General features: G+C 57.9%; 221 protein-coding genes, 3 tRNA genes, 1 pseudogene and 1 riboswitch (2 of these 226 only partly in view). Of the genes and pseudogenes, 124 read left to right on the top strand and 101 right to left on the bottom strand.

Features of this window, described 5'->3' with window-relative positions; translation table 11 throughout:
• Positions 1 to 194 carry the 3' portion of an arsenate reductase family protein gene (locus BCF46_RS02145; protein WP_121021259.1) on the top strand. It extends 115 nt beyond the left edge of the window, so only the last 194 of its 309 coding nucleotides appear in the window; its start codon lies beyond the left edge, outside the window; it ends in the stop codon at positions 192 to 194.
• Here BCF46_RS02145 and thrS read toward each other — a convergent pair.
• The 4 genes from thrS to BCF46_RS02125 form a co-directional block, all read right to left on the bottom strand.
• On the bottom strand, positions 187 to 2133 hold the full coding sequence (thrS, locus tag BCF46_RS02140; RefSeq protein WP_121021257.1) for a threonine--tRNA ligase: 1947 nt from the start codon (positions 2131 to 2133) through the stop codon (positions 187 to 189). The genes BCF46_RS02145 and thrS overlap by 8 nt on opposite strands.
• Before the next feature lie 88 nt (positions 2134 to 2221).
• Positions 2222 to 3310 (bottom strand): ABC transporter ATP-binding protein, encoded by a 1089-nt coding sequence (locus tag BCF46_RS02135; protein ID WP_121021255.1) that lies wholly within the window; start codon positions 3308 to 3310, stop codon positions 2222 to 2224.
• Positions 3307 to 4107 carry an ABC transporter permease gene (locus BCF46_RS02130; protein ID WP_121021253.1) on the bottom strand — a complete coding sequence of 267 codons (801 nt, stop codon included), beginning with the start codon at positions 4105 to 4107 and terminating at the stop codon, positions 3307 to 3309. Before BCF46_RS02130 ends, BCF46_RS02135 begins: the two co-directional genes overlap by 4 nt.
• On the bottom strand, positions 4104 to 5036 hold the full coding sequence (locus BCF46_RS02125; RefSeq protein WP_121021251.1) for an ABC transporter permease: 933 nt from the start codon (positions 5034 to 5036) through the stop codon (positions 4104 to 4106). The genes BCF46_RS02130 and BCF46_RS02125 overlap by 4 nt, the downstream gene beginning before the upstream one ends.
• A 72-nt stretch (positions 5037 to 5108) precedes the next feature.
• Here BCF46_RS02125 and BCF46_RS02120 point away from each other — a divergent pair, with 72 nt between their 5' ends.
• From BCF46_RS02120 to BCF46_RS02100, 6 genes are all read left to right on the top strand, one after another.
• Positions 5109 to 5849: an alpha/beta fold hydrolase gene (locus tag BCF46_RS02120; protein WP_121021249.1), complete on the top strand. Its 741-nt coding sequence runs from the start codon at positions 5109 to 5111 to the stop codon at positions 5847 to 5849.
• 89 nt (positions 5850 to 5938) lie between these two features.
• A complete protein-coding gene (locus BCF46_RS02115) occupies positions 5939 to 6829 on the top strand; it encodes an alpha/beta hydrolase (RefSeq protein WP_245989709.1) in 891 nt (296 codons plus the stop codon).
• 1 nt (position 6830) lies between these two features.
• A complete protein-coding gene (locus BCF46_RS02110; RefSeq protein WP_121021245.1) occupies positions 6831 to 7271 on the top strand; it encodes a VOC family protein in 441 nt (146 codons plus the stop codon).
• A 10-nt stretch (positions 7272 to 7281) separates the two neighbouring features.
• Positions 7282 to 7908, top strand: a complete 627-nt coding sequence (locus BCF46_RS02105; RefSeq protein ID WP_121021243.1) for a hypothetical protein — start codon at positions 7282 to 7284, stop codon at positions 7906 to 7908.
• Positions 7905 to 8261, top strand: a complete 357-nt coding sequence (locus BCF46_RS19855; RefSeq protein WP_211332761.1) for a hypothetical protein — start codon at positions 7905 to 7907, stop codon at positions 8259 to 8261. The genes BCF46_RS02105 and BCF46_RS19855 overlap by 4 nt, the downstream gene beginning before the upstream one ends.
• Positions 8254 to 8949, top strand: coding sequence for an alpha/beta fold hydrolase (locus BCF46_RS02100; RefSeq protein ID WP_121021241.1), 696 nt, complete (start codon positions 8254 to 8256; stop codon positions 8947 to 8949). The genes BCF46_RS19855 and BCF46_RS02100 overlap by 8 nt, the downstream gene beginning before the upstream one ends.
• Here the strand turns inward: BCF46_RS02100 and phaZ are convergent.
• Positions 8946 to 10229 carry a polyhydroxyalkanoate depolymerase gene (gene phaZ / locus BCF46_RS02095; protein WP_121021239.1) on the bottom strand — a complete coding sequence of 428 codons (1284 nt, stop codon included), beginning with the start codon at positions 10227 to 10229 and terminating at the stop codon, positions 8946 to 8948. The two genes, BCF46_RS02100 and phaZ, sit on opposite strands and share 4 nt — an antisense overlap.
• A gap of 114 nt (positions 10230 to 10343) precedes the next feature.
• Between phaZ and BCF46_RS02090 the strand changes: the two genes are divergently transcribed.
• Both BCF46_RS02090 and BCF46_RS02085 read left to right on the top strand, forming a co-directional pair.
• Positions 10344 to 12155, top strand: a complete 1812-nt coding sequence (locus tag BCF46_RS02090) for a PHA/PHB synthase family protein (RefSeq protein WP_121021237.1) — start codon at positions 10344 to 10346, stop codon at positions 12153 to 12155.
• A 205-nt stretch (positions 12156 to 12360) separates the two neighbouring features.
• Positions 12361 to 12810 (top strand): phasin, PhaP, encoded by a 450-nt coding sequence (locus BCF46_RS02085; RefSeq protein WP_121021235.1) that lies wholly within the window; start codon positions 12361 to 12363, stop codon positions 12808 to 12810.
• A gap of 98 nt (positions 12811 to 12908) precedes the next feature.
• On the opposite strand, the gene BCF46_RS02080 is transcribed toward BCF46_RS02085, so the two are convergent.
• Positions 12909 to 13508 (bottom strand): hypothetical protein, encoded by a 600-nt coding sequence (locus BCF46_RS02080; RefSeq protein WP_121021233.1) that lies wholly within the window; start codon positions 13506 to 13508, stop codon positions 12909 to 12911.
• 174 nt (positions 13509 to 13682) lie between these two features.
• Between BCF46_RS02080 and phaR the strand changes: the two genes are divergently transcribed.
• Both phaR and trhA read left to right on the top strand, forming a co-directional pair.
• On the top strand, positions 13683 to 14249 hold the full coding sequence (gene phaR / locus BCF46_RS02075; protein ID WP_245989708.1) for a polyhydroxyalkanoate synthesis repressor PhaR: 567 nt from the start codon (positions 13683 to 13685) through the stop codon (positions 14247 to 14249).
• A gap of 72 nt (positions 14250 to 14321) precedes the next feature.
• Positions 14322 to 14969: a PAQR family membrane homeostasis protein TrhA gene (trhA, locus tag BCF46_RS02070; protein ID WP_121021231.1), complete on the top strand. Its 648-nt coding sequence runs from the start codon at positions 14322 to 14324 to the stop codon at positions 14967 to 14969.
• On the opposite strand, the gene BCF46_RS02065 is transcribed toward trhA, so the two are convergent.
• Positions 14966 to 16348 carry an aminotransferase gene (locus tag BCF46_RS02065; protein WP_121021229.1) on the bottom strand — a complete coding sequence of 461 codons (1383 nt, stop codon included), beginning with the start codon at positions 16346 to 16348 and terminating at the stop codon, positions 14966 to 14968. The two genes, trhA and BCF46_RS02065, sit on opposite strands and share 4 nt — an antisense overlap.
• 91 nt (positions 16349 to 16439) lie before the next feature.
• Here BCF46_RS02065 and BCF46_RS02060 point away from each other — a divergent pair, with 91 nt between their 5' ends.
• Complete coding sequence (locus BCF46_RS02060) at positions 16440 to 17408, top strand: LysR family transcriptional regulator (protein ID WP_121021227.1); 969 nt, start codon at positions 16440 to 16442, stop codon at positions 17406 to 17408.
• Here the strand turns inward: BCF46_RS02060 and BCF46_RS02055 are convergent.
• The 15 genes from BCF46_RS02055 to secG form a co-directional block, all read right to left on the bottom strand.
• Positions 17405 to 18589, bottom strand: a complete 1185-nt coding sequence (locus tag BCF46_RS02055) for a DegT/DnrJ/EryC1/StrS family aminotransferase (RefSeq protein ID WP_245989701.1) — start codon at positions 18587 to 18589, stop codon at positions 17405 to 17407. The genes BCF46_RS02060 and BCF46_RS02055 overlap by 4 nt on opposite strands.
• A gap of 73 nt (positions 18590 to 18662) precedes the next feature.
• Complete coding sequence (locus BCF46_RS02050) at positions 18663 to 19958, bottom strand: NAD(P)/FAD-dependent oxidoreductase (protein WP_121021225.1); 1296 nt, start codon at positions 19956 to 19958, stop codon at positions 18663 to 18665.
• A complete protein-coding gene (locus tag BCF46_RS02045; protein WP_121021223.1) occupies positions 19955 to 21337 on the bottom strand; it encodes a glutamine synthetase family protein in 1383 nt (460 codons plus the stop codon). Before BCF46_RS02045 ends, BCF46_RS02050 begins: the two co-directional genes overlap by 4 nt.
• Entirely contained in the window at positions 21327 to 22028 is a 702-nt protein-coding gene (locus tag BCF46_RS02040; RefSeq protein ID WP_121021221.1) for a type 1 glutamine amidotransferase, read from the bottom strand. Before BCF46_RS02040 ends, BCF46_RS02045 begins: the two co-directional genes overlap by 11 nt.
• A 115-nt stretch (positions 22029 to 22143) precedes the next feature.
• On the bottom strand, positions 22144 to 23478 hold the full coding sequence (locus tag BCF46_RS02035; RefSeq protein ID WP_121021219.1) for a glutamine synthetase family protein: 1335 nt from the start codon (positions 23476 to 23478) through the stop codon (positions 22144 to 22146).
• Positions 23479 to 23481: 3 nt separating this feature from the next.
• A complete protein-coding gene (locus BCF46_RS02030; RefSeq protein ID WP_121021218.1) occupies positions 23482 to 24288 on the bottom strand; it encodes an ABC transporter permease in 807 nt (268 codons plus the stop codon).
• Complete coding sequence (locus tag BCF46_RS02025; RefSeq protein WP_121021216.1) at positions 24285 to 25151, bottom strand: ABC transporter permease; 867 nt, start codon at positions 25149 to 25151, stop codon at positions 24285 to 24287. The genes BCF46_RS02030 and BCF46_RS02025 overlap by 4 nt, the downstream gene beginning before the upstream one ends.
• Positions 25152 to 25232: 81 nt before the next feature.
• On the bottom strand, positions 25233 to 25964 hold the full coding sequence (locus BCF46_RS02020; protein WP_121021214.1) for a transporter substrate-binding domain-containing protein: 732 nt from the start codon (positions 25962 to 25964) through the stop codon (positions 25233 to 25235).
• Positions 25965 to 26003: 39 nt separating this feature from the next.
• Complete coding sequence (locus tag BCF46_RS02015) at positions 26004 to 26783, bottom strand: ABC transporter ATP-binding protein (RefSeq protein ID WP_121021212.1); 780 nt, start codon at positions 26781 to 26783, stop codon at positions 26004 to 26006.
• Between the two features lie 74 nt (positions 26784 to 26857).
• A complete protein-coding gene (locus BCF46_RS02010; protein WP_121021210.1) occupies positions 26858 to 27610 on the bottom strand; it encodes a phosphate/phosphite/phosphonate ABC transporter substrate-binding protein in 753 nt (250 codons plus the stop codon).
• A complete protein-coding gene (locus BCF46_RS02005; RefSeq protein WP_121021208.1) occupies positions 27607 to 28053 on the bottom strand; it encodes a tellurite resistance TerB family protein in 447 nt (148 codons plus the stop codon). Before BCF46_RS02005 ends, BCF46_RS02010 begins: the two co-directional genes overlap by 4 nt.
• A gap of 39 nt (positions 28054 to 28092) precedes the next feature.
• Positions 28093 to 28386: a DUF1330 domain-containing protein gene (locus BCF46_RS02000; RefSeq protein WP_121021206.1), complete on the bottom strand. Its 294-nt coding sequence runs from the start codon at positions 28384 to 28386 to the stop codon at positions 28093 to 28095.
• 19 nt (positions 28387 to 28405) lie between these two features.
• Positions 28406 to 28804, bottom strand: a complete 399-nt coding sequence (locus BCF46_RS01995; protein WP_121021204.1) for a tellurite resistance TerB family protein — start codon at positions 28802 to 28804, stop codon at positions 28406 to 28408.
• 3 nt (positions 28805 to 28807) lie between these two features.
• Complete coding sequence (locus BCF46_RS01990; protein ID WP_121021202.1) at positions 28808 to 30451, bottom strand: CTP synthase; 1644 nt, start codon at positions 30449 to 30451, stop codon at positions 28808 to 28810.
• A gap of 180 nt (positions 30452 to 30631) precedes the next feature.
• The gene (gene secG / locus BCF46_RS01985) at positions 30632 to 31003 is read right to left on the bottom strand and encodes a preprotein translocase subunit SecG (RefSeq protein ID WP_121021200.1); all 372 of its coding nucleotides are present in this window, start codon (positions 31001 to 31003) and stop codon (positions 30632 to 30634) included.
• 141 nt (positions 31004 to 31144) lie between these two features.
• Here secG and BCF46_RS01980 point away from each other — a divergent pair, with 141 nt between their 5' ends.
• Positions 31145 to 32440: an adenylosuccinate synthase gene (locus BCF46_RS01980; protein WP_073139640.1), complete on the top strand. Its 1296-nt coding sequence runs from the start codon at positions 31145 to 31147 to the stop codon at positions 32438 to 32440.
• Positions 32441 to 32452: 12 nt separating this feature from the next.
• Positions 32453 to 32677, top strand: a complete 225-nt coding sequence (locus BCF46_RS01975) for a DUF2842 domain-containing protein (RefSeq protein WP_121021198.1) — start codon at positions 32453 to 32455, stop codon at positions 32675 to 32677.
• A 98-nt stretch (positions 32678 to 32775) separates the two neighbouring features.
• On the opposite strand, the gene BCF46_RS01970 is transcribed toward BCF46_RS01975, so the two are convergent.
• Positions 32776 to 33219: a GFA family protein gene (locus BCF46_RS01970; RefSeq protein WP_121021196.1), complete on the bottom strand. Its 444-nt coding sequence runs from the start codon at positions 33217 to 33219 to the stop codon at positions 32776 to 32778.
• A 227-nt stretch (positions 33220 to 33446) separates the two neighbouring features.
• The gene (locus BCF46_RS01965; protein WP_121021194.1) at positions 33447 to 35633 is read right to left on the bottom strand and encodes a hypothetical protein; all 2187 of its coding nucleotides are present in this window, start codon (positions 35631 to 35633) and stop codon (positions 33447 to 33449) included.
• A gap of 182 nt (positions 35634 to 35815) precedes the next feature.
• Here BCF46_RS01965 and BCF46_RS01960 point away from each other — a divergent pair, with 182 nt between their 5' ends.
• From BCF46_RS01960 to BCF46_RS01905, 12 genes are all read left to right on the top strand, one after another.
• Positions 35816 to 36520 (top strand): thiamine diphosphokinase, encoded by a 705-nt coding sequence (locus tag BCF46_RS01960; RefSeq protein ID WP_342768404.1) that lies wholly within the window; start codon positions 35816 to 35818, stop codon positions 36518 to 36520.
• A gap of 96 nt (positions 36521 to 36616) precedes the next feature.
• Complete coding sequence (locus BCF46_RS01955) at positions 36617 to 37681, top strand: Hint domain-containing protein (RefSeq protein ID WP_121021193.1); 1065 nt, start codon at positions 36617 to 36619, stop codon at positions 37679 to 37681.
• Between the two features lie 61 nt (positions 37682 to 37742).
• Entirely contained in the window at positions 37743 to 38531 is a 789-nt protein-coding gene (gene rpiA, locus BCF46_RS01950) for a ribose-5-phosphate isomerase RpiA (protein WP_121021191.1), read from the top strand.
• 16 nt (positions 38532 to 38547) lie between these two features.
• Complete coding sequence (gene gorA / locus BCF46_RS01945) at positions 38548 to 39909, top strand: glutathione-disulfide reductase (RefSeq protein WP_121021189.1); 1362 nt, start codon at positions 38548 to 38550, stop codon at positions 39907 to 39909.
• A gap of 78 nt (positions 39910 to 39987) precedes the next feature.
• Entirely contained in the window at positions 39988 to 41172 is a 1185-nt protein-coding gene (gene hflK / locus BCF46_RS01940; protein WP_121021187.1) for an FtsH protease activity modulator HflK, read from the top strand.
• Complete coding sequence (hflC, locus tag BCF46_RS01935; RefSeq protein WP_121021185.1) at positions 41172 to 42056, top strand: protease modulator HflC; 885 nt, start codon at positions 41172 to 41174, stop codon at positions 42054 to 42056. The genes hflK and hflC overlap by 1 nt, the downstream gene beginning before the upstream one ends.
• Positions 42056 to 42253, top strand: a complete 198-nt coding sequence (locus BCF46_RS01930) for a DUF2065 family protein (protein WP_121021183.1) — start codon at positions 42056 to 42058, stop codon at positions 42251 to 42253. Before hflC ends, BCF46_RS01930 begins: the two co-directional genes overlap by 1 nt.
• Positions 42254 to 42352: 99 nt before the next feature.
• Positions 42353 to 42703, top strand: a complete 351-nt coding sequence (locus BCF46_RS01925; RefSeq protein ID WP_121021181.1) for an ArsR/SmtB family transcription factor — start codon at positions 42353 to 42355, stop codon at positions 42701 to 42703.
• A gap of 1 nt (position 42704) precedes the next feature.
• Positions 42705 to 43232 carry an SRPBCC domain-containing protein gene (locus tag BCF46_RS01920; RefSeq protein WP_170157838.1) on the top strand — a complete coding sequence of 176 codons (528 nt, stop codon included), beginning with the start codon at positions 42705 to 42707 and terminating at the stop codon, positions 43230 to 43232.
• Between the two features lie 347 nt (positions 43233 to 43579).
• Positions 43580 to 44581: a sterol desaturase family protein gene (locus tag BCF46_RS01915; protein WP_121021177.1), complete on the top strand. Its 1002-nt coding sequence runs from the start codon at positions 43580 to 43582 to the stop codon at positions 44579 to 44581.
• 286 nt (positions 44582 to 44867) lie between these two features.
• Positions 44868 to 46277: a Do family serine endopeptidase gene (locus BCF46_RS01910; RefSeq protein WP_425454406.1), complete on the top strand. Its 1410-nt coding sequence runs from the start codon at positions 44868 to 44870 to the stop codon at positions 46275 to 46277.
• 117 nt (positions 46278 to 46394) lie between these two features.
• Positions 46395 to 47465: a fatty acid desaturase family protein gene (locus tag BCF46_RS01905; protein WP_121021173.1), complete on the top strand. Its 1071-nt coding sequence runs from the start codon at positions 46395 to 46397 to the stop codon at positions 47463 to 47465.
• Between the two features lie 49 nt (positions 47466 to 47514).
• Here BCF46_RS01905 and BCF46_RS01900 read toward each other — a convergent pair whose 3' ends face one another.
• Positions 47515 to 48066 (bottom strand): peptidoglycan-binding domain-containing protein, encoded by a 552-nt coding sequence (locus BCF46_RS01900; protein WP_170157837.1) that lies wholly within the window; start codon positions 48064 to 48066, stop codon positions 47515 to 47517.
• A 212-nt stretch (positions 48067 to 48278) separates the two neighbouring features.
• Between BCF46_RS01900 and BCF46_RS01895 the strand changes: the two genes are divergently transcribed.
• A complete protein-coding gene (locus BCF46_RS01895) occupies positions 48279 to 48602 on the top strand; it encodes a 2Fe-2S iron-sulfur cluster-binding protein (protein ID WP_121021169.1) in 324 nt (107 codons plus the stop codon).
• A gap of 2 nt (positions 48603 to 48604) precedes the next feature.
• Complete coding sequence (locus BCF46_RS01890; protein ID WP_121021167.1) at positions 48605 to 49348, top strand: FG-GAP repeat domain-containing protein; 744 nt, start codon at positions 48605 to 48607, stop codon at positions 49346 to 49348.
• Positions 49349 to 49419: 71 nt separating this feature from the next.
• On the opposite strand, the gene purD is transcribed toward BCF46_RS01890, so the two are convergent.
• Positions 49420 to 50682: a phosphoribosylamine--glycine ligase gene (gene purD, locus BCF46_RS01885; RefSeq protein WP_121021165.1), complete on the bottom strand. Its 1263-nt coding sequence runs from the start codon at positions 50680 to 50682 to the stop codon at positions 49420 to 49422.
• A gap of 64 nt (positions 50683 to 50746) precedes the next feature.
• Between purD and xseA the strand changes: the two genes are divergently transcribed.
• Entirely contained in the window at positions 50747 to 52297 is a 1551-nt protein-coding gene (xseA, locus tag BCF46_RS01880; RefSeq protein WP_121021163.1) for an exodeoxyribonuclease VII large subunit, read from the top strand.
• Positions 52298 to 52408: 111 nt separating this feature from the next.
• Here the strand turns inward: xseA and BCF46_RS01875 are convergent, their stop codons facing one another.
• Both BCF46_RS01875 and BCF46_RS01870 read right to left on the bottom strand, forming a co-directional pair.
• Entirely contained in the window at positions 52409 to 52810 is a 402-nt protein-coding gene (locus BCF46_RS01875) for a hypothetical protein (protein ID WP_147435919.1), read from the bottom strand.
• 31 nt (positions 52811 to 52841) lie between these two features.
• Positions 52842 to 53885, bottom strand: coding sequence for an alkane 1-monooxygenase (locus BCF46_RS01870; RefSeq protein WP_121021159.1), 1044 nt, complete (start codon positions 53883 to 53885; stop codon positions 52842 to 52844).
• Between the two features lie 184 nt (positions 53886 to 54069).
• Here BCF46_RS01870 and BCF46_RS01865 point away from each other — a divergent pair, with 184 nt between their 5' ends.
• The 4 genes from BCF46_RS01865 (at position 54070) to BCF46_RS01850 (ending at position 59216) form a co-directional block, all read left to right on the top strand.
• The gene (locus tag BCF46_RS01865) at positions 54070 to 55755 is read left to right on the top strand and encodes an NAD(P)H-dependent oxidoreductase subunit E (RefSeq protein ID WP_211332760.1); all 1686 of its coding nucleotides are present in this window, start codon (positions 54070 to 54072) and stop codon (positions 55753 to 55755) included.
• Positions 55756 to 56257: 502 nt separating this feature from the next.
• Positions 56258 to 57628, top strand: coding sequence for a signal recognition particle-docking protein FtsY (gene ftsY, locus BCF46_RS01860; protein ID WP_121022237.1), 1371 nt, complete (start codon positions 56258 to 56260; stop codon positions 57626 to 57628).
• A 73-nt stretch (positions 57629 to 57701) separates the two neighbouring features.
• Positions 57702 to 58607 (top strand): DMT family transporter, encoded by a 906-nt coding sequence (locus BCF46_RS01855; RefSeq protein ID WP_121021155.1) that lies wholly within the window; start codon positions 57702 to 57704, stop codon positions 58605 to 58607.
• Between the two features lie 3 nt (positions 58608 to 58610).
• Positions 58611 to 59216, top strand: coding sequence for an inner membrane-spanning protein YciB (locus tag BCF46_RS01850; RefSeq protein WP_121021153.1), 606 nt, complete (start codon positions 58611 to 58613; stop codon positions 59214 to 59216).
• On the opposite strand, the gene arsH is transcribed toward BCF46_RS01850, so the two are convergent.
• Complete coding sequence (arsH, locus tag BCF46_RS01845; protein ID WP_121021151.1) at positions 59213 to 59914, bottom strand: arsenical resistance protein ArsH; 702 nt, start codon at positions 59912 to 59914, stop codon at positions 59213 to 59215. The two genes, BCF46_RS01850 and arsH, sit on opposite strands and share 4 nt — an antisense overlap.
• Before the next feature lie 170 nt (positions 59915 to 60084).
• Here arsH and BCF46_RS01840 point away from each other — a divergent pair, with 170 nt between their 5' ends.
• Entirely contained in the window at positions 60085 to 60813 is a 729-nt protein-coding gene (locus tag BCF46_RS01840) for a hypothetical protein (RefSeq protein ID WP_170157836.1), read from the top strand.
• A gap of 36 nt (positions 60814 to 60849) precedes the next feature.
• Here BCF46_RS01840 and folE2 read toward each other — a convergent pair whose 3' ends face one another.
• The 3 genes from folE2 to BCF46_RS01825 form a co-directional block, all read right to left on the bottom strand.
• A complete protein-coding gene (gene folE2 / locus BCF46_RS01835; RefSeq protein WP_121021147.1) occupies positions 60850 to 61941 on the bottom strand; it encodes a GTP cyclohydrolase FolE2 in 1092 nt (363 codons plus the stop codon).
• Positions 61942 to 62029: 88 nt separating this feature from the next.
• Complete coding sequence (gene metZ / locus BCF46_RS01830) at positions 62030 to 63211, bottom strand: O-succinylhomoserine sulfhydrylase (RefSeq protein ID WP_121021145.1); 1182 nt, start codon at positions 63209 to 63211, stop codon at positions 62030 to 62032.
• A gap of 56 nt (positions 63212 to 63267) precedes the next feature.
• Positions 63268 to 63345: riboswitch (SAM riboswitch) on the bottom strand.
• Between the two features lie 87 nt (positions 63346 to 63432).
• Positions 63433 to 63864: an Lrp/AsnC family transcriptional regulator gene (locus tag BCF46_RS01825; RefSeq protein WP_121021143.1), complete on the bottom strand. Its 432-nt coding sequence runs from the start codon at positions 63862 to 63864 to the stop codon at positions 63433 to 63435.
• Between the two features lie 126 nt (positions 63865 to 63990).
• On the opposite strand from BCF46_RS01825, the gene BCF46_RS01820 reads away from it, so the two are divergent.
• From BCF46_RS01820 to BCF46_RS01810, 3 genes are all read left to right on the top strand, one after another.
• A complete protein-coding gene (locus BCF46_RS01820; protein WP_121021141.1) occupies positions 63991 to 65049 on the top strand; it encodes a saccharopine dehydrogenase family protein in 1059 nt (352 codons plus the stop codon).
• Positions 65050 to 65176: 127 nt separating this feature from the next.
• The gene (locus BCF46_RS01815) at positions 65177 to 66625 is read left to right on the top strand and encodes a TrkH family potassium uptake protein (protein WP_121021139.1); all 1449 of its coding nucleotides are present in this window, start codon (positions 65177 to 65179) and stop codon (positions 66623 to 66625) included.
• 1 nt (position 66626) lies between these two features.
• On the top strand, positions 66627 to 68210 hold the full coding sequence (locus BCF46_RS01810; protein WP_121021137.1) for a thiamine pyrophosphate-binding protein: 1584 nt from the start codon (positions 66627 to 66629) through the stop codon (positions 68208 to 68210).
• A 222-nt stretch (positions 68211 to 68432) separates the two neighbouring features.
• Here the strand turns inward: BCF46_RS01810 and BCF46_RS01805 are convergent, their stop codons facing one another.
• Positions 68433 to 71831: an ExeM/NucH family extracellular endonuclease gene (locus tag BCF46_RS01805; RefSeq protein WP_121021135.1), complete on the bottom strand. Its 3399-nt coding sequence runs from the start codon at positions 71829 to 71831 to the stop codon at positions 68433 to 68435.
• A gap of 445 nt (positions 71832 to 72276) precedes the next feature.
• A complete protein-coding gene (locus BCF46_RS01800; protein ID WP_121021133.1) occupies positions 72277 to 73992 on the bottom strand; it encodes a trypsin-like peptidase domain-containing protein in 1716 nt (571 codons plus the stop codon).
• A gap of 189 nt (positions 73993 to 74181) precedes the next feature.
• Between BCF46_RS01800 and BCF46_RS01795 the strand changes: the two genes are divergently transcribed.
• The 8 genes from BCF46_RS01795 (at position 74182) to glmM (ending at position 84705) form a co-directional block, all read left to right on the top strand.
• Positions 74182 to 75123 (top strand): glycine--tRNA ligase subunit alpha, encoded by a 942-nt coding sequence (locus tag BCF46_RS01795; RefSeq protein ID WP_121021131.1) that lies wholly within the window; start codon positions 74182 to 74184, stop codon positions 75121 to 75123.
• Positions 75120 to 75644 (top strand): DUF6446 family protein, encoded by a 525-nt coding sequence (locus tag BCF46_RS01790; protein ID WP_121021129.1) that lies wholly within the window; start codon positions 75120 to 75122, stop codon positions 75642 to 75644. The genes BCF46_RS01795 and BCF46_RS01790 overlap by 4 nt, the downstream gene beginning before the upstream one ends.
• A 1-nt stretch (position 75645) precedes the next feature.
• A complete protein-coding gene (glyS, locus tag BCF46_RS01785) occupies positions 75646 to 77778 on the top strand; it encodes a glycine--tRNA ligase subunit beta (protein ID WP_121021128.1) in 2133 nt (710 codons plus the stop codon).
• A gap of 61 nt (positions 77779 to 77839) precedes the next feature.
• Entirely contained in the window at positions 77840 to 80431 is a 2592-nt protein-coding gene (locus tag BCF46_RS01780; RefSeq protein WP_245989693.1) for a putative PEP-binding protein, read from the top strand.
• A 204-nt stretch (positions 80432 to 80635) separates the two neighbouring features.
• Positions 80636 to 81262, top strand: coding sequence for a cell wall hydrolase (locus tag BCF46_RS01775; protein ID WP_425454401.1), 627 nt, complete (start codon positions 80636 to 80638; stop codon positions 81260 to 81262).
• A gap of 103 nt (positions 81263 to 81365) precedes the next feature.
• Positions 81366 to 82304 carry a dihydroneopterin aldolase gene (locus tag BCF46_RS01770; RefSeq protein ID WP_121021124.1) on the top strand — a complete coding sequence of 313 codons (939 nt, stop codon included), beginning with the start codon at positions 81366 to 81368 and terminating at the stop codon, positions 82302 to 82304.
• A 9-nt stretch (positions 82305 to 82313) separates the two neighbouring features.
• Complete coding sequence (gene folP / locus BCF46_RS01765; protein ID WP_121021122.1) at positions 82314 to 83315, top strand: dihydropteroate synthase; 1002 nt, start codon at positions 82314 to 82316, stop codon at positions 83313 to 83315.
• A 49-nt stretch (positions 83316 to 83364) separates the two neighbouring features.
• Positions 83365 to 84705, top strand: a complete 1341-nt coding sequence (gene glmM / locus BCF46_RS01760) for a phosphoglucosamine mutase (RefSeq protein WP_121021120.1) — start codon at positions 83365 to 83367, stop codon at positions 84703 to 84705.
• Here the strand turns inward: glmM and BCF46_RS01755 are convergent.
• The 3 genes from BCF46_RS01755 to ilvC form a co-directional block, all read right to left on the bottom strand.
• Positions 84702 to 85289 (bottom strand): hypothetical protein, encoded by a 588-nt coding sequence (locus BCF46_RS01755; protein WP_121021118.1) that lies wholly within the window; start codon positions 85287 to 85289, stop codon positions 84702 to 84704. The two genes, glmM and BCF46_RS01755, sit on opposite strands and share 4 nt — an antisense overlap.
• Positions 85290 to 85322: 33 nt before the next feature.
• Positions 85323 to 86273 (bottom strand): DMT family transporter, encoded by a 951-nt coding sequence (locus BCF46_RS01750; protein WP_121021116.1) that lies wholly within the window; start codon positions 86271 to 86273, stop codon positions 85323 to 85325.
• A gap of 90 nt (positions 86274 to 86363) precedes the next feature.
• A complete protein-coding gene (gene ilvC, locus BCF46_RS01745) occupies positions 86364 to 87386 on the bottom strand; it encodes a ketol-acid reductoisomerase (RefSeq protein ID WP_121021114.1) in 1023 nt (340 codons plus the stop codon).
• A 136-nt stretch (positions 87387 to 87522) separates the two neighbouring features.
• On the opposite strand from ilvC, the gene BCF46_RS01740 reads away from it, so the two are divergent.
• Both BCF46_RS01740 and BCF46_RS01735 read left to right on the top strand, forming a co-directional pair.
• A complete protein-coding gene (locus BCF46_RS01740; protein ID WP_121021112.1) occupies positions 87523 to 87978 on the top strand; it encodes an Lrp/AsnC family transcriptional regulator in 456 nt (151 codons plus the stop codon).
• Positions 87979 to 87988: 10 nt separating this feature from the next.
• Positions 87989 to 88441 carry an Lrp/AsnC family transcriptional regulator gene (locus BCF46_RS01735; protein ID WP_121021110.1) on the top strand — a complete coding sequence of 151 codons (453 nt, stop codon included), beginning with the start codon at positions 87989 to 87991 and terminating at the stop codon, positions 88439 to 88441.
• A gap of 19 nt (positions 88442 to 88460) precedes the next feature.
• On the opposite strand, the gene BCF46_RS01730 is transcribed toward BCF46_RS01735, so the two are convergent.
• The gene (locus BCF46_RS01730) at positions 88461 to 88787 is read right to left on the bottom strand and encodes a hypothetical protein (RefSeq protein ID WP_147435917.1); all 327 of its coding nucleotides are present in this window, start codon (positions 88785 to 88787) and stop codon (positions 88461 to 88463) included.
• A 200-nt stretch (positions 88788 to 88987) separates the two neighbouring features.
• On the opposite strand from BCF46_RS01730, the gene BCF46_RS01725 reads away from it, so the two are divergent.
• A complete protein-coding gene (locus BCF46_RS01725) occupies positions 88988 to 90115 on the top strand; it encodes an aminotransferase class V-fold PLP-dependent enzyme (RefSeq protein ID WP_121021106.1) in 1128 nt (375 codons plus the stop codon).
• Here the strand turns inward: BCF46_RS01725 and BCF46_RS01720 are convergent.
• Complete coding sequence (locus tag BCF46_RS01720; protein WP_121021104.1) at positions 90112 to 91296, bottom strand: UbiH/UbiF family hydroxylase; 1185 nt, start codon at positions 91294 to 91296, stop codon at positions 90112 to 90114. The genes BCF46_RS01725 and BCF46_RS01720 overlap by 4 nt on opposite strands.
• 39 nt (positions 91297 to 91335) lie before the next feature.
• Positions 91336 to 91983, bottom strand: a complete 648-nt coding sequence (locus BCF46_RS01715; RefSeq protein ID WP_121022235.1) for a pyrimidine 5'-nucleotidase — start codon at positions 91981 to 91983, stop codon at positions 91336 to 91338.
• 102 nt (positions 91984 to 92085) lie between these two features.
• Here BCF46_RS01715 and BCF46_RS01710 point away from each other — a divergent pair, with 102 nt between their 5' ends.
• Positions 92086 to 92736 carry a GntR family transcriptional regulator gene (locus BCF46_RS01710; protein ID WP_170157835.1) on the top strand — a complete coding sequence of 217 codons (651 nt, stop codon included), beginning with the start codon at positions 92086 to 92088 and terminating at the stop codon, positions 92734 to 92736.
• On the opposite strand, the gene BCF46_RS01705 is transcribed toward BCF46_RS01710, so the two are convergent.
• Complete coding sequence (locus BCF46_RS01705; RefSeq protein ID WP_121021102.1) at positions 92656 to 94644, bottom strand: glycosyltransferase family 2 protein; 1989 nt, start codon at positions 94642 to 94644, stop codon at positions 92656 to 92658. The genes BCF46_RS01710 and BCF46_RS01705 overlap by 81 nt on opposite strands.
• Positions 94645 to 94704: 60 nt before the next feature.
• The gene (gene carA / locus BCF46_RS01700; protein ID WP_121021100.1) at positions 94705 to 95859 is read right to left on the bottom strand and encodes a glutamine-hydrolyzing carbamoyl-phosphate synthase small subunit; all 1155 of its coding nucleotides are present in this window, start codon (positions 95857 to 95859) and stop codon (positions 94705 to 94707) included.
• A gap of 168 nt (positions 95860 to 96027) precedes the next feature.
• Between carA and BCF46_RS01695 the strand changes: the two genes are divergently transcribed.
• Positions 96028 to 96486: a GatB/YqeY domain-containing protein gene (locus BCF46_RS01695; protein ID WP_121021097.1), complete on the top strand. Its 459-nt coding sequence runs from the start codon at positions 96028 to 96030 to the stop codon at positions 96484 to 96486.
• Between the two features lie 62 nt (positions 96487 to 96548).
• Here BCF46_RS01695 and BCF46_RS01690 read toward each other — a convergent pair whose 3' ends face one another.
• The 4 genes and pseudogenes from BCF46_RS01690 to lipB all read right to left on the bottom strand — a co-directional run.
• Complete coding sequence (locus tag BCF46_RS01690; protein WP_121021095.1) at positions 96549 to 97544, bottom strand: GNAT family N-acetyltransferase; 996 nt, start codon at positions 97542 to 97544, stop codon at positions 96549 to 96551.
• A gap of 117 nt (positions 97545 to 97661) precedes the next feature.
• Positions 97662 to 98201: a DUF2244 domain-containing protein gene (locus tag BCF46_RS01685; protein WP_121021093.1), complete on the bottom strand. Its 540-nt coding sequence runs from the start codon at positions 98199 to 98201 to the stop codon at positions 97662 to 97664.
• A 6-nt stretch (positions 98202 to 98207) separates the two neighbouring features.
• Positions 98208 to 99878 (bottom strand): cytochrome c oxidase subunit I, encoded by a 1671-nt coding sequence (gene ctaD, locus BCF46_RS01680; RefSeq protein WP_121021091.1) that lies wholly within the window; start codon positions 99876 to 99878, stop codon positions 98208 to 98210.
• A gap of 167 nt (positions 99879 to 100045) precedes the next feature.
• Positions 100046 to 100714: pseudogene (lipB, locus tag BCF46_RS01675) on the bottom strand (lipoyl(octanoyl) transferase LipB); the annotation flags it as partial.
• Between the two features lie 107 nt (positions 100715 to 100821).
• Between lipB and BCF46_RS01670 the strand changes: the two are divergent.
• Positions 100822 to 102180 (top strand): peptidoglycan-binding domain-containing protein, encoded by a 1359-nt coding sequence (locus tag BCF46_RS01670; RefSeq protein ID WP_121021088.1) that lies wholly within the window; start codon positions 100822 to 100824, stop codon positions 102178 to 102180.
• A 129-nt stretch (positions 102181 to 102309) separates the two neighbouring features.
• Positions 102310 to 102396 (top strand) — tRNA-Leu (locus BCF46_RS01665).
• A 947-nt stretch (positions 102397 to 103343) separates the two neighbouring features.
• Here the strand turns inward: BCF46_RS01665 and BCF46_RS01660 are convergent.
• The 8 genes from BCF46_RS01660 to BCF46_RS01625 form a co-directional block, all read right to left on the bottom strand.
• On the bottom strand, positions 103344 to 104324 hold the full coding sequence (locus BCF46_RS01660; protein WP_170157834.1) for an autotransporter outer membrane beta-barrel domain-containing protein: 981 nt from the start codon (positions 104322 to 104324) through the stop codon (positions 103344 to 103346).
• 262 nt (positions 104325 to 104586) lie between these two features.
• Positions 104587 to 105516 (bottom strand): AEC family transporter, encoded by a 930-nt coding sequence (locus tag BCF46_RS01655; protein ID WP_121021083.1) that lies wholly within the window; start codon positions 105514 to 105516, stop codon positions 104587 to 104589.
• Positions 105517 to 106311, bottom strand: coding sequence for an MBL fold metallo-hydrolase (locus BCF46_RS01650; protein WP_121021081.1), 795 nt, complete (start codon positions 106309 to 106311; stop codon positions 105517 to 105519).
• Complete coding sequence (locus BCF46_RS01645) at positions 106308 to 107093, bottom strand: TatD family hydrolase (protein WP_121021079.1); 786 nt, start codon at positions 107091 to 107093, stop codon at positions 106308 to 106310. Before BCF46_RS01645 ends, BCF46_RS01650 begins: the two co-directional genes overlap by 4 nt.
• 11 nt (positions 107094 to 107104) lie before the next feature.
• Entirely contained in the window at positions 107105 to 108229 is a 1125-nt protein-coding gene (locus tag BCF46_RS01640) for a DNA polymerase III subunit delta' (protein WP_121021077.1), read from the bottom strand.
• Complete coding sequence (tmk, locus tag BCF46_RS01635) at positions 108226 to 108855, bottom strand: dTMP kinase (protein ID WP_121021075.1); 630 nt, start codon at positions 108853 to 108855, stop codon at positions 108226 to 108228. Before tmk ends, BCF46_RS01640 begins: the two co-directional genes overlap by 4 nt.
• The gene (locus tag BCF46_RS01630) at positions 108852 to 110021 is read right to left on the bottom strand and encodes a D-alanyl-D-alanine carboxypeptidase family protein (protein ID WP_121021074.1); all 1170 of its coding nucleotides are present in this window, start codon (positions 110019 to 110021) and stop codon (positions 108852 to 108854) included. The genes tmk and BCF46_RS01630 overlap by 4 nt, the downstream gene beginning before the upstream one ends.
• Positions 110022 to 110044: 23 nt before the next feature.
• The gene (locus tag BCF46_RS01625; protein WP_170157833.1) at positions 110045 to 110959 is read right to left on the bottom strand and encodes an SPOR domain-containing protein; all 915 of its coding nucleotides are present in this window, start codon (positions 110957 to 110959) and stop codon (positions 110045 to 110047) included.
• A 221-nt stretch (positions 110960 to 111180) separates the two neighbouring features.
• Here BCF46_RS01625 and BCF46_RS01620 point away from each other — a divergent pair.
• Positions 111181 to 111270, top strand: a tRNA-Ser gene (locus BCF46_RS01620).
• A 410-nt stretch (positions 111271 to 111680) separates the two neighbouring features.
• Here the strand turns inward: BCF46_RS01620 and BCF46_RS01615 are convergent.
• Both BCF46_RS01615 and BCF46_RS19670 read right to left on the bottom strand, forming a co-directional pair.
• Positions 111681 to 112319: a LysE family translocator gene (locus BCF46_RS01615; protein WP_121021072.1), complete on the bottom strand. Its 639-nt coding sequence runs from the start codon at positions 112317 to 112319 to the stop codon at positions 111681 to 111683.
• 188 nt (positions 112320 to 112507) lie between these two features.
• Positions 112508 to 112648: a hypothetical protein gene (locus BCF46_RS19670; protein WP_170157832.1), complete on the bottom strand. Its 141-nt coding sequence runs from the start codon at positions 112646 to 112648 to the stop codon at positions 112508 to 112510.
• A gap of 105 nt (positions 112649 to 112753) precedes the next feature.
• On the opposite strand from BCF46_RS19670, the gene BCF46_RS01610 reads away from it, so the two are divergent.
• On the top strand, positions 112754 to 113620 hold the full coding sequence (locus BCF46_RS01610; protein WP_121021070.1) for an ornithine carbamoyltransferase: 867 nt from the start codon (positions 112754 to 112756) through the stop codon (positions 113618 to 113620).
• 230 nt (positions 113621 to 113850) lie between these two features.
• Positions 113851 to 114267: a VOC family protein gene (locus BCF46_RS01605; protein ID WP_121021068.1), complete on the top strand. Its 417-nt coding sequence runs from the start codon at positions 113851 to 113853 to the stop codon at positions 114265 to 114267.
• Positions 114268 to 114693: 426 nt separating this feature from the next.
• Here BCF46_RS01605 and BCF46_RS01600 read toward each other — a convergent pair whose 3' ends face one another.
• Positions 114694 to 115452, bottom strand: a complete 759-nt coding sequence (locus tag BCF46_RS01600) for a DeoR/GlpR family DNA-binding transcription regulator (protein WP_121021066.1) — start codon at positions 115450 to 115452, stop codon at positions 114694 to 114696.
• Positions 115453 to 115710: 258 nt separating this feature from the next.
• Between BCF46_RS01600 and glpD the strand changes: the two genes are divergently transcribed.
• The 9 genes from glpD to BCF46_RS01555 all read left to right on the top strand — a co-directional run bounded on the left by glpD (position 115711) and on the right by BCF46_RS01555 (position 125391).
• Positions 115711 to 117297: a glycerol-3-phosphate dehydrogenase gene (glpD, locus tag BCF46_RS01595; RefSeq protein ID WP_121022231.1), complete on the top strand. Its 1587-nt coding sequence runs from the start codon at positions 115711 to 115713 to the stop codon at positions 117295 to 117297.
• An 8-nt stretch (positions 117298 to 117305) separates the two neighbouring features.
• Entirely contained in the window at positions 117306 to 118394 is a 1089-nt protein-coding gene (locus BCF46_RS01590; RefSeq protein WP_121021064.1) for an ABC transporter ATP-binding protein, read from the top strand.
• Positions 118395 to 118406: 12 nt separating this feature from the next.
• Entirely contained in the window at positions 118407 to 119483 is a 1077-nt protein-coding gene (locus tag BCF46_RS01585) for an ABC transporter ATP-binding protein (RefSeq protein ID WP_121021062.1), read from the top strand.
• A complete protein-coding gene (locus tag BCF46_RS01580; RefSeq protein WP_121021060.1) occupies positions 119483 to 120352 on the top strand; it encodes a carbohydrate ABC transporter permease in 870 nt (289 codons plus the stop codon). Before BCF46_RS01585 ends, BCF46_RS01580 begins: the two co-directional genes overlap by 1 nt.
• A 27-nt stretch (positions 120353 to 120379) precedes the next feature.
• Positions 120380 to 121222: a carbohydrate ABC transporter permease gene (locus BCF46_RS01575; protein WP_425454405.1), complete on the top strand. Its 843-nt coding sequence runs from the start codon at positions 120380 to 120382 to the stop codon at positions 121220 to 121222.
• Positions 121223 to 121247: 25 nt separating this feature from the next.
• Positions 121248 to 121520: a DUF2160 domain-containing protein gene (locus BCF46_RS01570; protein ID WP_121021056.1), complete on the top strand. Its 273-nt coding sequence runs from the start codon at positions 121248 to 121250 to the stop codon at positions 121518 to 121520.
• Positions 121521 to 121599: 79 nt separating this feature from the next.
• Positions 121600 to 123321, top strand: a complete 1722-nt coding sequence (locus tag BCF46_RS01565) for an ABC transporter substrate-binding protein (protein ID WP_121021054.1) — start codon at positions 121600 to 121602, stop codon at positions 123319 to 123321.
• 379 nt (positions 123322 to 123700) lie between these two features.
• On the top strand, positions 123701 to 124573 hold the full coding sequence (locus BCF46_RS01560; protein ID WP_121021052.1) for a carbohydrate ABC transporter permease: 873 nt from the start codon (positions 123701 to 123703) through the stop codon (positions 124571 to 124573).
• Positions 124570 to 125391: a carbohydrate ABC transporter permease gene (locus BCF46_RS01555; RefSeq protein WP_121021050.1), complete on the top strand. Its 822-nt coding sequence runs from the start codon at positions 124570 to 124572 to the stop codon at positions 125389 to 125391. The genes BCF46_RS01560 and BCF46_RS01555 overlap by 4 nt, the downstream gene beginning before the upstream one ends.
• 32 nt (positions 125392 to 125423) lie before the next feature.
• On the opposite strand, the gene BCF46_RS01550 is transcribed toward BCF46_RS01555, so the two are convergent.
• Positions 125424 to 126410: an MBL fold metallo-hydrolase gene (locus tag BCF46_RS01550; RefSeq protein WP_121021048.1), complete on the bottom strand. Its 987-nt coding sequence runs from the start codon at positions 126408 to 126410 to the stop codon at positions 125424 to 125426.
• A gap of 180 nt (positions 126411 to 126590) precedes the next feature.
• On the opposite strand from BCF46_RS01550, the gene BCF46_RS01545 reads away from it, so the two are divergent.
• The 5 genes from BCF46_RS01545 to BCF46_RS01525 all read left to right on the top strand — a co-directional run bounded on the left by BCF46_RS01545 (position 126591) and on the right by BCF46_RS01525 (position 131594).
• The gene (locus BCF46_RS01545; protein WP_121021046.1) at positions 126591 to 127832 is read left to right on the top strand and encodes an NAD(P)/FAD-dependent oxidoreductase; all 1242 of its coding nucleotides are present in this window, start codon (positions 126591 to 126593) and stop codon (positions 127830 to 127832) included.
• 69 nt (positions 127833 to 127901) lie between these two features.
• Positions 127902 to 128843 carry a TRAP transporter substrate-binding protein gene (locus tag BCF46_RS01540; RefSeq protein ID WP_121022229.1) on the top strand — a complete coding sequence of 314 codons (942 nt, stop codon included), beginning with the start codon at positions 127902 to 127904 and terminating at the stop codon, positions 128841 to 128843.
• Positions 128844 to 128902: 59 nt separating this feature from the next.
• Positions 128903 to 129616, top strand: coding sequence for a TRAP transporter small permease (locus tag BCF46_RS01535; RefSeq protein ID WP_121021044.1), 714 nt, complete (start codon positions 128903 to 128905; stop codon positions 129614 to 129616).
• Positions 129613 to 130914, top strand: a complete 1302-nt coding sequence (locus BCF46_RS01530) for a TRAP transporter large permease (protein WP_121021042.1) — start codon at positions 129613 to 129615, stop codon at positions 130912 to 130914. Before BCF46_RS01535 ends, BCF46_RS01530 begins: the two co-directional genes overlap by 4 nt.
• A gap of 5 nt (positions 130915 to 130919) precedes the next feature.
• Complete coding sequence (locus BCF46_RS01525) at positions 130920 to 131594, top strand: aspartate/glutamate racemase family protein (protein WP_121021040.1); 675 nt, start codon at positions 130920 to 130922, stop codon at positions 131592 to 131594.
• A 42-nt stretch (positions 131595 to 131636) separates the two neighbouring features.
• Here BCF46_RS01525 and BCF46_RS01520 read toward each other — a convergent pair whose 3' ends face one another.
• The 4 genes from BCF46_RS01520 to BCF46_RS20050 all read right to left on the bottom strand — a co-directional run bounded on the left by BCF46_RS01520 (position 131637) and on the right by BCF46_RS20050 (position 133968).
• The gene (locus tag BCF46_RS01520; protein ID WP_121021038.1) at positions 131637 to 132599 is read right to left on the bottom strand and encodes an alpha/beta fold hydrolase; all 963 of its coding nucleotides are present in this window, start codon (positions 132597 to 132599) and stop codon (positions 131637 to 131639) included.
• Positions 132600 to 132656: 57 nt separating this feature from the next.
• Positions 132657 to 133262 carry a pyridoxamine 5'-phosphate oxidase family protein gene (locus BCF46_RS01515; RefSeq protein ID WP_121021036.1) on the bottom strand — a complete coding sequence of 202 codons (606 nt, stop codon included), beginning with the start codon at positions 133260 to 133262 and terminating at the stop codon, positions 132657 to 132659.
• Between the two features lie 9 nt (positions 133263 to 133271).
• Positions 133272 to 133745, bottom strand: coding sequence for a nuclear transport factor 2 family protein (locus BCF46_RS01510; protein WP_121021034.1), 474 nt, complete (start codon positions 133743 to 133745; stop codon positions 133272 to 133274).
• 91 nt (positions 133746 to 133836) lie between these two features.
• On the bottom strand, positions 133837 to 133968 hold the full coding sequence (locus BCF46_RS20050; protein ID WP_281272077.1) for a hypothetical protein: 132 nt from the start codon (positions 133966 to 133968) through the stop codon (positions 133837 to 133839).
• A gap of 203 nt (positions 133969 to 134171) precedes the next feature.
• On the opposite strand from BCF46_RS20050, the gene BCF46_RS01505 reads away from it, so the two are divergent.
• Positions 134172 to 134726, top strand: a complete 555-nt coding sequence (locus BCF46_RS01505) for a TetR/AcrR family transcriptional regulator (protein ID WP_121021032.1) — start codon at positions 134172 to 134174, stop codon at positions 134724 to 134726.
• 123 nt (positions 134727 to 134849) lie between these two features.
• Positions 134850 to 136013, top strand: coding sequence for a phytanoyl-CoA dioxygenase family protein (locus BCF46_RS01500; protein ID WP_121021030.1), 1164 nt, complete (start codon positions 134850 to 134852; stop codon positions 136011 to 136013).
• On the opposite strand, the gene BCF46_RS01495 is transcribed toward BCF46_RS01500, so the two are convergent.
• The gene (locus BCF46_RS01495; RefSeq protein ID WP_121021028.1) at positions 136010 to 136906 is read right to left on the bottom strand and encodes a hydrogen peroxide-inducible genes activator; all 897 of its coding nucleotides are present in this window, start codon (positions 136904 to 136906) and stop codon (positions 136010 to 136012) included. The two genes, BCF46_RS01500 and BCF46_RS01495, sit on opposite strands and share 4 nt — an antisense overlap.
• Positions 136907 to 137074: 168 nt before the next feature.
• Here BCF46_RS01495 and katG point away from each other — a divergent pair, with 168 nt between their 5' ends.
• On the top strand, positions 137075 to 139249 hold the full coding sequence (gene katG / locus BCF46_RS01490) for a catalase/peroxidase HPI (RefSeq protein WP_121021025.1): 2175 nt from the start codon (positions 137075 to 137077) through the stop codon (positions 139247 to 139249).
• Positions 139250 to 139310: 61 nt separating this feature from the next.
• On the opposite strand, the gene BCF46_RS01485 is transcribed toward katG, so the two are convergent.
• Positions 139311 to 140165 (bottom strand): universal stress protein, encoded by an 855-nt coding sequence (locus BCF46_RS01485; RefSeq protein ID WP_170157831.1) that lies wholly within the window; start codon positions 140163 to 140165, stop codon positions 139311 to 139313.
• 137 nt (positions 140166 to 140302) lie between these two features.
• Here BCF46_RS01485 and BCF46_RS01480 point away from each other — a divergent pair, with 137 nt between their 5' ends.
• Both BCF46_RS01480 and BCF46_RS01475 read left to right on the top strand, forming a co-directional pair.
• Complete coding sequence (locus tag BCF46_RS01480) at positions 140303 to 141253, top strand: DnaJ C-terminal domain-containing protein (protein ID WP_121021021.1); 951 nt, start codon at positions 140303 to 140305, stop codon at positions 141251 to 141253.
• Positions 141254 to 141256: 3 nt separating this feature from the next.
• The gene (locus BCF46_RS01475) at positions 141257 to 141568 is read left to right on the top strand and encodes a chaperone modulator CbpM (RefSeq protein WP_121021019.1); all 312 of its coding nucleotides are present in this window, start codon (positions 141257 to 141259) and stop codon (positions 141566 to 141568) included.
• Positions 141569 to 141576: 8 nt separating this feature from the next.
• Here the strand turns inward: BCF46_RS01475 and BCF46_RS01470 are convergent, their stop codons facing one another.
• The gene (locus tag BCF46_RS01470) at positions 141577 to 142221 is read right to left on the bottom strand and encodes a DUF2238 domain-containing protein (protein ID WP_245989691.1); all 645 of its coding nucleotides are present in this window, start codon (positions 142219 to 142221) and stop codon (positions 141577 to 141579) included.
• Positions 142222 to 142285: 64 nt separating this feature from the next.
• Here BCF46_RS01470 and BCF46_RS01465 point away from each other — a divergent pair, with 64 nt between their 5' ends.
• A complete protein-coding gene (locus BCF46_RS01465) occupies positions 142286 to 142990 on the top strand; it encodes an endonuclease/exonuclease/phosphatase family protein (protein WP_121021017.1) in 705 nt (234 codons plus the stop codon).
• Here BCF46_RS01465 and BCF46_RS01460 read toward each other — a convergent pair.
• Positions 142987 to 143697 carry a VIT1/CCC1 transporter family protein gene (locus BCF46_RS01460; protein WP_121021015.1) on the bottom strand — a complete coding sequence of 237 codons (711 nt, stop codon included), beginning with the start codon at positions 143695 to 143697 and terminating at the stop codon, positions 142987 to 142989. The two genes, BCF46_RS01465 and BCF46_RS01460, sit on opposite strands and share 4 nt — an antisense overlap.
• Before the next feature lie 124 nt (positions 143698 to 143821).
• On the opposite strand from BCF46_RS01460, the gene BCF46_RS01455 reads away from it, so the two are divergent.
• The 3 genes from BCF46_RS01455 to BCF46_RS01445 all read left to right on the top strand — a co-directional run bounded on the left by BCF46_RS01455 (position 143822) and on the right by BCF46_RS01445 (position 145144).
• Positions 143822 to 144178, top strand: a complete 357-nt coding sequence (locus tag BCF46_RS01455) for a phasin family protein (RefSeq protein ID WP_121021013.1) — start codon at positions 143822 to 143824, stop codon at positions 144176 to 144178.
• 126 nt (positions 144179 to 144304) lie between these two features.
• A complete protein-coding gene (locus tag BCF46_RS01450; protein WP_121021011.1) occupies positions 144305 to 144646 on the top strand; it encodes a protein tyrosine phosphatase family protein in 342 nt (113 codons plus the stop codon).
• Positions 144647 to 144721: 75 nt separating this feature from the next.
• Complete coding sequence (locus BCF46_RS01445; protein ID WP_245989684.1) at positions 144722 to 145144, top strand: potassium channel family protein; 423 nt, start codon at positions 144722 to 144724, stop codon at positions 145142 to 145144.
• A 70-nt stretch (positions 145145 to 145214) separates the two neighbouring features.
• Here BCF46_RS01445 and BCF46_RS01440 read toward each other — a convergent pair whose 3' ends face one another.
• From BCF46_RS01440 to BCF46_RS01420, 5 genes are all read right to left on the bottom strand, one after another.
• Positions 145215 to 146543, bottom strand: coding sequence for a TRAP transporter large permease (locus tag BCF46_RS01440; protein ID WP_121021009.1), 1329 nt, complete (start codon positions 146541 to 146543; stop codon positions 145215 to 145217).
• Entirely contained in the window at positions 146543 to 147172 is a 630-nt protein-coding gene (locus tag BCF46_RS19895) for a TRAP transporter small permease subunit (RefSeq protein ID WP_121021007.1), read from the bottom strand. Before BCF46_RS19895 ends, BCF46_RS01440 begins: the two co-directional genes overlap by 1 nt.
• A 109-nt stretch (positions 147173 to 147281) precedes the next feature.
• Positions 147282 to 148385, bottom strand: a complete 1104-nt coding sequence (locus tag BCF46_RS01430; protein ID WP_121021005.1) for a TRAP transporter substrate-binding protein — start codon at positions 148383 to 148385, stop codon at positions 147282 to 147284.
• Positions 148386 to 148519: 134 nt separating this feature from the next.
• A complete protein-coding gene (locus BCF46_RS01425; protein WP_121021003.1) occupies positions 148520 to 149188 on the bottom strand; it encodes a TerC family protein in 669 nt (222 codons plus the stop codon).
• Positions 149185 to 150786 (bottom strand): GMC family oxidoreductase, encoded by a 1602-nt coding sequence (locus BCF46_RS01420; RefSeq protein ID WP_121021001.1) that lies wholly within the window; start codon positions 150784 to 150786, stop codon positions 149185 to 149187. The genes BCF46_RS01425 and BCF46_RS01420 overlap by 4 nt, the downstream gene beginning before the upstream one ends.
• A gap of 155 nt (positions 150787 to 150941) precedes the next feature.
• Here BCF46_RS01420 and BCF46_RS01415 point away from each other — a divergent pair, with 155 nt between their 5' ends.
• From BCF46_RS01415 to BCF46_RS01395, 5 genes are all read left to right on the top strand, one after another.
• Complete coding sequence (locus BCF46_RS01415) at positions 150942 to 151733, top strand: IclR family transcriptional regulator (RefSeq protein WP_121020999.1); 792 nt, start codon at positions 150942 to 150944, stop codon at positions 151731 to 151733.
• Positions 151734 to 151987: 254 nt separating this feature from the next.
• Complete coding sequence (locus BCF46_RS01410) at positions 151988 to 155245, top strand: Ig-like domain-containing protein (protein ID WP_121020997.1); 3258 nt, start codon at positions 151988 to 151990, stop codon at positions 155243 to 155245.
• 71 nt (positions 155246 to 155316) lie between these two features.
• Positions 155317 to 156810, top strand: coding sequence for a TolC family protein (locus BCF46_RS01405; RefSeq protein ID WP_170157830.1), 1494 nt, complete (start codon positions 155317 to 155319; stop codon positions 156808 to 156810).
• A complete protein-coding gene (locus BCF46_RS01400) occupies positions 156807 to 159107 on the top strand; it encodes an ATP-binding cassette domain-containing protein (protein WP_121020993.1) in 2301 nt (766 codons plus the stop codon). The genes BCF46_RS01405 and BCF46_RS01400 overlap by 4 nt, the downstream gene beginning before the upstream one ends.
• Complete coding sequence (locus tag BCF46_RS01395) at positions 159107 to 160276, top strand: HlyD family type I secretion periplasmic adaptor subunit (protein ID WP_121020991.1); 1170 nt, start codon at positions 159107 to 159109, stop codon at positions 160274 to 160276. Before BCF46_RS01400 ends, BCF46_RS01395 begins: the two co-directional genes overlap by 1 nt.
• A 3-nt stretch (positions 160277 to 160279) precedes the next feature.
• Here the strand turns inward: BCF46_RS01395 and BCF46_RS01390 are convergent, their stop codons facing one another.
• Positions 160280 to 161536 (bottom strand): glycerate kinase type-2 family protein, encoded by a 1257-nt coding sequence (locus tag BCF46_RS01390; RefSeq protein ID WP_121022223.1) that lies wholly within the window; start codon positions 161534 to 161536, stop codon positions 160280 to 160282.
• 342 nt (positions 161537 to 161878) lie between these two features.
• Between BCF46_RS01390 and BCF46_RS01385 the strand changes: the two genes are divergently transcribed.
• The 6 genes from BCF46_RS01385 to BCF46_RS01360 all read left to right on the top strand — a co-directional run bounded on the left by BCF46_RS01385 (position 161879) and on the right by BCF46_RS01360 (position 165731).
• Positions 161879 to 162505, top strand: coding sequence for an ATP-dependent Clp protease proteolytic subunit (locus BCF46_RS01385; protein WP_121020988.1), 627 nt, complete (start codon positions 161879 to 161881; stop codon positions 162503 to 162505).
• Positions 162506 to 162662: 157 nt separating this feature from the next.
• On the top strand, positions 162663 to 163928 hold the full coding sequence (gene clpX / locus BCF46_RS01380; RefSeq protein WP_121020986.1) for an ATP-dependent Clp protease ATP-binding subunit ClpX: 1266 nt from the start codon (positions 162663 to 162665) through the stop codon (positions 163926 to 163928).
• Complete coding sequence (locus BCF46_RS01375) at positions 163928 to 164311, top strand: RidA family protein (RefSeq protein WP_121020984.1); 384 nt, start codon at positions 163928 to 163930, stop codon at positions 164309 to 164311. The genes clpX and BCF46_RS01375 overlap by 1 nt, the downstream gene beginning before the upstream one ends.
• A gap of 65 nt (positions 164312 to 164376) precedes the next feature.
• A complete protein-coding gene (locus tag BCF46_RS01370; protein ID WP_121020982.1) occupies positions 164377 to 164760 on the top strand; it encodes an NADH:ubiquinone oxidoreductase subunit NDUFA12 in 384 nt (127 codons plus the stop codon).
• Between the two features lie 24 nt (positions 164761 to 164784).
• On the top strand, positions 164785 to 165234 hold the full coding sequence (mlaD, locus tag BCF46_RS01365; RefSeq protein WP_121020980.1) for an outer membrane lipid asymmetry maintenance protein MlaD: 450 nt from the start codon (positions 164785 to 164787) through the stop codon (positions 165232 to 165234).
• Entirely contained in the window at positions 165231 to 165731 is a 501-nt protein-coding gene (locus tag BCF46_RS01360; protein WP_245989681.1) for a DUF2155 domain-containing protein, read from the top strand. The genes mlaD and BCF46_RS01360 overlap by 4 nt, the downstream gene beginning before the upstream one ends.
• Here BCF46_RS01360 and aat read toward each other — a convergent pair.
• The 9 genes from aat to BCF46_RS01320 form a co-directional block, all read right to left on the bottom strand.
• A complete protein-coding gene (gene aat / locus BCF46_RS01355; RefSeq protein ID WP_121020978.1) occupies positions 165637 to 166275 on the bottom strand; it encodes a leucyl/phenylalanyl-tRNA--protein transferase in 639 nt (212 codons plus the stop codon). The two genes, BCF46_RS01360 and aat, sit on opposite strands and share 95 nt — an antisense overlap.
• A gap of 40 nt (positions 166276 to 166315) precedes the next feature.
• Positions 166316 to 167659 (bottom strand): acetyl-CoA carboxylase biotin carboxylase subunit, encoded by a 1344-nt coding sequence (gene accC / locus BCF46_RS01350; protein ID WP_121020976.1) that lies wholly within the window; start codon positions 167657 to 167659, stop codon positions 166316 to 166318.
• A gap of 6 nt (positions 167660 to 167665) precedes the next feature.
• Positions 167666 to 168169: an acetyl-CoA carboxylase biotin carboxyl carrier protein gene (gene accB, locus BCF46_RS01345; RefSeq protein ID WP_121020974.1), complete on the bottom strand. Its 504-nt coding sequence runs from the start codon at positions 168167 to 168169 to the stop codon at positions 167666 to 167668.
• A gap of 134 nt (positions 168170 to 168303) precedes the next feature.
• Positions 168304 to 168618 (bottom strand): hypothetical protein, encoded by a 315-nt coding sequence (locus BCF46_RS19605; RefSeq protein WP_147435914.1) that lies wholly within the window; start codon positions 168616 to 168618, stop codon positions 168304 to 168306.
• A 136-nt stretch (positions 168619 to 168754) separates the two neighbouring features.
• Complete coding sequence (locus tag BCF46_RS01340) at positions 168755 to 169510, bottom strand: ABC transporter ATP-binding protein (protein WP_121020972.1); 756 nt, start codon at positions 169508 to 169510, stop codon at positions 168755 to 168757.
• A gap of 9 nt (positions 169511 to 169519) precedes the next feature.
• Complete coding sequence (locus BCF46_RS01335) at positions 169520 to 170278, bottom strand: ABC transporter ATP-binding protein (RefSeq protein ID WP_121020970.1); 759 nt, start codon at positions 170276 to 170278, stop codon at positions 169520 to 169522.
• A 12-nt stretch (positions 170279 to 170290) separates the two neighbouring features.
• Positions 170291 to 171481 carry a branched-chain amino acid ABC transporter permease gene (locus BCF46_RS01330; protein ID WP_121020968.1) on the bottom strand — a complete coding sequence of 397 codons (1191 nt, stop codon included), beginning with the start codon at positions 171479 to 171481 and terminating at the stop codon, positions 170291 to 170293.
• 4 nt (positions 171482 to 171485) lie between these two features.
• A complete protein-coding gene (locus BCF46_RS01325) occupies positions 171486 to 172517 on the bottom strand; it encodes a branched-chain amino acid ABC transporter permease (RefSeq protein ID WP_121020966.1) in 1032 nt (343 codons plus the stop codon).
• A gap of 133 nt (positions 172518 to 172650) precedes the next feature.
• Positions 172651 to 174009, bottom strand: coding sequence for a substrate-binding protein (locus BCF46_RS01320; RefSeq protein WP_121020964.1), 1359 nt, complete (start codon positions 174007 to 174009; stop codon positions 172651 to 172653).
• 253 nt (positions 174010 to 174262) lie between these two features.
• Here BCF46_RS01320 and BCF46_RS01315 point away from each other — a divergent pair, with 253 nt between their 5' ends.
• The 5 genes from BCF46_RS01315 to BCF46_RS01295 all read left to right on the top strand — a co-directional run bounded on the left by BCF46_RS01315 (position 174263) and on the right by BCF46_RS01295 (position 180181).
• On the top strand, positions 174263 to 175552 hold the full coding sequence (locus BCF46_RS01315; protein ID WP_121020962.1) for a short-chain fatty acyl-CoA regulator family protein: 1290 nt from the start codon (positions 174263 to 174265) through the stop codon (positions 175550 to 175552).
• 77 nt (positions 175553 to 175629) lie between these two features.
• Entirely contained in the window at positions 175630 to 176013 is a 384-nt protein-coding gene (locus BCF46_RS01310) for a response regulator transcription factor (RefSeq protein WP_121020960.1), read from the top strand.
• An 8-nt stretch (positions 176014 to 176021) separates the two neighbouring features.
• Positions 176022 to 176366 (top strand): hypothetical protein, encoded by a 345-nt coding sequence (locus BCF46_RS01305; RefSeq protein WP_245989679.1) that lies wholly within the window; start codon positions 176022 to 176024, stop codon positions 176364 to 176366.
• Positions 176366 to 179047, top strand: coding sequence for an ATP-binding protein (locus BCF46_RS01300; protein WP_121020958.1), 2682 nt, complete (start codon positions 176366 to 176368; stop codon positions 179045 to 179047). The genes BCF46_RS01305 and BCF46_RS01300 overlap by 1 nt, the downstream gene beginning before the upstream one ends.
• Positions 179048 to 179143: 96 nt before the next feature.
• Positions 179144 to 180181: a FliM/FliN family flagellar motor switch protein gene (locus BCF46_RS01295; protein ID WP_121020956.1), complete on the top strand. Its 1038-nt coding sequence runs from the start codon at positions 179144 to 179146 to the stop codon at positions 180179 to 180181.
• 62 nt (positions 180182 to 180243) lie between these two features.
• Here the strand turns inward: BCF46_RS01295 and glnA are convergent, their stop codons facing one another.
• Both glnA and BCF46_RS01285 read right to left on the bottom strand, forming a co-directional pair.
• Complete coding sequence (gene glnA, locus BCF46_RS01290; RefSeq protein WP_121020955.1) at positions 180244 to 181650, bottom strand: type I glutamate--ammonia ligase; 1407 nt, start codon at positions 181648 to 181650, stop codon at positions 180244 to 180246.
• Positions 181651 to 181687: 37 nt separating this feature from the next.
• The gene (locus tag BCF46_RS01285; RefSeq protein ID WP_089944888.1) at positions 181688 to 182026 is read right to left on the bottom strand and encodes a P-II family nitrogen regulator; all 339 of its coding nucleotides are present in this window, start codon (positions 182024 to 182026) and stop codon (positions 181688 to 181690) included.
• A gap of 149 nt (positions 182027 to 182175) precedes the next feature.
• Here BCF46_RS01285 and BCF46_RS20150 point away from each other — a divergent pair, with 149 nt between their 5' ends.
• Together BCF46_RS20150 and BCF46_RS20145 are read left to right on the top strand one after the other, a co-directional pair.
• A complete protein-coding gene (locus tag BCF46_RS20150; RefSeq protein ID WP_170157829.1) occupies positions 182176 to 182871 on the top strand; it encodes an NAD(P)H-hydrate epimerase in 696 nt (231 codons plus the stop codon).
• Complete coding sequence (locus tag BCF46_RS20145; RefSeq protein WP_170157828.1) at positions 182868 to 183725, top strand: NAD(P)H-hydrate dehydratase; 858 nt, start codon at positions 182868 to 182870, stop codon at positions 183723 to 183725. The genes BCF46_RS20150 and BCF46_RS20145 overlap by 4 nt, the downstream gene beginning before the upstream one ends.
• Positions 183726 to 183802: 77 nt before the next feature.
• Here the strand turns inward: BCF46_RS20145 and BCF46_RS01275 are convergent, their stop codons facing one another.
• The gene (locus BCF46_RS01275) at positions 183803 to 184312 is read right to left on the bottom strand and encodes a Hint domain-containing protein (protein WP_121020953.1); all 510 of its coding nucleotides are present in this window, start codon (positions 184310 to 184312) and stop codon (positions 183803 to 183805) included.
• A 251-nt stretch (positions 184313 to 184563) separates the two neighbouring features.
• Between BCF46_RS01275 and BCF46_RS01270 the strand changes: the two genes are divergently transcribed.
• The 3 genes from BCF46_RS01270 (at position 184564) to BCF46_RS01260 (ending at position 186754) form a co-directional block, all read left to right on the top strand.
• Positions 184564 to 184647: transfer RNA gene (locus tag BCF46_RS01270), tRNA-Leu, on the top strand.
• 20 nt (positions 184648 to 184667) lie between these two features.
• Complete coding sequence (gene tig, locus BCF46_RS01265; protein WP_121020951.1) at positions 184668 to 186005, top strand: trigger factor; 1338 nt, start codon at positions 184668 to 184670, stop codon at positions 186003 to 186005.
• A 167-nt stretch (positions 186006 to 186172) separates the two neighbouring features.
• Positions 186173 to 186754, top strand: coding sequence for a hypothetical protein (locus BCF46_RS01260; protein ID WP_121020949.1), 582 nt, complete (start codon positions 186173 to 186175; stop codon positions 186752 to 186754).
• A gap of 143 nt (positions 186755 to 186897) precedes the next feature.
• On the opposite strand, the gene rplI is transcribed toward BCF46_RS01260, so the two are convergent.
• The 4 genes from rplI to BCF46_RS01240 form a co-directional block, all read right to left on the bottom strand.
• A complete protein-coding gene (gene rplI / locus BCF46_RS01255; RefSeq protein WP_121020947.1) occupies positions 186898 to 187524 on the bottom strand; it encodes a 50S ribosomal protein L9 in 627 nt (208 codons plus the stop codon).
• A 12-nt stretch (positions 187525 to 187536) separates the two neighbouring features.
• Positions 187537 to 187764, bottom strand: coding sequence for a 30S ribosomal protein S18 (gene rpsR, locus BCF46_RS01250; protein WP_073139131.1), 228 nt, complete (start codon positions 187762 to 187764; stop codon positions 187537 to 187539).
• Between the two features lie 31 nt (positions 187765 to 187795).
• Positions 187796 to 188146 (bottom strand): 30S ribosomal protein S6, encoded by a 351-nt coding sequence (gene rpsF / locus BCF46_RS01245; protein WP_121020945.1) that lies wholly within the window; start codon positions 188144 to 188146, stop codon positions 187796 to 187798.
• 151 nt (positions 188147 to 188297) lie between these two features.
• Positions 188298 to 189020: a hypothetical protein gene (locus BCF46_RS01240; protein WP_121020943.1), complete on the bottom strand. Its 723-nt coding sequence runs from the start codon at positions 189018 to 189020 to the stop codon at positions 188298 to 188300.
• A 189-nt stretch (positions 189021 to 189209) separates the two neighbouring features.
• Here BCF46_RS01240 and BCF46_RS01235 point away from each other — a divergent pair, with 189 nt between their 5' ends.
• The 3 genes from BCF46_RS01235 (at position 189210) to otnK (ending at position 192097) form a co-directional block, all read left to right on the top strand.
• A complete protein-coding gene (locus BCF46_RS01235; protein WP_121020941.1) occupies positions 189210 to 189779 on the top strand; it encodes a YceI family protein in 570 nt (189 codons plus the stop codon).
• A 165-nt stretch (positions 189780 to 189944) separates the two neighbouring features.
• Positions 189945 to 190844 (top strand): L-threonate dehydrogenase, encoded by a 900-nt coding sequence (ltnD, locus tag BCF46_RS01230; protein WP_211332757.1) that lies wholly within the window; start codon positions 189945 to 189947, stop codon positions 190842 to 190844.
• Complete coding sequence (otnK, locus tag BCF46_RS01225) at positions 190841 to 192097, top strand: 3-oxo-tetronate kinase (RefSeq protein ID WP_121020937.1); 1257 nt, start codon at positions 190841 to 190843, stop codon at positions 192095 to 192097. Before ltnD ends, otnK begins: the two co-directional genes overlap by 4 nt.
• On the opposite strand, the gene BCF46_RS01220 is transcribed toward otnK, so the two are convergent.
• Positions 192094 to 193302 (bottom strand): cytochrome b/b6 domain-containing protein, encoded by a 1209-nt coding sequence (locus BCF46_RS01220; protein WP_121020935.1) that lies wholly within the window; start codon positions 193300 to 193302, stop codon positions 192094 to 192096. The two genes, otnK and BCF46_RS01220, sit on opposite strands and share 4 nt — an antisense overlap.
• Before the next feature lie 93 nt (positions 193303 to 193395).
• Entirely contained in the window at positions 193396 to 193770 is a 375-nt protein-coding gene (locus tag BCF46_RS01215) for a cupin domain-containing protein (RefSeq protein WP_121020933.1), read from the bottom strand.
• 228 nt (positions 193771 to 193998) lie between these two features.
• Between BCF46_RS01215 and fabD the strand changes: the two genes are divergently transcribed.
• From fabD to BCF46_RS01195, 4 genes are all read left to right on the top strand, one after another.
• The gene (gene fabD, locus BCF46_RS01210; protein WP_121020931.1) at positions 193999 to 194937 is read left to right on the top strand and encodes an ACP S-malonyltransferase; all 939 of its coding nucleotides are present in this window, start codon (positions 193999 to 194001) and stop codon (positions 194935 to 194937) included.
• The gene (locus tag BCF46_RS01205) at positions 194930 to 195490 is read left to right on the top strand and encodes a COG3904 family protein (protein WP_121020929.1); all 561 of its coding nucleotides are present in this window, start codon (positions 194930 to 194932) and stop codon (positions 195488 to 195490) included. Before fabD ends, BCF46_RS01205 begins: the two co-directional genes overlap by 8 nt.
• Before the next feature lie 24 nt (positions 195491 to 195514).
• Positions 195515 to 196252 (top strand): 3-oxoacyl-[acyl-carrier-protein] reductase, encoded by a 738-nt coding sequence (fabG, locus tag BCF46_RS01200; protein WP_121020927.1) that lies wholly within the window; start codon positions 195515 to 195517, stop codon positions 196250 to 196252.
• Between the two features lie 217 nt (positions 196253 to 196469).
• Positions 196470 to 196703 carry an acyl carrier protein gene (locus BCF46_RS01195; RefSeq protein ID WP_090217826.1) on the top strand — a complete coding sequence of 78 codons (234 nt, stop codon included), beginning with the start codon at positions 196470 to 196472 and terminating at the stop codon, positions 196701 to 196703.
• A 386-nt stretch (positions 196704 to 197089) separates the two neighbouring features.
• Here the strand turns inward: BCF46_RS01195 and BCF46_RS01185 are convergent, their stop codons facing one another.
• The 7 genes from BCF46_RS01185 to BCF46_RS01155 all read right to left on the bottom strand — a co-directional run bounded on the left by BCF46_RS01185 (position 197090) and on the right by BCF46_RS01155 (position 205002).
• Complete coding sequence (locus tag BCF46_RS01185) at positions 197090 to 197995, bottom strand: bestrophin family protein (RefSeq protein WP_121020923.1); 906 nt, start codon at positions 197993 to 197995, stop codon at positions 197090 to 197092.
• A 110-nt stretch (positions 197996 to 198105) separates the two neighbouring features.
• Entirely contained in the window at positions 198106 to 198471 is a 366-nt protein-coding gene (locus BCF46_RS01180) for a RidA family protein (protein WP_121022217.1), read from the bottom strand.
• Positions 198472 to 198484: 13 nt separating this feature from the next.
• Positions 198485 to 199210, bottom strand: a complete 726-nt coding sequence (locus tag BCF46_RS01175) for a DUF3726 domain-containing protein (RefSeq protein ID WP_121020921.1) — start codon at positions 199208 to 199210, stop codon at positions 198485 to 198487.
• Positions 199207 to 200883 carry a hypothetical protein gene (locus BCF46_RS01170; RefSeq protein WP_245989675.1) on the bottom strand — a complete coding sequence of 559 codons (1677 nt, stop codon included), beginning with the start codon at positions 200881 to 200883 and terminating at the stop codon, positions 199207 to 199209. The genes BCF46_RS01175 and BCF46_RS01170 overlap by 4 nt, the downstream gene beginning before the upstream one ends.
• Positions 200884 to 200951: 68 nt before the next feature.
• On the bottom strand, positions 200952 to 202511 hold the full coding sequence (locus BCF46_RS01165; protein ID WP_121020917.1) for a BCCT family transporter: 1560 nt from the start codon (positions 202509 to 202511) through the stop codon (positions 200952 to 200954).
• A 32-nt stretch (positions 202512 to 202543) separates the two neighbouring features.
• Positions 202544 to 203554, bottom strand: coding sequence for a membrane dipeptidase (locus BCF46_RS01160; RefSeq protein ID WP_121020915.1), 1011 nt, complete (start codon positions 203552 to 203554; stop codon positions 202544 to 202546).
• Entirely contained in the window at positions 203551 to 205002 is a 1452-nt protein-coding gene (locus tag BCF46_RS01155; RefSeq protein WP_121020913.1) for an aldehyde dehydrogenase family protein, read from the bottom strand. Before BCF46_RS01155 ends, BCF46_RS01160 begins: the two co-directional genes overlap by 4 nt.
• A gap of 90 nt (positions 205003 to 205092) precedes the next feature.
• Here BCF46_RS01155 and BCF46_RS01150 point away from each other — a divergent pair, with 90 nt between their 5' ends.
• Positions 205093 to 205962, top strand: a complete 870-nt coding sequence (locus tag BCF46_RS01150) for a LysR family transcriptional regulator (protein WP_121020911.1) — start codon at positions 205093 to 205095, stop codon at positions 205960 to 205962.
• Between the two features lie 788 nt (positions 205963 to 206750).
• Here BCF46_RS01150 and BCF46_RS01145 read toward each other — a convergent pair.
• Together BCF46_RS01145 and BCF46_RS01140 are read right to left on the bottom strand one after the other, a co-directional pair.
• On the bottom strand, positions 206751 to 208088 hold the full coding sequence (locus tag BCF46_RS01145) for an FAD/NAD(P)-dependent oxidoreductase (RefSeq protein ID WP_121020909.1): 1338 nt from the start codon (positions 208086 to 208088) through the stop codon (positions 206751 to 206753).
• On the bottom strand, positions 208081 to 208332 hold the full coding sequence (locus BCF46_RS01140) for a (2Fe-2S)-binding protein (protein ID WP_121020907.1): 252 nt from the start codon (positions 208330 to 208332) through the stop codon (positions 208081 to 208083). Before BCF46_RS01140 ends, BCF46_RS01145 begins: the two co-directional genes overlap by 8 nt.
• Before the next feature lie 194 nt (positions 208333 to 208526).
• Between BCF46_RS01140 and BCF46_RS01135 the strand changes: the two genes are divergently transcribed.
• Genes BCF46_RS01135 through BCF46_RS01110 form a run of 6 tightly spaced genes read left to right on the top strand, consistent with a single transcriptional unit; the run spans position 208527 to position 215201 of the window.
• Positions 208527 to 210074, top strand: a complete 1548-nt coding sequence (locus tag BCF46_RS01135; protein WP_121020905.1) for an ABC transporter substrate-binding protein — start codon at positions 208527 to 208529, stop codon at positions 210072 to 210074.
• Between the two features lie 54 nt (positions 210075 to 210128).
• Positions 210129 to 211067 carry an ABC transporter permease gene (locus BCF46_RS01130; protein WP_121020903.1) on the top strand — a complete coding sequence of 313 codons (939 nt, stop codon included), beginning with the start codon at positions 210129 to 210131 and terminating at the stop codon, positions 211065 to 211067.
• Positions 211028 to 211933: an ABC transporter permease gene (locus BCF46_RS01125; protein WP_245989673.1), complete on the top strand. Its 906-nt coding sequence runs from the start codon at positions 211028 to 211030 to the stop codon at positions 211931 to 211933. The genes BCF46_RS01130 and BCF46_RS01125 overlap by 40 nt, the downstream gene beginning before the upstream one ends.
• A 3-nt stretch (positions 211934 to 211936) precedes the next feature.
• Positions 211937 to 212896, top strand: a complete 960-nt coding sequence (locus tag BCF46_RS01120) for an ABC transporter ATP-binding protein (protein ID WP_121020899.1) — start codon at positions 211937 to 211939, stop codon at positions 212894 to 212896.
• The gene (locus BCF46_RS01115; protein ID WP_121020897.1) at positions 212893 to 213861 is read left to right on the top strand and encodes an ABC transporter ATP-binding protein; all 969 of its coding nucleotides are present in this window, start codon (positions 212893 to 212895) and stop codon (positions 213859 to 213861) included. The genes BCF46_RS01120 and BCF46_RS01115 overlap by 4 nt, the downstream gene beginning before the upstream one ends.
• Positions 213840 to 215201, top strand: a complete 1362-nt coding sequence (locus tag BCF46_RS01110; RefSeq protein ID WP_121020895.1) for an MmgE/PrpD family protein — start codon at positions 213840 to 213842, stop codon at positions 215199 to 215201. Before BCF46_RS01115 ends, BCF46_RS01110 begins: the two co-directional genes overlap by 22 nt.
• Here BCF46_RS01110 and BCF46_RS01105 read toward each other — a convergent pair.
• Positions 215146 to 216057 carry a LysR family transcriptional regulator gene (locus BCF46_RS01105; RefSeq protein ID WP_121020893.1) on the bottom strand — a complete coding sequence of 304 codons (912 nt, stop codon included), beginning with the start codon at positions 216055 to 216057 and terminating at the stop codon, positions 215146 to 215148. The two genes, BCF46_RS01110 and BCF46_RS01105, sit on opposite strands and share 56 nt — an antisense overlap.
• A 93-nt stretch (positions 216058 to 216150) precedes the next feature.
• Between BCF46_RS01105 and BCF46_RS01100 the strand changes: the two genes are divergently transcribed.
• Positions 216151 to 217272: an NAD(P)/FAD-dependent oxidoreductase gene (locus BCF46_RS01100; RefSeq protein ID WP_170157827.1), complete on the top strand. Its 1122-nt coding sequence runs from the start codon at positions 216151 to 216153 to the stop codon at positions 217270 to 217272.
• 128 nt (positions 217273 to 217400) lie between these two features.
• Positions 217401 to 217751 (top strand): RidA family protein, encoded by a 351-nt coding sequence (locus BCF46_RS01095; RefSeq protein ID WP_121020888.1) that lies wholly within the window; start codon positions 217401 to 217403, stop codon positions 217749 to 217751.
• Between the two features lie 521 nt (positions 217752 to 218272).
• Here the strand turns inward: BCF46_RS01095 and BCF46_RS01085 are convergent.
• Complete coding sequence (locus tag BCF46_RS01085) at positions 218273 to 218905, bottom strand: glutathione S-transferase family protein (RefSeq protein WP_121020884.1); 633 nt, start codon at positions 218903 to 218905, stop codon at positions 218273 to 218275.
• 154 nt (positions 218906 to 219059) lie between these two features.
• Between BCF46_RS01085 and fabF the strand changes: the two genes are divergently transcribed.
• From fabF to BCF46_RS01045, 9 genes are all read left to right on the top strand, one after another.
• Positions 219060 to 220313 (top strand): beta-ketoacyl-ACP synthase II, encoded by a 1254-nt coding sequence (fabF, locus tag BCF46_RS01080; RefSeq protein WP_121020882.1) that lies wholly within the window; start codon positions 219060 to 219062, stop codon positions 220311 to 220313.
• A gap of 7 nt (positions 220314 to 220320) precedes the next feature.
• The gene (mltG, locus tag BCF46_RS01075) at positions 220321 to 221478 is read left to right on the top strand and encodes an endolytic transglycosylase MltG (protein ID WP_121020880.1); all 1158 of its coding nucleotides are present in this window, start codon (positions 220321 to 220323) and stop codon (positions 221476 to 221478) included.
• Positions 221479 to 221683: 205 nt separating this feature from the next.
• Complete coding sequence (locus BCF46_RS19890; RefSeq protein ID WP_147435912.1) at positions 221684 to 222040, top strand: hypothetical protein; 357 nt, start codon at positions 221684 to 221686, stop codon at positions 222038 to 222040.
• Positions 221979 to 223307: a DNA-packaging protein gene (locus BCF46_RS01070; RefSeq protein WP_121022215.1), complete on the top strand. Its 1329-nt coding sequence runs from the start codon at positions 221979 to 221981 to the stop codon at positions 223305 to 223307. The genes BCF46_RS19890 and BCF46_RS01070 overlap by 62 nt, the downstream gene beginning before the upstream one ends.
• A 158-nt stretch (positions 223308 to 223465) precedes the next feature.
• On the top strand, positions 223466 to 224647 hold the full coding sequence (locus tag BCF46_RS01065) for a phage portal protein (RefSeq protein ID WP_121020878.1): 1182 nt from the start codon (positions 223466 to 223468) through the stop codon (positions 224645 to 224647).
• Positions 224647 to 224907, top strand: a complete 261-nt coding sequence (locus BCF46_RS01060; protein WP_121020876.1) for a GTA head formation protein, RCAP_rcc01685 family — start codon at positions 224647 to 224649, stop codon at positions 224905 to 224907. The genes BCF46_RS01065 and BCF46_RS01060 overlap by 1 nt, the downstream gene beginning before the upstream one ends.
• 20 nt (positions 224908 to 224927) lie before the next feature.
• On the top strand, positions 224928 to 225491 hold the full coding sequence (locus BCF46_RS01055; RefSeq protein ID WP_121022213.1) for an HK97 family phage prohead protease: 564 nt from the start codon (positions 224928 to 224930) through the stop codon (positions 225489 to 225491).
• A gap of 31 nt (positions 225492 to 225522) precedes the next feature.
• Positions 225523 to 226725 (top strand): phage major capsid protein, encoded by a 1203-nt coding sequence (locus BCF46_RS01050; protein WP_121020874.1) that lies wholly within the window; start codon positions 225523 to 225525, stop codon positions 226723 to 226725.
• A 78-nt stretch (positions 226726 to 226803) separates the two neighbouring features.
• Positions 226804 to 226889, top strand: partial view of a head-tail connector protein gene (locus BCF46_RS01045; RefSeq protein ID WP_121020872.1) — the 5' end (the start) only. 511 nt of this gene lie beyond the right edge of the window; 86 of the gene's 597 nt are visible here — the first part of the coding sequence; its start codon is at positions 226804 to 226806; the stop codon falls past the right edge of the window.

The raw sequence follows: 226889 nt of genomic DNA, 5'->3' as shown, positions 1-226889 counted from the left end.
GATTTCTGGACGCGTTCGGGGCCGATCTGGTCAACACCCGCTCCACCACGTGGCGCGGCATGACGGAAGCCGAGCGCGCCGCAGACCCGCTGGACCAACTCGCGGCACACCCAACCCTGATGAAGCGCCCCGTGATTGATAACGGGACGCTTTACTTGGGCTGGGGCAAGGACGTACAGGCCGCGCTTACTTAAGATCAGGCGGGCAGGCCTCGGCCTTCAGGTCGGCAATCAGCCCATCCGTCGCCACGACGGAGGTTTGCTTTTCGCCCAGACGCCGCAGCGTAACCGTGCCGTCCTCGACCTCTTTCTTGCCGACTGCGAGGATGACCGGAACCTTGCCAACCGAATGCTCGCGCACCTTGTAGTTGATCTTCTCGTTGCGAATATCCGCCTCGGCACGGATACCAGCAGCTTTCAGTTTCTCAACGGTTTCAAGAACATAGGCGTCCGCATCTGACACGATGGAGGCCACAACCACCTGACGCGGCGCCAACCAGAAGGGCAATTTCCCAGCGGAGTTCTCGATCAGGATTCCGATAAATCGCTCGAAAGACCCGAGCGTCGCACGGTGCAGCATGTAGGGCCGGTGCTTGGCCCCGTCCTCGCCAACATAGTTGGCATCAAGGCGTTCCGGCAAGTTCGGGTCCACTTGGAATGTGCCACATTGCCATTCTCGGCCAATGGCGTCGGTCAGTTTGAAGTCCAGCTTTGGGCCATAAAACGCGCCTTCGCCGGGGTCCAGCGTGTAGGCGTTACCGGTGGCTTTGATTGCGTTTTCCAAAGCATTTTCAACGTGATCCCAAGACTCTTCCGTGCCAACCCGTTTTTCGGGGCGGGTGGCGAACATGATCTCGAACTTCTCGAACCCAAGGTCTTTATAGACCGAGGCAAGGAATTCGATGAAGCGGGCGCATTCGGCTTCGATCTGCTCTTCCGTGCAGAAAATATGCGCGTCGTCTTGGGTGAAGCCGCGCACCCGCATGATCCCGTGGAGCGCGCCGGAGGGCTCATACCGGCTGCACGAGCCGAATTCGGCCATGCGCAAGGGCAGGTCGCGGTAGGATTTTAGCCCTTGGTTATAGACCTGCACATGGCAGGGGCAGTTCATCGGCTTCAGCGCGTTTACGGATTTTTCGCGGGCGTGATCCTCGTCTACTTCGACGATGAACATATGCTCCTGATACTTATCCCAGTGGCCTGAGGCTTCCCAAAGTTTACGGTCGACAACCTGAGGCGTGTTGATCTCAACATAGCCACCCGCGCGTTGCTTGCGGCGCATGTAGTCCTGCAATGTGGTGTAGATGGTCCAGCCGTTGGGGTGCCAGAACACCTGACCGGGGGCCTCTTCCTGCATGTGATAGAGGTCCATTTCGCGGCCCAGTTTGCGGTGGTCGCGCTTCTCGGCTTCCTCAAGGAAGTGCAGGTGTTCCTTCAGCTTTTCCTTGTTCTGGAACGCCACGCCATAGATGCGCTGCAACTGTGCGCGGTCGCTGTCGCCGCGCCAATATGCACCAGCGATGGACATGAGTTTCCACGCATCCCCAGGCACTTGGCCGGTGTTCTGCAAGTGCGGACCGCGGCACAGATCCTGCCAGTCGCCATGCCAATACATGCGCAGAGGCTCGTCGCCGGGGATGCTTTCGATCAGCTCGACTTTGTAGGGCTCGCCCTTGTCTTCGTAATGCTTGATCGCGCGGGCACGGTCCCAGACTTCGGTGCGCACGGCGTCGCGCTTGTTGATGATCTCGCGCATCTTCTTCTCGATGGCGGCAAGGTCTTCGGGCACGAAAGGCTCCGCGCGGTTGAAGTCGTAATACCAGCCGTCCTTGATCACGGGGCCGATGGTGACTTGCACGTCAGGCCACAGCTCTTGCACCGCGCGGGCCATAATATGCGCCAGATCGTGGCGGATCAGCTCCAGCGCAGGGGCCTCGTCTTTCATGGTGTTGATCGCGATGGAGGCGTCGGCATTGATCGGCCATTGCAGGTCGTAGTGCGCGCCGTCCACAGTCGCAGAAATGGCCTTCTTGGCCAGCGACGATGCGATGGAAGCGGCGACCTCGGCAGGCGTTACGCCCGCGTCATAGTCGCGCGAATTGCCGTCAGGAAATGTCAGGGAGATTGAGGCCATTGTATAGGCTCCTCGTCAGTTTGGCGCCCACGGAACGCCCGGTTGCGGGTTATGTGTAGGGGGTAAATGGCGGCCTAATGCGCGAAGGTCAAGCGGCGAAGATCACCAGCGACCGCTCGTCCCACTGAACCCGTGTTTTTGTGCCACGCTCCAGCACGGGGCGGGAGATCAGGTTCTTCATGGAAATGGTGACGGGCGTTGACGAGCCTTCCAGCGTCACCTCGTAATAGGTCATGTCGCCGTAATAGGCGAGGTCTTGAACGGTGGCGTCCGCCACACGGCCTGTGGATTTTTGCCCCTCGAACAGGATCGACAATGCCTCGGGGCGCAGCCCCACCACATCGGCAGAGGCGCGTGCACCTTCGGGGAATTGGTCGATCCTGATTTCAGCCGCACCAAGCCCTTCGACATCGAAACTGATGGTTTTTTCGGAGGCGGCGGTTTGCTTGGCCTCCAGGAAGTTCATGACCCCGATGAACTCGCCCACGCGGCGGGTCGCGGGGCGGCGGTATAACTCTTGCGGGGAAGCCATTTGTGCGATCTCGCCCTCGAACATCACGGCGATACGGTCCGACATAATCAGCGCTTCTTCTTGGTCGTGGGTGACCAGAATGAAGGTGATGCCCACTTGGCGTTGCAAGCGGCGCAGTTCGCCCTGCATCTGCTCGCGCATCTTTTTGTCGAGCGCAGAGAGCGGCTCGTCCAGCAGCAGCACTTTGGGTTTCAGCACCAACGCACGCGCCAGCGCCACCCGTTGCCGCTGCCCGCCCGACAGCGCATGCGCTGCCCGGTCGCCATAGCCCGCGAGGCCGACCATCTCCAACGCCTCCGCCGCGGCCTTGGCCATGTCGTCCTTGGACAGCCCCTTCTTGCGCAGACCGAAGGCCACGTTCTGGCCAACAGTCAAATGCGGGAAGATGGCGTAGCTTTGGAACACCATATTGGTCGGGCGTTTGTTCGCAGGCACGCGAGCCATGTCGGCACCGTCAAGGAGCAATACCCCCTCGGACACGTCCTCGAATCCGGCAATCACCCGCAGCAGCGTGGTCTTGCCGCAGCCGGAGGGGCCGAGCAGCGAGAAGAACTCGCCTTGCTTTATCTCTAGGTCGATGCCGCGCAAGGCGTGGTAGTCGCCATAGTATTTCTGAATGCCGGAAAGCGAGATGATGGAGCTCACAGGAACCCTCCACTGTCTTTAGCCCCGGTGCGGCGGATGCCCCGGCGGCGGAAATATTCGGCGATGCTGAGCAGCACCAGAGAGGCCACGATCAACAACGTCCCAAGGGCCATGACCGAGGGCAGGCGTTTGGGGAAGCGTAGTTGTGACCAGATGTAGACGGGCAGGGTCGGGTCCGCGCCGGTCAGGAAGAAGGCGATGATGAACTCGTCCATCGAGATGGTAAACGCGATCAGGAAGGACGCCACGATGCCGGGGGTGACCAGCGGAAGGATGATCTTGCTGAACGCGCCCCAACGGGTTTCGCCCAGATCGACGGCGGCTTCTTCCAGCGACTGATCCAGCCCTTGAAAGCTGGAGCTAAGGATCGCGATGGCGAAGGGCGTGCAGATCAGGGTGTGGCCCATGATGACGGTCCACGAGGTCAGCGAGAAGCCAAGCTGCATCAAAACCACCAGCAGGGAGACCGCCACGATGATCTCTGGCAGAACCAAGGGCAGCATGATCGCGCCCATGATCGGGGCCTTGAACGGAAAGCGGTAGCGGGTAGAGGCGCGGGCTGCGCAAATGCCAAGGATTGTGGACAGGGTTGCCGACACGATCCCGATGAACAGCGAGTTCTTTAACGCACCATGCAGCGCGTCAATTCCGGCCAGCTCTTTGAACCACTGGGTGGTGAACCCTTGCAGGGGGAAGGCGATAACCGTGGCGTCGTTGAACGAGAAAATAGGCAGGAGCAGCACCGGCAGGTACAAGAATACCAAGTAGACGATGGCATAGACGCGCAGCCAGTTCATTTCAGGAATCTCCTGTTCGCAAACAGGAAGATCAGCGAAATCAGCGTCACGGCCCCCATGGCCAGCACTGATAGTGCGGCGCCCATGGGCGCGTTATTCAGTTTCAGGAATTGCGTTTGGATCATGTTGGCGATCATCAACCCGTCTGGTCCGCCCACAAGGCGCGGGGTGACGTAGTCGCCGATGGTCGGGATGAATACGATCAAGGTTGCCGCGACAACGCCCGGCATAGCCAGCGGCAGGGTCACACGAAAGAAGGTGCGCGCGGTGCCTTCGCCCAAGTCCTGCGAGGCTTCCAGCAGCGAGCGGTCGATTTTCTCCAGCGCCACATAGATTGGCAGGATGGTAAACGGTGCGAAGGCATGGGCCAGCGTGATTACCACGGCGTTGGTGTTGTAGAGGATGAAGGTTAGCGGCTCGTCAATCAGGCCCAGACCCAGCAAGCCGGAGTTCAGCACGCCATTGAAGCCAAGGATCACCTTCCACAGGAACGCACGCAGCAGGTAGCTGGTCCAGAACGGGATGGTGATGAGGAATATCCAAAGCGCCTTGCGCTCGGGTGGGACGTGGAAGGACACGAAATAGGCGATGGGGAAGGCCAACACGACCGTGACCACAGTCACTACGCCGGAAATCCACAACGAGCGCAGCAGGAACACGCGGTAGATCGGGTCGGTGAACGCCTCGCGATAATTTTTGAGGGTCAAGGTGCGGTCGATGCTCAGAAAGTCTTGCGACCAGAAGCTGAAGGCAACGATGGTCGCCAAAGGCACGGCGAGCAGCAGCAACACGTAAATGGCCGTCGGGCTGATCAGAGTCAGCCCGCGTTTCGCGTCAGTGTCAAAACGTGTAGAGATTTGTTTCGCGCCCCCAAGTCCGGGGTTTAGTTTACGGCAACGACGGCGTGGAGCAAGAGGCTTTGCATACATGCGCCGTCGCGTTTGGGTTGCAACCGCGAGCGGAGCCGCTAGCGTGACCAAAACCGTATTTGAGGAGGGGGTATGCCCGACTATCTCGACACCGCGGCGGGCCGCCGCATTGCCTATCATCATAGTGCGGGAACAGGCCCGGGCATCGTGTTTCTGGGTGGCTTCAAATCCGACATGGACGGCACGAAGGCCATCCATCTGGAAGCATGGGCCAAGGCTCAAGGCCGCGCTTTTTTGCGGTTCGATTATTCCGGCCATGGAAGCTCGTCGGGGAGTTTCACGGATGGCGCAATTGGGGATTGGGCCGAGGACGCTCAAGCCGCGGTCGAGGCGCTGACGGACGGACCGCAAATCCTTGTCGGCTCGTCGATGGGGGGCTGGATTTCGCTGTTGATGACCAAACGCATTCCTGAACGCATCGCGGCACTGGTCACCATCGCCGCCGCGCCGGACTTTACCGAAGACAGCATGTGGGGCGGCTTTACACACGCGCAAAAAGCCGAGCTCGACGCAGGGCAGGTGGCCTTGCCGTCGGACTATGGCGAGCCCTACATCATCACCAAACGGTTGATCGAAGACGGGCGCGACAATCTGGTGCTGCGCGCGCCGTTGCCGCTGCCGTTTCCGGTGCGTTTCTTGCAAGGAACGGCGGACGCGGATGTGGACATGTCGGTGGCGTTGCGCTTGCTGGATCATGCGGACGGGCCTGATATGCGGCTGACGCTGTTGAAAGATGCCGATCACCGCTTCTCTGACGGGCCCGCGCTGGACTTGATTGAGGCTGCCGTCACCGATGTGCTTGGGGCAATCTGATGCAGGCGTTCGGGAAATGGCTAGGGCGAATTCTACTGGCTTTGTTCATCCTCGGCGGTGCCATTTGGTTTTTTGTGCCTAGAGAGCCAGTGGATACACAAATCTCTTTCAAGGATAGCGCATTAGGAGAGGATCTTGACGCTTATCTGGCACGCTCCGAGGCCCAGTTTGACGACATTACCGAAGGTGTCGAAAAGCGCATCGTATGGGCTGGCGACAAGGGCGTGCGGACTCCACTGTCTATCATCTATATCCACGGTTTCTCGGCCACGTCAGAGGAGATCAGGCCGGTCCCGGACAAGCTTGCTCAACAGCTTGGCGCGAACCTCTTCTATGCGCGCCTAAGTGGGCATGGACGCGGTGGTCTGGCTATGGCCGAACCAGTAGCGGGTGATTGGCTGGAGGACACAGCCGAGGCGTTGGCCATTGGTCGGCGCATCGGGGACGAAGTGATCGTAATTGCCACCTCGACCGGCGGCACGGCAACGGCGATTGCGGCAACCAACCCAGCCTTGATGGCGCAGGTCAAAGGCATTGCGATGATCTCGCCCAACTTCCGCGTCCGCTCTCCTGCCAACGTTATTTTGGAATGGCCCTTGGCGCGGAGTTGGGCGGCGATTGTTGCCGGGACCGAGCGCAGTTTTGCCCCAATAAACGACGCACACGGGAAATATTGGACGACGCTTTACCCAACGACGGCGCTGATCCCTATGGCCGCGCTGGTCAAATTTGCCCGCAACGCTGATTATTCCAAGGTCACCACGCCCGTATTGTTCGTATTCTCAGATCAAGACGGGGTGGTATCGGCCGAAACCACCCGTGCAATCTCCACTAAGTGGGGCGGGCCGGTGGAGTTGGCTCCACGTGTTATGGGAGAGGGAGACGATCCGTTTAACCATGTCATCGCAGGTGATATTCTAAGCCCCGGGCAGACTGATGGAACGGTCGAGCTACTGAAGATTTGGATCGAAGGGTTATAAGATGGAGCAACGGGTATCCCTAATCACGCTGGGCGTCGATGATATGGAGCGCTCCGCAGCGTTTTACGAAGCGCTAGGCTGGACACGTACTGAAAGCCCAGACGGGGTGATTGCGTTTGACATGATCGGCCAGACATTGGGGTTGTACTCAAAGGTTGCTTTGGCCGCAGAACTAGGGGTCGAGGAAAGCGGTATTGGCGGGTTCTCGGGCATAACGCTGGCACAAAACGTGCGCACCAAGGACGACGTGGCAAAGGTTTTGGCTGAGGTCGACGAGGCCGGCGGCAAGGTTTTGAAACCAGCCCAAGACGTGTTTTGGGGTGGGCATCATGGATATTTTGCAGACCCAGATGGCCATGTCTGGGAAGTTGCGCACAATCCGTTTTCGCCATTGCGCGAAGGCGATGGGGCATTTCGCTGGAATGGGTATGGTGAGGCGTAAACCCGCCTCCATGTGGTCCTTGGAGACTTTGGGCCGCGAGCGGCTGTCCAAGTATTTCTTTATGCGGGAGTTTTTGTATTCCGAGATCGGAAACTTTCACCAAGTTCAGAATATTCCCGAGGATATTGACCTGACATTGCAAGTCGGGCGGGCGTTTTGCACAGAATTACTTGACCCGCTGCATGAAACTTTTGGCTGCGTTACAGTGCGCTCTGGTTACCGCTCGCCTTTGCTCAACCGCTACGGCAACGAGAATAAGCTGAACTGCGCGCGCAATAACTATCCCGGTGAGTGCCACATCTGGGATCGCTCGCCGGATGCGCCGATTGGTGGGGCGACGATTGTGATCCCTTGGTTCGCCGATCAATACGCACAAGGCCGCGACTGGCGCGATCTGGCGTATTGGATCCACGATCATCTGCCCTATTCGGAGCAGTGGTATTTCCCCAAACTGGCCGCCTTTAACCTGACATGGGAGCCCACGCCGCGTCGCACCATTTCCAGTTATATCGCCCCGCGCGGCAAATTGGTGGCGGCGGGGGTGGAGCCACCGGAAGATCGCGAAACACGCGCCGAGAGATACACCGATTTTCCACGCTTTCGCGGGATCGCTCAACCCGCTATCCCTGAGACATGAACAAGCGGGTTTTAGATGGCGCGACCACGCACCCAACACTCGTTGTCCCTGAAAAACGCGCGTGGATTGTTGATGAGGTCAAACTGACTTGGACCATTGCCGTAGTCGCTTCGATTGTGAATTGCATCGCGCTTGGCTTTGTCCGACAAGACAGGACAGCTAGGGAAAGCCGTATGACACACCAAAGATATTACCCAGACGCCTGCAAGGCGGTGCCGCGGGTTTTTATATTCGAACGAAACTTTAAGTCGATCACTCGATATATGCGTTCTTCTTGTTGTTTCGCGATATTTTCTGCTGTTGGTCACGCAACCCCCTGCATCGGGGTCTTTGAAGGAGTTACCAATGCCTGAACCCCTTGTTTTGTTGCCTGGCATGATGTGTGATGCGCGGCTATACGGCCCTCAAATCAAGGCGCTTGGGCGTGATCGCGCAATCCATATTGCGCCGATCTCATCGCATGAAACCGTGGAGGCGTTGGCCACGGAAGTGCTCGCCTCCGCTCCACAATCATTCGCTTTGGCGGGGCTGTCCATGGGCGGAATCGTGGCGATGGAGGTGGTGCGTCGTGCACCAACCCGTGTCACGCGCCTGGCGCTGATGGATACCAACGCGCTGGCCGAAACGCCCGCCTACGCCGCCGCGCGCGAGCCACAGATCGCACGTGTTCTGGCGGGATCGTTGGTCGAGGTGATGCGTGATGAGATGAAGCCGGATTACCTTGCACCCGGATCGGGACGGCAGGCGGTGCTGGATCTGGTCATGGATATGGCACTGGAGATGGGCGAGGGGGTGTTCTTGCGCCAATCCCGCGCCCTACAGCGCAGGCCTGACCAGCAGAACGTCCTGCGAAAGCTGAAGATACCGACGCTGGTTTTGTGCGGGGAGCATGACAGGTTGTGTCCGGTGGCCCGCCATCAATTCATGGCGGACCTGATCTTTACCGCGACACTAAATGTGATTCCAGACGCCGGACATTTACCAACTCTGGAACAGCCCGAGGCGGTCAACGCCGCCTTGAAGCAGTGGCTAGAGACCTAGGCCTTCTTTTTCTTAAGCTCTGCGACGTTGCTTTTGGCAGGCTTTGGCGCGTCAGAGTTCTCGTCGATGAAGTCCAGAACCAGTGGGCGAATATTTCGGCGCCAGCTTTTACCGGCAAAAATACCATAGTGACCGGCACCTGGTTCGACGTGAGAGGCCTTCTTGCTGTCCGGCAAACCAGTACAAAGGTCTAATGCTGCGATGCACTGACCGGGGGCTGAAATGTCATCTTCAGTCCCCTCAACTGACTTCACAGCCACCGAAGTGATCTTGCCGATGTCGACTTTTTTGCCATTCACGACGAACTGATTCTCGGCGATTTCGCGCCCTTTGAAGATGCGCTCGACGGTCGAAAGATAAAACTCTGCGGTCATATCCATGACGGCCAGGTATTCGTCGTAGAATTTATTGTGCTTGGCCTGCGCGCCGATGTCTTCTTGGGACACGGCCATGATGTGGTTCTTAAACGCAGTGCCGTGGCGTTCTGCATTCATCGACATAAACGACGCCAACTGAAGCAGACCCGGATAGACCATACGACCCACGCCGTTATATTTGAAACCAACGCGCTGAATTGCGGTTTCTTCCAATTGGCCCATTGTGATGCGACGGCCAAAGTCGGTGACGTCGGTGGCGGCTGCATCAGGGTCAATTGGACCACCGATCAAGGTCAGTGACCGTGGCTGCGCTTTTGGATCTTCTTCCGCAAGGTAGGCAGTCGCGGCCAGAGCCAACGGGGCAGGCTGACAGACGGCAATCACATGCGTGTCTGGCCCCATTTCTTTCATGAAATCAACGAGGTAAAGGGTATAGTCTTCAATGTCGAACTTGCCTTCGCTGACAGGGATGTCGCGGGCATTGTGCCAGTCCGTGATGTAGACTTCGGCCTCTGGCAACAGGCTGACAACGGTGGAGCGCAGCAGCGTTGCGTAGTGGCCGGACATTGGAGCAACCAGAAGAATTTTTCGGTCTTTTTGTGGGCGGTCCGTGACGTTGAAGTGGATTAGATCGCCGAACGGTTTGGTCACGACACGCTCGATGTTGACAAGATGATCGCGACCATCTTCACCAACAACGGACGCGATGTTCCAGGCCGGTTTCGTCACTATGCGTGCGAAGGTGCGTTCGGTTACTTCACCCCAGGCCCCCAACATTTTGAAGAATGGATTTGGGGTCAGGGCGACGGCAGGATTGGCGCCGATGGCTTGCGCAGTTGCGCCCAACCATTGGTTGGTGACGCGCATCGTTTCCATCAGGTCATAAGTTGCCATATACTTCACAGGAGGCTCCTTTCGAGCGTAAACATTGTCCCTACGTCAATTCGTCGCTTTGCCTCCCGAGCTGGCGTACGATACTTCGCAGGTGCAGCATCAAGTTATTGTGGAACGCATCAAATGACAACCAATACTGACATACCAGACGACAATGACGCAGCTGAGAAGCTTGAGCGCCTCAATGCGAACCTTGCCAAGATGGACGAGTTGTCTAAGCGGTTGGTTGCTGCCATGGGCAAAAAAAAGTCCGCTGATCCGGGGCTTCAGGCGCCAAATCAGGATGTCTATGTTCAAGCTGCGGCGGCCTATATGGCCGAAATGATGAACAACCCATCCAAGATCCTTGAGCAACAGGTCAATTACTGGGGCAAATCGCTAAAACACTATGTGGATGCACAGCAGCAATTGGCGCATGGCAAATTGGCTCCGCCAGAGGACAAGGGGCCGACCGACCGCCGTTTCAAATCCGAGTTGTGGGACACTCACCCCTATTTCAATTTTATCAAGCAGCAATACATGCACTCCTCTGCGGCGATTACGGACGCGATGGAGAATCTTGACGGGCTAAGCGATCATGAAAAGGGGCGCGTCTCCTTCTTTACCCAACAGATCGTCGATATGTTTGCGCCGACCAATTTTCTGGCCACCAACCCTGATGCATTGTCCAAAGCGGTCGAGACCGACGGGGCGTCATTGGTACAGGGTTTGGAGAACCTCGTCCACGATATTGAGGCCAATGAGGGCGATCTGCTTGTCAGCCTAGCCGACGAAACCGCATTCAAGATCGGCGAGAATATCGCTGCGACTGAAGGCTCGGTCGTGTTCCGCAACCACATGTTCGAGCTGATTCAGTACAAGCCAACAACTGAAAAGGTCCATTCGACGCCGATCGTGATCTTCCCGCCTTGGATTAACAAGTTTTACGTCATGGATCTGAAACCGCAAAACTCGCTGATCAAGTGGCTCGTGGATCAAGGCCACACATTGTTCATCGTCTCATGGGTAAACCCAGACGAAACCTATGCCGATGTGGGCATCGACACATATGTGGACGACGGCTATCTGACCGCGTTCGAGCAAGTGAAGAAGATCACCGGCGAAAAGCAAATCAACGCTGTGGGCTACTGCATCGCGGGCACCATGCTGTCGCTGGTACTGGCGTTGATGAAAAAGCGCGGTGACAAAACAGTGAAGTCGGCCACCTTCTTCACCATGTTGTCTGACTTTGAGGACCCTGGCGAGATGGGCGTCTTTCTGGAGGATGATTTCGTCGACGGGATCGAGCGTCAGGTCGCGGACAAGGGCTTCCTGCACTCGTTCTTCATGTCGCGGACATTCTCGTACTTGCGGGCGAATGATCTGGTCTATGGGCCAGCCATTCGTAGCTACATGATGGGGGAGGCCCCTCCGGCCTTCGACCTTCTCTATTGGAACGGTGATAGCACAAACCTTCCCGGTCGCTTCGTGGTCGAGTATCTGCGTGACCTGTGTCAGGCCAACAAGCTGGCGAAAGGCACTTTCGAACTTCTGGGCGAAACCCTATCACTGGCCGATATCGAATTGCCGATCTGTGCTGTTGCCTGCGAGACCGATCATATCGCTGCTTGGCGCGGCTCCTATGCGGGAATCAAGCAATATGGATCCAAGGATAAAACCTTCATCGTCTCTGAGTCGGGCCATGTTGCAGGCATAATTAATCCACCGTCGAAGAAAAAATATGGTCACTACACCAATACCGATATGACTGGCACGCAGGATGAATGGTGGGCCGGGGCGACCTTCAGTGAGGGGTCTTGGTGGCCGCGTTGGGACGCCTGGCTATCAGGAAACTCGTCGAAAATGGTATCTGCGCGTGAGCCAGGAAGTAAGGAATTTCCTATACTTAGCCCAGCGCCGGGGACGTATGTTCAAGTGAAGTCGACCAAGAGTTAGAGTACTTATAAACCTTACCTGCAAGGCGCGGATGCGAGAAATCGTTCCGCGCCTTGTGCGTTTTAGAGGTGAATTTTGGCGGGAAATAAATTTTATGCTGCAGTGCAGAAAGTTCTTGCAATGCCGCAGTGCAGCACGTACATATGCTGCAGACGCAAACAAGACATCGGGCCGCAATTGGCCCACATAACTGGAGACCATGACAATGGCTAACAAAACACAAGACTTCACTAAAGTATTCTCCGACATGGCAGCTGCCTTCCCGGTAGACATGTCCGCTTACAACGAAGCAGTTAAAAACTCTGCTGCTCTGGGCGAAAAAATGTCCAAAGTTGCTCTGGACGCCGCAGCGACTTCCGCTGAGCTGTCCTCCAAATGGACTAAAGAAACCCTGACAAAAATGTCCGGCGTTACTAAAGCCCAAGCAGAGCCTGCAGACTATGCAAAAGCAGCAACTGACTTCGCTTCGGCACAAGCTGAAACTTCCGCAGAGCACATGGCTGCTTTCGCTGAAGTAGCGAAAAAAGTTCAAATGGAAACTGTTGAGCTGCTGATGGCTGCTGGCAAAGACATCCAAGAAGACACCTCGGCTGCTGTTAAGAAAGCAACTGACGAGCTGGCTGCTACTGCTAAAAAAGCTACTAAAGCCGCTTAAGCTTTAGGACTTAAAATACTGCCGCTTTATCCTCCCTTTAGCGTGCAGTTTATAGGGTGGGCCTAGTGCCCACCCTTTTTTTGCGCGCAGGGTAGGGGCTAGGCTTTGTTGGTGCGGCCCAACAGTTTCTTCGCTGTAACGAACATGACCAATGCCAATGTTAGCAACCCGACGGGTTGGTTCGGGTTGTAGCCGTCGATCGGTTCCATTGGTCCGCTTGCTTTGCTAATCTCGGTGGTTAGTTTTTGGGACTGCTGAGGTGTCAGGGCAATGTCGCCGCCACCTTCGGTGATCGCCTTCAATGCTGATTTCACGCCGTTCATTATAGCGACTTCGTCGCTTACCGGTGCGGTGGCTGCATTGATCAAGTCAGCGATTTTGTTCAACAAGACCAATAAATCCCTACGCAGACGGCTCATATTTCCCATTTGGCTGGTGTAGCTTTGCTTGGCCTCGTAGTTTCCGTGCTTTTTTAACGTGCTTGCGTGCGAGACATTCAGCAAACCTTCCTTCGAGCGGACGGCTTTTTCCATTGCCGCAGCATGTCCGCGCCACAGGTCGATCTTACGCGCAAGATCGGCGTGCGCGGCGGTTCCGGGCTTTATTGGTTCGGTACGGCCAAGAAGTTTGGTGAGCTCAAGATCGACTTCGGACGAGAGCCGGCGGATGGCAATCACTTGGCCTTCATAATTCAACATGAAGAAATTCCTTTTGAAATGCTGAGGTCTTAATATCGTAGACGTGACCAGATTTGCGCAAGTTGGGGTGGTTTGGCAAGCCTCGCGCGCCTGCCGAGGCGCGTTATCGCGCCCTTTCCTTTCTTATGCGCCTGCGCTAGCGTTTTTCTGCGCTGCAATATTGGGAGATATTTCGTGGGTAAAGCTGACAGTAAACCGTTGTTGATTAAACGCTACGCCTCACGGCGGCTCTACAACACAGAGACCAGCGATTATGTCACCCTCGACGATATCTCCGGATTTATCAAAGAGGGCCGTGACGTTCAGATCATAGATTTGAAATCGGGCGACGATTTAACCCGTCAGTATCTGCTCCAGATCATCGCAGATAATGAGAGTAAGGGCGAAAACGTTTTACCTATCAATGTGTTGACCGATCTTGTACGTAGCTACGCCACGAATGCGCAAAGCATGGTGCCTGACTTTCTGTCCGCCAGCTTCGAGATGCTGCGCGAAGGTCAAAGCAAGATGGTCGAGAGCATTTCCAGTCCGATGACAGCGGTCCCCGGTTTCGAGCAAATTAAAGCGCAGCAAGAGGCGTTTATGAAGTCAATGATGGGCGGTTGGACGGGCCCCGGATCTGACGATTATGCCAATACTGAGTCTGCGGCAAAAGCAGAAAAGGATGACAGCTCCGAGTTGGAGGCGATCAAAAAACAGCTCGCTGACATGCAGGCAGCGGTCGCAAAAATGGGCAAGTAGCTCCGGTAACGTTACGGAAACTTCCGTGGCGAAGGCATCGAAATCTTAGACTAAGCAGCTATGCTTTAAGGTATGGCACATTTGGACACCCCGTATCCGACCTATTCGCGCGCAGAGATTTTTGCCGACGGGCTTGTTCACGCGCTCGGACTGGGCGCATCGCTGATCGCTATCGCGCTGTTTCTTGCGTTTCGCTGGGACCACATCACAACAGGACAACTGGTGGCGCTTTGCGTCTATTGGGTGGGCCTTGTCGCGATGTTCACGGTCTCTGGAGCCTATCACATGACACCGTGGGAGCATCTGCGCGAACACTTGCGACGTGCTGATCACGCCACGATATTCCTAAAAATAGCAGGGACTTACACGCCGTTCGTCGTTACCATAGGGACCGCTTTCGGCTACCTGGTGCTAGCCGTGGTTTGGGCTTTGGCGCTGTTTGGTGCAATCACCAAATTGTTTCGCTGGTCTGCTCCCGGGCGCTGGAACGCAGCGCTGTATGTGGGGTTGGGCTGGATCAGCGTCGCGCTGATGTGGTCGATTTTCGAGACGTCGCTCGCCGCGGGCGGGTTTGCCGCAGCCGGCGGCATTCTCTACACCACCGGTATCGTGTTTTTCAAATGGGAAAGCCTGCGTTTCTCCAATGCCATCTGGCACGGCTTTGTCGTGGCGGCGTCCGGCTGCTTCTTTGCAGCCGTCAGCTTGGCCGTATCTGCCTAAACGATCTCTTCAAACACCTTGTTCAACGCGGCTTCCAGCTTCTGGAACATCTCGTCCATCTGCGGCTCGGTCATGACAAAGGCAGGGCACAACACCACGGCCTGACCCAGCGGACGACATATCAAACCGTGATCGGTGCAAGTATTTGCAATCCGTTCCGATACGCTCAAATCGCCATCGAATGGCGTTTTGGTGGCCTTATCCTTAACGGCCTCCAATGCCCCCATCAGACCTTTGCCACGGGCTTCCCCGATATGAGGGTGCTTCGCCAAACGGGCCATTTCGGCTTCGAATTTAGGGGTCAGCGTGCGGACATTGTCGATCAGCGGTGCGGCCCCGTCGGAGCCTTCCATAATCACCTCGATCGCCTTCAAGGCAACAGCGCAGCCGACGGGATGGCCGGAGGCGGTGAAGCCATGCGGGAATTCTTCAACCTCCTCGACTGCCGCTTGCAGTCGGTCGGACAACTCTGGGCCAAGGATCACTGCGCCCATCGGGAAGTAGCCTGCGGTCAGGTTCTTGGACGAGATAATCGCGTCCGGCATGAAGTCATACGCCTGACAGCCCCAATCCGATCCCGTGCGCCCGAAGCCGGTGATCACCTCGTCAGCTACCAATGGGATACCGTGTTTTTTCAGAATAGGGGCGACCGTTTTGAAATAGCCTTCGGAAGGCGGGATCACGCCACCAGCGCCCATCACAGGTTCTGCCACGAAGGCCGCGATTGTATCCGCACCTTCGCGCTCGATCACATCTTCCAATTCCTTGCCCATACGTGCGGTGAACTCGGCTTCGGTCTCGCCCTTGCGGCCTTCACGCCAATAATGTGGGCAGGTCAGGTGGATGAAGCCGTCTAACGGCAGTCCGAAGACCTCGTTATATGGCTTGCCCGTCATCGAGGCCGCGACCGCAGTCACCCCGTGATATCCGTTCTTGCGCGTCAGGATTTTGCGCCGCTCTGGCTTGCCCTCGGAGCGGCCCAGAAACCATAGCATCTTGACCATCGTGTCATTCGCCTCGGAGCCGGAGTTGGTGTAGAACACCTTGCCGCGCTTGAAGGGCGAGACTTCGATCAGCTTCTCGGACAGCATGACAGTTTGATCCGACATCCGCCCGAACAGAGAGTGGTAACCCGGGAAGCGATCATATTGCGCCTTCGCGGCCTCTGCCATGCCCTTGTGGTCAAACCCCGCGACCATGTTCCAAAGGCCGGAATTCGAGTCGAGATATTTGCGCCCATGCACGTCGACGACATAAGGGCCTTCGCCGTGTGTCAGCACCACCGTGCCGCGCTCTGCAATCGAGGGCAGGTCGGTAAAGCCGTAGAAGGAATGGGCGTCCGCGCGGGCCTCCCAAGAGTTGGGGCTATCGTCACGCATGTCTCTGGTCTCCGTGTTGAGTTGAGGGTAGCTTACGCTTGGCGCAAGACCTCGGCAATCGGGATTAGCGCCTGTGCGCTAGGGATTTCATATGGTCGACACACCGGGAAAAATTACGCTGTGGCAGATAGAAATCTTCGTCGCTGCCGCCGAAGAGCCGTCCATTACCGCCGCCGCGCGCAGATTGGGGTCCAGCCCGTCCGCCGTCAGCCAGCAGTTGTCCAATCTTGAAGCCGCCCTTGGCGCGCGGCTGCTGACACGGACGGAGCGCCCGATGCCGTTGACTCAAGCCGGAGAGTTGTTCCTGCGCCGCGCCCAGACGATTTTGCACGAAGCTGCGCTGGCAACGTCGGAGCTGACCCTCAAGGATCTCTCCGCCCGCATGCGCCTGCGGCTTGGCGTGATCGAGGATTTCGACGCCGACGTAACGCCCGCGCTGCTGACCCGGCTGGCCGAGCAAATGCCCAAGGCGCAATTCCTGCTGGAAACCGGCGCGTCGCACCGCCTGCTCGACCAGCTGGAAGCCCGCGCTTTGGATATGGCTGTAGCCGCAGAGCCGGGCGATTTGCCACCGTCCTACGAGGTCCACCCGCTGATGGAGGACCCGTTCGTCGTGGTCACCCCGCGCCGCATGGTGCGCGAGGGCGACGATTTGATGGCAACGCTCAGGGCCAACCCGCTGATCCTTTATACGTCGCGCCATGTGATGGGTCGCCAGATCGCGTCGCACCTCTCGCGGGTCAAGCTGCAAGCCTCACACCGGTTCGAGTTGGACAGCTATCACGCGATCATGGCCATGGTCGCCCGAGGCGAAGGCTGGACGATCCTGACCCCGCTCGGCGTTATGCGGGCCAAGCGGTTCATCGACCGCGTCGATGTGTTCGAGCCGCCCTTCGAGCCGCTGTCGCGCCGCATCTCGCTGATGGCGCGTGAAGGGGCCACGCAAGACATGCCCGCCCGCGTCGCGGCCGAGATGCGCCCGTTGTTCCAGCGCGATATCGTCGAGTACTGCACTCATAAGATGCCGTGGCTCAAAGATAAAATGCGGGTGTTGAGCTAGCCGCGCAGGTCTTGGGCCGCAGCTATCAGGGCGTCCGCGATATAGTCCAATTCCTCACGGGCCAGCCGCGCGGGCAGGCGGGTGTCGCAAGCTTTCGCCAGCATGGCGCGGGTTTTGGGCAGGTCCGGGACGTCGCCAGGGATGAACTGCCAGTTCCAGAATGCACGGGCATTGTCTTTCGACAGGCCAAACACCTGCGTGCTGACCCCGCGCGCTTGGGTTGCGTCCATGAACGCGCGGGCCTGTCCTTCCGAAAAGTCGTTCAGATTGAACTGGATCGAATCCGGCGCGCGCAGTTCCGGCTCAAGCGGGGCGGGAACGGTAAAGTAGCCGCTCGCCTCAAGACGCGCCGCCACATAGTCGTGATTGCTGCGCCCGTCCGCCACGCGCCGCGCCAGCTCCGGCAGTTGGGGCCTGATCACGCAAGCGCTGAGGTTCTGCATCCGCAAATTATACAGCGGCAGTTTGTTTTGCCACTTCGCCGCTTCCGCGCCGACGATCGCGTGTTTAGACCAGTTCTGCTCATACGCACCGGACATGATGACCGCGCGGGCCACCAGTTCCGCATCGTCGGTGATCATGATGCCACCTTCGCCCGCGTTGATCATCTTATAGCTTTGGAACGAGAAGCAGCCGATCTTACCCAGCGTGCCGATGTTTTGACCGTTCCATGTGGTGCCAAGCGAATGCGCGGCGTCCTCGATCACGGGCAAGCCGTGCAACTCGGCCAGTCGCAATATCGCATCCATGTCGGATGTATGCCCGCGCATGTGGCTGATCAAAACGGCGTCTGCATTGGCAATCTTGCGTTCCAGATCGTCCAGATCGACGCGGTAATTGTCGCCGACCTCGACCAGAACCGGCAGGCAGTCGGCATGAACCACCGCAGAGGGCACGGCAGCGAAGGTGAAGGCAGGAATCAACACTTTGGCGTCGCGGGGCAGGTCCAGCGCTTTCAGCGCAAGGAACAACGCGGCGGAACACGACGACACCGCCAGCGCGTATTTGGACCCCAGAAGCGCTGCGAACTCTTGCTCCAGCAGGGTGACGGGGGAATTTTTCGACGCAGTGTAGCGGAACAGATCGCCCGAACGCATCAGCGCGTCGATCGCCGCGCGCGCCGCTTCGGGGATCGGCTCTGCGTTATAGGTGTTCGGGGCTTCCATCGGGAGGTCACGCATTGCAGCTTCGCCTTTTCCAAAATTTACCTTCGGAAAATCTGTAACCTAGTTTTTGATGTTCGGAAAGGGTCTGCTAAATCCCCAGTTTGTCGCGGGTAGCATACCACGTCATCGCAAGCGCCAGCAGCGGAGAGCGCAGTGCCGCCCCACCGGGGAAGCGGCCGGTAGGAAGCCGTGCCAACCGCTCAAACCCGTCGGTGTCGCCGCGCACCGCATCCGCCAGAACCTTGCCGGTGAACCCGGCCAAGGCGACGCCATGGCCGGAATACCCTGCCGCCGCCAGCACGCCGGGTTGCGGGCGGGAGATATGGGGCAGGCGGGACATGGTGATCGCCAGCGTGCCACCCCAAGCATGGGTGATCTCTATACCTTTGAGCTGCGGAAACACCTGCTCCATCGGCTTGCGCACGACCGAGGCAATGTCCTTGGGGAAGCGATACCCATAGCTTTCCCCGCCGCCGAACAGCAGGCGGTTGTCCTCGCTCAGACGGTAGTAATTAACCACAAACTTGCTGTCAGACACGGCAATGTCGCGGCTTAGAACCTCGGCCACGCGGTCACCCAAGGGGGCCGTGGCGGCGATGAAATTGTTAATCGGCATGACGCGGGCCGCCGTCGGGCGGCTCAGGCCGGTGCCATAGCCGTTTGTGGCCTGAATGACGTGCGACGCGTTGACCTGTCCGTAATCGCAGCGCACGGAGGTGCCTTTGATCTCGTGCGCGCGGGTGGTTTCGAAGATGCGCACGCCCGCCGCCACGCAGGCCCGCGCCAACCCCAAAGCATAGCGCAACGGATGCAGATGCCCCGCGCCGTGATCCAGCGTGCCGCCCTGATACGCAGGCGCGCGGAGGATGTCGTAAAGCGCGTCCCGCGACAGGGTTTCGATCTGGTCGTAACCATACTGCTCGGCCAGATAGGCGGCCTCTGCGTGGTCATCGCGGGTCTCGCTGGCCTGCCAGTTGGCATGGGCAATGCCGGGTTTGAAACGGGCCTCCGGTGCATGGGTGGCGCAAAGATGCTTGGTCAGCGCCATGGCGTCCTGAGACATCTCCCACAACTTGCGCGCATCCTCACGACCTGCAATCTTTTCAAGAGCTTGCTGGGATTTGTTAAAGCCTGATTGCACCTGGCCGCCATTGCGCCCCGACGCCCCGAAGCCCACCCGTTGGGCGTCGATCAGCACCACGTCCAACCCCGCTTGCGCCGCATGTAGCGCGGCCGACAATCCGGTGTAGCCGCTACCAATCACGCATAGATCAGCGCGGGTTTCGCCGCGCAACGGGGCGAACGGTTCTAAAAGGTCGGCGGTCTCGGCGTACCAGCCGTCCGGATAGCTGCCCCGCCGGTCGTTGGCGTCCAGCAGGTTCATACGTTGGTAAGCAAATGCTCGCGCTCCCAAGGGGAGATCACTTGCAGGAATTCGTCATATTCCGCCGCTTTTACAATATTGTAGACACGCACGAAATCGGGATGAAGTATCTTTTGTATCTCTTTGGCGTCGCTCAATAATTCCAGCGCGGAAAACAGGTCTCGCGGGATTTCTCCCTCGCCTTCGTAAGCGTCGCCTTTGAATTCTTTGGTCGGGCGTTTGCGTTGCTTCAGCCCCAGATAGCCGCAGGCCAAAGACGCGGCGATGCCCAGATACGGGTTGCAATCCATGCCTGCCAAGCGGTTTTCCACCCGCCGCGAGTCGGCGTCGGAAATCGGCACGCGGATGCCAGTCGTGCGGTTATCACGGCCCCATTCCAGATTGATCGGGGCGGCGTGGTCTTTGACGTAGCGCCGGTAGCTGTTCACGTAGGGGGCCAGAAGGGCGATGACCGAGGGTAGGTGGTTTTGCAGTCCCGCGATGAAGTGGTGGAACGCATCCGTCTCCGCCCCGCGCGCACCGGTGAAAATGTTAGCGCCGGTTTTGCTGTCCACGACCGAGTGGTGGATATGCATCGCACTTCCCGGCTCGCCCTCGATCGGTTTAGCCATGAAAGTGGCAAAGCAGTCGTGGCGCAGGGCGGCTTCACGGATCAGGCGTTTGAAATAGAATATTTCATCCGCCAGTTTCACCGGATCGCCGTGGCGCAGGTTGATCTCCAACTGTCCCGCACCGCCTTCTTGGGTGATGCCGTCAATCTCGAAGCCCATATCTTCGGCGAAATCGTAAATGTCATCGATCACCGGGCCGAACTCGTCCACCGCGCTCATTGAATAAGCCTGACGGGCTGCGGCAGGGCGGCCGGAGCGGCCCATCATCGGCGCGATTTCTTCCGCCGGATTGATGTTGCGGGCCACAAGATAGAATTCCATCTCGGGGGCCACGACCGGCTCCCACCCTTCCTTGCGGTACAATTCCACCACGCGTTTCAACACGTTGCGCGGGGCAAAGGCGATCGGTTCGCCCGCTTGGTCAAAGGCGTCGTGGATCACCTGAAGCGTCCAGTCGCCGGTCCACGGGGCGGCGCTGGCGGTGCTCATGTCCGGCTTCAAGACCATATCCGGCTCGGTAAAGCCGCCTTCGCCTGCGGCCTCGCCCCAACCACCGGTGATGGTCTGGAAATAGATCGAGTTGGGAAGGAAGAACTGTGCCTGCCGCGCAAATTTGGAAGCCGGAACTGCCTTGCCCCGCGCGATGCCTGGCAGGTCGGATACAATGCATTCGACCTCATCCAAGCGGTGCCCTTGCAGATACGCGGCTGCCGCTTCGGGCAGGTGCGTCATCCAGTCGACATCTCTGACCTTGGGTTTAGCTGGCATGGGCGACCTCTCGGGGTTGCTTGAAGAACGCGGCGATCTTGGTGCCGAGGACGTGGTTGTCAGTGTCATGCGACACGCTTTTTGCTGCGCGGTCCATCACGTCGTCGGGATAGTCGGCACTGCCTTTGCGCAGGCGGACATATTCACCGATGATAGGACCACCAAACTCGGGGTGCGGCTGGACGGTATAGGCGCGGGTGTCGTAGACCAGAGCGGCGTTCTCGCAGAAGTCGTTTGAAGCGACTGCCTTGGCGCCTTCGGGCAGCCGCAGCACCTGATCCTGATGCCATGCGTTCAGCTTCACGGGGCCAAGGTCGTCGAAATTGTAATCGGTGAGGCCGATGGCCCAACCGCCGTTAAACTTCTCGACATGGCCGCCAAGGGCTTGCGCGATGATCTGGTGGCCAAAGCAGATGCCGACCATCGGCACATGCGCCGCGTAGGCTTGCCGGATGAATGTCTCTAATAGCGGGATGAAGGCGTGGTCTTCATAGGCCCCGTGGCGCGATCCGGTTAGCAGCCAGCCATCGCAATCGTGGATATTGGTGGGGAATTGCAGATGCTCCACATCGTAATCCTCGAAGGTGAAGTCATGGCCGTCGAGCAAGGCATGAAACATGCCGGGATAATCCCCGAACTTTTCTGCCACTTCGGGGGCTGCGTGACCGCAGGTTAGTATGCCGATTTTCATCTGTGCCTCTTTGAGCGTGTCTTTGGTGAGGCTATCCGAGCGTTTTGAAGCTGGATAGGGGGGCTATGCCTTCGGCGAGAATATTTTTGCCAAGATGAAACCCAAGGAATCAGCGCTAGACCGTGTCGAGATACAGGTCGATGCGCTCGGCCTCGGTCAGCTCCTCGTAATATTGGCATTCCTGCTTCTTGGTCATCAGGAAGTTGCGGATCAGCTGGCGCGGCAGGATGCGGTGCAACAACTCCGAGTTCTCAAAGGCGGCGATGGCGTCGGGCCAAGTGGTGGGCAACTGCGGCAGATCGGCTTCGTAGGCGGATCCGGTGATCGGCGCGGGGGCCTCCATCTCATCCTCCAGCCCGACCAGAGCCGCGCCCAAGACCGCGGCCAGCATCAGATAAGGGTTGATGTCGCCGCCCGCGACGCGGTGCTCGATCCGGCGGGCCTGATGGGCACCGGCGGGTACGCGAATGGCGGCGGTGCGGTTCTCATAGGCCCAAGCGATGCCCGTGGGGGCATGCGCGCCGGGCGTGAAGCGTTCGTAGCTGTTGCCGTGGGGGGCGAGGATCAACATCGAGGCGGGCATGGCCGCGATGCATCCGGCAATGGCATGGCGCAGGGCGGGGGTGCCTTCCTCGCCGCCATTGTCGAATATGTTTTTGCCAGCGTCATCAAGGATCGAGAAATGCGTGTGCATGCCCGTACCGGTGTGCTCCACATAGGGTTTCGCCATGAAGCTGGCGGCAAACCCGTGTCTGCGGGCCAACCCGTGGATCAGCAGTTTGAACAACCAAGCGTCGTCGGCGGCCTTCATCGCGTCATCGGTGTGCACGAGGTTGATCTCGTATTGCCCCATTCCGGCTTCCGAGATGGCGGTTTCGGCGGGGATGTCCATGGCCTCGCAGGCGTCATATAGCTCGGTGAAGAAGTCGTCGAACATGTCCAGCGCGCGCATCGACAAGACCTCGCCGCCCAAGCGGCGTTTGCCGGAGCGCGGCGAAGGGGGCGGTTGCAGATCCTCGCCGGAATCGTCGATCAGGTAGAATTCCAACTCGGTCGCCACAACGGGGCGCAGGCCTTTCTCGGAAAACCGGTCGATCACGGATTTAAGCGCGTGACGTGGGTCGCCCTGAAACGGCGTGCCGTCTTCAAGAAACATCCACATCGGCAGCAGTGCAGACGGGTTGGCAAGCCACGGCATTGGCACAAAGCCGCGTTCAGTCGGCATCAGCACGCCGTCACGGTCGCCGGACGCGAAGACCAGCGGGCTGTCTTCAATATCCTCGCCCCAGATGTCGACGTTTAGCACAGACATCGGCATGCGCGAGCCGTCGGTGGTCAGCTTATGGGCAAAGCGGGTGGGCATACGCTTGCCGCGGGCCTGACCGTTCAGATCTGCGACCGCAGCGCGAATATTGCGCACGGTGGGGTTGTCGCGAAGCCAGCTGTCCATATTTTACCTGATGATTTGGGGGCGATAACGGATCTTGCGCCGTTGGTCTTGTGGGAGGTGGCGGTTCAAATATCTGTTTACAAGCCCGAACGCGGTGATGACGACCAGCGTCAGCAAAATAAAGTACCCCGCCACAATCGGGTAGGGCACGAAGGGATTAAAGGTCTTGTCCGCAAAGTAGCTGGCGTAATAGAGCGCGTCGCCTTTTTGCTGGAATGCGGGGAAGCCGGAGAAGAACACCAGCGTGGTGGCGTGGAACAGGAAGATCGCCTCGTTGGTATAGGCGGGCCATGCGAGGCGTAGCATCGTCGGCCACACAACGCGGCGAAAGCGGGTCCAGCCGGCCATGCCGTAAGCGTCTGCAGCCTCGACCTCGCCTTTGGGGACCGAGCGCAGCGCGCCGTAGAGTATCTCGGCGGAATAGGCGGCGGTGTTGAGGAAGAGCACGATCAGCGCACCTGCCCAAGCAGAGGTCAGCCAAGAGAAGCCGCCGGTGGATTGCTTGAGGTTGAGGAACAGGAAATAGGCAAGGAAGAACTGGATGAACAGCGGCGAGCCACGGAAAATCAGGATGAACCAGTCGGCGGGCTTGCGGAACCACGGGTTTTGGGCGGCCTTGGCGACCGCCAGCAGGTTAGCGAGGAAAAACCCTGCGATCAGGGCCAGCAGCCCGAAATAAATGTTCCAGATCATGCCGGAGCCGATCAGTGTCACTTGCTGGCAAATGGTGAAGTCATCGCGCGGCAGCAGGCGTTCGCCATAGCCGAGACTGCGGAAGGCGTAAGCCTGAACGGTGTCCCAGCAGCTCACGACGCGCCGCCCAAAGTGGCTTGGCCGTGAGTGAGGCGTTTCATGATGCGCTCCAGCACAAATTCGGACAATTTGGTGAACCCGAGATAGAAGACCAGCAGGACAAGGAAGTACCACAGCCGCCAGTCGCCGTGCGGGTAGTCGGTGAAGCGCGGGGTTTTGGTTCCACCGAGTTCACGCGCCCAGTAGACGATGTCCTCGACACCCAACAGGAACAACAGCGGCGTGGCCTTGATAAGTACCATCCACAGGTTGCTGAGGCCGGGCAGGGCGTAGACCCACATTTGCGGCACGGTAACGCGGCGGAAGGTCTGCGCGGCGGTCATCCCGTAGGCCTGTGCGGTTTCGATCTGGGCCTTGGGCACGGCATTCATCGCGCCATACAGCACGTTGGCGGCGAAGGCCCCGAAGACGATGGCGAAGGTCAGCACGGCGGTGAAGAAGCCGTAGACCTCATGCACCCATTGCGGTGCGTTGCCCAATGGCAGCTTGGCGGCTTGGCAGACGACGAAATCGTTGCCTTGGCGGATTGGCTGGTCCCAGTCGGGGCACAGATATTGGTGGCGCATCCACTCGAAGCCCTGATCCAGCGCGATCACGAAGAACAGGAAAAACGCGATATCCGGCACGCCGCGCACGATCGAGATGTAGCTTTTGCCGAACAAGCGGATGGGCAGAACGCGGGATCGGGCGGCAACTGCGCCGCCAAAGCCGAACATCAGTGCGGCAGGCGCAGTGATCGCCAGCAAGATCAGCACGGTGCCAAACGCCCAATAGAAGCCCATATGCTTGCCCGTGGTCAGGTAGCAGCTGAGCCAGGACAGGCCCTCTAGGGTTGATGGATCGGCGCAATAGCTAAAGATGGGGGAGCCTGTCGAGAGGTCGGAATTAGGTATTTATAAAGCAGTGATGGGGTGAAGCCGTGTGCCTCACCCCAATAGTTTTTAGAATGTGGCGCCGTCTGGCAGGTGCTTGGTGATCAGCGCGTTCAGGGAGCCATCAGCCTTCATCGACTGGATGGCTTTGTTGAACTTCTCTTTCAACTCGCCGTCGCTTTCGCGCAGACCGATGCCGATACCGCCGCCGATCAGCTCTTCCTGGCTCAACAGAACCAGATTGCCATCTGCTTCGGCAATCGGAGCGAGAAACGACTTGTCGGCCAGAACGGCGTCAGCTTCGCCGTTTTTGACGGCTGCAACCGTTTCCTCGGGAGTCGCGAACTCGACCAGAGTAACGCCATCCAAAGAGGCCACATGGCTGGCCTGAATGGTGGAGGCTTGCGCTGCGATCACGCCCGATGACAGATCTACATCGGCGGACATCACAAGATAGGAGGATGGATCCGGCTGAGTGTAGGGATCGGTGAAGTCGATGACTTCGTCACGCTCGTCGGTGATCGACATGCCAGCGATGATCGTGTCGTAGTTGCCGGAGACGAGGTTCGGAATGATGCTGTCCCACTCGTTGGTGACCCACTCGCAGGTCAGCTCGGCGCGTTTGCACAGCTCGTCGCCCAGTTCGCGCTCGAACCCGTCGACTTCGCCAGCATCGTTGATGAAGTTGTAGGGAGGGTATGCGCCTTCTGTGCCCATACGGATGGTTTTGCCGTGGCCGTCAGCCAGAGCGAAGCCGGCGGACATTACCAGCGCGGTGGTGGCAAGGATCAGATTTTTCATGTTGGATTCTCCTAGTTTGTGGATCGTTCTTAAAGTTGATTATGCCGGAACGGTGGCGCTTAGAAATTGCTGCAATCGCTCCGTTTTGGGTGCACCGAACAACTCGGCTGGCGCGCCTTCTTCTTCGATCTTACCTTGATGCAGGAAGATCACGTGATCGCTGACATCTGCCGCAAGGCGCATGTCGTGGGTCACGATAATCATGGTGCGGCCCTCAGCGGCGAGGTCTTTGATCACCTTCACCACCTCTTGCTCCAGCTCGGGATCAAGCGCGGAGGTCGGCTCGTCAAACAGTAGCGCTTTGGGCTCCATGCACAGCGCGCGCGCGATAGCCGCGCGTTGCTGTTGCCCTCCGGACATCTGGGCGGGGTAGACATCGCATTTATCGCCGATGCCCACTTTATCCAGCAGGGCACGGGCGCGGGTTTCGACCACCGCGCGGTCCTCGCCCAAAACAGTCACCGGGGCTTCCATGACGTTTTGCAGGATCGTCATATGCGCCCACAGGTTGAACTGCTGGAAGACCATCGAGAGGTTTGTACGGATGCGCGTGACCTGGGCGTGGTCGGCGGGATGGCGGCTCATGGCGCTGCCTTTCCACGTGACCGGTTCCCCGCAAAACAGGATCTCGCCTTGCTGGCTATCCTCCAGCAGATTGGCGCAGCGCAGCAATGTGGATTTGCCGGAGCCAGAGGAGCCGATCAGCGACACCACGTCGCCTGCTTGCGCAGAGACAGAGACGCCCTTCAGAACCTCCAAGGTGCCATATGCCTTGTGCAGGTCACGGATTTCTAAAACGGGAGGTGTGTTGGCAGACACGAAAACTCGCAGATTGTATAACAGTCAGTTAATAGGGCCGATTTCTGAAGTTTTTGCAATGGGGTTTCGCCCGGTTACGCAGGGTCACCTGCTGGCGCAGGCGGGATCGGTAGGTCAAGATAGGTTTGCGGGGGCAAAGAGGTGACGCTCGAAAGACCCAGAGTTGCCTTATCTGTATCGCTGAGCATAGCGATCGCATGCTTCAAAGCGCGCCGCGTGGTTTCAGGTGGTAAGGGCAGGGCGCTGATGTAAGGCAAAGTAGGCGTAGGCTCCGTTTGATCTATGACGCATAGGGCGCTGGCAAAGCTGTCCCACTTGCAGATCATTTGCCATGTCAGCGCGTCGATGGCGGCGATTTCTGCCCTGCCTTCTGCCACGGCGATCGCAGATGCGCGATGCGCACCGGTCTCTAAGATTGGCCCCAAGGACAAGCCAGCAGCGTGCATGTGATGATAGAGCGCGGCCCAACCACTTTGGGACATCGGATCGTTATAGGCGGCTGTTGCGCCGTCGAACTCTGCCAAAATCGCACCTGCGCGCGAGCGGCGGGCGATGATGACCGAGTAATAATACCCCGGCGGGCAATCAAGGTGCAGCACCGGCGTTGCCACCAAGTTCACCTTGCCAGCCAGCCGCGCGCGATACGGGAAGCCGCAGGTTTGCGACAGGATCAGGTCGGGCGACAGCCAATGATCCATCAGGTCGGGGATGTCGCGGGTCAGCTGCTGGGGGCGGGTGCCGTCCAAACCATCTTGGATCAACTGCCAGAATCTGTCATTTGCGGCCGCGGTTTCCGGCCGGTCATACATTGGCAGGCTGGCGATCATGACAATCGGGCTTCAACCCTTTGGCGCGCATGGGCGCTGTCACGGTCGTTGATGCCCAGAAGTGGGGCGATCAAGCGCAGCGCGCCTTCCTCTTCGTGGTCGCGTTCACCGTCAGCAAGAACTAGCTCCCACAGGGCTTCGACGACTTCCATACGATCATCCAAATCCACCGCGTCCTTGACAGAACGGGTGAACTTTACGGTGTCATGGGCGGAAGCTTCGATTTCTTCGGCCTCCGCACGCAACGCTGCGGCTCCTGTGGCGTCCAGATCGGGGTAATGGCGCGCCAGAATCACGTCGATCTTGGCCACTTCGCTGGTGGTGTACTCGTCATTGGCGCGTGCCACGCGGACAAGCAGGGCAGCGAGGGCAAGACGGGCGTCACTGGCATCCAGCGGTTCGTCTTTGGCGGCGGTTAGCCGTCTGAAAAAATCTGCAATCATAGAGATAAAGGATAGGCCGGAGGGGACAGTGTCAACCAGCTAGCCGTCATATCCTTCGACGATCACGAGATCAGCGCTGGAGATCGGATTTCGGATCGCAAGGGCCGCTTGGTAGGCAGGGCTGTCATAGCAGGCGTGTGCAGCTTCCAGCGATGGAAACTCGATCACGACGGTACGGGACTTGGCTTCGCCTTCGCGAACGTCCTGCGTGCCGCCGCGCACCACAAACCGAGCGCCAAATTCTTTGAACGGGGCGGCGTTGGCGGCTTTGTATTGCTCGTAGACCTGCGGGTCCGAGATTTCAGCGTGGGCGATCCAATAGGCTTTGGGCATAGGGCGTCCTTACGTGTGCTTACTTAAATTGCGCGTCAAGGCCTACAGCGAGAACCTTGATCAGCGCTTCCTCCTCGGGGTGATCGACTCCGTCCGCAAGTGCCACATCGGCCAGCGCTTTGAGTAGCGCGCGGCGTTGCGGGGCAGGGATATTGGCGTTGATAAGTTCCACGAACTGGGCGGTGTCAGGGGCCGCTTTTTCCAAGCGCTCGCAATCCGCGCGCATTTTGGCCGAGTCCACGGGGGACAGGTCGAACTGCGCAGCTAGAACGCGGTCTACGACGCCGATTTCCGTCACGTGGTAATTGTTGTCAGCCTTGGCCATGCGCACCAGCAACGCGCCCAGCGATAGCTCCGCAGTGGCAACGGGCAGAGGCAGGGCCTCGGGGGTGGCGCGTTTGAACCATTTCTCAAACATGAGCTATACCAACCTCGAATTGTCCTTGGCAGCCCGCACGAAGTCGCGGAACAGCGGGTGAGGGGCGAAGGGTTTGGATTTCAACTCAGGGTGGAACTGCACGCCGATAAACCAAGGGTGATCTTTGACCTCGACGATCTCGGGCAGCTTGCCGTCTGGCGACATGCCAGAGAAAACCAAACCGTTCTTTTCAAGCTCTTCTTTGTATTTGATGTCCACCTCGTAGCGGTGGCGGTGACGTTCCTCAATGGCCGTTGTGCCATAGACCTCCGCCACTTTCGACCCTGCGGTGAGCGTTGCGTTATATGCGCCCAAACGCATAGTACCACCCTTGTCGTCGGTTTCCTTGCGTTTGACCTTGTGATTGCCCTGCACCCATTCCTTCAGGTGATAAACCACTGGTGTGAAACGTTTCTTACCCGCTTCATGGTCGAATTCTTCCGAGCCGGCATCCGTCAAGCCAGCCAGATTGCGCGCAGCTTCGACAACAGCCATTTGCATGCCCAGACAGATGCCCAGGTATGGAATTTTCTTTTCGCGGGCGAATTGCGCCGCCTTGATCTTGCCCTCAGTGCCGCGCTCGCCGAAGCCGCCGGGGACCAGAATGGCGTGGTAGCCTTCCAGATGGGGTGCAGCGTCCTCACGGTCGAACACCTCGGCGTCAACCCAGTCCACACGGACCTTGACGCGGTTGGCCATGCCGCCATGCATCAGGGCTTCCTTGATGGATTTATATGCGTCTTCCAGCTGGATATACTTGCCGACGATGGCAATGCGAACCTCGCCTTCATAGTTGTGTACGCGGTCGGACACATCTTCCCACACTTCCATCTTGGGTTTTGGGGCGGGCGAAATGCCGAACGCATTCAGAACGGCAGTGTCCATACCTTCTTTGTGGTAGGCCAGCGGCGCGTCGTAGATTGACGGCAGATCGTAGGCGGCAATCACACTGTCTGGGCGCACGTTGCAAAACAGGGCAAGCTTTTCACGCTCTTTTTCGGGGATCGGATGCTCGGAACGGCAGACCAGAATATCCGGCGCGATGCCGATAGATTGCAGTTCTTTGACCGAGTGTTGCGTTGGCTTGGTCTTCAACTCGCCCGAGGCCGCCAGATAGGGCAGCAGCGTCAGGTGCATGAACAGGCACTCGCCACGGGGGCGTTCATGTGCGAATTGGCGGATGGCCTCGAAGAACGGCAGGCCTTCGATGTCGCCGACTGTGCCGCCGATCTCGCAGAGCATGAAGTCAACTTCGTCATCGCCGATATCAAGGAAGTCTTTGATCTCGTTGGTGACGTGAGGGATCACTTGGATGGTTTTTCCAAGATAGTCCCCGCGACGTTCTTTTTCCAGAACAGTGGAATAAACGCGACCTGAAGAGATGGAATCAGTATTGCGCGCCGCCACGCCCGTAAACCGCTCGTAGTGGCCAAGGTCCAGATCGGTCTCGGCGCCATCATCGGTGACGAACACTTCGCCATGCTCAAACGGGCTCATCGTGCCGGGGTCGACGTTCAGGTAAGGGTCCAGCTTACGCAAGCGAACAGAATAGCCACGCGCTTGCAGCAAAGCGCCCAAAGCCGCCGAGGCCAATCCTTTACCTAAAGAAGAAACCACCCCGCCGGTGATGAATACGTATCTTGCCATGGCTGGATGTGCCCCGTGTTACCTGCATTTATTGGTGTTTCAGGGCATCGAAATGACCTTACTCACGGGATTTACGACATAGAGGATTCGCAGCACTCCCGCAACCGCGCGCCGCAACATTATGTGGGCGGTTTTTCCTAACCGCCCATAATTAGTAGTAATTTGGTTTGATCGACGGTTTTACTCGTCGACGCGTGGTGGCGCCAATGGTGCGTCACCTGTCGCGGGCAGGGTCGGTGGCAATAGCGCGTCACCTGCAGGTGCCTCGGTCGGCGCGGGGGCCGTGATCGCTGTTGTATCCAGCACCGAGCCGCCGCTTGAATTGCGCGCAGCAAATACCGTCAGACTGATCGACGTGATCAAGAACGCGATGCCAAAGACCCATGTGAGCTTGCCGAGCGCAGAAATCGCTGGGCGACCTGACATAGCGCCGCCACCGCCGCCACCACCACCGCCCATACCAAGGCCACCGCCCTCTGAGCGTTGGATCAGCACGATCACGATCAGGCACAAGGTGATGATCAGGTGGACTGTGAGAACGATGTTTTCCATGGGGCAGGGGCCTATGACGCAATTGTTTGGTGGTATGTAGTAGGGGCGGCGTCGTGGCGCAACCCGCCAATTGAGGCTTTCCCCCATGCGGCGGCGCTTGTATACGGGCGCGGGTTTAATCTCCGATACAAGGAATTCAGCATGGCCAATGTGGTAGTTGTCGGCGCGCAATGGGGCGACGAAGGCAAAGGCAAGATCGTAGACTGGCTGTCGGAGCGTGCAGACGTCATCGCGCGCTTCCAGGGTGGTCATAACGCAGGCCACACGCTGGTCATCGACGGCAAGGTTTACAAGCTGTCGCTGCTGCCATCCGGCATCGTGCGCGGCGGCAAGCTGTCGGTCATCGGCAACGGCGTCGTGCTGGACCCTTGGCATCTGGAAAAAGAGATCGCCCTGCTGCAAGGTCAAGGCGTCGAGATCAACCGCGACAACCTGATGATCGCGGAAAACACCCCGCTGATCCTGCCCGTGCATGGCGAGCTGGACCGCGCCCGCGAAGAGGCCGCGAATCCCGGCACCAAGATCGGCACCACCGGTCGCGGCATCGGTCCCGCCTATGAAGACAAGGTCGGCCGCCGTGCCATCCGCGTCGCCGATCTGGCCGACCGCGAAACACTGGAAACCCGCGTCGACCGTCTTTTGGTGCATCACGACGCCCTGCGTCGTGGCATGGGGCTGGAGCCTGTGGACCGCGACGCCTTGCTGGCCTCGCTCGAAGCTATCGCGCCATCGGTGCTGCAATTCGCGGCCCCCGTCTGGAAGGTGCTGGCCGAGAAACGTAAAGCAGGCAAGCGCATCCTGTTCGAGGGCGCGCAAGGCGCGTTGCTGGATATCGACTTCGGGACTTACCCTTTTGTGACTTCCTCCAACGTGATCGCAGGGCAGGCGGCGACCGGCTCCGGCATGGGGCCGGGGGCGATTGATTTTGTGCTGGGCATCGTCAAGGCCTACACCACCCGCGTCGGCGAAGGCCCGTTCCCGTGCGAGTTGAACGACGCAGACGGCCAACGTCTGGGCGAGCGGGGCCATGAGTTTGGCACCGTCACCGGACGCCAGCGCCGCTGCGGCTGGTTCGACGCGGTTCTGGTGCGTCAGACCTGTGCCACTTCCGGTGTGTCCGGCATCGCGTTTACCAAGTTGGACGTGCTGGACGGGTTCGAGGAGTTGAAAATCTGCGTCGGCTACGAGCTGGACGGCGAGCGCATCGACTATCTGCCCACGGCCTCCAGCCAGCAAGCGCGCTGCACGCCTATTTACGAGACCATGCCCGGCTGGTCACAATCCACCGAAGGCGCGCGCTCTTGGGCCGATCTGCCCGCAGAGGCAATCAAATACGTGCGCCGCGTGGAGGAGTTGATCGACTGCCCTGTCGCACTACTCTCTACTTCGCCCGAGCGGGAAGACACGATCCTCGTGACTGACCCGTTCTCGGACTAAGGAGGTTCTCGCGTGGCCCTAAGCTACAAAGCACGTCGCCGTTGGGCGCTGGTGATCTTGGTGATCGGCTTGCCGCTGTATATCGCGGTGGCGTGGTGGTTGGTCGGTACGCTCGAGCGGCCTAACGTTCTGGTGGAGATACTTATCTACGTGGTGCTCGGCATCGTCTGGGCGCTGCCGTTCAAGTTCATCTTCAAGGGAATTGGCCAAGCCGATCCTGATGCGGAAGACCGGTAGGCCGCGGAGTAGGGGACATCTTTGGTTAAAGGCCAAGTTCCACACAAGGACAGCCAAGCGCAAGAATGTTGCCGTTCGTGCTGCCCGCACAATGGTGGCTAGCTTTGATGTGAAACCACCTTTGCATTCCACGCTTCGTTGTCAGCAACGGTATCATGGTCCGGTTCGGGTAGCTCGCCAATGCCATCGACAAAGCTGCATCGGAAGCGATGGTTGATTTGAAGCGTTGGAGGGGCAATTTCAGGATCGTCTAGCGTACCAGTTGCAATCTCAAGCAGATCATCGTCGAAGTTCTCAAGGCTCAGCGGGGTTCCGCAATCGCCACAGAAACCACGTTGGCTGACGTTTGAACTCGCAAACAGGCGACGTTTGCCGGTCGTCCATTCTAGGCCGTTAGCTATGACAAGCGGCGCATAAAATGCGCCAAAAGCGCGCTGACACATGCGGCAGTGGCACACAGACGAACGCCCGAGAGATACAACTTGGTATCGCACCGCGCCACATTGGCACCCGCCAGTGATCAAATTCTTCTCTTCTTTCATGCTCACAAGATCACATCAAAGCCGCCCTACGTCCAGAGCAGCCATTCTTGCGAAGCGCAGACATTGGATAACCACTGGTTGGATATTTTATGTGGTGTCGTTAAGTTCGTGTTCCCCGATATTCTAACGCGCAGCGAACCTGTTCAACGCGAAACGGGGAGCGCATTGCTGCGCTCCCCGTCCCGTGGTTGGTGCCCAGCCGGGGCAGACCCGGCCAGCGGGCCTCATTAGGCAAATTGCGAGCTCTTGGAGAGCGTGAATTTGCCATTGTCGGTCTTGATGATCTTGCCGGTGCGCAGCAGCGTGCCGAAGGCGCGCAGGCCATCTTCACGTGACGGCACGTCAGGGGCAGAGATCAGCGTCAGCTTGCGCATCAACATCGGGCGGGTGAAGTGTTCGACCCCCTCGATTTCAACGAAATGCGCAGCGGCTGCTTCAAGTAGGTCGGGAAGTTCCAGAGCACCGGCATTTGCAGCGTATTCTTCGAAGGTGATGAGATTTCCTTCGCCGACAAGGTTCTCGTCGTCGAACTCTTCTTCCATTTCTTCCTGAAGCGCCAGATTGCCGTGGGTTACGCGGCGTGGGCGAATGTCGACGCCAGTAGCCGAGGCTGCGATAGCGTCAGCGGAGTCCGCCGGATGGTCGATACGCTGCTCACTGACCAACACAAGTGGTGACGGACGGTCAGAGCGGCTGCTTGAAGCGACAGGGCGCGAAGGACGAACCACGCGGGCCAGATCGTCGCGATACTGGTCCAGTTCGTCTTCCTCGCGCTTGTCGGCAGCCTCTGCGATGCTGCTATCAGCTTTTGTCGCCGCCACGGCGGCTTTCAAATGCGCGATTGAGGCGCGGCGGACCGAGCTTTCATCGTTTTCCAGACGCGAGCTGGTGGTGCTCATCAGACGTTCGATGGCATCGTCTTCGGCCATGGCGGCAAAAGACTTGCGCTTGGGTGCATCTTCGTCGGCGTGATCTTCCGCTTCCGCTTCCGCTTCCGCTTCCGCTTCCGCTTCCGCTTCCACGGTTTCGTCGGAAACCTCTTCTGCTTCTGCTTCTGCTTCTGCTTCTGTTTCAGATTCAGCAACCACCTCGGTTTCGACTTCGGTCTCAACGTCAGCTTCGGCTTCTGCCTCAACCTCAGGTTCTGCTTCGTCGACATCGGCCATCAGGGACTTCAGGACGTCCTCAGATCCATCGTCCTCGTCCATGATGGACGCGGTCTCAGTCTCTTCGTCCGCATCCAAGGCCGGAGCGTTAAAAGAGCTGTTCAGGCGGGAGAGGATGTCATCAGCGTCGTCGTCCTGTGGTTCGTCTTCTTCCACAGTGGCGTCTGCAACAGGCGCGTCGTTTTCTTCGATTTCGACATCCCCGGTGACAGGGTTGTCGAGCGTTGCGACTTCGGCTTCGACCTCGGCCAGTTCGGCCATCAGTTCGGCTTCCATCTCTGGCGGAAGCTCGGCTTCTTTGGCGGCCTGAGCGGCCTCCATGTCGGCGCGAGAGATTTTCTGGACGACGATCCGGCGGCGCGGCTTGTTGCGCAACGGGCTGACGTCTTCATCGACTTCATCCGTGCCGGCTTCGTCGGCCAACTGATTGTACTCGGTGGTTTCATCGGTATCTGCGTCGTCGTCAGAAACTTCGATCTCAGCGTCTTGTGCTGTCTCGCTGTCTGTTTCGACTTCGATCACAGGTTCAGCCTCATCCGTGGTTTCAACTTCGACCCCAGCTTCGACGTTGTCTGTCGCGGCCTCAACCTCAGTCTCGTCGGCGGCGGCTTCCTCGTTGGCCACTTCCTCGGCAACACCCTCGGCGTCAGAATCAGCATCGGTCAGACCGGACATGACCGCATCAAGCGTGTCATCGTCGTCGTCCTCGAAGCCTGTGTCGATTGGCGTGTCGAAGAGTGAGCTTGGAGCGTCGTTTTCAAGGTCTTCAAACCCAGTCGTACTAAACTCTTCGGCGTGCTGGTCTTCGCTATAGGGCGCGGGGGCGGTGTTTTCGCGGGCGACCACGGCGCGGATGCGCTGCAGTTTCTCGGCCACGGTGTCACCGCCGCCATGCTCTGGCGCTGCAATCGTCGGCGCCACATAGGCGCGCACGGGTGTTTGCTGAGGCGATGTTGGAACATCAGACACGGAGGACATGACGTCGGCCTTCGGTGCCGGGCTCTGCTCTTCCCGGCGGTCGGCGGTCGGCATCTCGACTGCCAAGGCGCGTGTCTCTGTCGCGACCTGCGATGTTGCCTCGGTCTGGCGCAGGATCACTCCGTTATCTGCCAATTCGGCGGCAACACGGCGCTGGATCGTGCTTTCTGCAATCTTGTGCAGCATTTCTGTATCCGGCGTCGGAGGCTCCGCGCCGAAGTAGCGGTCATCAGCCGCCAAATCGCGGAAATACTCCGCGATAGCTTTCATTGTCGAGAACGGCTCGTCGAACCCTTCTAGCGTGCATGAAAACGTCCCATATGAGACTGTTAGAATCTTACTATCACCAACCACGGTAAACTCACTTTCTCCCCAACCACGAGCAAAGCTACCATCCGGAAATTCACGAACCAAAACAAAATCGGCCGTTTTCCGATGAATTATACGTAGAAATGTTGTCGATTGTTTCCAGTGTGTCCATTAATACACGCACTATGGCAAGAATTGTACACACCCCCTTATTTGTGACACTTTTGGGTGGGGGTCCGACACATTTTAGCCATGTAATTCAATCGCTTACCAAGGCACCGATTCTCGTTTGCGCGGACGGTGGCGCTGAGTTGGCGGTGACTCATGGATTAGAGCCCGAAGCGGTGATCGGAGATATGGACAGTCTTAGCGCGAAAGCACGGGCCGGACTTGATCCAGCCTGCGTGCATCATATAGCCGAGCAAGACAGCACCGATTTTGAGAAATGCCTGCGATCTGTCAGTACGCCCGCCATTCTGGCGCATGGCTTCACCGGCGGACGGATGGATCATCAGCTGGCGGCATGCACGGCACTGGTGCGCCACCCCGAACAGAAGTGCATTCTCATGGGCGAGGAAGATTTGTGTTTTCTGGCACCACTGAACTTTCAGATTGATCTGCCCGTTGGCACCCTGTTTTCCCTCTATCCCATGGGGGAGGTGTCTGGGCGCAGCGCAGGGCTGAAGTATCCGATTGACGGTATATCCATGTCCCCTGCCACGCGGGGCGGCACATCCAACGAAGTGTCGGGGCCAGTGTCGCTGTCGTTTTCGGCACGGTTGATGTTGGTGCTTTTGCCGCTGGAGCATGTGGATGCGGTGTTGGACCGTCTTGTCTCGTCTTCATAAAGTTTGGCTAAAACTCTCGGTGTTCAGCCCCTCGCTGTAGCCCCGAGTTAACACTTTGCCGTCAGACAGACCTTCGGATGCACCGGAGCGAGGGACATGGCTGACTATAGTTTTCATACCTATGCACCAGACGTGCTGGTGTTTAGCGGCGGCACGTTTACGCTGTCGTCGTCCTATGACTTTCGAACTGATCGCAATCTTGTCGAATATCGCGATGATGATTCTCAGTTTGATGGCTCCAGCAATGGTGGCCCATCCGGTGCGGACGGGAACCAGACAGGCAGTGCGTATAATGATCAGGGGGATTTGATCGAGGCGGGCGACGTCTATGTTAGGGCATATGCCGAGCTTCAGGCACCAGACGGGACGGTCATTACCATCGACCGGATTGAAGTGGACGGTGTTCACGTGGGCTACGTCCCAAGCCAGCCGCTCGTGCCGGGGGCGGTGTATAATGTCACTTTCTCCCAAGCGGTCACCACCAGCAATTCGATGGGGCATTCCTATTACGCTGCAAATTCAGTGCCATGCTTTGACGCCAACACGCGGATCGAGACGGCAGATGGCTCCGTGCTTGTGTGCGATGTCATGCCGGGTCAACTGGTGATGACGCTGGATCACGGTTTGCAACCTGTCCGGTGGCGGTGCGACCGACGGGTGGATTTGAGGCGGGCCGAGGAGGCTGATTTGCCGGTCCTTATCCCCGCCGGCGCTTTGGGAGCAGCGCGACCCATGCGTGATCTTATTGTGTCGGCGCAGCACCGAATGCTGTTAGGCCATCGGTCGCAGGCGGCGGCGCTTGCGCCTAGACAAACACTTGTACCGGCGAAAGCGTTGATCGGGCAGGTGCGTGGTGTCAGGTATATGCGCGGACGCCGTGTTGCGCGCTGGGTGCATTTGGCGTTTGAACGCCACCAAATCGTCACCGTCAATGGCGCTTATTCCGAGAGCCTGCTTCTGGGGCGGGTTTGCCTGAATGGCCTTCTTCCAACGCAGCGAAACAGTTTGGAAAGATTGATTGCGAACGGAGAAATTCAGGCGGCGGCACCCGCGCGTCCGTGCCTTGGGGTCAGTGCGGCGCGCCGTATGATGGGGTCCTCTCGCCTTCGCCCAGACGCAACGCGGCTTTCCGAACGAGAGCGGCTTTTTTCGCTCCATTAAGCCTCGCCCCCCGTGCTCTTAGCGCGTATAAGCGCCTCGGACACCACACGAGGACACTTCTATGTCAGGCACGCTCTCTCCCATTGATAAGGCCAAGTTCGTCGCGGCCAAACGCGCGGTGGATTACGTGGAAGACGGCATGAAGGTCGGTCTAGGTACGGGCTCCACAGCTGCGTGGATGGTGAAATGCCTCGGCGAGATGGTCCGCGAAGATGGGTTGAAGATTACTGGCGTGGCCACGTCTACCCGAACGGCGGAGCTTGCCCTTCAGGTTGGCGTGCCGATCATAACGCTGGACGAGGCCAAATGGCTCGATCTGACCATCGACGGCACGGATGAATATGACCACAACCTGAACCTGATCAAAGGCGGCGGTGCGGCGCTGTTGATGGAAAAGATCGTGGCCACAGCATCAGATCAGGTGATCGTGATTGCTGACCTGTCCAAGCAAGTCGAAACCCTTGGCGCGTTTCCACTTCCTGTGGAAGTGATCCCGTTCGGCTGGCAGACCACTAAAGCGCTGATCGAGGAGTCGTTGGTGAACCTAGATGTGCTGGGCCGTGACTCCTCACTGCGGATGAACGGGGCGACGCCGTGCATCACCGACGAGGGCAATTACATTCTAGATCTGCATCTGCGCCGCATCGGCAACCCGCGCCAGCTGTCTTTGGTCATGAACCAAATTCCAGGCGTGGTCGAGAACGGACTGTTCATCGACATCTGTGACGTGGTTGTGATTGGTAATGGCGACGGGTCTGTGGAAGTTCGCGATATCAACAACGGGACCGTAGAGCATGAGCGGATCGACGTGCTAGAGACGGACAACCTGTTCGTAGACATTGCAGATTAAGTTAAGGACAGCACACATGGAATTCGACTTCGATCTATTCGTTATTGGTGGCGGCTCAGGCGGCGTGCGTGCCGCGCGCGTGGCGGCCGGCGGTGGGGCAAAGGTTGGCTTGGCCGAGGAAAGCCGTATGGGCGGCACCTGCGTGATCCGTGGCTGCGTGCCCAAGAAACTGATGGTCTTCGCGTCCGGCTACCGCGACGCGATGGGTGAGGCGGGTGACTACGGCTGGGAGGTCTCCACGGGGGACTTCGACTGGACCAAATTCGCCACCCGGCTGAACGGCGAGCTGGACCGCCTCGAAGGCGTCTACCAGAACCTGTTAAAAAATTCCGGCGTCGAAGCTTTCGCCATGCGGGCCACAATCGTCGATGCGCACACGGTGGCGCTGGCGGATGGTTCGCGTAAGTCGGCCAAGCATATTTTGATTGCCACCGGCGGGCGCCCTGTGCGGCCCTCTGAGAATTTTGATACCGGTCTGGCGATGGTTTCCGACGACATCTTCCAAATGGACAAGCTGCCGAAGTCGGTACTGATCGTCGGCGGTGGCTATATTGCGTGCGAGTTCGCCTGCATTCTGCATGGGTTGGGCGTTAGGGTAACGATGTTCTATAGAGGTGCACAAATCCTGCGCGGGTTTGATGACGAAGCACGGGGCCTGATTGCCGACATGATGGCCCACCGGGGCATCGAAATACACACTGGCACCAATATCCTCGACATGAAGAAAAGCGATGACGGCTTGTGGGTGAAGGGCACCAACGGCACCGAACATGCGTTCGAGCAAGTGCTATATGCCACCGGTCGAGCGCCCAACACAGACGGGCTGGGGCTGGAAAATGTGGACGTCGAAGTAGGCCGCAGCGGCGAGATCGTCGTGGACGAATATAGCCAGACAGGCCAGCCATCTATCTATGCAATTGGCGACGTGACCAACCGCGTGAACCTAACACCAGTGGCGATCCGCGAGGGCATGGCCTTTGTGGAAACCGTATTCAACGGTAACCCGACTCCAGTAGATCACGATCTGATCCCGTCAGCGGTGTTTACGCAGCCTGAAATGGGGACCGTCGGGCTGTCAGAGGAAGAGGCGGTGGAAAAGGGGCCAGTGGACATCTATTCCACATCGTTCAAACCGATGCAGCAAAGCTTCATCGGCCGCGAAGATCGCGTTTTGATGAAGCTGGTCGTCTGCAAGAACACAAGCGTCGTGCTAGGCTGCCATATCGTGGCCCCCGCAGCGGGTGAAATGATCCAGCTCGCGGGAATTGCCGTGAAGATGGGGGCGACCAAGGCGCAGTTCGATCAAGTCTGCGCCGTTCACCCGACGATGTCGGAAGAGCTGGTAACTATGAAGATACCTGTTCGTTCCATAGCTTAAACGCTTGATATTCGGGGCAAGACGCCCACTTAACACGTAACAACGGATACAAACTAATTCATAAGGGGAAAATGCTGCATGGCCGGTAACAATGGCGGACCTTGGGGCGGCGGTGGAAACCGCGGCGGAGGAGGCGATCAGGGCGGATCTAACGGCTCTGGCAATGGAGGCGGCGGTGGCCGTCCACCAGGCGGAGACGGACCGCAGATCCCAGAGATCGATGAGTTGATGAAGAAGGGCCAAGAGCAGCTTCGCGTTCTGATGGGCGGTCGCGGTGGCGGCTCGAACAACGGATCAGGCGGCGGAGGCACTGGCGCCGGTGGCGGCTTCTCAAAAGGCACGTTTGTGCTGATCGGTCTTGGTGCCGTCGCGCTGTGGCTGTTCCAGTCGTTCTATACCGTGAAGCCTGAAGAACAATCGGTCGAACTGTTCCTTGGCGAGTACTCCGCCACGGGCGGCCCCGGTCTGAACTTCGCGCCATGGCCCGTAGTCACGGCCGAGGTTCTTCCTGTGACGCGAGAGCAAACCGAAGACATCGGTGTAGGCGGTCGTGGTGAAAGCGGGTTGATGCTGACCACGGATGAAAACATCGTCGATGTGGACTTTCAGGTGGTGTGGAACATCAACGACCCCGCCAAGTACCTGTTCAATCTAGCCGCACCGCGCGAAACCATCCGCGCCGTGTCCGAGTCAGCCATGCGTGAGGTCATCGCGCGGTCCGAGCTAGCGCCGATCCTGAACCGGGATCGTCAGGTGATCGCAGATACAACTCAACAGTTGATCCAGAATACCATGGACCAATACGATTCCGGCGTGAACATCGTCCGTCTCAACCTCGACAAGGCGGACCCGCCGCGCGAGGTGATCGACAGCTTCCGCGAGGTGCAAGCCGCCGAGCAGAAGCGTGACACGCTGCAACGTCAAGCGGATACCTATGCGAACCGTCAGTTGGCTGGTGCGCGTGGTGAAGCGGCCCAGCTTCTGGAGCAGGCCGAAGCCTACCGCGCTCAGCAGGTTAACCAAGCCGAAGGTGAAGCATCGCGCTTTACAGCCATCTTGGAAGAATACAACAAAGCCCCTGAAGTGACGCGCAAGCGTCTATGGCTGGAAACGGTCGAGCGGGTCTATGGCGGTGCCAACAAGATTATCCTCGACAGCGCAACTGAAGGCGGTGGCGGCGGAGGAGGGCAGGGCGTTGTTCAATACCTGCCGCTCAACGAGCTGATCCGCTCTGGCACGACTAACTCTGGAGGGTCCAACTGATGACCAAAGGAACAATTTCACTGGTTGCCCTCGCAGGCATCATCTTCGTGATCCTGTCTTCGGTGTTTATCGTGGACGAGCGCGAAAAAGCACTGGTCCTGCAATTCGGGCAGATCAAATCTGTCAAGGAAGAGCCGGGCCTCGCCTTCAAAGTCCCGTTCATTCAGGACGTGGTCAAATATGACGACCGTATCCTCGCGCTGGACACGGTGCCAACGGAAGTTACCCCGTCCGATGACCGTCGTCTGGTGGTGGACGCGTTCGCACGCTACCGCGTGTCGGATGTGGTCCAGTTCCGCCAAGCGGTTGGTGTCGGTGGCCTTGCCGCCGCAGAGGACCGTTTGGAAGGCATCCTGAACCCGGTTATTCGGGAGGTTCTGGGCTCGGATGGCGTGACGTCGAACACCATCCTGTCCGCCGACCGTGCGGCCCTGATGCAGCGTATCACCACACAAGCCCGCGCCAAAGCGTTGCCGCTGGGTCTTGAGGTTGTGGATGTGCGTCTTAAACAGACCAACCTGCCGGAGCAGAACCTTGAATCGACCTTCAGCCGGATGCGCGCAGAGCGTGAACGCGAAGCCGCGGACGAGATTGCCCGTGGTGAAGAGGCGGCTCTCAGGGTTCGGGCGCAAGCAGACCGGACCGTTGTGGAGCTGGTCTCCGAGGCGCAGAAGTCTGCCGACATTACCCGTGGTGAAGCCGACGCCCGCCGCAACGCGATCTTTGCGGAAGCCTATGGCGCGAACGAGGAATTCTTTGAATTCCGTCGCTCGCTGGACGCGTATGAGACAGCTATCAAAGGCGACAACTCGACGTTGGTGATCAACCCTGACAACGCGTTCTTTGATTACCTGAAGTCCGATCAGGGCGCGGCGGCGAACTGATGCTAACCCATATCGCACTGGCCGTCGGTCTTGTGCTCGTGGTCGAGGGGCTGGTGCTTGCACTGGCCCCTTCGCGCATGGAGGATATCGTTAAGGCACTGGCCGAAATTCCGCCCGAGACACGCCGCATGTTGGGGCTGGTTACGGTGGCGCTTGGTGTGCTTTGTGTTTGGATATCCAAAGGTGCATTTGGCTGATTGACGCCGCGCGCAACTTCGATCCCCCGCATACTATCATCCCCCGCCTTTGATTCCATGGCCGCTTGACTCAACTCAATTATGTAATAATGTAATTACATGATTACTAATGATGAGATGGACGCCACTTTTCACGCCCTGGCACACACCACGCGTCGCGCGATCCTTGATTTGGTCAGGGCAGAGCCGGGCGTGACGGTTGGCAAAATGGCGAGCAATTTTGATGTCAGCCGTATTGCGGTGATGAACCATCTGGCCGTCCTTGAAAAAGCGGGTCTTGTCATCAGCGGGAAAGATGGCCGGTCGCGCAGGCTCTATATGAACGTGATGCCAATTCAAGACGTTTACGATCGCTGGACCGACACGTTCTCTGCCCATTGGGCCGACCGGCTCAGCACAATCAAACATGCAGCAGAAGCGGCGGCGCGCAAGCCGGAAGAGGGGAATTAGAATGACCGAACCAGTATACGCAAAGGCCAATATCAATCGCACCTTTATCAACGCTCCGATCGAGACGGTTTGGTCCACTTTGGTTGCCACAGACAAGGCGCTCCCGTTTTTCTTCGGCTCGATTTGTCAAACAACTGATGGCCTCAAAGTAGGCGCGCGCTACCGGATGGTTCATCCCAACAAAAAGGTGGCGATGGTCGTGGGCGAGGTATTGGCGTTCGAACCGCCCCATATTTATGCGCACAGCTTCCAGATGACCAATATCGACGAGCCTTCTTGCAAGGTGACCTACGAACTGGTCGAGAAAGACGGCGGCACGGAGTTCACCCTCACCATCGAGAACGCAATCGAAGGCGGCAAGCTGATCAAGGAAATGGTGTCGGCGCAGGGCTTTATAGGCACGAATTTGAAGGCGCTGTGCGAAACAGGACGGCCTGCCTTCACGGGCCGGATGGTCGGCATTTTGTCACCGATTTTCGGACTTTTGGCTAAGAGAAATCAACACATTGAGAACTGGCCACTCGACTGAGCAGGACATTCTAGAAGCGGAACTGAAGGCAAAATCCCTGACGTCACGGCCACTACAAGCATGAACACCATCCCCCGGTATGGGTGAAGATCGTCGCTGTCATTGGGGTCGTCTGGTGTAGCTTCGGGCTGATCCAATTTTGGTTTGGATACTCAATGGATACGGTCCACGTAGTGGGGAGTGGTGCAATCACCGCAGCACATGCCGACGCCGTCGACGGCACGCCGCTTCTAGTGACGCTCGCGTTTTTTCTGCTGAGACGCCGGACCTCCGGACGAATGCAAAGAGGATGCGCTTTGGCAAGTTGTTCTTGACCAATGGTGGGCCATTGTCGCTAGCTTGGTTGCATGAGCAACGAGAACGCCAATATCGACGAGCATGGACAGCGACGTGACCGCCGTGGCGAGTGGCGCCCGGAGCGCCCCGTTGGCTTTATGCCGCTCTTTGACTGGCCAACGACACCGAAGATCGTCGCGAAATGGTTCTTTGGAGTGCCCGGGTTTCTGGTGCCTTGGTACGGGGTCTATCTGCTGATCACCGTCATCGCCTATCTGTTCTTCACGCCCGAGATGGCGCGGATGCAGGTCTTGTCGCTGGGGTGGGCGTCGGAAATCCTGCTGCGCAATGTTGTGATGGTGGGGCTGTTCACCGGCGCGTTGCACCTTTGGTTGTACCGTTTGCGCGGGCAGGGGCGGAAGCGGAAATATAACGCCAACTGGATGGCGAAAAACGACAAGCGGTTCCTGTTTCGTGATCAAGTCTACGACAATGTGTTCTGGTCCATGGTCGGCGTTTTGGTGTGGTCGCTGTTTGAGGTTGGGCTGTGGTGGGGCTATGCCAACAACGCTTTGCCGTTTAGCGGACTGGCTGCGAACCCCGTCTGGTTCGTGCTGTGGATGCTGCTTATGCCGTTCTGGCGCAACTTCCATTTCTACTGGATACATCGCCTGATCCATTGGCCGCCGCTGTACCGCACGGTGCATTATCTGCACCACAAGAACGTCAATGTCGGGCCGTGGTCCGGCATGGCCATGCATCCGGTGGAACATGTCATCTACTTTAGCTGCATGTTTATCCACCTCATCGTACCGTCGCATCCGCTGCATATGATGTTCAACGGGGTGACCACGGCCCTTGGCCCTGCCGTCAGCCATTCCGGCTTTGACGAACTGGTCTTTGGTGACGCCGCTGCGATCCGCAAGGAAAAGTTGATGCATTACCTTCATCACCGCTACCACACAGTGAATTTCGGCGAGAGCGCGGTGCCGTTGGATAAGTGGTTCGGCAGTTTCCATGATGGCACGCCAGAGGCAGATGCGCGGTTCCGCGAAGGCCGTGCAAAGCAGTGAAGTCACGCCCTTTGTGACAGGAAGCAGCGTGAATTTGCCGATCTTTCCGGGGGTGATGTGCTATGCTGCCTTGTGCTGGGCTGTCACAACTCTCACAGTGAGTTGAAGCAATGCGACACAGCGGGAGCTTGATAACCCCTGCACAGACGCACAGGTTATGTGCATAGCGCGTCTTGCCCGTACCGGGTGGGGGACGGCGCTGCACAGGCAGAGTTCGCAAAGGAGCGAAGACGTGAAAGCAGATATTCTCACTCAAACAAATAGGCAGACAGGTCCGATGCGCGCTATGGGCGCACTGATGTTAGGACTGGTATTGGTACTGGCGCAGGCCATTTCCGCCAATGCCAAGATGCCTGAAAGCTTTGCGGATCTGGCCGATCAGGTCAGCCCCGCCGTTGTTAACATCACCACTTCCACCACCGTTGCAGGTGTCGATCAAGGTCCGCGCCCGATTGTGCCGGAAGGCTCGCCATTGGAAGATTTCTTCAAGGACTTCCTTGACCGCCAGCAAGATGGACAGCGCCCGCGCCGCTCCTCCGCGCTTGGCTCGGGCTTTGTGATTTCCGAGGACGGCTACATCGTCACCAATAACCACGTGATCGACAAGGCCGACGAAATCGAAATCGAGTTCTTCTCTGGCGAGAAACTGGATGCCAAACTGATCGGCACCGACCCGAAAACCGACATCGCGCTGCTGAAAGTCGAAAGTGACAAGCCATTGCCATTCGTCTCGTTTGGCGACAGCGACGCGGCACGCGTAGGCGACTGGGTTGTGGCCGTTGGTAACCCGCTGGGCCAAGGTTTCTCGGTTTCCGCAGGGATCGTGTCACAACGTGGCCGCGCCTTGTCCGGCACCTATGATGACTTCATCCAGACCGATGCGGCGATAAACCGGGGCAACTCTGGCGGACCGCTGTTCAATGTGGATGCCGAAGTGATCGGCGTGAACACCGCGATCCTGTCGCCGTCGGGCGGCTCCATCGGGATCGGTTTTTCGATGGCATCTAACGTGGTCACCAAAGTAGTGGATCAGCTCAAAGAGTTCGGCGAAACCCGTCGTGGCTGGTTGGGGGTTCGCATCCAGGATGTGACCGATGATGTGGCCGAGGCGCTTGAACTTGCTGATGCCAAGGGGGCGCTGGTGACGGACGTACCTGACGGCCCCGGCAAAGACTCAGGCATCAAGGCCGGTGACGTGATCACCACTTTTGATGGCAACGATGTCAAAGACACCCGCGAGCTGGTTCGACTGGTAGGGAACACGACCGTGGGCAAAGCGGTCCGTGTTGTCGTGATCCGTGACGGTAAGTCCGAGACGTTGAAGGTTACTCTTGGCCGCCGCGAAGAGGCCGAAGCCACCGCCGTACCAGTGGCTATGGACAAAAGCGACGTTGAAGAGACGACGATCCTTGGCATGACTGTCGCCGTTTTGAACGGTGACTTGCGCGAGCAACTGGGTCTGGACGACGGGCTTGAGGGTCTGGTGGTCAAGGATGTGGCCGAGGACAGCGACGCTTACGAAAAGGGCCTGCGCGCGGGCGACTTGATCGTGGAAGCTGGTCAACAAAAGATTGCATCCGTGGATGATCTGGAGGCCCGCATCGACGAGGCGAAAGAGGCGGGGCGCAAGTCGTTCTTGATGCTGATCCGCCGCGAAGGGGATCCACGCTTTGTCGCGCTGAGCCTCGAAGAGTAAGCACCACCTTATAGGCAATCGACAAGGGCGCTCCGGTCGGGGCGCCCTTTTTCGTCAAAGGATGTATACAGCCGGCAGGGAATTGACCGCTGTTCACGCCGTCGCTAGCGTGCCTCTATGGTCAGGGATTATTCACTTGCGGGCGAGACGGGGCGTTCGGCTGATGATTGTGCGCTGACAAATCCCAACTGGTATCGCCCGCAGGTTGATCCGACAGCTATTCGCGCGTTGATGAAAAAGTCAGATGCAATCGCCCTGCGTGATACGCTTCTTTGGATTGGCGGCATGATCGTTTCTGCGGGTATAGCGATTGCGCTGTGGCCGTCATGGTGGTCGGCTCCGTTCTGGTTCATCTACGGTGTTCTCTACGGCTCGGCGTCGGATTCCCGTTGGCACGAATGCGGGCATAAAACTGCGTTTGAAACTGCTTGGATGAACAATGTGGTCTACCATATCGCCAGCTTCATGCTCATGCGCAACCCGGTGGTTTGGCGGGCCAGCCATGTCAGGCACCACACGGATACGGTCATCGTCGGGCGAGACCCGGAAATCGTAGCGATGCGTCCACCTGATTTGGCGCGGCTTGTGCTCAATTTTTTCGGACTGGTTGACGTATATCACCTTGTGGCCCGCATGATATTGCACGCGCGCGGTCGTCTCCATCCAGACGAGGCAACCTATGTGCGCGCGGCGGATCACAATAGGGTTTTTCTCGTCGCCCGCATCTGGTTGCTGATCTACGCTTGCATAGCCGCTCTGGCGCTTTGGATGGGGTCGATACTGCCCTTCATGGTTGTAGGACTTCCGCGTCTCTACGGCGCTTGGCACCATGTAATGACCGGGGTGCTGCAACATCTAGGGCTTGCGGAAAATGTGACCGACCACAGGTTGAACACCCGTACAGTTTTGATGAACCCGATCAGCCGTTTTATCTATCTGAACATGAATTACCACGTCGAACATCACATGTTCACTATGGTCCCGTATTACCGCCTGCCTCAGCTCCATGAATTGATAAAGCACGATGTACCCCGGCCAGAACCGTCGATCTGGGCGGCGTTCAAAAGGCTGGTTCCGGTTCTTGTGAAACAGCTGAGATACGAAGACGCGGTCATTATTCCGGTTTTGCCGGAAGGGGCCAATCCTTACCGCGAAGAGGTGGAGCGCCTGCGTCCGTTTGCCGTGTGATCAATCAGTACGCTATGGCCGCAATATACAGAAGCTGGCCGCAAAGATTTTAGCCGTCAGACGTGTCCATCTCCAACTCCACCGCTATCAGCCCAAGCTGACGGGCCGCACTTTGGCTCAGGATCGCGCTGTCGAGGCCTTGGGGCGTCTGGTATGCCTGCACCGCTCGTAGGGTGCGGTGGTCCATCACGCCCGTGGCGTCGCCACGATATAGGCCACGCACCGACAGTGCGCGCTGCAAGGTCATCACGAAATCGGGGGTCATGTCAGCGTCGCAGGTGCGGGTGAACCAACGACCATCACCCTCGTTGAAGGTTTGAGGGCGGGTGACTTCACGGTAAATCGCAGGGGACAGTTCTTCGCCATTGGGGCCGATCTCGGCAGGTGTGGCGACGACGATATCCGACACGATCTCGGTGATTTGAGGGCCGGGTATATGCGCCCAGCACACGCCGGGCATATCGGCAGGGGGCTTCATGTCTGTTGCAGTGATATGTGTGGGCGAGATCAGTTTCGTCACATCGGGGACGATAGGCACAGGCGCACAGCCCGCGACAATCGCGAGCGAGAGAACAGCGCCAAGGCTGCGATTGGGGATCATGTGGGGCATAACTGCTCGGCCCTATGTTTTGCGGTCTAACGCCGCGTTCTGTTCACATTAGCGCAACATCCTCGGTCGCGCCATCCGCGTGGAGAAGGGCAAGTGGAACACTGCGGCTTTCGGGTCGCAGGGCGGTGCCACTCAGGGACTGGCAAAACCCCGCCGCTTGCACTACATGGCTGGTGACAAACGCTAAGACAGGGGCCGGACAGATGGCAAAAATCACCTATATCGAGCATAATGGCACAGAGCATGTCGTGGATGTGGCCAACGGGCTGACCGTCATGGAAGGCGCGCGCGACAATAACATTCCAGGCATCGAGGCCGATTGCGGCGGTGCCTGCGCCTGCTCGACCTGCCACGTCTATGTGGATGAGGCCTGGGTGCCGAAACTTCCGGCCAAAGAGGCGATGGAAGAAGATATGTTGGATTTCGCGTACGAACCGGACGTGGAGAAGTCCCGCCTGACCTGCCAGTTGAAAGTCTCCGACGCGCTGGACGGCCTTGTCGTGCGCATGCCAGAAAAACAAATCTAAGCATGGCGCGGCGTCTCTCGTCGCGCTTACTGCCCCGTGTCGCGCGCCGCGCGTGGCTGGCCGCGTGCCTGATTGCGGGCGGGGCTGCCGCGGCTGACACAATTGTCGAGGCGCGATACGCCGAGCCCACCAGCCGCTACGCCCACGGCATTCTCGGCGATGCCATCGAATGGGGCGCACTGGAACTGGTGGTCGAAGACTGGGCGCATAAGACCAAACGCATAATTCGGCTACCAAAGGATCGCGTGTTTGAAGACGTGGCGCCGCGTTTGGCCGATGTCGACGGCGACGGCAAGCCCGAGGTGGTGGTGGTCGAGACTCAGGTGAATACTGGCGCGCAACTGGCCATCTATGACGAGACCGGCAAGATCGCAGCCACCCCGCATATCGGGCGCGCCAACCGCTGGCTCGCGCCTGTGGGCGTCGCTGATCTGGATGGTGACGGACATATCGAGCTGGCCTATATCGACCGCCCGCATCTGGCAAAAACCTTGCGCATCTGGCGCTACCGCGATGGGGCGCTAGAGCACGTGGCCGACCAGCCGGGCCTGACCAACCACCGCATCGATGAGCGCGATATCGGCGGCGGATTGCGCCATTGCGACGGCACCCCCGAAATGATCACCGCCTCCGCCGATTGGCGCCGCGTCATCGCCACGCGCTTTGACGGCACATCCTTCACAATGCGCGATGTTGGGCCACATAGGAATCGCCAGTCACTGGATGCCGCACTATCATGCAATTAGAACCTGCGTTTCATCTTGGCAAAAATATTCCGGGGGGCCGCAGGCGGGGGCAGCGCCCCCTCCAGCCCTGCCTACAATGCGCGCCAGCCGATATCTGTCCGGTTAAAGCCTTCCGGCCAGTCGATCCGCTCGACCATCGCATAGGCACGCTTACGCGCCTCCGCCAATGATGCACCACGCGCAGTAACGCTCAACACACGCCCCCCCACAGCAGTAATCTGCTCGCCCTTGGCCTTGGTGCCTGCATGGAACACCATATTAGAGCTGTCCTCGGGCAATTCATCCAGCCCGCCAATGACCGAGCCTTTCTCATACGCTCCGGGATAGCCGTTGGATGCCATCACCACGGTGATTGCATGATCGTCCGCCCAATTGACCTTTGCTTCCGCCAGCCGCTCCTCGGCGCAGGCTAGCATCAAGTCCAGCGCCTGCGCGCCCAACCGCATCATCAGTACCTGACATTCAGGATCGCCGAAACGGCAGTTATATTCCACCAGACGCGGTTGCCCGTCCTTGATCATGAAGCCTGCGTAAAGCACGCCTTGGTAGGGGGTGCCGCGCCGCGCCATCTCGTCAATCGTGGGCTGCACGATCTTGGCAATTGCTTTGGCTGCGATCTCGTCGGATAAAACGGGGGCAGGGGAATAGGCCCCCATGCCGCCAGTGTTCGGCCCTTCGTCGCCGTCAAACGCGCGCTTGTGGTCCTGCGCGGTGCCGATGGGCAGCACGGTTTTGCCATCGGACAGCACGAAATAGGAGGCTTCCTCGCCCTCCATGAATTCTTCGATCACAACTTCCGCACCCGCGTCGCCAAACGCCCCGACCAGCATGTCATCCAGTGCGTCCAGAGCGGTGGCAATGTCCATCGCCACCACAACCCCTTTGCCAGCAGCTAGACCGTCGGCCTTGATCACGATCGGCGCGCCTTGCTCCTCGACATAGGCCTTCGCGGCGTCCAGATCGGTGAAATGTGCGTAGCCGGCAGTGGGGGCATTCGCCGCGTCACAAATCTCCTTGGTGAAGCTTTTGGACGCCTCCAGCCGCGCCGCCGCGGCTGACGGCCCGAAGCACAATATCCCCGCCGCACGCAACGCATCGGCCACCCCGGCGGCCAACGGGTCTTCAGGCCCGACGATGACAAAATCCACCGAATGGTTCTGCGCGAAATCCACCACCGCGTCGGGGTTCATGATGTCGAGCGCCGCACATTCCGCCACACTGGCAATCCCTGCGTTGCCCGGGGCCACGATCAGCCGGTCGCATTTGGGGTTCTGCATCACCGCCCATGCCAATGCATGCTCGCGCCCGCCGCTTCCAAGGATCAATATGTTCATCGCTGCTTCCCCTCCGGTTTCGGGCGTTCTAAGCTGCGCGCGCAGGCATCACAAGAGCGACGACATGGACCTTCTCGAAGACGACACGCCCGGGCGCAACGAGCCGGAATACACGGTCTCGGAAATCTCCGGCGCGGTGAAGCGCACCATCGAGGGCGAGTTTGGCCGCGTGCGCATCAAGGGCGAGGTCGGTCGGGTGATGATCGCGCGCTCCGGCCATGTCTATCTGGACCTGAAAGACGACCGTGCGGTGCTGGCGTCTATCATCTGGAAAGGGCAGGCGGCAAAGCTGGCGGTGCAGCCCGAAGAAGGCATGGAGGTCGTGGCCATCGGCAAGCTGACGACCTTCCCGGGCCAGTCCAAATACCAGATGGTGATCGAAGACATCCGCCCCGCCGGTGTCGGCGCACTGATGGCGATGCTGGAGAAGCGCAAGAAGGCGCTGGAGGCCGAGGGCCTGTTCGACCCCGCCCGCAAAAAGCCCATTCCCTACCTGCCGGAAATCATCGGCGTGATTACCTCGCCGCAGGGTGCAGTAATCCGCGATATCCTGCACCGCCTGCGGGACCGCTTCCCGCGCAAGGTGTTGATCTGGCCCGTCGCCGTGCAGGGCGAGGGTTGTGCGCCGCAAGTGACGGCGGCCATCGAAGGGTTCAATGCGATGACGCCGGGCGGGTCCTTGCCGCGCCCCGATTTGATCATCGTGGCCCGCGGCGGCGGCTCTATCGAGGACCTGTGGGGCTTCAACGACGAAAGCGTCGCGCGCGCGGCGGCGGCCTCGGACATACCGCTGATTTCTGCGGTCGGCCACGAGACGGATACGACCCTGATCGACTACGTCTCCGACATCCGCGCGCCCACCCCGACCGCCGCCGCCGAGATTGCCGTGCCGGTGCGGCTGGACCTTCTGGCCACCGTCGACAGCTACGGCGCGCGCATGGCGCAAGCGCTCAGCGGCATGGTTGGCGCACGCAAGCAACGGCTGGCCGATCTGTCCCGTGCCCTGCCACGCGCGAGCGAGCTCACCCAGACCGCGCGGCAGCGCTTTGATCTTGCGGGCGGACGGCTGGATGCATCGCTGAAGGCAGGGACCGCAACAAAGCGACTGTCTTTCGAAAAAGCGGCCTCGCCTTTGCGCCCGTCGATTCTTGCGCGCCAGACAGAGCGGATGACCGCGCGGCTCGATCAGGCGGGCGGGCGTCTGGCTGTGGCGCTTGAGCGGCGCGCCGAGCGGTCGCGCGCGCAATTTGACCGCGTGTCGGGCGGGCTGTCGCTCAAGGGCATTCAGCGCGACCTCGGATTGCAGCGCGACCGCCTTGCGCGCGCCACCCGCACGGCCTCTCAAGCGGGCAGCATCCAAGTCAAATCATGGCGCGACCAGATGGAAAAGCTCGACCGCCTGCGCGAAACGCTGGGCTATCAGGCGACGCTGGAGCGCGGCTATGCAGTCGTCTGGGACGGTGACAAGGTCGTCACCAACAGCACGCAGGCCAAAAAAGCCACCACATTGGAGGTGCAATTCAAAGACGCCCGCATCCCGGTCGGCGCTGCCGCCAAAGCCGCTCCCAAGCCAAAACCTTCGAAACCCGGCCAACCCGGTCTCTTCGACGACTGACCGTCCCCATCATTGCTTCAAAAATACCTCGGGGTGTGGGGCAGCGCCCCGCTAAAGTCGGGGGTGCGGGGGGTTGCCCCCGCTGTTGCGACTGCCGCAGGCAGGCGCAACTCAAGGCCGGTAGCTGACACCCACATCCGGCCCCGGGCAGACCAGCGGCTCGGAGCTTTTGCCAACCACGACCAGATCATCCGCCGGATCATCACCGACGATACGCGCGCTCTGGCGCGCGCCGTCATCAAAGAAATACCAACACAACGCGTCTGGTTGGTCATCATAGAGAAAACAAATCTCGTCGCGGTCGCCGAACCAGACCCCGCGCTGGCAGGTGCCGTCCAGAAAGCTCCAGACCACCCGCTTGCCGCTCAGATATTGCTCGGCCCCGTAGGGCGCGTCGTGACGGTTGAAAAACACAGTGGTGTCGCGGGTGAAAGCCTCGAACTGGGATGGGGTCATCTTCGTTTCAGCCTGTGCAGGGCAGGCGAGCAGGGCGAGAAGGAAAAGATGTTTCATCAGCGCAGGATGGGTGTTGCAATGACCAGCGTCAAGCGCTCCGCCAAGCCTCGGCATGGGGGCTCATCACACTTCTCCACCGCTTGGGCCACAGCGCGATACAGGCCATAACCGGCAGCGCGTAAGGCAGCATCGGGGCCTCCCCGCGGGCGGGGATTTCCAAGGCAGTGTAATGCTTTGCAGGGTGGGCGTGATGGTCGGAATGGCGCGGTGCGTTCAGCATCCACAGCGAGGACAACCAATGCGGCGCATTCCACGAATGAACCGCGCCGACAGGCTCGAAAGAGCCGTCTTCGCGCCGGGCGCGCTCCAGTCCGTAATGCTGGACATAGTCGGACAGCATCAGCTGTGTCTGGGCAAACGCCGCGAGCAGCAGATGCACCAACACACCGCGCCAACCCGCGATGATCAGCGAGATCAACAACATCAGCACCGCCCCCCCGATATACAGCAGATAGGGATTGCGCCGGTCCCATCGTCCGGCCCCGATCTGCGCAAGCCGCGCTTCCTCGGCTTTCAAGCCGGCTTTGAAGCTGCCAAGCCATGCGCGACGGGCAAAGCTGTAGAAGCTCTCGCCCATCCGCGAGGTGTTGGGATCGTTCGGGGTGCCCACATGGATGTGATGCACCAGTGGATGGGCAGAAGCATGATGCCCGAACAGCAACGAGATATAGACCCATTTTCCGGCCCGCCGCAGCCCGCGCGCGCCGCGGTGGATCAATTCATGCGCGTTGGAATTGCTGACCTGCCCCATGAACAGGCCCGTGGCCGCAAACAAGGCCAGGCCGCTGACCGAAAGCAGCCTCGTGCCGTGGCCGGACAGGGCCCAGACCATCAAAAACAGCAAGAAGAAATGCGCACCGACCAAGACCAGTGACAACAGATCGGCCTCGTCATCCTCGGCCGGTTCGCCGTCGCGGGTCAGGGCGGGAATGAACTCGTCGACGCCCGCGACAAACAGGGTGATGTAGAACAACCCGATCCACACGGCCCACCCGCCAAACAGCGCACCCGCCACCAGAAACGGCAGCGGAAAGAGCGTGGCGAGTGTGAAGGCCAGAAATGAGCGTGGCATAGATAATCGGTCCCTGAGTAAGCGCGTCAATGCTTCCTAAATAGTATGAATATGCCCAAATCATGGAAGCCTTTTGAAAATTTGCGGCAAAGGCTGCGCAGGAACGTCCATAGAGGTCGTTTTTGCGTATCCCGAGGGCGGTGTCACGGACTAGGTTCACTGCAAGCAAGATCGGGAGAGCATCATGGCGCTGGATGAACGCAAGGGCGTGTGGAAATCGGGCAAGGGACGGGGACGCAAGTTCACCAAGGGGCGTCAATATGATGATGCCGCTCTGGCCGAGGTGCAATCCTTGCTGGGCGAGCGCCCGCGCAACCGCGACTTGCTGATTGAATTCCTGCACCTGATTCAAGACAAGCACGGCCATCTGTCCGCCGCGCATCTGCGTGCGCTGGCCGAAGAGATGCGCCTGTCCATGGCCGAGATCTACGAGGTTGCCAGCTTCTATGCCCATTTCGACGTGGTCAAAGAAGACGAGGCCCCGCCGCCCGCGCTGACGATCCGTGTCTGCGACTCGCTGTCGTGCGAGTTGGCGGGCGCGCAGGCGTTGAAGGCGGCCTTGGAGGACGGGTTGGACGCCTCCGAAGTCCGGGTTCTGCGCGCGCCTTGTATGGGGCGCTGCGACACAGCACCCGTGCTGGAACTGGGGCATCATCACGTGGATAACGCCACGGTTGAAAAGGTCGAGGCCGCGATTTCTGCGGGGGATACCCATGCGCATATCCCTGACTACGAAACTTATGAAAAATACAAAAATTCAGATGGTTACGCCGCACTTCTAACTCTCCGTAACGACGGAAAGTGGGAAGATGTTCAGGCGCTGATCAAGGAAAGCGGTTTGCGCGGTCTTGGTGGCGCGGGCTTTCCGTCCGGCACCAAATGGGGCTTCGTGCGCGGCAATGCAGGGCCGCGCTATCTGGCCGTGAACGGCGACGAGGGCGAGCCCGGTACGTTCAAGGACCGCTACTATCTGGAACGCGCGCCGCATTTGTTCCTAGAGGGAATGTTGATCGCCGCATGGGCCGTCGAGGCCGACCGCTGCTACATCTATATGCGGGACGAATACCCCGCCGTCTTGGACATCCTGCGCCGCGAGATCACAGCACTGGAGGCCGCGGGCTTGGTGGCTGAAGGCTATATCGAGCTGCGCCGCGGTGCAGGGGCTTATATCTGCGGCGAAGAGAGCGCGATGATCGAGTCCATCGAAGGCAAACGTGGCTTGCCGCGCCACCGCCCGCCTTACGTGGCGCAGGTGGGGCTGTTCGGCCAACCCACATTGGTTCACAACGTCGAAACCCTGCACTGGATCGCGCGCATCTGCCGCGAGGGGCCGGAAGTGCTGAACACCACTGAGAAGAACGGCCGCAAAGGTCTGCGCAGCTATTCGGTTTCGGGGCGTGTGGCGAAGCCCGGCGTGCACTTGCTGCCTGCGGGTTCCACCATCACAGATGTTATCGAAGCCGCAGGCGGCATGGCGCAGGGCCACGTGTTCAAGGCCTATCAGCCGGGCGGGCCATCGTCCGGCCTGTTGCCCGCCAGCATCGACGACGTGCCGCTGGACTTCGACACGCTGCAACCTTTGGGCAGCTTCATCGGCTCGGCCGCTGTGGTGGTGTTGTCGGATCAGGACTCTGCCAAAGCGGCGGCGCTGAACATGCTGCGGTTCTTCGAGGACGAGTCCTGCGGGCAATGCACGCCCTGCCGTGTGGGCTGCGAAAAGGCGGTGAAGCTGATGCAAGCCGACACATGGGACCAACCGCTGCTGGAGGAGCTGTGCGTAGCCATGGGTGATGCGTCCATCTGCGGGCTGGGCCAAGCCGCGCCAAATCCGATCCGTATGGTGATAAAGCACTTTAGCAACGAAGTTTAATCGCCGGCTCATATGTTGCCCTAGAGGGTCAGGTTTTCGGGGCCGGGTGTCCCACTATCACCGCCGCTCTTGGCAGCGTTCCGGACAGGCATTTGAGCGCCGCATCTTCCATCTGACCGCGCGAGGGGTTAGGTGGGATAAAGTCGGAACATTCAAGGCCTCGCAGACCCCCATGTCCTTTTTCAAGAAGCTCAAAAACAAGCTGTTCAAATCGTCGTCCAAACTTGAGGAAGGTTTGGACGCCATTGTCGGAGATGGTGGCGTCGAAGAAGACGTAGACGTCACGCAGCCAGTGGCTGAGCCGCATAACGACATCGCCGAGGCCGAAGCCGACGCACTGGCTGCGAAGGAGGCTGAAGAAGCTGAAGCTAAGCTGGTCGAAGAGGCGCGCGCAGCTGAGGCTGAAGCAGAAAAACGTGCCGCAGATGCATTGGAAAAGGCCGAAGCTGCTCGCAATGCCGAGATAGAAGCCGCTGCACAGGCCGCAAGAGACGCCGAGGCTATGGCACTTGCAGTGCAAAAAGCCGAAGATGCCCGCGCCGCTCAAGCCGCTGCAGAAGCCCAATTAGAAGGTGATCGGGCCAAAGAGGCTGCTGAAATCGCCTTAGCCGAGGCGACAGCCGCCCGTGTAGCCCAAGAGGCACGCGACGCTGAGGAGGCCACGCGCGTAGCAGCACAGGCGGAAGCTGAGGAAAACGCTCGAAAGTTGAAAGAGGCCGAAGAAGCACTTGAAGTGCAAAAAGCTCTGGCCGCCGCAGAGGCACAACGTATAGCGGACGCGACAAAAGCCGCCGAGGAAGCAGAGCGGATCGCGAAAATCGCGACCGAGAAGGCCGCTGAAGAGGCCAAAGCCGCAGAAGATGCCGCCGCGTTTGCTGCACAAGAACCGGACGTCGCAAAAGCCAACGTGACATCCGCTTTGGATGTGCCCGAAGCCGCTGCGGTATTGAGTGCGCCCAACGAACCTGACGAGCCCGCAAAAAAGCCCGGCCTGTTCGGGCGCCTTTTGGGGCGTAAAGACCAAAAGACTGTCATTCGCCGCGAGCTGGATGACGACATGTTGGAAGCGCTCGAAGAGTTGCTGATCGCCTCCGATATGGGCGTCGATACGGCCCTGCGGGTGACGGCGAATATGGCCGAAGGCCGCTTTGGTAAAAAGCTGTCCACTCAGGAAATCAAGGAACTTCTGGCCGCCGAGATCACCAAGATCATGGAACCGGTCGCCAAACCTATGCCGATCTATCCCAAGCGCCCGCAGGTGGTGCTGGTGGTGGGGGTCAACGGCTCTGGCAAGACCACGACCATCGGCAAACTGGCGCTGCAGTTTTCCAATGCGGGCAAGAAGGTGGTGATCGCCGCGGGCGATACATTCCGCGCCGCCGCGGTCGAGCAATTGCAGGTCTGGGGGGACCGCGCCGGCGTTCCCGTGCTGACCGCACCGGAAGGCTCCGACCCCGCGTCGCTGGTCTATGATGCGATGACCAAAGCCGAGGCTGACGGCGCCGACCTGCTGATGATCGACACGGCGGGCCGCTTGCAAAACCGCGCCGATCTGATGGAGGAGCTTGCCAAAATCGTCCGAGTGATCCGCAAGAAGGACGACACCGCGCCACATAACACCCTGCTTGTGCTGGATGCGACGACGGGCCAGAACGCGCTCAATCAGGTCGACGTCTTCCGCCAGATCAGCGACGTCTCCGGCCTCGTGATGACCAAGCTCGACGGCACGGCCAAAGGCGGCGTGCTGGTGGCGTTGGCGGATAAGTTTGGCCTGCCGATCCATGCCATCGGGGTGGGGGAGCAGATCGACGACCTTGCCCCGTTCGACCCTGAGGAGTTCGCGCAAGCCCTCACCGGTGCCACCACCGAGTAACGCCGCATTAAGGTTAACGCGCCCCCATGGTTTCATCTTGGCATAAATATTCCCCCCGGAGGGTCCTTGCATCATGAGCGCATGGCTCGTCTCGCTGGAGGGCACCGAGGCTGGACACCAGCTGGCACTGATCCTCGCGCTAACCGCAGCATTCCTGCACGCCATCTTCGGGGCACTGCAAAAAGGCCGTCACGATCCGTGGCTGTCGCGCGGGGCTATCGACTTCAGCTACGGCGTGATCGCCGCCCCCTTTGCGCTGTTCGTCGCCCCGTGGCCGGAGCCGCATATGTGGCTGATCTTCGCCACCGCCTTTGTGATCCACTCCGTCTACAAGCTGTTGCAGGCCTTTACCTACAGCAAAGGCGCTTACACGGTCGTCTATCCCGTGGTCCGAGGCACAGGGCCGCTTTTCGCGGTCATCGGCGCGTATTTCATCTTTGGCGAGACCTTCAACTGGATCCAGTGGCTCGGGGTCGCCACGCTGCTGGCGGGTATCTACGGGCTGGCGGTGTATAACCTGCGCACGATCACGCTGAACCGTGACACGCTGGTACCAGCCTTGTGGCTGGCGGTGGCCACGGGGATGTTCGTGGCGCTCTACACCACCTATGACGCCTACGGCATCCGCGCGACTGCCGATCCGTTTACGTTCCTTGCGTGGTTTTTCTTTCTCGACGGGCTGTTCTTCATCCCGCCCATCGCCGCGCGCCGCTGGTGGCGCATGGCCGATCGCCCGACATTGGGTCCGCTGATGCAGCGCGGTGTGCTCGGCGCGTTCGTGGCGTTTTTCTCGTTCGGGGCCATCATGATGGCGACACGGCTCGACAATGTGGGGGAGGCTGCGGTATTGCGCGAGACCTCGACCGTGTTTGCCGCGCTGATCGGCTGGCTGGTCTTGGGGGAAAAGGTCGGACCGCGCCGGCTGACTTTGATGGCGCTTATCGCGCTTGGCGCGGTGATCGTGGAAGCAGGAGGCTAGAGCATGGCAGAGAAGAAAATCTCGCAAGGGCTGAAATCGGCGCTAGAACTGGGGCCGGTGCTGCTGTTCTTCGTGGCCTATCTGAAGATGAAGGAAGAGGTGTATCTGATTGGTGGCACTGAATATTCTGGCTTCATCGTGGTGACCGCGTTGTTCGTGCCGCTGCTTCTGCTCTCCATGGGAATATTGTGGAAACTGACGGGCAAACTCAGCCGGATGCAGGTGCTGACGGCGTTTATGGTGATCTTCTTTGGCGGGCTGACGGTCTATTTCAACGACGAGAAATTCTTCAAGATCAAAACCACCATCGTCTACGGCTTCTTCGCCTCGATGCTGGGGATCGGCCTGCTGCTGAAACGCTCTTGGCTGGAATATGTCATGGACGACTTTCTGCCGTTGAAACCGGAGGGCTGGATGATCCTGACCAAGCGCCTGACCGCCATGTTCGCAGCCCTCGCCATCGCGAACGAACTGGTCTGGCGCTTTATGTCGACCGATGCGTGGGTGAAAATCGAAACCTTCGGCTTTCCCGCTGCGTTATTCGTGTTCTTCATGCTTCAAGCCGGCATGCTACAACGCTATTCCGACGAGCCGGAAGACGCGGCCTAGTCCTTTTTATTCACCCGCTTCGACAGTTCTGCATGGCTTTCCTTGCGCTCTGAATAGCGGTCGACCAACTCATCCTTGATGTCACGGGTCAGCAAGGTGAAGCGCATCAGCTCCTCCATCACATCGACCATGCGGTCGTAAAACGGCGAGGGCTTCATGCGGTAGCGGCCATCGAATTCCTGAAATACCTTGGGCACCGAGGACTGGTTGGGAATGGTCAGCAACCGCATCCACCGGCCCAGAATACGCAGCTGGTTGACCGTGTTGAACGACTGCGACCCCGCGTTGACCTGCATCACCGCCAGCGTCTTGCCTTGGGTCGGGCGCACGCCGCCCATGCTGAGCGGTATCCAGTCGATCTGGGATTTCATGATGCCGGTCATGGCCCCGTGGCGCTCGGGGGAGCACCAGACCATGCCTTCGGACCACGTCACCAGTTCGCGCAGTTCGGCCACCTTGGGATGATCCGCGTCCTCGCTGTCGGGCAGGGGCAGGTCGCGCGGGTCGAAAACGCGCACCTCGGCCCCCATGCGGGTCAGCACGCGGGCGGCTTCCTCGGTCATGGATCGCGAAAAGCTGCCCTGACGCAGCGAGCCATAGAGCATGGCGATACGCGGCTTATGGGTGCCGGGGCTTTGTGCCTCTAGCGTCTTGGGGATTTGGAAATGAGCGTCGTCGAGCTGGGGCGTATCAGTCATGGGCTGCGGGCTTTTCAGTCAGTGCGGTTTGGCACGGGTGTAAGCTGGACGGGTCGGTTTTGCTAGATGTCTGCTTTGAGCCCAATGGAGACCGCTGGAAATCTTTCGATTTTCTGAGTAATGCAAGTGACAGCAACGTTTTTCGTGAGGTTTTACCATTGCTCATCCCTTTGTCTGACCCACTTTGGTCCCGCTTGTATGGCCCCTATGGCATAGAAGACGTTTCAGGCATCATCGCTAAATTGGAAAGGGGTTGGGACCTAGTCATTGCCAAGGATTTATTCTGGGAAAAGCTCCACCACCAAGATGATCTGTATCCGGTCACATTTGCAGCCTTACCCTGGCTGCGTAAGATAGCGAATGCAAAAGGCGATGCTGACTTGGACAGCTTGTTGTTCTTCTCACATGTCTTGTATTGCGCATCCACTTCGGGTGGAACTGGTTGCGACGGTCATGGCCCTCGCGGAAAGTACCGCGGACTTTCACTTCATTTTCAAGATCATGCGTTGGATTGGATACCTAAGGAAAACCACCTGAGAGTTGAGGACATGGTTGTTCTTGCCAGTTTGGAAGACTGGTTCGCAGCAAACACAAATGGCATTGCTAAAGCCTGTCTGGACGCGATAACGGAAGATGACGACTACGCAGCGGCGGCACTAACGACTGGGTTTTCTTGCCTTCACGGAAGCGAAAACGCCGTTACGCTGGTTACGCTGTGGGCAGATCAACATGACATTGATTTCATAAATGAAAATGTCTCTTTGAACTCAAGTGATCGTTCCCTGCTAATATCCCTGTCAACCATGCTGGATAATAAGAACAAAAATTTGGCTAATTTCATTCGTGAATTCATCGGCCCAGCCACACCTGACCCAAACCAACTTGATCTACCTTTGTAGAGACGTCAGCTTCGTCCGCACAGTGATCCTTAACCCTCACCCCACATGAAACAGCGTGTTGAACAGCTTGGGGTCCAAGCTGTCGGCTGCAAATGTCGGGCCTTCTGTCATCACGGAGACCGCGTCGTGGCTGTGCAGACTCTCCTGATGTGACGCGATTACGCGGAAATCCTTGATGCGCGGATCGGCCTGCAACTGCTCGCAAAAGGACCGCGCGGCGTCCTCGACGAAGATCGGGTTGGCGGCGTTAAGCTCGGCAAAGGCCTGCTCGTCCTCGCGCTTGACCATCACCTGCGTCTCGGTCGGCACGGCGGTGCGACACAGCTCGATCAGGTCTTCGAACCACAGGCAGTCTTGCTCGCAATCCACTTCCACTGACACCCGCGCGACGGAGCGCTGCGAATGGGGCGTGGCAAGCTGACCGCGATACTGACGGGCGTGTTCCGACAGCTCCAGCGAGCAGGGGCAGGTGGAGGAATAGACATAGTCCAGATGCAGGATTTTCTTGCGGGTGCCTTGGGTGTCGACCACCTCTAACGCGATGTCGTAATACTGGTATCCCTCAAGGCCGGAGCGCAGGGATTGCAGCTTCATCGGGAAGGAAAATCGCATCTGGATGCGGGCGTCGAAGCTTTCCAGATCGGTTTTATAGGCGTCGAGTGTTTGCTCAATCACCTCGAAGCTGAAGGTCTGCTCGGCTTGGGCGTAGAAGCTGCGCATGATGCGGGACATGTTAATGCCCTTCTTCTCGGCCTCCAGCGACACTGTGCCGGTGACCGAAGTCTCCAACGTCAGGTCGTCACCGTCGCGGGTATGGACCCGGATGGGCAGGCGGAAGTTGGAGATGCCGACGTGCTGGATGTGCTGCTTGGCCCCGCGGATCAGCGAGGACGGCCCGTTTTGCAGGTCGGGCATGGTGGCTTTGTAGGCCTCGTCCACGGCGAATTCTTCGGGGTAGGCGCGGGCCAGCGCGGGGTAGTTCGCCAGTTCCTGACCGGGGATCAGGCGGGAGACCAGCGGGTCCAGATCGGCCACCTCGACGGCTGAGACCTTGCCCGCCCACTGGCGCAGCAGGGCAAGGGCGGCTTCGGCCTCCTCGCGGGTCGGCTCGGGTGTGTGGACGTTCATGGCTTTCCCTCCTCGGGATGCGGCGTCGGCGTGCGCCACTATATGGGGCGGCACGCGGACGTTACAAAGGAAAACCGACCTTTTTGGCCTAGACCGCGTCTAGTGCTGTGCGGATATCCGCCAGCAAATCGGACTTGTCTTCCAGCCCGATGGAGATGCGCACCAGCCCGTCGGTGATACCCAACTCGGCGCGTTTCTCATCGCTTAGGCGTTGGTGCGTGGTGGTCGCGGGATGGGTCACGATGCTTTTGCTGTCGCCCAGATTGTTGGAGATCAGGATGATGCCCAGCGCATTGAGGAAGCGGAACGCCGCGTCCTTGCCGCCTTGAATGTCGAGCGAGATCACCGTCCCGCCTGCACCCATTTGTTCTTTGGCAACAGATTGTTGCGGGTGGGAGTTCAAGTAGGGATACAGCGTGCGGTCCAGTTTGTTGTGACCTTCCAGCGCCTCGGCAATGAACAACGCGCTCTCAGCCTGCGCGTTGCAGCGCAGGTGCAGGGTCTCCAGACCTTTCAGCATTACCCACGCGTTGAACGGCGACAGCGCGCCGCCCGTGTGCTTGAGGTAAGGCTCGGCGGTTTTGCGGATGAACTCTTTGGTGCCGCAGATCACGCCGCCAAGGCAGCGGCCCTGACCGTCGATATGCTTGGTGGCGGAATAGACGATGACGTCGGCGCCAAGCTCTGCCGCCTTGGAAAACGCAGGGGTGGCGAAGACATTGTCGACCACCACCAACGCGCCTTTGGCATGGGCAATTTCGGCCACGCCTTTGACGTCGATGACTTCCAGCGTGGGGTTTGAGACGGATTCAAGGAAGACGGCCTTGGTGTCGTCGCGAACGGCGGCTTTCCACGCCGCAAGGTCGGTGCCGTCGACAAAGGTGACCTCGACCCCGTAGCGCGTCAGCACGTCCTCAAGGATATACAGACACGACCCGAACAGCGCCTTGGCCGACACCACATGGTCGCCAGCCTTCAGCATGGAGGTCAACGCGCCACTGACAGCAGCCATGCCGGAGGCAGTGGCGAAAGCGTCTTCGGTGCCTTCGATGGCCGCGATGCGGTCCTCGAACATGCGCACGGTGGGGTTGCCGTAGCGGGCGTAGATGAATTCTTCGGGGCCGCTCTCGATGAAACGCGCCTCGGCCTGCTCGGGGCTGTCATAGACGAAGCCTTGGGTCAGGAAGATCGCTTCGGACATCTCACCATATTGGGAACGGCGGGTGCCGCTGTGGACGGATTTCGTGCGGGGGGACCAGTCTTTTGTCATGTCATCCTCTGTTGGGCGTCGCCCAAATAAAAAGCCTCCACCGGGAAAAGGGGGAGGCTCATATCAATCCATCCTCTTTAGCAGCATATTTAACGTGGCCCGCAATCCGGTAACAAATCGCCACGGGGACTTGGATACGCCCGCTGGGCGGGAGGGTCAAGACCATGGCGCGTTGTCTGCGCAAAGTAGGGCTGGAGCCTTTTGTGCAAAATACTGCGCGGTTAACGATTGTCCGCTTTGCTGGAGGATAGCCGGATATGGCTTTGCGTTTCCGCGACCTCAGGCAAGGCGCGTATACAGTCCAGAACGGTGTCCAGGTTTGACAGCGAAGACGCCCGCACCTCGGCGACAAGATCAAAGCTTCCGCTTAGGGTGTGGATATCCAAGATCGCAGAAATTCGTCGCAAGGATTGAATGGTGGTCTTCCCGTCGTCCGCTTTCAACCGGATCAGTGTAAAGGCGCTCACTTGCGTATCTGTCTTGCCTGCTGACAGCTCAACGGTAAACCGTTTGATCACGTTTTGATGCTGTAACCGGTCAATGCGGTTTTGAATTGTTCCGCGCGAGACGCCCAGATTTTGGGCAAGAACTGTCGCTGAGGCGCGCGCGTCCTTGGTCAGGAGCTGCAGAAGCTGGTGGTCTAAATCATCCATACTCCATGTTATCTTTAACCGCCGCCAAAAAGTCAAAACTTTAGCGATTTGCAACAATTTTTGCCATTTTGGGTAGCAGTGGAATAGGATTTGATTGTGTCTGATAGCACGCGAAGGATTTGTGGAATGAAGATGATTGCGGTTTTGGGTTTGGGCAAGGTTGGCTCTCTGGCGGCCGAGTTGTTGCATGGATCAGGCTTCGACGTGACGGGCATTGATCTGGCGACACGTGGTGATCTGCCGTTTCCGGTAGTGGCGTTGGATTTGTCCGATACAAGCGGCGTTGAGGCGGTTTTTGCCAAACAGGATGCTGTTCTGTCGTGTTTGCCATTCCATCTGAACATTTCTGTGGCCGAAATTGCGCATCGTGCGGGTATTCACTATTTCGACCTGACCGAAGATGTGCCGACCACAAACCGTGTCATAGAGCTGAGCAAGACTTCAAAGGGCCTTATGGCCCCGCAATGTGGCCTTGCACCCGGCTTTATCGGGATCGTCGGCGCGTCTTTGATTGCCCAGTTGGATGAATGCCGCTCGTGCAAGATGCGTGTTGGCGCATTGCCACAGAACCCGACCGGTTTGATGGGCTATTCCTTCAACTGGTCCCCCGAAGGCGTGGTGAATGAATATCTAAACGACTGCGAAGTGATCGAGGATGGTGCGCGCAAGCTCGTGTCGCCGATGGAATGGATGGAAGACATCTATATCGACGGCATGAAGCTTGAGGCATTCACCACCTCGGGCGGCTTGGGCACCATGTGCGAAACCTATCTGGGTAAAGTCAAAAATATCGACTACAAAACCATGCGATATCCGGGCCATGCGAAGTTGATGAATTTCTTCTTCCACGAGCTTTTGATGCGGGACCGCCGCAAAGAAGCGGGCGAGATATTGATCAATGCGAAGCCGCCCGTTGAAGACGATATTGTCTATGTACACGCGTCTGCCGAGGGCACGATCGACGCAAAGTTGCAGCGCCGCGAATTTGTCCGCGCCTATCGCCCCGTCGAAGTTGCGGGCAAACAGCGCACCGCGATTTCGTGGACGACCGCTGGCTCGGTTGTCTCGATCATCGAAATGGTGCGTGATGGTGCACTGCCGTCTACGGGGTTCTTGAAGCAAGAGGAGATCGGCCTCGAAGCGTTCCTTGCGACACCGACAGGCGGATTATACGCGGCAAATTGAGTGCAGCAGGGGCCGGCCGATGTCGGTAACTGCAAGCCCTGAGCGCCAACACCACAGAGCACCGAAGTTGGCCTTATGTTACGGCACTGCTTGACAGTTTGCCAGCACCGCTCCAAGCCTTGGCGCTATGTTTGACGCGCGCCCAGTGGCCTATGTGATCGGCCTGCTTACCGCCTGCCTCGGGGCTTCGATGCTGATTCCGATGGCGCTGGACCTGTGGGTTGGCAACGGGCATTGGCCCGCCTTTGCCGAAAGCGCGATCATTACCACGGGTATTGGCGTGTTGATGGCGCTGGCCTCTGCCAATGGTGTGGGCGACCGATTGTCCATCCAGCAAACCTTTTTGCTGACTACTGGCGTTTGGCTGGCCTTGCCGATTTTCGGCGCGTTGCCAATGTTTCTGGGGGCCACCGAGGCGCGCTATGTCGATGCGTTCTTCGAGGCCATGTCAGGGCTGACCACCACGGGAGCCACGGTCTTTACCCAGTTGGAGGCGCTACCGGACGGGTTGAAGTTATGGCGGTCGATGCTGCAGTGGTTCGGTGGCATTGGTATTATCGTGGTCGCCATGGTGTTCCTGCCCGAACTCAGGGTCGGGGGGATGCAGATTTTTCGGTCCGAAGCGTTTGACACGATGGGCAAGGTGCTGCCTCGGGCAGTGCAGATCGCCGCGCAGATTTCCTATTTCTACGTGGGCCTGACCATCGCGTGTGGTGTGTCCTATGTCGTTGTCGGGATGGCGCCTTTCGAGGCGATCAACCACGCGTTGACCACCATGTCGACCGGCGGATTTTCGACATCGGACGCCTCGTTCGGGGCGTTTCAGGGGACACCGGAATATGTGGCCTCGTTCTTCATGATTTTGGCGTCGCTGCCGTTTGTGCGCTATGTCCAGCTGCTTTCTGGCTCGGCCAAGCCGCTGCTGAGGGACAGTCAGTTGCGGGCCTATCTGGCAACCATTCTGGGCTTTACCCTGCTGTTTACCGTGTTCCGCCTGTTCGTTTTCGGCGATCATCCGGAGGAGGGGTTCCGTGAGGGCCTGTTCAACGTGGTGTCGATCATTTCCGGCACGGGCTATGCCAGCGTGGACTACCAGCTGTGGGGCAGCCTTGCGGTGGCGGTGTTCTTCTTTCTGGGACTGATCGGCGGCTGCGCCGGCTCGACCGCGTGCTCGGTCAAGATCTTCCGCTACCAGTTGTTATTCGCCTCGATCAAGGCGCAGGTGCGCCGTATTCACTCGCCGCACGGCCTGTTCCAGCCGCGCTATGACGGCAAGCCCGTGAGCGAGGATGTGTTGTCCTCGGTGATGTCGTTCTTTGTGATGTTCGTGGTGTCCTTGGGGATGTTGTCGGTGCTGCTGGGCTTGACCGGATTGGACTTCATTACCTCCGTCTCCGGTGCGGCGACCGCTTTGGCCAATATCGGGCCGGGGCTTGGCAGCCAGATTGGGCCTTCGGGCAATTTCTCGGGGTTGAACGACACCGCCAAATGGCTGCTGGCGGCTGGCATGCTTATCGGTCGGCTGGAGCTTTTGGCGGTCTACGCAATTTTCACTATTCGTTTCTGGAGAGCCTGACATGTCCACCAAACCCCTTGGCGCGCAACTTTCACATATGTTGAAATCCCGTGGCGTGGAGGTCATTTTCGGCATCCCCGGTGTGCACAACCAGGAGATGTATCGCGGGATTGAGGAGGCGGGGATCACCCATGTGCTGGCCCGCAACGAGCAGGGCGCAGGTTTCATGGCGGACGGCTATGCGCGAGCGACCGGCACGCCCGGCGTGGCCTACGTGATCACAGGGCCGGGGCTGTGCAACATCATGAACCCTGTGGGGCAGGCCTATTCGGATAGCGTTCCGCTGCTGGTGATTGCGTCCTGCCTTGACGAAACGGTGGCGACCCGTGGCCAGTTGCACCAGATGCTGGACCAAGAGGGCGCGGGTGCGACCGTTGCCGAGTGGTCGGAGACCCCGCGCACTGCGAACGCCGCGTACCATCTGATCGACCGTGCGCTGCTGGAGTTCCAGACCTCGCGTCCGCGCCCCAAGCTGATGAACGTCCCGATTGCATTGCTGGAGGCGGAGGCCGCGCCCGCAGCGGACCGATCTGTGCAGGTGGCGTTCGATGCCCCCAATTCCGACCAGATCGCCCGCATCGCGGGAATGCTAGCTAAGGCCAAACGTCCGGTGGTGATCCTTGGCGGCGGCGCGTGTCGCGCGGAGGGGCTTGCCGCGGAAGTTGCGACCCGTGCGGGCGCTGCCGTGTTCATGACCAATGCGGGGCGCGGCCTGTATGGTGACGACGCGCCGTTGAGCTTTGGCGCGTGTTTGAGCCGCCCGGGCAGCGCCGATATTATGGCGCAGGCTGATCTGGTATTGGTTCTTGGCAGCGAGCTGTCCGAATGCGACCTCTGGCGCGGCCCGCTGGGCCATGACTGTCCGATGGTCCGCGTCGATCTTGACCCCCAGATGCTGGTGGATCGTCATAACGTCACCGATCCTGTGCTGGCCGATTGCACGGTCTTCTGCGAGGCGCTTTTGGCGGCGATGGAGCCGTCCGGCAGCGATTGGGATGCGGCTGCGATCACCGCCTTGCGGGCGAAGTGGCGCGCCGAGACGGATGCGGACCGTCCGGGGATCGTCCCGCTGGTGGACGCGCTGCGCGCGGTGCTGCCATCTGAGACGATGATCTTCTCCGACATGACGCAATTCGCCTATGTCGCTAACGAGACCTTTCCCATGGACCGCCCCGGCCACTGGCACCACCCGTCGGGCTTCGGCACGTTGGGCTACGCGCTGCCAGCGGCCATCGGTGGCAAGGTGGGGGCTGGGGACAAGCCGGTGATCTCGATCAACGGCGACAGCGGGTTCCAATACAACATTCAGGAGCTGGCGACGGCGGTGGAGCTGGGTCTGAGCCTGCCGATCATCGTGTGGGACAATGGCAAGCTGAAAGAGATTGAGGACGGCATGATTAACGCCCAGATCGCTCCCAATGCGGTGGTCGCCCGCAACCCTGACTTCTGCAAGCTGGCCGAAGCCTACGGCGCCCACGCGGTTGCCCCACGTTCGCTGGAGGCGTTCAAACAGGCGGTGACCGACGCGCTGGCCGCGGATGGCCCGACGCTGATCCACGTGACGCCGGAGACGGCCGGGGGCTAAGGTCCGCTTTGCGGGACAAAGCCTCCGTTCGTTACTGCTACTTCTACGTCCGCTTGTGGTGACGAGAGTTAGTTTTGGCTCGATGGTCAGTTCTTGTGCGGAACGGGTCCAACGACCGCTGTACTCGTTGCTGGCGCATGGTTTGAGCACCTAGCTGCACCTCGCATTTTGTTTTCAAAACGCGAGGCTGATTTAGATGAGTTCGTTCGCCAACCGGTGCTTTTACCCAATCAATAGTTCATTGACGAAGGTGATGTCGTCAAAATCTGACACACCAAGCAAGTCGATCTTGTCGCGACCACCATCAAGATTAATTCGCACAAAGCTATGGAACTCGCGGACACTCGAAATTTCCGCACCGCCCAAGTCAATGACATCCTCTGTGACGTCAAAATCTGCAATGACCGTTTTGTCGCGGGCACCGTCTTCTGCCAATGCCGCAGAAAACACAAAGGTGTCGGCTCCGTCCCCACCAATGACAAAGTCACGCCGACCGTCACCCGCGTGGATGATATCGTCACCGGCACCGCCAAAGACGAAGTCGTTTCCGCGTCCGCCATCGATCTCATCGTTGCCATCACCCGCGACAATTGTATCTCTGCCACGTCCGCCAAAGATCAGGTCATCGCCGCCCCCGGCAAGGACGAAATCATTGCCATTCATCGCATCTATCTGATCGCGACCTTCGGTGCCGAACAAGAAATCACGGCGGTTTGTACCAGCAATCATATTGTAGACCGGAGCAAAATCGAAGCTGACGATAACCGGATCATGGTCGGAATTGCGGGCCGCCGTGTCGCCGTCAAACAGCGTGGGATCGCGACCAAAATCAAGGTTGTAATCCAAGGCGTCGGCCTCGTCGGAGTTGACGTGCCATTCGGTAACGCCGACGACGCTGTCCGCCAGCGCGTCATTGGCAAGCACATAGTCCAAAGTCCCAATTTGACCGTCAAACACATAGGAATAAGCGTCTTCACCAAGTTCGGCGGCTGCAAGATCGGTGAAGCCAGCGTCAGACAGGGTCGTCAATGGATCCTCCCGCGCGTAAGCGTTTAAGTCGCCCAGGATCAACGAATTGCTTGATCCTTGCCCCGTAGGATCGCTGTTCATCCAGTCCGCCAGAATGCTCGCCGCTTCGGTTCGCGTCGCGTTGTTGTTGCCCTGGCCGTCACCTTGGGCCTCGTCCGCGTCGATGCCCGACAGTGAGCCTTTGGACTTCAGGTGGTTGACCGAAACGGTAAGGGTCTGGCCCGTGTCCAGATCCTCAAATGTCTGTGCAATCGCCGGACGGTTAAGTCCACGTCCAGCTCCTAACGGGTCAATGAAGTCGCGCCCTTCAAAGGTCTCTAGGATGGCCATGTCGCCCTGCAGCCCGACCTCTTGCACCTTGTAAATCAGGCCGTTCGAAATCGCGTCACCGCCAACGAATTCCTGCCCCGGATCAACGAAACCGTAAACCTCGGACCCAAGCTCGGCGTTGACGCGGTCAACGATGTCCTTGATCGCGAAGGTATCGCCCGCAAAGTCGTTTTCCAACTCGACCAGCCCCAGCACATCGGCGTCAATTGCGACGATGGCATTCACCAGTTTGTCCGCTTGGCGCTCAAACTCCTCCGGCGTGTCGGCCCCGCGCGGGTCGGAGCCGTTATCCGTCGTTGCACCGGTCACATCAATCGTGGTGAAGTAGTTCAGCACGTTTAGGCTGGCGACCTTGAAGTTGCCGCCGATGTCCTCTGGTGTGTCGGGGCGCGGGTTGGACTGCTCGTAGACGCCTTCTGCGGCGTTGATGCGAAATTCCCCGAAGGAGTATCCAACCACGCCTTCAATCGAGGAAATGACGTCGCCCATCCGAAAGCTGTCCTCAGCGGTCAATATGCCGTCATTGCCGTCGATGATGTTCAACTGGTCCGGGTTCTGGCCCGAAAGGCCGTCATCCAGCACAAGGGTCCGCGCTGCGACGTCTTGCAAGTGCTGCTCGAATCCGGCGGTGTCGGGGTCATTTTCTTGGGTGAATTGCACAGGCCGCCCGTCGGCGCTGACGTTGTATTGGCCGAAGCGGTCCAGATTGAACAATTCCGACACCGTCATATCTTGGGCCACGTTCACCAACATGCCTTCATAGGCTTCCAGATTGGCAACATAGTTGCCGTTACTGTCTTGCATGACATTTGCGGTTGGGAATGCAACGTCCACTGCCGTTGGCGCCAATTGGTCGGTCTCAAGCACCGCAACCGCAGTGGCAGAGATCTGCGTCTGGCCGAAGTTTTCCCCGACCGTTCCGGTGATTTCGACAAGGTCGCCAATGTTGACATCAACCAGCGGAGCAGAGCCGTCGAAGATGAAAATGCCTTCTGAACTCAAATCATCAAAGTCGTAGTCGATTTCTTCTTCCTGAATGTAGAACCCGTTTAGATCGCCTTGGCTGCCGAGCAACCCGTCCTGAAAGTCCGCCGTGACGATGGCGCGGACCGTCACGATTTGCCCTTCCAGCGCGCTTCGGTCGTCGACGCCAATCTCAGCCAGATCTCCGGTGCCACCTGCGCCCTGAATTTCGCTAATCAAAGTGATTTCTGTGGGCGGAGCGATGAAGTTCGTAGCACCCGGCGTAGGCGCCTGAGCGGTAAACTCTCCGGTTCCATCGGGTTGGCGGGCCAAAGCGTCGCCGGTGACATTCCCATTGGCCCCTTCATCCGCCTGCACGCTTTGCCCAAGTGCCGCCAACAGCCCCACGTCGTCAGGATCGTTGGCCCCATAGACAATAGCGTCCAACAGGTTATCGGTTGTCGCAGCGTCCGGCGCTGGCCCATCATAAAGAGCAACCGCATCAGCGCCGTTTTGCAGACCATTGGTGGTGAATTCGATCAGGTCGACATTGGGGACATTTGCCGACCCGATGACGAAGAAGCCATCAGCGTTGGTCGAGAAACCGTCCAACGAGATGACGTCGTAATCCGCGTCGCCGTTGCCGTTATACAAAACGACCGTCAGCCCATCCAACGAGGCGTTGCCAACGCCGCCGTCATAAATCTCGATGAACTCCGCGCTGTCGGTGCTATTTTGGTCGGAGTCGATCTCATTAATCACAAAGGTCGGCTCAGGCGGGGTCGTCTCGAACGAGGCCGTCGGGAATGGGGTGGAGGCACTGGCGTTGGTCGCTTGGCCGTCAAAGGCGTTCGGGCCAGAGAAGCTCCATTGCGAAATGTCGAAGCTGGCGCTTGCCGTCGAGCCGGGGTTCCGCGCGGTCCAGCCATCAAGGTATTCCCAAGCCTGCCCGGTGCCGTCGACATTGATGTCACCAAACAGGTCGATCACCGTGCCGTTCTGAAATAGCTCGATTGCGTCATCGCCGTTCACGGACAGCGCGCTATCGGTGTAGTCTGGGGCAAAGCCCATGAATTCGGTAAACCCAGGTGTTTCGCTTGAGATGTAGATATACGTTCCGGCGGCGGCCGCTACCGAGGGAAAGGTGAATTCCTCGCCATCTGAGCCGTCTCCATTGTTGGCCGACCCGACCCCGTAGATCGAAAGATCGCTAATATCAGTTGTCACAAATAGCTCGACAGCCTTTGGTAAGCCGCCACTCAAAGGACCGTCCAAAACACCCGTAATAATCAATGACATACTTCTCTCCTAAATTTGGCAATCGCACCTTGGCAGCAGATCGCAAAGCCCCGTAGGGCCGAATGAAATGTGGAGCGTAATAAACAAATGGCTAAATGGGTCGACTGGGAACTCTACAACTGTCATCCAAATTGGATGGGTGCGTCTAATATTGATCGAGACGATCTGTAGCGCGTGCTCCGTAACACCTAACAGACAACCCTAGGTTCGGCAGAAAGACAATGATTTCCGAAACCAATATTTTTTTGACTAGTTTGAACTGAGCCACTGTTTAATCTTCATGATGAACTTCGACTTGCATGAGGCAATAGACTGCCGAACTCCGAGACTTCAGGACAACAACGGAATTTCGTCGAATTCATTCAAGCGAACATTGGTTGCTTTGCAGCATCCAGTAGCAAGGGCTCGAAGCAGCCCTCGGGCCGGGTAGAGCGCTTGACCAGCCTTACTCCCAGCAGCCCACGAGCACTGTCATATCGGTGCCCAGAACCACCAGATCCTCGGCATCCAACTGGATGCCGTTGTCGCTGGCAGCGGCGACGACACCGTTTTCGCTTAGGAATGTTGCAAGCACGCTGGATTTCAATGCGAAGCGCACACCGGTTGGCAGGGCTTTGCCGTTTACGTCGTGATCAACCAGCATGCCGGTGACAGCCCCCGTCATATCCATGACAGGGCCACCAACATCACCGGGCAGGGCTGCCAACTCCAGACGTTTCAGTTCTGCCTCGCCGCCGAGACCCTTGAGATCCTCCAGCGTGCCGTAGGTCAGGGTGGGGGCGTCCAGCGCGCCTTCATAGGAATAGCCTGCGACCGCGACAGGCGCGCGCAGGCGACCAACACTCGTTGCCAAACGCGCGTAGTTCAGCGGTACGAGGCTGGTGGACGGCTCCAGCAAGGCCAAGCCGTTGCCAGCGGCCTTCACCGTGGCCTCGTAGGTGTTGTCCAAAGTGATGCGCCCGCAGGAGGCGACGGCCTCGGCGGTGGTCAGCACATGGCCAAGCCCGTCTACATAGAAGCCCGAACGCGACAGGGACGGCTTGCGCACGTCTAGGCCCGACAGCAGATCCACGCCTTGCGCCGTAGCGTCGGACAAGTCGGGTGTCAGCGTGCCTTCTGTCACCACCATGCTTTTTTGCATGATTTCGATCACGCGGGCCATGTCGGCAGCCTTGGCGGGCGGGTAGACCAGCGTGAAGCCTTTGACATAGCCACCCTCGGCTCGGGCATAGGTGTAGGAATGGATGTCTTCGTTTTGTCCCGTCAGGGTAAACGAGCGACGGGCCTTGGAACGCTCGCCCTCCAGCGGGACAATTTCCAGTGTTTGCATGACGTCATAGAGGCCGAACAAGGTGTTCTCGTCACCGGGTTGCGAGATCAACAGCGCTTCGATGCCGGAGCCGTCTTTCTCGCGGTATTGAACGAAAGGGTATTCGTATTTGTCGAACTCGACGAGGCCGATGGGCATGGTAAGTTCCAGCCCCGCCTTGTTTTCGTTAACCTGACCCAGACCCAACGCGGCGAGTGCGCTGGTGTAACCATCCATCAGTACCTTGCGTTGCTTGGTGGTCAGGATACCGGTGGCCTTGTAGCCATTTGCGTCCTGCCACCTGGCCATGGAATTGCGGGTGCCTTTGCCGAACGAACCGTCGATGGAGGATTTGTAGTAGCCGAACCATTGCATTGCCACTTGCAGTTCTTTTTTCTGATCACGGCTCATCAAAGCCTCGGTTGTGCGGGCCTCGCGTGGCGTTTCGTCCAGCTCGACAGGTGCCGGGGCTGGTGTGGGCGTAGCGGTCGCAGGCTGTTGGGACACCTCTGGCGTGGTGACCGCAGCGGAACCGCCGACGGGCCAGAACTGCTGGCGATACGGGCGATTGTCGGAAATGTAGCTGTCGCCGGGGATGATGCCCGCGCCGCGCAATTGGCGCAGTTTGGCTTGGGCCTCGGCTTCGCTATACGGGCCAAGCGTCAGGGCGTACCAGCCTGTGCGCAGGCGGAAGCCGTTCACGTCTTTCAGGGCAGAGCTGTAGGCCCGTGCGCGCTCTTCGGCGGCGCGCAGGCTAGGAAGCGCCTCGACCTGCACCCAAGACTGGGCAGCTGCGGAAAACGCAACGCTTGATGTGGTCAAAAACAAAGCTGCAAAAATACTGCGCGACATACTCAAATCCCCATTGGTCCGACGGGCGATCTGCGTGCCGCCCCGAATCTTATTAGCGCAAGTTATCACTTAGGGCGGCAGGTGCATCTGAAAAGGTTGTGTTCACAAGGTTCTTTGGGCGGTTCTGTTGATTGACCCCTCCACACGGGTTGCCTATTGAGAGGCCAAACGAACATCAGGGCGAGCATCATGGCCGAAACGCTGCAAAAACCGCGCTCCTTTCAGGAGATCATCATGCGTCTGCAAAGCTACTGGGCGGCCAAAGGCTGCGCGGTGTTGCAGCCCTATGACATGGAAGTGGGGGCAGGGACATTCCACCCCGCCACGACACTGCGCGCGCTGGGCCCCACGCCGTGGTCTGCGGCCTATGTGCAGCCCTCCCGCCGCCCCACTGACGGGCGCTATGGCGACAGCCCGAACCGCTGGCAGCATTACTACCAGTATCAGGTCATCATCAAACCCTCGCCGCCTGACTTGCAGGCGCTCTACCTCGGCTCGCTGGAAGCCATCGGCATCGACATGAAGATGCACGATATCCGCTTTGTGGAGGACGACTGGGAAAGCCCGACGCTGGGCGCTTGGGGCCTTGGCTGGGAAGTCTGGTGCGATGGTATGGAAGTGTCGCAGTTCACCTATTTCCAACAGGTGGGCGGCCACGACTGCAAGCCGGTCTCGGGCGAGTTGACATATGGCTTGGAGCGCCTCGCCATGTATGTGCTGGGCTTCGATGACGGCAACGAGATGCCGTTCAACGACCCCGACGCGCCGATCCCGCTAACCTATGGCGACGTGTTCCGTGAGGCGGAGGCGCAGTACGCCCGCTGGAACTTCGACGTGGCCGACACCGACACGCTGCTGCAACACTTCAAGGACGCGGAGGCCGAATGCGCCCGCATCTTGGCGCAGCGCGCAGACGATCCCAAAACAGGCCGCCGCATCGTTATGGCGTTGCCTGCCTACGACCAGGCCATCAAGGCGTCGCATGTGTTCAACCTGCTGGATGCGCGCGGGGTGATCTCGGTCACCGAACGCCAAGCCTATATCGGGCGGGTGCGCACGCTGACGGTCGCTTGTGCGGATGCCTTCCTGCAGACGGCGGCGGGCGGCTACACGCCGGAAAATGCGGCATGAATGGCAAGTATATCGGGATTGGTATCATGGTGATTGCACTGATTGCGGGCGCGAGCCTCTACTACCTGCAAGTCTACCACTATTACGCAAAGGTGGAGACGCCGGAGGCGGTGCAGCTGGTTTCCGTCGTCACGGGCGAGCCGGAGGAGATCATCGCGGATGGTATCACCGCCATCGACGCCACCTCGTCGCCCATCCGCTACCGCGCGTGTTTCAGCACGCCCATGTCCCATTCCATGCTGACCGAAACCTATCAGCTGGCAGACGGCGCGATCCCTTTGACAGCGCCGGATTGGTTCGACTGCTTCGACGCGACCGAAATCGGCGCGGCGCTGGAAGACGGCACCGCGCTGGCCTTCTTGGGCAAAGAGAACATCGAATACGGGGTGGACCGCATCGTGGTCATCTTCGAAGACGGGCGCGGCTATGTGTGGCAGCAGCTCAATGATTGCGGACAGCGCGCCTATGACGGCACCGCCGTCGGCCCCGAATGCCCGGCACGACCGACAGAAAGCAACTGATATGCCTGATCTTCTGATCGAACTCTTCTCCGAGGAAATTCCCGCCCGTATGCAGGGCAAGGCCGCGGCTGATCTGAAAAAGCTGGTCACCGATGGCTTGGTCGAAGCGGGGCTGACCTATGCCTCCGCCGGTGCGTTCTCGACGCCGCGCCGTCTGGCGCTGTCGGTAGAGGGGGTGTTGGCCGCGTCGCCCGCTGTGAAGGAAGAACGCAAAGGCCCGAAAGTCGGCGCGCCGGAGCAGGCTTTGGCAGGCTTCTTGCGCTCGACCGGATTGAGTGAAGACCAGCTGGAGGCCCGCGACGACAAGAAGGGTCAGGTCTGGTTTGCGGTGATCGACAAGCCGGGCCGTTCTGCGGCGGAAATCGTGGCGGAGGTGTTGGAGCAGACCGTGCGCAATTTCCCGTGGCCCAAGTCGATGCGCTGGGGTGACGGCACGTTGCGCTGGGTGCGGCCGTTGCATTCGATCCTGTGCATTCTGTCGGATGAGGCAGGGGCAGAGGTTGTCCCGCTGGACATTGACGGCATCAAGGCTGGCGACACCACGCACGGCCACCGCTTCATGGCGTCGGATGCGTTTTCGGTAACGTCTTTCGATGATTACGCAACGAAGCTAAAGCGGGCCAAGGTGGTGTTGGATGCCTCCGAGCGGGCCGATCACATCTGGGCCGAGGCCACCAATCAGGCGTTCGCGCAGGGCATGGAAGTTGTCGAGGATCGCGGGCTTTTGACCGAGGTCGCAGGGCTGGTCGAATGGCCCGTGGTACTGCTGGGCAAGATCGAGGAGCAGTTTCTGGACCTGCCGCCGGAGGTACTGAAAACCTCGATGAAGGAACACCAAAAGTTCTTCTCGGTGAAGAACCCCAAGACGGGCCGGATCGAGCAATATGTGACCGTCGCCAATATCGAGACCGCCGATCAGGGCGCGACCATTCTGGCCGGCAACGGGCGGGTGCTGTCGGCGCGTCTGGCCGACGCGAAGTTCTTTTGGGAGAACGATTTGCGCATCGCCAAAGCGGGGATGCAGCCGTGGGTTGATGCGTTGGAGAATGTGACGTTCCACAACAAGCTGGGGTCGCAGAAAGAACGCATTGAGCGCATCGCGGCTCTGGCGCGTGAGATTGCTCCTTCAGTCGGGGCCGATCCTGATCTGGCAGAGCAGGCGGCGCGAGTGGCGAAGGCTGATCTGTCGTCCGAGATGGTCTATGAATTCCCTGAACTTCAAGGGCTTATGGGGCGTTATTACAGTGATGCCGCAGGTTTGCCTGTTGAAGTGGGCGCGGCCTGTGAGGAGCATTATTCGCCGTTGGGTCCGTCCGACGACGTGCCGACCGCGCCTGTGTCGGTGTCGGTGGCTTTGGCCGACAAGATCGACCTGCTGACGGGCTTCTGGGCGATTGACGAGAAGCCGACAGGGTCGAAAGACCCGTTTGCGCTGCGGAGGGCAGCGTTGGGGGTTATTCGGTTGGTGTTGGAAAACCAGATACGCATCCCGCTTGAAGGATTGATCGTTCGTAAATTTGATCAATTGGCTGCCTTCCCGATTGGCTTGATTGTTGGCGGAAAGGGAGAGGGACCGTCCGGCTTGGATGATATGGTCGGACAAGTTAGCAGTGACCTCCTCTCCTTCTTCCACGACCGCCTCAAAGTCTTCCTCAAGGACAAGGGCATCCGCCACGACATCATCGACGCTTGTATCGCCATGCCAAACAATGACGATCTGACCTTGTTGGTGAAGCGGGCAGAAGCGCTCTCGGAGGCGTTGAGAACCGACGACGGCGAAAACCTGATCCAAGGGTTCAAGCGGGCGAACAATATCCTCTCAGCGGAGGAAAAGAAGGACGGCGTATCCTACGAGTTGGACCCGAACATCAAATTCGCGGAAGGTGATGAGGAAAAGGTGCTGTTCGCAGCTCTGGATACAGCCGACGCCATAATCAAGCCCGCGATGGAGCAGGGCAAATTCGCTGAAGCCATGCACGCCATGGCACAGTTGCGCGGCCCGATCGATGCGTTCTTTGAGGCCGTTCAGGTGAATGATGAGAACCAAATCGTGCGCCGCAACCGTTTGTGCCTGCTGCACCGCATCCGCACCATTTGCGGCGGGGTGGCCGATCTGACCAAGATCGAAGGGTAACACCCGCCAAAAATCTGCGGCGTGCCGGTGCGTCGCCCTTGTTTGAACACTTAACTCCCCTATGCTGCGCCGCAGTATGTTGGACCATTTGAACTTTGAGCTGATTACGCCCACCGCTGCTATCCACCGGAAGCTGCATGGCGCGCGGGCGAAATGCCTGCAGCGCCTTATCAGGCTTGATATGCCGGTGCCGGACACCGTGGCGATCTCGACCCCCACGGTGCGGGCGATTGCGGGCGGGCAGCAGCCGGAAATGGTACGGCTTCTGGAACATTTCGGCAGCTGGCCGGTGATCTCCGTGCGCTCGTCTCCTGTGATGCCGGATTGGGGCGGGCCGGGGACGATCCTGAATATCGGCATGAACCGCACCAACGAGGCGTTTTTCGCCTCGCGTCTGGGCTCGGACGCGGCGGCGGCCCTGCATTTGAAATTCATCCGCTCCTATGCGGTCGATGTGGCACGGCTGGATGACGAGATGTTCGACATCCCTGACCTGACCGTCGACAAAGCGCTGACCGCCTATGAGGACGAAACCGACGAGGCTTTCCCGCAAGACGTGGAAACCCAGTTGTTCAACGTACTCAAATCCATGTCACGGGCGTGGGAAGGCACTTCGGCCCGCCTGCTGCGCATGTCCAAAGGTGCGCCGGAAAACGCAGGGCTGGGGCTGGTCGTTCAGCGCATGGCGTTTGGCATGGGCAAGGGCGAAAGCGGCTCTGGCGTGATCCAGTTCATCAACTCGGATAGCGGCGATGCGCAGGAAGTGGGCCGTTACAAGCGCCAAAGCCAAGGCCGCGACGCGCTGAGCGGCGCGCATGATGACACGATGTATCTAACCCGTGACGAGCGTGGACCATCCCTGGAGGAGAGCCAACCGGAGGTGTACTCTGAGCTGTGCCGTCTGGGCGACGTGGGGCGCACGGGGTTGCGCGAAGAAATGCAGATCGAGTTCACCGTCGAGGGGGGCAACCTGTTCATTCTCGATGCGGTGAACACCCCGCGGTCGGCGCGCGCGGAAGTTGTCGTTGCCACGGCCTTGGCCAATGACGAGATCATATCGCGCGAAGATGCGGTGTTGCGAATCGAGCCGCGCGCGATTTCGGAATTGCTGCACCAGCAGGTGGCCCCGAAAGCGAAACGTGATCTGATCACGCGCGGGATTGCCGCCAGTCCGGGGGCGGCGACCGGCAAGCTGGTGTTTGACTCGTTTGCTGCGCAAACCGCCGCGGCACAGGGCGAGGCGTGTATTCTGGTGCGCCGGGAAACCAGCCCCGAGGATGTGCGCGGCATGCACGCGGCCAAGGGTATCCTGACGGAGCGCGGCGGGGCCAACGGCCATGCCGCCGTGATTGCACGCGGGTTGGGGCTGCCTTGTGTGGCTGGGGCGACTGATATCGATATTGATACCAAGGCCCGCACGTTGACCGCGTCTGACGGGCGGGTGTTTTCCGAAGGCGACATGGTGACGTTGGACGGCACCAAGGGGCAGGTTCTGGCGGGCGCTATGCGTTTGATCGAGGCCGGCATTGGTGGCGCGTTCCGCGAGCTGCTGACCTGGGCCGACGAGATGCGCGATATTGGCGTACGCGCGAATGCGGACACGCCCGAGGATGCCGAGGTGGCGATGCTGTTCAATGCCGAGGGTATCGGCTTGTGCCGCACCGAGCATATGTTTTTTGACGAGGATCGGTTGACGGTCTTACGCGAAGCCATCTTTGCCGAAGATACCGATGACCGCGCGGCAGCCTTGTCGCGTTTGCTGCCGATGCAGCGCGCCGATTTCCGTGACATGTTCCGCATCATGGCCCCGCGCCCGGTGTGTTTGCGCTTGTTTGATCCGCCCTTGCACGAGTTCCTGCCGTCCACCCGCGCAGGGATTGTGGAGCTTGCAGATGCGTTGGATATGAGTGCGCGGGAAGTTCAGGTCCGCGTGGATGATCTGTCCGAGGTCAACCCGATGCTGGGGATGCGCGGCGTGCGCCTCGGGATCACGGTGCCGGAAATTTACGAAATGCAGGCCCGCGCGATATTCGAGGCGGCGATCGAGGCGTCCTCGGAAGGGGCCGTTGTGGTGCCGGAGGTGATGATCCCGCTGGTCTCGGCCAAACGCGAGGTCGAGATCGTGAAGTCCCGTATCGACGCGGTCGCGGCGGATGTGATGAGCGAGACAGGCAAAACGCTGGAATACCGCCTTGGGGTGATGGTGGAGACACCGCGCGCAGCACTTCGTGCGGGCGACATCGCGACTCATGCAAGCTTCCTGAGTTTCGGGACCAATGACATGACCCAGATGACCTATGGTCTGTCGCGTGATGATGCCGGCCGGTTCATGTCGGACTATGTCAATCAAGGTGTCTTTGCAGAGGACCCGTTTTTGGCGTTGGACCAAGACGGGGTGGGCGAATTGCTGGCGCTTGCGTCCGATCGGGGGCGCAAGGTGCGCTCCAAGCTGACTTTGTCGGTCTGCGGCGAGCATGGCGGGGACCCTGAAAGCATCGCATTTTGCCGGTCTTTGGGCATGGATTACGTCTCGTGCTCTCCATATCGAGTGCCAATCGCGCGCTTGGCAGCGGCCCAGCTGGCGATTCGCGAACCACTCAAGAAGGACGACGTCTTCGAGTTTCCCGAGGACAAAGGATTTGTTCCCCTTTAAGTCGCCGCTACCATATCTTGAGAGATTTAGGCGAAATTATGGCGAAATGACGCGGTACTCGGCCCATGGGTGGATTCTTTAACGATCTGGCACTAAGTCCCACGACTGACGGTCATCTGGCGATCGTTGTAATGGGGTATGGCCCCAAGGCAGAGAGTAATGGGTTTTTGTAGTGCAGCGATTAAAGCTGTTGGCGCATGTTGCGTGATTTTTTCCGTCGGCTCCGCGATCGCGGATGGCGTGGCGTCGACCTCGTCCGGAGCGTCGCTCGCTTTCAATTCAGCGCTTCTGAATGCCGAGCGTGTGCATCAGGAGGGACTGGCTTCCCTGCAACCGGAACGTCTGGTGAGAATTTCCACGCCCGTTGGCCGAAAAGGCGTGGGCGCAGGCAATCTGATCACTGACGCCAGCACGCTGCGGGCGTTGCCGTCCGCCACGGGTGGTCCACAATGGCGCTGTCTGACCGAAGCATTGTATTTCGAAGCACGTGGCGAAACCGTCCGAGGCCAGATCGCGGTGGCTGAAGTTATACTAAACCGCGTGTCGTCCTCGCGCTTCCCCGACACGGTGTGTGGTGTGATCAGACAAGGCACCGGTCGGAAATTTGCCTGCCAATTTACCTATACCTGCGATGGACGCCCCGAAAAGGTCAGCGAACCCGCTGCGTTTGATCGCGTGGGCAAGATTGCCCGCATGATGCTGAACGGCGCACCGCGTAAGCTGTCCGGCGGGGCCACGTTTTACCACACGACGGCGGTGAACCCGAGTTGGGCTCGCAAGTTCCGCCGTACGGCACGCCATGGCGTTCACTTGTTCTACGCCCGCTCCTGAGTCTCGTAGACGGTAGCAAAAAGGTCGCAATTGACCTGTTCTCGGTAGGCATTCGCCTGCTAGAAAACGCGCGACACTGCTTTGCGACCGGAAGGCCCGCCCTATGAGTTCCGATATCCGACTGGCCTTTGCGCACCCGTCCGAGCGTGCCGCCGCGACGTCCGGCGATGAACTGCGCGACCGTATTTCGCTGCGTGACCATATCCGTGAGGTCGAGATCGGTGCCTTTCAACAAGAACGCGGCACCCTGCAAAGGATTTGCTTCAACATCGTGGTCGAGGTCCGATTGCCCGAGCTGACTGGCGCGGGAGGGGTGGATGATGATGTGGACAAGATCCTGTCTTACGACACAATCACCGAGGCAATTGACCGCGAATTACAGGCCGAGCGGCTGAATCTGCTTGAAACACTGGCTGCTAAGGTGGCCGAAGATATTTTGGCGGACCCTCGTGCGGCGCGGGTCTTTGTGCGCATCGAGAAGCTGGACCGTGGCCCGGGCGCGCTTGGCGTCGAGATCGTGCGCGACCGCGAGATGATCTTGGGCGTGGCGGATCATACCACAGAGGTTTCGCCGCTTGTGGCGTTTTTGGGAAATGACGTGATCGGCTCGGATGCTTTGACATCGGCGCTGGATGCGTTGGAGAGCAATGCGGCACCGGTGATCTTATGTGTTCCGATGGGGGACGTCGCCGTTCCGCGGGCAGATCATCCGGCAGCGCAGCGTCGGATTGATCTTCTTGCATTGGAGCAAAACGCGTGGGTGTTGGCGGCGCGGGATCGTCGCTGTGTTGTGGTCTCGACCCGCACCGAATTGGACTGGGCCATCAAGCACGGCCAGATGAGCGTTTGGGCCCCGTCCAAATTAGTTCTCGACGCGACGGATGGGCCGGACACGGATACCCGTGATGCGGTTGCTTTGGCGGAATGGTTGGCAGGCGAATTCCATGCGGCACGGGTCGTGTCCGTTGGGGACATGACCGACGGCGCAGGCGAGGTTATCGCGTTGCAGGACCTGTTGGCCAAGGGGCCATTGCTGCGATAAACACGGGGCATGTCAGTCTATTTTCGCCCGATCATCCAAACCGACCCGAAACTCCCATCTGATGCGGTGCTTCTGCATGGCGGCCCATTGTGGTTCCACCGCGTAGAGCCGTTGGAGCGTGGGGTCGCTCATGCTCTGATGCCAGCCTCGGAATTGCCAACGGAATTTCTCGACCGATTGAGCGCGCCCCGCGTGGTGTCGGGGATGCCCAAAGATCGCGCCGCCCTGATGGGGGTTCTTAACGTCACTCCCGACAGCTTCTCTGATGGCGGTGAATTCATGGCGCCAGACAAGGCCATTGCCCATGCGAAGAAGATGATCGCGGCCGGTGCGGACATTCTGGATATCGGGGGCGAAAGCACCCGTCCGGGCGCGGCTTTTGTGCCAGAGGTCGAAGAGGTTGCGCGAACTGCCCCGATCATCACAGCGCTGCGCTCGGCTGGTGTGGAAACACCAATCTCCATCGACACGCGCAAGGCCGCGGTGGCGGAGGCCGCATTGTCGGCAGGGGCCAGCATGCTCAACGATGTGTCAGCGATGACATACGATACGGCGATGGCTGCTACTGCTGTGCGCTCTGGCGCGCCGATTTGCTTGATGCATGCGCAGGGTGATCCCGAAACAATGCAAAAGGACCCGTATTACGACCACGTATTGCTGGACGTGTTCGACTATCTGAAAGAGCGTATCGCAGTGGCCGAGGCGGCAGGAATAGCCAAAGATCGCATCTTCGTCGATCCGGGCGTAGGCTTCGGCAAAACGCAAGCTCACAATCTGTCATTGATCCGTGGACTAAGCCTATTCCACACATTGGGCTGCCCGATCTTGCTCGGAGTCTCACGAAAACGCTTTATCGGTAACATTGCGGGGGTGGAGCGGGCGGAAGACCGCGCATTCGGCTCGGTATCGTTGGCGCTTGAAGGAATTAGACAGGGTGTTCAGATCATCCGCGCGCATGATATAGAGGCGCATAGTCAAGCTTTCGCCTTGTGGCGGGCAATGCATACATAACCACAATCTTCGCGAGCCAATCGCGGGAACCAAGACGGGAACGCCTTACATGGCAAGAAAATTCTTCGGCACCGACGGGGTGCGCGGCCGCGCGAACACATATCCAATGACAGCCGAAATGGCACTGAAGCTAGGGGCTGCTGCGGGTCGGTATTTTCGCAAAGACCAAGGTCGCCACCGCGTTGTTATCGGCAAAGATACCCGCCTGTCTGGCTATATGTTCGAGAATGCTTTGACGGCGGGGTTTACCTCCACGGGCATGGACGTGCTGCTTTTGTCGCCTGTGCCAACGCCTGCGGTGGGGATGTTGACCACGTCGATGCGCGCGGATGTCGGGGTGATGATTTCGGCCTCGCATAACCCGCATTACGACAATGGTATCAAGTTTTTCGGCCCCGATGGATTCAAGCTGTCGGACGAGGATGAAATGGCCATCGAGGCGCTGCTGGAAAGTGAAATCCTGCCTGCGCAATCGCAGAATATCGGCCGCGCCAAGCACATCTATGATGGACGCTTTCGCTATAATGAGCGGGTCAAGTCGACGCTACCCTACGGGATGACTCTCAAAGGTCTGAAGGTCGTGATCGATTGCGCCAACGGCGCGGCATATCGGACTGCGCCGGAAGTGCTTTGGGAGCTAGGGGCGGAAGTGATCCCGGTGGGCGTGTCACCGAACGGATACAATATCAACGAGGGCTGCGGTTCAACCAATGTGACCACTGCCGCAGAAGCCGTCGTGGCGCATGGGGCGGATGTCGGCATTTGCCTTGATGGTGACGCCGACAGGGTGATGATGCTGGATGAAACCGGCGCTGTGGCTGACGGCGACCAGTTGATGGCGCTGATGGCGACCCGCTGGGCGGAAGAAGGCCGCTTGAAAGGCGGCGCTTTGGTTGCAACAGTGATGAGCAACCTGGGGCTGGAGCGGCACATGGAAAGCCACGGTCTGCGACTGGAGCGCACCAATGTCGGCGACCGCTACGTGGTCGAGAGGATGCGCCAGGGCGGCTACAATCTGGGCGGGGAGCAATCCGGCCATATCGTCATGACGGATTATGCCACGACCGGCGACGGGCTGGTGGCCGGTCTACAGTTCCTCACCGCTATGAAGCAGTTGGACAAGCCTGCCAGCGCCTTGGTGAAACAGTTCGAGCCATGCCCGCAATTGCTGGAAAACGTGCGTTACGGCGAGGGGAAAACCCCGCTGGAAGACCCAACTGTTAAGACAGCAATTGCAGATGCTGAGGCGTCCCTTCAAGGAACCGGAAGGCTTCTGATCCGTAAGTCAGGAACCGAGCCGCTGATCCGTGTCATGGCCGAGTGTGAGGACGAAGCCGTACTGGCACACGCCGTAGGCTCGGTCGTCAAAGCGGTCGAAGCGGCGGTCTAGCGCACCTTAATTCCGTTCATCCCGAAGATCAGCGATCCGTCTTTGGCCTGTAGAAGCGTGCCAACTGGCGTGCCCGCCGCTTGAAGCTTTGCTTTGGTTGGAATGTTCTTTGTCTTTGCGCGCTTGAAGGACTGATTGGGGCGGAACGACATGCTGAAGGTCGGGTAAGGAACAGGGATCGGACCTGCCGGTGGCGGCGGGGTGCTTAATACAACATCGGGAAACGCGAAAACTGCCTTTCCGTTGTGGTAGAGCTTGCCTACCGGCTTGGCTCCATCCATGTAGGATTTCATGGATTTTCGCCCCAGTTTGCCCAACAAGGGAACTTTGCTTAGGGTTGCTTTCTTTTCGCTCACAAGTTGGACTGGCTGGAGAAGATTTATAAGCCAGACTCCTGAAGAGAGTACAAGATAAAGATAGTTCAGCAGGATCACTCGCCCGGTTACAATCAGCGCGATCTGCGCTGGACCCAAAGCAAGAACATCGCCCTTGTCTTTGTCAGTCGTAGCGAAACCCGGTGTGGCAGGCAGGATTAAACCGGTTGCCGCGAGCGCGCTAACTTCACAAAAATCTCTACGTTTCATCTGACACTTCCCCTCGTTAATGCACGGGGTATATCAGATTTTTGGTGAAATGTCGCGTGGCGCGGTTTTGGCCCGTCCACGACGCAAATGGCTCCACTGGCTAAGGCCAATGCCGGACAGGATAATCGCGAGCGCGAAAAACAGTTGTGGGGGAAGGGTTTCGCCCATGAAGCTCACCCCGAGAATGACCGACCAAACTGGCACCTGATAGCTGGTCAGACTCATGAATAGAGAGCCTGCGGTGGTGATGACGCGCACACGTATCACTGCGGCAAGCGCGGTTGGGAACAAGGCGGCGTAGATCAGCGCGGTGGTTGGTTTGGCGGGGAAGCTGTCGGGCCAGCCTTCCGTGATTGCAGCGATAGGGATCAAGATGGCGGCGGCCACGAGTAGGGTTGCAGTCGCAAACGCGATTGGCGGCATCTTCGGCGCGCGGCGGGTAACGACCGATCCGGCCGCATAGCATCCGGCGGCGGCAAGGCAGGCGAGACGGCCCATCCATTCGTTTTCGTGACCCGTGGATGCCGCTGCACCGGGACCGACCAGTATGAACAACCCGACGAACCCCAGCAGCATGCCCAGCACGCGGCGGGGTCCGATACCTTCCTCCTTCGAGAACAGGTAGACCAGCGGCAGCACCAGCAATGGCACCGCCCCCATGGCCACCCCTGCGAAGGCGGAAGGGACGAATTGCTGTCCCCAACTAAGTAACGCGAACGGCAGCGCCACCGCGCCCGCGCCTATGATGATTGCGAAGACCCATGCGCGGCCAGTCGGGATTTTATGAACGCCCTGACCCAAAGCTGTGCCGATCATGGCCAGCGTGATTCCGCCCAGTCCTGTGCGCCACGCGGAGACCGTCCACGGCCCGAACCCGTCCAGCGACAGGCGTACCGACATGAACGCTCCGCCCCAGATGACGCCGAGGGCGATCACAAGGAGCCAGTTGAACAGGCCGGGGTTTTCGGGGGATGGGGTGCTCATGTGCCTAGCGATAAATGAAAAAGGCGCCCCTTGCGAGACGCCTTCGTCAATTGCAGCCCAAAGTTCGGTCTGAACCGAACTATGCGGCGCTTAGTTTTTCGCTTTGTCGACCATTTTGCCCGCGGAAATCCACGGCATCATGCCGCGCAGTTTCTCGCCGACCTGCTCGATCTGGTGCTCGTCATTGATGCGACGTGTTGCTTTGAACGACGGCTGGCCAACGGCGTTCTCGACCATGAAATCGCGCACGAATTTGCCGGTTTGAATGTCCGTCAGAACCGCTTTCATGCGGGCCTTGGTTTCCTCATAGGGCAGGATGCGCGGGCCGGAGACGTATTCACCATACTCGGCGGTGTTCGAGATCGAGTAGTTCATGTTGGCGATGCCGCCTTCATAGATCAGGTCCACGATCAGCTTGGTTTCGTGCAGGCACTCGAAGTAAGCCATTTCGGGCTCGTAGCCAGCTTCTACAAGGGTCTCGAAGCCCATGCGGATCAGCTCGACGATGCCGCCGCACAGAACGGCTTGCTCGCCGAACAGGTCGGTTTCGCACTCTTCGCGGAAGTCGGTTTCGATGATGCCGGAGCGACCGCCACCGATGGCGGAGCAGTAGGACAGGCCGATTTCCAGCGCTTTGCCGGAGGCGTCTTTGTCGACAGCAACCAAGCAAGGCACGCCGCCGCCTTTGGTGAATTCGCCGCGAACCGTGTGGCCGGGTCCTTTGGGGGCCATCATGATGACGTCGATGCCGGCTTTTGGCTCGATCAGACCGAAATGGACGTTCAAGCCGTGGGCGAATGCGATTGCAGCGCCTTCACGGATGTTGTCGTGGACGTATTTCTTGTAGGTTTCGGCCTGCAATTCGTCGGGCATGGTGAACATGATCACGTCGGCCCAAGCTGCGGCTTCGGCGATTTCCATGACTTTCAGGCCTTCGCCTTCGGCTTTCGCTTTGGAGGCAGAACCTTCGCGCAGGGCGACCACAAGGTTTTTCGCGCCGCTATCGCGCAGGTTCAGCGCGTGGGCGTGGCCTTGGGAGCCATAGCCGAGGATGGCGACTTTTTTGTCTTTGATCAGGTTCACATCGCAATCGCGATCGTAGTAAACGCGCATATCGGGCGTCCTTATGATTTGGTTTCGATTGCTGCCAACATACCGGTCTGGCGGACAGGGGCCAGAGATGAAGTGACGGTATTTTTGGAAAATATGTTATCTGGTATTCGTGTAATTAATCATTTAATAAAAAATCATGCTTGATGACGCTGACCGCCGCCTGTTGCGCTATTTGCAATCCGATCCGACCGCCCCTGTGTCGGAATTGGCGGAGCGTTGCGCGATGCAGCCCGCGACCGCCGCGCGCCGGTTGGAGAAGCTCAGCGCGAAGGGTATCCTAAAAGGGCAATACGCGGTGATCGACTGGGCCAAGTTGGGTTTTGCGGTGGAGGTCTCGTTGCGGTTCACCTTGGACAAGACAGCACCACGCGCCTTTGACGAGTTCCAAGACGCCGCGCGCAAAATCCCCGAAGTTATTGCCATCCAGACCTTCCTTGGCCGTGTTGACCTGCGCCTGTCGGTGATTGCCCGCGATATGGCGCATTACCAAAGCCTCTACCGCAACCAAATCCTGACCCTGCCGCATATCGCGGAGGTGGAGGCGTTGATGCATGTCGCCACTATCAAAACCACCGAGACGTTACCGATATGAGGGGGCCGATATGAGTTGGGACGCCACAGATTTCGCCATCCTGCGCGCGCTTAGCGCCGATGCCACGCTCAGCGCGGGGGCGTTGGGGCGTGATCTGGGCCTCAGCCAGCCCGCCACATGGCGGCGCATCAAACGGTTGCAGGACGAGGGCGTGCTGGCAGGCCGCCGCGTCGACCTGGATGCGGAGGCGTTGGGGTTCGGTGTCACGGTGTTCCTTGGCGTGAAGCTCGCCACGAAGGGGCGCGTCAGCCTTGAGGATTTCGAGCGCGCGGTGACAGCGATCCCCGAGGTGCAAACCGTGCAACATGTGCTGGGGCTGTATGATTACCGCCTGCGCGTGGTCGCCCGCGACCTGTCCGACTTCGAGCGGGTCTTGCGCCGCCGCGTTATGACCTTGCCGGGGGTAGGGGATGTGGAGGCCAATGTGCTGCTGAGCGAGGAGCGGTTGGCGGGGCTGCTTTAGACATTGCTCACTTGGAAGGTTACCATCGTGAGTGCAGCTTCCTGCAGGCATCTTCGCCAAATTCCTTAGCCCAAGTTTCTAATTCGGCCCAATACGGTGATTTCTTAGCAACGGCTTCTGCGCTCCACATCTTTAGAACTTGAGAAGTTGGAACAATGTCCGTTTCTGAAGCAATTCCGATAAAATCCATCAAGTAGGAATCGTGATCTTTAAGTCCTGCGTCTGTAGCGCGGCTTAGAATGAGACGCGTTCCTTCGATGTACCCGATTTCACCTTCAATCATCTGTCGGCAAAGTTCTTTGATTTCTAGTCGTGTTTGCTCTTGGAGCGGTGCATTCAATGACATGCACATTCTATAACAAAGAAAAATAGCATTCGGTAGTTTGTTGATATTGTCTGTTCCTCACTTCGTTATTGAGAGTTTTCACATATGCGAGTTTTGAAAGAGGAATCGGGCTTAGTGTTTTTAGGCAAAGATGCGGAAATAGACCGTGCATCCCCGCACAATCCCCCCTAATTTCCTCCTGAAACTCAGGAGGTTTACCCATGTCAGCATTGCTCGAAAACGTCGATCCCGAAGGTCTGCGTGAATTCTCGGTGGTGTTCACCGACCGCTCGCTCAACTCCATGTCCGAGAACTTTCAGAAGGTTATGACCGATATCTCGGAGATGCTGAAAGACGTCTACAACGCCCATAGCGTGGCCCTTGTCCCCGGTGGCGGCACCTACGGGATGGAGGCTGTGGCCCGTCAGTTTGCCCGCGACCAGCGCGCCTTGGTTGTCCGCAACGGCTGGTTCTCCTACCGCTGGAGCCAGATCATGGAAGCGGGCGGCCTGCCGTCCGAGGCGACCGTGATGAAGGCCCGCCAGACCGGCAATGACACCCGTGCACCGTTCGCACCTTGCCCGATTGACGACGTGGTGGAGCGTATTCTTGACGAGAAACCGGCGGTGGTCTTCGCGCCGCATGTGGAAACCTCCGCCGGGGTGATCCTGCCCGACGACTACATCAAGGCCATGGCCGACGCCGCCCACGAGGTTGGCGCGTTGATGGTGCTGGACTGCATCGCGTCGGGCTGTGCTTGGGTGGATATGAGGGCGACGGGCGTGGACGTTCTGATCTCTGCGCCGCAAAAGGGCTGGTCCTCCACGCCTTGCGCCGGGATCGTGTGCATGTCGGAGCGGGCGCGCAAGAAGATCGACGAGACCACCTCCGACAGCTTCTCCATCGACCTGAAAAAGTGGCTGACGATCATGGAAACCTACGAGGGCGGGGGCCATGCCTACCACGCGACCATGCCCACGGACGGCTTGCGCGCGTTCCGAGACACCATGCTGGAGACCCGCGAATACGGCTTTGAGGAGTTGCGCGAGGCGCAGTGGAAGCTGGGCAACGGCGTGCGCGATATGTTGAAGGCCAAGGGGATCACCTCGGTCGCTGCGGACGGGTTCGGCGCGCCTGGGGTTGTGGTCAGCTACACGGATGATCCCGATATCCAGAACGGCTCCAAGTTCCTCGCAATTGGCGTGCAGATTGCCGCTGGCGTGCCGCTGCAATGCGACGAGCCGGATGACTTCCGGACCTTCCGCATCGGGCTGTTCGGCCTCGACAAACTCTATGACGTCGACGGAACGCTGAAAGCGTTGCAGGAGATCATGGACACGGTGCTTTAACGGGCGCCAAGGCCCAGTTTCATAAGAGATTTGCGGATCGGGGCAGCGTCATGGATCGCCCCGATACCCGCAGAGCGCAAGTCCCTGATCCATGTCGTTTGCGACATGGAGGTGCGGTTCAGCAGGTCAATGCCCATCACCCGCGCCTTCACCGCCAGACGCCGCTTCTTGTCATAGGCGTCGAGCATGGACTTGCTGCCAAGCGGGTGCAGGCGGGCAAGCTCCAGCAACTCGCTGAGGTCGGTCAGTGACATGTTCAGACCCTGCGCCCCGATGGGCGGGGCCACGTGGGCGGCTTCGGCGATCAAGGCCACGCGCTCGGCGCTGAACCGCTCGGCGATTTGGCTGATGATCGGCCAGAGCGTGCGCTTCGAGGCCAAGGTGAGCGGGCCAAACAGGTGGCAGGACCGCTCCGACATTTCTTGGTTGAAGGCGTCCTCGGACAGCGCACAGAGACGGGCGGCCTCGGGGCCTTTTTCCATCCACACAACGGCGGAGCTTGGTTGGCCGTCATGATCGGGCAGCGGCACCAAGGTGAATGGCCCGCCGGTGCGGTGAATCTCGGTTGAGACATTGTTGTGTGGGATCGGATGCGTGACCGCGAAAGCCAGTGCCTTTTGCCCGTAGCGCGTTGTTTTGGCATCGATTCCCATGCTCTCACGGATGAGGGAATTGCGCCCGTCGGCAGCGATCACCAGCTGGGCGGTGCGTGTTGTCCCGTCACTAAGCCACAGCTTGGCAGAGGCGGAGCGGGTGAAAATTTTGGTGCAGGCGGTGCCGGGCAGGAATTCCACATTGGGCAATTCCGCCAGCCGCGCGACAAGTTTGCGGCGGATCAACCAGTTGGGCAGGTTCCATCCAAAGGGCAGATCGGAGATGTCGAAGGCGTTGAAATCACGGGTGGCGCGGGGTTCGGCGGCCTCGCCGCCTGCGTCCACGATCCGCATGGTTTGCAGCGGCATCGCATGGGGGCTGAGTTTGTGCCAGACGCCTGCCATTTCCAGCACCGGAATAGCGGGCTGCAAGAACGCGGTGGAGCGCAGGTCCGCGCCATCCGCGTCGCGTTCGGTGATCGGCGGGGCGGGATCGACGCAGGTGACGTTGAACCCTTGGCTGCCGAACAGGCAGGCCGCAGTCAGGCCCGCAACGCCGCCACCGGAGATGAAGATATCTGTGCTCATGGGGTGTAACCTATGCCTCGGGCGGGCACTCGCCAAGTGTCAGCGGGTCAGCTGGGTCAGAAAGCCGCGCAGGTCGTCGGTGTGGTGGTGGATGTGGTCATGCGCCAGAGGGTCGGGTGCCACATGCACGGTGCGCATCCCCAAAGCGTGCGGCACGGCGAGGTTGCGGGGGTCGTCCTCGAACATCGCGGATGTGCGCGGATCAAGCCCGTCTTGTGCGAAGACCTGCTCGAAGGCTGCATGGTCGGGCTTGGGATGGAAACCCGCATGCTCGACGCCATAAATCGCATCAAATATGTCTGATAAGCCGCGGGCTTTTATGACATTTTCCGCATATGGCGCTGTGCCATTGGTGTAGATGATTTTGCGACCGGGCAGGCTGGTGATGGCGTCCCGCAGATGCGGGTCGGGCGACAGAACGGTGAAGTCGATGTCGTGCACATCAATCAGGTAGCCTTCCGGTGCGACCCCGTGGATGCGCATGAGGCCCGCCAAAGTTGTCCCATGCTCGCGCCAGTATTTGGCGCGCAGATGGTTGGCCTCTTCACGGCCCACACCAAGCTCCCGCATCACCCAATCGATCATGCGAATCTCGATCTGGTCGAAAAGCTGCATATCGGGCGGGTAAAGCGTGTGGTCGAGGTCGAAGACCCATGTTTGGACATGTGTGAAGTGTTCTGCTGGCATGTTTGAGAACCTAGCGCAGATGTAGCGCGGTGCAACCGTGAAAGGTTGCACCATATGGGGGTGGCGGCTAGCTTGGCGTAACAAATGTGAGAGTTGCAAATAATGTCCATTGAAATGCCCGCCTCCAACGACGCGTACGGGTTGATCCTGCATGCGATTGATACCGGGATATACAAACCGGGCAGCCGCTTGGTGGAAAGCGAATTGGCGGACAGGTTCGGGGTGTCGCGCACGCCGATCCGTGAGGCATTGCAGCGGCTTGAGACCCAGTCAATGCTGACGCGCGACGGGCGGTCATTGATCGTGGCGTCGCTGGATCACAACCAGATGGCAGAGCTGTATACCGTGCGCACGGCGCTGGAAGGGCTGGCGGCGGAACTGGCGGCGCAACATGCCGCTGTGGAAGAGGTTAAGGTGCTGTACGCGATGGTCGAGGAAGACCACGCCTTCCTATCCGACCCGTCCAAGCTGTCGCAAGCAAACCGGCGGTTTCACCGGCAAATCCATCTGGCGTCGCATAACCAGTTTCTGGTTCAGCAGTTGGACCTTGTTTACCGCTCCATGGCGTTGCTTGCCACGACGTCGCTGGCGGCCGAAGGGCGCGGCGAGGTGGCCTTGGCTGAACATCTGGCGATTGTGCAAGCCATCGAGGCGCGGGACGGGGCTGCGGCGTCAAAAGCGCTGCGGGACCATTTGTCCATCGCCTTCCAGACGCGGTTGCGGATCGACGCAGGGGCGATCAATGCCGAGTGAGCTGTCGTTGGCCCCGCCGAACATGCCATGTTCGGTTTTGTCCCAGTAGAACGGGTTGAACAGCAGCTCCGCCAGTCCTTTGTAGGCGGCTACCGTGCCGAAGATGAAGTAAGCGGGAAGGGTGAGAATCCATCCGATATGAGGGCGTTTCCCGATATTTGCGGTGGCTGTGACAAAGACCGCCAAGGTCACAAGTTCTGCCAACAGGAAAAATCCCGACGCTCCGACGACCAAGGCTTTGGGCATCGGGTCGAATACGGGGTTTGGCCAGTCGAACAGGAATGTCAGCAGGCTCCACCACAGCACGGGGGCTAAAAAGAACGACATGAGCGTGCTCAGAAACAGGATTTGAAACCCGATGAATTTCCATGCCCCCAGTTCGCGCCATAACAGAACCGGCTTGCGCATGTGGACGCACCACGTCACCGCATAGCCTTTGAGCCAGCGGGAGCGTTGCTTGACCCATGGCCAGACATGGCTGTTGGCCTCTTCCTGAGTGACCGATTGCATCATTTCACACCGGTATCCGCGCCGTGCGAGGCGCATGCCCAGATCGGCGTCCTCGGTCACGTTATGGGCGTCCCATGCACCGAGTTTGACCAGCACATCGCGGCGGAAAAACAGCGTGGTGCCACCAAGCGGGATGGCGAAGCCAAGGCGTTGCAACCCCGGCAGCATGACCCTGAACCAACCCGCATATTCAAAGAAAAAACAACGCGATAGCCAGTTTGTTTTGGCGTTGTAGAAGCTGAGGATACCTTGCACGCAGGCCAGATCTGCGCCGCCTTCCGCAAATTTTCGGGCGACCTGATGAAGCTGGTCGGCATCCGGCGCATCTTCTGCGTCATACACCCCCACAAGCGAGCCGGAGGTGAAATCCAGCGCGTAGTTCAAGGCACGGGGCTTGGTTTGAACACCACCTTTTGGCACCCGCACGACCCGCATCCAGCGGGGCAAGCCGCCTTTGGTGAGGGCCTTATCGGTGACGGTGTCTGATGCCTCCACCACCAGACAAATTTCCAACAGCTCTTGCGGATATGACAGGCGGGCGAGGCGTTTGACCAAGGCACCGGCAATGTCGCGTTCGCGAAATAGCGGCACCAGAATGGATATTTTGGGAAGGCGTAGCGCGGGGCGCGGTCCCGTCACCGGAGCAGCGGGCGGGTGTTTGCGCAGAGCGATAACTGCACAGGCGGCTTTGAGCGCGCTGTTGAGGGCCAGTGCGAGACTTGCCGCCCCGAAGACCGACCAAATGAGCCATACCGGCGCGAAACACGCCCCCGCAACTGCGAGCGCCGCAACCGCCAACAGCACGAACCGCATCGCGCCTGTGGACCAGTTGCGGCAACTGTCTTGCGGTGCTGTGCGGTGCTCGGCCTGCACGGCGAGGGTGTCGCCGTATTGGACGTGGATTGCATTCTGGACGTCGCTTCGGGCGGCCAGAACGAATTTTGCATCGCTTAGCTCTGGCGGCAGTTTCACGCGAATGCTGGCGATCCGTTCGGGGTGGGCGGTGGCGATCACCACGCGGTTGCCGCGTTTTCGCCATGGCATGAAGCCCAGCCGCAAGCAGTCCTCCGCCGGAAGGAGCGCCGCAAGCCTTGGATCAGGTGGGGAAGCCTCGAGATTCACCAGATGGGTGCCGTGCTGTTTGGCTAGAATGCGCAGGATGTCTTCTTCTGCGACATGGCCTTGCGCGATCAGAATTTCACCCAAAGGTACGTTTTGGCGCGCTTGCAGGGCAAGGGCGGTAAGCAACTGCGGAGAAGTGATAAGCCCTTGATCTACCAGCAACTTGCCCAGCAGGGGATGGCTGCTACCACCGCCGTCTGGAAGAGTCGCGTCAAGATAGATCCGCTGATCAGAATGCGCGTCGATCCGAACAGGGGCTTTGAGTGGCGCATTCATCTCGCAATCTCCGGCGCAGCATATACGCCGGAACTTTGGATGATCTAGGTTAAGGGTCGGTTAAGCGGCGACGCTGGCCTTTTCCGCCATGGCCGCTGCGAACCGCTCGAACAGGTAGTAGCTGTCTTGCGGTCCGGGGGAGGCCTCGGGGTGGTATTGCACCGAGAACACCGGACGGTCCGCCAGTCGGATACCGCAGTTGGAGCCGTCAAACAGAGAGATGTGGGTCTCCAACACGCCATCGGGCAGCGTTTGGCTGTCGACAGTAAAGCCGTGGTTCATCGAGGTGATCTCGACCTTGCCGGTGTCCAAGTCCTTCACAGGGTGGTTGGCGCCGTGATGGCCGTGGTTCATCTTGATGGTTTTCGCGCCAAGGGCGAGCGCCAGCATTTGGTGGCCGAGGCAGATGCCGAAGACGGGAATATCCTTTTCCAGCACGCCCTTGATCATTGGCACGGCATATTCGCCCGTGGCCGCCGGATCGCCCGGGCCGTTGGACAGGAATACGCCGTCAGGGTTGTGGGCAAGCACCTCTTCCGCGGTGGCCGTGGCTGGCAGGACGGTGACGTCACAGCCGGCAGAGGCGAGGCAGCGCAGGATGTTGCGTTTTGCACCATAGTCGATGGCGACGACCTTATGGCCCGCTCCCTCACGCTTGGTGAAACCGTCGGGCCATGCCCAACGTTGCTCGTCCCATGTGTAGGACTGCGCACAGGTGACCTCCTTGGCGAGATCCAACCCTTCGAGCCCCGCAAAGCCGCGCGCGGCAAGGACCAAGGCTTCAAGGTCGAAATTGCCTTCGGGGTCATGGGCCATCGCCACATGCGGAGCCCCTTGCGAGCGGATCGCGCGGGTCAGGCGGCGGGTGTCGATGCCACCTAGGCCAATGCGGCCCGTCTTGGCCAGCCAGTCGGTCAGCTCTCCGGCGGCGCGCCAGTTGGACGGTTGGGTCGGGTCCCATTTGACGACCATGCCTTCGGCGACCGGATCAGTGGTCTCGTCGTCTTCGGGTGTCACGCCAGTGTTGCCGATATGGGGGAAGGTGAAGGTCACGACCTGGCCCGCATAGGACGGATCGGTCATGATTTCCTGATAGCCGGTCATGGCGGTGTTGAAGCACAGCTCGGCGGTGGTTTGGCCCGTGGCCCCGAAGCCGTGGCCGTAGAACACGGTGCCATCGGCCAGAACAAGACAGGCTGTCGGTTTGGCGGTCATGGCGGCTTCTCCCACAAAGCTGGTATAAAACTTGCCGATATCTACGGGTGGGCGTGAGGGGCGTCAACCACAGCGAAGGCCTTTTTTTCAACACGCAAAGCGGCTGTTGTGATGTCGAGGTGTTTTGGGTAAAAGACGCGCTTCACAAGGTTTCAGGGAAGGCACCTTATGTCCAACGACTTACGCACACGTATTACCGATGCTCTGAAAGAGGCCATGAAGGCCAAGGACGCCGCGCGTCTTGGAACTTTGCGGCTGATTAATGCGGCGATTAAGGATCAGGATATCGCTCTTCGGGTGGACGGCAAAAGCGTCGGCGACCCCGAAATTCTGGCGATTCTCGGCAAGATGGTGAAGCAACGCCAGGAAAGCGCGCGGGCCTATGAAGAGGGCGGGCGTCTGGAACTGGCAGAGCGCGAGCTGGCCGAGGTCAAGGTGATCGAGGACTTCCTGCCCGCGCAATTGTCCGAGAAACAAGCCAACGCTGCGGTAGACGCTGCGATCAAGGAAATCGGTGCCGAAAGCATTCGTGACATGGGCAAGGTCATGGGCGTACTGAAGGGCAAGTATACCGGCCAGATGGACTTTGGTGCGGTTGGACCGATGGTTAAGGCGCGGTTGGGGTAACAAGCCCCAGAAGCGGCTTGGCCGACAAGGCCACGCGCTATCGTGTGGCAGATCTGGTTATCTTACCGCTTGATGTACCAGACTATAGCCGGTTCATATCCTTCGTTTTGCAGAAGTGAAATCTTTGACGACCATGCCGCGGGGCAAACGATCAACGCCGCATTGTTGCCTCGGGATTTAAGAGCAGATTCGGCGGTTCTAAAGAGCGCAGAGGCGGCGGTGCCATTTTCGCGCAGAGCGTCATGACTCTCAAAGTCGGTATGGAAATAGTCATCCATGAAGCCGATTCCACTCACGTCGTGCGCAATTGGGAAATGCAGGGCTGTTGCTGGTTGAGACACCGCATAGCCCCGGAAAACGCCTTCGGTCTCAGACACAAACATGTCGCGGTCAGGGAGTGTTAGACTTCGGGACATCCAGTTGCCAAATCTGGTGTCAGCCTCGGGATGGGGTTTCCAAAAGCTGTGTAGATCATTGAGAATCTGCCGGTTGTCAGCGCTTGACGCCACGATGGCTGGAACGTCGCTTTCGGTGGCTTGTCGCACGCCCTTAAAGCCTGCGCTGGCGGTCAAACCGATCTTGGCAAAGTAGAGCGTTAAGGGCTCGTAGTTTTGTGCGGAGTATTCCGTAGCCCAAGCGCCTTCGGCGATTGATGATGCCAGCAAAACTTTTGCGCCGGCCTTGACCAAGTCGGCTTCGGCAGCTTCCAGCAATGATTGTGCCGTACCGTCGGGTGCAGCGTCTACGACGAAGCAATCCTCCATAATCAATCCCGGCGCGCCGAATTCTCCGGCATAGATCGGCGGAACGGGGAGCAGGATGCTATGGGTGAGTCCGACTATTTCTCCGCCGGATTCAGCAAGAAGCCATTGCTGGCGGAACGGCGGGTTTTCGTTCTCCATAGCGGTCTGAATGGACGAGGTAATTTTGTCCTGCGCGTCGGGTGCAAGTTTCCACAAGGTCGGGTTTTCGGCGGCGCGTTGCTTGGCATCAAGAACCAGAAGGTCAACCATAGGTTTCAGGTCGAGCAGTTCAGCGGGACGGATAGTGACTGACATATGCGCTCCTCTCGGTGAAGGTATTAGACTTGTTTTAACGCAGTGTTCGAGGTGACTAAAGTACGTTTGGTTGCAATGCGGCGAAGCGTGGAAACTGATACCATCAGTGATCTGTTACTAGCGCTTGTTGACTGCCAAGAACCGCAACTTCTCCTCCAGTTCTTCTTTCAATTCTGTCCGCTCTTCGGGCGTCAGGAATGCGCCTATCTCCACCTCGCGAGGGCCGCCGCGTAAGGTGAGGTAGGCCGCGACGGGTTTGTCGTGCGACACCACTTCCACCCAATACGGGTTGGTTGCCCAGTCCTGCCGCCTGCCATCCGGCTCGCGGCGTACAAGGGTGATGTGGTCGGGCCAGAGGCTCAACTCCTCCACCAGGTGACCGGAGCGATAACTGCGCATGATGAAGACCCAGAGCAGGGTGACCGTCAGCACCAGAAACGGCAGCAAGACCCAGATAGCGGCGGTGCCGATCAGGGGTAGCAGCGGGAAGGTGAGCATGACGCAGGTGATCGCGATGAAGAACACGAAGCCGCCACGGGGCAGGGAGCGGTGGGGCCATAGGACAACGCGGTAGACAGGCGCGCTGCCGTCGTAAGTAGAAAGGGCCTCGGGATAATCCGAGGCCCCTTTCGATAGGTTTATACGTTGGATTGGCATGGCCGCTTAATGGCTATGGCCTTTGTCCCAGTCCGACTGCTTGGGCAGGATCTCGAACGTGTGCTCTGGTGGTGGGCAGGGCAGGGTCCATTCCAACGTGTCCGCATATTCGTTCCACGGGTTGTTCTCGGTAACCTTGCGGCCCCATTTCAGGGTGTAGAACAGAACGCCGATGAAGAAGATGAACGACGCGAAGGACAGGAACGCGCCCCAGCTCGACACATAGTTCCAGTAGGCAAAAGCCTCTGGGTAGTCGATGTAGCGACGTGGCATGCCTTGACGACCCAGGAAATGCTGCGGGAAGAACGTCAGGTTGGCCCCGATAAACATTGCCCAGAAGTGCAGCTTGCCAGCCCATTCAGGATACATGCGGCCCGAGAACTTCGGCAGGTAGAAGTAGATCCCTGCGAAGATACAGAACACGGCGCCGAGGCTCATCACGTAGTGGAAGTGTGCCACGACGTAGTAGGTGTCGTGATAGGCGCGGTCGATGCCAGCCTGAGACAGCACGATGCCGGTCACGCCGCCAACGGTGAACAGGAACAGGAAGCCGAAGGCCCACAGCATTGGCGTTTTAAGCTCGATCGAGCCGCCCCACATGGTGGCGATCCATGAGAAGATCTTGATGCCTGTCGGCACCGCGATCACCATCGTGGCCATCATGAAGTAGGACTGCTGCGACAGGCTCATGCCGACTGTGTACATGTGGTGTGCCCACACGACGAAGCCAAGCGCGCCGATTGCAACCATCGCGTAGACCATTGGCAAGTAACCGAAGACCGGCTTCTTGGAGAAGGTCGCGATGATGTGGCTGATGATACCGAAGCCCGGAACGATGATGATATACACCTCTGGGTGGCCGAAGAACCACAGCAGGTGCTGGTACAGGATCGGGTCGCCGCCACCTTCAGGTTGGAAGAAGGTGGTGCCGAAGTTCCGGTCGGTCAGCAGCATGGTGATGGCACCGGCCAGAACGGGCAGGGACAGCAGGATCAGCCACGCGGTCACGAAGATAGCCCAAGAGAACAGCGGCACCTTGTGCAGCGTCATGCCGGGCGTCCGCATGTTCAGGAAAGTGGTGATCATGTTGATCGCGCCCAGAATGGACGACGCACCAGACATGTGAACCGCGAAGATGGCGAAGTCCATGGACATGCCAGCCTCGGAGGTGGAGAGCGGCGCATAGAGCACCCAGCCAACGCCGGAGCCAAGCTGGTCGTTGCCGCCGGGCGTCAACAAGGAGGCCACGGCCAATGAACAGCCAGCCACATACATCCAGTAAGACAGGTTGTTCATGCGCGGGAACGCCATGTCAGGCGCGCCGATTTGCAATGGCATCAGGTAGTTACCAAAGCCGCCGAACAGGGCAGGGATCACGACGAAGAACATCATCAAGATGCCGTGGCCGGTGATCAGTACGTTCCACAAGTGGCCGTTCGGGGTACAATCAGCAACAGCGGCAGCTGTCAAACGTGCGCCTTCGAGACACATGTATTGAACGCCGGGCTCCATCAGCTCCATCCGCATGTAAACGGTGAAGAGGACAGACACCAAGCCCATCAGGCCGGCGGTGAAGAGATACAAGATCCCGATATCTTTATGGTTTGTGGACATGAACCAGCGGATGAAGAACCCCCGCTCGTCGTGGTCATGTTCCTGGATGGCGGCGTCGGCCATGCGATTCTCCCGTTTCCACTCATTTTGCGTGGGGCTGTTGGTCCCCACACGAAGATCGGGGCAGAGTCGCCCCGTAATTATTCTTCCGTTTTAGAGACGATAGGCGGAAGGGGCAATGTTACAACCCATCGTAACACGCGCAAAATGTCGCATTTAGGGGCGGGTTTTTACGCCTTGTCCCCGAAAACCTGCTGGAAGTTGGATTTGAGAGCGACATCCAGGTCCGCCATGGTTACCGGAAGTCCCAAATCCACGAGTGAGGTGACGCCGTGCTCAGAAATTCCACATGGCACGATGCCGCTGAAATGCTCAAGATCGGGTTCCACGTTGATCGACAACCCGTGGAAGGTGACCCATTTGCGTAAGCGCACGCCAATGGCGGCGATTTTGTCTTCCGCCAAGGTGCCGTTGATGTGCAGCGGTTTGTCGGGCCGCTCCACCCAGACACCGACGCGCCCGTCGCGGATATGCCCGGCCACGTTGAACTCGGCGAGCGTGGCGATCACCCAAGCTTCAAGGTTTTGGACGTATCTACGGACGTCACGACCGCGCTTGTTCAGGTCTAACATGGCATAAGCCACCCGCTGGCCGGGGCCGTGGTAGGTGTACTGCCCGCCGCGCCGTGTTTGATGCACGGGAAAACGGTCGGGAGAGACCAGATCGGCTACGTCAGCAGAGGTTCCGGCGGTATAAAGCGGGGGGTGTTCAACAAGCCAAATGCACTCGGGTGCGGTGCCGCGATGGATGGCGTCAACGCGATCTTCCATGAAGGCGACTGCTTGCGCATATTCGGTCAATCCGTCGCTTGTGATCCATTCCAACATGGTGGTGACCTTTGCTTGAAAGGGTTCGTGCTTGTTTTTAAGCCTTTTTCTCTAGGCCCAACTTTGGTCTACATGTTACGATAACGCAGTTAGTATATTTACGTGTTCGGAGGAAATGCATGTTTTTTAAAAATATTACAATGGCTTGTGCCGCGGCAGCGATGATAACTGTACCGGCGACTCGTGTCTCGGCTGGTAGTGGAGACTTTGCTGCGGGTATCGTTGCAGGGGTTGTCGGCTCCGCAATTGTTCGCAATGCGGGTAAACAAAAACGGGTGGTTCGCCGGAAGACCTACACCAAAAAACGGGCGGTCGTGCCTTCCTATGTCCGCCAGGAGCGGCGCGAGATTCAAACTTCGCTGAACTATTTCGGTTTCCCTGCCGGCTCTCCCGATGGCGTGCTGGGGCGGAGGTCACGTGCCGCCATTTCCAACTATCAGGCGCATATGGGTTACCCTGCTACTGGTCAGTTGACGGATTACGAAAAGAACTTCCTGCTGCAAAGCTACAATCGTGCCATTACGGGCGGTGTCGCCACGTCGCAACTGATCGCGGCAAGCCCGTCCGGGCCGCGCGGTCTTCTGACCCGTTACCGCAACGAAGCAGCTGGTGTTGGAACGGCGGCTGTGGCTCCAGTTGCGCCCGCGACGACGATTGTCGTCGCACCGCAACCGCAAGTGTTGCAGCCTCAGACTTTGGGTGGAACGACGACGACAACCACGACTGTGACCGCACTCGCAGGCGCTGCAACTGTGGGCACGCCTCAGAGCGGATCGCTGCCTAGCTTTATGGGCAAAACTACCGCTGTGTCGCTGGCATCGCATTGCAATCAGGTCTCGCTACTGACCTCGACCAATGGCGGTTTTATGACCGCCGATACCATGGTCGACACCAATTTGGCCCTGAACGAACAGTTCTGCCTTGCGCGGACTTACGCAATCTCCGAGGGCGAGCAGCTATCGTCCAAGATCCAAGGCTTCACGCCTGCCCAGATCGCACAGCAATGCGAAGGCTTCGGCCCCGCATTGAAAGAGCATGTCGCGGCAATGTCTTTGAAGCCGCATACGGCTGTGTTGCAGGATGTGTCCAGTTTCGTGCTGAGCACGGGCATGTCGCCGGTCCAACTGGCGGGCACAGCCAAGATTTGCCTGTCGGTCGGTTATCGCACTGACAACATGGACGTCGCCATTGGCTCTGCCTTGTTGTTGGCTGTGTTGGGCGAGCAGGTCTATTCCGAGTTGATGGGCCACCACCTGGCGCAAGGGTTCGGCGTGTCGAAGCGCACTGATCTGGCGTTGCCTTGGTATGATATGGGGTTAACGGCTATCGAAAATGGCGCCACGCCGGTCTTCGCGCCGGGTCAGCCAGAGCGCAACGCGCTGTTGCGCAAAGCGTCCTTCTCGCTGGCAAGCAATACATCGGCAGTGCCTCAGGTGCAGCCTGCGTCGGCTTTGCCAATCTTCAAAGTCGACCAGTAAATAGCTTCAACCGTAGCAATTAGAAGGCCGGAGATGTTATGCATCTCCGGCCTTTTTCGTTCCATGCGTTTTTGCGCTTCACAAGGGCGGGGGGGCAGGCTAGAACGCCGCCCACATCCCTATGATTTTGCGGTCGTGGCGGAATTGGTAGACGCGCAGCGTTGAGGTCGCTGTTCTGTAACAAGAGTGAGGGTTCGAGTCCCTCCGACCGCACCATATGGATGACCTGGCATGTTATGAAACCAGAGGCATAAGCCTGTGTTGTCCATGCAAAGTCTGCCCTTTTGTTATACCGTGTGATTGGCGAGAAGGCTGAGCTGGTGCCATGAAATGGAAAACATGCAAAATTTGTTCAGCTAGCTGCGTCTTGCATGTAGCAAGCCTGTGGCAATTAATATTATTGCTCCACCAAGACTATATGCGCAAATCGCTAAAAGTAGGCCGCTCCCAAACATAAGACACAGACTCGCGGCGATAGCCCCGCCAATCGCGCTTAAGACCAGCATAAGAGGAAGAGGTGAGTAGTGTTCCAAAGTCAGCCTTCTCGACAAGCAAGGTTAAATTGAAGTCGCGTTTCACGTGCGGTGTCAGCTCGTTATGTGTGGAAACGCGCTAACATTGCGCCTACATAGATCGCCTACGCAGAGTTTGCAGGTCCGGTTTGCCTTACCGTTGTTCCATTAACAACTGGCCTTGAGCCTGCAACGAACAGGTTGCTTCGCCGTAGATAAGGAACCACATTTGATAGACTGCGCAGGATGTTAAATCGCGTGATCATGGTCATGGGAGGCCTGTGTTGCTGTTGCATGGATCATGACTTGATCACTGCCACATGCTCGAGATTTGGAACCTGTTTTCAGCCACTGAGTGGATGACGCGAATTTATGCCAACCCGCTTGGTTACGGACTAACTCCGCCGCAAGATAGATTCCGAATGCAAGATAGCTTCTGACTCGGTTGCCACGCACCAGTTAGCCGTTCTCGGTTCTGCAAGGCGTGGGAGAGCGTGCGAAAAGCCCGAACACATCAATTCACCGTAGCTTGACTGCTTGGAGTGCTTGGCATCGAGCGGGTATAGAACGAAACCAAACAATAGCTTGGATAGCTCTATTGCCGTAAATTCGGACGCAGCCTAGATGATCTGCGTTCTTCCAGACATCAGATCAGAACTGCCAGAAATACGCTGCACTGGCCCCCACGGTCGTCGTGCCTTCGGAGGTGCGCGATACGTTTGCACCAAGGTTCAACGCGCCAGTATCACTGATGATCGTCACGCCGCCGCTCAGGCGCGGGGTGGTGAAGCTATCGACATTGCCGAAGCCGTCATCATTGCGGACGTAGTCAATCTCGATGCCTGCATTCGGCAAGTAGGTTAAATTGCCCTTGTCGATCGGGTTGTAGTTCACGCCGGTACCAATAGTGGCAACAAAGCTTTTGATTTCGGTCGCGCCGTAGGCGACGACGGGGGCAACGCTGCTGAATGCAGGAAGCTTTTCGCGTACCGAGGCGATGCTGATGAATGGCGACAGCTCGGCGCGTTGCAACGGGATGCTACCGGTCAGGGTCAGGTTGCCGAAGGTCTTGTCTCCCGAGAACTGTCCTCCGTCGATATCGTAGTCGGGCTTGCCGAACCCGATGAATCCATCAAGGCTGAGCGAGTCAGACAGTCGCGCGGAGAAATAAGGCCCCACGGAGAAGCCATCGGCCTTGACCCGCTGTCCGCTCGGCAGATCAACCGAGGAGCGGTTGTAGCCTGCGATGAGACCCACAATAAGCGAGTCGCCAACAATCGTGTCGGCCCCGAAGATCAGGTTTGTCGAGTTTCCCGAATAGGTGCCGCTGAGGCGTTTGGTATCGACGGAGGTCCATGCCGACGAAATCCCCCCCCATGAAGGTGCGGTGCCGCCGGTCAGACTGGTGTCATCTTGGCGAACGGACGGCCGCGCCGTTCCACTGCGCCTTTTGGCGATGGCGTTGCGGAAATCGGAGATGTCAGATCCGACGACGGCCCCCAATGCTTCGGAGCGCGGGCTATCAATCGTATTGGATGTTGATTGGGCGTTGGCGACGAGCGGAGCGCCCAAAAGCGCGACGAGGATTGGAAGCGCGATCCAAGTGCGGCGGGCGAATTCTGGAGTAATCATGGAATAACCTTGGCTTGATGAATGCCCGATCATACCGCACTGAGCGTGCATTACCTATAGTCAACGCTTTGGAGTGTTTGTTGTGTCGATTTATTGGCAACAGACCGCTCACAGATGTTTGAGTTGCCCGAGTGAGTGTGAAAGCACCTCGCTTCCGCAAGGGGGCGAGGTGTCGTGTTGCTGACAGATCAGTCAATTGGCAGACAGAGTCTGACGGAACGGTAAGGCGGCGGCGAAGCTCGTGTGCTTTTGCAGACTTACATTAAGGCAAAACAGCCAGCCACACCCATAGCGTGAGCACCGACAATGCGGTCGAGATCAGCACTGCCGAGGCTGCAACCCGTTTGCCGACCCCGTACATGTTGGCGAAGACATAGGCGTTCACGCCCGGTGCCATGGCCGATGTCAGCACGACCGACCGGAACGCACCCGTTCCCACGCCGGTTGCCCCTGCGACGAGCCATGTCAAGCTCGGTTGAACCACCAGCATCAGGGCGCAGACCATGATCACGGGGCCGGTGTCGCCTTCCAGCTTATAACGGGCGAGGACGCCGCCCAGCCCGAAGATCGCCGCGGGTAGCGCCGCGCGGATCATCAGGTCGATGGCATCGGTCAACACACCGGGCAGGGGCAGGGAGGTGATGTTGACCACAAAGCCCAATGCGATGCCGATGATCAGCGCGTTATGGGTGATCGCCCGCCAAACGGCTTTCGCGGTGTGCCACAGCCCGCCACCCTTGTTGCGCACGACCTCCATCGCGGTGATGCCGATGCCGTAGCAGATCGGCGCGTTGACGGCGATGATGGCATAGTTCGGTGACAAGGCGCCCTCGCCATAGGCGCGCTCGGTGATCGGCAGGCCCAGCAGCACGGCGTTGGAGAACAGGCAGCAAAAGCCGATGGCGATGCTGTCCTCCCAAGGCCGCCCGAAGATCAGGCGTGCGCCGAGCGTACCAAGGGTGAAACCGGCGATGGCGGGCAGGTAGTAGGACGCCAGCAGGCGCGGCTCGAAATAGGCACCCAGCTCCAACTCCGCGATGCCGCGAAACAGCAAGCAGGGGATGGCGAAGCTTTGGGTGAACTTCATCAGCGCATCCGCGCCCTCGTTCGAGAAGAGGTCGCGCTTCACCGCGATGTAGCCCGCGCCGATGACCAGAAAAACCGGCAGAATGACTTCCAGCAACGCCCCCATCTAGACGTCGTATTCGATTGTCATGCCGTCATAGGCGGGGGTGACGTTGTCGGCGGTTTCGGCCTCGACCGTCGCATAGTCGAGGTCGATATGCATGTTGGTGATCACTGCGCGCTTGGGGGCCAGCTTCTCGATCCACTTTAGGGTGTTTTCCAAATGCGAGTGGCTGGGATGTGGCGCGCGACGCAGCGCGTCGATGATGAAACAGTCGAGGCCCTGAAGGGCCGCCCATGTCTCGTCGTAGAACTCTGCCACGTCCGGCAGGTACGCCAGCCCGCCGATACGGAAGCCCAACGCGTCAATGGTGCCGTGGTTTGCCCTGAACGGGGCCAGCGGGATGGTGCCGCCGGGGCCTTTCACCTCGATCAGCCCCTTGATCGACTTCAAGGTCAGGATCGGCGGATAGGGGGAGCCTTCGGGCTGAACGAACGCGTAGCCGAACCGCGCGATCAGGCTGTTGGTCGTGTCACCGTCCGCCCAGACCTTCAGCCGTTCTTTCATGTTGAAGACGATCATCCGCAGGTCGTCGATGCCATGAACGTGGTCAGCATGGGAATGGGTGTAGACCACCCCGTCCAAACGCCCGACATTTGCATCCAGAAGCTGCGAGCGCAGGTCCGGTGACGTGTCTATCAGCACGGAGGTGGTGCCTTCGGCGCCGATCTGTTCGACCAGCAAGGAGCAGCGGCGGCGGCGGTTCTTCGGATTATTGGGGTCGCAATCGCCCCAATGCCCGCCAAGCCTTGGCACGCCGCCCGACGAGCCGCAGCCCAATATAGTAAACCGGCGCTTCATTTGGCTTTCCAGAACAGGCGTTCGAAATTGGCCTGCGTCTGCGCGGCGAAGTCGGCGTAGTCTAGGCCGAACACCTCCGCGCCGACCTTGGCGGTGTGGGCGGTATAGCCCGGCTCGTTGCGCTTGCCGCGATAGGGGGGCGGGGCGAGGTAGGGAGCGTCGGTCTCGACAAGGATGCGGTCCACGGGGGCGGCGGCGAAGATGTCGCGCAGATCTTGAGACTTGGGGAAGGCGGCGATGCCGGACATGGACAGGTAGAAGCCCAGATCAAGCGCCGCCTGCGCCAGATCTTTGGAGGATGAAAAGCAGTGCATGACGCAGGTATACGCGCCTTTGGCGTGTTCCTCGCTCAGGATGCGGGCCATGTCGTCATCCGCCGCGCGGGCGTGGATGATCAGCGGCAGCTTGGTCTGCCGCGCGGCCTCGATATGGACCCGCAGGCTTTGCTGTTGAATGTCCTTGCTCTCGGCGGTGTAGTGGTAGTCCAGCCCCGTCTCGCCGATGCCGACGAATTTGGGGTGCTCTGCCAGCTTCACCAATTCCTCCACCGTGGCAAGCGGCTCGTCCGCCGCACTCATCGGGTGGGTGCCGGCGGCATAGTAAACGGACGGGTGTGCCTCCGCGATGGCGCGGACTTGGGGTTCCAGCCGCAGTTTTGTGCAGATCGTCACCATGCGCGTCACGCCAGCGTCATGGGCGCGGGCGATGATGTCGGGTAGCTCGCCATCGAAATCGGGGAAATCCAGATGGCAGTGACTGTCGGTGATCTGGGGGGTGCTCATTCTCGGCCTCGTCAGGCCGCGGTTTTCGCAGCCACTTCGTTCATTGCCAGAACCATATCAATGACCAGCGCCGAAGGGTCAAGGTTCACCGCACGCCCGTGTTGCGCACGGGCGGAGATATTTGCGGAAACCGAGGCCCACGCCCGCGCTGCGTTCGCATCCGGTGACAGGCGGGCGAGCATCTCCAACTCACCGCGCGCAGCCTCGGTCTGGGGCTGGCCCAGACCTGCGCGCGCAAGGCGGGCGAGCAGCACATCGGCAAGGCGCAGCATCAACTCGTAGCGGGCTTCCTGACCGCGTGCGGCGGCTTTTTCGCCAAGCGCGATCATCAGCGTGCGGTCGAGCTTCGGGAAGCTGGCGGCAAGTGCCACGAGGTCGGCATAGACTTCCAAACCACCAAGGTTGAGCATCCGAAGCGCTTCACCCACCGAACCACCGGACAGTTCGGCCAGCGCCGAACCATGCGTGCCGATATCGGCCCCAGTAGCGGTCAGGGCGGCGGACATTTGGTCGGCATCCAGCGTCACACAGCGCAACTCGCGGCAGCGCGACCGGATGGTGGGCAGTAAGCGGGAGGGCTGGTGGCTGATCAGGAACAACAGCGCGTCGGCAGGGGGCTCCTCCAACACCTTCAGCAACGCATTGGCGGCGGAGACGTTCATGTCGTCGGCGGCATCCACGATCACGATGCGGCGACCGCCCTCGGTGGCGGAGAGGGAGAAAAACCCTTTCAGCTTGCGCACCTCGTCGACGGTGATCTGCTGTTTGAACTTCTTTTTGTCCTCGTCATACGGGCGTTTGAGGACGAACAACCCCGCCTCGCTGCCCGCGCTCATACGGGCGATGACGGGATGGTGCGGGTCTACGTCCAGCGTTGTGGGGGCAGGCGGCGCGCCGAACATGTCGTTTGCATCGGCCGGCGGGTTCGCCAGCAAGAACTTCGCCAGCTTCCACGCCAAGGTGGCTTTGCCCACTCCGCGTGGGCCGGTGATCATCCATGCGTGATGCAAACGGTCGCCGTTGAAAGCCTCAAGAAAGTTCTCCTCGGCCACGTGCTGGCCCACCAGCGTCGCGGTTTCGCGCGGGTGGGGCGCGCCGTCGATCTGGTCGGAGCTGGGGAGGGCGTCGTCGCTCATGCGCGCGCGGCGATATAGGTGTCGACCAAACTTGCGATCTCGCGGCCAACGTCCTGCGCGCCTTGGGTGCCGTCAATCAGGCAGGTGCGGTCGGGGAAATCTTCGAGCAGGCCAAGAAAGCCCGCCCGCAACTTGTGCTGGAACTGAGCACCGAATTCCTCGAACCGATCCTCACCGGAGCCGCGGGCCAGACCGCGCTCAAGGGCGATGTCAGGGTCCATGTCGATGATCAGGGTCAGGTCCGGTTCACGGCCGATCATCTGCACATGAAGCGCGTCGACGGTGGCACGCAGGTCGCCGCGGGTGGCCCCCTGATAGACGCGGGTACTGTCGGCGAAGCGGTCGCAGATGACGATCTTTCCCGCCTCAAGAGCAGGGGTGATCAGGCGTTCCAGATGATCGCGGCGGGCGGCGGTGAACAGCAGGATTTCCGTTTCGGCAGACCAGCGGCCCGGCTCGCCTTCGACCAGCAGGCGGCGGATGTCTTCGGCACCGGGTGAGCCGCCGGGTTCGCGTGTCAGCACAACCTCGAAGCCCGCGGCTTCAAGATGACCAGCCAAAAGGCGTGACTGGGTAGATTTCCCTGAGCCGTCGATGCCTTCAAATGTTAGAAAAATTCCACTCAAAAGAAAGTTGCCGCCTGCCCGGTAAGTTGACGGAACAACACCGTTGCGGCGGTGCGTATGCGAACCATGAAGCCGCCGGAGTCGATCGTTTCGGTTGCGACAAGGTCGTGTGTCGCATCGCCGATACCGGGCACGTTAATGATCAACTCTGCAATCTTGTCACCTGCTTTGATGGGCGCTTCCAGCGGCCCCCTATATTTGATTTTTGCTGTCACGCTGTCCTTTTTCAACACGGGCACCAGCACTTTAATGTCTTCGGTGGCGGCAAGGCCAACCTTGGCGGCAGTGCCCATCCAGACCTCGGCTTCGGCCATGATAACACCTTGCTCTGCAAGCTGCTGCTCGGCGAATTGGCGGAAGGCCCAGTTGGCGATGCGCTCGCTCTCGGACGCGCGGTCCTGCTGGGTGCCAAGGCCCGACATCACGAAAACGATGCGCCGCGTGCCCTGTTTGGCGGACCCTACAAGGCCGTAGCCCGCCTCGGATGTGTGTCCGGTTTTTAGGCCGTCCGCGCCGATATTGAGCTTCAGCAGGGGGTTCCGGTTAAAGCGATTGTCCGGCGCGCGGTTGTCATAGGCGAATTCGGTTTCCGCGAAGTAGCCGTAATACTGGGGGAACACCTGAATGAGCCGCTTGGCAAGGATCGCCAGATCACGCATCGACATCCGTTGTGCAGGTGCGGGCCAACCGTTGGAATTTGCAAAGGTTGAGTTGGTCATGCCCAGATCCTGAGCCCGCTCGGTCATCATCTGAGCAAAGCCTCGCTCGGTTCCATCGGGGGAGATGGCTTCAGCCAAAACAGCAGACGCGTCATTGCCGGACAGAACGATCACGCCTCGGATCAGGTCTTCGACCGACACGCGGTCGCGGGTGTTGAGAAACATGGTCGAGCCGCCATAGGCTTGCGCCGCTTCAGACACGGGCAGGCGTTGGTCTAATGACAGGCGACCGTCTTCAAGGGCCTCGAAGGTCATGTTCAGGGTCATCAGCTTGGACATGGACGCCGGTGGAAGCGCCATGTCGGCGTTTTTTTCCATCAGTGTCAGGTCTGTTCCAAGGTCAAGAACAATTGCGGATTTTGCAGATGTTTCAAATGCCTGCGCCGTAAAGCTCATGCAGATTGCAGATGAGAGTGCGGCGATAAGCGTGGCAGCGCGGATGCCCATGATGGCTCCTTTGTTGATCTTTGCTAGTTGGTCACGAAATAGGCGTCGTTGAAGCCCAGTCCTTTGACTTTCTTAAGTAGGGTGGCGCGTTCGGATGACGAACCGGATGGCCCTACGACGACGCGCCAAAATTTCTTGCCTTGGCTGGAGCCTTGTTTCACCGCAGGCAAAATTCCGATTCCGCGGAGCGATGTGGCCGTGTTGTCGGCGTTTTCTTTGACCGAGAAAATGCCGATCTGGATGAAGGGTTTGGCTAGGCTGGACGATGATTTACGCGCTGGAGCTGCCGCAACTTCGGTGGCTTTAGGAACAGGTGCGGCCACCGGTTTTGGCGCAGGTGCCGCCGTCGACTTGTCAAGGGCGGCTTTGGCTTTGGCGATTGGGTCCAACGGTTGCGCCTCGATTGCGTCGGGCGCGGGTAAGCTTTCGCTGCCAGAGAGGGTGGATATCGCCGGTTTTTCCACTGGAACGGATTCGGTGCGCAAGGCCACGACGCTCATTTTTGTTGGTTGACCCGCAATGAGACCCAATGTTTGGGCGGCATCAGATGACAACTGCAATTTCGGGCCGGGATTGTCGCGCTCTCTACGGAACAGGGCACCGATAACTGTTTTGTTGTTTGCAAGGTTGCGGATCACTACGCGTTCAGGATCTTTTACGCCGGGGTAGGCGACCCAGACCCCGCCAAGCGACGGACGGCCATCCCATAGCCCGTCTTCACTGGCTTGGAACACGTCGGGGGCTTCGACTTCGCGTTCGATGGTTTCTGCTGAACCCTCAATGAGTTCGGCTTCGGTTTCCACGGCTGCGACCTCTCCGGCCTCTTTTTTCTTTAGAAAGTCAAAGCCTTGACCGTCTTCGCAGGCGGTCAACGTGGCAGTGGCCCCCAATAAAAACGCTATCCGCCATGCCCGTGTCATAGTCTGATAATGACCCATAATTTTACCCTCTGCCCGCAGCACCCTATCGGCGCATTTTTCGTCGCTTTTCGCGACATTTTCCAAGATCGCCTGCACATAAGGCGTCCCTTTGAGCGCACCCTATTAAATAAACTTGTTTTTGCAAAGCGGTCCGTTGCGCGGTCGGCAAATTTCGGCGTGCACTTAAGAGCAGGGAGGGGCTTCCAGAATCGAACTTGCACGGTTAAGTCGAGTGCGTCGGAGGAGTGGCAGAGTGGTCGAATGCACCGGTCTTGAAAACCGACGAGGGTGAAAGTCCTCCCAGGGTTCGAATCCCTGTTCCTCCGCCACCATAGCTTTTGTTCAGTTTGAACAGTTACCTTTGGGCGATTTTATTCTTACTTTACAAATGTTTATATGCAAATCTCGCTTTAGTTTGGTGTTTTTTGACTGAGCCAGAATTGGCTTCTTGAGTGGTGTGAATAGCGATACTTTAAGATGGCGCTATCCGGAAAGTTGACGAAGACTCTAGTCAGAAACCTTGGGGTATGTCGTCAAGGCGCGGATTTCGTAACGATCAGCTAAATACGGGACCGCGCCTTAGACTCCTGACGCATAGTCAAACCAGGCCCGAGCTAGAATTTACTGCCCATCGCGCCGTCGCTTGCAAGCGACTGTCTGGCATTCAGGCATCACGCAGCAAATCTAGAGCCCGAATTCACAGACTGCGGGGTTGGTATGCTGTCGGTAAACAACTGGATCAAAGGTTGGGTTTGTAGCTCGCTAGTTTGAGTCCGAAGCCGACAAAGACGACACCCGTCACGCCTTTCAACCAGCGCTGAAAATTGCCGCTGCTTGCCACTTTTGTAAGTCGTGAGAAGAGGAAGACCATCGCTCCAAACCAAACTGCGTTGATCATCGAATGAACAAAGACGAGGAGAAAAGATGCGGTGGCGGTTGTTTCACCGAGGGTGATAAATTGCGGAAACGCCGCAAGGTAGAACATAGAGACTTTTGGGTTAAGCGCATTGGTCAACAGACCTTCGACATAGGCGTTCACGAGCGTTCTTTTCCGTTTAGCGGGTGTGATCTTCTCTGCTGTCTCAATGCCTTTATAGGCCGCATACAGTGCTTTGACGCCGATCCAGCAGAGGTATGCAGCGCCTAAATACTTTACCAACGCAAACGCGGTCGCTGACTGTACAAGAATGATCGAGATGCCGAGAACTGACAGCGCACCATGCAGATAAAATGCCGTCACAAAGCCTGCAACATTTGCGAAGCCCGCGCTACGTCCAGACGTCGGTACGGTCTTGGCAATCAGCACTCCATTCGGGCCGGGGGACATCACCAACAAAGACGCGACAAAAACAAACGTCATAACCTCGGACCAAGCCATGCGAACTATCCTCTATTCTTGGACTATTCCGTTAAGTTGCACCCAAGTCTCTGATTGGGCAACAGGTAACCTTGGGTTTTGACCGACCCGGTCAGGTAGCGAGCGGTTCAGTCCGCATTATTTTCAGTGTGTTCGTGTTAGCCGATGGTAGGCTCACAGCTTATGCGCAGTTCATACTGCTCAACTGTCTACGTCGCTCCAGTATGTATCGTCAGATCAAACGCCTCGGCGTCCAACTCGAGCTGAATTGCATCGTCTGAGACTGCATCGTGCACGGTCGTTCTCAGTTGTTCGCCGCAACGTCGCGCGGCGTCGCGAATTTCAAACATATGCGCTCCATTGGATTAACGTGGTGAATTTTTCTCCTTGGACAAAGGTGCTGCGGATAGCAATAAGAGGGCCTAAACAAACAATTAGTCTCGACGAGGGCAACCGTGAAAAAGTGTGACCTGCTTTCGATTTCCGACATTGACCTGCCAACTCTGGAACGGCTTGCTGTGCGTGCCATTGAATTGGGAACGTGCTGGCAAAATCGCGACATGCCCCGAACTCTTGCGGGCGCTCGCATAGGCTTGATAGAAGAATTGCCCGGATGGCGTAACCCAACAGCCCTTGCCCTTGGAGCCGCGGCGATGGGTGGCATAACTGTTCCAGTCGCGGCCAGGTTAGAGGGCGCAGAAGCCGTCGAGGATTTGGCTGGATACATGGACAACTGGTTTGATCTTCTTGCTGTGCGTACGCCAAGTTTGTCACGCCTACGTCAGTTTGCCGACGCACTTGATGCTCCGGTGCTGAATTTGCGTACAAACGATAACCACCCGTGCGAAATACTTGGCGATCTCGCCTTTGTTCTCTCAAAACGCGGGTCTTGGGATGGATTGCAGGTGGCAATGGTCGGTCCGGCAGGCAATATCGCGCGGTCATGGTTCGAGGCGGCCGAAACCTTGCCGATAGACGTCGTACAGGTGGCGCCAAAGCACTTACAGTTTCCCGCAGCTGACTGCGGTACACGTCGGAGCGTTACAGACAATCCGCTCGTTATCGAAAACGCGGATCTTATTATTACCGATTGCTGGCCTTCCAACCTAACTTGTCAGGATAAAACAGAACTTTCTGCGCTCCGCATCGACGCCGATCTCCTTGAGCGTTGCAAACCCGATCTTTTCTTTGTGCCCTGTCCACCAGTAACGCGCGGGGAAGAAGTATCTTCAGATGCGATGTCTCACCCAAGCTGCTTCGCTAAATCTGCAAAGGCATTTCTTATGCATGCGCAAAACGCTGTTATGGAAGCTGCCCTTTAGGTCGCGTTTTTGAACCATTCTCACGCAGCGGTCTTCCAGCATTGCGGAAGTTCAGTAATGTTGACGCGAACTGGTCAACCTTCGCGCAGTCCGGCACTTGCTCGGGCAGGGTAACGCGGACAACGCTGTATCGTATACTGGCCACCACGGTTTGCATCGACAATAGCAGCGCTACCACCACGCTAAGATGGCGACTTGCGTGCACTTTGACTCTGGGTCACGCTGTCGCCATGAAGCTAAAATTGCACCATATCAATCTATGCTCGACCAATGTACCCGAAATGGATCGCTTCTATCGTGATGTGCTTACGCTTGGAGATGAAGACCCGTCGGCACTCCCCCCTCTGAACCAGGAGAAAGGGTTGGTGGGCGACGTCTCTTTCGTGACCGATGGCGATATTCAGATGCACCTGACTCCTCGCGACGTCTTAAATTCGTTCCGTTCGGGGCAGGTGGTGAATCCGCTGGACCGCGGGCATATCGCATATCGCACAGATGATATCGAGGCGTTCATGGCGCATTTGGACGCCCAAGGCGTGCCTTATTCGGACTGGGGCAGCAATGCTGTGAAAGGATGGCATCAGGTGTTTTTCTATGATCCGGACGGAAATGTGATTGAGGTCCATCAAATTGTGGATGTGGATTGAAGCTGCGACTAGTCGGCGCCCTACTGCTAGTCTTCCGGCGTGAAGAGTGGGTTATCTTTGATCAAGCTGATAAGGCGGCAGTGCCCATGCGTCGCGGTTCTAATGCTTCCAGCGGAACACCCCATTTTCCGCAGTAACGCGGCCTAAAGAGGGCAACGCAAAATGGCTACCCAACGTGGTGCTATTTTTTTCAGATGCGGTTTCCAACAGACTTCTGCGCGAGGTTACAGCCATTTCAGCGCCGGCATCGTATTTGAAATGCCATTCAGGGTGCTGGCATTGCGCCGTTGAATGTAGCGCGTCGCCCGTAATCAAGGCAACACGCTTTTCAGGTAGACGTCACCATTGCGTAGTCGTTGAACTTCGTCATCTGCGGCAGGCACTAAGGCGCATCTGCCCTTCCGCTTTTGATGATTGAATTGGTCTTTAAGCAAATAGTACTTCTGTATTTACCGTGCGGCAGAACTCAGCACAGATATCGGGCAGCCCGCGATCAGTGATAAACACGTCTACGTCAGCCATCGATGCAATTCGAGCAGGGGCTTTGCGCTCGAATTTCGAGCTATCTGACGCTAGCAACACCTTCTCGCTTTGGTGGATAATTGTCTTGCTGACGCCAACCTCTTGAACATCAAAGTCTAGAATGTCGCCATCTTCACGCAGAGCGGAGCAGCCGATTACCGCATAGTCGAACCGTAATTGCTGGATCGTAGCCTTTGCAAAGTCGCCCACTAGACCGCCGTCAGATCGGCGAAGGTTACCTCCGGTCACAATGACTTCGACTTCTGTATTTGCAGAAAGAATATTGGCAATGTTCATGTTGTTCGTGACAACCAGCAACCCTTGGTGTCGAAGCAGCTCTATGGCGACAGCCTCCGTTGTGGTCCCGATATTCAGAAAAACTGAACAATCATTTGGAATCTGCTTTGCGCAAAGTCGCGCTATATCGACTTTTTTGGCTTGGTTCAGTTCGCGACGCTCACTGTACCCGATGTTTACAGTTGTTGAGGGTAGAATGGCGCCGCCATGGACCCGTTCGAGTTGTCCGGCGTCAGCAAGCTCTGTAAGATCTCTTCTGATGGTCTGAGGTGACACGCCAAAATGGTCTACAAGGCTGTCGACGGTAACCACCCCTTCGCGTCGGGCCATATTGATAATCTCTGGCTTACGCAGCGTTTGAACCATACCGAAGTCTCTCCCTAATCCGTTTTGGTTCTTTAAGCGCGAATCCAAAAAGAGTCACGAAATCGGTCACAAAATGCCCGCGATGCCTCAGGTCACGGGATCGAAACATGTAAATAGCGCTGGAGTGGTGATTTAAAATCTGAATAGATTCAGGTGTTTAAATTAAAGCGAGCGTAAACGAACATTTATTACTTTCCTTTGCGCTCGTTTGTTGTCAGCTTCATCAGGCGCAGGATGGAGCCTGTGTGGGAGGATTTCATGGAACCGGATTACGATCTGCTGGTCATCGGTGGAGGAATCAATGGCTGCGGCATAGCGCGTGACGCAAGTGGTCGCGGACTGTCAGTTTGCTTGGCCGAAATGAATGATATTGGCTCGGCGACATCTGCGTCCTCTACGAAACTCTTTCACGGTGGATTGCGGTATCTGGAGTACTTTGAATTTCGCTTGGTTCGTGAAGCGTTGATCGAGCGAGAGACCTTACTAAAGGCAATGCCGCATATCGCTTGGCCGATGCGATTTGTGTTGCCCTACCACGCGGATATGCGCTTTGACCTCTCCACGCCCGCTTCGAAAATCCTCAACATCACTATGCCTTGGATGAAGGGGCGGCGGCCTGCATGGCTCATTCGCTTGGGGCTTTTCCTTTACGACAACCTTGGCGGACGAGACATCTTGCCAGGTACCAGTCGTTTGGATTTGCGGAGTGCTCCAGAAGGTAGGCCGCTTGTCGACAAATTTGAGAAAGCCTACGAGTATTCTGATTGTTGGGTTGAAGACTCGCGGCTTGTTGTGCTGAACGCACGTGATGCTGAGGCCAGAGGTGCCACGATTTTGCCGCGTCATAAGGTCGTGATTGCGGATTGCGCAGACGGGATTTGGACAGTTCAGCTGCATGGTCGCCAAACCGGCCAAACGTCGACCGTCACGGCAAAGGTGATTGTGAATGCGGCAGGGCCTTGGGTCGGCGACGTGCTTCGGGGCACGTTGAAAAGTAACTATCAGGGCGGGGTACGCCTTGTACGTGGAAGTCACATCGTGACCAAGCGTCTATTCGAGCATGACAAGTGCTATGTCTTTCAAGGGACGGACGGCCGCATTGCGTTCGCAATCCCTTACGAAAACGATTTTACGCTTATCGGGACGACTGATGTCGAGCATAGTGGCGCGAGCACAAAGCCCGAGTGTACACCGGAAGAGCAAGCTTATCTTCTGGATTTTATCAACCGCTATTTATCAGAACCAATCACAGATGGGGATATCGTTTGGACATATTCAGGGGTACGCCCGCTCTATGACGATGGTGCAAGTAGTGCGTCGTCGGCCACGCGTGATTATGTACTCAAGGTTGACCAAAGCCGCGGAGCCCCGGCGTTGAACATCTTTGGCGGTAAAATTACAACCTATCGCTGTCTTGCTGAAAGTGCGATGAAGGACATCTCAGAATTTTTCCCAGAAGTGTCGGGCCCTTGGACCGCTGGGGTGGCACTGCCAGGTGGCGATTTTCCTGTTGATGGTGTCGCTGAATTGATTGCACAACTGTCAGAAGAGTTTCCATTTTTGGATCAAGCTTGGGCGAAACGTCTTGTTCGAGCCTACGGAAAAGAAGCACGCGAGGTCATGTCCAGAGCAAAGTCTTTACAGGACCTGGGCCAACATTTTGGATCAAACCTGACCGAGCGGGAAGTCTTGTGGTTGATCGAAAAAGAATACGCAGTAGAGGCTGATGACGTCGTCTGGAGACGATCGAAGCTAGGTCTCCGGATGACAAAAAATGAGATTAGCGTTCTAGACGCTTGGATGAAAAATAATACGGCAACTGCAGCAACTGCCGCAGCTGAGTAGGGGGCACGATGACGCTTGAATTTAAGAATGTTTCCAAGTCGGTGGACGGTAAGGTCCATATTCATCCGACGAATTTAACGCTTGAGGGGGGGACGATGAACGTCCTGCTTGGACCAACACAATCAGGTAAGACGTCGCTTATGCGCCTCATGGCCGGGCTTGATGTACCGACGGACGGCCGCGTTTTCTGGGAGGGCAAAGACGTCACCGGTCAACGCGTTCAAGACCGCAAGGTAGCGATGGTTTATCAGCAATTCATCAACTACCCATCAATGACAGTATACGACAACATCGCGTCTCCCTTGCGCCTGATGAAGAAGTCAGCAGCTGAGATCGACAAGGCCGTCAAGCAAGCCGCGGATCTTATGCAACTATCCCCGATGCTGGATCGCAAACCGTTGGAATTGTCGGGCGGGCAACAGCAACGCTGTGCGCTTGCGCGCGCTTTGGTGAAGAATGCGGGACTTGTGCTGCTTGATGAGCCGCTTGCAAATCTCGACTATAAACTGCGCGAGGAAATGCGGGTTGAGATCCCCAAGATTTTCGAAGAGTCCGGTGCCGTGTTTGTTTACGCGACAACCGAGCCGGAGGAAGCGCTCTTGTTGGGCGGCAACACCGCAGCTTTGTGGGAAGGTCGTATCACACAGTTTGACCTGACTCCGAAAGTGTACCGACAACCTGTTGATGCGACAACTGCGCGGGTCTTTAGCGACCCGCCCATGAACTTTTTGCAGGTGACAAAAAGTGGCTCCAAACTAACCTTTGGAGGCGGCCAAAGCGCTGACGCGAAGGGAAAACTAGCGTCGCTTGCAGATGGCCGTTATCTGGCTGGATTCCGTCCAAACCATGTTGAAATAACCAAAGGGGGCGATGACGATTTGATGTTTGATACGCGTCTCGTGGTGACAGAGCTTACTGGATCGGAAACATTTGTTCACTTGGACCACCACGGCGACAAATGGGTCGGACTTATTCACGGTGTCCATTCCATTGAGTTAGGCTCGGCGCTGCCCGTCCATATCAATCCTGCGCACATCTATATTTTCAGTGAAACAGGCGAACTGGTGGCTCCGGCCTCCTACGCCGTAGCGGCATAAAGGAGAGGGGGCATGGCAAAAATTACACTTGATAACCTTGCGCACTCGTATCTCGCGAAGCCTGAATCCGAAGACGATTTCGCTTTAAAAGAGCTGAACCACGTCTGGACCGATGGTGAGGCTTATGCGCTGTTGGGGTCGTCCGGCTGCGGTAAGTCTACCCTTTTGAATATCATTTCAGGACTTGTGCATCCAAGCCAAGGTCGGATTTTGTTTGGAGACGTCGACGTAACACACGCTTCAACCGCTGACCGCAATATCGCTCAAGTTTTCCAGTTCCCTGTCGTCTACGATACAATGACAGTCCGCGATAATCTTGCTTTTCCATTGAAAAACCGAGGGGCGAGTCCTGAGTACATCGCCAAGCGCGTGCAGGAAATTGGTGCCATGATCGGTATGGAGGCCGAACTGGATAACCGCGCACGCGGCCTCACGGCGGATGCGAAACAAAAAATCAGCCTTGGCCGCGGGATGGTGCGTGAAGACGTCAATGCATTGCTATTTGATGAGCCGCTGACCGTGATTGACCCTCATATGAAGTGGGAGCTGCGCACTCAGTTGAAATCGCTGCATCATGAATTTGGGCATACCATGATTTATGTGACACATGACCAAACCGAAGCGCTGACCTTCGCGGATAAGGTGGTTGTGATGTATGATGGTCGGGTCGTGCAAATCGGAACTCCACAAGAGCTATTTGAGCGTCCTGAACACACCTTCGTTGGATATTTTATCGGATCCCCGGGCATGAATGTCATCCCTGCGAAGGTGAATGGCACAACTGCGGAGGTACACGGCACGTCTGTCCAATTGGCCAAGCACTTTGGCAAATTGGATGGCAAAGTCGAGCTTGGTATCCGGCCCGAATTTGTTTCTTTGACCAAGGGCGAAGGACTGCCGGTGAACATTCGCCGTGTTGAGGATGTTGGGCGTCACAAGATCGTCCGCGCAGAGCTTTTTGGCGAGGAGATAAATATTCTCGCGCCGGAAGGGCAGGGTATTTCTCCTGATATGAACCGCATCAGCTTCGACCAAGATCACGTGAACGTCTACGTTAATGATTGGCGTACCGAAGGAAAGGCTGCCTAATGGATAAAACACTTAATCATAAGGCATGGTTTTTGGTTCTACCGGTTATTGTGCTCGTTGCGTTCTCGGCGGTCATCCCGTTGATGACGGTGGTCAACTATTCGGTTCAGGACACGTTCGGGAACAACCAATTCTTTTGGGTTGGCCTCGAATGGTTTGAAGAGATGCTGCATTCCGAGAGAATGTGGGATGCTCTGGGCCGTCAGTTGTTATTTTCTGCGATCATCCTGACCATACAGATACCGCTTGGTATCTTCGTCGCGCTCAACATGCCAAAAAGCGGCTTCTGGTCGAGTTTTTGTTTGGTCATGATGTCGTTGCCGTTGCTTATCCCGTGGAACGTCGTGGGCACTATTTGGCAGATATTTGGTCGCGTCGATATTGGCCTGCTGGGTTATACGCTTGATGCATTGGGTATTTCTTACAACTACACGCAAGACATCTTCGCGGCTTGGGTTACGATCATTGTGATGGATGTTTGGCACTGGACCTCTCTCGTGGCGCTGCTTGCGTTCGCGGGGCTCAAGTCAATCCCTGATGCCTACTACCAAGCGGCCAAAATCGACCAAGCGTCCCGATGGGCCATCTTTCGATATATTGAACTGCCCAAAATGATGGGGGTTCTGATGATCGCTATTCTGCTCCGCTTTATGGACAGCTTTATGATCTACACAGAGCCGTTCGTCGTGACAGGTGGCGGCCCCGGCAATGCCACAACATTGCTGTCGATCGACCTTGTCAAAATGGCGCTGGGTCAATTCGACCTCGGACCCGCAGCGGCATTCTCGATTATGTACTACCTCGTAATTTTGATCATCTCTTGGGTGTTCTACACTGTGATGACAAATCTCGAAAAGAAGGAGGGTTAAGCCATGAGCGACGCAACCACTAACGCTATGCCCGGTAGCTTGACCGCCTCTTCGCCCAAAAAGCGTCTCAAGGTCAAAGGGTCGGTGATCGTTATGACCTTGTATCTGCTGTTCTTGCTGCTGCCTATCTACTGGCTGCTCACCATGAGCTTGAAGACCAACACCGAAATTCTCAATGAGTTCACGCTGTGGCCGCATGATTTTACGCTTGCGAATTACGCCACGATCCTGACGGATCCATCTTGGTACACGGGGTATATCAATTCGATCATTTACGTGACCATGAACACGGCAATTAGCTTGGCTGTGGCTTTGCCAGCGGCGTATGCCTTTAGTCGATATCGGTTTATGGGGGATAACCATCTATTTTTCTGGTTGCTGACAAACCGTATGGCACCGCCTGCTGTGTTCGCGTTGCCGTTTTTCCAGCTCTATTCGTCGGTTGGCCTGTTCGACACGCATATCGCTGTCGCATTGGCACACTGCTTGTTCAACGTCCCGCTGGCCGTCTGGATTTTGGAAGGTTTCATGCGAGGTGTGCCGAAGGAAATTGACGAAACAGCCTATATCGACGGCTATAGCTTTGGGCGGTTCTTCGTGAAGATTTTCACGCCCTTGATCGCCTCGGGCATCGGCGTCGCAGCATTCTTCTGCTTCATGTTCTCATGGGTTGAGCTTCTGCTCAGCCGTACGCTGACGACTGTTGACGCGAAGCCGATTTCGGCAATCATGACTCGAACGCAGGGTGCTGCTGGGATCGACTGGGGTGTGCTGGCTGCGGCCGGTGTGCTGACGATCGTTCCGGGTGCTTTGGTAATCTATTTTGTCCGCAACTACATCGCCAAGGGCTTCGCCCTAGGCCGTGTGTAAGCGCGCATTTAGGAGGGAATTTAACATGGAATGGATGGCTTGGACGTGGCCCACCGCCATATTCTTTATAATCATTGCCAGTACTCTGACGGTGTTCACTGTTCTGGCAATCAAGTTTCCCGAGGCTCCGCGCATGGGGGTCTTGAGAATTGAGACGACGCGAGGAGATCGTCTTTTTATCACACTTCTGGGTTCGGCTTTTATCAATTTGGCCTGGCTTGGAGTGATAGGTGCGAACCAACCGTTCGCGCTCATAGTCTGCCTGCTCTATGCCGCTGCGGTTTTCCGTTGGGTATAACGCGGGGAGGGTGGCCAGTTCAGGACCAAGCGAGTTCTTGGCCGCTAGATCGAAAAATTTCCAATAAAGGGAGGAAATTATGAGTTATTCGCTGAAATCAAGCACCGCTGTGGTGCTGGCACTTGGGTTGATCGGGGGGCCGGCATTTGCCGACATGAACGCCGCCAAGTCATTCCTCGACAGTGAGATCGGAGACGTCTCAACTTTGTCGCGCGCTGATCAAGAAGCCGAGATGCAGTTCTTTGTCGATGCAGCCGCTCCGTACCAAGGGATGGAAATCAAAGTTGTCTCTGAGACAATCGCGACGCATGAGTACGAAAGCACAGTTTTGGCCCCGGCCTTTGAGGCCATCACCGGTATCAAAGTTACACACGATCTGATCGGTGAAGGCGACGTTGTCGAAAAGCTGCAAACACAAATGCAGTCTGGCGAAAACATCTATGATGCTTACGTCAACGACAGTGACCTGATCGGGACCCATTGGCGCTATAAGCAGGTTCGGAACCTGACGGATTGGATGACGGGTGAAGGTGCGGCTGTGACGCTACCGACACTGGATGTCGAAGATTTCATCGGTACCGAATTCACGACTGGCCCCGATGGCAAGCTCTATCAATTGCCAACGCAGCAGTTCGCGAACTTGTACTGGTTCCGGTATGATTGGTTCAACGACGAGCAAAACAAAGCCGACTTCCTAGAGAAATACGGTTATGAGCTTGGTGTTCCGGTCAATTGGTCAGCGTACGAAGACATTGCTGAATTCTTCACCGGTCGTGATCTTTCACGCATGGGCGTGGAAGGCGAAGTCTTTGGTAACATGGACTACGGTAAGAAAGACCCGAGCCTTGGCTGGCGTTATACCGACGCGTGGATGTCCATGGCTGGCATGGGAGACGTCGGCGAGCCAAACGGCCTGCCTGTTGACGAATGGGGTATTCGCGTTAACGAAAACTCCCAGCCAACTGGCTCTTGTGTCGCTCGTGGGGGTGCTACAAACGCGCCGGCAGCAGTTTATGCTGTGACCAAAGCGATCGAGTGGCTTGAAAAGTACTCGCCACCAGCAGCTGCCGGTATGACGTTCGGTGAAGCAGGGCCTATTCCTGCTCAGGGTAACGTTGCACAGCAGATGTTCTGGTACACCGCCTTCACAGCGGCGACGGTTGAGCCGGGCCTGCCTGTGATGAACGAAGATGGCACGCCGAAGTGGCGTATGGCACCTTCGCCTCACGGGGTTTACTGGAAAGAAGGCCAGAAAGTTGGTTATCAGGATGCCGGTTCTTGGACACTGATGGAGTCCACTCCGGTGGATCGTGCTCAGGCAGCTTGGCTTTATGCGCAATTCGTTGTGTCTAAGACTGTTGATCTCAAGAAGTCCGATGTTGGTCTGACCTTCATTCGCGAGTCTACGATCGACTCTGAGCACTTCACCGAGCGTGCACCTCGTTTGGGCGGTCTGGTAGAATTCTACCGTTCGCCTGCGCGTGTGCAGTGGTCACCAACAGGTACCAACGTACCAGACTATCCTAAGTTGGCCCAACTGTGGTGGCAGAATATCGGCGACGCTATGTCCGGTTCTAAAACACCACAGGAAGCACTTGATGCGCTTTGCGCGGATCAGGAAAAAGTGCTCTCCCGCCTAGAACGCGCAGGCGTTCAAGGTGCTTTGGGTCCAGTGCTCAACGAGGAAATGAGCGCCGAGCATTGGTTCTCCCAACCGGGTGCACCCTTTGCGAAGCTCGCGGACGAAGATGAGGCCCCTAAGACCATCGCATATGATGAGTTGATCAAGTCCTGGAACTAATCCGGGTCACCTCTAAGGTGCGGGATGCCGTTGGGCACCCGCACCACCTTACAAATTCTTCCTGACGCCCTAAGACGGAGCGTACTTCAGGGCGGTAGCAATACCGCCCTTTTTTCGTGCGGCTGTCCGCAAATTGGGCATCATTGGTAAGTGTATCGCCTGTCGACCAAACCGCTTTCACGGTCCATTCAAAATCGCCGTATTTAGGTTCATACTGGGATACCGACTGCGGTGGGGATCTAACGCGGTGCGCTGTTGAACTTGGCATAGTTGCCAAGATCGCCTGCTGTGCTGCCGATCTAAATCAGGCTAGGGTGCTGAACCAGTCGTCCGTGAATAACAGATCGGCCGATTTGCGAGCAGGAAAGAACGGACACACATGCGAAATCACTATAACGGTGCATGGCTCCTGGTGTTACCGGCGGGTTTGTTGCTTGCCGTTCTGGGTGTTGTCCCGCTGATCGCGGTGCTCAATTACTCGTTTTTTGATATTTTCACCTTACAAGACCGGTTTTGGGTTGGGGCCGAATGGTATCAGGATCTGGTGGGTTCGCCTGACTTATATCGCGCTTTGGCTCGGAGCGTCTTGTTCACTACGCTCGTCGTGCTGATCCAGTTCCCACTTGGCATTGGTATCGCTCTTCTTTTGCCAAAGGGCACAAACACAAGCAGTTTCTTTTTGATGGTAATGGCCGTGCCCCTCGTCGTGCCATGGAACATGATTCCGATAATCTGGCTCAACTTGCTCAGTCAGGATCTCGGCTTTCTTGGGCAGTTTCTTACGTGGATGGATTGGTCTTTCGATTATAAATTCAACGCGATCCACACTTGGGCTTTTCTACTGATAATTGATACGTGGCACTGGATCGGGCTCGTCGCCATTCTTGCCTATTCAGGATTATCGAGCATTCCGGCCCCATACATGCAAGCAGCAGCTATTGATGGTGCCACGCGCTGGAGCACTTTTCGATACATCCAACTACCAAAGCTACGCGGGGTTATGATGATGGCGCTATTGTTGCGCGTCATGGATAGTCTGATGATCTACACCGAGGCATTCGCCATCAATGCCGGCGGACCAAATAACGCAACATCCTTCTTGTCACTTGAACTAGGTGAGCAGATCAGTGCCTTTGATTACGGTCCAGCAGCGGCGCGTTCAGCGCTGTATTTCCTGCTTGTTCTGTTCATTGCTTGGCTTTTTCAGCTCTCCTTACGGCGCAATGACACAGCCAAGGAAAATGGGCTATGAGCATTACGGCGCGTCATAAAACCAGCATCGGCCGGACTCTATTTCGATGTGTCGGCCTGGCTTTGCTCGTTGTGTTTATTCTGGGGCCTTTGGTGCAAACGATCATGGTCAGTTTTGTTTCGACGCTGCCGCATGATGATCTGGCGAGAGGCCAACTAACTCTCGTGAACTATCGCAACATCTTTGCCGATCCTGATTTGGTGGCGTCGCTAGGTAACTCGCTGATCTACGTGTCGCTGAACGTGGTGTTGACGCTGTCTGTTGCACTCCCCGCGGCTTATGCGCTTTCAAGGCATTCGTTCGTGGGCGACCGGCATCTTATGCTCTTGCTGCTTACGTTCCGGATTACGCCGCCTGTAGTCCTCTCGCTTCTAGTTTTTCTGCTCTTCGCGCGGCTAAACTTGCTCAATTCTCCGGTTGGGATCGCGTTGATACATTGCTTGTTCAATGTTCCAATCGCGATCTGGATATTGACCAGTTTCATTTCGGCAATCCCGCGAGAATTCGATGAATCTGCCTTCTTGGATGGGCATTCACGTGCTGGGTTTTTTGTGAGATTTTTGATGCCGGCCATCGCCCCCGGGATTGGTGTCGCCTGCTTCTTTTGTTTCGTTTTCTCTTGGGTCGAAGTCGTGTTCGCGCGGATATTGACGTCCACCGGAGGCAAGCCAATCACGATGGCCATTCAGGCTCTCTTCGGGTTCACGACGGATATAGGGTTGGTCATGGCGATGACCGTGATTTCGTTGGTACCGGGGGTCGCTCTTATATTTTTTGTGCGCAAGCATATCTCGAAGGGTTTTCAAGTGAGAGCCTGACGCCGTGGTATCGGCGTGGATGTCGTTCTGGACTACTCCTCAGCGTGTACGTCGCCCGGGCCGAAAGCTGTAAACCGGTCCGGCGCGATTCCGGCTGCGGCGACGGACGTGCGCAGGAGGTCTTTCGGAGCCTCGCGCGCCTCATCTGTCAACTGGAAGGTACCCCAGTGAAACCCGAGTGCTTGCTGCGCGCCAACATCGTTAAAGATGCGTACCGACTCCTCTGGCGCGACGTGCTGGTCGGACATGAACCAGCGGGGTTCATAGGCCCCGATAGGGATCAATGCGATTTCCGGCGCACCATGGCGACGGCGGATGTCGTGGAATATCCTGCCATCTCCGTAACCCGTGTCGCCAGCAAACCAGATTTGCGCGGGCGGGCTGTGGATCCAAAAACCGCTCCAAAGCGCCATCCGCCGATCTTGGAAGCCACGAGACGACCAGTGGTTCGCTGGGGTCAAACTGACTGACACGTCAGGCGATAGCGCAACTCGGTCATTCCAGTCGGCGCACGCGATCCGCGCGGTCTTTACGCCTTTGCGGACCGTCGCATCGGTGCCAAGCGGCATCACCATTAACGGGTTATGTTTGGCCTCTAGGCGGCGAAGTGTTGCGACATCGAGGTGGTCATAGTGGTTGTGGCTGAGCAGAACCGCGTCGATTTGCGGCAGCTTGTCAAAGTCAATTCCGGGTGCGGTCACGCGCTTGGGGCCCAAGAAACTCAGCGGGCTTGCGCGATCGGACCACACAGGGTCGGTCAACAAATTCAGCCCTGCAACTTGGATCAACACCGATGCATGCCCGACCATCGTCAGGCGGGGCAATTTGCTGTGCGGGGGTGGTGTTGTCGGTGTTATAGGAACATTTTTAGGCCAGCGTGCTTTCGCCCGAACCCCTTCGCGTTGCCATCGCAGAAGGTCGCGCAGCGAACGGTCGGGTGACCGTTGGCCGGGGGAGTGGAACCGCGCGCCGTCGAAGTGATCACTCACGGGGCCGGAGTAGTAGCCGTTTCTTGGCATGCTTGTAGACCTATCGTTGAACTTTCGACCACATGGTCTTTTTCTTTAGTATCAGGAGGCGCACTCAAAGCGTATCCTTCAGTCCTGATATTCTTTTCTGAATATGATTGGCCTACCTCCGGCAAGCCTCTTGCAGAAGTGTGACAACAACTGTTCACCTGAAATGAAAAGGGGACCAACATGCGGATCATAGTGGCAGGCGCGGGGATCGTCGGTGTTTCCTGCGCGATCTGGCTGCAACGGGCGGGGCATGATGTCACGATCGTTGATCGCGCAGGGCCAGCCAGCGGTACAAGTCATGGCAACGCGGGTGTGCTGGCCGCTGGGGCGGTTGTTCCGGTCACAACTCCGGGATTGCTTGGTCGTGCACCCGGTATGTTGCTCAGCCGCGATGCACCGTTGTTTTTGAAATGGTCGTATCTGCCGAAACTCGTACCCTTTTTGTTGCGATATCTGGGTCATGCCACTGATGCCCATGTCGATCGTTACTCCAGGGCGATGTCGCAGCTTTTGCACGACACGGTTGATCAACATCGCGCACTGGCTCGCGGGACGTCGGCCGAAAAGTATATCGGGGCCGAGGATTATTGTTTTGGCTACGCAACCAAGGCCACGTTTGAAGCGGACGCTTATAGTTGGCAAAAACGCAAAGCCGCCGGGTGCGCGTTTGATGTCGTCGATGGGCTTACATATAGCAAAGAAGATCCTGCATTTGGCACGGTATTCGAAACGGTAGTGCGATGTCGAAATCATGGGCGTATTTCTGACCCCGGAAAATATGTGCAGGCGCTTGCAGATCATTTTGTCGACCAAGGTGGCAAGCTACAGATCGCCGAGATCACGGATATCGAGATGGAAAGGGCCGCCATCACAGCGCTGAAAACCACCGATGGGGATATGCACGCCGATCACATTGTCTTTGCGATGGGGCCTTGGTCGAAAGCGATCGCGCACAAGCTGGGCGTCACAGTCCCCTTCGAGAGCGAACGCGGCTATCACATCGAACTGATCAACGCATCGCCTATGCCGAAGAACCCGATGATGGTTGCAAGTGGTAAGTTTGTTCTGACGCCGATGGATGGTCGCCTACGGGCTGCCGGCGTTATCGAATTTGGCGGGCTTGAGAAGGGGCCAAGTCGCGGACCGTTTGAGTTGCTGCGTCGGCAGATCGAGCATTTACTGCCGGACTTGCGATATGACGACATCGTAGAATGGATGGGGCACCGGCCCGCACCTGCCGATAGTTTGCCCCTGATAGGGGCCAATGATCCCGACGGGCGCAGCTACAGCGCGTTTGGGCATCAGCACGTTGGCTTGACAGGTGGACCAAAAACAGGTCGGATCATCGCGGATTTGATCGACGGAAAAAAACCGAACATTGATTTGGCGCCATTTGATCCAAAAAAATACGTTGACCACTGAATGTGGCAGTCTGGGAGGACACTTATGACGACTTTTCTAAACACAACCTGCACGGCAATTGGTGTTGCGATGATCGCGACCGCCGCCGCTGCTGATGGACATGCACAAGCGTGGGACATGCCTATGGCCTATGCCGCCACCAACTTCCATTCGGAGCAAGGCGTGATCTTTGCGGACAAGGTGCGCGAATATACCGATGGCGCAATTGATATCACCGTCCACGCGGGCGGTTCGCTGTTTAATGGTGGCGACATCAAACGTGCGGTCCAAACAGGGCAAGTCCCGATTGGCGAGCGTTTTATGTCCGCGCATGCGAACGAGGCCCCACTTCTGGGCTGGGACAACCTGCCGTTTATTGCCACAACCTATGAGGACAACGAGCGACTTTGGCAGGCCGCGCGCGATACAGTGAACGCGCAGTTGGCGGATCTGAACCTCGTTGCGCTCTATACATGTCCATGGCCGGGGCAGGGCTTCTACTTCAACAAAGAAGTTAAGTCCTCGGCTGATACGCAGGGCATCAAGTTCCGGTCCTACAACTCGGCAACGGCGACCTTCGCGGAAGAGCTTGGGATGATCCCTGTCCAGATTGAAGCGGCCGAACTCAGCCAAGCTTTGGCGACAGGCGTTGCGTCGGCATTCATTTCGTCCGGCTCGACCGGCTACGACCGTAAGGTTTGGGAGCATCTCAGCCACTACTACAAAGTGAACGCATGGCTGCCGCGCAACTATGTTATGGTGAATACGCAAGTTTGGGACGGCCTTGATGTCGACACACAAACAGCAATTCAACGTGCCGCGGATGAAACTGGCGCAAGCTGTGCTGCGAAGTCGGCGGACCTTGCCAACTTCTACTTTGAAGAACTCGCCAAGAACGGCATGAAAGTCGAAGATGCTGGACCAGAGTTTCTGGCTGAGCTCGAAGCAATTGGCGCAAAGATGACTGCTGAATGGCTGGCAACGGCTGGTTCCGACGGTCAAGCGATCCTAGACGCTTACAACGCAAATTAAGCGTTGTTTAAGGGCCAGCCTGCCCAACAATGGCTGGCCCAATTCCAAAGGAACGATTTATGCGTGAATGGTCGCCTGTCTTGGGCTTGCCGCTGTGGGTCTGGCTGTTCGTCGTCCCCAGCGTAATTGCCGCTTTGTGCCTGATTTACGGCCCGCGATTGGAACGAGTGCTGCGTCCTGTGTGGCGTGTGCTTGATCGCGTGTATTTTGCTAGCGGAGCTATTGCGGCGGTGTTCATGGTCACAATCCTCGTCCTGATCGTGGCGCAAATGATTGCTCGGTGGACAGGTTTCGCTTTGCCGGGCACAACCGAATTTGCAGGCTATGCCATGGCTGCAACGTCGTTCTTCGCACTTAGCCACGCATTAACACGCGGCGCGCATATCCGCGTCTCGATTGTTCTCAATTCCACACGTTTCCTGAAGCGGTGGCTCGATGTTTTCGCCGTCTTTGGTGCGGCAGTCATAGCCACTTATTTCGCGCGCTATGCAATCAAGGCAAACATCTTTTCCGAGATGCTGAATGACCGCACACAAGGACAAGATCAGATTCCAGAATGGGTCGTAACGCTCTTTAGCCTTCCGGGCCGCGCATTTGGTGACTGGGGACAAGCTCTGTCTGAAAGCGGTGACGCTCTGGTCTATACGCCCGTTTGGATACCTCAATTGTCGATGTCCATCGGTACGGTTCTGTTGGCGGTCGCACTGTGGGATACGCTTTTCCGAATGCTGGTGACCGGCGTGAATCCCATCGTGTCGGAGGCTGTCGAATGACTGAAGCATACGCCACAATCGTTTTCCTGTTTGTTCTGTTTACGTTGCTGGGCTCGTCCATCTGGATTGGTCTTGCCCTGATGGGCGTCGCATGGGTGGGGATGGAATTGTTCACCACGCGTCCAGCCGGTGACGCGATGATCACGACGATCTGGACGGGTGCCAGCAGTTGGACCCTTACGGCACTTCCGCTGTTTATCTGGATGGGGGAAATCCTGTATCGAACGCGTCTATCGCAAGACATGTTCCGTGGCCTTGCGCCGTGGATGCGTTGGTTGCCGGGCGGTTTGCTGCATACCAACATTGCGGGCTGCACCATCTTTGCGGCGGTATCCGGCTCGTCTGCCGCGACGCTCACAACTGTTGGCAAGATGTCGATCCCAGAGCTGCGAAAGCGCGGCTACCCCGAGTATATGATCGTCGGCACGCTCGCAGGTGCTGCGACCTTGGGGTTGATGATCCCGCCTTCGCTCACCCTTATCGTTTATGGCGTTTCGATCAATGAAAGCATCATCAAGCTGTTCATGGCAGGAATATTTCCGGGCCTTGTCCTTGCTGCGTTGTTCATGTCGTACATCGTCTGCTGGCACTATCTGCGCCCCAATGAGCGCCCGCCACCAGAGCCTTCAATGAGTTTTGGTGAGATGATCGCCGAAAGCCGGTTCCTGATCCCGGTGCTGTTACTGGTGTTTGCGGTCATCGGGTCGATGTATTTCGGTTGGGCCACTGCAACCGAGGCCGCCGCCGTTGGCGTCCTTGGGTCGCTCACCCTAGCCGCGTTCCAAAAGTCTCTCACGACCGAGGCGTTTTTCGAAAGCCTTATGGGGGCAACCCGCACGTCGGCGATGATCGCGTTGATCTTGATGGGGGCCGCGTTCTTGTCCCTGTCCATGGGTTTCACGGGGCTGCCTCGGGCGCTCGCTGGCTGGATCGACGGTATGAAGCTGTCACCAATCGTGTTGATCGCAGCACTGACGCTGTTCTACATCGTGCTTGGCATGTTCCTTGACGGCATTTCGTCTGTGGTTCTGACCATGGCAATCGTTGAGCCGATGATCCGCCAAGCGGGCATCGACGTGATCTGGTTCGGTATCTTCATCGTCGTTGTGGTCGAGATGGCACAAGTGACCCCACCCATCGGGTTCAACCTGTTTGTGTTGCAAGGCATGACGCGGCACGAGATCGGATATATCTCCAAAACAGCTATCCCGATGGTTGGGCTGATGCTGTTGATGGTTGTTATTCTGGTCGCCTTCCCCGGGCTGGCGACATGGCTGCCTGAAAACATTCGCCAGTAGACGCTATGAACCCCGCAGTTACTGTTCTGCAACTCGACACCGCCTTTCCAAGAGTGCCGGGCGATGTGGCCTGTCCGGACACCTATCTTGAGGAGCTTCAGATTCTGTCGGTCAAAAATGCGACTGTTGAAAGGATCGTCAGCGACCGCCCGAACCAAGTTGATATAGCGCCGTTTGAGGCGGCACTAAAACAAGCAAACGGGCAGGTGGTCGTGACCTCGTGCGGCTTCCTGTCGTACTGGCAGGCCCATCTAGACAAGCAAACTGACAAGCCGTTTATCAGCTCAGCACTAACTTCATTGAGTCACCTCAGCGAGACCTACAAACCGGACGAAATTCTGATTCTGACTTTTGATGCGGCGCGACTGAACAAACTCCACTTCGGGCAATACGCGGACTATGCCACCGGTGTCGTTGGGCTACCCGCAGAGATGCATTTGCGAAAGGTCATCACCGAAAACCTGAGCCAACTTGATACCAACCGCGTGATCCAAGAACTCTCGGAGTTTATCGGCCTCAAGCAGCGGCCCCATCATAAACACCTGTTGCTAGAGTGTACGAACCTGCCACCCTACAAGGCGGCGCTCCAGACTGTCACTCAGCTTCCGGTCAGCGATATCCTCACCCAGATCGAAGCGGTCCGTGCAGGGACCATTCAACCGGCCTATCTGGTTTCTTAGCGTCGGCGTGGCGTGTCCAGACGCTCCCGGACACGCCTAGGGTCATTTGGTCGTACGTCCAAGGAAGTCGCGCATTTCAGCCGCAATAACCTCGCCATATTCTTCCAAGGCGAAATGGCCAGTGTCCAATAGGTGAAACTCAACGTCATCCAAGTCCCTTAGGTAGGGATGTGCACCGTCAGCAGGGAATATGTGGTCGTTCTTGCCCCAGACAATCAATGCTGGTGGTTGATGCTCGCGGAACAGGCTCTGCCATCTGGCGTATTCATCCACGTTGGTACCGTAATCAAGAAACATCTCTAGCTGGACTTCCTGATTGCCCGGACGGTCCAGCAGGTATTGCACATGCCAGTAGTTGTCGGGACTTACTTTGGAGACATCGCCAACGCCGTGGGTAAATTGCCAGACGGTAGCGTCCATTGTTAGAAACGCGCGCAACGCGTCGCCGTTTTCTGGTGATGCGTCGGCCCAGTAGGCTTTGATCGGATCCCAGAATTCACGCAGACCTTCATCATAGGCGTTGCCGTTTTGGATGATGAAACCTGTGACCCGCTCGGGTTGTTCGGCAAACATGCGGTAGCCAACGGGTGCGCCATAGTCCATCACGTAGACCGAGTAGTCATCGACGCCTTTGCCGTCGATCAGCTTGGTGACGATGTCTGCTGCGTTGGCAAAGCTGTAATCGTAGCTTGCGGCGTCCGGCATGTCCGAGGCTCCGAAACCTGGGTAGTCGGGTGCGATGACGTGATAGTCTTGCGCCAGTTCAGGGATCAGTTCCCGGAACATATGCGACGAGGTCGGAAAACCGTGCAGCAACAACACAGTCGGGTTGTCGGGGTTGCCTGCCTCTCGGTAGGCAATGTTCAATCCGTCGATTTCCATCTTGTCCAGTTTCACGGAAAAGGGGCTTTCGGCGGCGGATGCCTTCTGCGGTAGGGTTAAGGGGAGCAACGCAGTTCCGGTTAGAAGTGCCGCAGAGATCGTGCTGATTACTTCATTTCTCATAGTCAATTTCTTTCATTTAGACGGGTTGGGAAAACGCTGCCTTACGGCGGCTTGGGTTCAAGACGACTTGGGTGGCCGCGCCTGACTTTCGGTGAGGCCGGCGCGGAGGCGTAGGTTCTCCGCGCGCAGCGTGATGAGCTCTTCGCCGACTTGTTCGACTGTCAAACGGCGCGGGATGTGGCTAGGGCAATTCCAGTCGATTGCCTCGACAGTGATCTGGATCAGGTGTTCGGTGCCTTTCGGTAAAGTCGACCATGCAGCTGACGAAGGTTCGATCACGTCCACGCGCCCCCAAATTTTCAAACGCTCCGCCCGTGCGTAATCCATGATGATGAGCGATATTCGGTTGTCTTCAGTCAGGTTCCCAAGGCTGATATACTGACGGTTTCCGCGTAGATCCGCGTAAGTAATCGTATTGGTTCCAAGGACTTGCAAGAAGCCCGCAGGGCCGCCGCGGAATTGAACATAAGGCCAGCCGGTCTCAGAGACTGTCGCCTGATAGAAGCCGTCGCTTTTCTCAATGAAATTGCGCTCGCGTTCGCCCAGTTCACCTCCACCGACGCGTTCATCAGACAAGAATCTGGCATAGTTGCCCGCGCCGTGTTTGTCCTGCTGATCACGGACAGACGGCGTGAATGCGATGTCGGCAAATGCGTAAGCCATAGTGGCCTCCTAAAATCCTAGGGTTTCTAGTTCGGGATGGTCAGCGGGGCGGGGGCCAAGCGGCCAATGGAACAACCGATCCTGCGTTTTGATTTGTAGATCGTTGATCGAAGCGATCCGGCGGCACATTCGACCGTCTTCGCCGAACTGCCAGTTCTCGTTGCCCAGCGACCGGAACCAATGGCCGGTATCGTCATGCCATTCATAAGCAAAGCGCACGGCGATGCGGTTATCGGCGAATGTCCAAAGCGATTTGATCAGCCGGTAGTCGTGTTCCCGCTGCCATTTGCGTGACAGGAAGGCATTGATCTGAGCGTGGCCTTGGATGAATTCGGCGCGGTTTCTCCATTCGCTTTGCTCAGAATAGGCGGGTGTCACAACGTCAGGGTCGCGGGTGTTCCACGCATTTTCGGCGGCGCGCACCTTTAGAGTTGCGCTTTGCAACGTGAAGGGCGGAACAGGAGGGCGCGACAGGGCGGTCATCTCGTAGTCCTTTCGGGGTAGGGGCCTCCAACCGGCAAGCATGGGGAACCGGGCCGGTTGGAGGCAGTAGCGAAACGCGAGATTGGGGGGATCAGTCAGCGCTCCGCGACGCGGCGACAACGGGATCGGTGTCGGCCACATGGCTTGTGATTATTCGGACGTTGGTCAGGGCAGCGGCGCAGCCTTCCAAGCGCGGCGGTTGTGCGGAGGTCAGCGTTTTCATGGTGATCTCCAGGGTTAACAGTTCAGTAAATGTGTCTTTAAGGTGTACAGATCGGTAACTGTTTGCAAGCCCAAAATTTGATGCACATGATCACGACATGGACATTTTTCCTGCTGCCACGAGTTAACATGATATTATAATTGATTTTCTTGACTGATCGGGCGAGTTAAAATATTAACAGATCAGTTAATGTAGAGGGCGATATGAGCCAGAGTAAACGCGCAGAGTTGATTCGAAAATCATTGCTGCTGTTCTATCGAAACGGATTTCACGCCACTGGAATGGATTTGGTCGCCAAGGAAACCGGAGTCTCGAAAACCTCGATCTACAAACACTTCCGGACCAAGGAGGAGCTTATCCTCGCGGTGTTGCGTCTAAGGGACGAAAACTTTCGGAACTGGCTATATCGGCGCATGGAAGAGCTGGCGGACACGCCTAAAGGGCAATTGCTGTCGATGTTCGATGCCTTGGAGGAATGGTTCCTCGAAGACAATTTTCAGGGATGCATGTTCATCAAGGCAAGTGCAGAATTTCAAGACCGTGATCATGCCATCAACGCTCAAGCATATGCCCATAAGCTTTTGCTTGCCGATCACCTCGAAGAGCTGGTCCTACAGGCGCAGCTACCCGACGCCCGGAATTTGGCGCGACAATTGCTTATCCTGAAAGAAGGGGCAATCGTCGTTGCGGCGATGTCTCATACGGCGGCCTCCGCGAAGGAGGCCAAGTCCATCGCTGGCATGTTGTTGGCCGCCTAGGGGCCTTGATATCGCACTCACGCTCATAGGCCAGCATTGCGAAAACCACTCGACATTCAACGTCCGGCATTTAACTTTGAACGCGCGGGGACAGGCCTCGGAGATACGTTCGAAGGGGATAGAATGAAAGACCGCGCTTATTTCGAAGCAGGGGATTGCGATCTTGCGACGTTTGCAGAGATTACGACCCGAAAGCTCAAGCCGATGGACGTGCCTTTGGCGGCAGATATTAGCCTGAACGTGCCAATATACGACATGCAAACCCTACGCCCGTCCTTGGCGGACCCGGCACGGCGGCAGGCGCTGATGGGGGAATGGGCGCATGTGTTGGGGCAAAGTGCCGGGGCGCTGGTGTTGCGCGGGGCTTATAGTGTCACAACCCCTATCGACGCTGCCACCAAAGCCTATGAAACGATCATTGAACAGGAACGCGGACGCGCAGGTGGTGCAGATCACTTTGCCACTGCCGGTGCGAATGATCGGATTTGGAACTCTCTTCAAAAACTATGTGAAACGTCGCCGGAGACCTTTGCGCTTTATTTTGGAAATGACGCGATTGCTGCGGTATGCGAGGCGTGGCTGGGCGCCGGGTATCAGATGACTGCGCAGGTGAATCTTGTGCGACCCGGCGGGAAGGCGCAGACAGCGCATCGCGACTATCATCTTGGATTTCAAACCGAAGAGGTCGCCAAACGCTTTCCGGCCCATATTCATGACCTCTCGGCGGCGATGACCTTGCAGGGGGCGATTGCCCATTGCGACATGCCACTGGAAAGCGGGCCGACGAAGTTGTTGCCGTTTTCGCAGCTGTTCCGTCCGGGCTATCTGGCCTATCGCCACCCAGAGTTTGCGGAGTATTTTGAGGCGAATTACATCCAACTGCCGCTGGCGAAGGGGGATGCCCTATTTTTTAACCCCGCGTTGTTCCATGGCGCAGGCGAGAACCGGAGCGCTGATATCCACCGCATGGCGAACCTGTTGCAGATATCTTCGCCTTTTGGCCGTGCCATGGAAGTCATCGACCGGGACGGAATGTGCCGCAAGCTTTACCCTGTGGTGCAGCGGTTGATGGCGGACGGAAGATTGGATGAGGCGCGCAAACGTGCGGCCATAGCAGCCAGCGCGGAGGGGTATTCCTTTCCCACCAACCTTGATACCGATCCACCAGTCGGTGGGCTTGCACCAGAAACGCAGGCGGCTCTATTTGAGCGGGCGTTGGCTGAGAGCATGACGCCGGAACAGTTCATGACGGCGTTGGATGCACATGGTGCGCGTCGGCACGCCTAAGCCTTGCCAATGCCAATTTCACGGAACAATCCTGCGATGCCGGTTAGATGCGTGGCCAACGGGTTGGTGTTGCGCCACACCATCCCGACTGTGCGCGACGGTTGCGGTTTGGGCAAACGCGCAACCGAAACCGCGGCGGAGCGCGTCTCAATCATGACCGCCATTTCAGGGATCAGTGTAACGCCAATCCCGGCCCCCACCATCTGCACCAATGTCGAAAGCGAGCTGGCTTCCATCAGGTCGCGGGGCAGGGACGACGACAGGTTGCAATAGGATATCGCCTGATCGCGGAAGCAATGGCCTTCTTCCAAGAGCAACAGTCGCATTTCGCGCAGCATGTCAGAGCTTGGGACTGGTTTTTTGGCATCTTCCAGCGGGCGGACGAGGACGAAATCCTCGTCGAATAATGCCACTTCGGTCAGCGATGGTTCCGAGACGGGCAGCGCCACGATGGCTGCATCAAGACGCCCATCCAGCAGGTCGTCGATCAGCGTTTGCGTCACTGCTTCGCGAGGATGTGGATCAAGGTCAGGGTGGTTTTGCGACAGGCTTTTGACAAAGGCGGGGAGCAAATACGGTGCTATGGTCGGAATGATGCCAATGCGAAACGGGCCGGACAGATCGTCTTGAGATGCGCGGGCAAGGTCGGTTAACTCGTCTACGGACCGTAAAACCTCGCGCGCGCGGGCGGCGAAGTCCTCGCCCAGACGGGTCAGGCGTATCTTGCGTGCACCACGTTCGACCAAGGGGGCACCCAGAATGCGCTCCAACTCCTTCATTTGCACCGATAAGGCTGGTTGTGAAATCGAGCACACATCCGCTGCCCGGCCAAAATGGCCGTGCTGGGCAAGCGCTTCGAAGTACCGGAGGTGTTTTAGGGTAATCTGATTCATAATTAGAAACTATAGATGTGATTAGAAAATACAAATTTTAACTATGGCATTTTGAGCTTATAATTGTCGCTGATGAATAGGGGTTCTTGGAGGATTCTGTGTCGGATCGCAGATCAGATATGGATCACTTCTACGCACCGGATTTTGATAAAGTTAGCGGAGAGTATTATGGACGGAAATAAGGTTAGCGGCGCGGGCGGATGCCCTGTGATGCATGGCTCGCATACCGATATGGAAGCGTCGGTGATGGATTGGTGGCCGAAGGCGCTAAATCTGGACATTCTGCATCAGCACGATGCCAAGACCAACCCGATGGGTGACGGCTTCAACTATCGTGAGGTGGTGAAAACCCTCGATTTCGATGCGCTCAAGAAAGATGTCCACGCGTTGATGACCGATAGTCAGGACTGGTGGCCGGCTGACTGGGGCCATTATGGCGGCTTGATGATCCGTATGGCATGGCACTCCGCTGGTACTTACCGGCTGGCCGATGGTCGCGGCGGTGGTAATACCGGAAACCTGCGGTTCGCGCCGCTGAACTCTTGGCCTGATAACGTCAACCTTGATAAGGCGCGACGTTTACTTTGGCCTATCAAAAAGAAGTACGGCAACAAAATCAGCTGGGCTGACCTGATCATTCTGGCGGGTACTGTGGCTTATGAATCGATGGGGTTAAAAACCTATGGTTTCGCCTATGGCCGCGAAGATATCTGGGCACCAGAGAAAGACGTGTACTGGGGCGCAGAGAAAGAATGGCTGGCACCTAGCGATGCGCGCTATGACAATGTCGACGATCCCTCGACCATGGAAAACCCGCTGGCCGCTGTCCAGATGGGATTGATCTATGTGAACCCCGAGGGCGTGAACGGCCAGTCCGATCCGCTGAAGACCGCGTTGCAAGTGCGCGAGACCTTTGCGCGTATGGCAATGGATGATGAAGAAACTGTCGCACTGGCAGCGGGTGGTCACACTGTCGGCAAATGTCACGGGAACGGCGACGCCGGCCTGGTAGGCGAAGCGCCCGAGGGTGCTGGACCAGAAGAACAAGGGCTTGGTTGGAGCAACCCGACCGGGACAGGCGTTGGTGGCGACACCGTGTCGAGCGGCCTTGAAGGCGCTTGGACGACTAACCCGACACAGTGGGACAATGGCTATTTCTACCTGCTGTTCACCTACGACTGGGCACTGACGAAAAGCCCGGCTGGTGCGAACCAGTGGGAGCCGATCAACATCAAAGAAGAAGACAAACCTGTCGACTCTGCCGATCCGTCCGTGCGCCGCAACCCGCTCATGACCGACGCCGACATGGCGATGAAAATGGACCCGATCTACCGCGAGATTTCCGAGCGGTTTTATAAAGATCCCGCTTACTTCTCAGAGGTATTCGCGCGGGCTTGGTTTAAACTGACTCACCGCGATATGGGGCCGAACGTCCGTTATCTTGGGCCAGATGCGCCGAAGGAAGAGTTGATCTGGCAGGACCCTATCCCTGCGGGCAACACAGGCTATGACGTTGACGCGGTGAAAGCGAAAATCGCCCAAAGCGGCCTGTCGGTGAGTGACATGGTCTCTACCGCTTGGGACAGCGCGCGGACCTATCGCGGGTCCGACCTGCGCGGCGGTGCGAACGGTGCCCGTATCCGTCTAGCGCCGCAAAAAGATTGGGAAGGCAACGAACCTGATCGTCAGGCCCGTGTGTTGGGTGTGCTGGACGGCATTGCGTCCGACTCCGGGGCAAGCGTCGCCGATGTGATCGTGTTGGCGGGTAATCTGGGCGTGGAACAAGCAGCCAAGGCTGCAGGCTTCGACGTCTCGGTACCTTTCGCTGCGGGCCGTGGTGATGCGACCGACGAGATGACCGACGCCGCATCCTTTGATGTGTTGGAGCCGATCCACGATGCCTACCGTAACTGGCTGAAGAAAGACTACGCTGTCGGCGCTGAGGAACTGATGCTTGACCGTACACAGTTGATGGGGCTGACCGCGCATGAAATGACCGCGCTAATTGGCGGGATGCGTGTCATGGGCACCAACCACGGCGGCACTAAGCATGGTGTATTCACTGACCGCGAGGGGGCTTTGACGACTGATTTCTTCGTCAACCTGACCGACATGGGGAACACGTGGAAGCCGACAGCGAACAACCTGTATGAAATCCGTGACCGCAAGACTGACAAGGTCAAGTGGACAGCAACACGGGTTGATCTGGTCTTCGGGTCCAACTCGGTGCTGCGTGCCTACGCAGAGGTGTACGCGCAGGATGACAATGCGCAGAAGTTTGTAAACGACTTCGTCGCCGCATGGGCCAAGATGATGAACGCGGATCGGTTTGATCTAGCCTAACAGAAAACCCCGCGCGGCGTTTTGCTGCGCGGGGACACTTACGGCTACGCTGTATAGATGCTTAATGCGCCATGAAAACGGGCATGTCGGCTTGCTCTGACAGGCTGGCCGTTGTGCCGCCAAACAGGTCTTCACGCAATCTCGACCGACCGTAGGCACCAGCCACCACCAAGTCTGCGCCGATCTCCTCGGCACGCTGCAAAATGCAGGTCGCGATTTCCTTGCCGCCGCTTGGTTGCTGCTCAACTGTGACGTTGCAACCGTGACGGGTCAGCCATTTGCCAACATCCGAGCCCGGGTTTTCACCGTCGGCCATCTTGCTCATAACGGGGTCAAAACAGGCGACGGTGATGGCTTTAGATCGTTTCAACAATGGTAGCGCCTGTTTGACCGCACGCGCAGCGGGCAGGCTGGTATTCCAAGCAACCAAGACATTCTTCGCGGACAGTGCTTTTGTGCCTGCCACATCATTGATGACAACCGGGGCTGCGGCGTTAAACAATAGTCCGTGAAGGACATTCTTGAACGTGTGAGGATCGTCCCGCAAGCCGTTGCAGATGAAAGATAAGTCGCATATCTTGGCGCGCCACGCTACTAGGTCGGCCAAGCCCGTAGGTTCGGCATAAGCGGACGTTACGTCGCCTGACAATCCTTCCTTGGCCAGCATGTCCTCGATCTCGTCTAGCTTGGCCTTCAGGTTGGTATTTGTTTCCTGAACCGATTGTTGCCACGTATCAGGCACTACGGGGGCACCATATGGCAGCATGCCGACGCCGTAGTTGGGGAATTGGGGTATGGCACCCACGGCCAGATATGCCAGATGAATATCTAGCTTACGGGCCACTTCGGCGACGGGTGAAAGCGCGTCATTTGGGCAATTTGCACCGATGACAGTCAGAATAGTTGCGTTTTTCATGTCATGAACCTCATCACTGTTTTGACGATTATAACAAATGCTTCGAGAATGTGGCTTGAGGTACCTCAATACATACACGGTAAATTCATGGTATCTTTGCATGCAAAAGGACTATTCAGCCGGAGTATCCTGCAATCATGGACTACAAAGACTACTACAAAACGCTGGGCGTAGATCGAACCGCGACGCAAGACGAGATTAAGAAAGCCTACCGTAAACTAGCGCGAAAATACCACCCGGATGTGAACTCTGATGGTGGCGCGGACGCCAGGTTCAAAGAGGCAGGCGAGGCCTTTGCCGTCTTGGGCGACGCGGAGAAACGGGCCGCCTATGACGAACTTGGAGCAGAGCCGCAAAGGGGCGGGCAGGGCTTCCGACCGCCTCCGAATTGGGAGCAAAGCCACCAGTTCTCTGACCCACCGCAGGGTGCTGGTGGTCCAGATGATGCAGCCTTTAGTGATTTCTTTGAGAACCTGTTCCGGTCCGGATCGCGGGCCGAAGGGCAGTCATCGCGTATGCAGGCTGCGGGTCGCGATCAGCACGCCCGCGTGACCCTAGATATTGGCGACGCGTTCAATGGTGCAAGCCGCGTCTTGACGATGCGGGTGCCGGAAATGGACGACGCAGGGCGGCTGGTGCTGAAAGATCGCAGCGTTTCTGTTAAAATCCCCAAGGGTGTTCGCGAGGGCCAGCATATCCGCTTGAAGGGCAAGGGTTCCCCGGGAATGGGCGGCGGGCCTGCGGGCGATTTGTTCCTTGAAGTCGCATTCGCTCCGCATCCGACCTACCGCATCGACGGGCGCGATATCTATGTCGATCTGCCGGTGGCCCCGTGGGAGGCCGCGTTGGGTGGCAAAGTCGTGATGCCAACTCCGGGCGGCGAAGTGGGGATCACCATTCCCAAGAACGCCCGCGCCGGCCAAAAACTGCGCCTCAAAGGGCGAGGGCTGCCGGGCAAGTCGGCTGGCGATCTTTATGCGGTTCTGAAGATTGTTAATCCGCCTGCCACAACCGACGCGGGACGGACGCTCTATGAGCAAATGGCAAAAGAAATGAGTTTTGACCCGCGCAAGAACATGGAGACCTAGACCATGAAGAAAGCTAAAACACCTACCGATGAAGATCACCTGATGGAGGAGCTGACCCTGCACGAGCTGTGCCGCTTTTGCGATGCGGATAAGGCTTGGGTGGTAGAACTGATTGAGCACGGCGTTGTAGAGCCGCATGGCACGGGCGAGGCCGAATATAGCTTCGGCCAGATCAGCGTTTTGCGTGCCAGGAAAGCGCGCAGACTGGAACGTGACCTTGGTATCAACATGCCGGGGATTGCGTTGGCGTTGGACCTGCTCGAAGAACGCGACCATCTGCGCCGCCTGCTGGGACGCTTTGGCTTGGCGTCTTAATACGCGATCTATTTGCGCAGCTTGTCGCGTGATTTCAGGTACAGCCTGTGGTTAAGGGCGATAAACTGGCGGATGGGCTGGGCCAACAGCCCTCTATCGGATCCTGCCAGATAGAGGTATCCGGCCAAAGATCCGAGTGCGCCGCCAATGGCATCGACGATCAAGTCACCCATGGTGTCATCGAGGCCCGTTTTCTGCATGTTCAATCCGAACACGCTATCCATTCCGAACTCGAACACCTCCCAAAGCGCGCCTGTGGTCATGGCGATCGAGAATGCGATTAGTGCGAGCGCCCAATGGGGGGCTGCGAACCTGTCACCTTCGAACAGCATAAAGGCGAACAGGAAACCGGTGAGGCCAAACCCGACTGCCGAGCTGGCGTGGAGGGCGATATCCCACCACCAGAAACGCTCGTAAAAGTCGAACGCCTCACCAAGGAAGACGGTGGCAAAGAGGAACATCGTTATTGCCACAACAAAAGGGACAGGCAGGGCGATTTTGAACCTAGAGGCCAGCAGGTCGGGGGCAAGAGACAACCCGAATGTCGCCAATGCCACGAAAGCCGTGGAATAGCGCCCCAATAGCAAAGCAATTAGGGACACGGCCAGCAGTAACCCCCAAAGGGTCAGCATCAAGGGGCTTTGGTTTTTCAAGTTTAGCGGCAAGCTCGGACCCTCCTTCCTTCAAAGGTGGGGCTTGTGTCCCTATCTATCAACCATGAACCGTTCCAAATCAGTCGTGGCGCTCCGCGTTGCCAGCTACAACATCCGCAAAGCCCGTGGCCTTGATCAGCGACGTGATCCCATGCGGGTGCTTAACGTGATCAATGGGCTAGAGGCGGATGTCGTGGCCCTACAAGAAGCCGACCTGCGGCTTGGTGCGCGGCCTGCCGCGATTGCGCGTGACATGATCGCGCGCGAAACGGATTTTGAAGTTGCCCCGGTTGCCCGCAATGATGTGGCACTTGGTTGGCATGGCAATGCCGTGCTGGTGCGCAAGGGGATGTCGGTGGGCAATGTCGCACATCTTGATCTGCCCGGATTGGAACCGCGCGGCGCCGTGCGTCTGACCGTGGGCGGCCCGTTTGAGGTGGATCTTATCGCAGCACATCTTGGCCTGATCCGGCGGCATCGAGTGCAACAATTCGAGTCTATTCTACGCCAAGTGGAACATGACCGTCCCACGGTGCTGATCGGGGATTTCAACGAATGGTCGACCCGTCGCGGAATGGAGCCACTGGCTGGGCGCTTTGAAGTTCACATACCGGGCCAGTCCTTTCACGCGCGTCGCCAGATTGCTTCGCTGGACCGTATCGCTTTGAGCAAAGGGCTGGAGCTGCGTCATGCCGGCGTCGAGGAGGGGCCGCTGGCGCGCCGCGCGTCGGACCATCTTCCCATCTGGGGTGACATTGCACCAGCTTAGGCGTGGAACATCGTACCGACCACATAAGCAATCGCTGCCGCGGTCGAGCCAATGGCGAGTGTTTCCAACCCCGACCGCCACCATGGCGCCAGCGACCAGCGGCTTTTGCCTGTACCAATAGTGAAGAACACCAACGCGGTGGCGCAGGTGGCAATCAAAAATGGATCGGAGAGCCCTAACAAAAACGGCAGCAGTGGCACGATACCTGCAACCAGAAACGCAAGAAATGTCGCGATCGCCGCCGCCATCGGCGCAGGGGGCGTAGGCGACAGGCCGTACTCGTCAGTGAGCATGATATCGACCCATTTGTTTGAGTCGCTCGCGATAGCATCGGTTGCGTCTTCCAACAGTGTACCACTGAGACCTTTCAGCTCAAGAATCTGGCGCAATTCCTCGCGCTCACCTTCCGGGTAGTCCTTGATATGACGATGCTCGGTCGCGCTCAGACGGTTGCGGTCGTCAAGGTCTGCCTTGGTTCCAGAATAGTTTCCGGCTGCCATGGAGAACCCGTCTGCCAGAACATTGGCGATGCCCAAGGCGATGATAATTGTCGGTGACAGACCAGCGCCCTGAACTCCGGCCACAATGGCAAAGGTGGTCACCGCGCCATCAATCCCGCCATAGATCATGTCGCGCAGATGCGAGCCTTGTCCCTCGCCTGAAATCCGTTTGGCGATCTCCGCCTTGCTGTGTCCATGGTCCTGCATCGGCAAGTTTCCTCCTATAAACTTACCATGGCGGGCTGAGGGAACACGTACCTTGACCAGTATCAAGGAGGGGCGCGTATAGTTGTGAGATAGTGCTGATATTACCCAATCAGGAGAAACCACCATGGCTGCCAAAACTACAACGACGTCTAAATCCGCAACCAACAACCCCGCACTTGCCGCGATCCGCGATATGCAAGGCGCTGGCTTCGCTTCCGCGTCCACCATGGGTACCGCATGGCTTGAGGCGATGAGCGACCTTGGCTCAGAAGTGCTGAGCTTTGTGGCCGAGCGTGTAAAAGAAGACTTGAAGACCCAGCACCAGATCATGCACGCCAAATCCTTGACGGAGGTTCAACATATCCAAGCGGAGTTCGTGCAAAAAGCGGTGGATCAATACTCTGCCGAGACGGGCAAACTGGTCGAGCTTGGTAAGGTTGTCGTTGCAAAGATGCCTGCGGCCAAGATCATGCCGGACTAGGCGCCGAGGTCTAATCCCTCTTTTGGTTTTTGACATAGATTAAGGACCGTCCGGACGCATGCCGCTAGCAAAGAGCAGACGCAACGCCTTGCGGGACCCCCCGCACCCCAAGCGGAGGACTATTCGATGATCAAGACCAAAAAGGTAACACCAGAGATTAGCGTGAGCGCGCAACCATCGCCTAAAGATTTGGCGTTGATCCATACACTTGGCTTCAAGTCGATTGTCAGCAATCGCCCCGATGGCGAGGCAATCGACCAAAGCCTGTATGAAGAGATGCGCCAAGCCGCAATTTACGCAGGGCTGGAGGCTGCATATTTGCCAATTGAGGAAAGCGGTCCGACAGGGGAAGACGTCGAGAAAATGGCCGATTTACTCAAAGCGCTGCCGACTCCGATCCTTGCCTATTGCGAAACAGGCGCGCGCTGCGAGGCGTTGGTCATTGCCCTGATGGCGAAAGAGGCCTGATTTTGCGCGGTTGTAATTTCTTGGAAGAGTGGTGATTGACTTGATCCGTCTACCAAGCGCGGGGAGATCCCTACGGTGATAAAAGCACTGTTCGTGGGGTCGGTCGTCATCGTGATTACCATGCTTGCAGCTGCGTGGATGTTTGAGATCGCGGGGCGCGCGTTGCGCCGCGTCGACGTCTTGTTGCAGCGAAAAAGCCGTGCGGTGCAAACTCTTGCCGTACTGGTGATTGCGCTGTTCTGGATATTGCTGGTGCTGACGTTGTCTATTTGGGGATGGGCGGGTGTCTATCTTTATATCGGCTTGTTTGACCGGTTAGAAACGGCACTCTATTTCGCCATCGTATCCTTCACCACTGTAGGGTACGGCGACGTTGTAATTGACGAGAACTGGCGCTTGCTGGCGGGCATGACCGCAACCAACGGGCTTTTGGTTTTCGGATTATTCACCGCGTTTCTTGTCGAAATTTTGGATGTCGTCCGGTTTCGCCAACGCTAGAAATTTACCACCGGAACGAAAAAGGGGCGTGCCAGTTTTCGTGGCACGCCCCTTTCGAAAACTCTCAGACCTAGTTGCTGTACATATAGACCGGCAACCAAGTTGCGATTGCGGGGAAGGCGAAGACCATGGCCAGCCCAATCAACTGGATAACCATGAACTGCATCATGCCCAGATAGATGTCCTTGAGGTCCCATTCCGGCACCACACCCTTAAGGAAGTAGGCCGATAATGCCACCGGCGGACTGAGCCATGCGGTTTGCAGACAGACCGCCACGAGAATGGCGAACCATAGCATATCAACTTCCAGCTCCAGCAGCACGGGTGCAAGGATCGGCAGGATGATCAGCACGATCGGCACCCATTCCAACGGCCAGCCCAAGACGAAGACCAACGCGAGGATCAAGATGACCACCATGGAGGTTGAGACGTCGAGGTTCAGCAACAACTCGGTGATCATTGTCGGCGTGCCCAACCGCGAGAAAACCGCGCCAAAGAAGTTGGACGCCGCAACAAGGAACAGGATTAGCACAGAGATTTCCAAGGTCTTGATCAAGGCATCGTAGAAACCACCGATTGAGAACTTGCGGTAGCCGATTGCCAGCAGGATAGATCCAAAAGCCCCCATGCCGGCACCTTCGGTAGGTGTGGCCAAGCCGAACAAAATTGAGCCCAATGCGAAAGCGATCAAGATGGTGGGCGGAACAAAGCCCAGCAGAAGTTCCTTGAAGATTTTGCCCTTGTCCGGCTCGATCATCTCTTCGGGCAGTGGGGGGCCAAGCTTTGGATTAATCCAGCATCGACCGACCGCGTAGAGCACATAAAGTGCTGCCATCATGACACCGGGGATAATCGCGGCGGCGAATAAGTCGGTGACCGGGATTTCCAGTACCGGGCCCATAACAACAAGCATGATCGACGGCGGGATCAGAATTCCCAATGTGCCGCCTGCTGTGATTGTCCCTGCGGCCAGCCGCACGTCGTAGCCGGAGCGGTTCATCGTCTTGGCCGCCATGATGCCCAGAATGGTCACCGAGGCCCCTACGATACCGGTCGCGGCACCGAAGACCACCGACACGAACAGCACCGCGATGTAGAGCGAGCCTTTCATGCGAGCCAACATCATCTGGATGGCCGCGAATAGTCGCTCCATCAGGCCCGCTTTTTCCATCATGAATCCCATGAAGACGAATAGCGGGACAGCCGCGAGGGTCTGCTCCATCATCGAGTTGTAGAATTGTAGTGTCATCAGGAAGATGGTCAGCTTCACGCCAAAGCCCCACGCGCCGAAGACGACACCGAGGAAGATCAGGGTGAAGGAGATTGGGAAGCCAATGAAGATCGCGAACAGCATCGCCCCGATCATGAACAGGCCGATTATTTCGTTTGAGAATTCCATCAGACCGGCCACTTTCCGCGCGTCGCGGCGTACCACGATTTCAAAATTTCAGAGATGCCTTGGATACACAGGAAGAAGACCCCTGTGGTCAGCGCAATTTTTACCGGCCACACGATAGGGGCCCATGTGCTGTCGCCCGCACGCTCGCCCTGAATGAAGGATTTCAACGAGAAGTCGTATCCGGCTTTCAGGAAGAACAGCATCGAGGGCATGAACAGCACGATATAGAGGATCAGGTCGACGCGGCCTTGCGTGCGCTCGGAGAAGCCGCGGTAAAGGAAGTCGGCGCGGATATGCAGCCCGCGCATCAGCGCGTAAGCGGCCCCCAGCATGAAGGACACGCCGTAGAGGATGCGGGATAGGTCATAGGCCCATAGGGTCGGTGAGGTGAAGAAGCTGCGCGCGACGACCTCGTAAAACATCCCGAAGATAATCGGCACGACAAGCAGGCAGGCGATCCGACCTTGCCAATTGGAGAAATTGTCGATGGCGTAAATTGCCTTGCGGGCAAGGGGGTGCATGTCGTCGGGCAGCTCTTTGCCCACGGCACCACCTGCATCTGCAAGAAGCTCGTCGCCGACATTCTCGTATTCCGAGAAGTCGATCTTGTCTTGATCTTCGTTGATCATGGGGAATGTCCCTAATTGGCGAAAAAGTGCCCCGGATATTTTGTCTTGGGGTCGGTATTATGTCCTGCCCGCATCCGAGAACGCGGGCAGGGAGGTTAAGCGCTATGGCCTATTTCTCAGCGGCCAGCTCGGCTGCGTATGCGCGGCCCAAGTTGGCGTTAGAGGTTTGCGCACCGGCCCAGAACGGGATTGCGGTCCGTGCGAAGTCCTTTTGGGACTGCCACACTTCGGCAAAAAATTCGTTCTCGGAGGCGTTGGTTTCCAGTGCTTTCGCAGCGGCTGCCATGTACTCGGTGAAGTAGTCAGCAGGGGTGTCGTGCAAGATGACGCCGTCTTCGTTGATTAACTTGTCCAGCGCTTTGCCGTTTTCCCAGATACGGTAGGCATAGGTCTTCATCAAAGACGCGTTGGCTGCGACTTCAATGGCCTTTTGCTGGCTGGGTGTCAGCCCGTTGAAGACATCGCCGTTGAAGTAAACGTCGCCGTTCACGACCACTTGGTGCAAGCCCTGCAGGTAGTAGTGCTTCAGGACTTTCTGGAAACCGAACACTGAGTCAGGCTTCGGGCAGCACCATTCGGCCGCGTCGATTGTGCCTTTTTCCAACGCTGGCAGGATGTCCCCGCCGCCCATGGCTACCGAGGCTACGCCAATGTCTTTATAGGTTTGGCCCGGGATGCCCGGAGGTGTCCGGAAGCGATATTTACGGAAATCGGCCATGGTCTCGATCGGTTCTTTGAACCAGCCAAGTGCCTCCGGTCCGGCAGGTTGGACCATGAAGCCTTTGACGTTCATGCCCATTTCATCCCAAAGCTGGTCATACAGCTCTTTGCCACCAGCGTTCATGAACCAAGACATGAAGGCGAAGTTGTCCATGCCAACACCGGCACCAGCAACTGGAGAACCGAACAGCATTGCGGCAGGGTGTTTGCCCGACCAATAGTGGGTCCACGCAAAGCCCGCATCGACAAGGCCGGCGTCGACGGCGTCGAGTGTCTCCTGAACACCTACAACCGCGCCAGTTGGCAGGATCTCAATATTCAGTTCTCCGCCGGTGAGGTCTCTGACGTCATCTGCGAATGATTTAAGCATCACCATTTCGTCGGCAGAGCCCGGCGTAACGGATTGCAGTTTCAAGGTGGTCTCGGCAAGTGTGGCCGAGGCCAGCATCGACAAGCCAAGTGCGCCTGCCGTGATGGTTTTTAAGTTCAACATAAGGTCCTCCCTTAAGGTCCAAGCCTTCAGTTTAGTGTTTGGCGATCTGGGGAAGGCATCCCAAACCGCTTTTTCTTCAACGGGTCACCGCGCTCCTCCTCCAAGGTGCGATGGTTGAATTCTTTGGCGAAGGGCTAATGCCCCTTGCTCATATCGTATCCCTCGAACCAGCCCATCATCGGACCGATCCCTGTGGAGGCGTCAAACACGCCGCGGTAGAACATCTCGCCTGCTACGTAGAGCAGCACGATGAGGCCAAGCCAGCTGATCCATGGGTAATGGGTTAGAAGCTTCATAATCATGGTTGCGGCGAAAGCCATCAGGACGATGGCAAGGCCAAGCCCGAAGATCAGCATGTTGGTGTCACCATCAGCGATAGCGGCGACTGCCAGCACGTTATCAAGCGACATCGAGACATCTGCGATGGTGATCGAGAGCAGTGCAGAGGCCATCGTTCGCGTCGGCTTGCCGGTATATCCCCTCGTCGGGTCATCGGCGCGTTCAAGAGCAAGCTCGGCTTGTTCATCCACGTTGTCGCGAATTTCCGAGTATAGCCGCCAGCACACCCAAAAAAGCAGCAACGAGCCAACGAACAAAATACCCGGGATGCCCAAAAGTTTCGTGGCGACCACCGCAAAGATGATACGCAGCAGCGCTGCGATTACCATACCATAGAGGATAGCCTTCTTGCGTAGTTCAGGGGCGAGACCAGCAGCGGCCATCCCGATGATCAACGCGTTGTCGCCGGACAGGATCAGGTCGGCGACGACAATTTTGCCGAAATCTAGTAAGGTGTCGATCATGCTACGGCGTCCTCGAGAATCATGTCAGAAACTTTCTCGCCGATCATTATTGCCGGCGCGTTGGTGTTGCCGCTCACGATGGTCGGCATGATGGAGCAGTCTGCGACCCGGAGCCCCTCGATCCCGCGCACTTGAAGGCGTTCGTCGACGACAGACATGTCATCTTGGCCCATCTTGCAGGTTCCTGTCGGGTGGTAGATCGTGACGGCAGTGTTGCGCGCCCAGTCGAGTGTTCCTTCGTAGTCATCGAAGGCCACCTCGCGACCAGGGGCGAATTCCTCAAGGATATGCTCTTTCAGCGGACTAAATTCCGCGATGCGTCGCGCGACCTGTATGCCTTTGACGATGGTGCGTTGGTCGGTTTCCGTCGCTAGGTAATTCGGGTGAATGGCAGGATGGTCCTGCCAGTTGCCCGATTTCAGCGCCAGATGACCGGTGCTTTCCGGACGCAGCTGCAAGACGGAGGCGGTGAAGGCCGAGAACTTATGCGGCCCATCAGCGGGGTGAGAGGCCGAGAATGGCTGGATGTGGAATTGAATGTCCGGAACGTCCATATGATCTTCGGTTTTCAGGAAACCCGTACCAAGGCTCGCCGCCATCGCCATAGGGCCACTACGCTTCAGCGCGTATTCCAGCGCGATCATGCCTTGCTTGAAGTAATTCGACACTTCCACGTTGATTGTCGACAGATCAGTTTTGAAGATTGGCCGGGCTTGCAGATGATCCTGCAGGTTGCGCCCGACGCCTTTCAATTCGTGCGTCATCTCAATGCCATGGGCTTTGATACCATCCACATCACCAATTCCAGATAACATGAGGATTTGCGGGGAACCTATTGCACCTGCTGACAAAATTACTTCTCTGTGGGCGCGTATTTCGATGTGCTGGCCCTTAAGGTCAACCTCGACACCAACAGCGCATTTTCCATTCATGATCAGTTTTTTGGTCTGGGCGTGGGTGATGATTTCAAGGTTGTGACGTCCACGGGCCGGCTTGAGATAAGCCACAGCCGAAGAGCAGCGACGACCGTTCGCCATAGTCAACTGGAAATAGCCCACGCCTTCTTGGTCGCCATTATTGTAGTCAGCATTCTTTTTGTAACCAGCCGCCTCGGCCGCATCGATCCACTTGTCGACCACATCGCGCTTCAGGCGTGTCGGGGACACTTGCAATGGTCCGCCTGTGCCGCGTTCTTCGCCGATATCGGGGCCGAGCCAATTCTCGGATTTCTTGAAATAGGGCAGGACACGGTCCCAGTCCCAACCGGCGTTTCCAAGCTGCGCCCAATGATCGTAGTCCTGTGATTGCCCGCGCACATAAAGCAGCCCGTTAATAGATGACGAGCCACCAAGCACACGACCGCGTGGCCACGGGATAGACCGGCCGTTCAACCCCGGATCACTGGCAGCTTTGTAGCGCCAGTCTGTCTTTGGGTTGTCCATGGTTTTGAAGTAGCCAACCGGGATGTGAATCCACGGATTGCTGTCGCGGCCACCGGCCTCAAGAAGGGCAACGGTGTGCTTACCGTTCTCGGAAAGACGGTTCGCAATGGCGCATCCGGCGGAGCCAGCGCCCACAATCACGTAGTCAAATTCCAAAAAACCCTCCCGAAATCAAAAAATGAGACTTGCGGTCTCGTTTTTGATAGGTGTAGCCTACAGAGATTCGCGATCTAAACAAGCGGTTTTCGACTGGCCGCCTTTGTGAGGTGCCGTGCAGGCCATGCAGAGCCGCGCGCTTATTGGAGGAACACATGCCAAATACTTTTGCCCAGAAGGGTGATGCGGATGCGCGGATTCCAACAAATATGCGCACGCTGTTGTTGTTGGAGGCCTTGGGACGCAGCGACAAGGCCATGACGCCCACAGAGTTGAATGCGACCATTGGATTGCCGAAACAAACCGTGCACCGTCTTTGCGCGACGCTGGAAGCCGAGGGGTTTCTGGTGCGCGACGGGGACGGCAAAGGAAAAGGCTACCGCGCTGCGCGCCGCTCGCGAATGATGTCTTCAGGTCTGCTACACGCGAGTTGGGCCAACATTTCCCGTCATCAGGTTTTGTCGGAAATCGCGAGCACCGTGGGGGAGACGGTTAACTATGTCGTGCCGGAAGAGGCCGGTATGCGCTATCTGGATCGGGTTGATACCGGTTGGTCGTTTCGTATTCAGTTGCCGATTGGTACGCACGTCCCGTTCCACTGCACCGCGTCGGGTAAGGTCTATATGGCATCGCTACCTCCCAAGGCGCGATCCGCATTCGTAAAGGCATTGACCCTGTCCGAGCATACGATGAAGACCCATACATCGCCTGAAGCGTTGATGTCAGAACTGAAATTGATCGCAAAGCAAGGCTATGCCGAGGATGACGAAGAGTTTCTGGATGACATGGTCGCCGTTGCGGTTCCTATACGTGACATGTCGGGGCGCTACGTGGCTTCACTAGCGGTGCACGGCCCAACACAAAGAATGAGTCTCGCAAATGCGCGCGATATGCTGCCGAGCTTGCAATCCGCTGCGCAGAAACTGCGCGACGCGTTGTTTGCCTAGGGTCGGAGAGCGTTTGCACGTCGACGGCATTCAAGTGACGTAGACTGGCGCTTTCATCATACAGAGGTCTCGCTCCACGGACGCGAATGACTTGACGGCGGTGTTGCCGTTAGGCCAGTGAAAACCACTACATATGGAACCTAACCAAATATGTCGGCATTTCCCCTTGGATAAATCGAACATTTCTGCTTTAAGAATCTGATAATAAATCGAGGCGCTGAAGTGCCCGAAGTGTAAGAGGCGGAGTGGTGGTAATGGAAGCGATTGAGTTCGTTGTTCGTGATCGTGCGGGTAACATTAGACGTGGTGCATTGGCGCAAGCTGAAACCGCAGATACAATTTTCATCAACAGCGGCGACGACATCTCCCTGAACCTGCGCAGGTTTCAAGTGGCTGGGTATGAGCGCGCTGGCGATGCGGTTATTGTCACTCTCGCTGATGGTCGCAAGATCCGGCTGGAGGGCTATTACAGCGCGGATGCCGACCTCTATATCAGTGCCGACGGGATTTTGACCGAAGTTGATCTGGCTGGTGCGCAAGAGGGCTTGGTCGATGCGGACTACGCCGAGGCGCAGATTTTCGGTAAGTGGAGCCCGGATGACGCGCTCTTTTATGTAGGTGGTCCTAAGGTCGACACTATTATTGCAGCGGACGCGGTTGCGGCTGACGAGACCGCAACCATGTTGGCGGCTCCAATCCTTGCCGGGTTGGGTGGCGCAGGTGTGGGCGGTCTTGGTGCCGCGGCTGGTGTCGCTGCTGTCGTTGGTGGTGCTGCTGTTATTGGCGGCGGCGGTGGCGGTGTTGCCCCGGATACCGAGGCTCCTGAGGTTTCGCTAGATGCCGGCGTCGTGTCAGTTGATCACGTATTCGACGCGGAGGATCACGCCGACGGCGTTGAGATCGGCGGCACAGGCGAGGCAGGTGTCGCGATCGTCGTCGAGATTGATGGTGAAACCCAAGAGACTGTTGTCGATGTGGATGGAGGTTGGCAGGTTGTTTTCGACCCTGCGCAAGTCCCTGAAGGCGAGTATGACGTTGACGTCATAATTACAGCAACGGATGACGCCGGCAATGTGACGACGATCACCGATGTCGTGCGTGTTGATACAGTTACTGTGGTCGACGTGCTTACGATTGACGGTGCCGCGACAGGCTCGGGTGATGTCATCAACGCGGTCGAGCATGCTGACGGCGTGACGCTGACGGGTACTGGCGAGGTGGGGGCCAACGTGGTCGTCACGATTGAAGAGAATGGTGCGACCGCGACTGCGGTCGTGGATGCTGACGGGAATTGGTCCGCAAACTTCGGCGCGGATCAAGTCTCGACAGGCGAGTATTCCAGCACGGTCACGGTAACCAGCACCGACGCCTATGGAAATCAAGCGACCGCAACGGCCGAAATGGTCATCGACACCCTCACCGTTGTGGCAATCACGGGCAACAACTCTGGCGCTGACGGCATCTACAACGATGCAGAGGCGGCGAGTGTCGCAGTCCTGAACGGAACCGCGCAATCTGGCGCCTCGGTGGTTGTGACATTGACGGGGCCGGGCGTTCCCACTCTGGGGACGCAAACCGTTACAGCGAGTTCCGATGGTACTTGGACGGTGCAATACCCGTCCAACTCGCTTCCTGCAGGTGAATATGACGTGACCGTAACGGCTGTTGCGACTGATGGTTCGGGTAACACCGAAACCACATCGGCCACGATCCCTGTGGATACGATTACTCATGTCGAGATCGCTCAGATCGAAGGCCAAACGGCTGGCACCGGTGTTGTTAATGCAGCAGGGCATGCTGATGGCGTGACGATGTCGGGGACCGGCGAGCCTGGCGGCAACATTACCGTCTCCGTTACAGGTGGCGGCACCGCAACGGGCGTTGTAGGCGCGGATGGCACTTGGGACGTGGCGTTCCAGCCTTCGGAAATTCCAACGGGCGAGCGTATGGCGGAAGTGACCGTCTCTATCGTGGATGCAGTCGGCAATACTGACACGGCAACCTCGATGATGAATATCGATACGATCACTGACGTGGCAATCACCGGCAACAACACCGGTGCAGATAACGTGATGAACCTGGTGGAAAGCGCGAGTGGGACCGTCTTGAACGGTACAGCGCAGGCGGGGGCGTCTGTAGTGGTCGCAATGGCCTCCGAGGCGGGCGTCATGTTGGGCGGCCAAACGGTTATTGCGAACTCTAACGGCACGTGGACCGCAAACTTCGCTGCCGGCACATTGCCGGGCGGTGAGTATAATGTGAACGTCACGGCAGCCGCGACGGACGGGGCGGGCAACACCGCGTCAACCTCGTCTACCTTTGCGGTGGATACCGTCGCGAACGTGACCGTCGATACGCTCAACGTCGAAGGCGACAACGTCATCAACATTGCCGAAGCCAGCGACGGGGTGCAAATCACCGGCACCGCCGAGGCCAATTCCCGCGTGGAAGTCGATTTCGGCGGTGCAACACGCACTGTTATTTCGGATAGCAACGGCAACTGGCAGGCTTCGTTTGGCCCAAGTGACGTTCCCGCTGGTGTCGAGACGACTATTCCGGTTCAAGCGAGTTTCACGGATGCGGCGGGTAACACCGCAGTGGCCAACGGGACGGTTGAAGTCGACACGATCGTACGTAACCTGAGTGTTGCCCCAGTGACCGGCGAGGGTGTCGTAGACGCGGGCGAGGCTGGTACTGGCTTCACGCTGACAGGCACTACCGAGGCAGGCGCGCAAGAGGTTATGGTGACCTTTCACACCCTACCGGCCCGCCCCGCAACTATTGGCGCAGATGGCAGCTGGTCGGTTACCTTTGGTCCGAACGAGATTCCGCAGGGCGAATACACGTCCGACGTGACCGTCACCACGATTGACCGGAACGGCAACCCCGACAGCGTCTCGACGCCGGTGACAGTAGACACCGAGGTGCCGGATGCGCCGATGGTGATTTCCTACACCGAGTTCACCAACGGCTCCGGCGTGTCGAATATCAGCACGGAGCTGACAGACGACATTGTGGCTATTAGTCAGATCAACAGTGACGGAGTAATCTCGGATGTGGCCTATGACACGGACACCACTCCGGCAATAGCGGGTGTGCGCGACGCGAGCCTGGATTTTACCTTCAACGAGCTTATCCCCGATGGCTCCAGCTTGGTGATCAACTCCGAGGATACTGTCGGCAACGAGAGCGCCACGCTGGTTGTTCTTGATGACAGTACGCCGGGTGCAGTGAATGTCTCCATTGCTGGGCTGGACGGCTTTGATGTCGGTGCCATTGATCTGTCGATTGTTCAAGAAAGCGAGCTGACCCTGACCGAGGCAGATCTTCTGGGACTGTCGGACGACACCAACGCGCTGATCGTTCACGGCGAGGGCAACGATGTGCTCAACGTGGCGGGTGCGCAAGCAACAGGTGCTACCGAGACAATCGGTGGGCGGGTCTATGATGTCTACACATTGGGGGATGATGGTAGTCTGATTATCGACCAGACCGTTACAGTAAACTACTAAAAGCGGGCGGGGGCGTATCCAGAAGGATGCGCCCTTTTCCAACCTCTCGAATTTATAAGAAGGGGCTCCGCATGGGACACAGTACAAGTAGGCGCGCAGTTATGCGCATGGTGTTGGCAGGCACCACCGCAGTTTCACTAACGGGCTGCATGGGCAACGAAGCGTCGCGAGGGGTATTCTCTGGCGAAAGACCTGTGTTGAGCGAGAACGTCAAAACAACGGGTCGCTTTGCAGAGGGCGTTCAGGCCGGGCGAGACGGCGAAGAGGCCACTCCGATATTCGGCTTCCTGAAACGCAAACTCAAAGGCGAGACCGCGACGCGCGATGCGTCGAACATTGCCGTTGGTGAAAACCTCACCGGCGCGATCGTAAAACCGCAACCAGCGCTCGCTGGTGGGACAGGGGGCAAAGAAGGGTCGTATCTGATCGACACTTTGCTGCGTCGCCAAGCCGTTCTGGATGCCAGCTCCCCTTATGGCAAGGTTGCGGGCTCCGTTCTGGCAGCGAATTCCCGTGCGGCCGAGGCCGAGCTGCGCTCTGCCAAGTTGCGCGCGGAAGCCGCGTCGAAGAACTGGTTGCCGACAATTGGCCCTGCGCTGACATTGTCGTCCTTGGGCGAGGTCATCGCCTCCATGGTCATTGACCAAGTGCTGTTTGATAACGGCCGCAAGAAGGCCGAACGCAGCTTCGCCAAATCCGATGTGGAAGTTGCCGCTGTCGCACTGGCGCAGGACACGAATGACCGCGTCTACGCGGCGCTTGATCTTTATATCACCGCCGAGAAGGGCCGCGCGCAAGCCGAAGCGGGAAGCCGAGCAGCGGATCGTTTGGGCGAATTTGCATGGGTTATGGACCAGCGCGTGCGGGGTGGGGTATCCAACCCCGCCGACTTGCAGATCGTGAAGCAGAAGCTTGCCGAAGCCGAGAACCAACGCAATTCTGACTTGGAAACGGCGCGCACCGCGATTGCAGAGCTGAACGCGATGTCGTTGAAACCGCTGAGTGACGTGCGTGGCCTTGCTCCCATCGGCAATTCCAAAGTGGCCAAACCGCTGTCTATCCTGAAGGCCGAGGCCGAGCGTGACCGCGACATCGCGGAAGCCACGATCAACCGCGCAGGGTTCCTGCCGGGGATTTCCGCGAAAGGCACCTTGCAAAAAGGCGGGGCCACGGGCGGGATTTCCGTGGGCGCGCCGAACGGGTTCGGGTTCGGCACCAAGGCCAGCTTGAAAGCCATCGAGGCCACCAAGGAAGCCGCCGCGCGCCGTGTGTCGCAAGCCTCCGAAGACCAATCGCGCAAAATGCGCAGGTTGGAGCAGAACCTGATTTCGCTGAAACGCCAGCAGGCGCAGGGGCAGGGGCTATTGTCTTCGGCCAATGAAAACCTGTCGCTGTTCGACCGCCAGTATAAGGCAGGCCAGCGTCCGGTGATGGATGTGGTGCGCGTCTATGAGACCAAGGTCGCCACAGAGCGCGACCAGATCGGCCTCAAGTATCAGATTGCGTTGGTAGAGTTGCAGATTGCCCATCTTATGGGTGCGTTGGTGGATGGTGAGGATATATGAGCACGCCCGTCATTGCGTTTGACATGGCGCGAGCCAAAGCGGCTCAGGCATCAAATACTGCGAAGCTGAAACCGGTTGAGACTCCGACCTCGGTGGCCAATGATCCCGGTTTGCGCGTTCCGATGCCACAGACGCCTGAGAATGCAGGGCGGTTCTCCAAGAAGTTGCGTAATCGCGCCAATCTGGTGTCGGTCTATGCGGGTTTACTGGGGGTTGATTTGCAGCCTTCCGATGTGCTGGGCGCCGCTGTGGAAATGCCTCTGGATGCCGGTGGTGTGTCGCCTGAGCTGCTGGCAAACGCGATGAAAAAACTGGGGCTGGTCTGCTCCGTGCGCAATGTGGGCTTGCGGGGGGATTTATGGCCCGCTTTGGCCGAGATGAAGACCGGCCAGTTGGTCTTGGTGCTGGAGCAGCACGAGCAAACCCTGACGATCTTTGACGAGACGATCGGCGACCGCCGCACGGAAGTGCCGCTGGGAGAGTTCGCCAAAGTCTTCTCCGGCAAGGTGCTGAAGGCCGAAAGCTCTATGCGGCAGGTCGAGGAAAAGCACCGTCTAGACGCCAAGCCAACCCATTGGTTTTGGGGAGAGTTCCCGAAATACAAACGCCACCTGATCGAGATCACCGCAGGCTCTTTCGTGGCCAACATTCTGGCCGTAGCCGTCGCGCTGTTCTCGCTGCAGGTCTATGACCGCGTGATCCCGCACCAGTCCCACGCGACGTTGTGGGTCTTGGCCATCGGCGCGATGGGCGCATTGACGCTGGAGGCGTTCTTGAAGATCGCCCGCGCCCGCATGATGGACGGGGCAGGTCGCAAGATCGAACTGGCCGTGCAGCAAACCCTGATGAGCCGCCTTTTGGGAATGCGCGCTGGCACGCCGGGGGCGACGCCGTCCGGCACGTTCTCCGCGATGCGCGAGTTTTCCTCCATCCGCGAGTTTTTCACCGCCTCGACCATCGGGTCGTTGACGGATGTACCGTTTATCTTCTTGTTCCTGCTGCTGGTCAGCTCGATCGCTGGCAATGTGGTTTGGGTTTTGGTGGCAGGGGGCATCTTGATGCTTCTTCCGGGGTTTTTCCTGCAAAAGCGCATGATGAAACTGACCGAAGAGACGCAAGGCGCCTCGGTCAAAGCAAACCGCTTGCTGCACGAGGCCATCTACGAAGCCGACACGGTCAAATCACACCGCGGCGAAGATCGGTTCGCACGTCTTTGGGGCGAATTAAACGCGCTGTCCGCGTTGAAATCGTCCGAGCAACGCCGCCTAGCCTCTGCCCTGACCTTCTGGTCGCAGGGCGTTCAGCAAGCCACCTATGTGGGCGCGGTTGTTGTTGGCACCTTCCTTGTGTTCGCGGGTGAATTTACCGTCGGATCGATCATTGCTGTCGGCATTCTGACGTCCCGCACCCTTGCGCCGCTAACCCAACTGGCGGGTACGATGTCGCGGTGGTCGAATGTGAAGACCGCGCTTGTCGGTCTCGACGCGGTGGTGGAAAGCCCGCAGGATTATGACGCCGAACGCAGCTATTTGCGTCGCGAACGCATCACCGGACGGTTTGAAGCGCGCGACCTGATCCACCGCTACGACGAAGATGCTGCACCCGTGCTGGATCTGGGGGGCTTCGCCATTCCGGCAGGGCAGCATGTGGCGGTTCTCGGGGCCAATGGCTCGGGCAAATCGACGCTGATCAAACTGCTTTCGGGCCTGTATGTGCCGGATAAAGGCCGCGTGCTGATCGACGGCATCGACATGGGGCAAATCCATCCCAAAGACCTGCGCCGTGGCGTGGGTTATCTGAGCCAAGAGGTCCGCCTGTTTGCAGGATCGCTGCGCGAGAACCTTAACCTGTCGGGGCTTGAGCGTGACGATGCGCGGCTGTTTGCGGCCCTCGATTTCGCCGGGCTTGGCCGCTATGTGCGCGAACACGCCAAAGGGCTGGATTTGCCAATTCACGACGGCGGCTTGGGCCTGTCTATCGGTCAGCGCCAGTCTATCGGCTGGGCGCGGTTATGGCTGCAAGACCCGTCCGTGGTGTTGCTGGACGAGCCGACTGCGGCGCTGGACCAATCGCTGGAAACCGCTCTGGTCGCCAATCTTCAAGGCTGGCTTAAAGGCCGTACGGCGGTGATTGCCACGCACCGTATGCCGATTCTTGCCCTGACCGAACGCGTGATGGTCCTCAAAGGTGGCAAGCTGTCGGTGGACGGGCCGCGCGAACAGGTTCTGGATCATCTGAAAAAGACCAAAGCGGGCGTCCAAGGTGTTCAAATCAACACACCGAAAGGGGGCAAGTGATGGCCACCATCGACGCTGCATTCGACGATGACCTGCGCGGACCTTCTTGGGTTATCCGTATCATCGGCCTTACCGTTGTGGCCTTCATAGTCTGGGCGTCCTTTGCATGGGTCGACGAGATTGTGCGCTCTGAGGGGGAGTTCGTGTCTTCTTCCCGCCCGCAAATTATCCAGAACTTTGAAGGCGGCATCCTGTCAGAGCTTCTTGTTGCCGAAGGCTACACCGTGAACCCCGGCGATATTCTGGCGCGCCTGTCCGTTACCAATTTCCAGACCTCCGTGGATGATCTGCAAGATCAGATCGACGCGCTGGAAATCCGCCGCATGCGTCTAGAGGCGGAGCTTGCCGGACAGTTCGACTTCTTCGTTGCGGGTGATCTTGAACGCCGCCAGCCCGAGATCGTCGCGTCCGAGCGTGCGTTGCTGAATGCCCGCCAGACCGACTTCGAAGGCCGCACCGACAGCGCCCGCGCCATTTTGAAAGAGACCCGTCGCGAGGCGGCGTTGATGGAAGACCTGTTGACCCAGAACATCGTCTCTTTGGTCGAGGTGTCGCGCGCCCGCAAAACCAACACCGACGCCGAGGCGAAATACAAAGAGATCGTCTCCAAGGCCGAACTGGACCGTGCCTCTGCCTATTCCGACACGCTGAAAGAGCTGGCCACGCTGCGCCAGAACATGAAGCTGAGCAAAGACCAGTTGGCGCGAACGGTTATCCGCTCCCCGATGAAGGGCATCGTGAACAACGTGGCAATTTCGACCATCGGCGGCGTTGTTCGTCCGGGCGAGGAGATTTTCCAGATCATCCCGATGGGCGAGGAATTGTTCGTCGAAGCCAAGGTGAAGCCCAAGGATATCGCCAGCCTGCGTCCGGGGCAGAACGCCACCGTGAAGCTGTCAGCCTATGACTACACGATTTACGGCACCCTGACGGGTAAGGTTCAGGTGATCTCTGCCGACACGTTCAAGGACGAGCGCGTGGCGGATGGCGACCCGCATTATAAAGTGCTGCTGTCGGTTGATATGGAGCACCTGTCACCGCGTCAGAAGTCGGTGGAAATTCGCCCCGGCATGTTGGCGCAGGTTGAATTGCACACGGGCGAGAAGACTATTTTGCAGTATCTGACCAAGCCGCTCTACAAATCGCGCGAAGCATTCCGCGAGCCGTAGGCTTTAGCTGCGGATGAATATCTGCACATCAGCGACGTTGGTGCCAGTGCCACCTGTCATCAGCAAATCACCTGACGCGCCAAGCGCTGCGTAGGCGTCATTATTCGCCAACAGGGCTTCTGGATTAACACCAGCGGCTTTCATCCTTGCGAGAGAGCCCGCGTCGACCAACCCGCCAGCCGCATCAGTAGGGCCGTCCCGCCCGTCTGTGCCACCAGACAAGAACACCCAGTCACCGGGGATGTCTTGCAGCGCAATGCGCAGGGCAAGGTCTTGATTCCGACCGCCTTTTCCGTTTCCGGATAGGGTCACCGTAGTCTCCCCGCCAAAGAGCAGAACCGCAGGTTCATCTTGTGGAAGGGCGCGGAAAATCTCTGCCAGCTGCGGGGCGACGTCTGCCACGTTGCCTTCCAGCCGGTCATTGATGATCTGCGCCTCCGGACAGGCGGTGCGCATGGCGTCGAGGCTTTGGCGGTTCGAGGCAATCAGATGGTTTTCCGCTGTCGGCAAGGTTTCGATGTCCGGCTCCGCGCCGCTCAGGTGAGCCTGAACGCTGGCAGGCATGTCGTCCCAGATATTGGCCTGCTCCAGCAACGCCTTTGCGCTGGCACGGGTGCCGATCGGAGCGACCGTTGGTCCGGACGCGATCGCACGCAGGTCGTCACCCACGACGTCTGACAGGATATAGGCGGTGACTGGAGCAGGGGCCGCTGCACGCAACAACCCTCCGCCTTTGAGGCGGGAGAGCTGTTGACGGATGTGGTTCATGTCGTTGATCTCTAGCCCCGAACCAAGTAGCACTTTGTTAACATGCGCCTTTTCCTCAAGGGTGATGCCTTTTGCAGGGGCGGGAAGAAGCGCCGAGCCACCGCCCGAGATGAAGGCAATGACGCGGTCCCGAGGCCCCGCTTTGCTTAACAACTCCTCAACGGCCCGTCCGGCGGCTTCGCCAGCAGCGTCCGGTACCGGATGGCCTGATTGCAAAACACGGCAACCACCGACCGGTGCCGCGTTTTCCGGATTGGTGACGGCGAGCGCCTCGAATGTGCTGGACGCCGCGACATGGTTAATCGCTGCGCGCATCATGGGGACGGCAGCCTTGCCAACGGCGATCAGGAAGAGCGTTCCGTCAGCGTCCAAGGCGGTGTTTTGCAGCGCCCGCTCAACTGCGTGCCCGGGGTGCGCCGCCAAAATAGCAGCGTCAAAAAGGCGTTTCGCCTTGGTGCGCATGGTATCGACGGTCTTAGTTTCAGATTTCATAATATTATATTTAATCAGTGTATTGTGCTGAATAGTTGAAGTGGTTTTGGTGGGGGGATCTGTGATCCGTTCCAAATGCTTCCACCGTATTCAGGTTCGCATCCCTCAAAGAGCCTCAGGGGCTTTGGGAAGTCAAGTTGAGCCGCGCGCCCCCCGAAGCGTAGACCGCGCGGTGCCGGAGATCGGTGCGAACGATGCTGGCTTGAAATCGCGTGCATCCGCTCCAATCTAATCGGTCTCACACCAAGGGGCGAGATGCGCTTGCGCCCGTTTTTCTCCGCCACTAACCTCGCGTTCATATTTACGCATTACGAACCGCTCAAAAGCAGAAGGCAGGCAGGCATGTACGATCCAGTCGAAACCTATATGAATCTCGTTCCGATGGTGGTCGAACAGACCAGCCGTGGCGAACGGGCTTACGACATTTTCTCGCGCCTGCTGAAGGAGCGGATCATTTTCATCAACGGCCCGATCCATGATGGTATGTCCCATCTGGTCGTGGCGCAGCTGTTGCACCTCGAGGCGGAAAACCCGTCGAAGGAAATCAGCATCTATATCAACTCGCCCGGTGGCGTGGTGACGTCGGGCCTGTCGATCTATGACACGATGCAGTACATCAAACCCAAGGTGTCGACGCTGTGCATCGGGCAGGCGGCCTCCATGGGCTCCGTGCTGTTGGCAGGCGGCGAAAAGGGCATGCGCTTCTCGCTGCCAAACTCGCGGATCATGGTTCACCAGCCTTCTGGCGGGTATCAGGGACAAGCGTCGGACATCATGATTCATGCGGCCGAAACGCAAAAGCTGAAAGACCGTCTTTATGACATTTACGTCAAGCACACGGGTCAGACCAAGAAAGCCGTCGAAAAGGCGCTGGACCGCGACAACTTCATGTCGCCGCAAGAGGCCAAAGACTGGGGCCATATCGACGAAATTGTGGAGAATCGTGTCAAGGAAGACGACGACAAATAGTCAAGACCTGCGCCTTGTTTCATTGAAGTAAGCAAGGCGCAGGAAATACGTTTTTTGGCGTTGTGCCTCCCCTGCTGCTGCCCTAACTTATGGCAACAGGCGCAAACGAATTGCCACGCAGTGTGAAGCAGCGGGCGAAAATCAAATAGGTGGTGCAATGGCAAATAACTCTGGTGACGGCAAAAACACCCTCTATTGCTCGTTCTGCGGCAAGTCCCAACATGAAGTGCGCAAGCTGATTGCGGGCCCTACCGTGTTCATCTGCGATGAATGTGTCGAACTTTGCATGGATATCATCCGCGAAGAGACCAAGACCGCCGGTCTGAAAGCCGCCGACGGGGTGCCGACGCCGCAGGAGATTTGCGAAGTTCTGGACGATTACGTCATCGGTCAGGGTCATGCTAAACGCGTGCTGTCTGTAGCGGTTCATAACCACTACAAGCGTCTCAACCATATGGGCAAATCCGGCGACATCGAATTGGCGAAGTCCAACATCATGCTGATCGGGCCAACCGGTTGCGGTAAAACATTGCTGGCGCAAACACTGGCGCGCATTCTTGATGTGCCGTTCACCATGGCAGATGCCACGACACTGACCGAAGCGGGGTATGTGGGCGAAGATGTTGAAAACATCATTCTCAAGCTGCTTCAGGCCTCCGAATACAATGTTGAGCGCGCGCAGCGCGGTATCGTCTATATTGATGAGGTCGATAAAATTACCCGCAAGTCTGACAACCCTTCGATTACCCGTGATGTATCGGGTGAGGGCGTTCAGCAGGCCTTGCTGAAAATAATGGAAGGCACCGTCGCCTCCGTTCCGCCGCAAGGCGGGCGCAAGCATCCTCAGCAGGAATTTCTGCAGGTGGATACGACCAACATCCTGTTTATCTGTGGTGGCGCATTTGCTGGCCTTGATAAAATTATCGCGCAGCGCGGTAAGGGCTCTGCCATGGGGTTCGGTGCCGATGTGCGTGAAGAAAACGACAAGGGCGTCGGCGATCTGTTCAAAGAGCTGGAGCCGGAAGATCTGCTGAAATTCGGCCTGATCCCGGAATTCGTCGGTCGCTTGCCTGTCATCGCGACGCTTGAAGATCTGGACGAGGACTCGCTGGTCATTATTCTGACCCAGCCGAAGAACGCTCTGATCAAGCAGTATCAACGCCTCTTCGAGCTTGAAGATGCCAAACTGACATTCACCGATGACGCGCTGATCGCGATCGCCAAGCGTGCGATCGAACGTAAAACGGGTGCCCGCGGGCTTCGTTCTATTCTTGAAGATATCTTACTCGACACGATGTTCGAATTGCCTGCCTTGGAGAATGTCGACGAAGTGCTGGTGAATGAAGACGCAGTTGGCCGCACGGCCAAGCCGCTGATCATTTATGGCGAGGCCAAAGAAAAGGCCGAAGCTGAAGCTGGCTAATGTCGATCCGTCGGATTTCGTCGGGTGGCGCGTTTGAGCCAAAGGTCGGTTATTGCCGCGCTGTCATAGCTGGTGACTGGATTCATGTGGCTGGCACTGTTGCTGCTCCGTCGCCCGAGACCGGTGAACCACCGGAAGGGGCGGCTGCGCAATGTGCCTCGGCCTTGGCAATCATTGAAAACGCATTGAAGCAAGCTAACGCTGGTTTTTCTGACGTTGTACGCGTGACGTATATGTTGCCCGCCGCAGATGAGTTCGAGGCTTGTTGGCCCGCTTTAAGAGCCGCGTTTGGGGACAATCCACCAGCGGCAACCATGATCGAATGCGGGTTGATCGACCCCAAATACCGCATCGAAATCGAAGTTACTGCGTATAAGCCATAGCGCTGTGCTCTGGACTGTAGCGTAGCTATGGTCCATATAAAACGAGATGAATTTCGGAGGCCGGTATGGGCATTCTCAACACATTTTTTCGCGCCGTTACTTGGTGGGATAGTCAGACGCTGAATACGCAGCTGTTCACATGGCGCAAAGGCGAGAAAATCGGCGAGGACGAGGGCGGGAATATCTACTACCAAACCTCCGACGGTAAGCGCCGCTGGGTGATCTATAATGGAGAGGCCGAAGCTTCGCGCGTGAGTCCCGACTGGCATGGCTGGCTGCACCATACTTGGGATGAGCCGCCTACGAAGGCTCCAATTCCGCGAAAAACATGGGAAAAACCGCATCAGCCAAATCTGACGGGGACGGCAATGGCCTACGCGCCTGCTGGGTCGCTGCGTCAGGCTAAGCCAAAGTCACGGCAGGATTACGAGGCTTGGTCGCCGGAATAACGGCTAAAGCTTGCGGGGGCGCATATGTCTGAAAACACAACTGAAGTAATTGTCGGCACCGGCGTTTTAGCCGTGGCGATCGGGTTTCTGGTCTTTGCGACCGGCGCGACGTCTTTTGCAACGGGCGGTGACGTCTATCCATTGGCGGCGAGCTTCCGCTCTGCCGAGGGCGTAAAGGTCGGGACTGATGTACGCATGGCAGGGGTCAAAGTCGGCACAGTTACCGCGCTGGATCTGAACCCTGAGACTTTTCGCGCAGACGCGACCTTTACGATGAAAAGCGGTATCGAAGTTCCCGACGACAGTGCCATCTCGATCAGTTCCGAAGGCTTGTTGGGCGGTAACTTCGTCGAAGTCATTCCGGGCGGGTCGCCGTTCAATCTTGAGGCTGGCGGAGAGATTGAAGACACGCAAAGCTCTGTTTCGCTCATCACCCTGCTAATGAAGTTCGTGGCTGGGAACGGCGAAGAATGAACCGTCTAGTCGGGGCCTTTATGCTGCTGGGCCTGCCCGCAGGGGCTCAGACGACGATTCAGGGCGACAATCGTGTTATCAGCCTCGGCAATGCGCCTGTCGCGGAAAGTAAAACGCGCGCGGCGGCGTCTAGTGCTGCACAGGCGGTAATGCGTGGGTTGGACAAGTTGGCCGGTGCCAGTGAAGACATCATCCTGACCGCCGGTGAAACAACGCAATTTGGTCCGTTGACGATCTCGATGCAGGATTGCCGCTATCCGAAAGGCAACCCTAACGGGGACGCGTTCGTGAGCCTGTCGATCATCGACACAAAAACGGGGAAATCGGCCTTTGACGGCTGGATGATCGCGTCCAGCCCTGCGCTGAACGCGATGGATCACCCGCGCTATGACGTCTGGGCGATCAGGTGCAAACTTGACGACCGGACACCGTCAGTGGTTGCCGGTGAAAGTTCGCCTCTGCCGATAATGCGTCCCGAAGAGCTCGGCGGTAACTAGCGCGCGGGATTTCGACACCCCCGAGAGACGCCAAGTGCGGCGTCAGGAATTGGGTGTCGAGCAGTTTGAATCCACCCGCATTCAACCGTGACACCAGATAAGCCAGCGCGATTTTTGACGCATCGCGGCGGCGCGAGAACATGGATTCACCAAAGAAGGCGCCATTCAACGTCACGCCGTAGACACCGCCGACCAGCTCGGAGCCATCCCAAACCTCGACAGAATGGGCGTGGCCGGCATGAAACAAATCCATGTAAATGCCGAAAATCGGGGCGTTGATCCACGTCTCTGCACGATCCGCGCAACCCTCGATAACGCCCGCAAAATCAGTGTCGACCTTGATCTGAAACGGCTCACGAACGATCGTTTTGCGAAGCGAGCGCGAGATGTGGAAGCCGTCAAGCGGCAAGACGCCGCGAAACTCCGGATCGAGCCAGAACAGCTCATCATCCTCACGGCTTTCCGCCATCGGGAAAATCCCTTGCGCATAAGCGCTTAGGATCAGTTCCGGTGTCAGCTCAACTGGGCGTTCATCTTTGGCCATAGAGGTAGGAAAGCAGGGCTGCGCTATGCGCGCAACTCACTTAGGTGTTTTCCTCAAGCCAATGTTCCAACCAGTGAATGTTGTATTCACCTGTTTGCACAGCGTCTTCCGCCAGCAGCGCATGGAACAGAGGGGTCGTGGTATCGATGCCGTCCACGATCAATTCGCCCAAGGCCCTGTGCAGACGCGCAAGGGCGGCGGGGCGGTCGGGGGCGTGAACGATCAGCTTGCCGATCAGACTGTCATAGTAAGGCGGGATCGAGTAGCCGTCATAGAGCGCCGAGTCCATCCGTACACCAAGTCCGCCAGGGGCATGATATTGCGTGATTTTTCCGGGGCAGGGGCTGAAGTTCGGTAATTTTTCCGCATTGATGCGGACTTCGATGGCATGGCCGTTGACCACAAGATCTTCCTGCTGGAAGGACATGGGCAGACCAGCGGCCACGTTGATTTGTTCGCGCACCAGATCGACGCCGAATACGGCTTCGGTCACGGGGTGTTCTACCTGCAAACGGGTGTTCATCTCGATGAAATAGAACTCGCCGTTCTCATACAGAAACTCGATTGTACCCGCGCCCGCGTAGTCGATATTTGCCACGGCGTCGGCACAAATCTTACCGATCCGCGCACGGGTTTCCGCGTCGATTGCGGGGCCGGGGGCTTCTTCGAACACTTTTTGGTGGCGGCGTTGCAGGGAACAGTCACGCTCGCCCAGATGCACCGCACGGCCTTTGCCGTCGCCGAACACCTGAATTTCGATGTGGCGCGGCGTGGTCAGGTATTTCTCGATATAGACTTCGTCGTTGCCGAAGTTGGATTTGCCCTCGGCGCGCGCGGTCTGGAACGCGGTCTTCATTTCTTCGCGCGAATTGGCCACTTTCATGCCTTTTCCGCCGCCACCCGCCGTGGCTTTGATGATCACGGGATAGCCGATTTCATCACCGAAGCCGTACGCGTCTTCAAGCGAGGCCACACCACCACCGGAACCGGGGACGCATGGCACGCCCAGCTTTTTCATCGTCTCGATCGCGGTAATCTTGTCGCCCATAACGCGAATGTGCTCGGCAGTTGGCCCGATGAACTTCAGCCCGTGGTCTTCGATGATCTGAACGAAACCGGCATTCTCCGACAGGAAGCCATAACCCGGATGGATCGCTTCCGCCCCGGTGATTTCGCATGCCGAGATGATTGCGGGGATAGACAGATAGCTTTCGGTGCTGGAGGGCGGCCCGATACAGACCGCCTCGTCCGCCATGCGCACATGCATGGCGTCGCTGTCGGCGGTGGAGTGCACGGCCACGGACTGGATGCCCATTTCGCGCGCGGCACGGATGACCCGCAGGGCAATTTCGCCGCGATTGGCGATCAGGATTTTCTTAAACATGGAGGACTACTCCACGATCATCAGCGGCGCGCCGAATTCCACTGGTGTGCCATCCTCGACCATCACGCGCTTAACGGTGCCGGATTTGGGGGCAGGGATGTGGTTCATGGTTTTCATCGCTTCGATGATCAAAAGCGTCTGGCCCTCGGTCACCTTGTCGCCAACGGCGGCGAAGGCTGGTGTGCCGGGCTCTGCTTGCAAATAGCAGGTGCCGACCATTGGTGAGGTCACGGCACCGGGATGTTGCGACGGATCGTCGTCGAGGGACGCGGCGGCGGCAGTGGGGGCCGCGGCAGCAGGCGCGCCCGCTGCGGGTGCGGCGGCAGCAACTGGTGCAGCGGCGGCAACGGTCTGTTGCACTACATTGACCTGCTTAGAGACCCGCACGTTCAGGCTGTCGTCTTCGCCGTACTCGCGCTTCACTTCAAGCTCGGTGAGGTCATTGCTTTTCAAAACCTCGGCCAGTGCTTTTACAAAAGCGACGTCGCCGTCATGGGAGTTCTTTGCCATTTGTTTCTTCCTCGACCGGGGTGCCGTTCTTACTTGCCGGTGATCGTCCGGTAATGCGGCTTTGAATTGACTTGAATGCTTATAGGCCAAGGCGGTTTAGGTGAAAAGCGATGAATTCATGCCAGCACATGCAGTTAGGGATCAAGGGAGGACGGTCGCGGGACCAGCAGATCGACCCGCTCGCCCTTTGGTTGAGGCGGCTCGATCCCCTGCATATTGCGCAGCAAAGTCTGCAACTCATGCTGTTCACGGTCCCTCAACGGGCCGCGCGGATGCTGGTCGGGCGCGAATAGCGCCGCCCCGGACGGTGCTACGGGCGTGACGGGAAGCGTTTGTGACTGGGGAGCGGGTGGCCCGATAAAGGGGCTTTCCGCGGACTGTATCCTGACGGGCTGGTGTTTCGTCGTGGACGGCATCAAGCCGGCCAAATGTTGAGAAAGTAGCATCATCGCTATGCCCTTCCAAAAAGAGGAGCCCACCCACCGTTGACCGTGCGCTGCCCGCCCTAACGACGTGTTAACGAAGCGCACGAAAAAAGGCGCAGCTTGAGTTAACTGCGCCTTAAATTCTGTGCGTCAAACGGGCTTAGATCGCCAGATATTCCGCCCGCAATGCGTCATTCTCCAGCACTTCTTCGGCAGAGCCGTCAAAGACCACGGAGCCCGTATCAAGGATCACCGCGCGGTCCGCCAGTTTCAGCGCAGCGACGGCGTTCTGCTCCACGATGATCGTTGTGATGCCTTGGTCGCGGATGATTTGCAGCGTCTTGGCGATTTCCTGCACGATCACGGGGGCCAACCCCTCATAGGGTTCGTCCAGCAACAGCACTTTGATGTCGCGGCACAAGGCCCGCGCAATGGCCAGCATTTGCTGTTCACCGCCGGATAGCGTCACGCCTTCTTGTTTGCGACGTTCGCCCAAGCGGGGGAAAAGCTCGTAGACACGCTCCAGCGACCAGCCAATCGGCGGGGCGATTTGGGCCAGTTGCAGGTTTTCCTCTACCGTCAGACCGGCGATGATGCGTCGATCTTCCGGCACTAAAGCGATGCCTGCGGCAGAGGCTTGATAGGCTTCCATGCTGTGCAGCGGTTTGTGGTCGAGCCAGATTTCGCCGTGCTGCAACTGCGGATCACCCAACCGAGCGATGGTGCGCAGAGTAGAGGTTTTGCCCGCCCCGTTGCGCCCCAGCAGCGCAAGGATTTCGCCTTCGTGGACGTTGAAGCTGACGCCCTGCACGATGTAGCTTTCGCCGTAATAGGCTTCGATGTCCCAAACGGACAGGAAGGCCGGGGCGGTGGACGCGTGGTTGGCGTTCTTGTTGAAGTCGGGTTTGACGTTCATCGGGGCCTCCTAGACCTGAGCCTCACCCAGATACGCTTCGCGCACCTTGGGATGGCCTTTGATGTTTTCGGGCGTGTCTTCGACCAGTGGGGTGCCTTGCGCCAGAACGGTGATCCGTTCCGCCATGGAAAACACGACATGCATGTCGTGCTCGATGATCGCCATGGTGATGTCGCGCTTTTCCTTGATCTCTTTCAGCAGGTCGATCGTGTTGTTGGTGTCGGCGCGGGCCATGCCGGCGGTTGGCTCGTCGAGCAGCAGCAACTTGGGCTCCTGCACCAGACACATCGCCATTTCCAGACGACGCTTATCGCCACGTGACATGGACGATGCCGTCATGTGGCGTTTGTCGAGGAGCTTCACGTCTTCAAGGATGGCCTCGGCCGTATCCTTGATATCGCCCTGACCACGGACGGCCGCCAATGCGTTCAACTGAAACGAGCCGTCCCGTGCAGCAAAGCAGGGGATCATGACGTTTTCGAAAACGGTCAACTCAGCGAAGATTTCCGGCGTTTGGAACACGCGGGAGACCCCCATCTGGTTGATCTGGTAGGGCTTGCGCCCCAGCAGGGACTGGCCTTGAAAGGTGACCGAGCCTGTATCGGGGATCAGCTTGCCCACGAGGCAGTTCAGCAGCGTAGATTTACCCGCCCCGTTGGGGCCGATGATGGCGTGGACGGTATTTTCCGCCACGCTCAGGTTTACATCAGACAGCGCCTGCAACCCGCCAAAGCGTTTGCCGACATTTTTGATCTCTAGGATGGCCATGTCATTCGCTCCTTATTCAGCAGGGGTTGAGTCGGTCGTGGCCGTGGTGTCTTTTGCCTTGCCACCACGGAATTTTCTGGCGATTTTCTGACCGCCTTCGACCAAACCACCGGGCAGGAAGATCACGATTGCCATGAACATCAGACCCAGCGTCAGGTGCCAGCCTTTGCCCACGAAGGGGTGAACGATGGCGATCAGGAAGTCTTCGATGCCATCTGGCAGGAACGCGAACCACTGATGAAGAACCGTGTCGTTGATCTTGGAGAAGATGTTTTCGAAATACTTGATAAAGCCCGCGCCCAAGACTGGACCGATGAGCGTACCTGCACCACCAAGGATGGTCATCAACACGACCTCGCCAGACGCGGTCCACTGCATACGCTCGGCCCCCGCCAGCGGGTCCATGGATGCCATCAACCCACCCGCCAGACCAGCATACATGCCGGAGATGACGAATGCGGCCAGCGTGTAGGGGCGAGAGTTAAGTCCCGTATAGTTCAGACGCGTCTGATTGGTCTTGATCGCCTTTAGCATCAGCCCGAACGGAGAGCGAAAGATGCGGATGGCGAGGTAGAACATAACCAGCATGATAAGCGCGCAGATGTAGTAACCTGTATTGAAGTCAAAGCTCCATCCACCCATCGACAGCTTGAACGTGGACTGCATTTCCTGACCAAACAGATGCGGGATATTCGGCATCGCGTCGGAGTGGAAATATTGCGGGTCGGAGTTGTAGACCTGCAAACCCGTCTCGCCATTGGTCAGCGGTGTCAGCACCGAATAGGCGAGTGCGAAGGACATCTGCGCGAAGGCCAGCGTCAGGATCGAGAAGTAGATGCCCGAGCGCCGCAGCGAGATATAGCCGATCAGCAAGGCGAACAGGCCCGAGGTGATGACCGACAGGAAGATACCGGGCAGGATGTTGTAGCCCAACAGCTTGAACATCCATACGGCGGAGTAGGAGCCTATCCCGAGGAAGGCCGCGTGGCCGAAGGACAGATACCCGGTCAAGCCGAACAGGATGTTGAACCCGATGGCGAAGATGCCAAATATCACGAAGCGCTGCATCAGGTCGGGGTAGCCCGCGTTGAATTGCGCCATCGCCGAGTCCGTCGGGAACGGGTTCAGGATGAAGGGAGCGCACATCGTCAGGATAGCAACGACGATGAGCAAGGAGGTGTCTTTCTTTTCGAGACCTAGCATTGTCTTAGTCCTCCATCACGCCCTTGCGACCCATAAGGCCGCGCGGACGCACGAGTAGAATGATAATAGCGACGAGATAGATTATGATCTGGTCGATACCCGGCAGGATCTGCTTGATCTGGTTCATCGAGGAGAAGCTTTCGAGAATACCCAGTAGGAAGCCCGCGAGAACGGCACCGGGCAGGGAGCCCATCCCGCCGACCACGACCACCACGAAGCTCAAGACAAGGAAGTCCATTCCCATGTGGTAATTGGGCGAGTTAATCGGCGCGTACATGACCCCCGCTAGCCCTGCCACGGCGGCGGCGATGCCGAACATGATGGTGAAGCGCCGGTCGATATTGATGCCCAGTAGGCCCACTGTCTCTCGGTCGGCCATGCCTGCGCGGACAACCATGCCGAACGTGGTGAATTGCAAGAAGCCGAACACGGCAGCGATGATCAGCGCGGCGAAGAAGAAGTAGACCAAGCGCCAATACGGATAGATAACCGCGTTTGGGTCAAAGCCCAGCAGCGTGCCGAAGTCGAACGAGCCCTTGAACATATCAGGGGCAGGGGTCGGGATCGGGTTGGCGCCGTAGAATTGCTTGATGACCTCTTGAATGACGATGGCAAGGCCAAAGGTCACAAGGATCTGGTCCGCATGCGGGCGCTTGTAGAAGTGCTTAATCAGGCCGCGCTCCATGATGTAGCCGATCCCGATCATGATCGGGATGGCGAACAGGATCGCAAGCGGCACCGACCAGTCTATGATCGAACTGCCCAGCTCGGGGCCGAACCAGCTTTCGACATATGGTGTTTTGATTTTTGCGGGATTGCCTAGAAAGTCGGTTTTGGTCGGATCAATCGTCTCGAAGGATAACGACAAGATGCGCTGTAGCGTGACTGCGCAGAAGGCCCCCAGCATGAACAGCGCCCCGTGGGCGAAGTTCACCACGCCAAGCGTGCCGAAAATCAGGGTCAGGCCCAAGGCGATCAACGCATATGCGGAGCCTTTGTCCAAACCGTTCAGTAGTTGCAGAATGATTACGTCCATCGTTCCCGTCTCGCCTGTTGGGGTGATCTTGCCGAAACCTGTGCCGCGTGTGCGGCCCAAGTGGGCAGGGGGGTGCCGGGGCCCGCACTCTTTTGGAAAGAGCAAGCCCCGGCGTCGTGTCGCTTAGACTAGCTTATGCGCCGGGGTTGCATTTACCCAGTTCGCCACCGGCGAACATTGGGTGGTCAACCGCGTACTCAACCTGTGCACGTGGGGTGATTTCCACGATTTCCAGAAGGTCGAACTCGGATGTCGGGTTGTCTTTACCCTTCACGACCAGAACGTCTTTGAAGCACTGGTGGTCTTCCGCACGGTACTCGGTCGGGCCGTTGCCCAAGCCATCGAACTTGAAGCCTTCGAGGGCTTCTACGATGCCACATGGGTTGAACGTGCCTGCACGTTCCGCCGCATCAGCGTAGAGCATGGTTTGCACGTAGCAGGTGTGCGCTGCCTGGCTGGGTGGGAAGCCGTACTTTTCGCCGAAGGACTTAACGAATGCTTTGGAGCCTTCGTCGGTCAGCGACCAGTGCCAGTTGGTGGAGCCGAAGATGCCTTTAACGTTTTCGCCAGCACCTTTCGCCATCAGGCGGGAGTACAATGGAACAACGATTTCGAAGTCTTTGCCGTTCACCTGCTTTTCACGCAGACCGAACTGGACTGCGGATGTCAGCGAGTTCACCATGTTGCCGCCGTAGTGGTTCAGAACCAGAACGTCTGCGCCGGAGTTCAGAACCGGTGCGACGTAGGACGAGAAGTCCGTTGTTGCCAGCGGTGTCAGGACGTTGTTTGCAGTCTTCCAACCCAGAGCTTCGGTTGCAGCTTGGATGGATTCCTGCTGCGTCCAGCCCCATGTGTAGTCAGCAGTCAGGTGGTAAGCTGTCCGGTCGGAGCCGTAACGCGCTTGCAGCACTGGTGCCAAAGCCGCAGCAGACATGTACCCGTTAAAGAAGTGACGGAAGCCGTTGGCTTTCTTGTCTTTACCGGTTGTGTCGTTGGAGTGGGTCAGACCTGCCATGAAGATCACGCCAGCTTCCTGACACAGACCTTGCACAGCCACAGCCACGCCGGAGGACGAGCCGCCGGTAATCATCACCGCGCCGTCTTTTTCGATCATCGACTTGGCCGATGCGCGGGCTGCGTCAGATTTGGTCTGTGTGTCGCCAGTTACAAACTCGACTTTCTTGCCGAGGATGCCATTGCCTTGCAGGACTTTGGACGAGAACGTGCTCATCATGCCGCCGTCGCCGCCACCGTTCAGGTGCTCGACTGCCAGCTCGTAGGCGCGCAGCTCGTCTGCACCTTCGTCGGCGTAAGGGCCGGACTGTGGTACGTTGAAGCCCAGCGTGACCGTGGAGCCGGTTGGTGCGTTAAGGTAGCCGGAATGGCCATCGGCCCAGACAGAGCCGTCAAAGAGTGTTGGTGCCGCCAGCGCGCCGCCTGCCATTGCAGACGTCTTGAGCAACCCACGACGCGTGAAGTTCGAATTGGACATTTAAATCCTCCCTAAGTGATTGTGGCGTCCTCCTCCTCCGAGTCCGCCGTGGCCGGATTGTTTCTCCAGCCTGCCGAAGTATCAGGGCGGCAAGGTAAATTGCGCAACAAGCCATTGGGTTCGCTTTGAAAATTTGTAAACAAATGGACATTGCATACGCAGAAATTGTAAACTAATTTTCAACGCAGCGCGGAAAGCCTCTGGATTCGTTCAGGAAAACAAAGGCAGGCCACCGCAATGTATTGAGGGACATATGCCAAAGTCTGCTTTGACCGGATCCAGAATTCGCGAACACCGCCTGATGCGCGGGCTAAAGCAGGCGGACTTGGCGCGGCAGATCGGGATATCCGCCAGCTACCTCAATTTGATCGAACATAACCGGCGCAGAATCGGTGGCAAAACCCTGTTGGCCTTGTCAGAGGTACTCGGCATCGACCCCTCTACGTTGAGCCAAGGGGCGGAGCGCGCGGTCGTGACCCAACTTCAGGATGCCGCCGCGTCCGACGTGGACACCTTGGTCGAGTTGGACCAGATCGACGATCTTGTGGCGCGTTTCCCCGGCTGGGCGGCGAAGATCACTGCCCAGCATCGCCGTTTGCGTGCGCTGGAGCAAACCGTGGGCGGGCTGAACGACCGGCTGACCCATGACCCTGTCTTGTCCGAGAAAATGCATGAGGTGCTGTCGACCGTGTCCGCTATCCGCTCCACCGCGTCGATCCTTGTGGCGACGCCGGATTTAGGGACCGAGTGGCAGGCGCGGTTCTATTCCAACATAGACACCGAAAGCCGCAGGTTGGCTGATAGCTCGGCCTCGATGGCTGCGCATCTGGATGTTTTGTCGCGTAAAGACACCGGTCGAGCGACCCCGTTGGAGGCCGTCTTTGCCGCGTTCGACGCGCGCGGTCATCATCTGGTGGAACTTGAGGAAGGCGGCGACCCGCACGCACTCGCCACACAGTTACCCGAGATTGACAGCGCCGAAGCTCGCGCCTTGGCTTTACAGTATTTCAGGACTTACAGCGCTGATGCTCTGGCAATGCCGCTCGATGCGTTCGAGGCCGCAGCGCATGAGTTGAACTTCGATCCTGCCGCCTTGGCGGGCAGGTTCAGCGTTCCCTTGGAGGCCGCGCTCCGCCGTCTTGCAAGCCTTCCCCGCGGGGCGACAATTCCCGACATCGGCTTGGTGAGTTGTGATGCGGCGGGGGCATTGCTGGTCCGCAAGTCGCCATCCGGTTTGGCGCTGCCTTGGTTTGGGGCTGGTTGCCCGCTCTGGCCGTTATACGCAGCGTTGAATGCGCCGGGTGTTCCTATCCGCAGGCTGATTGAAGGCGAAGACGGCGCGCGATTTACGGCGATGGCGTTGGCGCACCCGTCCGGGCCGCTACGTTTTGACCGCCCGCCAGTTTATCACGCCATCATGTTGCTTGTGGCACAAGACGATCAGCAGGATGACCCCGCGATTCCGGTCGGGAGTTCGTGCAGGATTTGCGCCCGCAGCGATTGCGATGCACGGCGCGAACCCACTGTTTTAACGCAAGCATAATGAAGTGGCGTTTTGACAACTGACGAAAATGGGGCCTAATGGTGCACACGGCCAAACTTGGGGGAGGAGTAGGGCGCATGTCAAAGACCGTTTTGCTTGTCGAAGATGAGCCGAACATCATCGAAGCCATTAGCTTTCTGCTTGAACGCGACGGCTGGACGGTGCGCATTCATTCTCAGGGCGGTGATGCGGTTGAAGCTGTGGCGCGAGTGGCCCCTGACGTGGTGGTGTTGGACGTTATGCTGCCGGGACGCAGCGGTTTTGACATCCTGCGCGATTTGCGCAGCGAGGCCACCACTAAAGAATTGCCCATCCTGATGCTGACAGCTCGCGGCCAGACCAAGGACCGCGAATTGGCGGAAAGCTACGGGGTTAGCCATTTTATGACCAAGCCCTTCTCCAACGAGGAAATGCTGGGCAAGGTGCGCGAGCTATACGCCGCCTCGGTCGATAAGTCCTAAGCGCCGCCATGCCCGATCTTGAGGAGCCAAAGGGTCAGGGACGCCGACGCATCAGGCTGACGGCGACCAGCCCCAACTCCCGCAGCTTGTTTCTGGAACGCCGTGTCTACCAACGCCGACGGCTTATTGATGCGGCAAAACTGTTGCCTATTGCCGGGTTGTTTTTGTTCGTCGTGCCCGCGCTGATTTTGGGCACCCCTGGCGAGGAAAACGCGTCGGGGACCACTGCTCTACGGTTGATCTATTTCTTCTTTGTCTGGGCCTGTCTGATAGCGGTTTGCGCCACGATTGCGCGCGGATTGGCGGGGTCAGATCAATCCGGTGGTGACAAGACCGACGAGGACCGTCCCTGATGGTCAGCTTCAACATCCTTGTCACCGTTGCGGTGATCTACACCATGGTGCTGTTTGGCGTGGCCTTTTATGCGGACCAGCGTGCGCGGCGCGGGCCATCGCGCTGGCTGCGCTCGCCTTGGACCTACACGCTGTCCCTGAGCGTCTACTGCACGGCATGGACATTTTACGGCGCGGTGGGCAACGCCGCGCGATCAGGGTTGGAATACCTGACGATCTATCTTGGCCCGACCTTGGTTTTTCTGGCGTGGTGGTGGCTTTTGCGCAAGCTCGTGCGTATCGGCAAGGCGGAGCGGATCACGTCCATCGCGGACATGATTTCCAGCCGCTATGGAAAGTCACCAGCCATTGCGGTCATCGTCACCGTCCTCTCCATCGCGGGGACCACGCCATATATCGCGCTGCAATTGCAGTCGGTGACCTTGTCAGTGGCGGTGTTCTCCGACTTTTCCGCCGAGACCGGTGGGTCTGACTTGAATGCCACCGCGTTCTGGCTGTCGGCGGGACTTGCGCTGTTCACAATCTTTTTCGGCACGCGGAATCTTGATGCCAACGAGCGTCACCACGGTGTGGTCACCGCCATTGCACTAGAGGCCATCGTGAAGTTGGTGGCCTTGCTTGCAGTGGGAATTTTTGTCGTCTGGGGCGTCTCGGGCGGGATCAGCGAGACCTTGCGCGCGATTGAGTCCAGTGCCGTGGCCGATTGGCAGCCCAGCCCCAGCCGATGGACATCTATGATATTCCTGTCCGCGGCGGCAGTGATCTGCCTGCCGCGCATGTTTCAGGTTTTGGTGGTGGAGAACTCGGACGAGCGGCACTTGCGTACCGCTGCTTGGGCTTTTCCCGCTTACGTCCTGGCTATGAGCCTGTTCGTTCTACCCATCGCCGTTGTCGGGTTGGCAGTTATGCCATCAGGCTCGAATCCCGACCTGTTCGTTCTGACTTTGCCGCTGCAACTGGGGCAGGAGGGGTTGGCGTTGCTCGCCTTCCTCGGCGGGTTCTCGTCCGCGACGTCAATGGTGATCGTGGCCTCGATCGCTCTGGCGACCATGGTGTCGAACCATATCGTGGTGCCGATCTGGCTCAATACTCGCCCCGCGGGGGCTTCGATGTCCGGCGACATGCGCCATGTGGTGCTGCTGTCACGCCGCCTATCTATCGTGGCTGTGCTGGGTTTGGGCTATATCTATTATCGCACCACTGGTGGATCGACGGCGCTGTCGGCGATTGGTCTGGTCAGCTTCGCAGGTGTCGCGCAAGTGGTGCCCGCATTGATCGGCGGATTGTTCTGGCGCGGTGCCACGCGGCGCGGGGCGATTGCGGGGCTGTTGGTCGGCTTCGGGCTTTGGATTTACACTTTGTTCATGCCAGCGATCGGTGCGTTCCCCGTGTCGATGTTGGAACACGGTCTGTTTGGCGCTGATATGCTGCGCCCTCAGGCATTGTTGGGGTTCAGCGATATGGACCCGCTGGTGCACTCGATTTTCTGGTCCATCTCGCTGAACACGCTGGCTTTTGTTATCGTCTCCTTGGTGTCTTTCCCAACCCCGATGGAGCGCCTTCAGGGGGCCGCCTTCGTAAACGTGTTCGAGCGTGGCGATGGCGCGGTTGCTGCCACCGGCGGACAGGCGGAGGCCGAGGACCTGCTGGTGATGTCGCAGCGGTTGCTGGGCGCGCGTGAGGCCCAAACCTTGTTCCAACGCGAGGCGACGCGGCAGGGCAAGGCGGGGTATTTGCCTGATCCGACCCCTGATTTCATCAACTTGCTTGAACGGGAGTTGGCGGGGTCCGTTGGCGGGGCAACGGCGCATGCGATGATCGCCCAGATTAATGGGCAGGCCTCTATCACAGTACGAGACCTGCTGGCAGTGGCCGACGAGAGTGCGCAGATGCTGGAATATTCCAGCCAACTGGAGACCCAATCGCGTGAGGTCGAGAAAACCGCCCGAAAGCTGCGTGAGGCCAATGCAAAATTGACGGCGCTTTCGGTGCAAAAGGATGCGTTCCTGTCTCAGGTCAGCCATGAGTTGCGCACACCGATGACTTCGATCCGGTCGTTTTCCGAATTCCTGATGGAAGGCGGCATGGATGAGCAGGCCCAGGCCAGATACGCGGGCATCATCCACGAGGAGAGTATTCGTCTGACGCGGCTGCTCGATGATTTGCTGGACCTGAGCGTGTTGGAAAATGGTCAGGTGGTGCTAAACGTGCAAACCGCCAGCCTGCGCGATCTGTTGGACCGCGCGGTGTCATCGGCTGGTTTGGACGCATCTAAACCGAACGGGCTTGAGGTGCTGCGAACGGTGGAGGACGAGGGCGTGTTGCTGAAGACAGATACCGACCGTCTTAGTCAGGTGTTTATCAACCTAATCTCCAACGCGCAGAAATACTGCCTGTCTGATGCGCCCAGTCTGCGGATTGTCGTGTCGCAGTCTACTGACAACGTAGACATTGATTTTATTGACAACGGGCTCGGCATTTCTCCGAAAGACGCGACAGTGGTTTTCGAGAAATTCGTGCGCCTTACCGATCAAGCGTCGGCGGGTAGCGCGGGGCTTGGCTTGGCGATCAGTCGCGAGATTATGCACCGTTTGGGCGGTACGCTGGACTATGTGCCGGGGCAGGGTGGCGCGGCCTTCCGTGTGCAACTGCCTCTTGTACGTGTCGAGCGGGCTGCCTGACGAATTTCTGCAGAGCTGCCGTTACTGTTAATCAAATCGCAGCATATTGGGGGCAAATCTGTGCGGGATTAAACCGAGAACGTACAGGCAGACACTTTGACTGGACCCAATACCGCGTTGGCACTGATGGTGCGCCCCAGTAAACCCAAACGTGGCGCAAGCCATGTCCTGCTGGAAGACATTGCTGACACCTTGCTTCGCGGCCCCGCCAAAACTGGTCACGGCATTGATCTTTTGGTGCGCGATGCGCAGGCGCAGTGCCTTCCACAAGCCAAGGCCCTCGCAGGGGTGCCAGATATCGCCGTGCCGCATGTCCTTGAGGGGCCTGACGGGGCGACGGGATTGTTGGTGTTCGACGGCGTGTTGGTTGATGCGCTGATTGAGCAGCAGACCTTGGGGCGTATTTCCGCAGCACCTCGGGTGGATCGGCCTGTTACGGCGATTGATGCGGCGCTTAGTTCAGGCTTTGCTGCGACAGTGGTGGCAAAACTGGCGGAGCTGTGTGGCGTTCGGCACGATGCCGCTGCGTTGGCGGGGTTCGCCTGCGGGGCACCTCAAACCGACCGCGCGGGACTTAGTCTGGCGATGTCGGCAAAAGCGTATGACGTGCTGCGGATGTCTATCGATTTGGGGCCGGGGCTGAAAACGGGGCAAGCGATGTTGATGTTTCCCGCTATCGTGGTCGAAGTAAAGCCGAGGTCGAAACAGGTAAACCCTGCAATGGTCGCGATTTTGCAAGATAGTGCACTCAAACTGGAGGCGTACCTGCCGTCGGTGCGACTCCCGGTCAAAACGCTTTTGGGATTGGAATCCGGCGCGGTTATTCCTTTGCCGGACGGCATATTGGCCCGCACACAGGTGCGGGACCGGCGCAAAACCCTTCTTGGCAAAGGTCGTCTAGGGCAGGCCAACGGACGCCGCGCAATTCGACTGGACGGGGTGCCGCCTGAGCAAACAACGTCGTCTATTGCACAAGTGGCACCTCCAACCCTCAACGCGACGCCGACGATTGAGGGTTTGATCGACTCTCAACCGGTGGTTGACCGCGAGGATGCTGGACACGAGCAAGCAGCATCACGAGAGGCGAGTATCGGGGAACCGGCGGCCACTGAAATGCAAGGCCTGCCAAGCTAAGCACCACCAACAGAAAAAGGCACCCGCTGGGGTGCCTTTTCCGATTTTCTGAACGCTACGAACTAGCAGCTATAGTACAGCTTGTATTCAATCGGGTGCGGTGTGTGCTCGTAGGCGTAAACCTCTTCCCACTTCAGCTCCATATACCCCTCGATTTGCGACTTGGTGAACACGTCACCGGCCAGCAGGAATTCGTGATCCTCTTCCAGCGCGTCCAGCGCTTCGCGCAGGCTGCCGCAAACTGTTGGAATGCCGGCTAGCTCTTCCGGTGGCAGATCGTAGAGATCTTTGTCGGAAGACGGGCCGGGGTCGATTTTGTTCTTGATGCCGTCAAGCCCGGCCATCAACAACGCTGCGAAGCACAGGTATGGGTTGGCTGCCGGATCAGGGAAGCGGGCTTCTACGCGCTTGGCCTTGGGGTTCTCGGCCCAAGGAATACGAACACAGCCCGACCGGTTGCGCGCGGAATACGCACGCAGAACCGGCGCCTCAAAGCCCGGGATCAGGCGCTTGTAGGAGTTGGTCGACGGGTTGGTGATCGCGTTCAGCGCTTTGGCGTGCTTCAGGATACCACCGATGAAATACAGGGCTTCCTGAGACAGATCAGCATATTGGTCGCCCGAGAACAGCGGCTTGCCGTCTTTGAAGATCGACATGTTCACGTGCATGCCTGTGCCGTTATCGCCCGCGATCGGCTTTGGCATAAAGGTCGCCGACTTGCCGTAGGCGTGGGCTACGTTGTGGATCACATATTTGTATTTTTGCAGCTCGTCCGCTTGGTGGACCAGTGAGCCAAAGATCAGGCCCAACTCGTGCTGGCAGGAGGCCACTTCGTGGTGGTGCTTGTCGACCTTCATACCCATGCGCTTCATGGTGGACAGCATTTCGGACCGCAGGTCTTGCGCGGCATCGGTCGGGTTCACGGGGAAGTAGCCGCCCTTGATACCCGGACGGTGGCCCATGTTGCCCATTTCGTATTCCGCGTCGGAATTCCACGAGGCGTCTTGCGCGTCGACTTCGAACGACACTTTGTTCATTTCAACAGAGAAGCGCACGTCGTCGAACAGGAAGAATTCGGCTTCCGGACCCCAGTAGGAAATGTCACCGATGCCGGTCGTTTTCAGATAGGCTTCGGCCTTCTCGGCGGTGCCGCGCGGGTCGCGGTCATATGGCTCCATCGTGTCCGGCTCGACCACGGTGCAGTGCACGCAGATGGTTTTTTCAGCGTAGAACGGGTCCATGTAAGCAGAGGATGCGTCAGGCATCAGCTTCATGTCGGACTGGTCGATGGATTTCCAACCAGCGATGGAGGAGCCGTCAAACATGAAGCCCTCTTCCAGAAAATCCTCGTCGACCAGATCGGAGACGATGGTCACGTGTTGCAGCTTGCCGCGTGGGTCGGTGAACCGAATGTCGACATACTCGACATCCTCGTCCTTGATGGTCTTCAGCAGATCTTTATTGCTCATCTGGCCGTTCCTCTTTTGTCAGATAGAATAGTGTAGGTTACAACGCGTCGTCGCCGGACTCACCGGTTCTGATGCGAATGGCTTGCTCCACGGTGGAGACGAAGATTTTGCCGTCGCCGATCTTATCGGTTTTCGCGGCCTCGATGATCGCCTCGATGGCGCCATCCAGCTGGTCATCGGCCAGTACGACTTCGATTTTAACTTTGGGCAGAAAGTCCACGACATACTCGGCGCCGCGATACAGCTCCGTGTGGCCTTTCTGGCGGCCGAAACCTTTGACCTCGGTGACGGAGAGGCCTTGAATCCCCAGCTCCTGCAGCGCTTCTTTTACTTCGTCCAGTTTGAACGGCTTGATAATCGCTTCAATCTTCTTCATCTCAGTCCGACTCCCTTTGCTCGTCTTGCATGGGTCAGACCACTTTCAATTGAAGGGTACAATTGGCAGACTGTTGATGGGGCGAGTATCAGCCTAAGCGAGACTAATGATGCTTAAATTTTGTGCATAACGCTGAGAAAGTGGGCGGAATGAAAACTTCAGGCCAAACGGGGTCATCCGAGACGATCACCAGTGACGAAATGCGGGCGTTGGAGCAGGCCGCGATCGCCTCGGGGCGGGTCACCGGACTGGAGCTGATGGAACGCGCGGGCAGAGGCGTAGTGGAGGCCATTTTCGAGGAATGGCCCTCCTTGGCCGAGGGTGAGCGACGCGCAGTGGTATTATGCGGACCGGGTAACAATGGCGGGGACGGGTTTGTCGTGGCGCGATTGTTGAGTGAGGCCGGGTGGGTCGTTGCAGTCTTCATGTTCGGGAATTCCGAGACGTTACCCCCCGATGCACGCAGCAATTTCGAACGATGGGTCACGGTGGGTGACGTCGCAGACATCGAACTGGCCTCCCAAGTTGACTACGCCGCCTGCGATCTGGTCGTGGATGCGCTGTTTGGAATAGGGCTGACGCGCCCAATCACAACACCTGTGCTGCGCGATCTGTTCAAAACAATTTCACTGGCGGAGAAACCGGCGCGCGTGGCCGTTGACGTGCCGTCCGGTGTGGATAGCGACAGTGGATTGCCACCCGAGGGGGGATCGGCCCTGCGCGCTGATCTGATGGTGACATTTCATGCCTACAAACCCTGCCACCTTCAGGACGCAGGTGCCGGTTTGGCGCGCGCACCGGCGGCATTGGCGCGTCACGTTGTTGTAAAGGATATTGGCCTATGACCCTGCTCGAAATGACGCCGGAGCGCATCGAAGTTCTGCGCAAACGCTCTGATCAGCACAAGTTCGACCATGGCTCGGCGTTGGTACTGTCCGGCCCCGCGACCCGCACTGGTGCTGCGCGACTGGCGGCCATGGCGGCGTTGCGGGTGGGGGCAGGGGTTGTGACCGTCGGTGCACCGCGCGATGCCTTGCCCGAATGCGCCGCGCATCTGACGGGGATCATGTTGCGGGAGGTCTCCGAAGCGCTCGACCTGTCGCTGATCCTCGCGGAAGACCAAAGGATCAACGCGCTGTGCATCGGGCCGGGCTTCGGCTTGGAGCCAGCGCACGGTGCCATCCTGCGCGCGGCGCTCGCAACGCAGCGCGCGGTGGTGCTGGATGCCGACGCACTGACGCTGATGGCACAGGACCGTGAGCTATTCACGCAACTGCATGAGGCCTGCGTTCTCACACCCCATGCGGGCGAATTCCGCAGGCTCTTCCCGGGGCTGGGCGAGGATGGCGACGGGTTCACGCTCGACGAGAAGAAAGACGCCACGCAGCGGGCGGCGGATATGTCTGGCGCTGTGGTGCTTTATAAAGGCGGGCAGACCACCATCGCGGCCCCCGGATGTCCTGTAGCGGTTTTGGACACCATGTCCGAGCCAAATGTAGCGTGGTTGGCAACGGCGGGGGCAGGCGATGTGCTGGCAGGCCTGATCACGGGGCTATTGGCCAAGGGGTTGAAACCAATTGAAGCCGCCGAGATCGGGGCGCTGCTGCATGCCATGGCCGCTAAGGTGCTAGGGCCGGGGCTCATCGCCGAGGATTTGCCGGGGCAAATCCCAGGTCTCTTTCGCGAGTTGGGTGTTTAATCGGTTGGCTGGGTGGGGCCCCATATAGTTACAGGGCCCCGCTGCCGGGTGCGGTGTAGCGAGAGTGCGTGGCAGTGTTATGCGGCTACGTGGATGTCTTGTGGGCCTTCGGCGGCTTCCGTGATGAAGTCCGAGATGACCTCGACACCGTCGGCGTAAAAAATTTCCTCTTCCTCAAAGCGCAGCTGATAGACGTCGTGGATGTCCAACTCGGCTTCTTCGAAGATGTATTTGCCATCGACCATGGTGTTGATGTTGACGATGACCATATCGCGGCCAAACAACATTTCCGCGCGCCAGTCGCGAACCATAACCTCTTGGTCAGGGGCCATAAGCATTTCTGAATTTGGACGAGAGAAGCCAAGCGTTCCCTGACCCACACGGATCGGGCGCATCATATGACGCTCGACGCGCAGCTCTTTCATCGTGCGCATTCCGTTTCGTGTGACGATACGGTCGCCCGCTTCAAGGCTGGAGATTGGCAGGTAGCCGCGCATCGTCAGGACTTGGGCACCGCCGAGAAGGCCGCTGAGTTTGGTGTTGGATTCGGTTCCCCCACCGAAAGTCTTGTGCATGTTGGCAGACATGTGATCACTCCGAATACTGGTTGTGTCTTTCGATGGTTAATTAATGAGAAGCAAATGAGGCAGAAAAGGGACATGACCCTGACGAGACCAAGGCTATGTCGGGATGAATCAGAGGCGATAAAGGCATAAGGTCAGGGTTCCCTTACCTTTTGGTGGTGAATTGGGTGATTTTCGTCTCGCATCCGTTGGCGGGCTTTGCTACATGGGCGCGAAGCGGGCTTCGGAGGCGACTCTTTAGTCAGTAAAGTTATGCGGGTGTGGCGGAATGGTAGACGCACCAGATTTAGGTTCTGGCGCCGCAAGGCGTGGAGGTTCGAGTCCTCTCACCCGCACCATATATATAAGGACGACTAATATGAAGGTCACCGAGACCCTGAACGAAGGCCTCAAGCGCGGCTACAACATCGTAGTCACTGCCGCTGAGATGGACGAGAAAGTAAACGAAAAGCTTCTCGAGGCGCAGCCTGAAGTTGAGATGAAGGGTTTTCGCAAAGGCAAAGTGCCTATGGCCCTGCTGAAAAAACAGTTCGGTGACAAGGTCATGGGCGAAGCGATGCAGGAAAGCATCGACGGCGCGATGTCCAAGCATTTCGAAGAATCCGGCGATCGCCCTGCGATGCAGCCTGAAATCAAAATGACCAATGACGACTGGAAGCCGGGCGACGATGTTGACGTGTCCGTTTCCTACGAAAAACTGCCGGAAATTCCCGAAGTTGATCTGAAGAAGATTAAGCTTGAAAAGCTGGTCGTGAAAGCTGAAGACAAAGATATCGACGAAGCCTTGTCAAATCTGGCCGAAAACGCGCAGAACTTTGATGATCGCAAAAAAGGCTCCAAGTCGAAAGATGGCGACCAAGTGACGATCGACTTCCTTGGTAAGGTCGACGGCGAGCCGTTTGAAGGCGGCGCTGCGGAAGACTATCCGCTGGTACTGGGCTCCAACTCGTTCATCCCGGGTTTTGAAGCGCAACTGGTTGGTGCCAAAGTTGGCGACGATGTCGAAGTGAATGTTGACTTCCCTGCGGAATACCAAGCCGAGCATCTTGCGGGCAAAGCCGCTGTGTTCGAGTGTAAGATCAAAGCCGTCAAGGAACCCAAAGCTGCCGAGATCAACGACGAGTTGGCCAAGCAGTTCGGTGCCGAAGATCTGGCGTCGCTGAAAACCCAAGTGGCAGAGCGTCTGGAAGCTGAATTTGGTGGCGCGTCCCGCGCTGTTCAAAAGCGCAAGCTGCTGGACGAGTTGGACAAGCTGGTGAAATTCGAGCTGCCCCCGTCGCTGGTCGAGGCCGAAGCCGGCCAGATTGCCCACCAGTTGTGGCACGAGGAAAACCCTGACGTCGAAGGCCACGATCACCCCGAGATCGAAACCACAGACGAACACAAAGGTCTTGCCGAGCGCCGCGTGCGTCTTGGCTTGCTGCTCGCCGAGATGGGTCGCAAGAACGAGATCGAAGTCACCGACGCCGAGATGACGCAAGCGATCATGAACCAAGCCCGCCAGTATCCGGGTCAAGAGCGTCAGTTCTTTGAGTTCGTTCAGCAAAACCAGCAGATGCAGCAGCAGATGCGTGCGCCGATCTTTGAAGACAAAGTGGTCGACTATGTTTTTGAGTTGGCGGAAGTCAAAGAGAAGATTGTCAAAAAAGCCGCGCTTGAGAAAGCCGTTGAAGCTTTGGAAGACGACGCCTCTTAAGCCTCTGACAAGGTTATGGAATTCAAGGCCGCCCCTCGGGGCGGCCTTTTTCGTTGTTCCACAGGGTTTCGGCAAATGCCGCAGCAATTGCGCATGATTGCTGAAATTTTGTCGTAATTGGATTGCACAGTGAAAGGAGGGAAAAGAAATTTTTGAGGGACAACGCTATGAGCTTGATGGATTTCACGCTGGAAACACCGGAACAGGAACCATCTGTTACGGTGAAGCGAATCTCTGGCGGCTACCGCGTTCGCGAAACCAAGCTTGACGGATGGCGGGTGCAGATCGCACGCGCCTTTATGGCGGCGATTTGCTTTGGCCTGATGGCTGCTGGCGGCATGGTCTGGACGCTGACCGATGCAAGTTTCCCCGGTGACCCGTCGATCACCAAGGCCGTTCTGTCGACAGCAATTTACATCGTTGCCGCTGCCTTGGTCGCCAACGGCGCCTTTTCACGCGACCGCGACGAGCTTCATGTGGATATGAAGGGTCGCTTGCTCCATATCGTGTCGCGCGCGCCGCTTAGTCTTTTGCAATCGCGTAAAACACTGCGGTTCGAGGAGATCACCCGCATTGATCTGGCCGAAAGCAGCCTGATGAGTGAATTGCGCAGCGCTATCACCCGATTTGACTACGGTACTATCAAACTAAGCGCCCACGGTGATCGGGCATTCAACATAATCGGCGGCGACATGATGGACCTGGAGCCACTTCTGTGCCGCCTGCGTGGCGACACCGGGGTCGCCTGACCGTAATTTCAAGAGACCTTTTTAGTAGCTAACGAGGCCGTCCCCTTTTGGGGGCGGTTTTTTTTAGCCCTTTGGCGATGGGCAACGAAAAAGGCCGCCCCGAAGGACGGCCTTAAATCTGCGGGAAGTAGAAGAAGAGGGGCTTACGCCTCGTCTTCACCTTCCTCAGCGGCTGGGGCTTCCACAGCCTCGGCCAGATCTTCGTCTTCGGAAGCGGCAGCGCCGATATCGTCGAACAGTTCGGCGATTTCGAATTCTGCTTCTGCTTCGGCTTCAGCGGCCAATTCCTGAATGGATTTGCCGGAAGCTTGCAGTTCTGCTTCCTCAACCGAGCGGGCCACGTTCAACGAGAATACGGCTTCGACTTCGGGGTGCAAACGCACAGTCACGTCGTGAACGCCGAGGTATTTGATCGGGCGTTCCAGCACGACTTGACCGCGGTCGATTGTGAAGCCTTCAGCTGTTGCGCTGTCGGATGCGTCACGGGTGGTGACGGAGCCGTACAGAGCGCCGGCGTCAGATGCCTGACGAATCACGATGAACTGCTGGCCACCAAGTTTGTCAGCCATTGCTTCGGCTTCTTTCTTGGTCTCCAGGTTGTTGGCTTCAAGCTGCGCTTTTTGCGCGTCGAAGACAGCCTGGTTGGCTTTGGTGGAGTTCAACGCCTTGCCTTGCGGCAAGAGGAAGTTGCGGGCGTAACCCGCTTTTACGTCTACGATATCGCCCATTTGGCCGAGTTTCGCGACGCGTTCCAGAAGGATAACTTGCATGTGCTTTGCTCCTTACTTCACTGCGTAGGGCAGCAGGGCCAAGAAACGTGCGCGTTTGATGGCACGGGCCAGCGCACGCTGGTTCTTGGCGCCAACAGCGGTGATACGCGAAGGGACGATTTTGCCACGCTCGGATACATAGCGTTGCAGCGTGCGGGTGTCTTTGTAGTCGATTTTCGGGGCGTTATCACCCTCGAATGGATCGGACTTGCGACGGCGGAAAAATGGTTTAGCAGCCATGGTTTAGCTCCTTAAGTTCAGGTCAACAATATCAGTTGCGAGGGCGGCGTTCACGCTCGTCGCGCTTCTGCATCTGGACGGATGGGCCTTCTTCGTGCTCGTCGACCTTGATGGTCAGAACACGCATGACATCGTCATGCAGGCGCATCAGGCGTTCCATCTCCTGAACGGCGGCGGCTGGCGCATCCGAACGGACGAAGGCGTAGTGGCCCTTGCGGTTTTTGTTGATCTTGTAGGCCATGGTTTTCAGGCCCCAATACTCGTGCTCGACAACCTTGCCGCCATTGTCCGACAGGACGGCGGAGAAGTGCTCGATAAGACCTTCAGCTTGTGTGTTGCTCAGGTCTTGGCGCGAGATAAACACGTGCTCATACATTGGCATGTGTAATTCCTCTTACTTTTCAGGCGTGCTTCATAGGATGGGCATCTTGGACCTTCGCACCCATCCACGAGTGGCATCGCGGTTCAAATAGTTTCACGAAGGTGCGCGCGGTATAGCAGGGATGGCGCAGGGCGCAAGGGAATTGGGGGCCTCAGCACCCGTTAATCCGACCAGCGATTGCAAGGAACAACAGCATGTCCACCACCATCAGCATATGCCAGAACACCAGCGCCAACATAAAGGCCAGCGCGCCACGCCAAACACCCATCGGGAACAGCCGGAAATAGAGGCGAACAGAGGCGATCCAGTAGACCAAAAGGGCAATGAATATGACGGTGGTCTGAACCCCGTTGAGCATGTCGATCAACGGGTCTTGTGCGATCAGGTCGTTCAGATGCTGGATTTTAGCGCCGATCCCGTCCTCGCAGGTGGTCAGGCCCTTATGATACGTGCCGTATAGTTGCGGCGAGAGCACCTTGAACGCCCCGTAAAACAGCAAGGCGGCAAAGGTCGTGATGGTGACGTAAATCCCGTTGAAGTAGAACCCCAGCCGCATCAGGCGTTTGAGATCGCCCTCGTAGCGGCAAATTCTCCATGCCAGCGCAAAGCTGACAAAGCCCATCAGCGACAGGAACGCCGCGTGGATGCACAAGATCACCACACGGCTCAGATCGGTCAGGCTGTCCCCCAGCACCAGCGTGATCAGCACCGCATTTGTTAGCAGCGCAGAGCCTAGAAACAGCACGGAGCTGCGAAATCCGCTGTCATGGCGCACCCTGTAGGATATCTCAACGATGGGCCGTAGCAACGCCGCGCCCAGCAAATGCCAGAAGCGCAGGTAGTCGTCCAAATACTCTTTGATGAGGCCAATCATCTGCCCATCCCGCGTGCTGAAAGCCCGACTGTACCATTTTGACGGCCAAAATGGTGGATATTTGCACCCGTGCACAGGTCTACCCCGTATTTACGCACACAAACTGTTGATTGCCGCCGGATTGCTTTTCGCCACCGATCCACGATTTTAAGCGATGACGACTTTATTTCCTTGAAAGGATAAACAGACATGAAGACTCTCGCTCTTGCCACGGCCTTCGCGCTGGCCTCGACTGCCTCTTTTGCTGCCGACAGCTATACGCTCGACGCTAGCCACAGCCAGGTTGTGTTCAACTACAACCACCTCGGCTTCTCCACGACTTACGGCATGTTCTCGGGGTTCGAGGGCGAGATTTCCTTTGACGAAGCCGATCCGGCGGCGTCCTCGGTTACCGTTTCCATGCCAGTGAAAAGCATGCTGACAGGCTGGGAAAAGCGCACAGGTCACTTCATGTCACCTGACTTCTTTGGCGCAGAGGACGGCGACATGGTCACCTTCACCTCGACCGGTATCGAAGTGACCGGTGATGCGACCGCCAAAATCACCGGCGATCTGTCGATGAACGATGTCACCAAATCGGTGGTGTTGGACGCCAAGCTGAACAAGTCGGACACGCATCCGATGGCAGGCAAGCCGTGGTTGGGCTTTGACGCGACCACAACGCTGCTGCGCTCCGACTTCGGTCTGGGTGCGTTCGCACCAGCCGTGAGCGATGAGGTTCAGGTTATGATCTCCATCGAGGCGCAAAAAGCCGAATAATCCGGTTGCTCAAGCGTTATAGCCCCGTCCGGCGTTATGAGCCGGGCGGGGCTTTTTGCGTTTTGGGGCTATTGCAGGCCGAACGACGATTGACAGTATTCTCGAAAAACGGCACAAATTTTGAAATTATTATAAAATCTTGAAATTTGCGCTTGGGAGGGCCTGATGACAAAACAAATGACTGCTGCGGTCATTGGGCTTGGCTCGATGGGGTGGGGTGCGGCGGTATCGCTGCTGCGCGTTGGCATTGCAACGCGAGGCGTAGATATCCGCGCCGACGTGTTGGAGAAATTCACCGCCGAGGGCGGCACGAGCTTTACCTCGGTGAGTGACGCCTGCGCGGGGGCTGACGTCGTGTTCATTTTCGTCGTGAACGGCGCGCAGGCAGAAGATGTCCTGTTCGGTGCAGGCGGAGCGGTTGCGGCGGCGCAGGACGGCACCGTCTTTGTGACCTGCGTGACGATGGAGCCATCGCGCGCGGTCGATCTGGCGGCGCGGGTGGAAGCGGCTGGTATGTTGGCTATCGATGGACCAGTCTCCGGCGGCTCGGTAAAGGCGTTGACGGGCGAGATGACGATCATGGCCTCTGGCCGTGCGGAGGCATTTGACAAGGCAGGGCCTTGTCTAGACGCGATTGCCACCAAGGTCTACCGATTGGGGGATGAGGCGGGCAAAGGCTCGCAAGTCAAGATGATTAACCAACTTCTGGCTGGCGTCCACATCGCCGCCGCCGCCGAGGCGCTGACCTTGGGGGCGAAGATCGGGCTTGATCTTGGCGTGTTGCACGAGGTCATTCAGGAATGTGCGGGCAACTCGTGGATGTTCGGAAACCGTGGCGCGCATATCGTTGAAGGGGACTACACGCCCCATTCGGCGGTGGATATTTTCGTGAAGGATTTGGGCATCGTGACGGGCGAGGCGGGCAATCATCCGGTGCCTTTGTCCCAAACTGCGCTTGGGCTGTTCAAGGAGGCGTCCGCCGCTGGCATGGGCCGCGAAGATGATGCGGCGGTGGCGAAACTGCTGGCAGCCAAAGGCGGCATCAAACTGCCGGGCATGTCATGACCGTTCTGGGCTGCATTGCCGACGACTTCACCGGGGCGACCGATCTGGCGGGGCTACTGGCGCGCTCTGGCGTAAAGGTGAACCTGCATATGGGCGTGCCTAACGCGCCGCCCACAGATACTGCCGCGTTCGAGGTGATCGCTCTCAAGTGCCGCACGGAGCCTGTCGCGGACGCTGTTGCCGAATGCCTGCGCGCGCTGGACTGGTTGCAGGCTGCGGGCGCTCGGCGGTTCTTTTGGAAGTATTGCTCAACCTTTGACAGCACGGCGGACGGCAATATCGGCCCTGTTGCAGAAGCCTTGATGGCGAAGCTGGGGGCGGAGCAGACGATCTACTGCCCCGCATTCCCCGAAAATGGCCGCGCGATCTTCATGGGCTACCTGTTCGTGGGCGAGCAGCCATTGGCCGAGAGCCCGATGAAAGACCACCCGCTGACACCCATGCGCGACAGCAATTTGATGCGCCTGTTGGAGCCTCAGGTGACGCGCCCCGTGGGGCTGGCGAACCGCTTGGTGGTCGAGAAGGGGGCGGAGGCCCTGAGCGAGCGCTTGTCTGACCTGAAGCGCGAGGGCGTGATGCATGTGGTGGTGGATGCGGTGTCGAATGACGACCTGTATGTGATTTCCGAAGCCTGCCGCGACATGCCGTTCCTGACGGGGGGCAGCGCCGTGGCGATGGCTTTGCCGGCGCTGTATCTGAAAGACGGAACCCTTGCCGCTGACGCACCGAAGATGGAAGCACCTGACTTGGCTGACGGCGCGATCGTGCTGTCGGGCAGTTGCTCCGCCATGACCCGCGCGCAGGTCGCGGCGTATCTGGATCAAGCCGACGGCTACCGCTTGGACCCGCTTGATCTGGCCGAAAACGGCGTGGATGAGGCGCTGGCGTGGTTGGAGAAGCAGCCTGTGGGTAGCGACAAGATCATCTACGCCACAGCGGAGCCTTCATCGGTGAAAGCCGCACAAGAAAAACTGGGCGTCACCAAAGCGGGCCGCGTGGTCGAAGACGCCTTGGCCGCCCTTGCCGTGAAAGCCCGCGAGTTGGGCGTGCGCCGTTTTGTGGTGGCGGGAGGCGAGACCTCTGGTGCTGTGACCAAGGCGCTTGGCGTGACGCAACTGACCATCGGCGCGGAGATCGCGCCGGGGGTGCCATGGTGCTTTGCCACAAGCGACGGTCACGACATCGCCCTGACCCTCAAATCCGGCAATTTCGGCGCGGAGAGCTTCTTTGCGGACGCGCTTGCCAAGCTCTAGTTGCGGGTGGCGGTCAGGTTGACCGTGACGGCCACGTCAAAGCCCAGAGAGCTTTCGTCAGGGTAGCTTTCCCCGATGTTGAAACTGGTGCGGTTCAGCCGCGTCTGGCCCTGCATCACGGCGGTATCCCCGTCGATTTGCAGCGAGAACGGTAGGACCACAGGGGTTTCCACGCCTTTGAGCGTCAGGGTGCCTTCGGCCTTGTAGGTGTCAGCGTCTGCAAGAATGTCCGCCTTGAACACTGCGGTGTCGTGGGTCGCCGCATCCAAGAAATCCGCGCCCATAGCTTGGCTGGTGACCGAGCCGAGGGTGAGCGAGCCTACCGAAATTTGAACCTCCACATCGCCGTGGCGACCGTTCGCATCGGGTGTTTCGGAAAAGTTAATAGCGGCGGTCCAATCGGCAAAGCTGCCCTGCACGTCGCTGCCCAACTGGCGCACGGTGATGGCCAATGTGCCGTCTTGCACGGTCCAGCCGCTCTCGACGGTTTCCAAACTGGAGGCTGCGGGCGCAAGAGATTGCTGCTGCACAGGCGCGGCGAACATCCCCAGATTGGCCCCGACCACCATGGCTAGCAGATAAGCGCCGACCGCACCAAGGATTGGCAAGGCCGAGCGGTGTTGCGCGGGTACGCTGTCAGGCTCGGTGATGCCGGGGGTCATGCGTCTCAGGGTTATGTCTTTGTCGATGAAGTGGTGCTTCAACGCGCCCGCCACGTGCAGGATGATGGAGATCGCCAAAACCCGCTCGAACACGATGTGCAGGGAGGCAAAGATATGCGCGAAACTGTCGTCCTTCGGCACGAAAGGCAGGCCTTGCCCGAACGGCCACCAGATCGGTGCGAATCCGGTGGTCGCGGCGTGGTGAATCCACCCCGTCAGCGGCACCAGCACCAAGGCGGCATAAAGCGTCCAGTGGACGAGTTCCGCCAACATGGCCTCCAACCGCTTGTCCGCGTTCAGCAATGCCGGTTTGGGCTGCGAGATGGCCCACGCGATGCGGGCCAGTGCGGTGAAGAAGATGAACACGCCGAGGGTTTTGTGGATCGAGAACATCTGCGCTTTGAACGCCAGCGCCGCGCCTGTGTCATAGGGCAGGCCGTTGGCGTAGATGCCCAGCGGGATCATGGTGATGATCAGCAGGGCGATCAGCCAGTGGAAACTTTTGGTGACGGACCCGTAGGTCGTCGTGCTGTTGCCGCGCATGGGATGTTCCTGTTTCTGGTCGAGCGCCAATCTAGACGCGTTGTGCCGGAAGCTGAATGCACGAAACTGTGCATCGCTGCGACCGGTGGTTGTTCAGGTCGCGTCGGGATCGACCAGGTCGGTCTGTATCCATTCGCGGCTTAGATGGATGTCGATGCTTTCCAGACGACCCGGCCCAAGGTTCTCGTATTTATGCGGGACCGCAGCGGGGCCCATCAAAACATCACCTTCGGAGGCTTCGATCACCTTGTCGCCGATGGTGAAACGGGCGCGGCCTTTGCGGAGGATAAAAATCTCGTCATAGGGATGCACATGCCATTTGGGGCCGACACCGACCTCGTCGGTGGCGTAGAACAAGACCGTGACGTCGGAATCGATCAGCGCGCCCCCGACCACGCCTTTCCAATCATCCTTGTCCGACTTCCAGTCGGCATGTTTCACGTGTTGGGCGGGTTTTTGCGGTTTCATCTTACAATCTCCCTTGTTGGCTGTCGGACGCGCCTGACCGGTTTAAAATGGGGCAAAGCGATGCCGAAACTTAGGGCAGCTTTCTTTGAGTGACCATCTATAACATGGCCCCGAAACTGCGAACCGGCGCACAGGTTTTGTGCGCGAAGCACCGCGCGGTGCTTGTGAGGGGGCATCCGGTCGGCTAGACCTTTAAAAAACACCACAAACGAACAGGGGAGCAGCCATATGCGCGCATTTGTATTTCCGGGCCAAGGGGCCCAGACCATCGGGATGGGACGCGATCTGGCTGAGGCCTATCCAGAAGCCAAAGCCGTGTTTGACGAGGTTGACGAGGCCTTGGGCGAGAAGCTGTCCGCTTTGATTTGGGAAGGCGAGCAGGACACACTGACCCTGACCCAGAACGCGCAACCCGCACTGATGGCAACGTCCTTGGCGGTGATGGCGGCGTTGAAATCCGAAGGGATCGGCGTTGACGCCGCGTCCTTCGTGGCGGGGCATTCGCTTGGGGAATATTCGGCACTCGCGGCGGCAGGGTCCATTTCCGTGGCAAACACCGCCCGCTTGCTGCGCACACGTGGCTTGGCGATGCAGGAGGCCGTGCCGGTAGGCGTCGGCGCGATGGCTGCGTTATTGGGCTTGGACTTCGAGACGGTTCAAGCCGTGGCCGAGCAGGCCGCGGGCGATGAAGTGTGCCAAGCCGCCAATGACAATGATCCCAGCCAGGTTGTGGTCTCCGGCCACAAAGGGGCCGTGGAGCGCGCGGTGGAGCTTGCCAAAGCGCGCGGTGCCAAGCGCGCGGTGCTGTTGCCCGTCAGCGCGCCGTTTCACTGTGCCTTGATGGAGCCCGCGGCGCGCGCCATGGCCGAAGCCTTGGACGATGTGGATATCGAGGACCCGTCCGTTCCGTTGGTAGCGAACGTATTGGCGTCCTCGGTGAGCAGTTCGTCAACCATCCGCACGCTGTTGGTCGAGCAGATCACAGGCTCCGTCCGCTGGCGCGAAAGCGTTGACTATATGGGTACGCAAGGCGTGACCGAGATTTGGGAGATTGGCGCGGGCAAGGCCCTATCCGGCATGATCCGCCGCATCAACCGCGACATTGGCACGCGGGCGATCGGCTCGGCGGATGACGTCAAGGCTGCGGTGGAAGCGTTGAATGCTTAAAGCCCGACTGCTCTCGCTCGCCCTCGTGGCGGGCTGCGGGACGGTGGAGAACATGTCCCAGACCCTGCAAATGCAGGTCGACGGGCAAAGTCTGCGCATGGACGGTGTTATCAACACGCGGGCCTTGCGGCAGTTTGTCGATGTTTTGGACAGCAATCCGGCCCTGCGCGAAGTGGTGCTGGGCCAGATCGACGGCTCACTGGATGACGAGGTGGTGGCCGAGATGGGCTACACCCTGCGCGAACGGGGGCTGGCGACGCGGATGTTGCCAAGCTCGGAAGTGTTTTCCGGCGGGGTGGACCTGTTTCTGGCAGGGGTGCAACGCACGGTGCCTGCGGGCGCCGTGGTGGGCGTGCATGAGTGGGAGACCGGCTTCGGTTCGGCGCGGGATTACCCGCGGGGATCAAAGCAGCACGAACCGACGCGGGGCTATATCGAGGATATGCTGGGGTCTGACGCCTTCTACTGGTTCACGGTAGAGGCCGCATCGTTCAACGAGGTGCATGTCATGACGCGAGGCGAATTGATTAAATACGGCGTGGTGACACGCTGAGACACATTAAGAAAGGGCAGTAAGATGTTTAACTTAGAAGGAAAATCGGCGCTTGTGACAGGTGCGTCCGGCGGGATCGGCGGAGAGATTGCCAAAATCTTGCACGCGCAGGGCGCAACGGTCGGTCTGTCCGGCACACGGGTCGAGCCGCTGGAGGCTCTTGCCGCCGAGTTGGGGGAGCGCGCGCATGTGTTGCCGTGCAACCTGAGCGACTTTGACGCCGTCGACGCGCTGCCCAAGCAGGCGGTGGAGGCGATGGGCGCGGTGGACATTCTGGTCAACAACGCCGGCATCACCCGCGACAACCTGTTCATGCGCATGTCGGATGACGAATGGCAGTCGGTGATCGACGTTAACCTGACCTCGACCTTCAAGCTTTGCAAAGGCGTGTTGCGCGGCATGATGAAGTCGCGGTGGGGGCGGATCGTGAATATCTCCAGCGTTGTCGGGGCCACGGGCAATCCGGGGCAGGGCAACTACGCGGCGTCGAAGGCGGGCATGGTCGGTATGTCCAAGTCGCTGGCCTACGAGGTCGCGTCGCGGGGGATCACCGTCAACTGCATTGCGCCGGGCTTTATCACCACGCCGATGACCGAGAAGCTGACGGATGACCAAAAGGCTGGCATCCTTGGGCAAATTCCTGCTGGCCGGATGGGCGATGCGGGCGAAATTGCGGCTGCTGCCCTCTATCTTGCCAGCGCTGAAGCGGGCTATACTACGGGCACTACGCTGCATGTGAATGGCGGAATGGCGATGATCTAAGCGCTGGTATGCCACGCCTTACCTATGGTTAAATTGGGGTTGCATAAGCGTTTGCGTTCCCTATTTGGTGTGCTATAGGCGGCGCAGATATTGCCGGGGGGACCCTCGGTTGCCGTGTATGCGGCGAGTATAACAGGCCAAATGGCCACACCACTTGGGCGGGGAAACCTGTCCGCAACATATCGGGCCAGCCCCGAGCAACTACGAGGAATACAACATGAGCGATATCGCAGACCGCGTTAAAAAGATCGTTGTCGAGCACCTTGGTGTAGAAGAAGACAAAGTTGTTGAAAACGCATCGTTCATCGACGATCTGGGCGCAGACAGCCTCGACACCGTTGAGCTGGTTATGGCGTTCGAAGAAGAGTTCGGGATCGAAATCCCAGACGACGCTGCAGAAACCATCCAGACTTTCGGCGACGCAACGAAATTCATCACCGAAGCTTCCTGAGCTTAAGCTTAGGGCTTTGACGAGATTAGAGATGGCGCTCTTCGGGGCGCCATTTTTTTATTTTCGTGGCGTGGTGCTTGCTTGTCCGCTTTGCGGGACAAAACCGACCTTGGATTTTCCACCTTCGCTGACGCAGCATTGTTTCGCTTATGCGGCGAAATTCCCGCTACGACAAATTTCGAGTCGCCGAAGCGGTCATTGCTGAACGGTCGTAGGGCGTTGGGTTTGGCTGGCATATGTTCGTTGCAGTCGGTTACGAATGAGAACCTGCGGCGATGCCAAACCCCATTCAAATTGCTGTTTGAATCAGCTTTACCAAAATCAAGATCCCGTTCCCGACATGCAATCAAGAGATCATCTGAAGCAAACCGAATTCACGTCTATCTCTAACTTAAAACGTGATTGGTCGCAGAGAGAGCTGGGGGCGGTTCGCGGTCTGTTGCTTCTGACACCGAAATTTCGACCACCCGACACATCGCATCCAGAGGCAGGCCATTTTTGACCATTCGGAAAGGATGCTCCAGTTCATTTGTCACCGCTTGTAAGCCAAAGAAAACATAGGCAACGACGGCAACGAAGAATGGCAAAAGCGGCCCCGCTACTTCGAGCAGAGCGAAGGGCAGCAAGAGGCAATAGAGGTAGGTCGTGCGGCGGACCAGCAAGGAATAGACGAAGGGCAGCGGGGTCGTTGCAATACGCTCACAACCGGCCTGATGCAGGCCAAGCGATGTGATGATCTTGCCGATCGAAATCTGGCCAAAATCGTTGATCGCACCCTGCGCGTGAAGATGTCTGATCTGTTCCGAGATCACACGCAATGCCCCATCGGTGCTGTTGCTTTTGCCTGCAAGAGTGGCCGCGTTTGCGACGCCAATCCAGTTTGCCGCGTCTTTACTGGCGTCCACACCGCGTAGCATGCCTCGGTGGAAATGTGCAAAAGCCACAACAACATCCAGAATGTCTTTGCGGTCTTTGATGTCGGGGACGAAAATCTCGCAGGTTTTGGCCAGATTGCGCACGTCGGCAATGATACCACCCCAAAGCTTGCGGCCCTCCCACCAACGATCGTAGGCCGCATTATTGCGAAACCCCAAGAACAACGACAGCGCTATCCCGAAGACACTCATCGCTGTGAGCGAAACATGTGGGATGAAAACCAAACGGGTATCCAGAGCCATGATTGCGCTGGAAAAGACCGTGAAACCGGCGATCTTTGAGAGGATCTGTGGAACAATGGACCCCTGCATTTCTACAAAAAGTGTCAATCCAGAGGGCTGTTCCTTTATTATCACTGCCGTGTCACCCTTTGTCGATGTGCCAATGGAACGAGAAATTGGGAGGACGTGATTGTCACCCGAACAGCAGGCCGGAGCGGCGCGTTGCGGCTCCGGCCTCACTTTGATTAAGCGGCGGCGGCCTCTGGCAGGGCGACGACAGCGATCATTTCGACGCGCATGCCGGGACGCGCGAGGGACGTACCGCCAGTTGCGCGCGCAGGCGGGGCGTCTTTGCTGACCCATTCGTCCCAGATCGCGTTCATCCCTTGAAAGTCGGCCATATCGGCCAGCCAGACTTGGACAGATGCGATGTCGGATTTGGTCGCGCCCAGCTCAGCGACGACTTTGTCCAGTTTCGTCAGCACTTGTCGGGTTTGCGTTTCGATGTCTGCACTCAGGTCGTCGGGCACTTGGCCTGCGAGAAATGCGATGTTTCCGATGGTCACGGCTTGACTCATACGAGGGCCGGGGTTGAGGCGGGAGAGTGTCATGATATTTCCTTTGTCAATCATTGTCACTTAGGGTTGATCCGGCGCCAGTGCGTGATGCCTCTGTGGCAGGTACGGTGGTGCGCATGGCGAAAGCGTTGAGGGCTGCAATGGTCGCAGCGGTGGTTTGAGCGTTGGGCATGGATGCGGCAGACGGCTTATGTGGCTGGGCGGCTTTGGCGGATAATGTCAGCACAAGTTGCGGCACGCCAAGGGACTGCAAGGCCGCTTGGAGCCACGTTTCATCGTTGTCGATACGGATCGCACCCTCTGGCCAAGACAACGTGAACGCCAGACTTTTGCTGTGTGCCAGTTCAACCAAGAAAGGGACCAATAGAATGGGCGCGCTGACCGGACCGAGTGCAACCGTCGCGCCAGAGTTTGGCCCTTCGGGCAGGTCGGCATAGTCGCACATCGTCGCACCCAGAATGATTGGGCAGGCAGGCTGACCATGTGCATTTTGCCAGTCGCCGGGGGTTGCTGACGGGCACAGGTCTGCCCAGTCGCGCCCATCCGCGCGTTCCAGATGTGCGCGCATATGGGACGGTCCATCAATACCATGCGACACCAGCCAAGCTGCTGCAAACCCTGCTTCTTCGGCCATGCCCCAGCTCATACCAGCGCCACGCGCGGCTTTCATGCACAAGGATGCGGCTTCATTGCACGACAACGGCGCGGGCTCTGTGTCGCCAAAAAACGGAGTGGAATCGCCGCGAGTCTGGTCCTGAGGTTCAAAACTCATACGGCACCTCCCGCTTTGATGTCATCGGGGAAGGGTGCGCCTGCAAATAGGTTGATGCGCACCCAGCGATCCGAACGGGGGTCGAACTGGCTCGCGCCGAAAAAGGCTAGTTTGCAACGCAAGAGATCGATTGGCAGCATGTCGGCGGCGATGAGGTTGTCTTGCACTTCGGCATAGGGGTGGCGCTTTGCGATCTGCACGCGCCGCACCGCAAAGCGATGTTCTGGATGTGCCAACATCAGCGCTGCGACGGATCGCGTACCGTCAAAACTTTGCACCGCTGCATGAAGCTCTGACATCAGGCGCGCGATGCAAAGCGGCTGTTCCAATGTCGCGCCGTCCTCGGTCGCGCGCTCGCCCAAACGAGGCTCAAGCTTTTCTTCAGAGACATACCAGAACCGTGCGACATTTTCGGGTGAGGTGAAATCAATCGCAAGCGCCCAAGCGTAATGGGTTTCCAGAATGCGGCGCAACTCGGCCACGGGCATCGCGCCGTCGATCCTGAAACTGGCCGCTTCATCAGCCCCCATATGGTCGGCCAGATCGTCGACCAGTGCGCCGTGAGGCTCCAGCATAAGGGACAAAAGCGCCTCTTGTCCTTCAAAGGTCAGGGTTTGGACACCCCAGCTCCAAAGAGCATCCCAAGGATGTTCGCCCTTCCAGTCCCACGTATTCAGCGTTGTCGAAAGCAAGGCGAGGTCATGGCGCAGCTCATCCAGCTTGCAGACCTGAATAGGATGCTCGGAGTGCCAAACCCTAGCGTTCGTGATTGCCGCATCCAGCGCAGCGCTCAGGTCCGAAACAGCCTGAGACCGAGCAGTTGGCTGTGCACGAACGCGGGCCAGTGCCTCTTCACGGGCCATCATCCAATTGTTAAGCAAAACAGGGTGGCGCACAATGAAAGGGGCCATCCCGAGGCCGGTGGAATTACCAACACCAAGGCTGCGGCGGATGTCGCGATCCAGCTTTACAGCGGTCTTTCCACCTCGGGCAGTCGCGATATGCTCGACGATATCGACGGTAAAGGCGCGGATCAGCCAGACGGTGAGCATTTCCACCTGAAACGGCGCGGCAAGTTCAGGCCGCTGAGCGATATCGGCGCGGTCTGATGCGCCAAACTTGCCCGATCCATAAACTGCCGTGGTGCGCATCAGATATCCTACGGCGGCAATTTCGGCCGGATCAGGCTGGCATCCTTGCGCCAATGCATTGACCACATGTTCGAATAACCGCACCGAGCGATTGGCACGGGCGAGCGTCAATTCCTTGGTGCTAATGCGCCCGGCTTCTTGGTAAGGAACATTGTCTGCCAGTCGTGCGATATCTTCTGCTGTTGGTTCACCGTCGAACAAGGTAAATGTCGCGTCCCATGCGGTCGCGATCACACGGTCGGACCGCATTTCTGGGGGCAGGTCGTGGGCAAAGGCCACAAGGCTATAAGTGCGCTCGGCGCTTTTGACGCGGTATACTCCGTGGCCGACGCCGTTCGCGTCCACGTTCCAGACGGGACGGTCAATTTTCCAATCGCTCGATGCAAGACGCCGCAATAGCACGCGCAGAAATGACAGGCGGGTCGGGTGGCCACAGCCCATGCGGGCAAGGCGCATGACCTCAGTTGCCGGACGCATATATTCTAGAGTTTCAGTGGATAGGATTGAGGTATTCAATGACATAGCAGATCCTCCCAAAAGTGCAGATGTGTGGCAAACGTGGCGCACCCGCGGCGCGCCACGTTATTGGGTTATGCAGTCTCAGCTTTAGGTTCGCGGCCCAGCATCAGCGTGATCCGCAACGCATCCCAAAGGGACGGCAGCAAGATCAGCGATACCGGTACCGCCGTCACGACGATGAAGCTTTGTAATTTGCCGATCCCCCCCGATCCGGTCGAGATCAGGATCAAAGCCATCACGCCCATGGCCAAACCCCAGAACGCGCGCATGGCGGACGAAGGCTCGCCTGTTGTCATGGTGCTGGAGATAACATAGCTCATGGAGTCGCTTGTCGTGGCGACAAAACACATCGTCAGAACCAGAAACAGGACCGACAGGATAAACCCCATTGGCATGGCTTGGGTGATTGCCAGCAGACCTGCAGGCAGGTTGAAGCCTTCGAATGGAGCGGAGATGATGCCGGGCTCAGCGATCTCGAAAAAGATGCCGGAGCCGCCGATGATCGTGAACCAGAAGTTCGTGATCAGAGGTGCCATGATTGACAGCGTCAGGATGATTTGGCGGATCGAACGGCCGCGGCTGATGCGTGCGATGAAAACGGCCATCAAAGGACCGTAGCCCATGAACCAGCCCCAGAAAAACACGGTCCACCAGCCCAGCCAACCGGCATCGCCAAACAAGCCAGCGTCGCCGCGGTACATAGCCATGTCAAAGAAATGCGTAGCGTAAACCTGCATGCCGCCGAAGAAGCCTGCAAAAATATCCATCGTAGGGCCTGCAATAAGCATGAAAGCGAGCAGTGCACCTGCAAGGATCACGTTGATCTGCGACAGGATCTTGATGCCTTTGGCCAATCCGGTAATCGCAGAAACGGTATACAGGCCCACAAGCGCCATGATCGCGACAGCCTGTGTGGCAAAGTTGTCCGGAATACCGGTCAACTCGTTCAACCCGTAAGACATTTGTAGTCCAAGAAAGCCGATGGGGCCAACGGTGCCAGCTACAACTGCGATGATGCAGGACGCATCCGCGATCAGGCCGATGGGGCCTGTCAGGGCACGGTCACCGAAGACAGGGTAAAGCAGCGTGCGCGGGGCAAGCGGCAGACCCTTGTCGTAGTGGTAATGCATCAGCATCACTGTGGTCAGCGACCCAAGAATAGCCCAGGCCAGAAAACCCCAGTGCAGAAAGCTTTGGGCAAGGGCCGCATGGGCCTGCGCCTGCACGTCACCGCTCAGGTCACCAAAGACGGGCGGCGGTGAGAGGAAATGCGCAATCGGCTCACCCGCGGCCCAGAACACGCCACCGCCCGCAAGCAATGTGCACATGATCATGGACGCCCAGCTGAATGTTGAAAATTCAGGCATGGTCAGCGCGCCCATCAAGGTCTTGGAGCCCGGCAGAACGCACAGCACCAGACCAATCAAAAACGTGGCCAGCAAAAGGATCTGCCAGTAAAGCCCGAAATACTTTGCCGAGAACGCAAAGCTGCTGTCCACCAGCGCAGAGAGCCCGTCAATGTTGAAAAATGCATAGGCGCAGAACAGGGCGATGAAGCCGCCCGTGATTGCAAAGAGCGCCTTGTCCGTTCCGCCTGAAATTAGGCCCGTCGTTTTGTTCGTATCACTCATCTTTGTTCCTCCCAGAAGCGATGATGCGCCACCTATTCGGCAGCATTTTGGATTTCTTTGGGGCTGGCTTGTGCCCCAAAACTTTTGTCAAAGAAGGCATGCCAGTTGTCGCCCATCACACCGTCTATGGTTTCCACGTCCAGACCAGCTGCCAAAAGCCCTTCGCGGATACCTGCCAGATCACGGTTGTCGTGGAACCAGTTCGGCATGGCCGGAAAGCCTGCGTTGGCGGCAGATCCTTCGCCGTAGTCGATGGCCTTGGTCCAGCGGCCCACGCGCATCCATTCGACAATGCTGTCGGGTTGATCCTGACACAGGTCTGTGCCGATGCCGACATTCTGTGACCCCACCAGATCAATAGCCAACGCCGCCATATCGCACCAGGATTGCAGCGTGCATTTGCTGCCGTCCTTCAGGTGATGCGGATAGGCAGAAAGACCAAGGAACCCGCCGCTTTGTCCAAGGGTGCGCAGCAGATCATCGGATTTGTTGCGCAAGGCGCTGTGCCAGCTGGCGGGGTTCGCGTGGCTGATTGTGATCGGGCGACTGGAATGCTCAATCGCCTCAAAGGTTGAACGCTCGCCAGAATGGCTCATGTCGATGACAAGGCCAACACGGTTCATCTCGGCCACCACCTGACGGCCCATGCGGGTCAGGCCCGTGTCCTCGTCTTCATAGCAACCTGACGCCAGCAGGGACTGGTTGTTGTAGGTTAACTGCATGAACCGCAGTCCCAGCGTGTGCATGACCTCGACCAGCCCGATGTCGTCTTCGATGCACGACGGGTTTTGCGAACCAAAAAAGATCGCCGTGCGCCCGGTTTCGCGTGCATGGCGGACATCGTCAGCCGTGCGGCCCTGAAAGATCAGGTCGGGATATTGTTCGAACCAGCGGTTCCACTGCTCAATCAGCAGCACTGTTTCACGAAACGTCTCGTGATAGGTAATGGTGACGTGGACAGCATCCACGCCTCCCGATCGCATCTGCCGGAATATCTTTTCCGACCAATTGGCGTATTGCAGACCGTCGATCAGATAGGTCATGTGGGTGCTCCCGCGGACACGTATGCGGTTTTCACGGTGGTGTAGAACTCGGCCGCATATGACCCTTGCTCGCGCGGGCCAAAGCTTGATGCACCACGGCCACCGAAGGGCACATGGTAGTCCGTGCCCGCCGTGGGCAGGTTTACCATTACACAGCCAGCCCGCATGTTGGCGCGGAAGTGGCTGGCCCGCGCAAGCGAGGTTGTCATGATGCCAGCAGTCAGCCCAAACTGAGTGTCATTGGCAAGGCTCAAAGCTTCGTCGTAGCTATCGGCGCGTTGCACGACCGTTATCGGTGCGAACATCTCTTCGCGGTTGATCCGCATGTCATTGCGAGTGTTTGCAAAGACGGCGGGCGACATGTAGTAGCCATCTGTTGCCATCTCCAAACGGTCGCCACCACACAGCAATTCAGCGCCTTCGCCCTTGCCGATACCTACGTATTCGAGGTTCTGGTTCAACTGGCTTTCACTGACCACCGGGCCAAGTTGCGTGCCCGCTTCAAGTGCGTGCCCGACCTTCATCGCCTTGGTGGCAGCAACCAGCTTTTCGACAAATGCATCGTGGACGGCGCTGTGAACAATCAGGCGGCTTGCGGCGGTGCATTTCTGACCTGTGCCCCCAAAGGCAGAGCCTGCGGCGTGCATAACAGCCAAATCAATGTCTGCGTCGTCCATGACGATCAACGGGTTCTTGGACCCCATTTCCATCTGCACCTTGGTCATGTTCAGCATGGCGGCGGCGGCGATACCACGGCCTACAGGGACGGAACCGGTAAAGCTGATCGCGTCCACTTGCGCGCTTTCTACAAGGCGCTGCCCCACATCGCGGCCGGGACCGGCGACGAGGTTGAACAGGCCTTTGGGAATGTCCTGCCGAGAGATAATCTCGGTCAGGGCAATGGCGCTGGCAGGGGTAACATTGGCAGGCTTCCAGACGACGGCGTTGCCGAAGGCCAGCGCTGGGGCAATTTTCCAGGCAGGGGTCGCCACAGGAAAGTTCCAAGGGCTGATGATCGCCACAACACCGACCGGCTCGCGGCGCACGTCAATCTCGATACCCGGACGCACGCTCTCGGCCTGGTCGCCATGCTGGCGCAGGGTTTCTCCGGCAAAATAGGTAAAGAACTGTCCAGCGCGGTACACTTCCCCCTTACCTTCGGCAACCGGCTTGCCTTCTTCGCGTGACAAAATGCGCCCGATCTCTTCGGCGCGCGCCATCAATTCTGTGCCGATTGCCATTAGCACATCGTGACGCTTCTGAATGCCTGCGGCCCACCACTTAGATTGCGCACGGCGTGCGGCGGCAAGCGCCGCATCCAACTGGCTCGCATCCGCTTGCGCATACATCCCAATCAAGTCCGACGTGTCAGATGGGTTGCGGTTTTCGATTTGAGTCGCCCCATCTGTCCATGCGCCATCAATATAAAGTTGCGTAAGATCGGTCATGCTGGTCTCCAATTTGTTTAAATATGGTCTAGACCGCTGCGGTAACTTCAGTCATTCTCAAACAATTGAACATTTATTCAGGAATTCTGAATGTCCATTAAGGTCGAAATGCTCAGAGCATTCTCGGTTACGGCAGCGCAGGGCACACTTGCTGCGGCTGCCGCCGTTTTGGGCCGGACACCTTCTGCGGTGTCCATGATGTTGGCGCAATTTGAAAAAGAAGTTGGCGGCACCCTGTTTGAGACAGATAGAAAGAGCCGCCTAACGCCACTGGGTCAGCTTGTTCTGGAAGAAAGTCAGCGTGCCATCGATGTTTTTGACAAAAGTTCTGATGCAATCCGCCGTCATGCGATATCGACTGCAGGAATCGTTCGTATCGCGGCGGTGCCGTCCGCAACAGTGGCCTTGCTGCCAGATGTGATTGAGGCATTTCGCGCCGTCCACCCTGATGTGCGAATTGAGATCAGCGATGTAGACAGCGCAACTGTCCGCGCACGTGTTCAACGCGATGAGGCCGACATTGGAATCGTATCAGCACGGCCTGACGCCCCGTTGGAGGGTGAACGCATTCGGTCTGACGACCTGGGCATCGTTTGTCCCGAAAACGGGCCCATCCATAGGGCGCATCTGGACACCCAAGGCGCATCCGATTGGGGGCTGCTCAGCCTTGAGCCTTTGATCGCTAACCCGCTTTGCGAGCTGGTCGATGATCCGATTGTCAGTGAACTGCGTTTCTCCAGCACCCTTGAGGCGCGCAATACGACGGCAATCCTATCGTTTGTGCGGCGCGGGCTCGGGGCCAGCATTTTACCGTTTGACGCAGTGCGCAACCAGCCCGATGGGGTAGAGTTTTTTGTTCCGGCCCATTCGGTAAGTCAGCGGGAACTGCGGAAAATAAGATATGAAAAAGAAATGATGCGTGCGCCCGTCATAGCGTTTTGGAAATTGTTGGACCGGTAGAATGCAAATGAACAGAACAAGCCTTTGACCGTGAAGTCGTCTGATGTGTTGCAAACCTTGCTCACTCTATTTCAGAAACAACTTGCCGCCACGAAATGTCGTCAGATTTCTGGAAACCAAATACACGGTGCAACCACTGCTCCAATGGGGGCAGATCGGCGACAAAACTAGTCCTCAATGCGCAACTCACTGTTGCACTCAAGAGTGCATAGGCTTTGCGCGCTTCATAGGGACCTCCGCAGTTTGTGAAATCGCTATCTTTGGTTCGCTACGGCCTTGGTGAATGGCCGGTTTTCAAGCTGCGTAGCGGCACCAAACTCTCCGCATGAACAGCAATTTACGCCCTGCGTGCGCGCGCAGCACAAAATCACAATGTCCAGGTAGGGCTCTCTTGAGGCCTTCGCTGCGCGGATCATCGGTGGCCGGTTCGGAGCATCGCAGCCGTTCGCTGCACGGCGCATTAACTCACAAAGTGCGGGACGATCCGGACTTGTGCAGGTGCAGCTATTGCTGGCGCAGCATCGCTTCGCAGCTTCAGCGGCGCGAGTTTGGCTCTGCAGCATTTTTCACCGAACCGGACGCTCAAAGCGGTCGATGCTGGTTGATCTCAAACTGATTTTTCGCGGCTTTCGTACCAACGATCGCGTCGCAGTTGCCAATGACAATTACTACGTCAAGCTAATTTCAGATCACAAACGATCATGCCCGTCGTTCCAATCGTCGGAAATATGAACCCAATATTTCTGTACGAATCCTTGGACGGCTTAAGAAACCCGATTGGTCCGGTATCAATCTTTCAAAGCGCTGAGTGCGCGAAAGCTCACAGGAAGAATGGGGCTTCGTGCCCGCTGTAGGCCTATGTCCTCTGAACTCACACCGCTTACTGCTGCGGTGAAATCTGCCAAGGAGTGTGCACACATTCGCCCCTGACAAGGCCCCATGCCAATCCTGAGAGAACGCTTTATCGCGTTAGGGTCCGTCCCGTGTACTTCAACAGCCTGCCGTACGTCACCAGCTGTTATCATTTCGCAACGGCAAAGGATAGTGTTCGCCTCAGCATGTGTTGCTGTTTGAACGGCCGGGTAAGCGGCATCAATGAACTTTCGAAAAGCCTTCAACTTAGCATATTTTCTTATGTCTCTTGGAGAGTTTGATTGGCCCAATGCGTCCAAAGTGGCCATTCGACCTGAGAGGACTGCGGCTTCAACGCCCAAGATACCAGCCCCATCACCAGCGATGTAAACGGCGCCCTTTGATTGGGCGTGCCATGTTTGTTGTTGCTGCGAGTATTTGGTGTCCAAGGACGCTGCAAGAAGTGGATTCAGGTTGGGTATTATGCCGTCATGAATGAGGACGATTGAAGCCTGAAGGTCTACTGCTTTCTCTGCCGTAAACTGAATTCCAGTTGCTTGCTCGTTTCCAATGATTTTCAAGCCGCTGGCATTGCGCCACACAGGCGTACGTCTCAAGAAGCGCTTTGCCAAAAGTACCGCGCCTTTTGACGATGTTTTGAAGGCGGCCGCCGCCCCGAGAAGTTGTGAGGAGGCGGCGAGTAGTTTCGAAGAGCCTTTCGGTTCAACAACAGCAGAGACCGGACGGCCTGCTTGGTGGAGTTGTTCGGTAAGTAGTAAAGGAAGCGGGCCAGCACCAACGATAACGATGTTGCCTTTCGGCAGCTCACCCCCAGACTTCATCAATATTTGAGCGGCGCCAACACCCATGACACCTGGCAATGTCCAGCCTGATATGGGCATAGGCCGCTCTTGCGCGCCTGTTGCTAGCAGTATTTTCTTCGCTATTCCAGATTGTGATCCGTCAGGGCCATGGAAGGCATAGCCTCCTTGTGGACCGACCTGCCAGAGCTTTGTTGAGGCATGATAAGTAATCTTCTGCTCTGCAACCGCAGCCAAGAATGCGTCAAGCAACGCCGCGCCTTTGGCGTAGTCTGGGCCAAATATGTGCATGCGCTCGGTGCGGTGGGAGCGGTTGCTGCCGAGATAGGCATATATGTTACCACCGGGCTCTGGCCTGTTGTCCACGACAACGGGATGTGCTCCATGTTTTATAGCTTCTACCGCAGCTGACATCCCAGCAGGACCAGCGCCAACAATAAGGAAATCAATCATTTGGGGCTCGCCTTACTATCATGCCATCTTGAACTTGGATGAGACAAGACTGCTGGCCTGCTATGCCATTCACCTCAACCAAACACTCAAAGCAAACACCCATCATGCAAAAGGCAGCTCGCGGTGAACCATCCACGGGGTGATGCCTAAAGACATTTGATTTCTGGCGAAAGATCACGGTTGCAAGACATTCACCTTCTTCGGCGTCGCATAACTGTCCGTCGATTTGTAAATGTATTGGCATACTCACCTCGCGATTCAAGACTAAGGTGCCAGAGCCGTATCATTAATTGAAGTCGGAAATATGCCTACCAGCATTCCATAAAGTTATACTCTCTCATTATAACTTTATGGAATATTACAGCCTCAAAACGGTATTTGACGTTAAGATAGCCAGAGGGTCTGTTGGACGAAATATCACCAGTGGAGGAACATTCGATGAAACTACTCAGAAACACAGCAATTGCCACCCTGTTCGCGACAGGCGCTCTTGTCATGCCCTTGCAAGCCCAAGAGCTCACGATGGCCGTGGCTGCTCAGAGTGCCGGGCAACTTGATCCTCATGTATCAACGAAGACTGAGGACAAGACCGTCTTTGGAATGATGTTCAATGGTCTGGTTCGGTTCGCGCCTGGGTCCATGAGTTCGGATGCAATTGAGCCGGATTTGGCAGAAAGCTGGGAAGTTTCCGAAGACGGCCTGACTTGGACATTCAGGCTACTCCAAGGCGTGCAGTTTCACGGTGGCTACGGTGAAATGACATCGAATGATGTGGTCTATTCCCTGACACGGGCGGGCGATGAAAGCCGTTCCAGTGTATCTTCGGACTACCGAGCGTTCCAAAGCGTCGAGGCCATCGACGATTACACAGTTCGCATCACACTCTCTGAAGTCATTCCAAGCCTTCTGGGCGTTGTCGCGAACTACCACGGTGGTAACATCGTTTCTGCCCGCGCTGCGGAAGAACTTGGTGAAGACTTCAAAACGAACCCGATCGGAACCGGTCCGTTTGCTTATGGCGAATTGGTTGAAGGGCAATATCTCGAACTCGTCGCACATGAAGATTACTTCCGAGGCTCGCCTGAGATTGACAAGATCACCGTGCGATACATCTCAGCGATCAGTGCCCGCGATCTGGCATTCCAGACAGGTGAACTGCACATGATCGCTGGGTCACGGGAGGATCGTTGGGTCAACTCGATGACAGCGTCCGGCGAAAGCGTCGTTGATGTTTTTGAGCCCGGCGAATTGCGTACCCTTCACGTAAACACAGCAATGGCACCCTTTGATGACATTCGTGTCCGTCAGGCTCTTGCACATGCGGTCAACCGTGAAGAACTGATTGCCTTTGCGGGTGCTTCGGTCGCTCGCGGCAATGAGTCACCCGTTCCAGATGGCTATATTGGCCATGAGCCCGATTTGGAATTCCTGTCATACGACCCAGATCGCGCCCGCGAGCTGCTAGCCGAGGCAGGTTATCCAGACGGCGTAACGGTTCCGGTAGCAATCACAGAACGTGCCTCGCTTTTCGGTCCTATGCAGGTCTTGCAGGCTCAATTGAGCCAAGTGGGTATCAACCTGGAGCTGGATGTGATGGAACATTCCGCGTGGCACGCGGCGATCCGAGACGATGCGAGTTCTTTGGTCCTTTATGGCGCTGCGCGCTTCCCTGTTGCGGACACTTATCTGACTCAGTTCTACCACTCAGACAGTATTGTGAAGACGCCAACAGCCGTGACGAACTTCTCGCATTGCAACGTAGCAGACGAGCAAATTATCGCTGCTCGATCAGAGCCCAACGGAGAGCGCCAACAGGAATTGTGGAGTGAGGCTCAACAATTGATCGTCGATGAAGTCTGTTCGATCCCTGTTTTCGAGTTGCTCCAGGTTTGGGCGCGCGCGCCCGAAGTCAACCTCGGCTATGAACTTGACGGGTCGCTTTCACTTGGCCCGGTCATTACCGAAAAGACGACCTTGTCCGAATAATGTAACTATTAGCAGAGGCGGGTACCCCGCCTCTGCTCTTTCGGGAGGGACAAAATGATTGGTTTCATAACAAAGCGCTTACTCAGCACCATCCCAACACTTTTCGGAGTTTTGGTGATTGTTTTCGTAATGATCCGGGTCGCTCCGGGTGATCCGGCGCTCGCAATACTTGGTGACAATGCCTCACAGGAGGCACTCGACGCCTTTCGTGACCGCATGGGACTGAACGACTCCATGCTGGTTCAATTTGGACGGTTTCTAAGTGACCTCGCTCAAGGAAGCCTCGGGACATCCATGGTTAGCGGCAAACCTGTTGTGACGTCCGTCATGGAAGTCTTGCCTTACACGCTTGAATTGGCGTTAGGTGCGATCTTCTTTGGCATCATCATTGGCCTGCCCCTCGGGATTATCTCGGCACTTTGGCGAAATGGGTGGCTCGACTATTTCCTTCGAGTCGTTTCCCTACTGGGACTTAGCTTCCCTGCATTCCTGACTGCCATTCTGCTTATTTTGTGGCTCTCGATCGAATGGCGCATATTCCCGGTCATCTCATCGCCCACGGGCGGGCCAATCGACCGGATCTACAATCTCATTCTTCCTGCCCTGAGCCTTGGCGTGATTATGGTTGCTTACATTATGCGTACAGCGCGCTCTGCTATGCTGGATGTTTTGGGAGAGGACTACATCCGAACCGCACGGGCAAAAGGGGCTCCCGGTCGCAGGTTGATTTTGCATCACGCACTAAGAAACGCGCTGATCCCGATCGTCACCGTCGTCGGATTGTACTTCGGTCTTCTGATTGGCAACGCCGTCCTGACGGAGATCATCTTCAATAGACCTGGCCTGGGAAAGCTCATCGTTCTGTCGCTCAACCAACGTGATTACACGACGTTGCAGGGCCTAATGGTTATCTCCGCCTTCCTTATCGTAATCGTGAATCTTTTGACAGACATTTGCTACGCGCTGGTAGATCCAAGGGTGAAATTGAAATGACTTTAGCAGATACAAACACTCCCCAACGCACCAGAACTGCTTCCTTGCTAAGGCTTGCGCGCAAGAACAAGCTGTCTGCCTTCGGACTTTTGATGTTTACCCTTATAGTGTTGGCTTCGATTTTTGCACCGTTCATCTCGCCACATGATCCGCTAGATCAAAATATTCTTGATCGCCTACAGGATCGCTCTGCAGAATATATTCTGGGGACAGATACTTTCGGTCGGGATACCTTTACCCGCATTCTGTACGGGCTCCGTGTCTCGCTCATGATTGGTCTGACATCCACGTTTCTTGCGATGGTTTTAGGGTGCTCATTGGGAATTATCGCAGGGTATCGCGGTGGATGGGTAGATAGCCTGATCATGCGGGTCATGGATATGCTCCTGGCGTTTCCGACGTTGATAACGGGCCTGTTTATTGTCGCAGTTTTAGGGGCGAATTTCGTCAACATCGTTTTGGCGATCACAGTTACGATCCTGCCAAAGTTCGCACGCGTCGCACGTGCGCCAACTATCGCTTTGAAGGAGCGCGAATTCGTCGAAGCAGCGCGTGCATTGGGTTACTCCGACATTCGCATCATGGCGGTGCACATTGCGCCGAATATTCTCGGTGAAGTCGTCGTGTTGGCCTCTCTTTGGGCTGCCTACGCAATCCGCATTGAAGCCTACCTAAGTTTCATTGGTCTTGGTGTGGCTCCGCCAACACCAACGCTTGGAACAATGATCCGTGATGGATTTAATCACATTCTAGATGCTCCATTTGTTTCTATCTATCCAGGTTTCGCTGTCCTTCTTGTCGTCCTATCACTCAATTTGGTTGGTGACGGATTGCGAGACGCAATTGACCCAAAGCTTAGGGATTAGATCATGACCACTCCACTCATGACAGTCGAAGACCTGTCTATTTCGTTCAAGATTGAAGATCGTTGGTGTCGTGCAGTAAACGGTATCTCATTCGATATACTTCCCAATGAAACCCTGTGCATCGTTGGCGAGTCTGGTTGTGGTAAGAGCATTACAGCGATGTCGCTGATGAAGTTGTTGCCAGATACCGCGCAGCTTGGGGGAAAAATTACCTTTGACGGGCAGGACATCCTGTCAATGAAAGAAAAGGAACTGGAGGGCATCCGCGGCAGCCGCATTGCGATGATCTTCCAAGAGCCAATGACATCTCTTAATCCGGTACTGACTGTTGGTGAGCAGATCGCAGAACCACTTGTGCTGCACAAAGGGATGACGTGGTCTGATGCGCGCCGCGAGGCACGCAATTTGCTCGACTTGGTTAGAATTCCAGATGCTGAACAAAGGTTGGGTCAATACCCGCATGAACTGTCGGGTGGTATGCGTCAGAGGGTCATGATTGCAATCGGCCTTGCATGCCGGCCTGAGATCTTGATCGCAGATGAGCCGACGACGGCGTTGGACGTGACAATCCAAGCCCAAGTCTTAGCATTGCTCGATGACATTCGAAAAGAGCAAGGACTTTCCATTGTTATGATCACCCATGACCTTGGAGTTGTCGCTAATGTCGCTGATCGCGTTGCTGTTATGTACGCAGGCGACTTGGTTGAAACCGCGCCGGTTGCGGATCTTTTCACGGCGCCTTCCCATCCTTACACGCAAGCGCTTCTAAAGACGGTGCCGCGCGCGGATGAAGCGTTTGAGTTGTTACCAATTGAAGGGCAAGTCCCGCCAATACAATTGATGCCAGAAGGGTGTCGATTTGCACCACGTTGCTTGGAAGCTCATGACGCCTGCGAAGTAGCACCTGAACTTTCACCGGGCCCCCATGCCGTGCGGTGTTGGGCAAGGGAGGAGAGAGTATGACTGGACTTTTGATTGTAGATGGCATGGGAAAGACGTTCGGGTCCAAGCGCTTTCTGTCTATGAAGCCCGCGTATTCGGTCACGGCCCTGCGCAATGTTTCGTTTACGATCGCAAAGGGGGAGACAGTTGGAGTTGTTGGAGAGTCCGGATGCGGAAAATCAACTCTTGCACGCTGTGTTCTTGATTTGATTACGCCAACTACGGGGTCAGTTCTGTTTGACGGAACGGATCTAACGGCTCTCGATCCGGCCTCCAAACGCAAAATGCGCGGACGCATTCAGATGATTTTCCAAGACCCGTATTCGTCTTTGAATGGCAAGCGAACTATAGGGAAGACCCTTGCGGAGCCATTGTATGTTCACCAAGGGGTGAAATTTAAGGATGCCTTGCCACGCATTCATGCCGTCCTTGACGAAGTTGGCATGCCAAGAAGTGCAGTTGATAAATATCCGCATGAGTTTTCGGGTGGGCAAAGGCAACGAATCGCGATTGCGCGCGCTCTTATTCTAGAGCCTGACCTGATCGTTGCAGATGAGTCTGTGTCTGCTTTGGATGTGTCTGTTCAGGCGCAGGTATTGTTGCTGCTGCGACGCATCCAGCAAGAGCGGGGATTGAGTTATTTGTTTATCACACACGATCTCGGGGTCGTGCGAAATTTCTGCGACCGCGTGCTTGTCATGTATCTGGGCAGCATTGTGGAAAGTGGGCCCGTCGGTGAGCTTTTGTCAAATCCCAAGCACCCTTATACAAAATCGCTCCGCGATGCGGCACCGATCCCAGACGTGGGAAAGCGTCAGTCTCTAGCGCTGCTTGAAGGAGAGATACCTTCGCCAGCCAATCCCCCATCCGGGTGTGCGTTTCATCCACGTTGCCCGCGCGCATCCGAGATTTGTCTGCGCGAAGCACCCGCATTGCAGGCCACTTATGATCAACGGAGTTTTGCATGCCACAATCCGGAAGACTAAGGCCGGTTCTTGTTGAACTGGCTGACATGGCTGAGGGCTTTGTTCTCAGCCAGGAAGCTAGGCAGGCAGCAATAGAGGCCGTTCTAGATACGATAACAGCGGCAGCGGCTGCCCCACGGTTCCGATTTGCGGAGGCCGTTCAAGACACCTACGGCACAGGAGATTCCGCAGTTTGGTTCTCGGGATTGACGGCCTCTTGTCAGGGCGCGGCTTTCGCAAATGCAATGAGTGCGGCCTATATGGATTTAGATGACGGCCATCGCCGATCTCGTGGTCATCCGGGCGCTGCTGTGGTGCCTGCCGTATTTGCCGAGATAGACCGCCGCCTCGCTGCTGGAATTGAGATAGACGACGAAGCTGTTTTGCGGGCTATCGCGATTGGCTATGAGGTCGGTCTGCGGGTTGCAGGGGCTAAGAGCTTCTATGCGCGCACAGGCTTTTGGGCTGGCATAGCTGCAGCAGCAGCGGTCGGCAGTTTGCAAGATTTAGGCCCAGATGAAATGGCAAATGCACTCGCTATTGCGGGCGAAACGGGGCCGCATATGGCGACGACTACGTCGCCGCCAGCATGGCCGCAACCGAACGGAACTGACGTCAAAGAGGGCATTCCGTGGGGTGTTGTGACTGGGATCTCTGCTGTTCGTTTAGCCCAAGCGGGAATGACGGGCGCTGTTGATCTGGTCGATCATGCGCCGTTTTTCGACGCAGAGGCAATCCTCGCGGATAGGGCAATGCCCGCGATCTGCGAAACCTACACAAAATTCCACGCGGCTTGCAGGCATGTTCATGCGCCGGTTGAAGCGTTCGCATCTCTGGTATCTGAGCATGGCCTTCTAGTCGACGATGTAGAAAGCGTAACCGTCCGAGCCTATAGTGGTGCCCTACGGATCCCTAATTCACCGCGCCCGAACACGCTGGTCGACGCGCAATATTCAATCCCATATTGCGTTGCACTGGTGGCACTGAAAGGTCCAGATGTTTTGCTTTCAATGAGCGCGAGCGATCTGGGTGATGCAACGGCAGAGGCTTTCGCTGCGCTGGTCAAAGTGGAAACCGACCCTTTATGTGAAGCGCGTTTTCCTGCCGAAACACCTGTTATTGTCGAAGTTAAGACCAGAGAGGAGGTATTTGCGAGCCCTGTTACAACTCCTAGCGGAGAAGCTAATGCGAGACCCAGTTGGGACGAACGTCTACGAAAGTTTTATGTCTCAACGCAGCGCACCCTTTCCGTGGAGGAGCGCAATGAGTTCATCTTTGCCTTTGAAGAGTTGAGGATTGGACAGCTCAGAGGCCTGTGTCTGTTCTTGCAGAGTAATCGCGCGCTTCCTTCAGCGCGTTGAGAACCAAGGCGATCGCACGCTTGTCACGTGAGTCAACGTGGTGAACCGTCTGGATTTTCAATGACAGATTCGGGACGAAAGGGCGCGCAACCAACGTGCGAAGATGGCCTTTTGCAAAGAGCGGTGACATAACGCAAAGCCCCAACCCGGCCTCCACAAATGCGCAACAATTCGGGGCTGTTGTGGCTTGGAGTATAATATCAGCTTCAACCTTTGCAGCTTCCATTGCTTCATCTATTAATCGGCGCGTTACGCTGCCTTGTGTGAAAGCAATGAAGTGCTGGCCATGTAGGTCAGTGACATTGACCGTTGATTGGCTAGCGAATTGATGATCCCTGGGCATCACAGCCACGAAGCTATCGTTTGAAAATAGTGTCGAATTTACCTGTGGGTGGTCGAGGTTGCGCGCTATAATTCCCAGATCCATTTGGCGGGACAAGATGCCGTGTGAGACATATTCCGAGCTTCGGACAATAAATGAAATGCTGACGTCTGGCCTTTCATTTCTAACGAGTTGTGCCGCATGAGACAGAATATGTGGTGGGAAGCCGGGCATCACACCGATGGTGATAAGGCTACGTTCCTTTGCGCGGATCGATGCAATTGCTTGGCCGACCTGATCGACACCGGATAGGATTCTGTCGATTTCTTCGTATACACGAATGCCCCGTTCCGTGACGACGGGCCGGTTTGAATTGCGGTCAATGAGTTGCATGCCAATGTCCGCCTCAAAATGATTGAGGAGTTTGCTCACAGCAGGTTGAGACACGTGGAGGACGTCGGCAGCCCGAGAAACGCTTCCGCTTTCGACGAAGGCCTTGAAAGCTTCCAGCTGTCTCAGTGATGGTTTTCTCAACGTATAACCTCTTGGAATATGATGCGTACTCTTTGTGCTTTTACATTCTGCATGTGCATTTCTACTGTCAAGAAAACTGTGGAGGATAATTACATGAACCTTACGGCGGACTTCACAGTGATTGGTGCGGGGGTCGTCGGCGCAAGCATTGCTTTTGGCCTATTGAGACGAGGTCACTCAGTTGTCGTATTGGATGGATCTAGGGCCGACCCAAGAGCTTCAGGCGCTAATTTTGGCTTAGTCTGGGTGCAGGGCAAGGGCCCCGGTGTGCCCGAATATCAACGGTTAACACGTACTGCATCGGATGGCTGGCCAGACTACGCTGCGGAGATCGCAGGGGTTGTTGGCGATACAAGCGGATCACTGGCATATGAGCGAAATGGCGGTCTGACCTTCACATTTGGCGAGGACGGCTTTCAAGAAAGAAAGAACCAGCTCAATCGCCTGCACAACGAACGTGGCGCGGATGGCGACGATCATGAAATGATCGATCGGTCAGAGATACAACAGATGATGCCTGATTTCGAGCTAGGTAATGATGTGTCAGGGGCGAGTTTTTGCTGGCGGGATGGGTGTGTGAATCCGCTGAAACTACATGCGGCACTCCTGCGGGCAATTGAGCGTTTCGGGGGGACGATCTGCTTTGATGCCAAAGTGGAGACCATTGAAAAAAATGACGAAGCCTCATGGACGCTGCGTGGCCAGAAAATAACCGTGTCAACAGGCCATGTCGTTGCTGCAGCGGGCTTGGGTACAAAAGAAATTGCCAATCAACTGGGGTTAGATGTTCCAGTAAGACCGCAACGAGGCCAAGTTATCGTAAGCCAACGCATGCCACGCGTGATGGGGTTGCCAGCAAGTACTTTACGGCAGACGGCCGATGGGACTTTTTTGGTAGGTGCGACCAAAGAGGATGTTGGGCTGGACGAGTCAACGTCGCTGGCCGCTGCGGGTCAGCTGGCGCGGAATGCCACTCGGATTACACCGATGCTGAAAGATGTGAATGTCGTTCGCCATTGGTCTGGTTTGCGCGTCATGACCCCAGATGGCGCACCAATCTATGATTTTTCCGAAACCGCGAGTGCGGCAGCTTGCCATTCTGGCATCACGTTGGCTCCAATTCATTCCGACTTATTTGTGGAATGCTTGCTTGGGAACAAGAATAAACATGAGCTCGCAGCCTTCCATCCAACCCGCTTCAGATCGGCGACTTGATCTTTGAAAGCAAGGGGGATTGGCTACCTCAACCGAGACCATAGATCCTTAAAACCCTGCGAAAACCCACGCCAGAAAAACTGATACTGTGTTGTTTTGGCTCGATTTAGACTGATTGGAAAACCTATATGATTGAACGTCTTCAAACTGGTACGCGCATGAGCAAGATCGTGAAGCATAATGGTACAGTGTATCTTTGTGGTCAGGTTGGGGCTGGCGACACCGTCGCAGAACAAACACGCGATTGCCTTTCGCGCGTCGATACTTTGCTCAAGGAAGCTGGGTCAGATCGTGAACACATCCTGCAGGCAATTGTTTGGTTGTCAGATATGGCTGACTTCAATGAGATGAATGAGGTTTGGGACGCTTGGGTTCCATTGGGGTACGCCCCCACGCGAGCTTGTGGTGAAGCAAAGCTCGCCAGAGATGTCCTGAAGGTTGAAATTATCATAACAGCTGCCGTCGCTCCAATTCCATGACTCCAGATCATGGGCGCAGACAGATTTACGACGCTGGACAGGGCAGGACCTTTGGGGTGAAAACTTGCCAACGCCAATCCGGAGCATCAGAGCCAACATGTCCATGAAATCCATTTCAGAGCCCGCCCGATATGTTGATGGCTTTTCCTTAATAGTTGGATAAGATGCCAAAGCACTGCGTTTGGCAGACGGATCAGCGCTGCGAGCTCTTGCTCGCATGATACTGAGGTTAGTTTTCTTCTTGTTGCCTATCTAAAAACATCTGACGTCAGTGCCCCAACGACCGCTTTGGCATGCTCTGAAGCGGTCGTTGGGGATTTGTACTTTGTCCCATAATCTTTGAGTTCACCGGATTGGTTTTGCTGCGTCTTGCATGAATGTCCGGTTTTTGCGCTGCAACGCAGCATCAAAAATAGTGCACCTAGCGTATTTTTGATGTCGCGAGCGCGCGCGGCGAAAAAATCGGATTTACAGAATGGGCTCAGACCGGACATTCACCAATTATGGCGGTGTCGGTTAACTCACCCCAACTTCCCCTCCATCCATTCCCGCATATGCGGCCGATAGAACTCCAGCTCTTGCGCGACTTGGGGCAGGGTCTCCATCTGCGCGCAGTAGGTGCGGACGGTGTCTGACCAGTGCAACGGGGGGAGGACGGTGTGGGTCTCCATCAGCGCCAGCCATTCCAACGTGACGATCAGGCCGCAATCACAGAGCCAGAGGCGGTCGCGGGGGAGCGGGCTTTGGTCCAGCAGCGTGCTGAGCGCGCTGAGGCGTTTGGTGATTTCTGCGTGCGCTGCCTGCACCTCTGACGCAACGCGCGTTGCCGGACTGACGTTGGCGAACAGCAGGCGCAGGGCCGGCTCCAGCCTTGTGTCGTGGAAGCGGGACAGCTCGCGGCACTTGGCGCGCGGGATGAGGCCTGTGGGCAGCATGGCGGGGGCGGGGTGCTTTTCCTCTAGATATTCGGCGATCGCCTCGCTGTCGGTGAGGGTGAGGTCGCCGTCCACAAGCGCGGGCAGGTTCCCCGTGGGGACCAGCGACAGGTAGTCGGCGGGCGGGGCCAGATCTCGCCACTCCAGCCCCTTGGTGCGCAGGGTGAGACGCAGTTTCGCGCAGTAGAGCGAATGATCGACGGAATAGATTTCATACATGGGGGCGAGTGTAGCCTTCCCCCTTGCAGGCGTGAAGTTGCCAATACATCATGTACGCAGTTGTGAATTCCCGCGCAGATGTCTTGCCCCTATGGGTCGTGGGCGTGTAAGACGCGAGGGATAAACCTTGTGCTACAAAATAAAGGGGTGGGGTATGCGTCGAGTTGTGATTACCGGGCTTGGAATGGTGACGCCTTTGGGCGACGGCGTGGAGACCACGTGGAAGAATGCGCTGGCGGGCAAATCCGGCGCGGGGACGATTCAGAAATTTGACGCCTCCCACTTGGGAACCGGCTACGCCTGCGAAGTGCCGCGGGGCGAGGGTGAGGGCGAATTTAACGCTGACGCCTATATGGAGCCCAAAGAGCAACGTAAGGTGGATGACTTCATCCTGTACGGCATGGCGGCGGCGCAGCAAGCTGTGGAAGACGCGGGCTGGACGCCGGATGACACCCACGAGCTGGAGCGCACGGGTGTTATGATCGGGTCGGGCATTGGCGGCTTGTCGTCGATTGCGGATACGGCTGTGCTAATCAAGGAGCGCGGCCCCCGTCGGGTATCGCCGTTCTTTATTCCGGGCGCATTGGTGAACTTGGTCTCCGGTCAGGTGTCCATTCGCTACGGCTTCAAAGGGCCGAACCATGCGGTTGTGACGGCGTGCTCCACTGGTGCGCATGCCATCGGCGACGCGGCGCGGCTGATCGCGCTGGACGACGCGGATGTGATGATTGCGGGCGGGGCGGAAAGCCCGATTTGCGAGATCGGGATTGCCGGCTTTAATGCGTGCAAGGCGCTGTCGACTTCTGGGGCTGACGACCCGACCAAGGCCTCCCGGCCTTGGGATGCGGACCGTGACGGGTTTGTCATGGGCGAGGGCGCTGGCGTTGTTGTGCTGGAAGAATACGAGCACGCCAAAGCGCGCGGCGCGAAGATTTACGGCGAAGTGCTGGGATATGGGCTGTCTGGTGACGCCCACCACATCACCGCACCGCCGCCGGACCATGAAGGTGCCGAACGCGCGATGCGGGCTGCGGTGAAACGGGCTGGCATCGAGCCGTCGCAGATTGACTATATCAATGCGCATGGCACCTCGACCATGGCGGACACCATTGAGCTGGGCGCTGTTGAGCGGCTGCTGGGGGATGCCTGCAAAGGGGCCACCATGTCGTCGACCAAGTCGATGACGGGTCACCTGCTGGGGGCCGCTGGTGCGATTGAAGCGATCTTCTGCATTCTGGCGATGCGCGACAATGTTTGCCCACCGACGATCAACCTTGATAATCCTGCCGTGGATACCGACATAGACCTGTGTGCAAACAAGGCAGTAAAGCGCGACGTTAATGTGGTGTTGTCCAACAGCTTCGGCTTTGGCGGGACCAATGCCTGCCTGATTATGGGGAAAGTGTAATCCGCTCATGTGGAAATCCATCGCCTCGAATTTTCTGACGCTGTTCATCCTGCTGCTGGTCGCCGCTGGCGCCTTGGTGGGCTGGGGGCAGTCACAATATACCAAAGCCGGACCGCTGGAGGACGCGATTTGTGTGCGTGTGCCTTTGGGCGGCTCGATGGCCTTGGTCTCGCGCGACCTTGAAGCCAAAGGGGCCGTGTCGAACGGGCGCATCTTCCGCATTGGCGCGGACTATGCGGACAAGTCGCAACAGCTGAAGGCGGGCAGCTTTCTAGTGCCTGCGGGCGCGTCGATGGAGCAGATCGTGGATGCTGTCACCCGCGGCGGGCAGAACACCTGTGGGACGGAAGTGGTGTACCGCGTTGGCGTGACCTCGCGCAGCGCTGTGGTGCGGGAGCTGGACCCTGCGACGAACGAATATATCGAGACGGCGAAGTTTACGCCCGGCGTGGATGAGGTCCCTCAGGTCTATGTGGAGGCACGTGACGACCGTGACGTGCGCTACCGCGTGGCGGTGGCCGAAGGGGTCACCAGCTGGCAGGTGGTCGATAGCCTGCGCGCGCTGGATGTGATGGAAGGCGAGATCGAGGCAACGCCCGCTGAGGGCAGCCTTGCGCCGGACAGCTACGAGATCAAACCCGGCGCGGATCGTGCCGAGTTGATTGCGAAGATGCAGGCGGCGCAGGAGAAAATTCTGGCCGAGGCATGGGAAGCGCGCGATCCGACGGTGCCGCTGGAGACGCCGGAGGAGGCGTTGATCTTGGCCTCAATCATCGAGAAAGAGACTGGCGTTGCCGAAGAGCGGCGTCAGGTGGCGAGCGTGTTCACCAACCGTTTGCGTAAAGGCATGAAGCTGCAAACCGACCCTGCGGTGATCTATGGGATCACCCGTGGCGAGGGCGTGCTGGGGCGCGGGTTGAAGCGGTCCGAGCTGGACCGCGAGACGCCGTATAACACCTATGCCATTCCGGGCCTGACCCCGACGCCGATTGCGAACCCGGGGCGTCTGGCGATCGAGGCTGCGCTGAACCCTGACGACACGCCGTATATCTTCTTTGTGGCGGATGGCACGGGCGGACATGCGTTCGCTGTGACCATTCAAGACCACAACGAAAACGTTGCCAAATGGCGTAAGATCGAAGCGGAGCGAAACGCCAACAATTAGGGCGCTAACCCTTTGTTAACGAACAGCGTTCGCAGGTTTTCGGATTGCGCATTTTCTTGACTTTTGGCCTGCGTTAGGCGAAAAGACCTCTCAAGACGGAACAAGTGAGAAAGCGGCTCGGGTCACCATGACCCTTGGCCGCTTTTTTGTTTTCCGACCCTAGATAGAGCCTCCCCGCCGCTGGCGAGGGACGTAGGAGGCCCACATGAACGAGACACCTGAACCAACCGGCTTGCCGGACCAATTGGTGACCCAATCCGTAGACGAGGTTTTGGAAGACCTGACGGTGATGGCCCGAGAACTGACGGCACAGGTCAGACGGGAATGGCGGCGCGTTATCGCAGACCAGTCGGTCGCGCCGGACTTCAAGACGAAGCTGAAGAGCGATCTACAGCACCTGTTGAACACAAGCAGAGACGCGGAAGGAAAACTTGATGAATACCGCAGAAAGCGTGCCGGGCGCGCCGCAGAATACGCCGTTGATCTTGGAGCGGCCCGGCTTGAGATCAGGCGCCGCCTTGATCGCATCCGCGACGGACGAGATCCGCGAGGCGTTTCTTGAGGGGCTGAGCGACGAGGAGGCCTCGGCGCTGCCGTTCCTGTTCGATTTCTGGGCGCATCCGCATCAATTGCCGCCTGCGGGCGATTGGCGGTCCTGGGTGATCATGGGCGGACGCGGCGCGGGCAAGACCCGCGCGGGCGCAGAGTGGGTCCGGATGATGGTCGAGGGCGACATGCCGGGCGACGAGGGCCGTGCGCGGCGCGTGGCGCTGGTGGGTGAGACCTTTGACCAAGTGCGCGACGTGATGATTTTTGGCGATAGCGGGATACTGGCGTGCTCTCCGCCTGACCGCCGACCTGAATGGCAGGCGACGCGGCGGCGGCTGGTTTGGCCCAATGGGGCCATTGCCGAGGCGCATAGCGCGTCCTCGCCGGAGCATATGCGTGGGCCGCAGTTTGACGCGGCTTGGGTGGATGAGCTGGCCAAGTGGACCAAGGCGCGGGAGGCCTATGACCAGTTGCAGTTCGCGCTGCGTCTGGGGGACCGCCCGCAGCAGGTGATTACGACCACGCCACGCAATGTGACGGTGCTGAAACAGATACTGGATGCGGGGTCGACGGTGGTGACCCATGCGCCGACCGAGGCCAACAAGGACAACCTTGCGGCTTCCTTCCTTGAAGAAGTGCGCCGCCGCTATGGCAACACGCGGATGGGGCGTCAGGAATTGGACGGCATTTTGCTGGACGATCTGGACGGGGCCTTGTGGACGGCGTCAATGCTGGAGGATTTGCGGGTGACGGAGTTGCCCGAGTTCGAGCGGGTGGTGGTCGCGGTGGACCCGGCTGTGTCGTCTAAGAAGGCGTCGGACGCCTGCGGCATCGTGGTGGCTGGGTTGGTGCGGTCCGGCAAGGACTGGGAGGCTGTGGTGATCGAAGATGCGACCGTTGAGGGGGCGTCGCCCACAGGCTGGGCCCATGCGGCCTTGGCAGCTTACGAGCGGCACGGTGCGGACCGGATCGTGGCGGAGGTGAACCAAGGGGGCGATCTGGTGGAGACGTTGATCCACCAGCTGGACCCTATGGTGCCGTACCGGTCGGTCCATGCCTCGCGGGGCAAGGCGGCGCGGGCGGAGCCTGTGGCGGCATTGTATGAACAGGGGCGGGTGAAGCATTTCGGCGCGTTGGGGCCGTTGGAAGACCAGATGTGCCAGATGACGGTGACGGGGTTTCAGGGCTCCGACTCGCCGGACCGCGTGGACGCGTTGGTCTGGGCGTTGACGGAACTGATGGGGGCAAGTGCACCGCAGGCGCGGATACGCACGCTATAGAGCACCGTACGGTGGTTTAATGTGATGTTAGGGGCAGTGAGTTAGATTGCCCTTAACGACGCGATGAGAGGGCTTTGGCCCTGATGCGACAGACAATCGAGGCCCCCATGGATTGCACCACGGGGGCCTTTTCTTTTTGGACGAACAGGAGCCGGATGATGGTGTTTGACTTTTTGCGGCGTGGCCAGACTGAAGTGGGGCGGGCGGAGGTGCCGGAAGCGAAGGCCTCGGCCACGGGCAAGGTGCTGGCTTATGGCGGGCGCGGCATTGCCTGGAGCCCACGAGACACGCCGTCGCTGACGCGGTCCGGCTTTGCAGCGAACCCTGTGGGGTTCCGGTCGGTCAAGATGATCGCGGAGGCGGCTGCGGCGCTGCCGCTGGTGTTGCAGGACGGCGCGCAGCGCTATGACACGCACCCTGTTCTGGGACTGATGTCGCGGCCCAATCAGGCGCAGGGGCGGGCTGAGATGCTGGAGGCTCTGTATGGCCAGCTGCTGCTGTCGGGGAACGGGTATCTGGAGGCCGTGGGCCTTGGGGATGGCGTTCCGGTGGAGTTGCATGTGCTGCGCTCTGACCGGATGAGCTTGGTGCCCGGCGCGGATGGCTGGCCTGCGGCGTATGAATACGCAGTGGGCGGGCGTAAGCACCGCTTTGACATGACGGGGGAGCTGGCGCCGGTTTGCCATATCCGCAGTTTCCACCCGCAAGACGACCATTACGGGTTCTCGCCCTTGCAGGCGGCGGCGACGGCGATTGACGTGCATAACAGCGCCTCGCGCTGGTCCAAGGCATTGCTGGACAACGCGGCGCGGCCTTCGGGCGCGATAGTTTACAAGGGCGGTGACGGCCAGCAGGCGATGACCAACGACCAGTTCGAGCGGTTGCAGGTCGAGATGGAGGCGCATCATCAGGGCGCGCGGAATGCGGGGCGTCCGATGCTTCTGGAAGGCGGTCTGGACTGGAAGCCGATGGGGTTCTCGCCCTCGGACATGGAGTTCCAGAAGACCAAGGAAGCCGCGGCGCGCGAGATTGCGCAGGCCTTCGGGGTGCCGCCGATGCTGCTGGGGATACCGGGCGATGCGACCTATGCAAACTACGCGGAAGCGAACCGTGCCTTCTATCGCCTGACGGTGTTGCCGATGGCGGGCAAGGTGCTGGGGGCGGTGTCGCACTGGCTGGGGGAGTTGTCCGGCGAGGCGGTGACGCTGTCGGCTGATCTGGACCAGATCCCCGCCTTGGGAGTGGAGCGGGTAGCTCAGTGGAAGCGGGTGGCGAACGCGGACTTCCTGAGCGACGCGGAGAAGCGGGTGCTGCTGGGACTGCCTGCGGAGCCTAGCTGATGGAGGACAAGGACCGCCCGCATAAGGGCGGCGGATCGCGATACCTCTACGAGCCGTTTCAAAGCGGCGTCGAGGCAGCCCCGTTGCTGAAGCTGGAAGCGCTGGAGCGGGTGCAGGCGGAACGCTGGACCGCGCTGGACTACCGGCTGGGGCAGATCGAGACGCGGCTGGAGCGTCTGGACAGGCGGGTCTGGCTGACGATCTTCGGGGTGGCTGCGGCTGTTCTAAAGGAAACTGTGACCGGTGTTTTGTTGCCGTGACTGAACAGGGAAATACTATGATGTCAAACTATTACGGGCCGGAGCTGGAGCGCAAGTTTTGCCAGATCGGAGATCAGGTGGAGCTTGGCGCGGATGCCACTATCACGGGCTATGCCTCGCTGTTTGGCGAAGTGGATCAGGGCGGCGATGTGGTGGCCAAGGGGGCCTACGGCGCGTCGCTGGAGCACCTGGCGTCGAGTGGCACCAAGGTCAAGCTGCTGTGGCAGCATGACCCCGCCCAGCCGATTGGTGTCTGGGACGAAGTGCGCGAGGACGCGCGGGGCTTGTACGTCAAGGGGCGGCTGCTGACCGAGACGCGGCAGGGGTTCGAGGCTGCGGCCTTGATCGAGGCCGGCGCGATCGACGGGCTGTCCATCGGATACCGGACGGTGAAGGCCGAACGGGATGCCAAAGGCCGGAGGCACTTGGCAGAGCTGGAGTTGTGGGAGGTGTCCTTGGTGACCTTCCCGATGCTTCAAAAGGCGCGGGTGGGGGCGAAGGCCGACGACCTCGCGTTGAATACATCGGCGCAGGATTTGGCGGGCGTTTTCCGCACCTTGCGCCACACGCTCAGCGACGCCTGAGCACCTAACGAAGCAACATGCAGGACATGACATGACCAAACCCGAGACAAAGTCCCGGGCCGGAGGGCGTATGCCCGATGGCAACGCTCCGGCTTTTGATTTGGCCGAGGAGATGGCCGGATTTATGAATGATTTCGGCCAGTTTCAGGCCGATGTTAAATCCCGACTTCAAACACAGGAAGACCGTATGACCCATCTGGATCGCAAGAATTTCGCCCGCGCGGCACGCCCCGCACTGTCCACCGCCGTCGAGGCCGAGGTGCCTCACCAGAAGGCCTTTCAGGCCTATCTACGAAGTGGCGATGACGATGGTCTGCGCGGTCTCGAAGTTGAGGCAAAAGGGTTGACCACCGCCGTGGCTGCTGATGGTGGCTATCTGGTGGACCCGCAGACGTCGGACACTGTGGCGACGGTGCTGCGCTCGTCCGCTTCGCTGCGTGCGATTGCCAATGTGGTGAACGTGGAGGCCACGTCCTACGACGTGCTTGTGGACCATACCGAGCTGGGCTTTGGCTGGGCCACGGAGGCGGCGGCGACCGAGACGGACACGCCACAATTCGACCGCATCTCGATCCCGCTGCACGAGCTGTCGGCGCTGCCGAAAGCATCACAACGCTTGCTGGATGACGCTGCGTTTGACGTGGAAGGCTGGCTTGCGGGCCGCATCGCGGACAAGTTCGCGGCGGCTGAGGCGGAAGCGTTCATCAAGGGCGACGGCGTGGACAAGCCCAAAGGGTTCCTGACGCATACCGCCGTGCCGGATGCAGGCTGGACCTGGGGCAATATCGGCTACATCGCGACCGGCGTGGATGGCGATTTTGCCTCCGGCACACCGGCGGAGAGCATTGTGGACTTGGTGTATTCGCTGGGTGCACGCTATCGCGCTAATGCGGCGTTTGTAATGAACTCCAAGACAGCGGGGGCCGTGCGCAAGATGAAGGACGCGGACGGGCGCTTCTTGTGGTCGGACGGTCTGGCGGCGGGCGAGCCTGCGCGACTGATGGGCTATCCGGTGCTGATCGGCGAGGACATGCCGGATATCGCGTCGGGAACTACGGCGATTGCGTTCGGTGACTTCACCAAGGGCTACACCGTTGCGGAGCGCCCAGATTTGCGCATCCTGCGTGACCCGTTCTCGGCCAAGCCGCATGTGCTGTTCTATGCGACCAAGCGCGTGGGCGGCGATGTGTCGGACTTTGCTGCGATCAAGCTGCTGAAGTTCGCGGTCTCTTGAGCGGGCGGGTCGGGCGTGGAGCATCCCGCCCGACCCCCATTCCCTGATTTTTGAAACAGACCCGTTTGGAGATGGATGATGGAGCTGGTTGATCTGACCACCACCCCCACCGAGGCTTTGCCCTTGGACGCGTTCAAGGCGCATTTACGGCTGGGGTCGGGCTT

Source organism: Litoreibacter meonggei, assembly GCF_003663885.1.
GTDB classification, from domain to species: domain Bacteria; phylum Pseudomonadota; class Alphaproteobacteria; order Rhodobacterales; family Rhodobacteraceae; genus Litoreibacter; species Litoreibacter meonggei.
The sequence above is the reverse complement of the archived record's forward strand: the minus strand, read 5'-3'. Positions and strand labels throughout refer to the sequence as shown.

Bases quoted from the DNA above. Each gene is read 5' to 3' on its own strand.
- gorA (WP_121021189.1), top strand. From the start codon at position 38,548: ATGGAATTCGACTTCGATCTATTCGTTATTGGTGGCGGCTCAGGCGGC.
- BCF46_RS01465 (WP_121021017.1), top strand. From the start codon at position 142,286: ATGAACCGTTCCAAATCAGTCGTGGCGCTCCGCGTTGCCAGCTACAAC.
- BCF46_RS01755 (WP_121021118.1), bottom strand. From the start codon at position 85,289: ATGAAACGTAGAGATTTTTGTGAAGTTAGCGCGCTCGCGGCAACCGGT.
- BCF46_RS01065 (WP_121020878.1), top strand. From the start codon at position 223,466: ATGGTGTTTGACTTTTTGCGGCGTGGCCAGACTGAAGTGGGGCGGGCG.
- rpsR (WP_073139131.1), bottom strand. From the start codon at position 187,764: ATGGCTGCTAAACCATTTTTCCGCCGTCGCAAGTCCGATCCATTCGAG.
- BCF46_RS01815 (WP_121021139.1), top strand. From the start codon at position 65,177: ATGTTTGACGCGCGCCCAGTGGCCTATGTGATCGGCCTGCTTACCGCC.
- BCF46_RS01340 (WP_121020972.1), bottom strand. From the start codon at position 169,510: ATGAACGTCAAACCCGACTTCAACAAGAACGCCAACCACGCGTCCACC.
- trhA (WP_121021231.1), top strand. From the start codon at position 14,322: ATGGCACATTTGGACACCCCGTATCCGACCTATTCGCGCGCAGAGATT.
- BCF46_RS01515 (WP_121021036.1), bottom strand. From the start codon at position 133,262: ATGGCTTACGCATTTGCCGACATCGCATTCACGCCGTCTGTCCGTGAT.
- BCF46_RS02020 (WP_121021214.1), bottom strand. From the start codon at position 25,964: ATGAAAAATCTGATCCTTGCCACCACCGCGCTGGTAATGTCCGCCGGC.
- BCF46_RS01870 (WP_121021159.1), bottom strand. From the start codon at position 53,885: ATGCCACGCTCATTTCTGGCCTTCACACTCGCCACGCTCTTTCCGCTG.
- BCF46_RS01780 (WP_245989693.1), top strand. From the start codon at position 77,840: ATGCTGCGCCGCAGTATGTTGGACCATTTGAACTTTGAGCTGATTACG.
- glnA (WP_121020955.1), bottom strand. From the start codon at position 181,650: ATGAGCAATAAAGATCTGCTGAAGACCATCAAGGACGAGGATGTCGAG.
- BCF46_RS01425 (WP_121021003.1), bottom strand. From the start codon at position 149,188: ATGATCGACACCTTACTAGATTTCGGCAAAATTGTCGTCGCCGACCTG.
- BCF46_RS01575 (WP_425454405.1), top strand. From the start codon at position 120,380: ATGCCCGGTAGCTTGACCGCCTCTTCGCCCAAAAAGCGTCTCAAGGTC.
- BCF46_RS02050 (WP_121021225.1), bottom strand. From the start codon at position 19,958: ATGAACCTGCTGGACGCCAACGACCGGCGGGGCAGCTATCCGGACGGC.
- BCF46_RS01670 (WP_121021088.1), top strand. From the start codon at position 100,822: ATGTTTTTTAAAAATATTACAATGGCTTGTGCCGCGGCAGCGATGATA.
- BCF46_RS01140 (WP_121020907.1), bottom strand. From the start codon at position 208,332: ATGCCAATACATTTACAAATCGACGGACAGTTATGCGACGCCGAAGAA.
- BCF46_RS01430 (WP_121021005.1), bottom strand. From the start codon at position 148,385: ATGTTGAACTTAAAAACCATCACGGCAGGCGCACTTGGCTTGTCGATG.
- rplI (WP_121020947.1), bottom strand. From the start codon at position 187,524: ATGCAAGTTATCCTTCTGGAACGCGTCGCGAAACTCGGCCAAATGGGC.
- BCF46_RS01260 (WP_121020949.1), top strand. From the start codon at position 186,173: ATGAGCTTGATGGATTTCACGCTGGAAACACCGGAACAGGAACCATCT.
- BCF46_RS01060 (WP_121020876.1), top strand. From the start codon at position 224,647: ATGGAGGACAAGGACCGCCCGCATAAGGGCGGCGGATCGCGATACCTC.
- BCF46_RS02065 (WP_121021229.1), bottom strand. From the start codon at position 16,348: ATGCGTGACGATAGCCCCAACTCTTGGGAGGCCCGCGCGGACGCCCAT.
- BCF46_RS01585 (WP_121021062.1), top strand. From the start codon at position 118,407: ATGGCAAAAATTACACTTGATAACCTTGCGCACTCGTATCTCGCGAAG.
- BCF46_RS20050 (WP_281272077.1), bottom strand. From the start codon at position 133,968: ATGAAAACGCTGACCTCCGCACAACCGCCGCGCTTGGAAGGCTGCGCC.
- glpD (WP_121022231.1), top strand. From the start codon at position 115,711: ATGGAACCGGATTACGATCTGCTGGTCATCGGTGGAGGAATCAATGGC.
- BCF46_RS01750 (WP_121021116.1), bottom strand. From the start codon at position 86,273: ATGAGCACCCCATCCCCCGAAAACCCCGGCCTGTTCAACTGGCTCCTT.
- BCF46_RS01235 (WP_121020941.1), top strand. From the start codon at position 189,210: ATGAAGACTCTCGCTCTTGCCACGGCCTTCGCGCTGGCCTCGACTGCC.
- BCF46_RS01825 (WP_121021143.1), bottom strand. From the start codon at position 63,864: ATGGATGATTTAGACCACCAGCTTCTGCAGCTCCTGACCAAGGACGCG.
- BCF46_RS01170 (WP_245989675.1), bottom strand. From the start codon at position 200,883: ATGTCATTGAATACCTCAATCCTATCCACTGAAACTCTAGAATATATG.
- BCF46_RS01385 (WP_121020988.1), top strand. From the start codon at position 161,879: ATGTACGATCCAGTCGAAACCTATATGAATCTCGTTCCGATGGTGGTC.
- BCF46_RS01505 (WP_121021032.1), top strand. From the start codon at position 134,172: ATGAGCCAGAGTAAACGCGCAGAGTTGATTCGAAAATCATTGCTGCTG.
- BCF46_RS01555 (WP_121021050.1), top strand. From the start codon at position 124,570: ATGAGCATTACGGCGCGTCATAAAACCAGCATCGGCCGGACTCTATTT.
- BCF46_RS01050 (WP_121020874.1), top strand. From the start codon at position 225,523: ATGACCAAACCCGAGACAAAGTCCCGGGCCGGAGGGCGTATGCCCGAT.
- BCF46_RS01705 (WP_121021102.1), bottom strand. From the start codon at position 94,644: ATGAATGCGCCACTCAAAGCCCCTGTTCGGATCGACGCGCATTCTGAT.
- BCF46_RS01820 (WP_121021141.1), top strand. From the start codon at position 63,991: ATGAAGATGATTGCGGTTTTGGGTTTGGGCAAGGTTGGCTCTCTGGCG.
- BCF46_RS01740 (WP_121021112.1), top strand. From the start codon at position 87,523: ATGCTTGATGACGCTGACCGCCGCCTGTTGCGCTATTTGCAATCCGAT.
- BCF46_RS01175 (WP_121020921.1), bottom strand. From the start codon at position 199,210: ATGAGTTTTGAACCTCAGGACCAGACTCGCGGCGATTCCACTCCGTTT.
- BCF46_RS01650 (WP_121021081.1), bottom strand. From the start codon at position 106,311: ATGAAGCGCCGGTTTACTATATTGGGCTGCGGCTCGTCGGGCGGCGTG.
- BCF46_RS01770 (WP_121021124.1), top strand. From the start codon at position 81,366: ATGAGTTCCGATATCCGACTGGCCTTTGCGCACCCGTCCGAGCGTGCC.
- BCF46_RS19855 (WP_211332761.1), top strand. From the start codon at position 7,905: ATGAACAAGCGGGTTTTAGATGGCGCGACCACGCACCCAACACTCGTT.
- BCF46_RS01565 (WP_121021054.1), top strand. From the start codon at position 121,600: ATGAGTTATTCGCTGAAATCAAGCACCGCTGTGGTGCTGGCACTTGGG.
- BCF46_RS01795 (WP_121021131.1), top strand. From the start codon at position 74,182: ATGGCCGAAACGCTGCAAAAACCGCGCTCCTTTCAGGAGATCATCATG.
- BCF46_RS01955 (WP_121021193.1), top strand. From the start codon at position 36,617: ATGGCTGACTATAGTTTTCATACCTATGCACCAGACGTGCTGGTGTTT.
- BCF46_RS02110 (WP_121021245.1), top strand. From the start codon at position 6,831: ATGGAGCAACGGGTATCCCTAATCACGCTGGGCGTCGATGATATGGAG.
- BCF46_RS01960 (WP_342768404.1), top strand. From the start codon at position 35,816: ATGTTGTCGATTGTTTCCAGTGTGTCCATTAATACACGCACTATGGCA.
- BCF46_RS01980 (WP_073139640.1), top strand. From the start codon at position 31,145: ATGGCCAATGTGGTAGTTGTCGGCGCGCAATGGGGCGACGAAGGCAAA.
- BCF46_RS01920 (WP_170157838.1), top strand. From the start codon at position 42,705: ATGACCGAACCAGTATACGCAAAGGCCAATATCAATCGCACCTTTATC.
- BCF46_RS01480 (WP_121021021.1), top strand. From the start codon at position 140,303: ATGGACTACAAAGACTACTACAAAACGCTGGGCGTAGATCGAACCGCG.
- BCF46_RS19605 (WP_147435914.1), bottom strand. From the start codon at position 168,618: ATGATGCTACTTTCTCAACATTTGGCCGGCTTGATGCCGTCCACGACG.
- BCF46_RS01370 (WP_121020982.1), top strand. From the start codon at position 164,377: ATGGGCATTCTCAACACATTTTTTCGCGCCGTTACTTGGTGGGATAGT.
- folE2 (WP_121021147.1), bottom strand. From the start codon at position 61,941: ATGAACGTCCACACACCCGAGCCGACCCGCGAGGAGGCCGAAGCCGCC.
- BCF46_RS01305 (WP_245989679.1), top strand. From the start codon at position 176,022: ATGCCCGATCTTGAGGAGCCAAAGGGTCAGGGACGCCGACGCATCAGG.
- BCF46_RS01660 (WP_170157834.1), bottom strand. From the start codon at position 104,324: ATGATTACTCCAGAATTCGCCCGCCGCACTTGGATCGCGCTTCCAATC.
- BCF46_RS01275 (WP_121020953.1), bottom strand. From the start codon at position 184,312: ATGTCTGCCAACATGCACAAGACTTTCGGTGGGGGAACCGAATCCAAC.
- BCF46_RS01150 (WP_121020911.1), top strand. From the start codon at position 205,093: ATGTCCATTAAGGTCGAAATGCTCAGAGCATTCTCGGTTACGGCAGCG.
- BCF46_RS01215 (WP_121020933.1), bottom strand. From the start codon at position 193,770: ATGAAACCGCAAAAACCCGCCCAACACGTGAAACATGCCGACTGGAAG.
- carA (WP_121021100.1), bottom strand. From the start codon at position 95,859: ATGACCGCCAAACCGACAGCCTGTCTTGTTCTGGCCGATGGCACCGTG.
- BCF46_RS02045 (WP_121021223.1), bottom strand. From the start codon at position 21,337: ATGCCAGCTAAACCCAAGGTCAGAGATGTCGACTGGATGACGCACCTG.
- mlaD (WP_121020980.1), top strand. From the start codon at position 164,785: ATGTCTGAAAACACAACTGAAGTAATTGTCGGCACCGGCGTTTTAGCC.
- BCF46_RS01640 (WP_121021077.1), bottom strand. From the start codon at position 108,229: ATGAGCGACGACGCCCTCCCCAGCTCCGACCAGATCGACGGCGCGCCC.
- tig (WP_121020951.1), top strand. From the start codon at position 184,668: ATGAAGGTCACCGAGACCCTGAACGAAGGCCTCAAGCGCGGCTACAAC.
- BCF46_RS01580 (WP_121021060.1), top strand. From the start codon at position 119,483: ATGGATAAAACACTTAATCATAAGGCATGGTTTTTGGTTCTACCGGTT.
- BCF46_RS01615 (WP_121021072.1), bottom strand. From the start codon at position 112,319: ATGGCTTGGTCCGAGGTTATGACGTTTGTTTTTGTCGCGTCTTTGTTG.
- accC (WP_121020976.1), bottom strand. From the start codon at position 167,659: ATGTTTAAGAAAATCCTGATCGCCAATCGCGGCGAAATTGCCCTGCGG.
- BCF46_RS02105 (WP_121021243.1), top strand. From the start codon at position 7,282: ATGTGGTCCTTGGAGACTTTGGGCCGCGAGCGGCTGTCCAAGTATTTC.
- BCF46_RS01690 (WP_121021095.1), bottom strand. From the start codon at position 97,544: ATGTCAGTCACTATCCGTCCCGCTGAACTGCTCGACCTGAAACCTATG.
- BCF46_RS01450 (WP_121021011.1), top strand. From the start codon at position 144,305: ATGATCAAGACCAAAAAGGTAACACCAGAGATTAGCGTGAGCGCGCAA.
- BCF46_RS01990 (WP_121021202.1), bottom strand. From the start codon at position 30,451: ATGGCAAGATACGTATTCATCACCGGCGGGGTGGTTTCTTCTTTAGGT.
- BCF46_RS01085 (WP_121020884.1), bottom strand. From the start codon at position 218,905: ATGTATGAAATCTATTCCGTCGATCATTCGCTCTACTGCGCGAAACTG.
- BCF46_RS01655 (WP_121021083.1), bottom strand. From the start codon at position 105,516: ATGGGGGCGTTGCTGGAAGTCATTCTGCCGGTTTTTCTGGTCATCGGC.
- BCF46_RS01550 (WP_121021048.1), bottom strand. From the start codon at position 126,410: ATGCCAAGAAACGGCTACTACTCCGGCCCCGTGAGTGATCACTTCGAC.
- BCF46_RS01375 (WP_121020984.1), top strand. From the start codon at position 163,928: ATGTCGATCCGTCGGATTTCGTCGGGTGGCGCGTTTGAGCCAAAGGTC.
- thrS (WP_121021257.1), bottom strand. From the start codon at position 2,133: ATGGCCTCAATCTCCCTGACATTTCCTGACGGCAATTCGCGCGACTAT.
- BCF46_RS01535 (WP_121021044.1), top strand. From the start codon at position 128,903: ATGCGTGAATGGTCGCCTGTCTTGGGCTTGCCGCTGTGGGTCTGGCTG.
- BCF46_RS01605 (WP_121021068.1), top strand. From the start codon at position 113,851: ATGAAGCTAAAATTGCACCATATCAATCTATGCTCGACCAATGTACCC.
- BCF46_RS02085 (WP_121021235.1), top strand. From the start codon at position 12,361: ATGGCTAACAAAACACAAGACTTCACTAAAGTATTCTCCGACATGGCA.
- otnK (WP_121020937.1), top strand. From the start codon at position 190,841: ATGACCGTTCTGGGCTGCATTGCCGACGACTTCACCGGGGCGACCGAT.
- BCF46_RS02120 (WP_121021249.1), top strand. From the start codon at position 5,109: ATGCCCGACTATCTCGACACCGCGGCGGGCCGCCGCATTGCCTATCAT.
- BCF46_RS01360 (WP_245989681.1), top strand. From the start codon at position 165,231: ATGAACCGTCTAGTCGGGGCCTTTATGCTGCTGGGCCTGCCCGCAGGG.
- BCF46_RS01730 (WP_147435917.1), bottom strand. From the start codon at position 88,787: ATGTCATTGAATGCACCGCTCCAAGAGCAAACACGACTAGAAATCAAA.
- BCF46_RS02090 (WP_121021237.1), top strand. From the start codon at position 10,344: ATGACAACCAATACTGACATACCAGACGACAATGACGCAGCTGAGAAG.
- BCF46_RS01930 (WP_121021183.1), top strand. From the start codon at position 42,056: ATGCTAACCCATATCGCACTGGCCGTCGGTCTTGTGCTCGTGGTCGAG.
- BCF46_RS01110 (WP_121020895.1), top strand. From the start codon at position 213,840: ATGCCACAATCCGGAAGACTAAGGCCGGTTCTTGTTGAACTGGCTGAC.
- ltnD (WP_211332757.1), top strand. From the start codon at position 189,945: ATGACAAAACAAATGACTGCTGCGGTCATTGGGCTTGGCTCGATGGGG.
- BCF46_RS01100 (WP_170157827.1), top strand. From the start codon at position 216,151: ATGAACCTTACGGCGGACTTCACAGTGATTGGTGCGGGGGTCGTCGGC.
- ftsY (WP_121022237.1), top strand. From the start codon at position 56,258: ATGGCACTTGCAGTGCAAAAAGCCGAAGATGCCCGCGCCGCTCAAGCC.
- rpsF (WP_121020945.1), bottom strand. From the start codon at position 188,146: ATGCCAATGTATGAGCACGTGTTTATCTCGCGCCAAGACCTGAGCAAC.
- BCF46_RS19890 (WP_147435912.1), top strand. From the start codon at position 221,684: ATGAACGAGACACCTGAACCAACCGGCTTGCCGGACCAATTGGTGACC.
- BCF46_RS01865 (WP_211332760.1), top strand. From the start codon at position 54,070: ATGGCGCTGGATGAACGCAAGGGCGTGTGGAAATCGGGCAAGGGACGG.
- BCF46_RS02080 (WP_121021233.1), bottom strand. From the start codon at position 13,508: ATGTTGAATTATGAAGGCCAAGTGATTGCCATCCGCCGGCTCTCGTCC.
- BCF46_RS01130 (WP_121020903.1), top strand. From the start codon at position 210,129: ATGATTGGTTTCATAACAAAGCGCTTACTCAGCACCATCCCAACACTT.
- BCF46_RS01205 (WP_121020929.1), top strand. From the start codon at position 194,930: ATGCTTAAAGCCCGACTGCTCTCGCTCGCCCTCGTGGCGGGCTGCGGG.
- BCF46_RS01500 (WP_121021030.1), top strand. From the start codon at position 134,850: ATGAAAGACCGCGCTTATTTCGAAGCAGGGGATTGCGATCTTGCGACG.
- BCF46_RS01725 (WP_121021106.1), top strand. From the start codon at position 88,988: ATGTCAGCATTGCTCGAAAACGTCGATCCCGAAGGTCTGCGTGAATTC.
- BCF46_RS01390 (WP_121022223.1), bottom strand. From the start codon at position 161,536: ATGAAATCTGAAACTAAGACCGTCGATACCATGCGCACCAAGGCGAAA.
- ctaD (WP_121021091.1), bottom strand. From the start codon at position 99,878: ATGGCCGACGCCGCCATCCAGGAACATGACCACGACGAGCGGGGGTTC.
- BCF46_RS01685 (WP_121021093.1), bottom strand. From the start codon at position 98,201: ATGCCAATCCAACGTATAAACCTATCGAAAGGGGCCTCGGATTATCCC.
- BCF46_RS01625 (WP_170157833.1), bottom strand. From the start codon at position 110,959: ATGGGTCATTATCAGACTATGACACGGGCATGGCGGATAGCGTTTTTA.
- glyS (WP_121021128.1), top strand. From the start codon at position 75,646: ATGCCTGATCTTCTGATCGAACTCTTCTCCGAGGAAATTCCCGCCCGT.
- BCF46_RS02035 (WP_121021219.1), bottom strand. From the start codon at position 23,478: ATGGACAGCTGGCTTCGCGACAACCCCACCGTGCGCAATATTCGCGCT.
- BCF46_RS02055 (WP_245989701.1), bottom strand. From the start codon at position 18,589: ATGCGTGACCTCCCGATGGAAGCCCCGAACACCTATAACGCAGAGCCG.
- clpX (WP_121020986.1), top strand. From the start codon at position 162,663: ATGGCAAATAACTCTGGTGACGGCAAAAACACCCTCTATTGCTCGTTC.
- BCF46_RS01300 (WP_121020958.1), top strand. From the start codon at position 176,366: ATGGTCAGCTTCAACATCCTTGTCACCGTTGCGGTGATCTACACCATG.
- BCF46_RS01220 (WP_121020935.1), bottom strand. From the start codon at position 193,302: ATGCGCGGCAACAGCACGACGACCTACGGGTCCGTCACCAAAAGTTTC.
- BCF46_RS19670 (WP_170157832.1), bottom strand. From the start codon at position 112,648: ATGTTTGAAATTCGCGACGCCGCGCGACGTTGCGGCGAACAACTGAGA.
- BCF46_RS01135 (WP_121020905.1), top strand. From the start codon at position 208,527: ATGAAACTACTCAGAAACACAGCAATTGCCACCCTGTTCGCGACAGGC.
- BCF46_RS01525 (WP_121021040.1), top strand. From the start codon at position 130,920: ATGAACCCCGCAGTTACTGTTCTGCAACTCGACACCGCCTTTCCAAGA.
- BCF46_RS01145 (WP_121020909.1), bottom strand. From the start codon at position 208,088: ATGATTGATTTCCTTATTGTTGGCGCTGGTCCTGCTGGGATGTCAGCT.
- BCF46_RS01405 (WP_170157830.1), top strand. From the start codon at position 155,317: ATGGGACACAGTACAAGTAGGCGCGCAGTTATGCGCATGGTGTTGGCA.
- BCF46_RS01335 (WP_121020970.1), bottom strand. From the start codon at position 170,278: ATGGCCATCCTAGAGATCAAAAATGTCGGCAAACGCTTTGGCGGGTTG.
- BCF46_RS01965 (WP_121021194.1), bottom strand. From the start codon at position 35,633: ATGAAAGCTATCGCGGAGTATTTCCGCGATTTGGCGGCTGATGACCGC.
- BCF46_RS01910 (WP_425454406.1), top strand. From the start codon at position 44,868: ATGGGCGCACTGATGTTAGGACTGGTATTGGTACTGGCGCAGGCCATT.
- hflK (WP_121021187.1), top strand. From the start codon at position 39,988: ATGGCCGGTAACAATGGCGGACCTTGGGGCGGCGGTGGAAACCGCGGC.
- fabD (WP_121020931.1), top strand. From the start codon at position 193,999: ATGCGCGCATTTGTATTTCCGGGCCAAGGGGCCCAGACCATCGGGATG.
- BCF46_RS02130 (WP_121021253.1), bottom strand. From the start codon at position 4,107: ATGAACTGGCTGCGCGTCTATGCCATCGTCTACTTGGTATTCTTGTAC.
- purD (WP_121021165.1), bottom strand. From the start codon at position 50,682: ATGAACATATTGATCCTTGGAAGCGGCGGGCGCGAGCATGCATTGGCA.
- xseA (WP_121021163.1), top strand. From the start codon at position 50,747: ATGGACCTTCTCGAAGACGACACGCCCGGGCGCAACGAGCCGGAATAC.
- BCF46_RS01900 (WP_170157837.1), bottom strand. From the start codon at position 48,066: ATGATCCCCAATCGCAGCCTTGGCGCTGTTCTCTCGCTCGCGATTGTC.
- secG (WP_121021200.1), bottom strand. From the start codon at position 31,003: ATGGAAAACATCGTTCTCACAGTCCACCTGATCATCACCTTGTGCCTG.
- BCF46_RS02040 (WP_121021221.1), bottom strand. From the start codon at position 22,028: ATGAAAATCGGCATACTAACCTGCGGTCACGCAGCCCCCGAAGTGGCA.
- BCF46_RS02000 (WP_121021206.1), bottom strand. From the start codon at position 28,386: ATGCCCAAAGCCTATTGGATCGCCCACGCTGAAATCTCGGACCCGCAG.
- BCF46_RS01600 (WP_121021066.1), bottom strand. From the start codon at position 115,452: ATGGTTCAAACGCTGCGTAAGCCAGAGATTATCAATATGGCCCGACGC.
- BCF46_RS01545 (WP_121021046.1), top strand. From the start codon at position 126,591: ATGCGGATCATAGTGGCAGGCGCGGGGATCGTCGGTGTTTCCTGCGCG.
- BCF46_RS01710 (WP_170157835.1), top strand. From the start codon at position 92,086: ATGTCCATTGAAATGCCCGCCTCCAACGACGCGTACGGGTTGATCCTG.
- BCF46_RS01160 (WP_121020915.1), bottom strand. From the start codon at position 203,554: ATGACCTATCTGATCGACGGTCTGCAATACGCCAATTGGTCGGAAAAG.
- BCF46_RS01400 (WP_121020993.1), top strand. From the start codon at position 156,807: ATGAGCACGCCCGTCATTGCGTTTGACATGGCGCGAGCCAAAGCGGCT.
- BCF46_RS01810 (WP_121021137.1), top strand. From the start codon at position 66,627: ATGTCCACCAAACCCCTTGGCGCGCAACTTTCACATATGTTGAAATCC.
- BCF46_RS01285 (WP_089944888.1), bottom strand. From the start codon at position 182,026: ATGAAGAAGATTGAAGCGATTATCAAGCCGTTCAAACTGGACGAAGTA.
- BCF46_RS01410 (WP_121020997.1), top strand. From the start codon at position 151,988: ATGGAAGCGATTGAGTTCGTTGTTCGTGATCGTGCGGGTAACATTAGA.
- mltG (WP_121020880.1), top strand. From the start codon at position 220,321: ATGTGGAAATCCATCGCCTCGAATTTTCTGACGCTGTTCATCCTGCTG.
- BCF46_RS01055 (WP_121022213.1), top strand. From the start codon at position 224,928: ATGTCAAACTATTACGGGCCGGAGCTGGAGCGCAAGTTTTGCCAGATC.
- aat (WP_121020978.1), bottom strand. From the start codon at position 166,275: ATGGCCAAAGATGAACGCCCAGTTGAGCTGACACCGGAACTGATCCTA.
- rpiA (WP_121021191.1), top strand. From the start codon at position 37,743: ATGTCAGGCACGCTCTCTCCCATTGATAAGGCCAAGTTCGTCGCGGCC.
- BCF46_RS01590 (WP_121021064.1), top strand. From the start codon at position 117,306: ATGACGCTTGAATTTAAGAATGTTTCCAAGTCGGTGGACGGTAAGGTC.
- BCF46_RS01540 (WP_121022229.1), top strand. From the start codon at position 127,902: ATGATCGCGACCGCCGCCGCTGCTGATGGACATGCACAAGCGTGGGAC.
- ilvC (WP_121021114.1), bottom strand. From the start codon at position 87,386: ATGCGCGTTTACTACGATCGCGATTGCGATGTGAACCTGATCAAAGAC.
- BCF46_RS01195 (WP_090217826.1), top strand. From the start codon at position 196,470: ATGAGCGATATCGCAGACCGCGTTAAAAAGATCGTTGTCGAGCACCTT.
- BCF46_RS01695 (WP_121021097.1), top strand. From the start codon at position 96,028: ATGTCCAACGACTTACGCACACGTATTACCGATGCTCTGAAAGAGGCC.
- BCF46_RS02100 (WP_121021241.1), top strand. From the start codon at position 8,254: ATGCCTGAACCCCTTGTTTTGTTGCCTGGCATGATGTGTGATGCGCGG.
- BCF46_RS01120 (WP_121020899.1), top strand. From the start codon at position 211,937: ATGACCACTCCACTCATGACAGTCGAAGACCTGTCTATTTCGTTCAAG.
- katG (WP_121021025.1), top strand. From the start codon at position 137,075: ATGGACGGAAATAAGGTTAGCGGCGCGGGCGGATGCCCTGTGATGCAT.
- BCF46_RS02005 (WP_121021208.1), bottom strand. From the start codon at position 28,053: ATGATTGCAGATTTTTTCAGACGGCTAACCGCCGCCAAAGACGAACCG.
- BCF46_RS01925 (WP_121021181.1), top strand. From the start codon at position 42,353: ATGATTACTAATGATGAGATGGACGCCACTTTTCACGCCCTGGCACAC.
- BCF46_RS01180 (WP_121022217.1), bottom strand. From the start codon at position 198,471: ATGACACTCTCCCGCCTCAACCCCGGCCCTCGTATGAGTCAAGCCGTG.
- arsH (WP_121021151.1), bottom strand. From the start codon at position 59,914: ATGACTGATACGCCCCAGCTCGACGACGCTCATTTCCAAATCCCCAAG.
- BCF46_RS01165 (WP_121020917.1), bottom strand. From the start codon at position 202,511: ATGAGTGATACGAACAAAACGACGGGCCTAATTTCAGGCGGAACGGAC.
- BCF46_RS01455 (WP_121021013.1), top strand. From the start codon at position 143,822: ATGGCTGCCAAAACTACAACGACGTCTAAATCCGCAACCAACAACCCC.
- BCF46_RS01850 (WP_121021153.1), top strand. From the start codon at position 58,611: ATGGCAGAGAAGAAAATCTCGCAAGGGCTGAAATCGGCGCTAGAACTG.
- BCF46_RS20150 (WP_170157829.1), top strand. From the start codon at position 182,176: ATGAAAACTTCAGGCCAAACGGGGTCATCCGAGACGATCACCAGTGAC.
- BCF46_RS01970 (WP_121021196.1), bottom strand. From the start codon at position 33,219: ATGAAAGAAGAGAAGAATTTGATCACTGGCGGGTGCCAATGTGGCGCG.
- fabF (WP_121020882.1), top strand. From the start codon at position 219,060: ATGCGTCGAGTTGTGATTACCGGGCTTGGAATGGTGACGCCTTTGGGC.
- BCF46_RS01495 (WP_121021028.1), bottom strand. From the start codon at position 136,906: ATGAATCAGATTACCCTAAAACACCTCCGGTACTTCGAAGCGCTTGCC.
- BCF46_RS01720 (WP_121021104.1), bottom strand. From the start codon at position 91,296: ATGAGCACAGATATCTTCATCTCCGGTGGCGGCGTTGCGGGCCTGACT.
- BCF46_RS01095 (WP_121020888.1), top strand. From the start codon at position 217,401: ATGATTGAACGTCTTCAAACTGGTACGCGCATGAGCAAGATCGTGAAG.
- BCF46_RS01800 (WP_121021133.1), bottom strand. From the start codon at position 73,992: ATGTCGCGCAGTATTTTTGCAGCTTTGTTTTTGACCACATCAAGCGTT.
- BCF46_RS01440 (WP_121021009.1), bottom strand. From the start codon at position 146,543: ATGGAATTCTCAAACGAAATAATCGGCCTGTTCATGATCGGGGCGATG.
- BCF46_RS02010 (WP_121021210.1), bottom strand. From the start codon at position 27,610: ATGATCGCCAGCCTGCCAATGTATGACCGGCCGGAAACCGCGGCCGCA.
- BCF46_RS01310 (WP_121020960.1), top strand. From the start codon at position 175,630: ATGTCAAAGACCGTTTTGCTTGTCGAAGATGAGCCGAACATCATCGAA.
- BCF46_RS01805 (WP_121021135.1), bottom strand. From the start codon at position 71,831: ATGTCATTGATTATTACGGGTGTTTTGGACGGTCCTTTGAGTGGCGGC.
- BCF46_RS01460 (WP_121021015.1), bottom strand. From the start codon at position 143,697: ATGCAGGACCATGGACACAGCAAGGCGGAGATCGCCAAACGGATTTCA.
- BCF46_RS01485 (WP_170157831.1), bottom strand. From the start codon at position 140,165: ATGAAAAACGCAACTATTCTGACTGTCATCGGTGCAAATTGCCCAAAT.
- hflC (WP_121021185.1), top strand. From the start codon at position 41,172: ATGACCAAAGGAACAATTTCACTGGTTGCCCTCGCAGGCATCATCTTC.
- BCF46_RS01715 (WP_121022235.1), bottom strand. From the start codon at position 91,983: ATGCCAGCAGAACACTTCACACATGTCCAAACATGGGTCTTCGACCTC.
- BCF46_RS01240 (WP_121020943.1), bottom strand. From the start codon at position 189,020: ATGATTGGCCTCATCAAAGAGTATTTGGACGACTACCTGCGCTTCTGG.
- BCF46_RS01415 (WP_121020999.1), top strand. From the start codon at position 150,942: ATGCCAAATACTTTTGCCCAGAAGGGTGATGCGGATGCGCGGATTCCA.
- BCF46_RS01115 (WP_121020897.1), top strand. From the start codon at position 212,893: ATGACTGGACTTTTGATTGTAGATGGCATGGGAAAGACGTTCGGGTCC.
- BCF46_RS02125 (WP_121021251.1), bottom strand. From the start codon at position 5,036: ATGTATGCAAAGCCTCTTGCTCCACGCCGTCGTTGCCGTAAACTAAAC.
- BCF46_RS01890 (WP_121021167.1), top strand. From the start codon at position 48,605: ATGGCGCGGCGTCTCTCGTCGCGCTTACTGCCCCGTGTCGCGCGCCGC.
- BCF46_RS01315 (WP_121020962.1), top strand. From the start codon at position 174,263: ATGCCAAAGTCTGCTTTGACCGGATCCAGAATTCGCGAACACCGCCTG.
- BCF46_RS01560 (WP_121021052.1), top strand. From the start codon at position 123,701: ATGCGAAATCACTATAACGGTGCATGGCTCCTGGTGTTACCGGCGGGT.
- BCF46_RS01330 (WP_121020968.1), bottom strand. From the start codon at position 171,481: ATGCTAGGTCTCGAAAAGAAAGACACCTCCTTGCTCATCGTCGTTGCT.
- accB (WP_121020974.1), bottom strand. From the start codon at position 168,169: ATGGCAAAGAACTCCCATGACGGCGACGTCGCTTTTGTAAAAGCACTG.
- BCF46_RS01915 (WP_121021177.1), top strand. From the start codon at position 43,580: ATGAGCAACGAGAACGCCAATATCGACGAGCATGGACAGCGACGTGAC.
- BCF46_RS01570 (WP_121021056.1), top strand. From the start codon at position 121,248: ATGGAATGGATGGCTTGGACGTGGCCCACCGCCATATTCTTTATAATC.
- BCF46_RS01630 (WP_121021074.1), bottom strand. From the start codon at position 110,021: ATGGGCATCCGCGCTGCCACGCTTATCGCCGCACTCTCATCTGCAATC.
- BCF46_RS01875 (WP_147435919.1), bottom strand. From the start codon at position 52,810: ATGAAACATCTTTTCCTTCTCGCCCTGCTCGCCTGCCCTGCACAGGCT.
- BCF46_RS01905 (WP_121021173.1), top strand. From the start codon at position 46,395: ATGGTCAGGGATTATTCACTTGCGGGCGAGACGGGGCGTTCGGCTGAT.
- BCF46_RS01790 (WP_121021129.1), top strand. From the start codon at position 75,120: ATGAATGGCAAGTATATCGGGATTGGTATCATGGTGATTGCACTGATT.
- metZ (WP_121021145.1), bottom strand. From the start codon at position 63,211: ATGACAAAAGACTGGTCCCCCCGCACGAAATCCGTCCACAGCGGCACC.
- BCF46_RS01395 (WP_121020991.1), top strand. From the start codon at position 159,107: ATGGCCACCATCGACGCTGCATTCGACGATGACCTGCGCGGACCTTCT.
- BCF46_RS01855 (WP_121021155.1), top strand. From the start codon at position 57,702: ATGAGCGCATGGCTCGTCTCGCTGGAGGGCACCGAGGCTGGACACCAG.
- BCF46_RS01510 (WP_121021034.1), bottom strand. From the start codon at position 133,745: ATGACCGCCCTGTCGCGCCCTCCTGTTCCGCCCTTCACGTTGCAAAGC.
- BCF46_RS01475 (WP_121021019.1), top strand. From the start codon at position 141,257: ATGAAGAAAGCTAAAACACCTACCGATGAAGATCACCTGATGGAGGAG.
- BCF46_RS20145 (WP_170157828.1), top strand. From the start codon at position 182,868: ATGACCCTGCTCGAAATGACGCCGGAGCGCATCGAAGTTCTGCGCAAA.
- folP (WP_121021122.1), top strand. From the start codon at position 82,314: ATGTCAGTCTATTTTCGCCCGATCATCCAAACCGACCCGAAACTCCCA.
- BCF46_RS01735 (WP_121021110.1), top strand. From the start codon at position 87,989: ATGAGTTGGGACGCCACAGATTTCGCCATCCTGCGCGCGCTTAGCGCC.
- fabG (WP_121020927.1), top strand. From the start codon at position 195,515: ATGTTTAACTTAGAAGGAAAATCGGCGCTTGTGACAGGTGCGTCCGGC.
- glmM (WP_121021120.1), top strand. From the start codon at position 83,365: ATGGCAAGAAAATTCTTCGGCACCGACGGGGTGCGCGGCCGCGCGAAC.
- BCF46_RS01155 (WP_121020913.1), bottom strand. From the start codon at position 205,002: ATGACCGATCTTACGCAACTTTATATTGATGGCGCATGGACAGATGGG.
- BCF46_RS01320 (WP_121020964.1), bottom strand. From the start codon at position 174,009: ATGTCCAATTCGAACTTCACGCGTCGTGGGTTGCTCAAGACGTCTGCA.
- BCF46_RS01530 (WP_121021042.1), top strand. From the start codon at position 129,613: ATGACTGAAGCATACGCCACAATCGTTTTCCTGTTTGTTCTGTTTACG.
- BCF46_RS19895 (WP_121021007.1), bottom strand. From the start codon at position 147,172: ATGATCAACGAAGATCAAGACAAGATCGACTTCTCGGAATACGAGAAT.
- BCF46_RS02060 (WP_121021227.1), top strand. From the start codon at position 16,440: ATGGTCGACACACCGGGAAAAATTACGCTGTGGCAGATAGAAATCTTC.
- BCF46_RS01995 (WP_121021204.1), bottom strand. From the start codon at position 28,804: ATGTTTGAGAAATGGTTCAAACGCGCCACCCCCGAGGCCCTGCCTCTG.
- BCF46_RS01520 (WP_121021038.1), bottom strand. From the start codon at position 132,599: ATGAGAAATGAAGTAATCAGCACGATCTCTGCGGCACTTCTAACCGGA.
- BCF46_RS01645 (WP_121021079.1), bottom strand. From the start codon at position 107,093: ATGAGCACCCCCCAGATCACCGACAGTCACTGCCATCTGGATTTCCCC.
- BCF46_RS01895 (WP_121021169.1), top strand. From the start codon at position 48,279: ATGGCAAAAATCACCTATATCGAGCATAATGGCACAGAGCATGTCGTG.
- BCF46_RS01325 (WP_121020966.1), bottom strand. From the start codon at position 172,517: ATGGACGTAATCATTCTGCAACTACTGAACGGTTTGGACAAAGGCTCC.